Source organism: Streptococcus sp. 'caviae', assembly GCF_001937065.1.
GTDB lineage: Bacteria > Bacillota > Bacilli > Lactobacillales > Streptococcaceae > Streptococcus.
Genome location: NZ_MOWR01000004.1, coordinates 1 through 217,434 on the forward strand (window position 1 = coordinate 1; position 217,434 = coordinate 217,434).

General features: G+C 42.8%; 220 protein-coding genes, 5 tRNA genes, 7 pseudogenes and 2 riboswitches. Of the genes and pseudogenes, 185 read left to right on the forward strand and 47 right to left on the reverse strand.

What is annotated here, in order from left to right; genetic code table 11:
- Positions 1–52: 52 nt before the first annotated feature.
- From BMI76_RS04840 to BMI76_RS04860, 5 genes are all read left to right on the forward strand, one after another.
- A tRNA-Thr gene (locus BMI76_RS04840) sits at positions 53–125 on the forward strand.
- Positions 126–134: 9 nt separating this feature from the next.
- Positions 135–206, forward strand: a tRNA-Gly gene (locus BMI76_RS04845).
- 9 nt (positions 207–215) lie between these two features.
- Positions 216–301: transfer RNA gene (locus BMI76_RS04850), tRNA-Leu, on the forward strand.
- Between the two features lie 19 nt (positions 302–320).
- Positions 321–394: transfer RNA gene (locus BMI76_RS04855), tRNA-Arg, on the forward strand.
- Positions 395–444: 50 nt separating this feature from the next.
- Positions 445–518: transfer RNA gene (locus BMI76_RS04860), tRNA-Pro, on the forward strand.
- Positions 519–812: 294 nt separating this feature from the next.
- Here BMI76_RS04860 and BMI76_RS04865 read toward each other — a convergent pair.
- Positions 813–2,168, reverse strand: a complete 1,356-nt coding sequence (locus BMI76_RS04865) for an aspartate kinase (protein WP_075346476.1) — start codon at positions 2,166–2,168, stop codon at positions 813–815.
- A gap of 98 nt (positions 2,169–2,266) precedes the next feature.
- Here BMI76_RS04865 and BMI76_RS04870 point away from each other — a divergent pair, with 98 nt between their 5' ends.
- The 20 genes and pseudogenes from BMI76_RS04870 (at position 2,267) to greA (ending at position 22,485) form a co-directional block, all read left to right on the forward strand.
- Positions 2,267–2,908, forward strand: coding sequence for an HAD family phosphatase (locus BMI76_RS04870; RefSeq protein ID WP_075346477.1), 642 nt, complete (start codon positions 2,267–2,269; stop codon positions 2,906–2,908).
- Positions 2,909–3,066: 158 nt separating this feature from the next.
- Positions 3,067–3,858: an enoyl-CoA hydratase gene (locus tag BMI76_RS04875; protein ID WP_075346478.1), complete on the forward strand. Its 792-nt coding sequence runs from the start codon at positions 3,067–3,069 to the stop codon at positions 3,856–3,858.
- A gap of 158 nt (positions 3,859–4,016) precedes the next feature.
- A complete protein-coding gene (locus BMI76_RS04880) occupies positions 4,017–4,451 on the forward strand; it encodes a MarR family winged helix-turn-helix transcriptional regulator (protein ID WP_075346479.1) in 435 nt (144 codons plus the stop codon).
- Positions 4,451–5,428 carry a beta-ketoacyl-ACP synthase III gene (locus BMI76_RS04885; protein WP_075346480.1) on the forward strand — a complete coding sequence of 326 codons (978 nt, stop codon included), beginning with the start codon at positions 4,451–4,453 and terminating at the stop codon, positions 5,426–5,428. Before BMI76_RS04880 ends, BMI76_RS04885 begins: the two co-directional genes overlap by 1 nt.
- Positions 5,429–5,488: 60 nt before the next feature.
- Positions 5,489–5,713, forward strand: a complete 225-nt coding sequence (locus tag BMI76_RS04890; protein ID WP_003087018.1) for an acyl carrier protein — start codon at positions 5,489–5,491, stop codon at positions 5,711–5,713.
- A 101-nt stretch (positions 5,714–5,814) separates the two neighbouring features.
- Positions 5,815–6,777 (forward strand): enoyl-[acyl-carrier-protein] reductase FabK, encoded by a 963-nt coding sequence (gene fabK, locus BMI76_RS04895; protein ID WP_075346481.1) that lies wholly within the window; start codon positions 5,815–5,817, stop codon positions 6,775–6,777.
- 176 nt (positions 6,778–6,953) lie between these two features.
- Entirely contained in the window at positions 6,954–7,874 is a 921-nt protein-coding gene (fabD, locus tag BMI76_RS04900) for an ACP S-malonyltransferase (protein WP_075346677.1), read from the forward strand.
- Between the two features lie 16 nt (positions 7,875–7,890).
- A complete protein-coding gene (gene fabG / locus BMI76_RS04905) occupies positions 7,891–8,628 on the forward strand; it encodes a 3-oxoacyl-[acyl-carrier-protein] reductase (RefSeq protein WP_075346482.1) in 738 nt (245 codons plus the stop codon).
- Positions 8,629–8,669: 41 nt separating this feature from the next.
- Positions 8,670–9,902 carry a beta-ketoacyl-ACP synthase II gene (fabF, locus tag BMI76_RS04910; protein WP_075346483.1) on the forward strand — a complete coding sequence of 411 codons (1,233 nt, stop codon included), beginning with the start codon at positions 8,670–8,672 and terminating at the stop codon, positions 9,900–9,902.
- A gap of 3 nt (positions 9,903–9,905) precedes the next feature.
- Positions 9,906–10,388 (forward strand): acetyl-CoA carboxylase biotin carboxyl carrier protein, encoded by a 483-nt coding sequence (accB, locus tag BMI76_RS04915; protein WP_075346484.1) that lies wholly within the window; start codon positions 9,906–9,908, stop codon positions 10,386–10,388.
- On the forward strand, positions 10,385–10,807 hold the full coding sequence (gene fabZ, locus BMI76_RS04920; protein WP_003087030.1) for a 3-hydroxyacyl-ACP dehydratase FabZ: 423 nt from the start codon (positions 10,385–10,387) through the stop codon (positions 10,805–10,807). Before accB ends, fabZ begins: the two co-directional genes overlap by 4 nt.
- A 31-nt stretch (positions 10,808–10,838) precedes the next feature.
- On the forward strand, positions 10,839–12,209 hold the full coding sequence (locus tag BMI76_RS04925; RefSeq protein ID WP_075346485.1) for an acetyl-CoA carboxylase biotin carboxylase subunit: 1,371 nt from the start codon (positions 10,839–10,841) through the stop codon (positions 12,207–12,209).
- Positions 12,210–12,217: 8 nt separating this feature from the next.
- Positions 12,218–13,084, forward strand: coding sequence for an acetyl-CoA carboxylase, carboxyltransferase subunit beta (gene accD / locus BMI76_RS04930; protein ID WP_075346486.1), 867 nt, complete (start codon positions 12,218–12,220; stop codon positions 13,082–13,084).
- Positions 13,081–13,851, forward strand: coding sequence for an acetyl-CoA carboxylase carboxyl transferase subunit alpha (locus tag BMI76_RS04935; RefSeq protein ID WP_075346487.1), 771 nt, complete (start codon positions 13,081–13,083; stop codon positions 13,849–13,851). The genes accD and BMI76_RS04935 overlap by 4 nt, the downstream gene beginning before the upstream one ends.
- Before the next feature lie 115 nt (positions 13,852–13,966).
- Complete coding sequence (locus BMI76_RS04940) at positions 13,967–17,056, forward strand: DEAD/DEAH box helicase (RefSeq protein ID WP_075346488.1); 3,090 nt, start codon at positions 13,967–13,969, stop codon at positions 17,054–17,056.
- A 61-nt stretch (positions 17,057–17,117) separates the two neighbouring features.
- Positions 17,118–17,708 (forward strand): hypothetical protein, encoded by a 591-nt coding sequence (locus tag BMI76_RS04945; RefSeq protein ID WP_075346489.1) that lies wholly within the window; start codon positions 17,118–17,120, stop codon positions 17,706–17,708.
- A 16-nt stretch (positions 17,709–17,724) separates the two neighbouring features.
- On the forward strand, positions 17,725–19,056 hold the full coding sequence (gene murC, locus BMI76_RS04950) for a UDP-N-acetylmuramate--L-alanine ligase (RefSeq protein WP_075346490.1): 1,332 nt from the start codon (positions 17,725–17,727) through the stop codon (positions 19,054–19,056).
- Positions 19,057–19,110: 54 nt separating this feature from the next.
- Positions 19,111–19,530: pseudogene (locus tag BMI76_RS04955) on the forward strand (GNAT family N-acetyltransferase); the annotation flags it as partial.
- A gap of 426 nt (positions 19,531–19,956) precedes the next feature.
- Positions 19,957–21,771: an endolytic transglycosylase MltG gene (gene mltG / locus BMI76_RS04960; protein ID WP_374057270.1), complete on the forward strand. Its 1,815-nt coding sequence runs from the start codon at positions 19,957–19,959 to the stop codon at positions 21,769–21,771.
- A 231-nt stretch (positions 21,772–22,002) separates the two neighbouring features.
- Complete coding sequence (gene greA / locus BMI76_RS04965; protein WP_075346492.1) at positions 22,003–22,485, forward strand: transcription elongation factor GreA; 483 nt, start codon at positions 22,003–22,005, stop codon at positions 22,483–22,485.
- A 283-nt stretch (positions 22,486–22,768) separates the two neighbouring features.
- On the opposite strand, the gene yidC is transcribed toward greA, so the two are convergent.
- Positions 22,769–23,701, reverse strand: coding sequence for a membrane protein insertase YidC (gene yidC / locus BMI76_RS04970; RefSeq protein WP_075346493.1), 933 nt, complete (start codon positions 23,699–23,701; stop codon positions 22,769–22,771).
- 90 nt (positions 23,702–23,791) lie between these two features.
- Complete coding sequence (locus BMI76_RS04975) at positions 23,792–24,070, reverse strand: acylphosphatase (protein WP_075346494.1); 279 nt, start codon at positions 24,068–24,070, stop codon at positions 23,792–23,794.
- 32 nt (positions 24,071–24,102) lie between these two features.
- Between BMI76_RS04975 and BMI76_RS04980 the strand changes: the two genes are divergently transcribed.
- The 14 genes from BMI76_RS04980 to yidD all read left to right on the forward strand — a co-directional run bounded on the left by BMI76_RS04980 (position 24,103) and on the right by yidD (position 33,675).
- Complete coding sequence (locus BMI76_RS04980; protein WP_075346495.1) at positions 24,103–24,843, forward strand: RNA methyltransferase; 741 nt, start codon at positions 24,103–24,105, stop codon at positions 24,841–24,843.
- Positions 24,844–24,878: 35 nt separating this feature from the next.
- The gene (locus tag BMI76_RS04985) at positions 24,879–25,382 is read left to right on the forward strand and encodes an HD domain-containing protein (RefSeq protein WP_075346496.1); all 504 of its coding nucleotides are present in this window, start codon (positions 24,879–24,881) and stop codon (positions 25,380–25,382) included.
- Between the two features lie 20 nt (positions 25,383–25,402).
- The gene (locus tag BMI76_RS04990) at positions 25,403–26,092 is read left to right on the forward strand and encodes a Bax inhibitor-1/YccA family protein (RefSeq protein ID WP_075346497.1); all 690 of its coding nucleotides are present in this window, start codon (positions 25,403–25,405) and stop codon (positions 26,090–26,092) included.
- Between the two features lie 198 nt (positions 26,093–26,290).
- Positions 26,291–27,541, forward strand: a complete 1,251-nt coding sequence (locus tag BMI76_RS04995; RefSeq protein WP_075346678.1) for a diaminopimelate decarboxylase — start codon at positions 26,291–26,293, stop codon at positions 27,539–27,541.
- 119 nt (positions 27,542–27,660) lie between these two features.
- Positions 27,661–27,909 carry a YneF family protein gene (locus tag BMI76_RS05000; protein ID WP_075346498.1) on the forward strand — a complete coding sequence of 83 codons (249 nt, stop codon included), beginning with the start codon at positions 27,661–27,663 and terminating at the stop codon, positions 27,907–27,909.
- Positions 27,910–27,960: 51 nt separating this feature from the next.
- On the forward strand, positions 27,961–28,755 hold the full coding sequence (gene racE, locus BMI76_RS05005) for a glutamate racemase (protein WP_075346499.1): 795 nt from the start codon (positions 27,961–27,963) through the stop codon (positions 28,753–28,755).
- Entirely contained in the window at positions 28,752–29,732 is a 981-nt protein-coding gene (locus tag BMI76_RS05010) for a nucleoside-triphosphate diphosphatase (RefSeq protein WP_075346500.1), read from the forward strand. Before racE ends, BMI76_RS05010 begins: the two co-directional genes overlap by 4 nt.
- Positions 29,714–30,232 carry a metallophosphoesterase gene (locus BMI76_RS05015; RefSeq protein ID WP_075346501.1) on the forward strand — a complete coding sequence of 173 codons (519 nt, stop codon included), beginning with the start codon at positions 29,714–29,716 and terminating at the stop codon, positions 30,230–30,232. Before BMI76_RS05010 ends, BMI76_RS05015 begins: the two co-directional genes overlap by 19 nt.
- Positions 30,229–30,690: a cyclic-di-AMP-binding protein CbpB gene (cbpB, locus tag BMI76_RS05020; RefSeq protein ID WP_075346502.1), complete on the forward strand. Its 462-nt coding sequence runs from the start codon at positions 30,229–30,231 to the stop codon at positions 30,688–30,690. The genes BMI76_RS05015 and cbpB overlap by 4 nt, the downstream gene beginning before the upstream one ends.
- On the forward strand, positions 30,687–31,427 hold the full coding sequence (xerD, locus tag BMI76_RS05025) for a site-specific tyrosine recombinase XerD (RefSeq protein WP_075346503.1): 741 nt from the start codon (positions 30,687–30,689) through the stop codon (positions 31,425–31,427). The genes cbpB and xerD overlap by 4 nt, the downstream gene beginning before the upstream one ends.
- A complete protein-coding gene (locus BMI76_RS05030) occupies positions 31,427–32,134 on the forward strand; it encodes a segregation/condensation protein A (RefSeq protein WP_075346504.1) in 708 nt (235 codons plus the stop codon). The genes xerD and BMI76_RS05030 overlap by 1 nt, the downstream gene beginning before the upstream one ends.
- Complete coding sequence (scpB, locus tag BMI76_RS05035) at positions 32,131–32,718, forward strand: SMC-Scp complex subunit ScpB (RefSeq protein ID WP_075346505.1); 588 nt, start codon at positions 32,131–32,133, stop codon at positions 32,716–32,718. Before BMI76_RS05030 ends, scpB begins: the two co-directional genes overlap by 4 nt.
- The gene (locus tag BMI76_RS05040; protein WP_075346506.1) at positions 32,708–33,436 is read left to right on the forward strand and encodes a pseudouridine synthase; all 729 of its coding nucleotides are present in this window, start codon (positions 32,708–32,710) and stop codon (positions 33,434–33,436) included. Before scpB ends, BMI76_RS05040 begins: the two co-directional genes overlap by 11 nt.
- Entirely contained in the window at positions 33,433–33,675 is a 243-nt protein-coding gene (yidD, locus tag BMI76_RS05045; protein ID WP_075346507.1) for a membrane protein insertion efficiency factor YidD, read from the forward strand. The genes BMI76_RS05040 and yidD overlap by 4 nt, the downstream gene beginning before the upstream one ends.
- Before the next feature lie 339 nt (positions 33,676–34,014).
- Here yidD and BMI76_RS05050 read toward each other — a convergent pair whose 3' ends face one another.
- Positions 34,015–35,454: a TrkH family potassium uptake protein gene (locus BMI76_RS05050; protein ID WP_075346508.1), complete on the reverse strand. Its 1,440-nt coding sequence runs from the start codon at positions 35,452–35,454 to the stop codon at positions 34,015–34,017.
- 3 nt (positions 35,455–35,457) lie between these two features.
- Complete coding sequence (gene trkA / locus BMI76_RS05055; protein ID WP_075346509.1) at positions 35,458–36,813, reverse strand: Trk system potassium transporter TrkA; 1,356 nt, start codon at positions 36,811–36,813, stop codon at positions 35,458–35,460.
- A 351-nt stretch (positions 36,814–37,164) separates the two neighbouring features.
- Between trkA and trmL the strand changes: the two genes are divergently transcribed.
- On the forward strand, positions 37,165–37,713 hold the full coding sequence (trmL, locus tag BMI76_RS05060; RefSeq protein ID WP_075346510.1) for a tRNA (uridine(34)/cytosine(34)/5-carboxymethylaminomethyluridine(34)-2'-O)-methyltransferase TrmL: 549 nt from the start codon (positions 37,165–37,167) through the stop codon (positions 37,711–37,713).
- A 154-nt stretch (positions 37,714–37,867) separates the two neighbouring features.
- Here trmL and BMI76_RS05065 read toward each other — a convergent pair whose 3' ends face one another.
- The 3 genes from BMI76_RS05065 to BMI76_RS05075 are packed head-to-tail and all read right to left on the reverse strand — an operon-like array spanning position 37,868 to position 39,586.
- A complete protein-coding gene (locus BMI76_RS05065) occupies positions 37,868–38,704 on the reverse strand; it encodes a DUF4097 family beta strand repeat-containing protein (protein ID WP_075346511.1) in 837 nt (278 codons plus the stop codon).
- Entirely contained in the window at positions 38,701–39,273 is a 573-nt protein-coding gene (locus tag BMI76_RS05070; RefSeq protein WP_075346512.1) for a DUF1700 domain-containing protein, read from the reverse strand. Before BMI76_RS05070 ends, BMI76_RS05065 begins: the two co-directional genes overlap by 4 nt.
- The gene (locus BMI76_RS05075; RefSeq protein ID WP_075346513.1) at positions 39,260–39,586 is read right to left on the reverse strand and encodes a PadR family transcriptional regulator; all 327 of its coding nucleotides are present in this window, start codon (positions 39,584–39,586) and stop codon (positions 39,260–39,262) included. The genes BMI76_RS05070 and BMI76_RS05075 overlap by 14 nt, the downstream gene beginning before the upstream one ends.
- Before the next feature lie 239 nt (positions 39,587–39,825).
- Positions 39,826–40,035, forward strand: a riboswitch (FMN riboswitch).
- A gap of 16 nt (positions 40,036–40,051) precedes the next feature.
- Here BMI76_RS05075 and BMI76_RS05080 point away from each other — a divergent pair.
- The 5 genes from BMI76_RS05080 to BMI76_RS05100 all read left to right on the forward strand — a co-directional run bounded on the left by BMI76_RS05080 (position 40,052) and on the right by BMI76_RS05100 (position 44,112).
- Positions 40,052–40,678, forward strand: coding sequence for an ECF transporter S component (locus BMI76_RS05080; RefSeq protein ID WP_075346514.1), 627 nt, complete (start codon positions 40,052–40,054; stop codon positions 40,676–40,678).
- A complete protein-coding gene (locus BMI76_RS05085) occupies positions 40,668–41,324 on the forward strand; it encodes a phosphatase PAP2 family protein (protein WP_075346515.1) in 657 nt (218 codons plus the stop codon). Before BMI76_RS05080 ends, BMI76_RS05085 begins: the two co-directional genes overlap by 11 nt.
- Positions 41,325–41,712: 388 nt before the next feature.
- Entirely contained in the window at positions 41,713–42,645 is a 933-nt protein-coding gene (locus tag BMI76_RS05090) for a cation diffusion facilitator family transporter (protein WP_075346516.1), read from the forward strand.
- Positions 42,638–43,570 (forward strand): TIGR01212 family radical SAM protein, encoded by a 933-nt coding sequence (locus BMI76_RS05095; RefSeq protein WP_075346517.1) that lies wholly within the window; start codon positions 42,638–42,640, stop codon positions 43,568–43,570. Before BMI76_RS05090 ends, BMI76_RS05095 begins: the two co-directional genes overlap by 8 nt.
- Positions 43,567–44,112, forward strand: coding sequence for a class I SAM-dependent methyltransferase (locus BMI76_RS05100; protein ID WP_075346518.1), 546 nt, complete (start codon positions 43,567–43,569; stop codon positions 44,110–44,112). The genes BMI76_RS05095 and BMI76_RS05100 overlap by 4 nt, the downstream gene beginning before the upstream one ends.
- A 178-nt stretch (positions 44,113–44,290) precedes the next feature.
- Here BMI76_RS05100 and BMI76_RS05105 read toward each other — a convergent pair whose 3' ends face one another.
- Positions 44,291–45,073, reverse strand: a complete 783-nt coding sequence (locus tag BMI76_RS05105) for an ABC transporter ATP-binding protein (RefSeq protein ID WP_075346519.1) — start codon at positions 45,071–45,073, stop codon at positions 44,291–44,293.
- Between the two features lie 76 nt (positions 45,074–45,149).
- Between BMI76_RS05105 and BMI76_RS05110 the strand changes: the two genes are divergently transcribed.
- The 9 genes from BMI76_RS05110 (at position 45,150) to BMI76_RS05150 (ending at position 53,362) form a co-directional block, all read left to right on the forward strand.
- Positions 45,150–46,244 carry an AI-2E family transporter gene (locus tag BMI76_RS05110; RefSeq protein WP_075346520.1) on the forward strand — a complete coding sequence of 365 codons (1,095 nt, stop codon included), beginning with the start codon at positions 45,150–45,152 and terminating at the stop codon, positions 46,242–46,244.
- 39 nt (positions 46,245–46,283) lie between these two features.
- Positions 46,284–47,621, forward strand: coding sequence for a hemolysin family protein (locus BMI76_RS05115; RefSeq protein ID WP_075346521.1), 1,338 nt, complete (start codon positions 46,284–46,286; stop codon positions 47,619–47,621).
- Positions 47,622–47,694: 73 nt separating this feature from the next.
- A complete protein-coding gene (gene pflA / locus BMI76_RS05120; RefSeq protein WP_075346522.1) occupies positions 47,695–48,486 on the forward strand; it encodes a pyruvate formate-lyase-activating protein in 792 nt (263 codons plus the stop codon).
- A gap of 206 nt (positions 48,487–48,692) precedes the next feature.
- Entirely contained in the window at positions 48,693–49,625 is a 933-nt protein-coding gene (locus BMI76_RS05125) for a manganese-dependent inorganic pyrophosphatase (RefSeq protein WP_075346523.1), read from the forward strand.
- A gap of 279 nt (positions 49,626–49,904) precedes the next feature.
- Complete coding sequence (locus BMI76_RS05130) at positions 49,905–50,555, forward strand: DUF1803 domain-containing protein (RefSeq protein WP_075346524.1); 651 nt, start codon at positions 49,905–49,907, stop codon at positions 50,553–50,555.
- Positions 50,556–50,575: 20 nt separating this feature from the next.
- A complete protein-coding gene (locus tag BMI76_RS05135) occupies positions 50,576–51,502 on the forward strand; it encodes a YafY family protein (RefSeq protein WP_075346525.1) in 927 nt (308 codons plus the stop codon).
- A gap of 63 nt (positions 51,503–51,565) precedes the next feature.
- The gene (locus BMI76_RS05140) at positions 51,566–52,141 is read left to right on the forward strand and encodes a type 1 glutamine amidotransferase family protein (RefSeq protein WP_075346526.1); all 576 of its coding nucleotides are present in this window, start codon (positions 51,566–51,568) and stop codon (positions 52,139–52,141) included.
- Between the two features lie 71 nt (positions 52,142–52,212).
- Positions 52,213–52,848 (forward strand): SAP domain-containing protein, encoded by a 636-nt coding sequence (locus BMI76_RS05145; protein ID WP_075346527.1) that lies wholly within the window; start codon positions 52,213–52,215, stop codon positions 52,846–52,848.
- Between the two features lies 1 nt (position 52,849).
- Positions 52,850–53,362 carry a YbhB/YbcL family Raf kinase inhibitor-like protein gene (locus BMI76_RS05150; protein ID WP_075346528.1) on the forward strand — a complete coding sequence of 171 codons (513 nt, stop codon included), beginning with the start codon at positions 52,850–52,852 and terminating at the stop codon, positions 53,360–53,362.
- Between the two features lie 152 nt (positions 53,363–53,514).
- Here BMI76_RS05150 and BMI76_RS05155 read toward each other — a convergent pair whose 3' ends face one another.
- The 5 genes from BMI76_RS05155 to BMI76_RS05175 all read right to left on the reverse strand — a co-directional run bounded on the left by BMI76_RS05155 (position 53,515) and on the right by BMI76_RS05175 (position 58,896).
- Positions 53,515–54,519, reverse strand: a complete 1,005-nt coding sequence (locus tag BMI76_RS05155) for an iron ABC transporter permease (protein WP_075346529.1) — start codon at positions 54,517–54,519, stop codon at positions 53,515–53,517.
- On the reverse strand, positions 54,516–55,535 hold the full coding sequence (locus BMI76_RS05160; protein ID WP_075346530.1) for an iron ABC transporter permease: 1,020 nt from the start codon (positions 55,533–55,535) through the stop codon (positions 54,516–54,518). Before BMI76_RS05160 ends, BMI76_RS05155 begins: the two co-directional genes overlap by 4 nt.
- A gap of 9 nt (positions 55,536–55,544) precedes the next feature.
- Positions 55,545–56,477, reverse strand: coding sequence for an ABC transporter substrate-binding protein (locus tag BMI76_RS05165; protein ID WP_075346531.1), 933 nt, complete (start codon positions 56,475–56,477; stop codon positions 55,545–55,547).
- A gap of 18 nt (positions 56,478–56,495) precedes the next feature.
- Positions 56,496–57,278, reverse strand: a complete 783-nt coding sequence (locus tag BMI76_RS05170; RefSeq protein ID WP_075346532.1) for an ABC transporter ATP-binding protein — start codon at positions 57,276–57,278, stop codon at positions 56,496–56,498.
- A gap of 172 nt (positions 57,279–57,450) precedes the next feature.
- Positions 57,451–58,896 (reverse strand): UDP-N-acetylmuramoyl-L-alanyl-D-glutamate--L-lysine ligase, encoded by a 1,446-nt coding sequence (locus BMI76_RS05175; protein ID WP_075346533.1) that lies wholly within the window; start codon positions 58,894–58,896, stop codon positions 57,451–57,453.
- 87 nt (positions 58,897–58,983) lie between these two features.
- Between BMI76_RS05175 and BMI76_RS05180 the strand changes: the two genes are divergently transcribed.
- From BMI76_RS05180 to nth, 24 genes are all read left to right on the forward strand, one after another.
- Complete coding sequence (locus BMI76_RS05180; RefSeq protein WP_075346534.1) at positions 58,984–60,618, forward strand: polysaccharide biosynthesis protein; 1,635 nt, start codon at positions 58,984–58,986, stop codon at positions 60,616–60,618.
- A 179-nt stretch (positions 60,619–60,797) separates the two neighbouring features.
- Positions 60,798–61,892, forward strand: a complete 1,095-nt coding sequence (locus tag BMI76_RS05185; RefSeq protein ID WP_075346535.1) for a cystathionine gamma-synthase — start codon at positions 60,798–60,800, stop codon at positions 61,890–61,892.
- A 9-nt stretch (positions 61,893–61,901) separates the two neighbouring features.
- Complete coding sequence (locus tag BMI76_RS05190; RefSeq protein WP_075346536.1) at positions 61,902–63,062, forward strand: MalY/PatB family protein; 1,161 nt, start codon at positions 61,902–61,904, stop codon at positions 63,060–63,062.
- 555 nt (positions 63,063–63,617) lie between these two features.
- Entirely contained in the window at positions 63,618–64,247 is a 630-nt protein-coding gene (upp, locus tag BMI76_RS05195) for a uracil phosphoribosyltransferase (RefSeq protein ID WP_075346537.1), read from the forward strand.
- Between the two features lie 186 nt (positions 64,248–64,433).
- A complete protein-coding gene (gene clpP / locus BMI76_RS05200) occupies positions 64,434–65,024 on the forward strand; it encodes an ATP-dependent Clp protease proteolytic subunit ClpP (RefSeq protein WP_057490442.1) in 591 nt (196 codons plus the stop codon).
- Between the two features lie 141 nt (positions 65,025–65,165).
- Positions 65,166–65,606: a YlbF family regulator gene (locus BMI76_RS05205; RefSeq protein ID WP_075346538.1), complete on the forward strand. Its 441-nt coding sequence runs from the start codon at positions 65,166–65,168 to the stop codon at positions 65,604–65,606.
- A 5-nt stretch (positions 65,607–65,611) separates the two neighbouring features.
- Positions 65,612–65,860 carry a DUF2129 domain-containing protein gene (locus BMI76_RS05210; RefSeq protein ID WP_075346539.1) on the forward strand — a complete coding sequence of 83 codons (249 nt, stop codon included), beginning with the start codon at positions 65,612–65,614 and terminating at the stop codon, positions 65,858–65,860.
- 100 nt (positions 65,861–65,960) lie between these two features.
- Positions 65,961–67,136: an ABC transporter substrate-binding protein gene (locus tag BMI76_RS05215; protein ID WP_075346540.1), complete on the forward strand. Its 1,176-nt coding sequence runs from the start codon at positions 65,961–65,963 to the stop codon at positions 67,134–67,136.
- A gap of 83 nt (positions 67,137–67,219) precedes the next feature.
- Positions 67,220–68,089 carry a branched-chain amino acid ABC transporter permease gene (locus BMI76_RS05220; RefSeq protein ID WP_075346541.1) on the forward strand — a complete coding sequence of 290 codons (870 nt, stop codon included), beginning with the start codon at positions 67,220–67,222 and terminating at the stop codon, positions 68,087–68,089.
- A gap of 41 nt (positions 68,090–68,130) precedes the next feature.
- Entirely contained in the window at positions 68,131–69,048 is a 918-nt protein-coding gene (locus BMI76_RS05225) for a branched-chain amino acid ABC transporter permease (protein ID WP_075346542.1), read from the forward strand.
- Positions 69,048–69,812, forward strand: coding sequence for an ABC transporter ATP-binding protein (locus BMI76_RS05230; RefSeq protein ID WP_075346543.1), 765 nt, complete (start codon positions 69,048–69,050; stop codon positions 69,810–69,812). Before BMI76_RS05225 ends, BMI76_RS05230 begins: the two co-directional genes overlap by 1 nt.
- A complete protein-coding gene (locus tag BMI76_RS05235) occupies positions 69,812–70,522 on the forward strand; it encodes an ABC transporter ATP-binding protein (RefSeq protein WP_075346544.1) in 711 nt (236 codons plus the stop codon). The genes BMI76_RS05230 and BMI76_RS05235 overlap by 1 nt, the downstream gene beginning before the upstream one ends.
- Positions 70,523–70,764: 242 nt before the next feature.
- Positions 70,765–71,424, forward strand: a complete 660-nt coding sequence (locus BMI76_RS05245) for a CBS domain-containing protein (protein WP_075346679.1) — start codon at positions 70,765–70,767, stop codon at positions 71,422–71,424.
- A gap of 82 nt (positions 71,425–71,506) precedes the next feature.
- Positions 71,507–72,145 carry a dTMP kinase gene (tmk, locus tag BMI76_RS05250; RefSeq protein ID WP_075346545.1) on the forward strand — a complete coding sequence of 213 codons (639 nt, stop codon included), beginning with the start codon at positions 71,507–71,509 and terminating at the stop codon, positions 72,143–72,145.
- A gap of 13 nt (positions 72,146–72,158) precedes the next feature.
- Positions 72,159–73,034 carry a DNA polymerase III subunit delta' gene (locus tag BMI76_RS05255; RefSeq protein WP_075346680.1) on the forward strand — a complete coding sequence of 292 codons (876 nt, stop codon included), beginning with the start codon at positions 72,159–72,161 and terminating at the stop codon, positions 73,032–73,034.
- Complete coding sequence (gene ricT, locus BMI76_RS05260; RefSeq protein ID WP_075346546.1) at positions 73,031–73,837, forward strand: regulatory iron-sulfur-containing complex subunit RicT; 807 nt, start codon at positions 73,031–73,033, stop codon at positions 73,835–73,837. Before BMI76_RS05255 ends, ricT begins: the two co-directional genes overlap by 4 nt.
- Entirely contained in the window at positions 73,830–74,162 is a 333-nt protein-coding gene (gene yabA / locus BMI76_RS05265; RefSeq protein ID WP_075346547.1) for a DNA replication initiation control protein YabA, read from the forward strand. The genes ricT and yabA overlap by 8 nt, the downstream gene beginning before the upstream one ends.
- Before the next feature lie 5 nt (positions 74,163–74,167).
- Positions 74,168–75,046 (forward strand): 16S rRNA (cytidine(1402)-2'-O)-methyltransferase, encoded by an 879-nt coding sequence (gene rsmI / locus BMI76_RS05270; protein WP_075346548.1) that lies wholly within the window; start codon positions 74,168–74,170, stop codon positions 75,044–75,046.
- Between the two features lie 257 nt (positions 75,047–75,303).
- A complete protein-coding gene (gene serC, locus BMI76_RS05275) occupies positions 75,304–76,395 on the forward strand; it encodes a 3-phosphoserine/phosphohydroxythreonine transaminase (RefSeq protein ID WP_075346549.1) in 1,092 nt (363 codons plus the stop codon).
- A 104-nt stretch (positions 76,396–76,499) separates the two neighbouring features.
- The gene (locus tag BMI76_RS05280) at positions 76,500–77,030 is read left to right on the forward strand and encodes a GNAT family N-acetyltransferase (RefSeq protein WP_075346550.1); all 531 of its coding nucleotides are present in this window, start codon (positions 76,500–76,502) and stop codon (positions 77,028–77,030) included.
- A gap of 92 nt (positions 77,031–77,122) precedes the next feature.
- Positions 77,123–78,316, forward strand: a complete 1,194-nt coding sequence (locus BMI76_RS05285; RefSeq protein ID WP_075346551.1) for a phosphoglycerate dehydrogenase — start codon at positions 77,123–77,125, stop codon at positions 78,314–78,316.
- 149 nt (positions 78,317–78,465) lie between these two features.
- The gene (locus BMI76_RS05290; protein ID WP_075346552.1) at positions 78,466–78,981 is read left to right on the forward strand and encodes a methylated-DNA--[protein]-cysteine S-methyltransferase; all 516 of its coding nucleotides are present in this window, start codon (positions 78,466–78,468) and stop codon (positions 78,979–78,981) included.
- 17 nt (positions 78,982–78,998) lie between these two features.
- On the forward strand, positions 78,999–79,352 hold the full coding sequence (locus BMI76_RS05295; protein WP_075346553.1) for an arsenate reductase family protein: 354 nt from the start codon (positions 78,999–79,001) through the stop codon (positions 79,350–79,352).
- 67 nt (positions 79,353–79,419) lie between these two features.
- A complete protein-coding gene (gene nth / locus BMI76_RS05300; protein ID WP_075346554.1) occupies positions 79,420–80,049 on the forward strand; it encodes an endonuclease III in 630 nt (209 codons plus the stop codon).
- An 89-nt stretch (positions 80,050–80,138) separates the two neighbouring features.
- On the opposite strand, the gene BMI76_RS05305 is transcribed toward nth, so the two are convergent.
- Entirely contained in the window at positions 80,139–80,966 is an 828-nt protein-coding gene (locus tag BMI76_RS05305; protein ID WP_075346555.1) for an exodeoxyribonuclease III, read from the reverse strand.
- A 356-nt stretch (positions 80,967–81,322) separates the two neighbouring features.
- A complete protein-coding gene (locus BMI76_RS05310; RefSeq protein ID WP_075346556.1) occupies positions 81,323–81,964 on the reverse strand; it encodes a deoxynucleoside kinase in 642 nt (213 codons plus the stop codon).
- 337 nt (positions 81,965–82,301) lie between these two features.
- Here BMI76_RS05310 and BMI76_RS05315 point away from each other — a divergent pair, with 337 nt between their 5' ends.
- The 5 genes from BMI76_RS05315 to BMI76_RS05330 all read left to right on the forward strand — a co-directional run bounded on the left by BMI76_RS05315 (position 82,302) and on the right by BMI76_RS05330 (position 86,664).
- A complete protein-coding gene (locus BMI76_RS05315; RefSeq protein WP_075346557.1) occupies positions 82,302–83,138 on the forward strand; it encodes a hypothetical protein in 837 nt (278 codons plus the stop codon).
- A 121-nt stretch (positions 83,139–83,259) separates the two neighbouring features.
- Complete coding sequence (locus tag BMI76_RS10880) at positions 83,260–83,391, forward strand: hypothetical protein (RefSeq protein WP_257615244.1); 132 nt, start codon at positions 83,260–83,262, stop codon at positions 83,389–83,391.
- The gene (locus BMI76_RS05320) at positions 83,391–83,828 is read left to right on the forward strand and encodes a hypothetical protein (protein ID WP_075346558.1); all 438 of its coding nucleotides are present in this window, start codon (positions 83,391–83,393) and stop codon (positions 83,826–83,828) included. The genes BMI76_RS10880 and BMI76_RS05320 overlap by 1 nt, the downstream gene beginning before the upstream one ends.
- 123 nt (positions 83,829–83,951) lie before the next feature.
- Entirely contained in the window at positions 83,952–85,958 is a 2,007-nt protein-coding gene (metG, locus tag BMI76_RS05325; protein ID WP_075346559.1) for a methionine--tRNA ligase, read from the forward strand.
- Positions 85,959–86,169: 211 nt separating this feature from the next.
- Complete coding sequence (locus BMI76_RS05330; protein WP_075346560.1) at positions 86,170–86,664, forward strand: VIT1/CCC1 transporter family protein; 495 nt, start codon at positions 86,170–86,172, stop codon at positions 86,662–86,664.
- A 71-nt stretch (positions 86,665–86,735) separates the two neighbouring features.
- On the opposite strand, the gene BMI76_RS05335 is transcribed toward BMI76_RS05330, so the two are convergent.
- Positions 86,736–87,692 (reverse strand): glutathione S-transferase family protein, encoded by a 957-nt coding sequence (locus tag BMI76_RS05335; protein ID WP_075346561.1) that lies wholly within the window; start codon positions 87,690–87,692, stop codon positions 86,736–86,738.
- Between the two features lie 424 nt (positions 87,693–88,116).
- Between BMI76_RS05335 and BMI76_RS05340 the strand changes: the two genes are divergently transcribed.
- The 8 genes from BMI76_RS05340 to BMI76_RS05375 all read left to right on the forward strand — a co-directional run bounded on the left by BMI76_RS05340 (position 88,117) and on the right by BMI76_RS05375 (position 94,210).
- Positions 88,117–88,461 (forward strand): PadR family transcriptional regulator, encoded by a 345-nt coding sequence (locus tag BMI76_RS05340; RefSeq protein ID WP_075346562.1) that lies wholly within the window; start codon positions 88,117–88,119, stop codon positions 88,459–88,461.
- Complete coding sequence (locus BMI76_RS05345) at positions 88,439–89,320, forward strand: hypothetical protein (protein WP_075346563.1); 882 nt, start codon at positions 88,439–88,441, stop codon at positions 89,318–89,320. The genes BMI76_RS05340 and BMI76_RS05345 overlap by 23 nt, the downstream gene beginning before the upstream one ends.
- 794 nt (positions 89,321–90,114) lie before the next feature.
- Positions 90,115–90,555 (forward strand): ASCH domain-containing protein, encoded by a 441-nt coding sequence (locus tag BMI76_RS05350; RefSeq protein WP_075346564.1) that lies wholly within the window; start codon positions 90,115–90,117, stop codon positions 90,553–90,555.
- A gap of 73 nt (positions 90,556–90,628) precedes the next feature.
- Positions 90,629–92,008, forward strand: a complete 1,380-nt coding sequence (gene glmU, locus BMI76_RS05355) for a bifunctional UDP-N-acetylglucosamine diphosphorylase/glucosamine-1-phosphate N-acetyltransferase GlmU (RefSeq protein ID WP_075346565.1) — start codon at positions 90,629–90,631, stop codon at positions 92,006–92,008.
- Between the two features lie 9 nt (positions 92,009–92,017).
- Positions 92,018–92,569 (forward strand): NUDIX hydrolase, encoded by a 552-nt coding sequence (locus BMI76_RS05360; RefSeq protein ID WP_075346566.1) that lies wholly within the window; start codon positions 92,018–92,020, stop codon positions 92,567–92,569.
- A gap of 10 nt (positions 92,570–92,579) precedes the next feature.
- Entirely contained in the window at positions 92,580–92,900 is a 321-nt protein-coding gene (gene macP, locus BMI76_RS05365) for a cell wall synthase accessory phosphoprotein MacP (protein ID WP_075346567.1), read from the forward strand.
- Between the two features lie 11 nt (positions 92,901–92,911).
- Positions 92,912–93,601 (forward strand): 5'-methylthioadenosine/adenosylhomocysteine nucleosidase, encoded by a 690-nt coding sequence (locus tag BMI76_RS05370; RefSeq protein WP_075346568.1) that lies wholly within the window; start codon positions 92,912–92,914, stop codon positions 93,599–93,601.
- Positions 93,602–93,892: 291 nt separating this feature from the next.
- A complete protein-coding gene (locus BMI76_RS05375) occupies positions 93,893–94,210 on the forward strand; it encodes a hypothetical protein (protein WP_075346569.1) in 318 nt (105 codons plus the stop codon).
- A gap of 264 nt (positions 94,211–94,474) precedes the next feature.
- Here BMI76_RS05375 and BMI76_RS05385 read toward each other — a convergent pair whose 3' ends face one another.
- Entirely contained in the window at positions 94,475–95,245 is a 771-nt protein-coding gene (locus tag BMI76_RS05385) for a peptidylprolyl isomerase (protein WP_075346571.1), read from the reverse strand.
- A 204-nt stretch (positions 95,246–95,449) separates the two neighbouring features.
- On the opposite strand from BMI76_RS05385, the gene BMI76_RS05390 reads away from it, so the two are divergent.
- Positions 95,450–97,819 carry a DNA translocase FtsK gene (locus tag BMI76_RS05390; RefSeq protein ID WP_075346572.1) on the forward strand — a complete coding sequence of 790 codons (2,370 nt, stop codon included), beginning with the start codon at positions 95,450–95,452 and terminating at the stop codon, positions 97,817–97,819.
- Positions 97,820–97,880: 61 nt separating this feature from the next.
- Here the strand turns inward: BMI76_RS05390 and BMI76_RS05395 are convergent, their stop codons facing one another.
- Positions 97,881–98,234, reverse strand: coding sequence for a DUF3397 family protein (locus tag BMI76_RS05395; protein ID WP_142355046.1), 354 nt, complete (start codon positions 98,232–98,234; stop codon positions 97,881–97,883).
- 223 nt (positions 98,235–98,457) lie between these two features.
- On the opposite strand from BMI76_RS05395, the gene rplK reads away from it, so the two are divergent.
- The 13 genes and pseudogenes from rplK to BMI76_RS10980 all read left to right on the forward strand — a co-directional run bounded on the left by rplK (position 98,458) and on the right by BMI76_RS10980 (position 106,809).
- Positions 98,458–98,883 (forward strand): 50S ribosomal protein L11, encoded by a 426-nt coding sequence (gene rplK / locus BMI76_RS05400; protein ID WP_003087294.1) that lies wholly within the window; start codon positions 98,458–98,460, stop codon positions 98,881–98,883.
- Positions 98,884–99,054: 171 nt separating this feature from the next.
- Positions 99,055–99,744 carry a 50S ribosomal protein L1 gene (rplA, locus tag BMI76_RS05405; protein WP_075346574.1) on the forward strand — a complete coding sequence of 230 codons (690 nt, stop codon included), beginning with the start codon at positions 99,055–99,057 and terminating at the stop codon, positions 99,742–99,744.
- A gap of 237 nt (positions 99,745–99,981) precedes the next feature.
- Positions 99,982–100,719 carry a UMP kinase gene (pyrH, locus tag BMI76_RS05410; RefSeq protein ID WP_075346575.1) on the forward strand — a complete coding sequence of 246 codons (738 nt, stop codon included), beginning with the start codon at positions 99,982–99,984 and terminating at the stop codon, positions 100,717–100,719.
- Between the two features lie 361 nt (positions 100,720–101,080).
- Entirely contained in the window at positions 101,081–101,638 is a 558-nt protein-coding gene (gene frr / locus BMI76_RS05415) for a ribosome recycling factor (RefSeq protein ID WP_075346576.1), read from the forward strand.
- 166 nt (positions 101,639–101,804) lie between these two features.
- The gene (locus BMI76_RS05420) at positions 101,805–102,662 is read left to right on the forward strand and encodes a S1 RNA-binding domain-containing protein (RefSeq protein WP_075346577.1); all 858 of its coding nucleotides are present in this window, start codon (positions 101,805–101,807) and stop codon (positions 102,660–102,662) included.
- A 22-nt stretch (positions 102,663–102,684) separates the two neighbouring features.
- Positions 102,685–103,179 (forward strand): hypothetical protein, encoded by a 495-nt coding sequence (locus BMI76_RS05425; RefSeq protein WP_075346578.1) that lies wholly within the window; start codon positions 102,685–102,687, stop codon positions 103,177–103,179.
- Positions 103,180–103,464: 285 nt separating this feature from the next.
- A complete protein-coding gene (locus BMI76_RS05430) occupies positions 103,465–103,881 on the forward strand; it encodes an OsmC family protein (RefSeq protein ID WP_075346579.1) in 417 nt (138 codons plus the stop codon).
- A 66-nt stretch (positions 103,882–103,947) separates the two neighbouring features.
- Positions 103,948–104,082, forward strand: a pseudogene (locus BMI76_RS05435) (peptide-methionine (S)-S-oxide reductase); the annotation flags it as partial.
- Positions 104,079–104,294, forward strand: coding sequence for a YozE family protein (locus BMI76_RS05440; RefSeq protein ID WP_075346580.1), 216 nt, complete (start codon positions 104,079–104,081; stop codon positions 104,292–104,294). The pseudogene BMI76_RS05435 and the gene BMI76_RS05440, both read left to right, overlap by 4 nt.
- Positions 104,295–104,436: 142 nt before the next feature.
- Positions 104,437–105,516 (forward strand): PhoH family protein, encoded by a 1,080-nt coding sequence (locus BMI76_RS05445; RefSeq protein WP_075346581.1) that lies wholly within the window; start codon positions 104,437–104,439, stop codon positions 105,514–105,516.
- Positions 105,517–105,566: 50 nt separating this feature from the next.
- On the forward strand, positions 105,567–106,064 hold the full coding sequence (locus BMI76_RS05450) for a GNAT family N-acetyltransferase (protein ID WP_075346582.1): 498 nt from the start codon (positions 105,567–105,569) through the stop codon (positions 106,062–106,064).
- Positions 106,065–106,117: 53 nt separating this feature from the next.
- Positions 106,118–106,708, forward strand: coding sequence for an HAD family hydrolase (locus BMI76_RS05455; RefSeq protein WP_142355048.1), 591 nt, complete (start codon positions 106,118–106,120; stop codon positions 106,706–106,708).
- Complete coding sequence (locus tag BMI76_RS10980; RefSeq protein WP_374057271.1) at positions 106,642–106,809, forward strand: hypothetical protein; 168 nt, start codon at positions 106,642–106,644, stop codon at positions 106,807–106,809. The genes BMI76_RS05455 and BMI76_RS10980 overlap by 67 nt, the downstream gene beginning before the upstream one ends.
- A 74-nt stretch (positions 106,810–106,883) precedes the next feature.
- Here the strand turns inward: BMI76_RS10980 and BMI76_RS10885 are convergent.
- Together BMI76_RS10885 and BMI76_RS05460 are read right to left on the reverse strand one after the other, a co-directional pair.
- Positions 106,884–106,999: pseudogene (locus BMI76_RS10885) on the reverse strand (hydrolase TatD); the annotation flags it as partial.
- Between the two features lie 58 nt (positions 107,000–107,057).
- Complete coding sequence (locus tag BMI76_RS05460) at positions 107,058–108,380, reverse strand: DUF4026 domain-containing protein (protein ID WP_075346583.1); 1,323 nt, start codon at positions 108,378–108,380, stop codon at positions 107,058–107,060.
- A gap of 665 nt (positions 108,381–109,045) precedes the next feature.
- Between BMI76_RS05460 and ybeY the strand changes: the two genes are divergently transcribed.
- From ybeY to smpB, 13 genes are all read left to right on the forward strand, one after another.
- On the forward strand, positions 109,046–109,540 hold the full coding sequence (ybeY, locus tag BMI76_RS05465) for an rRNA maturation RNase YbeY (RefSeq protein WP_075346584.1): 495 nt from the start codon (positions 109,046–109,048) through the stop codon (positions 109,538–109,540).
- Positions 109,524–109,931 (forward strand): diacylglycerol kinase, encoded by a 408-nt coding sequence (gene dagK / locus BMI76_RS05470; protein ID WP_075346681.1) that lies wholly within the window; start codon positions 109,524–109,526, stop codon positions 109,929–109,931. The genes ybeY and dagK overlap by 17 nt, the downstream gene beginning before the upstream one ends.
- 241 nt (positions 109,932–110,172) lie before the next feature.
- The gene (gene era, locus BMI76_RS05475) at positions 110,173–111,069 is read left to right on the forward strand and encodes a GTPase Era (RefSeq protein ID WP_075346585.1); all 897 of its coding nucleotides are present in this window, start codon (positions 110,173–110,175) and stop codon (positions 111,067–111,069) included.
- A gap of 384 nt (positions 111,070–111,453) precedes the next feature.
- Positions 111,454–112,239: an alpha/beta fold hydrolase gene (locus BMI76_RS05480; protein WP_075346586.1), complete on the forward strand. Its 786-nt coding sequence runs from the start codon at positions 111,454–111,456 to the stop codon at positions 112,237–112,239.
- 63 nt (positions 112,240–112,302) lie between these two features.
- Positions 112,303–112,827, forward strand: coding sequence for a DUF664 domain-containing protein (locus tag BMI76_RS05485; RefSeq protein ID WP_075346587.1), 525 nt, complete (start codon positions 112,303–112,305; stop codon positions 112,825–112,827).
- Between the two features lie 167 nt (positions 112,828–112,994).
- The gene (mutM, locus tag BMI76_RS05490; protein ID WP_075346682.1) at positions 112,995–113,816 is read left to right on the forward strand and encodes a DNA-formamidopyrimidine glycosylase; all 822 of its coding nucleotides are present in this window, start codon (positions 112,995–112,997) and stop codon (positions 113,814–113,816) included.
- Positions 113,813–114,409 carry a dephospho-CoA kinase gene (gene coaE / locus BMI76_RS05495; RefSeq protein ID WP_307770184.1) on the forward strand — a complete coding sequence of 199 codons (597 nt, stop codon included), beginning with the start codon at positions 113,813–113,815 and terminating at the stop codon, positions 114,407–114,409. Before mutM ends, coaE begins: the two co-directional genes overlap by 4 nt.
- A gap of 16 nt (positions 114,410–114,425) precedes the next feature.
- A complete protein-coding gene (locus tag BMI76_RS05500) occupies positions 114,426–115,259 on the forward strand; it encodes a bifunctional 2-polyprenyl-6-hydroxyphenol methylase/3-demethylubiquinol 3-O-methyltransferase UbiG (RefSeq protein ID WP_075346589.1) in 834 nt (277 codons plus the stop codon).
- Between the two features lie 148 nt (positions 115,260–115,407).
- Positions 115,408–116,580, forward strand: a complete 1,173-nt coding sequence (locus BMI76_RS05505) for a multidrug efflux MFS transporter (RefSeq protein ID WP_075346590.1) — start codon at positions 115,408–115,410, stop codon at positions 116,578–116,580.
- Positions 116,580–116,726, forward strand: a complete 147-nt coding sequence (gene rpmG / locus BMI76_RS05510; RefSeq protein WP_003087331.1) for a 50S ribosomal protein L33 — start codon at positions 116,580–116,582, stop codon at positions 116,724–116,726. The genes BMI76_RS05505 and rpmG overlap by 1 nt, the downstream gene beginning before the upstream one ends.
- Before the next feature lie 48 nt (positions 116,727–116,774).
- On the forward strand, positions 116,775–117,011 hold the full coding sequence (gene secG, locus BMI76_RS05515; RefSeq protein WP_075346591.1) for a preprotein translocase subunit SecG: 237 nt from the start codon (positions 116,775–116,777) through the stop codon (positions 117,009–117,011).
- Between the two features lie 59 nt (positions 117,012–117,070).
- Positions 117,071–119,413, forward strand: coding sequence for a ribonuclease R (gene rnr / locus BMI76_RS05520; RefSeq protein ID WP_075346592.1), 2,343 nt, complete (start codon positions 117,071–117,073; stop codon positions 119,411–119,413).
- Positions 119,376–119,846, forward strand: coding sequence for an SsrA-binding protein SmpB (gene smpB / locus BMI76_RS05525; protein ID WP_075346593.1), 471 nt, complete (start codon positions 119,376–119,378; stop codon positions 119,844–119,846). Before rnr ends, smpB begins: the two co-directional genes overlap by 38 nt.
- 88 nt (positions 119,847–119,934) lie before the next feature.
- Here smpB and BMI76_RS05530 read toward each other — a convergent pair whose 3' ends face one another.
- On the reverse strand, positions 119,935–120,324 hold the full coding sequence (locus BMI76_RS05530; protein ID WP_075346594.1) for a VOC family protein: 390 nt from the start codon (positions 120,322–120,324) through the stop codon (positions 119,935–119,937).
- A gap of 59 nt (positions 120,325–120,383) precedes the next feature.
- On the reverse strand, positions 120,384–121,049 hold the full coding sequence (locus BMI76_RS05535) for an NAD(P)H-dependent oxidoreductase (protein ID WP_075346595.1): 666 nt from the start codon (positions 121,047–121,049) through the stop codon (positions 120,384–120,386).
- A 218-nt stretch (positions 121,050–121,267) separates the two neighbouring features.
- Here BMI76_RS05535 and BMI76_RS05540 point away from each other — a divergent pair, with 218 nt between their 5' ends.
- The 12 genes from BMI76_RS05540 to BMI76_RS05595 all read left to right on the forward strand — a co-directional run bounded on the left by BMI76_RS05540 (position 121,268) and on the right by BMI76_RS05595 (position 133,604).
- Complete coding sequence (locus tag BMI76_RS05540) at positions 121,268–122,701, forward strand: 6-phospho-beta-glucosidase (protein ID WP_075346596.1); 1,434 nt, start codon at positions 121,268–121,270, stop codon at positions 122,699–122,701.
- An 80-nt stretch (positions 122,702–122,781) separates the two neighbouring features.
- Positions 122,782–123,117: a hypothetical protein gene (locus BMI76_RS05545; RefSeq protein WP_083623686.1), complete on the forward strand. Its 336-nt coding sequence runs from the start codon at positions 122,782–122,784 to the stop codon at positions 123,115–123,117.
- Positions 123,118–123,468: 351 nt separating this feature from the next.
- Positions 123,469–123,786 carry a PTS cellobiose transporter subunit IIB gene (locus tag BMI76_RS05550; protein ID WP_075346597.1) on the forward strand — a complete coding sequence of 106 codons (318 nt, stop codon included), beginning with the start codon at positions 123,469–123,471 and terminating at the stop codon, positions 123,784–123,786.
- 47 nt (positions 123,787–123,833) lie between these two features.
- On the forward strand, positions 123,834–125,813 hold the full coding sequence (locus BMI76_RS05555; RefSeq protein WP_075346598.1) for a transcription antiterminator: 1,980 nt from the start codon (positions 123,834–123,836) through the stop codon (positions 125,811–125,813).
- Positions 125,814–125,820: 7 nt separating this feature from the next.
- A complete protein-coding gene (locus BMI76_RS05560) occupies positions 125,821–126,135 on the forward strand; it encodes a PTS cellobiose transporter subunit IIA (protein WP_075346599.1) in 315 nt (104 codons plus the stop codon).
- Positions 126,136–126,147: 12 nt separating this feature from the next.
- A complete protein-coding gene (locus BMI76_RS05565) occupies positions 126,148–126,666 on the forward strand; it encodes a hypothetical protein (RefSeq protein ID WP_075346600.1) in 519 nt (172 codons plus the stop codon).
- Positions 126,667–126,680: 14 nt separating this feature from the next.
- Positions 126,681–128,030: a PTS cellobiose transporter subunit IIC gene (gene celB, locus BMI76_RS05570; RefSeq protein WP_075346601.1), complete on the forward strand. Its 1,350-nt coding sequence runs from the start codon at positions 126,681–126,683 to the stop codon at positions 128,028–128,030.
- 260 nt (positions 128,031–128,290) lie between these two features.
- Positions 128,291–128,878: a CDP-archaeol synthase gene (locus BMI76_RS05575; protein ID WP_075346602.1), complete on the forward strand. Its 588-nt coding sequence runs from the start codon at positions 128,291–128,293 to the stop codon at positions 128,876–128,878.
- A gap of 254 nt (positions 128,879–129,132) precedes the next feature.
- Complete coding sequence (locus BMI76_RS05580; RefSeq protein ID WP_075346603.1) at positions 129,133–131,190, forward strand: BglG family transcription antiterminator; 2,058 nt, start codon at positions 129,133–129,135, stop codon at positions 131,188–131,190.
- A complete protein-coding gene (locus BMI76_RS05585) occupies positions 131,183–131,464 on the forward strand; it encodes a PTS sugar transporter subunit IIB (protein ID WP_075346604.1) in 282 nt (93 codons plus the stop codon). The genes BMI76_RS05580 and BMI76_RS05585 overlap by 8 nt, the downstream gene beginning before the upstream one ends.
- A gap of 21 nt (positions 131,465–131,485) precedes the next feature.
- A complete protein-coding gene (locus BMI76_RS05590; protein WP_075346605.1) occupies positions 131,486–132,865 on the forward strand; it encodes a PTS ascorbate transporter subunit IIC in 1,380 nt (459 codons plus the stop codon).
- 19 nt (positions 132,866–132,884) lie between these two features.
- Positions 132,885–133,604 carry a transaldolase gene (locus BMI76_RS05595; protein ID WP_075346606.1) on the forward strand — a complete coding sequence of 240 codons (720 nt, stop codon included), beginning with the start codon at positions 132,885–132,887 and terminating at the stop codon, positions 133,602–133,604.
- Positions 133,605–133,731: 127 nt separating this feature from the next.
- Here the strand turns inward: BMI76_RS05595 and BMI76_RS10665 are convergent.
- Positions 133,732–133,866: pseudogene (locus tag BMI76_RS10665) on the reverse strand (ISL3 family transposase); the annotation flags it as partial.
- 42 nt (positions 133,867–133,908) lie between these two features.
- Entirely contained in the window at positions 133,909–134,142 is a 234-nt protein-coding gene (locus BMI76_RS05600) for a hypothetical protein (RefSeq protein ID WP_075346607.1), read from the reverse strand.
- Between the two features lie 839 nt (positions 134,143–134,981).
- On the opposite strand from BMI76_RS05600, the pseudogene BMI76_RS05605 reads away from it, so the two are divergent.
- Positions 134,982–135,222: pseudogene (locus BMI76_RS05605) on the forward strand (transposase); the annotation flags it as partial.
- Positions 135,223–135,239: 17 nt separating this feature from the next.
- Here BMI76_RS05605 and BMI76_RS05610 read toward each other — a convergent pair.
- Entirely contained in the window at positions 135,240–136,319 is a 1,080-nt protein-coding gene (locus BMI76_RS05610) for a Xaa-Pro peptidase family protein (protein WP_075346608.1), read from the reverse strand.
- Between the two features lie 164 nt (positions 136,320–136,483).
- Between BMI76_RS05610 and ccpA the strand changes: the two genes are divergently transcribed.
- The 11 genes and pseudogenes from ccpA to ftsY form a co-directional block, all read left to right on the forward strand.
- The gene (gene ccpA, locus BMI76_RS05615; RefSeq protein ID WP_075346609.1) at positions 136,484–137,485 is read left to right on the forward strand and encodes a catabolite control protein A; all 1,002 of its coding nucleotides are present in this window, start codon (positions 136,484–136,486) and stop codon (positions 137,483–137,485) included.
- Between the two features lie 233 nt (positions 137,486–137,718).
- A complete protein-coding gene (locus BMI76_RS05620; RefSeq protein ID WP_075346610.1) occupies positions 137,719–139,182 on the forward strand; it encodes an alpha-amylase in 1,464 nt (487 codons plus the stop codon).
- 241 nt (positions 139,183–139,423) lie between these two features.
- The gene (locus tag BMI76_RS05625) at positions 139,424–140,422 is read left to right on the forward strand and encodes a glycosyltransferase family 4 protein (protein ID WP_075346611.1); all 999 of its coding nucleotides are present in this window, start codon (positions 139,424–139,426) and stop codon (positions 140,420–140,422) included.
- 1 nt (position 140,423) lies between these two features.
- A complete protein-coding gene (locus BMI76_RS05630; RefSeq protein WP_075346612.1) occupies positions 140,424–141,758 on the forward strand; it encodes a glycosyltransferase family 4 protein in 1,335 nt (444 codons plus the stop codon).
- 312 nt (positions 141,759–142,070) lie between these two features.
- Positions 142,071–142,397 carry a 30S ribosomal protein S15 gene (locus tag BMI76_RS05635; RefSeq protein ID WP_075346613.1) on the forward strand — a complete coding sequence of 109 codons (327 nt, stop codon included), beginning with the start codon at positions 142,071–142,073 and terminating at the stop codon, positions 142,395–142,397.
- A gap of 61 nt (positions 142,398–142,458) precedes the next feature.
- Positions 142,459–142,848: a hypothetical protein gene (locus tag BMI76_RS05640; protein WP_004227090.1), complete on the forward strand. Its 390-nt coding sequence runs from the start codon at positions 142,459–142,461 to the stop codon at positions 142,846–142,848.
- Between the two features lie 53 nt (positions 142,849–142,901).
- Positions 142,902–144,851 (forward strand): threonine--tRNA ligase, encoded by a 1,950-nt coding sequence (gene thrS, locus BMI76_RS05645; protein ID WP_075346614.1) that lies wholly within the window; start codon positions 142,902–142,904, stop codon positions 144,849–144,851.
- Positions 144,852–145,134: 283 nt separating this feature from the next.
- Positions 145,135–146,193: a DUF3114 domain-containing protein gene (locus BMI76_RS05650; RefSeq protein WP_075346615.1), complete on the forward strand. Its 1,059-nt coding sequence runs from the start codon at positions 145,135–145,137 to the stop codon at positions 146,191–146,193.
- A gap of 86 nt (positions 146,194–146,279) precedes the next feature.
- Positions 146,280–147,095, forward strand: a complete 816-nt coding sequence (locus BMI76_RS05655) for a Cof-type HAD-IIB family hydrolase (protein ID WP_075346616.1) — start codon at positions 146,280–146,282, stop codon at positions 147,093–147,095.
- Complete coding sequence (locus BMI76_RS05660; RefSeq protein ID WP_075346617.1) at positions 147,082–147,900, forward strand: Cof-type HAD-IIB family hydrolase; 819 nt, start codon at positions 147,082–147,084, stop codon at positions 147,898–147,900. The genes BMI76_RS05655 and BMI76_RS05660 overlap by 14 nt, the downstream gene beginning before the upstream one ends.
- A gap of 550 nt (positions 147,901–148,450) precedes the next feature.
- Positions 148,451–149,404, forward strand: a pseudogene (gene ftsY, locus BMI76_RS10985) (signal recognition particle-docking protein FtsY); the annotation flags it as partial.
- Between the two features lie 63 nt (positions 149,405–149,467).
- On the opposite strand, the gene BMI76_RS05670 reads toward ftsY, so the two are convergent.
- The 4 genes from BMI76_RS05670 to BMI76_RS10765 form a co-directional block, all read right to left on the reverse strand.
- Positions 149,468–150,832: a DHA2 family efflux MFS transporter permease subunit gene (locus BMI76_RS05670; RefSeq protein ID WP_075346619.1), complete on the reverse strand. Its 1,365-nt coding sequence runs from the start codon at positions 150,830–150,832 to the stop codon at positions 149,468–149,470.
- Between the two features lie 154 nt (positions 150,833–150,986).
- On the reverse strand, positions 150,987–151,802 hold the full coding sequence (locus tag BMI76_RS05675; RefSeq protein WP_075346620.1) for a TIGR03943 family protein: 816 nt from the start codon (positions 151,800–151,802) through the stop codon (positions 150,987–150,989).
- Entirely contained in the window at positions 151,802–152,704 is a 903-nt protein-coding gene (locus BMI76_RS05680; protein WP_075346621.1) for a permease, read from the reverse strand. The genes BMI76_RS05675 and BMI76_RS05680 overlap by 1 nt, the downstream gene beginning before the upstream one ends.
- A gap of 5 nt (positions 152,705–152,709) precedes the next feature.
- Positions 152,710–152,847, reverse strand: coding sequence for an SPJ_0845 family protein (locus BMI76_RS10765; protein ID WP_180372830.1), 138 nt, complete (start codon positions 152,845–152,847; stop codon positions 152,710–152,712).
- 156 nt (positions 152,848–153,003) lie between these two features.
- Here BMI76_RS10765 and BMI76_RS05685 point away from each other — a divergent pair, with 156 nt between their 5' ends.
- A complete protein-coding gene (locus BMI76_RS05685; protein WP_075346622.1) occupies positions 153,004–154,050 on the forward strand; it encodes an LLM class flavin-dependent oxidoreductase in 1,047 nt (348 codons plus the stop codon).
- A gap of 37 nt (positions 154,051–154,087) precedes the next feature.
- Here BMI76_RS05685 and BMI76_RS05690 read toward each other — a convergent pair whose 3' ends face one another.
- Positions 154,088–154,864: a glycyl-radical enzyme activating protein gene (locus BMI76_RS05690; protein ID WP_075346623.1), complete on the reverse strand. Its 777-nt coding sequence runs from the start codon at positions 154,862–154,864 to the stop codon at positions 154,088–154,090.
- Positions 154,865–154,991: 127 nt separating this feature from the next.
- Between BMI76_RS05690 and BMI76_RS05695 the strand changes: the two genes are divergently transcribed.
- The 12 genes from BMI76_RS05695 to BMI76_RS05750 all read left to right on the forward strand — a co-directional run bounded on the left by BMI76_RS05695 (position 154,992) and on the right by BMI76_RS05750 (position 167,284).
- A complete protein-coding gene (locus BMI76_RS05695) occupies positions 154,992–155,735 on the forward strand; it encodes a DeoR/GlpR family DNA-binding transcription regulator (RefSeq protein WP_075346624.1) in 744 nt (247 codons plus the stop codon).
- Between the two features lie 92 nt (positions 155,736–155,827).
- Positions 155,828–156,790 (forward strand): sugar-binding transcriptional regulator, encoded by a 963-nt coding sequence (locus tag BMI76_RS05700; RefSeq protein ID WP_075346625.1) that lies wholly within the window; start codon positions 155,828–155,830, stop codon positions 156,788–156,790.
- Between the two features lie 282 nt (positions 156,791–157,072).
- Entirely contained in the window at positions 157,073–159,529 is a 2,457-nt protein-coding gene (locus tag BMI76_RS05705) for a glycyl radical protein (protein WP_075346626.1), read from the forward strand.
- Between the two features lie 14 nt (positions 159,530–159,543).
- Positions 159,544–160,212, forward strand: a complete 669-nt coding sequence (locus BMI76_RS05710; RefSeq protein ID WP_075346627.1) for a fructose-6-phosphate aldolase — start codon at positions 159,544–159,546, stop codon at positions 160,210–160,212.
- 23 nt (positions 160,213–160,235) lie between these two features.
- A complete protein-coding gene (locus BMI76_RS05715) occupies positions 160,236–161,327 on the forward strand; it encodes a glycerol dehydrogenase (RefSeq protein WP_075346684.1) in 1,092 nt (363 codons plus the stop codon).
- A 183-nt stretch (positions 161,328–161,510) separates the two neighbouring features.
- Entirely contained in the window at positions 161,511–163,637 is a 2,127-nt protein-coding gene (locus BMI76_RS05720) for a Tex family protein (RefSeq protein WP_075346628.1), read from the forward strand.
- Complete coding sequence (locus tag BMI76_RS05725) at positions 163,624–164,067, forward strand: SprT family protein (protein WP_075346629.1); 444 nt, start codon at positions 163,624–163,626, stop codon at positions 164,065–164,067. The genes BMI76_RS05720 and BMI76_RS05725 overlap by 14 nt, the downstream gene beginning before the upstream one ends.
- Before the next feature lie 84 nt (positions 164,068–164,151).
- The gene (locus BMI76_RS05730; RefSeq protein WP_075346630.1) at positions 164,152–164,445 is read left to right on the forward strand and encodes a PspC domain-containing protein; all 294 of its coding nucleotides are present in this window, start codon (positions 164,152–164,154) and stop codon (positions 164,443–164,445) included.
- 261 nt (positions 164,446–164,706) lie between these two features.
- Positions 164,707–165,639: an HPr(Ser) kinase/phosphatase gene (gene hprK, locus BMI76_RS05735; protein ID WP_075346631.1), complete on the forward strand. Its 933-nt coding sequence runs from the start codon at positions 164,707–164,709 to the stop codon at positions 165,637–165,639.
- Entirely contained in the window at positions 165,636–166,427 is a 792-nt protein-coding gene (lgt, locus tag BMI76_RS05740) for a prolipoprotein diacylglyceryl transferase (RefSeq protein WP_075346632.1), read from the forward strand. Before hprK ends, lgt begins: the two co-directional genes overlap by 4 nt.
- A gap of 18 nt (positions 166,428–166,445) precedes the next feature.
- A complete protein-coding gene (locus BMI76_RS05745) occupies positions 166,446–166,838 on the forward strand; it encodes a DUF948 domain-containing protein (RefSeq protein ID WP_075346633.1) in 393 nt (130 codons plus the stop codon).
- A 2-nt stretch (positions 166,839–166,840) separates the two neighbouring features.
- Entirely contained in the window at positions 166,841–167,284 is a 444-nt protein-coding gene (locus BMI76_RS05750) for a YtxH domain-containing protein (RefSeq protein WP_075346634.1), read from the forward strand.
- A gap of 352 nt (positions 167,285–167,636) precedes the next feature.
- On the opposite strand, the gene BMI76_RS05755 is transcribed toward BMI76_RS05750, so the two are convergent.
- On the reverse strand, positions 167,637–167,924 hold the full coding sequence (locus BMI76_RS05755; protein ID WP_075346635.1) for a DUF3270 domain-containing protein: 288 nt from the start codon (positions 167,922–167,924) through the stop codon (positions 167,637–167,639).
- Positions 167,925–168,085: 161 nt separating this feature from the next.
- Here BMI76_RS05755 and BMI76_RS05760 point away from each other — a divergent pair, with 161 nt between their 5' ends.
- A complete protein-coding gene (locus BMI76_RS05760; RefSeq protein ID WP_075346636.1) occupies positions 168,086–169,012 on the forward strand; it encodes a peptidase U32 family protein in 927 nt (308 codons plus the stop codon).
- Positions 169,013–169,028: 16 nt separating this feature from the next.
- Positions 169,029–170,318 carry a U32 family peptidase gene (locus BMI76_RS05765; protein WP_075346637.1) on the forward strand — a complete coding sequence of 430 codons (1,290 nt, stop codon included), beginning with the start codon at positions 169,029–169,031 and terminating at the stop codon, positions 170,316–170,318.
- Between the two features lie 157 nt (positions 170,319–170,475).
- Here the strand turns inward: BMI76_RS05765 and BMI76_RS05770 are convergent, their stop codons facing one another.
- Positions 170,476–170,790: a hypothetical protein gene (locus tag BMI76_RS05770; protein ID WP_075346638.1), complete on the reverse strand. Its 315-nt coding sequence runs from the start codon at positions 170,788–170,790 to the stop codon at positions 170,476–170,478.
- A 141-nt stretch (positions 170,791–170,931) separates the two neighbouring features.
- Between BMI76_RS05770 and BMI76_RS05775 the strand changes: the two genes are divergently transcribed.
- Complete coding sequence (locus BMI76_RS05775; protein WP_003087478.1) at positions 170,932–171,144, forward strand: YdbC family protein; 213 nt, start codon at positions 170,932–170,934, stop codon at positions 171,142–171,144.
- A 57-nt stretch (positions 171,145–171,201) separates the two neighbouring features.
- Here the strand turns inward: BMI76_RS05775 and BMI76_RS05780 are convergent, their stop codons facing one another.
- Complete coding sequence (locus BMI76_RS05780) at positions 171,202–172,557, reverse strand: Nramp family divalent metal transporter (protein WP_075346639.1); 1,356 nt, start codon at positions 172,555–172,557, stop codon at positions 171,202–171,204.
- 898 nt (positions 172,558–173,455) lie between these two features.
- Here BMI76_RS05780 and BMI76_RS05785 point away from each other — a divergent pair.
- From BMI76_RS05785 to msrA, 6 genes and pseudogenes are all read left to right on the forward strand, one after another.
- The gene (locus tag BMI76_RS05785) at positions 173,456–173,938 is read left to right on the forward strand and encodes a MarR family winged helix-turn-helix transcriptional regulator (RefSeq protein ID WP_075346640.1); all 483 of its coding nucleotides are present in this window, start codon (positions 173,456–173,458) and stop codon (positions 173,936–173,938) included.
- 6 nt (positions 173,939–173,944) lie between these two features.
- On the forward strand, positions 173,945–174,304 hold the full coding sequence (locus tag BMI76_RS05790; protein WP_075346641.1) for a class Ib ribonucleoside-diphosphate reductase assembly flavoprotein NrdI: 360 nt from the start codon (positions 173,945–173,947) through the stop codon (positions 174,302–174,304).
- 39 nt (positions 174,305–174,343) lie between these two features.
- Positions 174,344–174,652 carry an antibiotic biosynthesis monooxygenase gene (locus BMI76_RS05795; protein ID WP_075346642.1) on the forward strand — a complete coding sequence of 103 codons (309 nt, stop codon included), beginning with the start codon at positions 174,344–174,346 and terminating at the stop codon, positions 174,650–174,652.
- A gap of 22 nt (positions 174,653–174,674) precedes the next feature.
- Positions 174,675–176,024: an NAD(P)/FAD-dependent oxidoreductase gene (locus tag BMI76_RS05800; protein ID WP_075346643.1), complete on the forward strand. Its 1,350-nt coding sequence runs from the start codon at positions 174,675–174,677 to the stop codon at positions 176,022–176,024.
- A 53-nt stretch (positions 176,025–176,077) separates the two neighbouring features.
- Positions 176,078–176,515 carry a peptide-methionine (R)-S-oxide reductase MsrB gene (gene msrB / locus BMI76_RS05805; protein ID WP_075346644.1) on the forward strand — a complete coding sequence of 146 codons (438 nt, stop codon included), beginning with the start codon at positions 176,078–176,080 and terminating at the stop codon, positions 176,513–176,515.
- Positions 176,516–176,543: 28 nt separating this feature from the next.
- Positions 176,544–177,029: pseudogene (gene msrA / locus BMI76_RS05810) on the forward strand (peptide-methionine (S)-S-oxide reductase MsrA); the annotation flags it as partial.
- 277 nt (positions 177,030–177,306) lie between these two features.
- Here the strand turns inward: msrA and lysS are convergent.
- Positions 177,307–178,797, reverse strand: coding sequence for a lysine--tRNA ligase (lysS, locus tag BMI76_RS05815; protein WP_075346646.1), 1,491 nt, complete (start codon positions 178,795–178,797; stop codon positions 177,307–177,309).
- 262 nt (positions 178,798–179,059) lie between these two features.
- On the opposite strand from lysS, the gene BMI76_RS05820 reads away from it, so the two are divergent.
- The 3 genes from BMI76_RS05820 to BMI76_RS05830 all read left to right on the forward strand — a co-directional run bounded on the left by BMI76_RS05820 (position 179,060) and on the right by BMI76_RS05830 (position 181,968).
- Positions 179,060–180,301 (forward strand): LysM domain-containing protein, encoded by a 1,242-nt coding sequence (locus tag BMI76_RS05820; RefSeq protein ID WP_075346647.1) that lies wholly within the window; start codon positions 179,060–179,062, stop codon positions 180,299–180,301.
- 11 nt (positions 180,302–180,312) lie between these two features.
- Complete coding sequence (locus BMI76_RS05825; protein WP_075346648.1) at positions 180,313–180,795, forward strand: hypothetical protein; 483 nt, start codon at positions 180,313–180,315, stop codon at positions 180,793–180,795.
- 270 nt (positions 180,796–181,065) lie between these two features.
- Complete coding sequence (locus tag BMI76_RS05830) at positions 181,066–181,968, forward strand: HAD family hydrolase (RefSeq protein WP_027976437.1); 903 nt, start codon at positions 181,066–181,068, stop codon at positions 181,966–181,968.
- Between the two features lie 232 nt (positions 181,969–182,200).
- Here the strand turns inward: BMI76_RS05830 and BMI76_RS05835 are convergent, their stop codons facing one another.
- From BMI76_RS05835 to BMI76_RS05865, 7 genes are all read right to left on the reverse strand, one after another.
- Positions 182,201–182,842 (reverse strand): histidine phosphatase family protein, encoded by a 642-nt coding sequence (locus BMI76_RS05835; protein ID WP_075346649.1) that lies wholly within the window; start codon positions 182,840–182,842, stop codon positions 182,201–182,203.
- Positions 182,843–182,862: 20 nt separating this feature from the next.
- Entirely contained in the window at positions 182,863–183,225 is a 363-nt protein-coding gene (locus tag BMI76_RS05840) for a YccF domain-containing protein (RefSeq protein WP_075346650.1), read from the reverse strand.
- A 3-nt stretch (positions 183,226–183,228) separates the two neighbouring features.
- Positions 183,229–183,702, reverse strand: a complete 474-nt coding sequence (locus tag BMI76_RS05845; protein WP_075346651.1) for a YbaK/EbsC family protein — start codon at positions 183,700–183,702, stop codon at positions 183,229–183,231.
- A complete protein-coding gene (locus BMI76_RS05850; protein WP_075346652.1) occupies positions 183,699–184,541 on the reverse strand; it encodes a DUF368 domain-containing protein in 843 nt (280 codons plus the stop codon). Before BMI76_RS05850 ends, BMI76_RS05845 begins: the two co-directional genes overlap by 4 nt.
- A 44-nt stretch (positions 184,542–184,585) precedes the next feature.
- Positions 184,586–185,569 (reverse strand): N-acetylmuramoyl-L-alanine amidase family protein, encoded by a 984-nt coding sequence (locus BMI76_RS05855; protein WP_075346685.1) that lies wholly within the window; start codon positions 185,567–185,569, stop codon positions 184,586–184,588.
- A 348-nt stretch (positions 185,570–185,917) separates the two neighbouring features.
- Positions 185,918–186,499 carry an energy-coupled thiamine transporter ThiT gene (gene thiT, locus BMI76_RS05860; RefSeq protein WP_075346653.1) on the reverse strand — a complete coding sequence of 194 codons (582 nt, stop codon included), beginning with the start codon at positions 186,497–186,499 and terminating at the stop codon, positions 185,918–185,920.
- A gap of 40 nt (positions 186,500–186,539) precedes the next feature.
- A riboswitch (TPP riboswitch) is annotated at positions 186,540–186,639 on the reverse strand.
- Between the two features lie 41 nt (positions 186,640–186,680).
- Complete coding sequence (locus BMI76_RS05865; protein WP_075346654.1) at positions 186,681–187,526, reverse strand: glycoside hydrolase family 25 protein; 846 nt, start codon at positions 187,524–187,526, stop codon at positions 186,681–186,683.
- Positions 187,527–187,695: 169 nt separating this feature from the next.
- Here BMI76_RS05865 and BMI76_RS05870 point away from each other — a divergent pair, with 169 nt between their 5' ends.
- From BMI76_RS05870 to tpiA, 7 genes are all read left to right on the forward strand, one after another.
- Positions 187,696–188,826 carry a 5-methyltetrahydropteroyltriglutamate--homocysteine S-methyltransferase gene (locus BMI76_RS05870; protein ID WP_075346655.1) on the forward strand — a complete coding sequence of 377 codons (1,131 nt, stop codon included), beginning with the start codon at positions 187,696–187,698 and terminating at the stop codon, positions 188,824–188,826.
- 1 nt (position 188,827) lies between these two features.
- Complete coding sequence (locus tag BMI76_RS05875) at positions 188,828–189,343, forward strand: ECF transporter S component (protein ID WP_075346656.1); 516 nt, start codon at positions 188,828–188,830, stop codon at positions 189,341–189,343.
- Positions 189,327–189,713, forward strand: coding sequence for a DUF4430 domain-containing protein (locus tag BMI76_RS05880; protein ID WP_075346657.1), 387 nt, complete (start codon positions 189,327–189,329; stop codon positions 189,711–189,713). Before BMI76_RS05875 ends, BMI76_RS05880 begins: the two co-directional genes overlap by 17 nt.
- A gap of 156 nt (positions 189,714–189,869) precedes the next feature.
- The gene (gene ppc / locus BMI76_RS05885; protein WP_075346658.1) at positions 189,870–192,605 is read left to right on the forward strand and encodes a phosphoenolpyruvate carboxylase; all 2,736 of its coding nucleotides are present in this window, start codon (positions 189,870–189,872) and stop codon (positions 192,603–192,605) included.
- Positions 192,606–193,133: 528 nt separating this feature from the next.
- Positions 193,134–194,417 (forward strand): cell division peptidoglycan polymerase FtsW, encoded by a 1,284-nt coding sequence (ftsW, locus tag BMI76_RS05890; RefSeq protein WP_075346659.1) that lies wholly within the window; start codon positions 193,134–193,136, stop codon positions 194,415–194,417.
- A gap of 307 nt (positions 194,418–194,724) precedes the next feature.
- Positions 194,725–195,921: an elongation factor Tu gene (gene tuf / locus BMI76_RS05895; protein WP_075346660.1), complete on the forward strand. Its 1,197-nt coding sequence runs from the start codon at positions 194,725–194,727 to the stop codon at positions 195,919–195,921.
- 218 nt (positions 195,922–196,139) lie between these two features.
- A complete protein-coding gene (tpiA, locus tag BMI76_RS05900) occupies positions 196,140–196,898 on the forward strand; it encodes a triose-phosphate isomerase (RefSeq protein WP_075346661.1) in 759 nt (252 codons plus the stop codon).
- Positions 196,899–197,243: 345 nt separating this feature from the next.
- Here the strand turns inward: tpiA and BMI76_RS05905 are convergent, their stop codons facing one another.
- The 4 genes from BMI76_RS05905 to BMI76_RS05920 all read right to left on the reverse strand — a co-directional run bounded on the left by BMI76_RS05905 (position 197,244) and on the right by BMI76_RS05920 (position 201,977).
- Positions 197,244–198,476, reverse strand: coding sequence for an aminoacyltransferase (locus tag BMI76_RS05905; protein ID WP_075346662.1), 1,233 nt, complete (start codon positions 198,474–198,476; stop codon positions 197,244–197,246).
- Entirely contained in the window at positions 198,476–199,690 is a 1,215-nt protein-coding gene (locus tag BMI76_RS05910) for an aminoacyltransferase (RefSeq protein WP_075346663.1), read from the reverse strand. The genes BMI76_RS05905 and BMI76_RS05910 overlap by 1 nt, the downstream gene beginning before the upstream one ends.
- Positions 199,690–200,499 (reverse strand): sugar-phosphatase, encoded by an 810-nt coding sequence (yidA, locus tag BMI76_RS05915; RefSeq protein ID WP_075346664.1) that lies wholly within the window; start codon positions 200,497–200,499, stop codon positions 199,690–199,692. Before yidA ends, BMI76_RS05910 begins: the two co-directional genes overlap by 1 nt.
- Positions 200,500–200,666: 167 nt before the next feature.
- Positions 200,667–201,977: an HD domain-containing protein gene (locus BMI76_RS05920; protein ID WP_075346665.1), complete on the reverse strand. Its 1,311-nt coding sequence runs from the start codon at positions 201,975–201,977 to the stop codon at positions 200,667–200,669.
- A 108-nt stretch (positions 201,978–202,085) separates the two neighbouring features.
- Between BMI76_RS05920 and BMI76_RS05925 the strand changes: the two genes are divergently transcribed.
- The 5 genes from BMI76_RS05925 to BMI76_RS05945 all read left to right on the forward strand — a co-directional run bounded on the left by BMI76_RS05925 (position 202,086) and on the right by BMI76_RS05945 (position 206,328).
- Positions 202,086–202,964: a TSUP family transporter gene (locus BMI76_RS05925; RefSeq protein ID WP_075346666.1), complete on the forward strand. Its 879-nt coding sequence runs from the start codon at positions 202,086–202,088 to the stop codon at positions 202,962–202,964.
- A 47-nt stretch (positions 202,965–203,011) separates the two neighbouring features.
- The gene (locus BMI76_RS05930) at positions 203,012–203,398 is read left to right on the forward strand and encodes a DUF1934 domain-containing protein (protein WP_075346667.1); all 387 of its coding nucleotides are present in this window, start codon (positions 203,012–203,014) and stop codon (positions 203,396–203,398) included.
- A 350-nt stretch (positions 203,399–203,748) separates the two neighbouring features.
- Positions 203,749–204,657, forward strand: coding sequence for a 4-hydroxy-tetrahydrodipicolinate synthase (gene dapA / locus BMI76_RS05935; protein WP_075346668.1), 909 nt, complete (start codon positions 203,749–203,751; stop codon positions 204,655–204,657).
- Between the two features lie 27 nt (positions 204,658–204,684).
- Positions 204,685–205,962, forward strand: a complete 1,278-nt coding sequence (locus BMI76_RS05940; protein WP_075346669.1) for an SLC13 family permease — start codon at positions 204,685–204,687, stop codon at positions 205,960–205,962.
- 18 nt (positions 205,963–205,980) lie between these two features.
- On the forward strand, positions 205,981–206,328 hold the full coding sequence (locus BMI76_RS05945) for a 2-dehydro-3-deoxyphosphogluconate aldolase (protein ID WP_075346670.1): 348 nt from the start codon (positions 205,981–205,983) through the stop codon (positions 206,326–206,328).
- A gap of 358 nt (positions 206,329–206,686) precedes the next feature.
- On the opposite strand, the gene BMI76_RS05950 is transcribed toward BMI76_RS05945, so the two are convergent.
- A complete protein-coding gene (locus BMI76_RS05950) occupies positions 206,687–208,474 on the reverse strand; it encodes a sigma-54-dependent transcriptional regulator (protein WP_075346671.1) in 1,788 nt (595 codons plus the stop codon).
- 163 nt (positions 208,475–208,637) lie between these two features.
- On the opposite strand from BMI76_RS05950, the gene BMI76_RS05955 reads away from it, so the two are divergent.
- From BMI76_RS05955 to BMI76_RS05980, 6 genes are all read left to right on the forward strand, one after another.
- The gene (locus tag BMI76_RS05955) at positions 208,638–209,897 is read left to right on the forward strand and encodes a four-carbon acid sugar kinase family protein (RefSeq protein ID WP_075346672.1); all 1,260 of its coding nucleotides are present in this window, start codon (positions 208,638–208,640) and stop codon (positions 209,895–209,897) included.
- 90 nt (positions 209,898–209,987) lie between these two features.
- Positions 209,988–211,043, forward strand: coding sequence for an iron-containing alcohol dehydrogenase (locus tag BMI76_RS05960; protein ID WP_257615245.1), 1,056 nt, complete (start codon positions 209,988–209,990; stop codon positions 211,041–211,043).
- A gap of 28 nt (positions 211,044–211,071) precedes the next feature.
- Positions 211,072–212,100 (forward strand): 4-hydroxythreonine-4-phosphate dehydrogenase PdxA, encoded by a 1,029-nt coding sequence (gene pdxA, locus BMI76_RS05965; protein WP_075346673.1) that lies wholly within the window; start codon positions 211,072–211,074, stop codon positions 212,098–212,100.
- 89 nt (positions 212,101–212,189) lie between these two features.
- A complete protein-coding gene (locus tag BMI76_RS05970) occupies positions 212,190–213,362 on the forward strand; it encodes an exo-alpha-sialidase (protein ID WP_075346674.1) in 1,173 nt (390 codons plus the stop codon).
- A 226-nt stretch (positions 213,363–213,588) separates the two neighbouring features.
- Positions 213,589–216,270, forward strand: a complete 2,682-nt coding sequence (locus BMI76_RS05975) for a calcium-translocating P-type ATPase, PMCA-type (protein WP_075346675.1) — start codon at positions 213,589–213,591, stop codon at positions 216,268–216,270.
- Between the two features lie 242 nt (positions 216,271–216,512).
- Positions 216,513–217,265 carry a glycerophosphodiester phosphodiesterase gene (locus tag BMI76_RS05980; protein WP_075346676.1) on the forward strand — a complete coding sequence of 251 codons (753 nt, stop codon included), beginning with the start codon at positions 216,513–216,515 and terminating at the stop codon, positions 217,263–217,265.
- Positions 217,266–217,434: the final 169 nt, after the last annotated feature.

Consider the following 217,434-nt stretch of genomic DNA (forward strand, 5'->3'; position numbering starts at 1 on the left):
CTGGCGCTTGAGGGCGTGGGGGTTCAAGTCCCTTCACCCGCATAGAGGATAAGCCGGCTTAGCTCAGTTGGTAGAGCATCTGATTTGTAATCAGAGGGTCGCGTGTTCAAGTCATGTAGCCGGCATTAAGCTATGCGAACGTAGTTCAGTGGTAGAACATCACCTTGCCAAGGTGGGGGTCGCGGGTTCGAATCCCGTCGTTCGCTTTAAGAGAGGCCGGGGTGGCGGAACTGGCAGACGCACAGGACTTAAAATCCTGCGAAGGGCGACCTTCGTACCGGTTCGATTCCGGTCCTCGGCATAAGAGATATAAGGAAGAGGCACCCTTGGCTCAACTGGATAGAGTACCTGACTACGAATCAGGCGGTTGCAGGTTCGAATCCTGCAGGGTGCATGTGCGAGTGATTGGTTTGAGGCTGATGACTTGTTTTTAGGAGGAAGGTACGGGAAGTAGCTCAGCTTGGTAGAGCACTTGGTTTGGGACCAAGGGGTCGCAGGTTCGAATCCTGTCTTCCCGATAGTATTTCTATTTTAGAAAATAAAAGACCAGAATGATTTATTTTGGTCTTTTTATGATAGTTTTAAACAGTATTAGAATATCGGGATAAGAGATATTAAATAAAGATCAATTTTTACAAGCTTCCGATGCTTAAGTAACGTTATTGGAAGCTCCGGTATAGCCTTACTAAACACCGCACCTTAAAGTGCGTCCTTGGTCAATGTTGTAAGTTAGAGATCAAAAAATGAGAGAAACCTGAGCACTTTTCAGAGCGGTTTTCTCTCATTCTTTTATGTTATTGGCTGTTGCTTTGTTATTCTGTCTCAAAAAAAGTTTGGTAAAGCGCCCGAACGGCTGCTTTTTCCTGCTCTGTCTTAATAACGAACATGACAGATACTTCACTGGAACCCTGAGAAATCATTTCCAAATTAATGTGTTTCTTTGAAAAGGCTTCGGCGGCTTTAGCTGTGACACCGATGTGATTCTTCATGTTTTCTCCGACAATCATAATGATGGAAAGATCGCGCTCAATTTCCACTTCGTCAACTTCGAGTTTACGGGTCAATTGTGAGATGATTTCCTGTTCTTTGATGGGTGTCAGTTCACGGCCTCTAAGAATAATAGACATATCATCGATACCGGTCGGAATATGTTCCCAACGAATATTTAATTCTTCTAAGATTTGCAGAACTTTACGTCCAAATCCGACTTCCCTGTTCATCAGATATTTTGAAATGTTAATGCTGACAAAATCATCGTCACCGGAAATTCCAATAACTGGAATGGTAGCTCCGGTGTGTTTCAGGACAATTTTAGTACCTGGATGGTCAGGATTATTTGTGTTTTTAATGACCAGCGGAATTTTTCCGCGGTAGGCTGGGATTAGCGCTTCATCATGCAGAACTGAAAAACCGGCATAGGCCAATTCACGCATTTCCCGATAGGTTAATTCGGAAATAGACTGAGGCTTGTGCACCACACCCGGGTGTGCTGCAAAGATGCCATCAACATCTGTGAAATTTTCGTAAAGATCAGCTTTAACACCGGCGGCCACAATTGAACCGGTAATGTCGGAACCGCCTCGGGAAAAGGTACAAACTTGATTATCAGCCGTTACACCGAAGAAACCAGGGATAACCAAGACTTCATCGCTGTCGCACAGCTCTTCCAGCTTATCATAGCTGGATGGAAGGATCCGTGCATTTCCGGGTTCACTGGTGACAATAATACCAGCTTTTTTTGGATGGACATAGCGGGCAGGCAGATCATTTTTCCTGAAATATTCAGCAATCAGTTTTGCGTTATTGTCCTCCCCGGCAGCTAAAAAAGTGTCATAGAGAAAATCATTATTGTCAATAGGCAAATTAGCGAGATCAATAATGGCCTTGGTAATTTTTTCCAGAATACCCTGTCCGAGTCCGAGTTCATCAATAATCGAACGATAGCGGTTGATAATCCAGGTTTGATCCGCGGTGACATCTTTTTCTGAAACATAAGATTTGTAGTACTTAATCAGGGCATCCGTTACTTTTGTATCTTGATCGTCACGTTTGCCTGGGGCAGAAACAACAACAAAACGGCGGCTGTCATCAGATTTTACAATGTTTAAAACCTTTTCAAGCTGCGCAGCAGAGGCGAGCGAACTTCCTCCAAATTTTACGACTTTCATATATTCTCCAAATTTCAATAAGATTATATAAATTATAGCAAAATTCAGAAAATTTGTCAGCAGTTTTTATGGTAAAATGGTTGAAGGAAGGGGATGTCATGACAGTAAAGGCAATCATTTTTGATATGGATGGTGTTCTTTTTGATACCGAAAATTTCTATTACAGGCGGCGTGAGCTTTTCTTAAACAGCAAAGGGATTTCAATCAAGCATCTGCCGCCGGCATTTTTCATCGGCGGCAATATGAAACAGGCATGGCGGCCGATTTTAGGAAGTGATTATGATAAGTGGGATATTGAACAGCTGCAAAAAGAATACACTGACTATAAAAGCAGCCATCCTCTGCCTTATAAAAATTTGATTTTTTCCGATGTTAAAGATGTTTTAGAAAGACTTCATCAGCAGGAAGTTAAAATTGCTTTGGCTTCCAGTTCGACTAAGTCTGATATTTTGCTGGCTTTAACCGAAACAGATATTTTATCCTATTTTGAATTCGTTTTATCAGGGGAGGAATTTCCCGAAAGTAAACCTAATCCGGAAATTTATAATGAGGCTGCGCGCCGTTTAAAAATCCCCAAGTCTGATATTTTAATTATTGAAGACAGTGAAAAGGGAATTGCTGCAGGTGTAGCTGCAGGTATAGAAGTTTGGGCTGTCAAAGACAGGACATTTGGTCTTAACCAGACAGCTGCCAGCCGGCTCGTTGCCAGTTTAACACAGGCGGTTGATGATGCTTTTTAATCAAAGATATCAGAAAGTACTTTTTCTTTTTGAGAACTGCTTGTTTTTATGATAGAATGAAATAGTTAAGAAGTTTGAGATTCAAACTATTTTGAAATGATACAGCGGCTCGTGTCAGCCGTTTAAACATTTAAAAATTAGAGATGGAGAATGAGAAAATGGATTTTAAAGAAATTCTGTACAGTGTAACGGACGGCGTAGCAACTTTGACCCTCAACCGTCCGGAGGTTTCAAATGGTTTTAATATTCCGATTTGTGAGGAACTTTTGCAAGCCATTTCTGCTGCTGCAGAAGATGAAAATGTCCAAATTTTATTAATTAATGCGAATGGAAAAGTCTTTTCAGTAGGCGGTGACTTGGTAGAGATGCAAAGAGCTGTTGATGATGACGATGTTCAGTCTCTTGTTCGCATTGCCGAGCTGGTTAATGAGATTTCCTTTTCTCTGAAACGTTTGCCTAAACCTGTTGTGATGAGCACAGATGGTGCAGTTGCCGGGGCTGCGGCTAATATGGCAGTAGCAGCAGATTTTTGTATTGCCAGTGACAAAACTCGCTTTATTCAAGCCTTTGTTAATGTGGGGCTTGCTCCTGATGCCGGAGGTCTTTTCCTCTTGACCAGAGCAATCGGGATAACCCGTGCTACACAATTAGCCATGACCGGTGAAGCGCTGACTGCGGATAAGGCATTAGAGTACGGTGTTGCCTATAAAGTTTGTGAATCAGAAAAACTCGAAAAAATGACAGGACGCCTGATTACTCGTCTGAAACGCGGGTCAGTCAATTCCTATAAAGCTATTAAGGAAATGCTGTGGCAGAGTTCTTTTGCCGGCTGGCAGGACTATGCGAAGCTGGAATTAGATCTGCAAAAATCCCTTGCCTTTACAGATGATTTTAAAGAAGGTGTCCGCGCTTATACGGAAAAACGGCGGCCAAAATTCACAGGGAAATAATAGCAAAAAGCCTGATAATAAACTGAAGGTATCTCAAGACAGTTACTTGAGGTGCCTTTCTTTTTTGCAGAAAATATTTTTGAATTAAGCTTGCAATTTCAGTAATCTTTTGATAAACTTTGATAGTCAAAGTTTATTTTCGTATAGGAGGTGGCAGATTGGATTATAATCAAATTAATTCTTACTTAGTTGATATTTTTAATAAAATCATGATTATTGAAGAGATGAGTTTGAAAACGAGTCAATTCAAAGATGTATCTTTAAAAGAGATGCATACGGTAGATATTATTGGAAAAAATGCCAATGTGACACCGAGTGACATTGCCCATGAGCTGCTGGTAACTTTGGGAACTGTCACGACCAGCTTAAATAAACTTGAAAAAAAGGGTTATATTGAGCGAACACGTTCTCAGTTAGACAGGCGTGTTGTTTATTTGACTCTGACACAAAAAGGCAGACTGCTTTATCGTTTACATAATAGATTTCATAAAAATGTTGTTAACCGCATTACGAAAGACATGGACACGACAGAGCTTGGTGCTTTAGAGAAGGGGCTGAGTAACCTTCATCAATTTCTTGAGGGGTTAGTTTAATGGCTTTTGCAAAGATTAGTCAAGCAGCATATTATGTACCTTCACAGGTTGTGACCAATGATGACCTGTCCAAAATAATGGATACCAGCGATGAATGGATTGCCAGCCGGACAGGTATCAAAGAGCGCCGTATCAGTCAAACTGAAGATACTGGTGATTTGGCCAGTCGCGTTGCTGAGCAGCTCTTGCAAAAGGCGGCATTAAAGGCAGAGGAGATAGATTTTATCATTGTTGCTACAATTACTCCTAATTCGATGATGCCTTCCACTGCCGCCCGTGTTCAGGCAGCTATTGGTGCTGTTAATGCCTTTGCTTTTGATCTGACAGCGGCCTGCAGCGGTTTTGTTTTTGCTCTGTCAACGGCTGAAAAACTAATCAAGTCTGGTCAGTATCAAAAAGGCTTGGTTATTGGTGCGGAAGTACTGTCTAAAACAATTGATTGGACAGATCGAACGACGGCCGTTCTCTTTGGAGATGGTGCCGGCGGTGTGCTTTTGGAAGCAGACGCTTCGGAGCATTTTCTGGCCGAATCAATTCATTCTGACGGCAGCCGAGGGGACGGCCTGACTTCAGGCTATCATAATATTTCCTCGCCATTTTCACAGGAAGCTGAAGAAGACAGTTACTACTTGAAAATGGACGGCCGGGCAATTTTTGATTTTGCTATTCGAGATGTGTCAAAAAGCATTTCAGCCTTGATTGAGCAGTCGGGCTTCTCGGTAGATGATATTGATTGCTTCCTGCTGCATCAGGCTAATATCCGTATTCTGGATAAGATGGCTAAAAAAATTGATGCTGACAGAGAAAAATTTCCTGCTAATATGATGAGCTATGGCAATACCAGTGCCGCCAGCATTCCCATCTTATTAGCTGAATGTATCGAAAATGGAACCATAACTTTGGATGGTTCGCAGACTGTCCTCCTCAGCGGCTTCGGCGGAGGTTTGACATGGGGCAGTTTAATTGTTAAAATCTAATTATACATTTTGTGCCTGGCACAGTATATAAAAAATATTTCTTAAATAAAGGAGAAAAACATGGCAGTATTTGAAAAAGTACAAGAAATTATCGTTGAGGAACTTGGAAAAGACGCAGAAGAAGTTAAATTAGAAACAACTTTTGATGAGCTTGATGCAGATTCTTTGGATGTATTCCAAGTCATTTCAGAAATCGAAGATGAATTTGATATTCAAATTGAATCTGAAGAAGGTCTTCAAACAGTTGGTGATTTAGTTGCTTTTGTTGAAGAAAAAACAAAATAAGTAAGTTTTTGAGAGTATTCTTATAAGAATATTCTTTCTTCTTATTGTGATAGTTTGACTGTCAAATTATTGAGTGAAAAGCTTAGAAAGTTTATATAAAAATGAAAACGCGTATTACAGAATTATTAGATATAAAATATCCTATTTTTCAAGGAGGAATGGCTTGGGTAGCTGATGGTGACCTGGCAGCGGCTGTATCGAAAGCTGGCGGTCTGGGCATTATTGGCGGCGGCAACGCACCTAAGGAAGTTGTCAAGGCTAATATTGACAAGATTAAAGCTGTTACAGATAAGCCTTTCGGAGTCAATATCATGCTTTTGTCTCCTTTTGCAGATGACATTGTTGATCTGGTTATTGAAGAAGGTGTTAAAGTTGTAACAACCGGTGCCGGAAATCCAGGTAAATATATGGAACGTTTCCACGATGCAGGTATTACTGTTATTCCGGTTGTGCCTAGCGTGGCTCTTGCCAGACGTATGGAAAAATTGGGTGCCGATGCTGTGATTGCCGAAGGTATGGAAGCCGGCGGTCATATCGGTAAATTAACAACGATGACTCTGGTGCGCCAAGTTGCAGATGCTGTTGATATTCCTGTTATCGGGGCCGGCGGCGTTGCTGACGGACGCGGGGCAGCAGCTGTATTCATGCTGGGAGCTGAAGCTGTTCAGGTAGGGACACGCTTTGTCGTTGCTAAAGAATCCAATGCCCATCAAAACTTTAAAAATAAGATTTTAAAAGCCAAAGATATTGACACCGTTGTATCCGCTTCAGTGGTTGGCCATCCGGTCCGTGCGATCAAGAATAAACTGTCTTCTGAATACGGTCAGGCCGAAAAAGATTTCTTAGCTGGTAAAAAATCAGCTCAGGAAATTGAAGAGCTGGGAGCCGGCGCTCTGCGCAATGCCGTTGTTGACGGAGATGTGGATAATGGTTCTGTTATGGCGGGACAAATTGCAGGTTTTGTGACCAAAGAAGAAACCTGTGAAGAAATCTTAAAAGATCTATACTACGGAGCAGCAGAAGTAATTAAAGCTGAAGCAGCACGTTGGGCAGATGTGAAATAATCCTTACTAGTGATAATAGTAAAAGACAACATAGAAAGGAATTAAATCCGGCCGGAGAGCTGAAAAAAGCACAGCTGCCTGAACCTTAGCTGTACTGCAATGCAGCGGCTTTGGAAATTGCAGTTCCTAGAAGGGCTTATTTCTCTTGCTTTCCAGCCGACTTTGATATCTTAGTTATGACTAAAACTGCATTTTTATTTGCCGGTCAGGGCGCTCAAAAACTTGGCATGGCAAGGGATTTATATGAAGTTTATCCAGTCGTCAAAGAGACTTTTCAAACGGCTGAATCAGTTTTAGGCTATGATGTGCGTGCTTTGATCGATAATGAGGAAGAAAAGCTGAATCAAACACGTTATACGCAGCCTGCTATTTTAACAACCTCGGTAGCCATCTATCGCCTTCTAAAAGAAAAGGGCTGCCAGCCTGACATCGTAGCTGGACTTTCTCTGGGAGAATATTCAGCGCTGGTTGCGGCCGGAGCCATTTCTTTTGAAGATGCGCTGAGTTTAGTCGCTAAGCGCGGGGAATTCATGGAGACAGCGGCACCGGCAGGTACTGGAAAGATGGTTGCTGTCATGAATACTGACCCCCGAGTGATTGAAGATGTGTGCCGGCAGGCAAGCACTAAAGGCATTGTGACGCCGGCTAATTACAATACACCGGCTCAGATTGTTATCGGCGGTGAGGCTGCTGCGGTTGACTATGCTGTAGAACTGCTGAAGGAAGCCGGCAGCAAGCGGCTGATTCCTCTTAAGGTTTCCGGACCTTTCCATACGGCACTGTTAGAGCCGGCCAGTCAAAAATTGGCAGAAGTTTTAGAAACTGTTGATTTTTCTGATTTTGACCTTCCCTTAGTCGGCAATACTAAAGCTGAAATCATGCAAAAAGATGAGATCAAAAGCTTACTTGCCCGTCAGGTTAAAGAGCCTGTGCGTTTTTATGACTCTATTGCGGTTATGCAGGAGTTTGGCGTGGATCGCTACATTGAAGTCGGTCCCGGTAAGGTCTTAAGCGGCTTTATGAAAAAAATTGATAAGGCTGCTAAAGTCTCAGCTGTTGAAGACTTATCAAGTCTGCAAGCCCTTTTGGAAAATTAGAAAGGTAACTACAGAAATGGAAATTAAGAATAAAAATGTGTTTATTACAGGCTCAACTCGAGGTATCGGGCTGGCGATTGCGCATAAATTTGCCCAAGCCGGAGCCAATGTTGTCTTGAACGGGCGTTCAGAGATTTCGGAAGAATTAATAGCTGAATTCAAGGATTACGGAGTTGCTGTCGCTGCTGTTTCAGGAGATGTATCGCATTTTGACGATGCCAAACGTATGGTTGATGAAGCGGTCGAAGCACTGGGCAGTGTTGATATCTTGGTTAATAATGCAGGTATTACCAATGATAAGCTGATGCTGAAAATGACAGAAGAGGACTTTGAAAAAGTTCTGAAAGTCAATTTAACGGGCAGCTTTAATATGACAAAATCTGTTTTGAAACCGATGACCAAGGCCCGTCAGGGTGCCATCATCAATATGTCCAGTGTTGTCGGACTTGCCGGCAATGTCGGTCAGGCTAATTATGCAGCTTCCAAGGCTGGTTTGATTGGTTTTACAAAATCTGTTGCCCGTGAAGCAGCAGCAAGAAATGTGCGTGTCAATGCAATCGCGCCGGGCTTTATTGAGTCTGACATGACAGACCGCATTCCTGATAAAATGAAAGATGCCATGCTGAATCAAATTCCGATGAAAAGATTTGGAACAACTGACAATGTAGCTGAAGTTGCCCTCTTTTTGGCTCAGCAGGATTATCTGACAGGTCAGGTTATTGCCATTGACGGCGGCATGACCATGCAATCGTAATTGATAAGCTAACTAAATTTCCCTCAATAAAGGAGAACAACATGACATTACAAAGAGTTGTCGTAACTGGTTACGGCGTTACTTCACCAATAGGACATACGCCAGAAGAATTTTGGAACAGTCTTCATGACGGAAAAATTGGGATCAAACCCATTACTAAATTTGATGCTTCAGAAATTCCGGTTTTCAATGCCGGAGAAATCCAAGATTTCCCATTTGACAAGTATTTTGTGAAAAAAGACAGAAATAGAATGGATGACTATTCTCTTTATGCCATCTATGCTGCTATGGAAGCTTTGGAAAATGCTGCGCTTGATATGGCGAAAACAATTCGCGACCGTGTCGGTGTCATCGTATCATCAGGTATTGGCGGTCTGCAGGAATTAGAAGATCAAATCATTCGCATGCATGAACGCGGTATGAAACGCATTAAACCTATGTTTATTCCTAAAGCTCTGTCAAATATGGGTGCCGGCAACATTGCTCTTAAGATCGGTGCTCAAGGGGTATGTAAGTCTATTACAACTGCCTGTGCATCAGCCAATGATGCTATCGGAGAAGCCTTCCGTGAAATTAAATACGGTTTTCAGGATGTTGTCTTAGCTGGCGGTTCAGAAGCTTCTATTACCCAAATCGGTATCGGTGGTTTCAATGCTCTTACAGCTCTGTCTACCACAGAAGATCCAGCTCGTTCCGCTATTCCGTTTGACAAGGATCGCAATGGCTTTGTCATGGGAGAAGGGGCAGGCGTGCTTGTTCTTGAAAGTTTGAAGCATGCCCAAGAACGCGGTGCAGCTATTTTGGCTGAGGTTGTCGGATATGGCAGCAACTGTGATGCCTACCATATGACAACACCAAGACCTGACGGTTCTGGTGCCGCTAAAGCGATGAAGCTAGCTATTCAAGAAGCTGGCATTGAACCTGAGCAGGTCGGTTATGTCAATGCTCACGGAACATCAACCCAAGCCAATGAAAAAGGTGAAAGTCAGGCCATTGTTGCGGTTTTAGGCAAAGATGTTCCAGTATCATCTACGAAGTCTTTCACAGGCCACCTTCTGGGTGCAGCTGGTGCCGTAGAAGCGATTGCAACCATTGAAGCAATACGCCACAACTACCTGCCTATGACAGCCGGCACTAAGGAAGTATCAGAAGATATTGAAGCTGATGTTATTATGGGTGAAGGCCGTGAGACAGCGGTTGACTATGCAATTTCCAACACCTTTGGATTTGGCGGGCACAATGCTGTTCTTGCTTTCAAACGCTGGGAGGCTTAATTCATGAATATTTCAGAAATCAAAGATTTGATGAGTCAGTTTGACAGTTCCAGCCTGCGTGAATTTTCCTATAATAATAACGGTGAAGCTCTTGTTTTCAGCAAAAATGAGTCAGCTGCGGCAGTTCCTGCTGCAGCTGCGGTTGAAGCAGCTGTTCCGGCCGCTGCGGTTTCAGTCCCAGCTCCTCAGCCTCAAACAGCAGCAGAAGTTTCAGCATCCCTTGCTGACCAACCAGCAGTGACTGCTGCTGAAGGCGATATTGTTGAAAGTCCCTTAGTTGGTGTAGCTTATCTTGCACCAGCTCCTGACAAACCAGCCTTTGTTTCTGTTGGCGATCAAGTCAAGAAGGGACAGACGCTGCTTATCATTGAGGCTATGAAAGTGATGAATGAAGTACCGGCGCCAAAAGACGGCACAGTCACAGAAATTTTAGTAGCCAATGAAGAAGTGGTTGAATTTGGAAAAGGACTGGTACGCATCAAATGATTGATATTAATAAAATTCGTGAGGCTCTTCCTCACCGTTACCCTATGTTATTAGTTGATCGCGTTCTTGAAGTCAGTGATGATGAAATTGTTGCGATTAAGAATGTGACCATCAATGAGCCCTTTTTCAACGGTCATTTTCCTCAATATCCTGTGATGCCGGGTGTTCTGATTATGGAAGCCTTGGCACAGACTGCAGGTGTCCTTGAGCTGTCAAAAGAAGAGAACAAGGGAAAACTTGTTTTTTACGCAGGTATGGACAAGGTGAAGTTTAAAAAGCAGGTGGTTCCCGGCGATCAGCTCGTCATGACGGCTAAGTTTGTTAAGCGCCGCGGGACGATTGCTGTAGTTGAAGCAAAAGCAGAAGTAGACGGAAAACTGGCTGCAAGCGGAACGTTGACTTTTGCATTGGGGAATTAACAAATTAAAACCTTAGGAGAAATGCATCATCATGTTTAAGAAAATTTTGATTGCCAATCGTGGTGAAATTGCTGTGCGTATTATCCGCGCAGCCAGAGAATTAGGAATTGCGACTGTTGCAGTCTATTCGGAAGCAGATAAAGATTCGCTTCACACCCTCTTAGCAGATGAGGCTGTGTGTATTGGACCGGCTAAATCAACAGATTCTTATCTTAATATGAATGCTGTTTTGTCGGCAGCCATTGTAACTGGTGCTGAAGCCATTCATCCAGGTTTTGGTTTTTTAAGTGAAAATTCTAAGTTTGCAACCATGTGTGAAGAGATGCGGATTAAATTTATCGGTCCAGCAGCTGCTGTTATGGACAAAATGGGAGATAAAATTAATGCGCGTGCTGAAATGATAAAGGCTGAAGTGCCTGTTATTCCAGGTTCTGACGGTGAGGTTTTTACGGCCGAGGAGGCCTTGAAAATTGCCGATAAAATTGGCTATCCGGTTATGCTGAAGGCCTCTGCCGGCGGCGGCGGCAAGGGCATTCGTAAGGTTGATAAAAAAGAAGACCTGACAGCGGCCTTTGAATCGGCTTCTCAGGAAGCCTTGGCAGCCTTTGGCAATGGTGCCATGTACTTGGAAAAGGTTATCTACCCGGCTCGCCACATTGAAGTGCAGATTTTGGGAGATTCTTTCGGTCATGTTATTCACCTGGGAGAGCGCGATTGTTCTCTTCAGCGTAATAATCAAAAAGTTCTGGAAGAAAGTCCTTCTATTGCAATCGGTAAGACTTTGCGCGGTAAAATGGGAGATGCTGCTGTTCGGGCGGCAAAGGCTGTCGAATATGAGAACGCCGGCACCATTGAATTCCTTTTGGATGAAGCGTCGGGACAGTTTTATTTCATGGAAATGAATACGCGTGTTCAGGTTGAACATCCGGTGACCGAATTCGTTACCGGTGTTGATATTGTGAAGGAGCAGATTCGGATTGCTGCAGGTCAGGAATTGGCTTATGAGCAGGAAGACATTCAGATTTCCGGCCACGCGATTGAATGCCGGATTAATGCTGAAAATCCTAAATTTAATTTTGCTCCCAGTCCGGGCAAGGTTAGCGAGCTCTTCCTGCCGAGCGGAGGGGTCGGCCTGCGCGTGGACAGCGCCATGTATAATAACTACACCATTCCGCCTTACTATGACAGCATGATTGCCAAAATTATCGTTCACGGTGAAAATCGCTTTGATGCTCTGATGAAAATGCAGCGTGCTCTCTATGAGTTTGAAGTGAATGGTGTTGTGACGAATGCTGAATTCCAGCTTGATTTAATTTCTAATGCAAATGTTATTGCTGGTGACTATGATACCTCCTTTTTGATGGAGACTTTTTTGCCAGCCTATACAGAGGATAAAGAATAGGTGTTGATATGGCTTTATTTGAAAGAAAAAATAAGTATATCCGTATAAATCCTCAGCGATCCGTTAAAAGGACAGAACCTCGGGAAACACCGGAAGTCCCGGATGAGCTGTTTGCCAAGTGTCCTGCTTGCAAACACATGATTTATCAAAAAGACCTTGGCCTAGCCAAAATCTGTCCCAAGTGCTCTTATAATTTCCGTATCTCAGCTCAGGAACGCTTAGCGATCACAGTTGATGAGGGCTCGTTTCAAGAAATGTTTACAGGCATTGAAACAAAGGACCCTCTCGATTTTCCTGATTATAAGAAAAAATTGGCGGCAGCCCGAGCTAAAACCGGTCTTGATGAAGCTGTCATGACAGGGACAGCTGCCTTTGCTGGACAAAAAGCAGCCCTTGCCATCATGGACTCTCATTTTATTATGGCTTCAATGGGAACGGTTGTTGGTGAGAAAGTTACCCGTCTTTTTGAATATGCCAGAGCAGAGCATCTGCCGGTTGTTATTTTTACAGCCTCAGGCGGAGCCCGCATGCAGGAAGGCATTATGAGTCTGATGCAAATGGCTAAGGTCTCAGCAGCGGTAAAACGCCATTCCAACGAAGGTCTTTTTTACTTAACGGTGCTGACAGATCCTACAACCGGTGGTGTGACGGCCAGCTTTGCCATGGAAGGCGATATTATTTTGGCAGAACCTCAAGCTTTGATTGGATTTGCCGGACGCCGTGTTATCGAAACAACTGTCCGTGAAACCCTGCCTAAGAAGTTTCAAAAGGCGGAATTTCTGTTAGAGCATGGTTTTGTTGATGCTATCGTCAAAAGAACAGACATGAAAGAAACGATTGCCAAACTGCTGGCATTTCATGGAGGTGGCAAATGAGTAATGTGTCAAGAATACTCAAAGAAGCTCGCAATCAGGCGCGTTTAACAACTCTAGATTATGCTGAGCAGATCTTTGATGACTTTATGGAATTGCATGGCGACCGCCATTTTGCAGATGATGGCGCCATTGTCGGCGGTATTGGACTGTTAGATGGCAAGCCGGTTACTGTAATCGGTGTTCAAAAAGGAAAAAACTTACAGGATAATCTGAACCGTAATTTTGGTCAGCCGAATCCTGAGGGTTACCGCAAGGCTCTGCGTTTGATGAAACAGGCGGAAAAGTTCAAAAGACCTGTGGTTACTCTGATTAACACAGCAGGCGCCTATCCCGGTGTCGGAGCAGAAGAAAGAGGTCAGGGAGAAGCAATCGCCCGCAATTTATTGGAAATGAGCGACCTTAAGGTGCCCATTATTGCCATTATTATCGGTGAAGGCGGATCCGGAGGCGCCTTGGCTCTGGCTGTTGCAGACAGGGTTTGGATGCTTGAACATACCATGTATGCTGTTTTAAGTCCGGAAGGATTTGCTTCTATTCTTTGGAAGGATGGCAGCCGCTCCATTGAAGCTGCTGAATTAATGAAGATTACCGCCGGTGAACTCCTCAAAATGGGAGTTATTGATAAGGTTATTCCCGAACACGGTTACTTTTCCAGTGAAATTGTTCAGATGATGAAGAGCAATTTAATAGAGGAACTAACGGCTCTTGAACAGCTGGATGTAGCGGATTTGTTGGAAGAACGTTACCAGCGTTTTAGAAAATATTAACGATTAATCTCATCTTAAGGTGAGATTTTTCTATTTTTTTAAAAGAGATTTTCACCTAAGAAAAGTCCTTACAGATATGATATAATTAAGAGATAAGGATAAAGGCGGAAAAAAGATGAGTAGATTGATTCCTGGACATGTTCGCCATAAGGGCATTGACTTTTACGAACAAAATTTAGTATCTATTTTAGAAGAAAAAGATAACTTTCTGCTGGCACAGGTTGCTGACCGCAAAGTTCACTACACTCTTGAAGACAGTCTTGTTTTTTGTTCCTGTGATATGTTTCGAAAAAAGGGCTACTGTCCTCATATAGCGGCTGTTGAGCACTATTTAAAAAATCACCCTAAGGGGAAAGATCTGGCTGATAATCTGATTGCAGACGAGCAGGATTTGGAAGAAAGAAGGGAGAAAACCTCTTTTGGCAGCCTTTTTCTTGACGGCCTGACAATGAATGAAGATGACAATGTCAAGTACCGTTTGTCTGCTCAGGGCAGTCAGAGTCCCTTTTCGTCAGATTTTTGGTGGACCTTAAAGATTAACCGTCTGCCTGACAAGCGTTCTTATGTCATCCGTGACATTAAGGCGTTTTTGAACATTGTAAAAAAAGAGTCGCATTACCAGATAGGCAAGAATTATTATGAACCGCTCTCGTTTTTACAATTTGATGCTGCCAGTCAGGAACTTATCGAGTTTTTATGGCGTATTGTACCCGATGTTGCTGCCAATACAGAGTTTTTGCTGCCCAATCATGCCCGCAATTTAACCTTTCCAAGTGGCTTTTTTGAAGAGGGCATCAGTCTGTTAACGGATCTTTATGACTTTTCTTTTGAAGGAGAGTCGCAAGTTTATCATGATCTCAATTTTAGGGAATTAGACAGTTCGGCGCAATTTTATCATTTTAAGGTTGTTGTGCACCGTCAGTCTATCGAGCTGATTATCAATGAAAAGCCCGCAAAATTTTTCTTTGATAACCAGTATCTGCTTTATCATAATACCTTTTATCATCTTGACCCTAAGCAAAGAAAACTGGCTGGGGCGATTAAGAGTCTGCCCTTAGAAGAGGATTTGGCTAAGCATATTTATTTTGATTTTGAAGATCAGGCAAAGCTGGCAGCCAGTCTTTTGGATTTTAAAAAGCTGGGCAAAGTTGATGCACCTGCCAGCTTTGATATCCGCGATTTTGATGTTATTTTTAATTTTGATTTGTCCGGCAATCAGGAGCTTGTACTGCACCTAGTATTTGATTACGGGCATGTGCAGGTTGCCAGCCAGGAAGAAAGAGAAGCCCTGCCTTTTGCCAGCCATTTTAAAAAGGAAAAGAAAATTACCGCTCTTCTTGAACGCTATGGCTTTTCAAAGGGCTTTACAGCCTATCATCCGCCTTTGAAGGCTCAGGAACTTTATCGCTTTTTCACGGAAACGCTGCACCATTTTGAGCGTGTAGGCAAGGTCACGCTTTCGCCGTCGCTTGAAGCCCTGCGTTATCTGGAAAAACCAAGGATTGATATTAAAACGACTCAAGGGCTGTTGGATATTTCATTTGATTTCTCAAGTATTTTTGAGGGCGATATTGATGATGCTCTGACCGCTCTGTTTGAAAATCGCTCTTACTTTGTCAGTAAGTCTGGGAAATTAGTCCTTTTTGATGAAGAGACACAAAAGGTCAGTCGTGCTCTGCAAAACTTGCGTGCGAAAAAACTCCCTAACGGCCATCTGAAGGTCAGCAAGCTTGCTGCTTATCAGGTTTCCGATGCCTTGCAGGATGTGGAAAATGTTCAATTCTCCGAAGATTTTGCTCAGCTGGTCGAGGATTTACGGCATCCGGAAGAATTCGAGCTTCCCGATTTCAAGGTCAATGCCAGCCTGCGCGATTATCAGCTCAAAGGCGTAAAATGGATGTCGGTGCTTGATAAGTACGGCTTTGGCGGTATTTTAGCCGATGATATGGGCTTGGGGAAGACCCTGCAGACCCTGACCTTTTTGACAGGCAGTCTCAGCAAGGATTCCAAGGTTCTGATTTTATCACCGTCAAGCCTCATTTATAACTGGAAGGACGAATGCCAAAAATTTACGCCTGACTTAGACGTGGCTGTCTCTTACGGTCTCAAGGCGGTCAGAGATGACGTGATTGCTGAAAACCATCAGGTGACGATTACCAGCTATGCTTCCTTCCGTCAGGACTTTGACCGTTACCAAAAGATGCATTTTGACTATCTGATTTTAGATGAAGCGCAGGTGATGAAAAATACCCAGACGAAGATTGCCCAGAGTCTGCGCGCTTTTGAAGTCAAAAACTGCTTTGCTCTTTCTGGGACACCTATCGAAAATAAGCTGTTAGAAATTTGGTCTATTTTTCAAATTGTTTTGCCGGGACTTCTGCCGGCCAAGAAAGAATTTTTAAAAATGGAACCGCAAAAAGTTGCCCGCTACATTAAACCTTTTGTGATGCGGCGCCGCAAGGAAGATGTCTTGCCGGAGCTTCCTGATTTAACGGAAATTAACTACCGCAATGAACTGGCAGACAGTCAAAAGGCCATTTATTTAGCGCAGCTCCGCCAAATGCAGGACAATATCCGGCAATCCTCCGACGCCGAAATCAACCGTCAGAAGATTGAAATTCTTTCTGGAATTACACGCCTGCGTCAAATCTGTGATACCCCCAAACTCTTCATGTCCTATGACGGCGAAAGCGGAAAGATGGACAGTCTGCGTGAACTGCTGCAGCAGATCAAAGAAAGCGGCCATAGGGCCTTAATCTTTTCTCAATTTCGCAATATGCTGGATTTAGCTGAAGAGGAGCTGAATAGTCTTGGTCTGACCAGCTATAAGATGACAGGTTCTACCCCTGCTAATGAGCGTCAGGAGATGACACGCGCCTTCAACAATGGCAGCAAGGATATCTTTTTAATCTCTCTTAAAGCGGGCGGTGTCGGTCTCAATCTGACCGGAGCTGATACTGTTGTACTGATTGATTTATGGTGGAACCCTGCTGTGGAAATGCAGGCCATCAGCCGTGCCCATCGTATCGGACAGAAGGAAAATGTTGAGGTTTACCGCATGATTACGCGGGGGACGATTGAAGAGAAAATTTTGGAGCTGCAAGAGAGCAAGAAAAATTTGGTGACAACCGTCTTGGATGGAAATGAAACCCGTGCCAGCATGAGTATCGAAGAAATTAAAGAAATTTTAGGAATTTCTGAATGATGGCTTTCAAAATTGTTATTTTTAGTTTATAATAGGAATGTTTCAGAAAGGATGTGAGTTAATGGGTCGTAAAAGAAAATTTCCCTTGGTTGCGGATGATGAGGCTGTCGTTGAAATTGCTAAAATAATGCATTTATATGAAAATGAAGACCTGATCACTAACATTCACGGTCCTTATGAAGATAAGGTTTATGACGATGTAACTCAAGGTTATCAGTTTATTCCTGATAATCCTAATCCTCAGGACGTGGCTTCAGAGCGCATTAAGACACAAAAAGCGGGGAAAACCTATGCTGAAATTGCCCGTGAAAAAGCCCGTCAGGATCTGAAAAAGAAGCGTCAGTCTTTCATTGCCACTGATTATAGCAGACCGGTCTCTAAAGGAATAATCAAGCAATCTGAAAAGGAGCCACCGGCTCCCAAGACTGAACTAGGTCGTTTTTCAAATCATCTGCATCAGGATTCTTATATTTTGGCTGAACTGCCTAAGCACTATTCAGAGCCAGAAAATCCTTCAAGAAAAGATGTTAAAAAGAATAATTACGACTTTTTAAAAACCAGCCAGATTTATAATCAGAAAGAAAAACAGGAACAGCGTGAGCGCCATGTAGCTCAGGAGTTGAACTTGGAACGTCTGGAAGATGTCAACTAGAGGAGAAATTAACAACATGTCTAAAATCATTCACTTTATTGGAATCAAAGGTTCAGGGATGAGTGCCCTGGCACTGATGCTCCATCAAATGGGGTATAAGGTGCAGGGAAGTGATGTGGATAAGTACTATTTTACCCAGCACGGTCTTGAAAAAGCAGGCGTTGCTATTTTGCCTTTTGCCGAAGCGAATATCACTGATGATATGGAAATTATCGCAGGAAATGCCTTTCGGGAAGACAATAATATTGAAGTTGCCTATGCCGTAAAAAACGGTTATCATTTTAAACGTTATCATGAGTTTTTGGGTCAGTTCATGCGTCAGTTTACCAGCCTTGGTGTGGCGGGCGCTCATGGCAAGACCTCAACAACAGGCCTTTTGGCTCATGTCCTGAAAAATATTACGGATACCAGTTATTTGATTGGTGACGGTACAGGACGCGGCTTGGCTAACAGCCAGTATTTTGTTTTTGAATCCGATGAATACGAGCGTCATTTTATGCCCTATCATCCGGAATATTCTATCATCACGAACATTGACTTTGACCATCCTGATTACTTTACAAGTGTAGATGATGTTTTTGATGCCTTTAACGATTATGCCAAACAGGTTAAAAAAGGTCTTTTTGTTTACGGAGAAGATCCTTACCTGCGCAAGATAACCTCACCGGCACCAATTTACTATTATGGTTTTAAGGACGATAATGATTTTGTTGCCTATGATATTATGAGAAATACCAATGGCTCTGACTTTAAGGTCAGACATGGACAAGAAGAGCTGGGGCGCTTTCATATACCGGCTTTTGGCCGTCACAATGTGCTTAATGCGACAGCTGTTATTGCAAACTTGTATATTGCCGGTGTTGATATGGAATTGGTCGCTCAGCATCTGCGGACTTTCTCCGGTGTTAAACGCCGTTTCTCAGAAAAACGCATTAACGATACGACTATTATTGATGACTTCGCTCATCATCCGACTGAAATCATTGCAACGCTTGATGCTGCCAGGCAAAAATATCCCTCAAAAGAAATTGTGGCTATTTTTCAGCCGCACACCTTTACAAGGACCATTGCGCTGTTAGATGATTTTGCGCAGGCTTTAAATGAGGCAGACAGTGTTTATCTGGCACAGATTTACGGTTCTGCGCGTGAGGAAGATCATGGCGATGTTAAAGTAGAAGACTTGGCAGAAAAAATCATTAAACCTGCTAAGGTGATCACTGTTGAAAATGTTTCTCCTCTTTTAGACCACGATAATGCTGTCTATGTCTTTATGGGAGCAGGAGATATCCAGCTTTACGAACGTTCATTTGAAGAACTCTTATCTAATTTGACAAAAAATACGCAATAATATAAAGGATTTCTTTACTTTTCAGTAAAGACCTTTTTTCTAAAAGGAGAAAACATGCTGATTAGACAGGTTCAGCAGGCTGATTTAGGAGCAGTCAGCCGCATTGAAGCTGAAAATTTCTCAGCTGCTGAAGCAGCTTCTCCCCAAGCTATCAAAGAGCGAATTGAAAAAATAGCCGATACCTTTTTAGTAGCTGAGCAAAATGATCAGCTTGTAGGCTATATCGAAGGCCCTGTGATTACGAGCCGTTACCTGACAGATGATTTGTTTCAAACGGTTCAGACCAATCCAACCCAGTCTGGCTACATTGCAGTAACCAGTCTTTCTGTGTCTAAACCATTTCAAAAACAAGGAATTGGAACGACTTTGCTGGCAGCTCTGAAGGATCTGGCCGTGGCCCAAAAGCGTTTAGGCATCAGCCTGACCTGTCATGAACATTTAATTTCTTATTACGAAATGAATGGTTTTACAGATGAGGGCCTCTCATCGCTGGCAGCTCTGAAGGATCTGGCCGTGGCCCAAAAGCGTTTAGGCATCAGCCTGACCTGTCATGAACATTTAATTTCTTATTACGAAATGAATGGTTTTACAGATGAGGGCCTCTCATCGTCAAATCATGGCGGCAGCACTTGGTACAATATGGTCTGGGATAATCCTGAAGCTTGATTTTTAGTTACATAGCTGTAATAAAAAACTGGTAAGATTGCCTTTAAAGCGTTTTTAGGTTATAATAGCCTGTGATAAACATTAGGAGGTTAAGCTTTGACTGATGATATCTTTAATGACAAAGAAAAGAAAAAAGCTCAACAGACGAAAAGTTTTAAGGAACAAATTTTAGCAGATATGGAGAAGGCCAGCCGCCTGCGCAGAGAAGGCAGGACTGAGCAGCCAGACAGGGGAATATCTGACAATCATTCTGCTGCTAATGCTCAGCTGTCTGAAGAATCATCCGGTCAGACAGCAAAAAAAGAGGAGCCGGCAGCTGTGATGCCGGTTCCCGAGGGAAAGATTACAGATCAGGTGGTTGACGACGTTTTAGCCAACCTAGATGAAGTTTTTTCTCCCGATTCGAGCGGCCCGTCAGATAAAAAAGAGCCTGTTCAGCCAACACCTCAATCGGCTGAGACGCCGGCAAAAGTATCGCAAACTTCAGAAGCTGCCCAGACAGAGACAGATTCAGCTCAATCGAATCCTGAGTCTGCTGAAGCCGATTCAGCAGCACTTATTGCCGATGATCCTTCTAATAATTTAGAAGTAAAAGTTAAAACAACAGGAACTTGGTTTGATGACGGTGAAGCGGAAAACTGGCAGCTGCCTGCTGATTTTATAGAAAAGCATCAAGGCAGCATTGAAGAAGAAACCAAAGAGCTGTCTGTATCCGATTTGGCATCTAAGTCCCAAGCTCAGCCAGAGCCTAAAGAGGAAACCGAGGCAGAAAAAGCAGCGGAAAATCCTAAATTTGAAGAAGAGGAGGCGCCAAAAATTACGAAAAAACCTCACCGTTCTAAAGATAAAAAGGCCCCTCAGGATACAGCCGTCAGTCTGAATCAGAGTAGGCAGCAGCGCCATAAGAAAACCAACAGACTGGCTAGAAAGATTTCGGCTGTCTTAATCACCTTCATCCTCGTCTTACTGATAGGCACAGGTGTTTTTGGTTACTATTATGTTTCCAGTGCTCTCAAGCCTTTGGATGCTAAATCTTCCAAGTACATTCAGGTAGAGATTCCAAATGGTTCCGGCAATCGGATGATAGGCAAGATTCTTGAAAAAGCCGGTGTTATTAAAAACGCAGCTGTTTTCAATTATTACACTAAATTCCGCAATTACGGCAATTTGCAGAGCGGTTATTATAATTTGCAAAAGAGCATGTCGCTGGATGAAATCGCTAAAGCCCTTCAAAAAGGAGGAACAACGACGCCTCAGGCTCCTGTTCTTGGGAAGGTCTTGATTCCTGAGGGCTATACGATCAAGCAGATTGCCAAGGCGGTTACCAGCAATGCCAACACCAAGAAAAAAACCGATAAAACACCTTTTACATCCAAGGAATTTCTAAAAACAGTTCAGGACAAAGCTTTTATCAGCAAAATGGTAAAGAAATATCCTAAACTCTTAGGCAGTCTGCCGGATGCTTCTAAGGCAACTTATCAGTTGGAAGGCTATCTGTTTCCAGCTACCTATACTTATGAGAAAAAGACCAGTGTTGAAGATTTGATTGACAGCATGCTGGCTGCCATGGATGCCAACCTGCACAATTATTATGATAGCATTGAATCACAGGGCAAATCTGTCAATGACATTTTGACGATGGCTTCCCTTGTCGAAAAAGAAGGCTCAACAGATGATGACCGCAAGAAAATTGCCGGTGTCTTCTACAACCGTATAGATCAGGATATGCCTCTTCAGTCTAACATTGCTATTCTTTATGCAATGGGAAAATTAGGCGAGAAAACAACCTTGAAAGAGGATGCCAATATCAATACTAAAATCAAGTCTCCTTATAATGTTTATACGAATAAGGGCTTGATGCCCGGTGCAGTAGACAATCCTGGCCTGTCTGCTATCAAAGCAGCGGTCGAACCGGAGTCTACCGATAATCTGTATTTTGTGGCAGATGTCACAACGGGCGAAGTATACTATGCCAAAACTTACGAGGAGCATTCTGCCAATGTTGAAAAATATATCAACAAGAAGATAGAAGACTCAAGCAGTGAGTAATGAGAGAGCTGAGTGGTTTACATGACAGCCTAAAAATATGAACAGTCTTACCTTAAAGACAGCAGCAGCTGACTTTTAGATCTATTTTTCCAAATCGTCTTAGGACTTTTTGGAGACTGTCAGCTTTGCAGGGGTGGACGGCGAGCTTTGCAGCTTGAGCGTTTGCAAAAGCTTGCCCCACTCCCTTTTCATGTCTAAAATTATTTATCATATAGAAAAGAGAGATTAACTATGTCAGAAAAAACTTATCCAATGACGCTTGCTGAAAAGGAAAAACTTGAGCAGGAACTTGAAGATTTAAAATTGGTCCGCCGTCCGGAAGTTATCGAGCGTATTAAGATTGCCCGTTCTTACGGCGATTTATCAGAAAACAGTGAGTATGAAGCTGCTAAGGATGAACAGGCCTTTGTTGAAGGGCAGATTTCAAGCATTGAAACAAAGATTCGTTATGCTGAGATTGTTGACAGCGACGCTGTTGCTAAAAATGAGGTAGCTATTGGCAAAACAGTTGTTGTCCGCGAAGTCGGCACCACAGATGAAGATACTTATTCTATCGTCGGAGCTGCCGGGGCTGATGTCTTTGCCGGGAAAATCTCTAATGAAAGTCCTATTGCGCAGGCCTTGATTGGCAAGAAAATCGGCGATAAGGTCACCATTGAGTCTCCTGCAGGCAGCTATGAAGTTGAAATCATCAAAGTGAGAAAATCAAAATAAAAAAACCATTCAAAAACAGTCTGAACGTGCTTATTCAGACTGTTTTTTTACTATAGTTTGCCAAGCAGCCACCATAGCTGTAATATCTGGCAGGAAAGGATTAAAGCCCTGTCAGGATTATTCTTTGCTGTAAAGGAGAGCTTTCTTGGTTTTTTATTATGCTGTGCTATTATTTTCTGGATAGTTTCTTTGACATGGTATATTTAATAAATAAGTTAGCAATACAAAAAATGCTTAATGATAAGCATTTTTTGTTAGGTATCTTTGATGTTTTGCCGCAACTTTATTTTCGGCTGCGCTGTTTGCCGGCATTGCGCTTAGGCTTATGCTTTTTAGGCGCCATGATAGCTTGACTGTCAGCGGCCTTTTTAGGTGTAACATCCTTGCGGGTATTAGATTTAAAGGCTTTAGGAGGATTCTTTTCAAATTCCTCATCAATTTGCTGGCGAAGTCGTGGCTTGATAATGTGATTGGTCAGCAGCTGCTGAATGAGTCCGAAGATACCGCTGATCAGCCAGTAGAGAGCACCGCCGGCAGGAGCGCTCATAGAGATGAAAATCATCATCAGAGGCATTACCAGCATCATTCCCTTCATTTGCTGCTGCTGCGCTTCAGAGACGCTGCGCGTTGACAGCCATGACTGGACGAAATAAAGAATTCCGATGATAACCGTAATGAGTAAACTTGGCTTACCGAGATTGATACCAAGGAAGCTGTGGCTGGAGATTCCCGGGGTATAGCGAGTAGCGTAGAAGAGCGCCGAGAAGAAGGGCATTTGAATCAGGATAGGCAGGCAGCCAAACCCGCCAAATACGTTGATGCCATAGTGCCGCTGAGCTTCCATCAGCTCAGTCTGTGCAGCCATCTTTTCTTCTTGGGTCTGAGCTTTCTTCATTCGCTCCTGAATAGGATCAAAAACAGGTTTGAGATAGGCCATTTTTTCCGTTTGATAGGTCATTTTTTTGACTTGGCTCAGACCCAGCGGCAAGATGAGCAGACGGACAACGATGGTCACAATGATAATGGCAAAGCCAAAACCGATGCCTAAATCATTGGCCAGATACTTGATAACATTGCCCATAGGTTCAACTAAGAGGTTATAGACCCAGCCCTCGCCGGTTGGTTTGCCATTTTTAGTCTGTACACAGCCCGATAGGAAAAGGAGCATTGACAGCGCCAGACCTGAAAATAAAAGTCGTCTATAAGTTTTTTTCACAATAATCTTCCTTTGTTTTAATAATACCTATCTATTTTACTGTTTTTTGCTAAAATTCTCAATAGTTCTTAAGCATGATTTTTAGACAAATTAATTAGCCATTCGAAAATCGTGGTAATCAGCAAAATTAGCCATATTGACATCCACATAGGTCACTTTGGAAAAAGGGGAAGGCCCTTTTCTGACTTCCTGAATAAATTTAGACATCTTTTCGGGACTTTCAGACTGTGCTAAGATTTCAACCGTTCCATCATCATTGTTCCAGACACGGCCGTAAATATCACCTATTTCCAGAGCAAGGCTGTAAGTGGAGTAGCGAAAACCGACACCCTGAACACGGCCTGAAACGACTAACCTGACTTTTTGCATACTTCTGCCTCCTTTTTTGCTATAATATCCTTATGACTATTATAACCTCAAAAGCCAATTCCTTGGTTAAAAAAACAAAAAAATTATTACAAAAAAAATACCGCAAAGAGTCTTATCTGATTGAAGGCTGGCATCTTTTTGAAGAGGCCAGGGCACACGGAGCTGAAATTCTCAATGTTTTTGTTTTACCGGATTATGCTTTTAAGGCGGATGGATTAGCCAATGTTTTCATTGTTTCAGAAGACATTTTAAAAGACCTGTCAGCTTCGAAGACCCCTCAGGGAATTGTTGCTGAGATAGCCCTGCCAAGACCGGAGCTGCCGCAAAATCTTCTTGGGAAATACCTGCTTTTAGAAGATGTTCAGGACCCCGGAAATGTAGGAACCATGATTCGAACGGCTGATGCCGCTGGTTTTGATGCTGTTTTTATTTCTGACAAGACGGCTGATATCTATAATTTAAAAACACTTCGTTCCATGCAGGGAAGCCATTTTCACCTTCCTGTCTACAGGGTGAAGCTGTCAGATGTGATAGAGCTTCTGAAAGAAGCCGGAACTTTAACCATCGCTACAACTTTGTCGGAAAACTCGCTTGATTACCGGACTTTGGATAAAGTCGAAAACTTTGCGCTGATTATGGGAAATGAAGGACAGGGAATTTCTCACGAAATGGCTGAGCAGGCGGATATTTTAACGCATATTAACATGCCCGGTCAGGCAGAAAGTCTGAATGTTGCCATCGCCGCTGCTGTAATTATTTTTAGCTTAATTTAAGCTGGTATGATATAATAGATACAGAGGTGACAGTCATGAAGAAATACGAACAGGACGAAGAATTCATGAAGCTGGTCGGACATCTGATTAATCATCCGCGCTTTAAAAAGCTGGATGGGATTGTTCAGCATCAGCATTCGACACGTTCCGAGCATTCCATCAATGTCAGTTATACCAGTTATAAGATTGCCAAAAAATTTGGCTGGGATGCGAGAAGCACGGCCCGCGGGGGGCTTTTGCATGATTTGTTTTATTATGATTGGCGCGATACCAAATTTAATAAGGGACATGCCTGGGTACACCCTAGAATCGCTGTCAAGAACGCCCGCAAAGTAACTAAGCTAAATAAAAGAGAAGAAGATATTATCTTAAAGCACATGTGGGGAGCTACGATCGCTCCGCCTCGCTATAAAGAAGGCTATATCGTGACTATGGTTGATAAATATTGGGCTGTTAAGGAAGCGATGACGCCTCTGCGCAATAAATGGCAGAAGCGCCGTATCCTGCGCCGCAAGTTTCTGGGCAGTCACAATCATTAGAAAATTTTAGGAGAAAGCAAATGGACAACAACACAATTTATACACAGAGCGACAGTAAACTCAGCAGTTTCTTCGCCAAAATTTACAGCCTGGTCGGAATGGGAATTGGCTTATCGGCCTTGGTCTCCTATCTGATGCTCTATGTTTTTCGGGATAATATGATAGCTATCATGACCAACGCTGTCTGGATTTATTATCTGGCTATTTTTGGGGAACTGGCTCTCGTCTTTATTGCAAGCAATGCTGCCCGTAAGAACAGCCCTGCAGCTTTGCCGCTCTTTCTCACTTATTCAGCTTTGAATGGCTTTACACTTAGCTTTATCATTGCTCTTTATGCGCAGACAACAGTCTTGCAGGCCTTTGTTTCATCAGCGGCAGTTTTCTTTGCTATGTCGCTTATCGGCTTTACAGTGAAAAAAGACTTGTCAGGTATGGCTAAGGCCCTGATAGCTGCTCTAATCGGCATCATTATTGCCAGTGTGGTCAATATCTTCATTGGCAGCGGAGCTATGAGCTATATTATCAGTATTCTTTCAGTATTGATTTTCTCAGGGCTCATTGCTTATGACAATCAGCTGATTAAACGTGTTTATGAACATACCGGCGGCAATGTCGGCGATGGCTGGGCCGTATCGATGGCACTTAGCCTTTACTTAGACTTTATCAATTTATTCCTCAGTTTACTGCGTATCTTTGGCAGAAACGATTAAAACCGCAGGAGAGAGCGGGACAAACAGCTGTGATGGCTGCCTGTCCCGCTTTTTTTGATCCTATCCCACTGTATTGATGGCTGAGGTTTGCCATTTAGACAGTTTTTAATTCAGCAAATGCGATGTGAACTGGGAGACAGAGTTTTGCCCGGTTCTTTTTTATGGTATAATGATAAAAATATTAATTTGGGAGATGCTATGAAAACACCCTTTATTTCAAAAGAACAGTTAGATAAGATAACAGCGCAGTTTCCGACCCCTTTCCACCTTTATGATGAAAAAGGCATTCGTGAGACAGCCCGTGCTGTGAATAAAGCCTTTGCCTGGAATCCGGGGTTTAAGGAATTTTTTGCTGTTAAGGCGACCCCTAATCCAACCATCCTTAAAATTTTACAGGAAGAGGGGTGCGGTGTTGACTGTGCAACTGACGTGGAATTGCTCATGAGCCACAAAGTCGGTTTTGACAGCAGCGCTATCAGTTTTACGTCCAACGATACGCGTCCGTCTGAATTTGCCTATGCGCGTGAAATTGGAGCAACCATCAACCTTGATGCCTACGAAGATATTGCCTTTTTGGAAGAAGCAGCCGGGCTTCCGGAAACCGTTTCACTTCGCTATAATCCTGGCGGCGTCTTTACGCTGGGCACGGATATCATGGACAATCCGGAAGAATCTAAGTTTGGGATGACCAAAGCGCAGCTTTTCCAAGGGTATAAGGACTTGAAAGCTAAGGCCGTTAAATCTTTTGGTTTGCATGTTTTCTTGGCCTCCAATACAGTGACTAACGACTACTATCCGACTTTAGCCGCTCAGCTCTTTAATCTTGCTGTTGAAATCAAGCAAGAACTTGGCATTAGCCTCGATTTCATCAACCTTTCAGGCGGTATTGGTGTGGACTATACGCCAGCTGACCGGCAGAATGACATTGCAATTATCGGTGAGGGCGTCCATCGTGTCTTTGATGAGATTTTGGCAGCAAACGGCTTGGGCCACATCAGCATCTACACGGAGCTTGGACGCTTTATGCTGGCTTCTCATGGTCTTTTGGTGACAAAAGTTTTACACCGTAAGAAAACTTACCGCAACTATGTCGGTGTTGATGCCAGTGCTGTCAATCTGCTTCGCCCAGCCATGTATGATGCTTATCACCATATCACCAATATCAGCAACCCTGACGGACAGCCGCAAATTGTAGATGTGGTTGGTTCGCTCTGTGAAAACAATGATAAATTTGCCAAGCAGCGGGAATTGCCTGAGGCACGCATTGGTGATACTCTGGTTATCCATGATACAGGAGCCCATGGCTTTTCGATGGGCTACAATTACAACGGCCGCCTGCGGTCGGCAGAAATTCTTTTCCAGGAAGATGGAAGAGCTCAAATGATTCGCCGTGCAGAGACGCCGGAGGATTATTTTGCAACCCTGTATGGATTTAATTTTGATGAGTAAGGATTTGAGAGCCAGAGCGAAAAAGGCTGCTTTTCGCTCTAGTCCTTTTATGCTATTTTATTTGTGAAAGGCTTTCAATTCTGATATAATATTCATGTAAAAAATTTAGGAGAACAAAAATGAACACTTTTCTTTGGATTGTATTAATTATTATTGCCCTGTTGGCAGGACTTGTCGGAGGTACTTTTATTGCCCGCAGGCAAATGGAAAAATATTTAGAAGAAAATCCGCCGCTCAATGAAGATGTTATTCGCAACATGATGAGCCAGATGGGACAAAAACCAAGCGAAGCGAAAGTGCAGCAAGTGGTCCGTCAAATGAATAAACAGCAAAAAGCTGCTAAAGCAAAGGCTAAAAAGAAGAAATAAATCTTTTATAAGACTGGGTTTTCCTAGTCTTATTTTAGAAAGAAGACAGCTATGGATAACAGACCTATTGGTTTTTTAGATTCTGGCGTGGGGGGCTTGACCGTTGTGCGTGAGCTTATGCGCCAGCTTCCCCATGAAGAAGTCGTCTATATCGGGGACTCGGCGCGTGCTCCTTACGGACCGCGTCCGGCTGAGCAAATTAAGAAATATACTTGGGAATTGGTGGATTTCCTTTTGACTAAAAATGTCAAAATGATTGTTTTTGCCTGCAATACGGCAACAGCTGTCGCTTGGGAAGAGGTCAAAGAAAAACTTGATATTCCTGTTCTGGGCGTAATCTTGCCGGGTTCAAGCGCGGCGATTAAGTCCACCGCATCCGGCAGAATCGGTGTCATTGGAACACCCATGACCATTAAATCTAATATTTACGAAAAGAAAATATTGGATTTGTCGCCGCAGATGACAGTGCTTAGTCTGGCCTGTCCCAAATTTGTTCCTATTGTTGAGTCTAACGAGATTCATTCCAGTGTCGCCAAAAAAATTGTTTATGAAAACCTGGCTCCCTTGGCTGGTAAGATTGATACACTGGTACTGGGCTGTACGCATTATCCCCTTTTAAAGCCTATTATTCAAAATGTTATGGGTCCCAGTGTCAAGCTGATTGACAGCGGGGCAGAATGTGTGCGCGATATCTCTGTGCTGCTGAATTATTTTGAAATTAACCGCAGCCGCGGCTTAGAAAATCAGGAACACCGTTTTTATACAACGGCCAGTACCACCAGCTTTAAGGAAATTGCTGATGATTGGCTGCCTTTGACGATTGAAGTGGAGCATGTTACTTTATGAATCCAAAAATATACGAATATAAAGATGAGCAAAACTGGTTTATCGGACAATATTCTAAGACAAACTCATCGATATATTATCAAGAAGAAGCCAAGAAGACCTACGGTTCTCTTGAAAGAGACCTGAGAAGCTTGTTTGATGAAGGTACTTCCTTGATGCTGACTGTTGTTAAAATAACTTCTGCCATGGCCTTGGTTCAGTTTATTTTAGAAATGATCAATGACCAGCAGCAACATACCTATAAGGCCAGCAGCCATAAAGGAGCTATATTGGTTACAGAGGAAGACCGTTTGGTTTTGGTCTGCCTGCCTGAGGGAGGTCTGACAGTCAGTGAGTTTTTCGGTGATGAAAAGACTAAGCCTACTGAGCTTGGAGACAGCATCCTGATTGCAACCCGCAATGAAGGAAAGACTAAAGAATTCAGTCAGATGTTTGCTAAGCTGGGGCTCAAAGTCGAAAATCTTAATCAGTATCCTGAACTTCCCGAAGTTGAGGAAACAGGTCTGACTTTCGAAGAAAATGCCCGGCTTAAGGCAGAGACGATTTCAAATCTGACGGGCAAGATGGTCTTAGCTGATGATTCAGGACTTCAGGTTGATATTTTAGGCGGTTTGCCGGGTGTCTGGTCGGCTCGCTTTTCTGGGCCTGATGCTACGGATCAAAAGAACAATGCCAAGCTTTTGCATGAATTAGCCATGGTATTTGATCTTAAAGATCGTTCAGCCCACTTTCATACGACCTTAGTTGTTGCCGCTCCCGACAGAGAAAGTTTAGTGGTTGAGGCGGACTGGCCAGGGTATATTGGTATGGAAGCTAAGGGCAGCAACGGTTTTGGTTACGATCCGCTGTTTATCGTAGGAGAGAGCGGAAAGACCGCAGCAGAGCTCTCAGCTCAGGAAAAAAATGACATTTCTCACAGAGGACAAGCTGTTAAAAAGCTTATGGAGGTATTCCCGGAATGGCAGAAGGCACATTGATTATCATGAGTGATTCGCATGGTGATCGGCAAATTGTAAAAGATATAAAAGAACGTTATTTTGGCAAGGCAGACGCTATTTTTCATAACGGTGACTCGGAACTGCCGGCCAGTGACCCCATTTGGGAAGGCGTTCAGGTGGTTCGCGGCAATTGTGATTTTGGCGACTATCCGGATTCTCTTGTGACCGAGCTGCCTAACTTGACAGTTGCTCAGACACACGGCCATTTATTTAGTATTAATTTTGGCTTTGAACGTCTGGATCTTTGGGCTCAAGAAGAGGATGCAGATATTTGTATCTATGGGCACCTTCACAGACCGGCCGTCTGGAAAAACGGCAAAACTGTTTTTATCAATCCGGGCAGTGTTTCCCAGCCTCGCGGCGATATTAACGAACGCCTTTATGCCAGAGTATGTTTTGATGAAAATACCATTAAAGTAGATTATTTCACACGGGATCATGAGATCTATCCAGCACTTTCACAGGAAATAAAACGATGATAGCAAAAGAATTCGAAACTTTCTTAAAACCGCTTTTGGAAAATGACCTGACTCCGGCTGAAGAATTGGCGATCTTTATTGATACCCATAATACAGCTCATGTCATGCTGCTCCTTGCTAATAATGGCTTTTCGCGGGTACCCGTCATTACCAAGGATAAAAAATACGTCGGTACAATCAGCATGTCAGATATTATCAGATATCAGCAGGAAGAAGATATTGATGATGAAAAGCTGGCTGCATTGGATATCTCCTATATGACCAACGGCAGCTATGCGACTGTAGGACCCAATGCTGATCTGACCGAGGTGATGCACAAATTGGTGGATGCCAATTTTCTGCCGGTCGTTGAAGCAGACGGTACCTTTTTAGGCATCATCACACGAAAAGTTATCTTGAAAGCACTGAACAGTCTGCTTCATGAATTTACAAACGAATACACACTGACAAAAAAATGATAACACTTATTCCAGAATTTATTGCTAGTAAATCCTTATCTTCAAATTCACAAAAATCCTATCTCTATGATCTGCAGCAGTTTGCAGAAATCACTGAAGGAAAAGTCAATCCAAACAAGCTTAAGCTGTATGAGCAGTCGCTGGCGGATTTAAAGATTTCAGCTAAAAAACGAAAAATTTCAGCTGTCAATCAATTTCTTTTCTTTTTATATGAGCAGGAGAAGCTGGATCATTTTTACAAAATCAAAAATAAGGAAAAACTGCCGCTTGCAAGGTCTGTTTACCAAGAAATAGATCTGTCTGCCCTCTATGAAAAAGCTGCTGACCGTACCGGGCAGCTTATTGCTCTTTTAATTGCAGAATTAGGACTTTCTCCAAGCGAGATTGCTCGGCTGAAGTGGGAAAATATTGCTCTGGATTTTCAAGTACTGACAGTGATAAGCAGCCAGTCCATGAGGGTTTTGGAACTGTCCGAACAGCTCCTCTCTCACATGCCGGAAAAAGAAGACGGGGCAGTCTATCTCTTTGACAATAAGGGGGAACCTTATTCGCGCCAGTGGCTTTTTAATAAATTAAGCCATTATTTGGCGTCTGTGGGTCTCAAGGAAATGACAGCCCAGAAATTGCGGGAGCAATACATTATCAAGGCTAAAAATAAGGGTGTCAGTATGATGGATTTGGCCAAATATCTGGGCCTGAAAAGTCCTGTAACTCTGGAAAAGTATTTTAAAAACTGATGGATATTAAATTAAAAGATTTTGAAGGACCGCTGGATTTGCTTTTGCATCTGGTCTCCAAATATGAAGTTGATATTTACGATGTTCCGATTGTTGATGTTATTGAGCAATATCTGGCTTATATTGCAACGCTGCAGGCCATGAAGCTTGAAGTGGCCGGTGAATATATGGTTATGGCCAGTCAATTAATGCTGATCAAAAGCCGCAAACTGCTCCCTAAGGTTGTTGAAAGTGTTGAACCTGAGGAAGATCCGGAAATGCAGTTATTACAGCAAATTGAAGAATATCGGACTTATAAGCTTTTAGGTGAACAGCTGGCCCTTAAGCACAGTGAGCGGGCACAGCATTTTTCCAAGCCTAAATTAGAGCTGATTTATGATGATGTTGAACTTAAGCAGGATAAATCAGTTGTGGATATTTTTCTGGCTTTTTCCAAGGTCATGGCTGAAAAACAAGAAGAAATTAAAAACAGCCATACAACAATTGACAGCGATGACTACCGCATTGAAGACATGATGCTGGTCGTTGAAGAGAAAGTTGCCAGCCAAAAAGAGACTAATTTGTCGCTCCTTTTTAAAGAGGTTGTTTCGGTTAACGAGATGGTGACCATCTTTTTAGCCACTTTGGAATTAATTAAAGTGCACCGTGTCTCTGTCTGGCAGGAACATAATTTTAGTGATATCATTTTAAGAAAGGAAAGTGCATGACCCCTCTGTCAAAGATAGAAGCGCTGCTGTTTGTAGCGGGTGAAGACGGACTTGGCCTGCGTCAGCTGGCTGCTCTCTTAGATATGCCTGTCCCGGCGCTGGTTCAACAGCTGGAAAAATTGGCTCAGAAATATGAAGCGGATGACAGCTCTGCTCTTTGTTTGATGGAGTCTTCAAGAACTTATAAGATGGTGACTAAAAAGGACTATGCCGAGCTTTTGCGCCAGTATTCTAAAACCCCGATTAATCAGAGTCTGTCGCGAGCCAGCCTTGAGGTGCTGTCTATTATTGCCTATAAACAGCCCATCACTCGGATCGAGGTTGATGATATTCGGGGTGTCAATTCCAGCGGTGCGATTTCCAAACTTCAGGCCTTTGATTTAATTCGCGAAAATGGCAAAAAGGAAGTATTGGGACGGCCCAATCTTTATGTGACGACGGATTATTTCTTGGATTACATGGGAATCAACAGTCTAGAAGAATTGCCGGATGCTTCTGCTATTGAATTAAAAGACGAAGAATTTACGCTGTTTAGCAGTAAAGACGAATCACTCGAAGAAACAAAGGAAGAAAATGAGAATTAATAAATATATTGCACATGCCGGAGTTGCCAGCCGCCGCAAGGCTGAAGAGCTGATTAAACAAGGGCTGGTGACCCTGAACGGTCAAGTGGTTACCGAACTAGCAACGACTGTCAAATCAGGAGACAAGGTTGAAATTGACGGTCAGCCCATCTATAATGAAGAAAAGGTCTATTACCTACTCAATAAGCCGCGTGGAGTAATTTCCAGCGTCTCTGATGATAAGGGGCGAAAAACGGTTATCGATTTGCTGCCCCAAGTTAAAGAGCGGATCTATCCTGTCGGCCGTTTGGATTGGGACACTTCAGGCCTTCTGATTTTAACCAATGACGGAGATTTCACAGACAAAATGATTCATCCGCGCAATGAAATTGATAAGGTCTATGTGGCGCGTGTGAAAGGGATTGCGGATAAGAACAACCTGCGGCCTTTAACACGCGGTGTGCTCATTGATGGCAGAACAACCCAACCGGCGCGCTATACCATTCTCAAAACAGACCGAGAAAAGAATCGTTCAGTTGTTGAATTGGTCATTCATGAAGGGCGCAACCATCAGGTTAAGAAGATGTTTGAAGCGGTGGGTTTAACCGTTGATAAGCTGTCACGAACACGCTTTGGCACGCTTGATTTGTCAGGACTGCGTCCGGGAGAATCAAGACGCTTGAATAAAAAGGAAATCAGTCAGCTCTACAATGCGGCTGTCAATCGGACAAACAGATGAAAAAATTGCTCATTGCGCCAGTCAGGTTCTATCAGAAATTCATCTCACCCTTTTTTCCTTCTTCCTGCCGCTATCGTCCTACTTGCTCGGCCTACATGATCGAAGCTATTGAAAAGCATGGTTTAAAGGGAGTCTTGATGGGAATGGCCAGAATTTTGCGCTGCCATCCTTTTGTCAAAGGCGGTCAGGATCCGGTGCCGGATCACTTTACCTTGCGGAGAAATGACAAAGACAGTTAAAACAATCTGATGCCCTGCGGCGGTCTTAAGAATATCATTTTATTGAAAATGAAACTGCACCCCAAAGGTTAGCTTTTCGTCTAACTTTTGGGGTGTTTTTTAATGGAATTAACTGATGAAACATTAGTCAAAGCCATTGTGAGAATAGCGCTTTTACAGCTCTGAGCGCTGTCAGAGTAAAGAAAAAGGCCTGATCCCTTTACAATTCAGGAATCAGGCCGCTGCTTCATTTTATGATTTCATCATCCACTTGATTGGCAGGTTTTGCTGCAAACCGCAGTGAAGTGCAGTATAGGGAAACAGTATTGTCTGTTTATATGAAGACTGACGGAATAGACGCTAGGTTTTAGACCAAGTTTTTGGAATAAAGAGCAGCAGCATTGGATAAATTTCCAGCCGTCCTGCAATCATTGCAAACGACAGAACCAATTTTGAAAACGGGCTGAAGATAGCAAAAGTCTTATCTGTTCCTAACATTGGTCCGATATTGTTAAAGGCGCTGGCAGCTGCACTGACAACGACCATAAACTTGTTGCTGTCAAGTGTCAGAATAAAGACCAAACCGATAAAAATAGCAAGATAGACCGTCAGGTACTTAAGAACACTGTGCTGTATCCGCTTATCAAGCGGCTGATGGTTGATATGCAGAGACATTATCCGATTAGGGTAGAGGCTGGAGAGGACTTGATTTTTAGCAATCTTTGATATAATCAAGGTCCGCATGACTTTAAAGCCGCCGGCTGTTGAACCGGCTGATCCTCCGATAAACATTAATAAGAGCAGAATAAACTGAGAGAAAAGCGGCCAGACGGTTAAGTCGGTAAGACCAAAGCCTGTTGTTGTCATGATGGTAGAAACTTCAAAAAACGAGGTTTCCAGACCTTCTTTTGCAGAAGAGAAGAGACCGCTGACATTTAGCCAGATTAAGATGGTCGCAGCCAGCACAATGCCGATATAGGTCCGTAATTCTTCATCGCCAAAGAAGGATTTAAACTTGCGCATCAGCAGCAAATAATAGAGATTAAAGTTGACACCAAAGGCCAGCATGCCTATTGAAACCAAGTTTGTAATCAGTGAGCTGTGGTAGTGGGCAATACTGTCATTAAAGACAGTGAAGCCGCCGGTACCGGCAGTTCCCATCGCAGTAACCAGACTGTCATAGAGCGGCATGCCTGCAAACCACAGAACAACAGCAAAGATGGCAAACATAGCCAGATAGATAATGTAGAGGATCTGGGCTGTGTCTTTTAGCTTAGAGACCACCTTGCCAAAGACAGGTCCCGGAACTTCTGCCCGCATGACCTCTAAATGGCTGTTTTTGCTGTTTTCCATAATGGCAAGTGCAAAAACCAGTACTCCCATCCCGCCAATCAGGTGAGTGAAGCTGCGCCAGAACAACAGTGAATGAGAAAGAACAGACACGTCCGGCAAGATAGTAGCCCCTGTCGTTGTAAAGCCTGAGCTGACTTCAAAAAAAGCATCGATGATATTAGGAATCTGACCGGTGAAAACAAAAGGCAGCGCTCCAAAGAAGGACCAAAGGACCCAGCAAAGAGCAACAATCAGCAGTCCTTCCTTGGTATAAATATGCTGGTTTTTAGGTTTAAAAATAATACCGAGGCTTCCAAGGAGAATCAGGATAGCCATAGTGCCTAAAAGACTGAACATAATTGTTCGATCTTCCTGATAAATAAGAGCAACAATCAAAGGAACAATCAGAAGCGCAGCTTCAATCAGCAGTAATTTTGATAAGAGAAAGCGTACCATACTTTTATTCATAGCTTACCTCTTCAATAAATCATAGATATGCGTGATGTTCTTGCGCAGTGTGATGACAACGATTTTGTCTCCGACTTCAAAAACATCATCACCGGTTGGGAAAATGGTCTTTCCGCGGCGAATAATAGCAGCTATTAAAACATCGCTTTTAAGTTTTAGATTGGACAAGGTTTTGCCGGCCATTTTATTAGCCTGACGAATCTCAAACTGTAAGGTTTCAATTCGGCCGTTAGCCACATGATGCAGAGCGTCCAGATTAGAATCCTGGGCATTAACGCGTCCGCGGATAAAATGCATCATGGAGTCCACTGCGATGTTTTTAGGTGTAATAATACTTGAAAACTGCTCGGGATTGATAATTTCAAGAAGGCTGGTGCGGTTGACCTTGGTAATATTTTTCTGCACGCCCAGTGTTTCTAAAAACATGGAGGCAATGATATTTTCTTCGTCAACGCCAGTAAGAGTAGCGATAGCATCGTAGTTGGCAGCACTTTCTTCCAAAAGGATATCCTTGGCTGTTCCATCTCCCTGAACAACGTGAATGTGCGGAAAGTCCTGACTGAAGAGTTCGGCCTTTTTAGGATCAAGCTCAATGATTTTGACCTGCAGATGACGATTTGTCGTTTTGAGGGTATTGAGCAGATAGTAAGCAATTCTTCCCGCTCCGATAATCATCAAACTTTTGATAACCTTATTTTTAACGAAGTTATGGAACTGAATCATGTCCATCCGATTGCCCGTTACAAAGATCTTGTCGCCGGGCTGAATAATGTCATCTCCGTCAGGAATGATCAGGTCATGTTTTCGTTCGATGGCACAAATAACAATGTTGCTGAACTTTTTGCGGAACTGATTTAGGGACATTTGACAGAGGTTGTTGCTGTCTACGATCTTAAATTCCATCAGCATAACACGGCCATTGACAAAATGTTCCACAGACAGCGCATTAGGGAAATCAACCATGTTGGCAATATAACGGGCTGTCAGCAGCTCTGGATTAACCACCAGGGAAAACCCAAGAAAGTTTTTGTCTTTAAAATAGGTATTAGAATATTCAGGGTTGCGAACCCGTACAATAGTCTCTTTAGCTCCCATTTTTTTGGCCAGAACAGCCGCGACCATGTTCACCTCGTCCATATCTGTGATAGCAATGAAGATATCACAGTTTTGAACATCGGCCTGCTCTAAAATTCTGAAATTAGCGCCGTTACCGACAATTCCCATAATATCAAGGCGTTTTGTCACATGATTAAGCACAGTTTCATTTTCTTCAATGAGAATAACATCGTGCTTTTCATCGACCAGTGAGCGGCAGAGAGCCTTTCCGACCTTACCGCCGCCAACGACAATAATTTTCATGATCTACCTCCAAATTATAATAACTATCATACCTCTTTTCAGGAGAAAATGCACTAGTTTTCTATGAAAATTCAAAAGAAAAACAAGGAGAAAGCGGCTGAAACAGGAGGCCCCTTTTTTGACAGAAAGCAATCAATGTTTTTCTGAAAAAAATCTTAATTTTTTTCTTATATCTTATTGACATCTTTGACAGAAGTGTTATACTATATAACAAGCTACTCATTGTTTTAAATCAAACCTGTTATGATTTAAGATAATGAGGCCCCATATACCACGTTACCTGCTGAGCATGACTCCGGGTTTCGTGGTTCTTTTTTTGTAATAAATCTATTATCAGAAAGTTAGCATCAGATGAATATTGAAACATTGGAAAAAGAAAATCATTTCCCGGTATCAGGAAAAAATCATGTTGTCTTGTTTGAACCGCAAATTCCTGCCAATACCGGCAATATTGCCCGAACCTGTGCAGCAACCAACAGTCCTCTCCATATTATCCGTCCCATGGGCTTTCCTATTGATGATAAGAAAATGAAGCGGGCGGGTCTTGATTACTGGGATAAGCTGGATGTGCATTTGTATGATAGTCTCGAAGACTTTATGGACAGCTGTTCTGGCCGGCTGCACTTGATTACAAAATTTGCAGAAAAAACTTACTCAGATGAACATTATGATGATGCTGAGAATCATTATTTTATGTTCGGCCGTGAGGATAAGGGGCTGCCCGAAACATTTATGCGGCAGCACGCTGAAAAAGCACTGCGCATTCCTATGAATGATCAGCATGTCAGAAGCCTTAATCTGTCAAATGCAGTTTGCATGATTGTCTATGAAGCTCTCCGCCAGCAGCAATTCACTGGTCTGGAGCTCAGTCATACTTACGATGCTGATAAATTAAAATAAAATTGTCTGTCCTTACTTTTTAGTATTTCTAATAAATGTATGAAAAAAGATTGCTCCTTGCATCAAGCAGGAACAATCTTTTTTGGCATTATTGGCAGATTTTTTTGGAGATGAAGTTCAATTCGTCCAGCTTTCCTAAGCAGTTTAATAGTGTTTAATCAACTTTGATGCTGCCAGTATTAACTTTAATGCTTAACTGATTTTTGGAGATGCCGCCTCTTAAGACATTGTCTGAAATGTTAAGATCACCAATATCTGTTTTAGCGTTGACAACTGTATCTTTAAGGCTTTTCGCAGATAAAACAATTTCGGTATCGCCAACATTATTATCCAAACTGACAGCTCCCAGAACGGTAAGATTTTCAGCAACAATATTACCCGTATTAGTTTTTCCTTCAATATTAATCAAAGTACTGTTATTAAGATAAATATTACCGACATTGTTGGCAATACGTCCCTTAGCCAGTTTGCTGTTTTTAATAAACAGATCATTTGTGCTGCCCTGCAGATTAACGTCTGAAATTGTTTGATTTTCAATACTGATATTGCCGACTTTATTGCTGATAGCAACTTTTTTCAAGAGCAGATTTTCAGGCACAGTCAAAGTCACTGTGCGGCTGTCATTTCTATGAAGCCAGTCAGAGAGATCGCTTAATTTGAAAAATTCAATAGTAAAGATATTGGAAGGCCTATTTTGTTTTAGGGATAGCCTGCCCTTAGTAAAACGGTAAGAAATATTTTCTTTAGGTTTTTCACAGTAAGTCAGCTTAAAATGCTTATCTGCAGAGGTCTTGATTTTGATATCCTTAAAATTAAAATCAAAGTTCAGTACTTGAACATTGTCTAACTGAATTTCCTTTTTTTGAGCCGCTTCATTATAGCTTTGCAGCTTTTCGAGACCGCCGGATGACAGGCCAAAGCCTAGTAAAACCAGTCCTAAAATGCTTAAAATCAGTCCGACTATTAAAGTGATTCTGAATGATTTTTTCATGATTTATAACCTCGCTTTGCAATCCACTGGCTGAATTTCAGAAAGATAAATTTAAATAATCGAGCCAGTAAAATAGTAGCAGCTGCAAACAGCAGGCTTACACCGAGTGACAGAAGGCTAGCTCCCAGACCAAGATTCAGGGTTGCTAAAGAACCGGACAGCTTGGTGACTGCTTCCCAAAGAAAAGAAAGACTTAAAACAAAACCAACGAAACTAAAACTGGCAGTAATTAAAACGGCTGACATGGCAGTAACGACAATGGCAAAAATAACACTCAGCGCTGCGATAGTTAGGGGCAGAGCCATCGGTGCTGCTAAGACAGCTAAGACTGTGAGCCAAATGGTTTGTTTGGGATTGTTACCGAGCAAGTGATTTTTTTCGATAAGCTGGCTTAAAATATCATGAGCAGCCTCCTTAGGACTCCCTAATTCCCTGATAATTTCTTCTTCCTGCTCAGGACCTGCTTCTTCAAAATATTCTGTAAAGTAATCCATGGCTTCTTCATAGTCAGCCTGCGGCAGTCTTCTTAAATAATGCTCTAACTGACTGAGATATTCAGTTTTTGTCATGGCGGATTCTCCCTTCTGCAATACCGTCAATAGTTGCCTTATAACTTGCCCATTCACTCATTAAAAAGGTAAGATGATTTTTTCCAGAATTAGTAATACGGTAGTATTTACGCTTTCGTCCTTGATATTCTTGAGTATAAGTGGTGAGGTAGCCGGCTTTTTCTAATTTTTTTAAAATAGGATATAAACTTGACTCTTTGATATTAGCTATGAGTTTAATGGTTTGACTGATGTCATAGCCATAGGAGTCTTGCCGTTTGACGATAGACAAAATAAGAAATTCTATCAAAACGGCTGAGACAGGATAATACATCTGAAGCCCTCCTGAATATATAAAAAATTTATATATAAATATTTTATATATACTATACATTTATTCCTTTAGTTTGTCAATAGCTATCAGTAAATCCATGGCTCTCTTAAACAAATGTCCAAATTCATAATAATTGCACTGTTTTCCCCTTCCTATTTGGCCAAAACAGCCAAGCTCTAAAGAATTTTTTTGAATTAAGAAAGATTACTTGTTATTAGGCTTCTTTTTTGATATGCTAGAAGTGTCTTCAGGGCAGGGTGTAATTCCCGACCGGCGGTGACTGATATTTTGAATGATTTACTTTTTCTGCTTGTTCAGGCTGCTCATTTAAAGCAGCGCTGCAAGGCAGGGGAAAAGTAGGTGCTAAATTTATCAGAAGTCCGCGAGCGTAAAGCTGATGTGGTGTGATTCCGCAACCGACAGTAAAGTCTGGATGGGAGAAGACAAAGGGTTTTTGTGCATGGCATGCTATACTCTTTGCAGCTTCTTTCGATTTGTAAAAATTGGAGGAATTTTTTTATGAAAAAAACACACATTTTAGCTAGCATTGCGATTTTATCGGCACTTTCTTTCGTGCTCATGATTTTCAATTTTCCCATTATTCCGGGTGTTGATTTTTTGAAGCTTGATTTTAGTATCATTCCTATTTTATTGGGATTGGTGCTGTTTGATCTACGGAGTGCCTATGCTATTCTCTTATTGAGAAGTTTGCTTAAGCTTTTACTGGATAATGGCGGCCCCGGCGGCATTATTGGCCTGCCCATGAATATAGCTGCGCTGGGTGTCTTTGTCTTAGCCTTTGGTCTGATTTGGAAGAAGAAGGAAGAAAAGAAAGCATTTGTTATTGCCAGTGCTGTCGGAACAGTTGCAATGACCGTGATTATGCTTGTTCTTAACTATATCTATGCCATTCCGCTCTATGCTAAATTTGCCGGGTTTGATATTGCCAGATTCATTGGTATTGGAAAATACTTGGTCAACATGGTCGTTCCCTTTAATCTTCTGGAGGGCCTGATCTTTGCAGTCAGTTTTGCTGTCATTTATGCAGCGGTCAAACCAATTTTGAAAAATTATAGGACTTATGAAAAATAAACAATTTTATCTTTTAAGTGCCTCTTTTGCGGCTCTGCTCTTTTTTATGCTGGGATATGCGGTTAAATTTTATCCTGATGCTTTAAAGGCTTTTGACAGCAGTGTGCAGGAGGCGGTGCGCGGCGACTTGCCTAAAGGCGCGACGATGTTTTTTAAAGCGGTAACTCAGCTGGGACATGAGGCCTACATTTTTGTTTATGTCTTTCTTATGGCTTTGCTCTGCTATTTTTGGAAAAAATGGAAGGCAGAGGCTTACTTTTTAGCTGGCAATCTCTTTTTAATGGGTATTTTTTCGACAGCTTTTAAATATTTGTATAATCGTGCAAGACCTGACCTTTACTATCTCATTGAAAAACCGATGGGTGCCTCTTTTCCAAGCTGGCATGCGGCATCAACCATGATTGTTGCTCTGAGCTTAGCCGTTATTGTTCAGCAGCGAATGACAAAAGAAGAGTCCAAGCGGATTGTACAGGCAATCCTGATTCTCTTGGCAGTCTTAACAGCACTGTCACGGATTTATTTGGGAGTTCATTACCCTTCTGACATAGTAGGAGGCTGGCTGCTTGCCGTCGCCATTGCCGCCTTTGTCTATCCTTTTTACGATCAAAAGCGTTTTGAATGGCGTTTTCAAGGCCGGCAGAAGTAGCATCAAAACTGGTATTAATAGTCTAACGGAGCTGTTCGTGATACTGTAAAGGTATCTATGGAACAGCTCTTTTTTCTTAAAAAATGCCGGTAATACAGCAGTTCATGTTATAATAAAGTTATTCAACAAAATTTTATTCGAAAAAAATAGATTAAAAAGGAGTGGGAAAGAAAACTAAGAGACTGGGCAAAAACTCGTCCAGTATTCCTGTTTTGGGATAAGTACTTGGCGCAGTGGTTGGCTGGCTTTCCTTTTGCCACAAGGCCAAAGCGGAAAACCTAGCCAACTGTGCGGGGGTGGGAAGACGAACCAAAATTTTCAATTTTTGAGTTCTTTCCCACTCCCTACCGATTTTTGTCCCACTCCCAACAAATTAAAAGGAGAACGTATGGAAACTCACAAACACCACCATCGTGACCACCACCACGATGTCTCTAATCAGTCAACCACTCGAATTTTTATTGCTTTTATGTCCAATTTTGTCTTTGCCATTATTGAGATGATTTTCGGCAGTATTTTTAATTCCAGTGCTATTTTAGCCGATTCTGTCCACGACTTTGGCGATGCCTTGGCTATCGGCCTGTCTTATTATTTTGAACGGCTGTCCAAGCGCAGAAGTGACTACCAATACACGCTGGGCTACTGGCGTTTCAGTCTCTTAGGAGCCTTGATGACGGCGGTTATTCTTATCATTGGTTCTGCCTTGGTGCTATTTGAAAATGTTCAAAAAATAATGCATCCTGAGCCGGTTAATTACAATGGTATGCTGATCCTTGGTTTGATTGCTATTGCTGTCAACATTGTAGCCAGCCGTGTTTTAAATGGTGAAGAATCTGAACATGAGTCTGTTTTAAGCCTGCATTTTCTTGAAGATATTTTAGGCTGGGTAGCTGTTATTATTGTTTCACTGGTTTTGAGAGTGACAGATTGGTACATTCTCGATCCGCTTCTGTCGGTGGCTATTGCACTCTTTATTTTGAGCCAGGCTCTGCCTAAATTCATCAGAAATCTGTCTGTATTTTTGGAACATGCTCCCGGGAATTGTGATATTCAGCAGTTGGAAAGGGAAATCTTGGCTCTGGAATGGGTTCAGGCCATCAATCAGTTTAATCTTTGGTCTTTGGATGGCCGAAAAAATATTGCCATGATTCACCTGCTGGTTGCTCCTGACTGCAACGAGCAGCTGCTGAAAGACCGAGTGCACCATCTTTTTCAAACCTATCATATTGTGGAGTCGGCTGTTGAATGCGACCATTCTACCTTCCAGCACCTGCACCACAGTCCTTATATAAAAAATAATTTAAATAACAGCTATGAATAAACGTTACAACACTCTAAATGCCTATTACCGCCGGCTTTTTGGCGAAAAAATTTTTAAAGTGCCTATTGATGCCGGCTTTGACTGTCCCAATCGTGACGGTACCGTAGCCCACGGTGGCTGTACCTTTTGCACGGTGTCTGGCTCTGGCGACGCTATCGTGGCACCTGAGGCTCCGATCCGCGACCAATTTTACAAGGAAATTGATTTTATGCACCGCAAGTGGCCGGATGTCAAAAAATATCTGGTCTATTTTCAAAATTTCACCAATACCCATGACAAGGTTGAGGTTATTCGTGAGCGCTACGAGCAGGCCATCAATGAACCTGGAGTTATTGGTGTCAACATTGGCACTCGTCCGGACTGCCTGCCTAATGAAACCATTGCCTATTTGGCGGAACTTTCTGAACGAATGCATGTGACAGTTGAGCTGGGGCTGCAGACAACCTATGAGGAAACCTCAAAACTTATCAACCGAGCGCACAGTTATGAACTGTATGTTGAGACGGTGGAGCGTCTGCGTCAATTGGCCCCCAAAGCAGAAATCGTTTCCCATCTGATTAACGGTTTGCCGGGCGAAACACACGAGATGATGCTGGAAAATGTCCGCCGCTGCGTGACCGATAATGATATAGATGGCATTAAACTGCATCTGCTGCACTTGATGACCAATACCCGCATGCAGCGGGACTATCACGAAGGCAGACTGCAGCTGCTTAGTCAGGACGAGTATGTGTCCATCATCTGCGATCAGCTGGAAATTATTCCGAAAGATATCGTTATTCACCGTATTACCGGCGACGCCCCCCGCCACATGCTGATTGGTCCCATGTGGAGCCTCAACAAATGGGAGGTTCTAAATGCTATTGACAAGGAGATGGAGAGACGAAATTCTTATCAAGGCTGTAAGGCGGAGGTAATGGCATGATCAAACGCCCCATTGAGCTTTCTCATGACTTTTTGGCAGAAGTTTTAGATAAGGATAGCATCGCGGTGGACGCGACCATGGGCAATGGCCATGACACCGCTTTTTTGGCTGCTTTAGCTAAGACAGTCTATGCCTTTGATGTGCAGGAACAGGCGGTACAGAAAACTCAAAAACGTTTAGCTCAGCTCGGTTTGGAAAATGCAGGACTCATTTTGGACGGTCATGAGAATCTGGATCACTATGTGACCGAGCCTATCCGCGCAGCTATTTTCAATCTGGGCTACCTGCCGTCTGCTGATAAGTCCGTTATCACAAAGCCTGACACGACTCTAATGGCGGTTGAAAAAATTTTGAATCGTTTGGAAGACGGCGGCCGCCTGTCCATCATGATTTACTACGGGCATGAGGGTGGCGATAGGGAAAAAGACGCTGTGCTGGAGTTTATCAAAAAACTGCCGCAGGAACACTTTGCGACCATGCTTTACCAGCCGCTCAATCAAATCAACACACCGCCATTTCTGGTGATGGTGGAGAAGTTATAATATTTTTGCCGGAAACACAAAAACAGCAGACTGCTTTTACTTGTAAACAGTCTGCTGTTTTATATATGGAATAAGGTTAAGTATCATTTTTTAAAAGCTCAGCCTGTAAAAAACAAAGCAAGCTGAAATCAGCTGAGAATTGTGCTTGAGTCAATCTGTGCTGAACTTGATAACAGCTTTACACCTCCGGCTTGATAAAGAAGCGCTCCTCATCAATAGGAATAATTTTTACGTGATTGTCATAGAAGTCTGACAGAACTTCCTGAGTGATAATGTCTTCTTTTTTACCCTGAGCAACAATTCTTCCTTTTTTCAAAAGAAGAATGTGATCCATGGTGCTGGTGATTTCTTCTGCGTGGTGGGTAACGTAGAGGATCAAAGGAGAATGCGGCAGTTTAGCAATCATATCAACTTGCTGCAGCAGTTTTTCTCTGGCAAAGAGGTCAAGACCGCTCGTTGCCTCGTCCAAAATGATAATTTCCGGCTCTTCCATTAAACTTCTGGCAATCAAGAGGAGCTGCTTTTCGCCCTGGGACAGATTGGCATAGGAGCGGCCGAGCAGGTGCTCTCCGCCGATAGATCTCAGCATATGGCGCGCTTCATCCAGCTCCTTGTCACCGTAAGCCTTATAAAGAATGCTGGATTTGTATTTTCCGGTCAGGACAATTTTTTCGGCCAGCATATTTTTCGGCAGGCGCTCAGCAATAAAAGAGCCGACAACTCCAATTTTAGTCCGCATATCGGGAATGTTCCCCTGTCCGAATTTGGTGCCCAAAACCTCAACCTGACCGTCTGAAGACCAGTATTCAGCCATAATCAGTTTTAACAAGGTTGTCTTGCCGGAGCCGTTGAGTCCTAAAATGGCCCAGTGCTCTCCCTTATTAACCTGCCAGTTAAGATTGCTGAGCAAGGTTTTGCCCTGTCTTTTCAGGGTTACATTTTCCATTGAAATAAGTGCCATCTTTTACCTCTTTGTCGTTTAATTGTTATTTATTATAACACAAAAATATGGTAAAATAAGCGCAAAAGGAGAGATTATGTTTAAGAACAACAGATTATTCTTTTGGACAGTAGAGGCTTTGCTGCTGACCTTGATTCTTTTTACCTGGCGGCAGATGGGGAGCATTTTTAGCCCTTTTTTCAGTGTTGCTAAGACCTTCTTCATGCCCTTTTTGCTGGGCGGTTTTCTTTATTATATCACCGATCCTGCTGTTACTTTCTTAGAAAAACGTTTTAAGATGAAGCGGATTTGGGCGATTGTCATTATCTTTGCGGCTTTAATTTCCTTACTGATCTTCTCGATTACCAGCCTGATTCCTAATTTAATTAATCAGCTGACGGACTTGATATCAGCCAGTCAGAACATTTATGTAGGCCTGCAGGATTTATTCAATGAATGGAAGGACAATCCGGCCTTTAAAAACATTGATATTAACGGCCTCTTGAAACAATTTAACCTGTCTTATGTGGATATTTTGGAAAATGTCCTCAACAGTGTAACAGTCAGTGTTTCCAGTATCGTTTCCATGATTACAAATATTGTGATGGTGTTGATCATCACACCGGTCATCTTATTTTATCTGTTAAAGGATGGCGAAGGGCTGCTGCCTATGCTGGAGCGCTCTATTCTAAAGAACGATACCCATGATATCAGCAAGCTTATGGGACAGATGAACAAGACGATTTCACGCTATATCAGCGGTGTTGCGATTGATGCGGCCTTTATCTTTGTTTTTGCTCTCATTGGCTACCATTTCATGGGTATTCAGTATGCCTTTCTCTTTGCCCTGGTTGCGGGAGTTACCAATGTTGTTCCTTATGTCGGTCCTTATTTGGGACTGACGCCCGTTGTTTTAGCCTATATTGTCAGTGATCCTAAAAAAATGATTATTGCTATTATTTACATCATGACCCTGCAGCAGATTGACGGTAACATCGTTTATCCGCGTGTTGTCGGCAGTGCCATGAAAATCCACCCCTTGACCATTATGGTGCTTTTGGTTTTGGGCGGCAATATTGCAGGGCTTGTCGGCATGTTAGTTGCAGTACCGGCTTATGCTATTATCAAGGAAATCGTAAAATTCATCGCTGGTGTTTATGAGTATCACAAGAAAAACAAAATTGTGTTATAATAGACTGACTATATATCATTTAGGAGAAAAATAACGAATATGGAAGACCCTGGTAGTCAATCCTTAATCTTACAATTCTTACTACTGCTTATTTTGACGCTTTGCAATGCCTTCTTTTCAGCCACTGAAATGGCTCTGGTATCTTTGAACCGTGCGCGCGTTGAACAAAAAGCTGAAGAAGGCGACAAAAAATACATCCGTCTCTTGAAAGTTTTAGAAAAACCAAATCATTTTCTCTCTACCATTCAAGTTGGCATAACCCTCATCACCCTTTTGTCTGGGGCAAGCTTAGCAGATTCTCTGGGACGTGAGATTGCCGCCTGGTTCGGCAACTCGGCAACAGCACGAACTGCAGGCAGTATCATCGCCCTTGCGTTTTTGACTTATATTTCAATTGTCTTAGGAGAGCTCTATCCCAAGCGTATCGCCCTCAATCTAAAGGACAGTCTGGCGGTGTATTCAGCTCCGCTTATTATTCTGCTGGGTAAGCTCGTCAGTCCTTTTGTCTGGCTCCTTTCGGCTTCAACCAATCTGCTGAGCCGTATCACGCCCATGACTTTTGATGATGCCGATGAGAAAATGACGCGTGATGAAATCGAGTATATGCTGACAAACAGCGAAGAGACTCTGGATGCCGATGAAATCGAAATGCTGCAGGGTGTCTTTTCGCTCGATGAGCTGATGGCGCGTGAGGTTATGGTTCCTCGGACCGATGCTTTTATGGTTGATATCAACGATGATACCGGTGATATTATTCAGGCTATTTTAAATGAGAGGTTTTCCCGCATTCCTGTTTATGATGGGGATAAGGATAAAATTATCGGTCTTATTCATACAAAGAGGCTCTTAGATGCCGGTTTCAAAGAAGGCTTTGATCATATCAACCTCCGCAAGATTTTACAGGAACCGCTTTTTGTGCCGGAGACCATTTTTGTCAATGACCTCCTGACGGCTCTTCGAAATACTCAAAATCAAATGGCTATTCTTTTAGATGAATACGGCGGTGTGGCAGGTCTCGTGACGCTGGAAGACCTTCTGGAAGAAATTGTCGGTGAAATTGATGACGAGACAGATAAGGCTGCAGTTTCTGTCCGCGAGATTGCAGACCATACTTACATTGTTCTTGGAACGATGACGCTCAATGATTTTAACGAATATTTTGAAACAGACCTTGAAAGTGATGATGTTGATACCATTGCCGGCTTTTACCTGACCGGTGTCGGAACGATTCCAAGTCAGGACGAAAAAGAGCATTTCACTGTTGAGAGCAATAATAAACACTTGGAGCTGATCAATGACAAGGTTAAAGACGGACGCATAACCAAACTGAAATTGCTGGTAACAGAAATTGAAGAAGCAGAAGATGAAAAAGACTAAACAGAATGTTAGTCTTTTTTTCGCTTAAAGTGTTATAATAAAGATAAGAAAAACGTTTACAGGAAAGAAAATTATGACAGAAGAAATTGACTACAGGAAGGTAACCGGACTTGTTCACTCTACAGAATCTTTTGGTTCTGTTGACGGTCCGGGCGTGCGCTTTGTCGTTTTTATGCAGGGCTGCCAAATGCGGTGCCAGTACTGCCACAACCCAGATACTTGGGCAATGACCAATGACAGAGCAACAGAACGAACAGCAGAAGATGTTTTGGAGGAAGCTCTGCGTTTTAAGGGATTTTGGGGCGATAAAGGAGGCATTACAGTCTCCGGCGGTGAAGCGACCCTTCAAATTGATTTTTTGATTGCCCTTTTTACCTTGGCTAAAGAAAAAGGCATTCATACAACTCTGGATACCTGTGCGCTTACCTTTAGAAATACGCCCGCCTATCTGGAAAAATACAATAAATTGATGGCAGTTACTGATCTGGTGCTTTTGGATATCAAGGAAATCAACCCAGAACAGCATAAAATTGTTACCGGTCACGGCAACAAAACGATTCTGGCCTGTGCCCGCTATCTGTCTGATATCGGTAAGCCTGTTTGGATTCGTCACGTTTTAGTGCCGGGTCTGACAGACCGCGATGAAGATTTGATCAAATTGGGTGAATTTGTCAAGACCTTGAAAAATGTTGAGCGTTTTGAAGTGCTTCCTTATCATACCATGGGAGTCTTCAAATGGCATGAACTGGGGATTCCTTATGCCTTAGAAGGCGTCAAGCCGCCGACGCCGGACCGCGTTCGCAATGCCAAGGAACTCATGCACACAGAAACCTACGAAGAATACAAGCGCAGAATCAATGGCTAAGATACCAATGATGGTAGATTGAAAGGGCAGCTGCTCTACATGTTTCGTTCTTATAACTGATTATAGAAGGCTGAAATGAACGTTTTCGGCCTTTTTTGCTGCTTAAAAACTGATCTTTAAATTCTTTGAAATTCGGCTAAAGCTTCTTTTGCTTAATGACATCAAATTTGGTAAAATGAGATGAAAAATAAAAACGAGGTAATGTTATGTCTAAAATTTTAGTTTTTGGTCACCAAAATCCAGATTCAGATGCTATTGGATCATCAGTAGCTTATGCCTATTTGAAACGCCAGCTTGGTACAGACGCTGAAGCTGTTGCTCTGGGAGAGCCTAATGAAGAAACAGCCTTTGTTCTGGATTATTTTGGTGTTGAGGCACCGCGTGTTGTTACATCTGCTAAAGCAGAAGGTGCCGAACAAGTCATTTTAACTGACCACAATGAGTTTCAGCAGTCTATTGCTGACATTCGTGATGTTGAAGTGATTGAAGTGGTTGACCATCACCGTGTCGCTAATTTTGAAACGGCAAATCCTCTTTATATGCGTTTAGAACCTGTCGGCTCTGCTTCATCAATCGTTTATCGTCTCTATAAGGAAAACGGCGTAGCCATTCCAAAAGAAATTGCAGGATTAATGCTGTCAGGTCTGATTTCAGACACGCTTTTGCTGAAATCGCCAACGACTCATGCTTCTGATCCGGCAGTTGCTGAAGATTTGGCTAAGATTGCCGGTGTTGATTTGCAGGAATATGGTTTGGCTATGCTTAAGGCTGGTACTAATTTGGCCAGCAAATCAGCTGAGGAACTGGTTGATATTGATGCCAAAACATTCGAACTTAACGGCAATCAAGTACGGGTAGCACAGGTTAATACGGTCGATATCAATGACGTTTTGGAACGTCAGTCGGAAATTGAAGCAGCTATTAAAGCTTCACAAGCAGCCAATGGTTATTCAGATTTTGTCTTGATGATTACGGATATTTTAAATTCAAATTCGGAAATCTTAGCTTTGGGTGCTAACATGGATAAGGTTGAAGCAGCTTTCAACTTCAAACTCGAAAACAACCATGCTTTCCTTAAAGGCGCTGTTTCCCGCAAGAAACAAGTTGTGCCTCAGCTGACGGAAAGTTTTAATGCCTAGCATAATAAAATAAGGCTCCTTGTCAACTGTAGTGGGTGATGAAAAGCTGTACTCTGGAGAGAACCTGATTGGTTCTCTCCTTTTTAAGTACGACGGGCATGTCGTACATCTGAGGTGCGGGTCCTCTACTCGATTAAAAAATAATGGTTTCTGTCAGGAGCCTATTTTATGATACAATAGAGCTGTTATGAAAATTCAGCATTTGCAAAGCGGCGATTTGCTTTTTACAGCCGATCAGTCTGATATGGGCCAAGCACTTGGTTTATTGAGGAGGACTGGATGATTAAAATTTACAATGGCAGCAAATTAACGCGCCAGCCATTTTTTACAGCTCTTATCAATTATCTGCAGCTTCATGATGATGTCACACTCCGGCAGATTAAGACGGATTTTGCTGCGGTTAAGAATTTGGAACGTTCGATCGAAGACTATGTGCAGGCGGGTTATATTTTGCGTGAGAATAAGCGTTACAGCAATGCTTTTGAACTGTTAAAAGATCTTGACGGTCTGGCGCTGGACAGTCAGATTTTTGTAGATGACCAGTCGTCCATTTACCAAGATCTGCAAACTTTAACTTTTGAAACCTGCCTGTCCAATCAGACCAACAAGGCGCTTATTGTCGAGAAAACAAGTATTAGCAGGGATTCACTGACCTTATCCAATTACTTTTTTAAACTTAAAGAAAATCTGCCTCTGTCAAGCGAACAAGAGCCGCTCTACCGTTTGCTGGGAGACGTCAATCCCGAATACGCCCTCAAATACATGACCAGCTTTCTTTTGAAATTTGGCCGTAAAGATGAAGTCGCTCAGAAGCGTCCTGATATTTTTGTTCAGGCTCTGGATTTATTGGGTTATATTGAAAAGAATGCTGAGGACAAGTACCGACTGAAAATGGCTTTTAATAAGGAGAGCCTGATCTTCGCGTCTTAAAGATTTGGCGGATAGGAAAAATGAAATTAGAAAGATTACTAGCTATTTTATCCCTGCTTTCAGAAAGAGATAAGGTAACCGCTAAAGAACTGGCGGAAAAATTTGAGGTGTCCAAGCGCACGATTTACCGGGATTTGGACAGCCTTAATCAGGCCGGTCTTCCGATTGTTTCTTATGCCGGCCGCAGCGGCGGCCTTTCGCTGATGAAACATTATAAAATGGATAAGCGTATCTTATCAACGGCAGATCTTAAAAATCTTGACTCTGCTTTAAAGGGTCTGCAAAGTATCAAGCAGCAGCCAGATTTGACTGCTTTGATAGCAAAACTGCTGCCTGAAGAAAAAGATGAGACTTCTCGGGCTGATCACTATATTAATTTTTCTTCTTGGTATGCAAATAGTTTTGCTCAAAAGAAAATTGAGATCTTGCAGAAAGCCATTGAAACAAGAAATTGTATTCTGTTAGACTATGTTTCAAAAACTGGCAGAAGGAAGCGAAAAATTGAGCCTTATCAATTAGTCTTCAAAGATTCGGCCTGGTATTTATATGCTTTTTGCCGAGAGCGAGAAGACTTTCGTCTTTTTAAACTGCAGCGGATGGCCTCACTGACTTTATTAGAGAAAGTGTTTCCAGTTCGTCCTTGTCCGCCGTTAACATTTCAAAAGACGGCTTATTCTGATTTTTCTTTAGACCCGATTGAAGGTTATATCAAGGTTGTTTTAGCTTACAAGCCTGAAGATGCCTTTGCTATAACCAAGGTACTGGATGCGTCAATACTAGCTGCTTGTAAAGAGCAGGGCAAGATTGTATTTTATACTTCAAGTTTGTCTGTCGCTTGTCATTTGGTGTTTCAGCTGCTAACAGCAGTCGAGGTTTTGGCCCCTGCTGAGCTACAGCAGTTGGTCAAAGAAAAGCTGAAGACAATTGAATCATTGTATAAAAGATGACATAAAGCTGTCATCTTTTTTGGGTTATACTATAGGCGATAATAGAAGAAAGTAGGCAGAACAATGAAAAATGACATTCTTGTTTATGTATTTGATGATTATGCGGACTGGGAGCCAGCCTATGTTTGCTCGGAATTAAACCGGCAGGACAGCCCCTTTCAGATTAAAACCATTGGCTCAGACAAGCAGCCTAAAAAATCCATGGGTGGATTTCGCGTGATTCCTGACTATGATCTGACGGATTATCCTAAGGATTTTAAACTGCTGATTATTCCTGGTGGAGACAGCTGGCTGGAGGGCAAAAATACGGAGATTTTGCCTGTGGTGGACTATGCTGTCTGCCATCGGATACCGATTGCTGCTATTTGTGCCGCGACCAATTTTTTAGCTGAAAATGCTTACTTGAATCATGTCAGGCACACTGGCAATACCCTTGAATTTATAAAAAAAGCAGCTCCGCATTATCGTGGAGAAGATTTTTATATAGAAGAACAGGCAGTCAGTGATGGTGGTGTTGTGACAGCAAATGGGACAGCAGCCTTAGAATTTGCCAGAGAAATTTTCCTCTTACTAAATAGTAAAAATCCTCAGGAAATAGAGGATTGGTATCACTTTACCAAAGTGGGGTTTTATCATTAAACAGCTTTTAATATCATCTTATTTTGAAAAAATGTATAATAATAGAAAGTAGGAAATTATGATTGATCACTATGGTAAAGCGTCCAGAATTTTCTCAGATTAAAACCTATGATGAGTTTTGCAAATATTATTGGTATCGGAAAGAGCTGTCGCAGATTTGCCGGCAGCTGGGATTGGTACACTCGGGGACAAAGCAGGAATTAAACGAGGCATTAGCGGCCTATTTTGCAGGGCAGCCGCTCAAAAAAGTTAATAAACAGACTGTTAAACCGAAAAACAAGCAGGAAATCAGCTTGTCCAGCTCTTTGTTACTGTGCGGTTTTGCCTTTAATCAGATTTTCAGGGATTATTTTGCTCAGCAGACTGGAGTTAAGTCTTTTAAATTCACCGCCGATATGGCAGCAGCTTGGCGCAAAGTTAAGGCAGAAAATGATGTCCATTTTACGCTTGAAGACATGCTGACTGTTTATGCCGGAACATCTGATTATGCCAAATATGATAATCGTGCCTGCCAATGGAATCAATTTTACAAGGATTTTTGTGCAGATAAAAGAAATGCTGACCTCAAAAACAAAATGCAGGCAGCTTCCCTTCTTTGGAGGGCTGTCAAGGGATCTGATAAGGCCAAAGTTTACACAACTCAATTGTGGGATAGCTATCCAAATTTATTAAAAAATGGATCAAAGAGCAAGAGAGGAGGTGTTTGATATGATAGAAAGATTGGACTTCATTTGTCCGACTATTCCTGAAGGTGGGGAATTTCCACTGGAACATACAGGAAAAGGGGAGGACAGGTCACCTGAATTTTTTATCAAAAACCTTTCCTCTCATGCTGAAACGCTGGTTATTACTTTGGAAGATTTGACACATCCTCTTAAAAAGGAATTTACTCATTGGCTGATTTGGAATCTTCCCGCTTCTGGCCATATTAAGGCTAATGTTTCTCGTGGGTTTGAAGTGAAAGATCCTGATGGAGCCAGACAGGGCTTGGCTTATGGCTGGTATCGTTATGCCGGTCCCAACCCACCCTTAGGTCAAAATCATAAGTATCGCTTTACCATTTACAGTTTGGATTGTTCCTTGGATTTAAATCGCTGGACAGGCAAGGGCAAATTATTGAAAAATATGGAAGGACATATTCTGCAAAAGGGGCAACTGACAGCTTCTTTTGGTAATAAAAAGATCTGGAATCAAAATTCCAGACCTCTTATGACACCATAAGTAGGGCAGGGCAGTTAACAGGTTCAGCCCAGAGCCGCTTGAATATTATGAAAAAGATAGACTTATTAGCAAACGGTCTATCCTTTTATTTTTATTGAGTATAAAGTTAGAGTACCTACAGTAAAACGATCTACTGCAGGTTATCTCAAAATTTATTTTTCCACCTTTGCCATCAGGTAAAGAAAATAAGGAGCACCTAAAATAGAAACGATAAGGCCTGTCGGAATCCCTGTACCAATCAGGAAAACCCGCCCAATGGTATCAGCCAACAGTAAAATAATCATTCCGACCAGCATAGCAGCCGGCAGGCTGATAAAGTGATTATTCCCTAAAATTTTTCGGCTGATATGGCCTGCGACCAGACCGATAAAGGTGATATTACCGGCTAATATGACACTGAGAGCTGCCAGACTGGTGGCCAGAATCAGCGTGATCAGCCGTTCTTTTTGCAGCTTTAAGCCAAGTGCCAGAGCCGTGTGATCGTTTAAACTCATAATATTAAGTGTCTGACTGCGGCTGTAGGTAAGCCCCCAAAGAACAAGTAAGAAGGGGGACAGAATAGCTAGGCTCGTCCAATTGTCACCGCTGAGACGGCCGCTCAGCCAGCCGATAATATAATCCACCTTGTAGCGATCGATGCTGCCGACAATAGAAACCATGGTTCCTGACAGCATGGTGCTGACACCGACTCCTGTGATGATGAGACGGGCAGGGCTGATATTATTGTTTTTCTTGCGGGCAATTAAATAGACGGCAAAAATTGTCAGACAGCCTCCCAGCATGGCAAAAAAGGGTAAAAAGGTTATAACCCAGCGCTTTTCCAGGCTGGCATAAGAAATAGTCAAGGCAATGACCATACCCGCTCCGGTATTGATACCTAAAATGCCAGAATCAGCTAAGGGATTATGGGTCAGGGTTTGTAAAAGCATGCCGCTTAAAGCCAAAGAGGCACCTGCCAGCAGAGCGACGAGGATTCTGGGCAGCCGCACTTTAAGAATAATCATAGCCAAAGCACTGTCGCTTTGACCCATGAAAACATTGAGAACATCAAAAATAGAAAAGCTGCTCTCTCCGATGGCGAGTGCCAGAACAGTCAGCATTAGCAGCAAAAGGATCAACAGTATGAAAATCTGTCTGGTCTGCAAATGTTTTTTCATAAATGCTGCCCCCTTCTAATCAGCCATAAAAAACAAGGAAGACCGATGATGCTGATAACAGCGCTCAGCGGTGCTTCATAGCCGGGATTGACAGTTCGGCAGGCCAAATCTGCCCAGAGCATGAAAACAGCTCCTAAGAAGGCAGTGAGGGGGAGAAGAAAGCGATAATTTCTGCCGATAAACATTCTGATAAAATGCGGAATAATCAGTCCTACGAAAGCAACGGAGCCAACTAGGGCGACAGCAGAGGCAGACAGGAACAAGACAATTCCCAGCAGAATCAGAGTCATTAAAAAGGTTCTTTGTCCCAGTGATTTAGCGACCGTTTCATTGAGGCTTAAAACAGTCAGCTGATGGGAGAAAAGCTGTGCCAGGATCAAGCCGATAATGATAAAGGGAGCAATGATTCTAATCATCGACCAATTGGCAGCGACCAAACCTCCGGCCTGCCAGCCGACAATGGCTGTTGATAAATTGAAATAGATGGTGATGGCTTGACCAAAAGCGCTGAAAAGCGTTGAAATCATAGCACCTGCTAAGATCAATCGCAGCTGATTGTAGCCCCTTCTGGGCGTATAGGACAGGGAAAACACAAGCACAGCTGCCAGCCCTGCTCCCAGCAAACAAATGAGCAGGATAAAACTATAATGCAGGTGCCTGAAAAAAGCATAACCGATAACCAGGGCCAGTCCCGCTCCGGCATTAATTCCGAGCAGTCCGGGATCTGCAATTGGATTTCTGGTTACTCCCTGCATGATACTGCCAGCTGTTGCCATAGCAGCTCCAACTAGGAGGGCACCGACTATCCGCGGCACTCTGACATCAATGACGACATCTTGAACAGGCGATGAGGTAAGAGGATGTCTCAGCACTTTAGCCAAGTCTGCATTTGTATAGCTGACGGCTCCAAATTTCAAGCTGCAGTACAAGCCGCTGATAAATAACAGTAAAATAATGAAAAAAACAAGCCAAAAGTTTTTTGGCTTATTTTCTTGAGCAACTGATGTCATAAGCATTTGTCAACCTCATTGGGCAGCCTTCAAAATACCCTTTTGAAGAGTTTTCAGTTCATACTCAAGTGTCAGCGGGTCGTTGAAGTAAAAGGCATTGGCGTTAACCTTAATAACATGGCCTTTTTTGACCGCCGGAATATTTTTCCAGACATCACTTTCATACAGCGCTGCCCCTGTCTTTTTATCCTCTGCAGCAACGATGACATAATCATCAATATAGTCGCCTAGAACTTCTTGTGAAGCAGACAGGTAGCCTTCCGGAAAGACTTCTTTAGTGACCTTGTCAGGTGCTTTAAAGCCAAGTGCTTGGTAGATTACTTCGCCGCCGCGGCCCCAATTGTTGCCGAAAAGATAGATTTCTTTTTCAAAGAGACCCATAACAGTAAATTTAGCATCGCTGCCGACAGCCTTAGTCAGTTTTTTCTTAGCTTTGGCGGTTTTGACTTTCCAGTCGCTGCGCCATTGTTTGGCTTCTTTTTCCTTATTGAAAATTCTGCCGAAGTCAGAGAAAATATCAAGGTAATTGCGCTTGCCGTATTCAATTGAGATAACAGGAGCTATGTCCTTTAATTGGTCAATCTTTTCTTCTGTCGAGCCAACCACGATTAAATCAGGCTTGAGGGCAGTAATGGCTTCAAGGTCTGATGAAGTCACTTGTTTAGCTTTTTTAACCTTGTTTTTAAGAACAGGATTTTTCTTATCATAGGAAGAAACCCCTACAAGGTTTTGGTCGAGTTTCAAAAGGTAGCCGGTATAAGTAGAGGTGATGCTGACCACGCGCTTGGGTGATTGAGGCACCTTGCCGTAATAAGTAACACCGGAAATTTTTGGCATGCTGGAAACAGCCGCTTTTTTATCTGATGATTTTGAGGCATTGCCGCAGGAAGCAAGGATCAGTGCAGCAGCAAATGCCATTAAAACTGTGAGAGCTTTTTTAAAGTTCATGTATTATCTCCTAAAAATCTATATTAGCTGATAAGTCAGCAGAACAGGGCGTTGGTGGATAGGGTCTTCCATAATCTGAGCATCTATTTGAAAAATATCCCGTAAAATAGGAGCGGTCATCATTTCTTTGACTTCCCCTTGATATTTGATACTGCCATCTTTCATGGCAATAAGATAGTCAGAAAACCGGGCGGATAAGTTTAAGTCGTGCAAAACCATAATGATTGTTTTTTGCGTTTTACGGTTGAGTCTTTGCAGGAGTTCTAAAATCTCCAGCTGATGATTCATATCAAGATAGGTCGTCGGCTCGTCAAGAAAAATCGTATCTGTATCTTGGGCGAGTGCCATGGCAATCCAGACACGCTGCCTTTGACCGCCGGAAAGACTGTCAACGTCAAGTTTAGCAAATTCGACAACTTTAGTTACTTCCATAGCCCAGTGGATCTTGTCCCTATCGTGCTGAGAAAGATTTCCCAGGTATTTTTGATGAGGGAATCTTCCGTATGAAATTAATTCATAGACTGAAATTCCTTCCGTTGCCTCCAAAACCTGAGGAAGCAGGGCCAGTTTTTTGGCAACTTCTTTGGTGGGCAGCTGAGCGATGGCTTGGCCGTCAAGAAAAATCTGCCCCTTATTAATGGCCTGAATGCGGGTCAGAGCCTTTAATAAGGTTGATTTGCCGCAGCCGTTGGCTCCGATGATGGTTGTAATCTTTTGATGGGGAATCTGAAGCGATAAGTCATCAATGACAATAGCTTGGTCATAGGCAACCTGGATGGATTCAGCACGAATATCAGACATGTCTAGCCTCCTTTCTTCAAAATTATGATTATTATAGCATAGAAAAAAGGCTTAAAAAAGCCTTTTTAAACAGGGAATGCGAAATTTTTGAACCGTCAGGCACTTGTTTAGAATCATTCAAATGAGTACTTAAAATGATTCTCATTAACCCTTGTCAGGAGCTTTTTGAAAATCAAAGATATGTCTTAGCAATTTCGATATCACCGGCATAATCTGCCCGCTGTCCCTTAACGATTTGAAAAGCATCAGCTCCCTTGCCTGCTGCAATGACAGCATCGTTTTCGGTCTGTGTCAGTGACATAGCCTTTTGAATGGCCTGCTCACGGTCAACAACAACAGTCACAGGACGTTTGATATAGCCGGCTATTTCCTGGCAGATATCAAAAGGATCTTCATTGTTGGGATCATCGGCTGTCAGAATAACGGTCAGGTCAGGGTGCTGATTGATGATGCGGCCGAAGTCTTTGCGGCGGCTTTCGCCCTTGTTTCCGGGAGCTCCGAGAATCAGAATGAGGTTGCCCTTTTGGTGTTCCTCTACAACGGACAGCAGTTTTTCAAGGCTGTCCCCATTGTGGGCATAGTCCACAAAGACCTTAGCTCCATTTTTTTGAGTGAGCACTTCCATACGGCCGGGGACTGTAGTTTGGGCGATGCCTTTTTGAATATCGCTTGGACTTGCTCCCAACTGCAGGCAGGCAAGACCTGCGGCCAAGGCATTTTCCTGGTTGAAAGAACCGATTAGCTGAATATCGTAATGGCCTGCCAGTTTTCCTGTGAGATCAAAGGAGAAGGCCTCGCTGTTTGTGATTTGATTGTCAGAATATTTGCCATAAAAATCATGCGGCTGGTCAGCGATCTGATCCCGGACAAGAGCAAAATGATCCATTTGGCTGTTAACAACAGCGTAGCGGCTGTTGTTAAGCAGGAGCCGCTTATGGTAAAAATAATCTTCAAAAGTGGGATGCTCAATTGGCCCGATATGATCAGGGCTGATATTGAGAAAAACACCGACGTCAAAAGTCAGACCGTAGACCCGCTTGACCAGATAGGCCTGACTGGAAACTTCCATAATCAAATGGGTCATGCCATTGTCAACGGCCTGAGCCATCATTTTAAAGAGGTCCAAGCTTTCAGGAGTTGTCAGTTTTGATTTGAAGAATGTTTTTCCATCCAGCGTTGTATTCATGGTCGAAAGCATAGCCGGACGGTGGCTTTGCTGTAAAATATAATAAGCAAAATAAGCTGCAGTTGTTTTGCCTTTCGTTCCGGTAAAGGCTAGGGTTTTCAATTTATCTTGAGGATTGCCGTAAAATTCCTTGGCAACAAGGCTCATAGCATTTTTAATATCATTGACGATGATTGCCGGAATACCCACCTGATAATCCCTTTGAGCAATGTAAAAGGGCAGCCCTTTTTGCACAGCAGCCGTAAGAAATTCTTTTTTAAAATTAAGCCCTTTGGCAAAAAAGAGGGTACTGTCACTTACATCTCTGCTGTCATAAGAAATATGGCTGAAAGTGAAATCAGGATAATCATTTAGGTAGTGCTCCGCGTCAATTATTTCACGAAAATTGCCGTCATCTTTGAGAATACTGAGTGTCTTCTTTAATGTAATCATACCTTTTATTGTAGACTTAAAGTTAGTGTTTTACAAGTACCAAGCAAAAGTTTATAATAAATTTATTACAAACTAGAAAGAAAATCTATGTCTGAAAAGAAAACAAAACTGAGCCAGCAGGAGCAGATGGTTCGAGGAACTGCCTGGCTGACTGCCGGCAACTTTATCAGCCGGCTTCTGGGAGCTGTCTATATTATCCCCTGGTATGCCTGGATGGGACGATACGCTGCCGAAGCCAATGCCCTGTTTGGTATGGGCTATGAGATTTACGCCTTGTTTTTGCTGATTTCAACAGTTGGCATTCCGGTTGCTGTTGCCAAGCAGGTTTCCAAGTACAATACGCTGGGAGATCCGCAAAAGAGTACCTATCTTGTGCGTAAAATTCTGCATTTCATGCTGCTTTTGGGTGCGATCTTTGCTTTAGTGATGTATGTGGGCTCTCCCTTTTTTGCTTCTCTCAGCCGCGGGGGGCGGGATTTGGTGCCGGTTCTTAGAAGCTTGACGCTGGCTGTCCTTGTCTTTCCGTCCATGAGTGTGCTCAGAGGATTCTTTCAGGGATTTAACAATCTAAAACCCTATGCCATGAGTCAGATTGCTGAGCAGGTTATCCGTGTCATCTGGATGCTCCTGACGGCCTTTTTCATCATGAAAATGGGCTCAGGCAATTATGTTGAAGCCGTGACCCAATCCACCTTTGCGGCCTTTGTCGGGATGTTCGCCAGCATTGCTGTGCTCATTTATTTTCTGTGGAAAAATGACTTATTGGCCGTTCTGTTTGGCAAGAAGCCTGCCAGCATGGTGATTGATACCAAGGACCTTCTTATTGAAACAGTCAAAGAAGCCATTCCCTTTATCATTACGGGATCGGCCATTCAGGTTTTCAAGCTGATCGACCAGTTTACCTTTGGTAATACCATGGCTCTTTTTACTGATTATTCCGACAGGGAATTAAAGGTCATGTTTGCTTATTTCTCAACCAATCCGGGCAAGGTAACCATGATTTTGATTGCAGTTGCGACAGCTATTGCGGGTGTTGGTATCCCGCTTTTGACGGAAAATTTTGTTAAAAAAGACAGGAAAGCTTCTGCCCGTCTGGTGGTCAATAATCTGCAAATGCTGATGATCTTTATCGTTCCGGCTATTGCTGGCTCTGTTATTTTGGCCAGACCGCTTTATACGGTCTTTTATGGAATACCTCAGGGACAGGCTTTGGGGCTGTTTGCAGCCTCGCTTTTACAGACAGTCATCTTAGCTATTTATACTGTCTTAGCTCCTATGCTGCAGGCTCTGTTTGAAAATCGCAAGGCCATAAGATATTTTGTTTACGGTGTGATGGTCAAGCTGCTTCTGCAGGTTCCTTTGATTTATCTGTTTCATGCTTACGGCCCGATTATTTCAACAAGCCTGGCCTTAATGGTTCCGATTGTGCTCATGTATCTTCGCATTCACCAGATTACAGGCTTTAGCCGCAGGGCTATCCGAAGAACAAGTCTTTTGGTTCTTATTTTGACCGCTCTGATGAGCCTTGCTGTCGGTGCAGCTGTTTGGCTGCTCAGCCTTTTCTTTGCTGACAGCGGCAGACTGTCAAGTCTGATCTACGTTCTTTTAATAGGTTGTCTGGGTATGGGTGTTTATGGCATCTTAGGTCTTATGACGCATTTGCTGGACAAGATGCTGGGAGAAAAAGCCCAGACTCTCCGACGAAAATTACATCTGGAATAATTGATCCTTTTGATGAGAGTGGTGTCTGCCCCACTCTTTTTTGAGTTCAGCCACAGTGCTTTAAGCGCGGCTATAGTTATTTTTTATAGCTAACTATTGAGAAATAGAATAGACGTAAATGCCGTTGCAATAAGGAATACGTGGTAAAATAAACTCATTAGGTTTGAAAGGCAAAAACTATGACAGATGATTATAAATTAGAAACCATTTTAGCCCATGCGGGTGTTAATACCGATAAAACAACAGGCGCCTTGATTGCGCCCCTTCATTTTTCAACGACTTACCAGCATCCGGAATTTGGTCAGTCTACCGGTTTTGACTATACACGGACTAAAAATCCGACTCGTGCTGTCTTGGAAGAAACGCTGGCTAAGATTGAAAAGGCAGACTATGCTCTTGTGACGGCATCCGGTATGGCGGCTTTGGTGCTGCTGTTTAATGGTTTTCCTGCTGGCAGCAGCATCGTTGCGGCGCGTGATCTGTACGGCGGTTCTTTCCGCTGGTTTAATGAACAGGAAGCCAAAGGACGGTTTTCCTTTACCTATGCTAATAGGGAAGATGAGATGATTGCTGCCATTTCAGACCAGACAGACTATGTCTATCTGGAGACACCGACCAATCCGCTGATGATTGAATTTGACATCCAAAAGATTGCTCAGGCAGCGCATGAACATGGTGCCAAGGTAATTGTTGATAATACATTTTACAGTCCTGTTTATCAAAATCCCATCACTTTGGGAGCTGATGTTGTCCTGCACTCAGCCACCAAGTATCTGTCGGGTCACAATGATGTTTTAGCTGGTGTTTTGATGACCAGTGACAAAGACATTTATGATAAACTGTTTTATGACCAAAATACTACGGGCCCGACGCTGTCGCCTTTTGATGCTTACCTGCTGATGCGCGGTCTTAAAACATTGAAACTGCGCATGGAAAAGGCAACGCAAAATGCTAAGGCGATTGCCGCCTATTTAGAACAGTCACCCGCAGTCACAGACGTTCTCTATACCGGCAAGGGAGGTATGATTTCCTTTAAAGTGGCTAATGAAAATAGGATTCCGCAGATTATTAATGGCCTGCAGGTTTTCACTTTTGCAGAAAGCTTGGGCGGTATTGAAAGCCTGATTACTTATCCGGCAACGCAAACACACTTGGATATACCTGTCCAAGTCCGCCATTCTTATGGTTTGACGGATGACTTGCTGCGGCTGTCAATCGGAATTGAGGACGCAGAAGACTTAATCAATGATTTAAAAACAGTTTTAGAAGCATAGGAGATAAAAATGGGTCAATTTGATTTTACAACATTGCCGGATCGCATAAAAACGCACTCGGTAAAATGGCAGGAAGTCCAAAAGGACAAAGAGCTGCTGCCGTTATGGGTGGCAGATATGGATTTTTTAGTCTTTCCAGAAATGCAGGCTGCTATTCAGCGCTATAGCGATTTTGGCGTTTACGGCTATCCTTATGTTTGGGATGGTGTACTTGAAGCTATTCAAAATTGGGAAAAAACTGAGCATGACTACCAAGTAGATAAAGAAGCCATTGTTCTGATCGAAGGAGTCGTTCCTGCTATATCAGTAGCCATTCAGGCCTTCACCCAGGAGAAAGACGCCGTTCTCATCAATACGCCGGTCTATCCTCCCTTCGCCCGCTCTGTCAAACTCAACAACCGCCGATTGATTGAAAATTCTTTGGTGGAGAGAAATGGCCGTTTTGAAATCGACTTTACCCAATTAGAAAAAGACATGGCAGAAAATCAAGTCAAACTTTATCTCTTTTGCAGTCCCCATAATCCAGGAGGACGGGTCTGGACATCTGAAGAATTGCGAAAAGTAGCTGAACTCTGCCAAAAGTATGGTGTTATCCTTGTTTCTGATGAGATCCATCAGGATTTAGCCCTATTTGGTCATAAACATCACAGTATTAATACTGTCGGTGATTTCAGTCAGTTCAGCCTAGTTCTCTCCAGTGCGACTAAAACTTTTAATGTTGCCGGAACTAAAAATAGCTTTGCCATTATTGAGAATCCATCATTGCGGGCTCAGTTCAAGAAACGGCAATTAGCCAATAATCAGCATGAAGTACCGACTATCGGCCTGATAACAACAGAAGCTGCCTTTCGTTACGGCAAACCTTGGCTGACGGAATTAAAGGGGCTGCTGGAAAAACACAGCGATTTTCTAGCAGATTATCTGGAGCAGCATACTAAGATTAAGGTCATGAAACCGGAAGGGACCTACCTCGTATGGCTGGATTTCTCAGCCTATAACTTATCAGACGAGGAGCTTCACCAAAAAATCAAAGAAGAGGCCAAGCTTATTCTCAATGTCGGGTCGACCTTTGGCAAGGAAGGAGCAGGCCATGCCCGCCTTAACCTCGCTGCTCCAACAGCTGTTCTGCAGGAAGCTTGTGAACGATTAGCTAAGGTTTTTGCAAAATAGGCGCTCTTAAGCAGATAAAAAGTACTGCCTCCTCCTTTCAGCGAGGGCAAGGAGAGCCAGTGTTTTTATTGGCTGGTTTTTAGACTTAGCCCATGAATATTTATGATAGGATATCACTATGGAGTACTTTATCGTTGGAGCAATTACAGCACTGCTTGTATTAACGCTCTTAAATCTAAAGAATCGAAAAAAATAATAAATTGGATTGGCAGTGCACTGATTAAAGCAGGTGCAGAGCTTACTTTAATAACTTGACAGTATTCTGTCTTTTGGAATATGGCTGCTAATCTATCCTAAGTATAAGGTGTATATGGCATGCATTAAAAATATCAGTATAAATTTTAGAAAAGGCGATGTTGGGTCATGCATGTCATTGAGTTCATTTTAGTTTTGTTTGCTCTCTTTGTTTATTATCTCTTGCATTAGTAAAAGCAAAGGTATTTTCAAACTTTAAGGCCGTATCCATGGCAATCCCAAAAAAGCCCGCCGACTTTTTGCGAAAGTCAGCGGGTTTTATGCTATAATAAAAAGAAATAAATAGAAGGCGGTTTTCCTATGGGTAAATTTCAAGTTATTTCGCATCCACTGATTCAGCATAAACTCTCTATTTTACGTCGTGAAGATACATCGACCAAGCATTTTCGTGAACTGGTAAATGAGATTGCCATGCTTATGGGCTACGAAGTTTCCCGCGAATTGCCACTGGAGGAAGTGGAAATTGAAACACCGATTACAAAGACGGTTCAAAAGCAGCTGACAGGCAAAAAGCTGGCCATTGTTCCCATTTTGCGTGCCGGTATTGGCATGGTTGACGGTCTTTTAAGTCTGGTTCCGGCTGCTAAGGTCGGTCATATCGGCATGTACCGTGATGAGAAAACCTTAGAACCGGTAGAGTATCTGGTCAAACTTCCTGAGGATATTGATCAGCGCCAGATTTTTGTTGTAGATCCTATGCTTGCGACCGGAGGTTCGGCAGTTTTGGCAATTGATTCTCTGAAAAAACGCGGAGCAGCCAATATTAAGTTTGTCTCTCTTGTTTCAGCGCCCGAAGGGGTTAAAAAATTGCAGGAAGCCCATCCGGATATTGATATCTATACAGCAGCTTTGGATGAAAATTTAAATGCCAAAGGCTATATTGTGCCAGGTCTTGGCGATGCGGGGGACCGTCTCTTCGGCACCAAATAAGCAGCAGTAGTTTGCTGGAAAAATAAAAAACACGGCCGCAGCTGATCTTATCGGCCGGTTTTGTCTTTATTTGCTGCTGAAATGGCTGAGCAGAGAAAAGTTTCAAAAAGTGAAGTAAATATTTGACCTTTTTTGACCAATGAGATATAATAAGCCCAAGATTGAATTAAAGGAGAAAAAACAATTATGATTCCTGTAGTTATTGAACAAACAAGCCGTGGAGAACGTTCTTATGACATTTATTCACGTCTTTTAAAAGATCGTATTATTATGCTGACTGGCCCGGTAGAAGACAATATGGCCAATTCCATCATTGCTCAGCTTCTTTTCCTGGATGCTCAGGACAATACAAAAGATATCTATCTTTACATTAATACACCGGGCGGCTCTGTTTCAGCAGGTTTGGCAATCGTTGATACCATGAATTTCATCAAATCAGATGTTCAAACGATTGTTATGGGGATAGCAGCGTCAATGGGAACCATCATTGCGTCCAGCGGTACCAAGGGCAAACGGTTCATGCTGCCAAATGCAGAGTATCTGATTCACCAGCCAATGGGTGGAACCGGCGGCGGTACACAGCAGACAGATATGGCTATTGCAGCGGAACAGCTCTTGAAAACACGTAAGAAGCTGGAAAAAATTCTGTCAGATAACTCTGGCAAGACCGTTAAGCAGATTCACAAAGACGCTGAACGCGATTACTGGATGGACGCTAAAGAAACCCTTAAATATGGCTTCATCGATGAAATCATGGAAAATAATGAACTGAAGTAAGGCTGATTTGCAATATGAGCTAATCTGACAACCAATGAGTGAGAGTCGCTAACTCTCACTCATTTTTTTGTGGGCAAGAGTTGGCAGGTAAGTTGGTTCAAGAGAAAAGACGGAAGCAGTATTTTTTGATATAATGGCAGTATGTTAAAAATGGATGATCAGCTTTTGGCTATAGATGATGCTCTTGATGATGTCATAACAGCTTTTTTAGAGCTAGACACAGTTAAGGCTTATCAAGCAGCTGCCCAAGCAGTCTCAGCAGATAAAGAACTGCAAGAGGAAATCAGCGATTTTCAGCGTTTAAAAGAAGATTATGACAGGCTGCAGTCTTTTGGGAAATACCGTCCGGAAGCAGGGCAGCTGAGAAAAGCCGTCCTGAGGCAGAAGCGTCAGCTGGATTTAAATGATAAAATGATTGCTATGAGAAGGGCCGAGGTAGACCTGCAGACGGTTTTGGCTGAAGCATCTCAAAAGATAGCGGCGGCCGTTTCACCGGATATTTTTGTGGATACAGGTCTGCCGATGGCACTCCATAGGCCTCCTCATGAGATGGGGCGGGGGAAAAATATTAAAGAAGGATAAGAAAAATGTTTGAAAAAACCAAGCGCTTAGGAATTAATGTTTATCTTTATTACAATCGCGATGCCAGAAAACTGAACAAATACGGGAAAGTCCTCTACCATTCGCACCGTCTGCGCTATCTAGTGGTTTATGTGGATCAGACAGAGGCTGAGGCAGTTATTGAAGAGCTTCAAAATCTTAAGTTTGTTAAAAAAGTCCTTCCATCCTATTTAGATGATATTGATCAGGATTTTGTCGGCAGTCTGCTGCGCTAGCATCGGTCTGCAAAAAATAAGAAAATATGCTTGACAATTTTCAGATAATTCAGTATTCTTATTGATGACTATAATTTAAGATAATCTTAAGGAGAAAACAATGAAGAAGAAACAAATAGCTCTAGCAGCTCTTTCTTTTGTCAGTGCAGCTGTTCTTGCAGCTTGCGGTTCTGCACCGGGCAGCTCATCAGATGCTGCCGGCAATAAAATCGGAGATACCGTTAAAATTGGTTACAATCTTGAGCTTTCAGGGGATGTAGCGGCTTACGGACAGGCTGAAAAACAAGGTGCTGACCTTGCTGTTGAAGAAATCAACAAAGCAGGCGGCGTTGATGGTAAAAAGCTTGAAGTTGTTTCTAAGGATAATAAATCAGATAATGGTGAAGCTGCAACGATTTCAACTAATCTTGCGACTCAAAGCAAAGTCAATGCTATCTTAGGTCCGGCAACATCCGGTGCGACAGCTGCAGCCAGTCCAAATGCTAATGACGCAGCGGTGCCCCTTGTAACACCTTCAGGAACGCAGGACAGCCTGACTTACTCTAAAGGCAAAGTTCAGGAATTTGTTTTCCGTACAACTTTCCAAGACAGTTTCCAAGGGAAAATCATCTCTAAGTATGCTACAGATACTTTGAAGGCTAAAAAAGTTGCTCTTTACTATGATAAATCAAGCGACTATGCTCAAGGTATTGCCGATTCATTCAAGAAGGCATATAAAGGAAAGATTACCGTTGAAGATACTTTCCAAGCGAAAGACCAAGATTTCCAAGCAGCTCTTACAAAATTCAAAAGCAAGGATTTTGATGCCATCGTTATTCCCGGGTACTACACTGAAACTGGTTTGATTACCAAGCAGGCACGCGACATGGGACTCAATCAGCCAATCTTAGGACCTGACGGATTCAATGACGCTAAGTACGTTGAAGGTGCCGGTGCAGCTAATACAAACAATGTTTACTATGTATCTGGTTACTCAACAAAAGTTGATTTAACAAGCAAGGCAGAAAAATTCTTAAAAGCCTACAAAGCAAAATACGGCGAAGAGCCAAATATGTTTGCCGCGCTGGCTTACGACTCAGTTTACATGATTGCTGATTCTGCCAAAGATGCTAAGACATCAAAAGATATGGCAGAAAAACTTGCTAAGCTGAAAAACTTTGAAGGTGTAACAGGTAAAATGACAATTGATAAGAAGCACAATCCTGTTAAATCTGCTGTTATGGTCGGTCTTAAAGATGGTAAGGAATCTACAGCGGCAGCTGTTGAAGTCAAATAAGGCTGGCTTAAGCCTAAACAATGAAAATCTGGGGAGCCATCTTCCCAGATATTATTTATTTATAGAAAGTTTGGTAAAATTATATGCTCCAACAACTTATAAATGGTCTTATCCTTGGGAGTGTTTATGCGCTGCTAGCCCTTGGTTATACCATGGTTTATGGAATTATCAAGTTGATTAACTTTGCTCACGGAGATATCTACATGATGGGAGCCTTTATCGGCTATTTCCTCATTACACAGTATCATCTCAATTTCTTTGTGGCTCTCGTATTGACTATGGTTTTGACAGCTGTTTTAGGGGTTGTTATTGAGTTTCTCGCTTACAGACCTTTGAGAAATTCAACACGGATTGCTGCCTTGATTACAGCGATAGGTGTTTCTTTCTTTCTTGAATACAGCATGGTCCGCCTGGTCGGTGCCAACAAACACGCCTTCCCGCAGACGCTCGCAACAGTCAAGTATAATTTTGGGCCAATCAGCGTCACCAATGTACAGCTGATTATTCTGGGAGTGTCTATCTTCCTGATGCTGGCTTTGCAGTTTGTTGTCCAAAAGACTAAGATGGGGAAAGCCATGCGGGCAGTGTCTGTTGACAGTGACGCAGCCCAGCTGATGGGGATTAATGTCAACAGCACCATCAGCTTTACATTTGCTCTGGGTTCTGCTCTTGCAGGTGCCGGCGGTGTTTTGATCGGTCTTTATTATAACTCTGTGGATCCTTTGATGGGTATGGTTCCTGGTATTAAGGCCTTCGTCGCTGCTGTTCTGGGCGGTATCGGCATTATTCCGGGTGCTGCTGTCGGTGGCTTTTTGATCGGCCTTTTGGAAACTTTTTCTGTTTCCATCGGACTTGCAAGCTACAGAGATGCTGTCGTTTACGCTGTTCTTATCATTATTCTTTTGGTAAGACCGGCCGGTATTTTAGGAAAAAATGTGAAAGAGAAGGTGTAAGCAATGAAAAAAATCTAAAAGCAAATTTAAGCTGGCTTGCGCTGATTCTTGTCATCTTTCTCCTTTTATTTGGCCTTATCAGTGCCGGTATCATTGATGTTTACTACACCCAGATTCTGATGGGAATCGGAATCAGCATTATTATGGCCTTGGGAACCAACCTGGTTCTCGGTTTCTCGGGTCAGCTTTCTTTGGGACAGGCTGGATTTATGGCTATCGGAGCCTATGCTACAGCTATTTTGACAACTCAAATGCCAACCTATGCCGGCTTTTACCTGTCCATTTTCGTTGGTATGGTAGTGACAGCTATTGTGGCCTTGGTTGTCGGGATTCCGACACTGCGTCTGACAGGGGACTATTTGGCGATTGCCACCCTCGGTGTAGCTGAGATTATCCGCAAGCTGATTGAAAACGGCGGCAGTCTGACCAATGGTTCCAGAGGTATCATGGGAATCCTGAAATACACCACATGGCCGGTTGTCTTTATTTTCGTTGTTTTGATTACTATTTTGGTGCTTAATTATCTGAGAAGTCCGATTGGCCGCGAAGTTCTTGCTGTCCGTGAAGATGAGATTGCAGCAGAATCTATGGGTGTCAATACGACTAAGATCAAAGTTCTGACCTTTATGTTTGCGGCTGTTATTTCAAGTATTGCCGGTTCACTTTATGTTGGCTACATCGGAACAGTTGCTCCAAAAGACTTTACAATCATGAAGTCGATTGATTTTCTGATTGTCGCCGTTCTCGGCGGTCTGGGATCTGTCACAGGTACCATTGTTGCTGCGATTGTGCTCGGTGTCTTAAACATGTTCCTGCAAAACGTATCAGATATCCGTATGATTATCTATTCCCTGGCGCTTATTCTGGTAATGGTCTTTAGACCGGGCGGCCTGTTAGGCACATGGGAATTCAGTTTTTCAAAACTTTTCGCTAAAAAAGCTAAGGAGGGCAGCAAATAATGGCACTTCTTGATGTAAAAAATTTAACCAAGAATTTCGGCGGTCTGACTGCTGTCGGTGATGTTACCATGGAGCTCAATGAAGGTGAACTCGTTGGCCTTATCGGCCCTAACGGTGCGGGCAAAACAACCCTCTTTAACCTTTTAACCGGTGTTTATGAACCCAGTGAAGGAAGTGTGACCCTTGACGGGACACTTCTAAACGGCAAGGCGCCTTATAAGATTGCGTCTTTAGGACTGTCACGGACCTTCCAAAATATTCGTCTCTTTAAGGACATGACTGTAATTGAAAATGTGCTGGTAGGTATGGGAAACAATCACAATCCTCATTTGCTGTCCAGCTTCCTGCGTCTGCCCAAATTTTATTCCAATGAAGAAAAGCTGCAAAAAAGAGCAATTGAATTGCTGAAGATTTTCAATCTGGATAAAGATGCTGATACACTGGCAAAAAATCTTCCTTACGGCCAGCAGAGGCGCTTAGAAATCGTGCGTGCTCTTGCAACCGAACCCAAGATTCTCTTTCTTGATGAGCCTGCTGCCGGCATGAATCCGCAGGAGACTGCTGAGTTAACTGAGCTTATTCGTCAGATTAAAGAAGATTTTAAAATCACAATCATGCTGATTGAGCATGATATGAGCCTGGTTATGGATGTTACCGAACGTATCTACGTTTTAGAATACGGCCGTTTGATTGCGCACGGAACACCGCAGGAAATTAAAAACAATAAGCGCGTTATTGAAGCTTATCTGGGAGGTGAAGCCTAATGACTATGTTAAAAGTTGAAAATCTGTCTGTTCATTACGGCGTCATCCAAGCGGTAAAAGACGTTACTTTTGAAGTTAACGAAGGAGAAGTTGTCTCACTGATTGGCGCAAACGGTGCGGGGAAAACATCCATTCTGCGGACGATTTCCGGTTTGGTGCGTCCAAGCTCAGGGAAAATCGAATTTCTGGGAAATGAAATTCAAAAAACAGCTACCCGCAAGATTGTCGCCTCCGGCCTTTCTCAGGTTCCGGAAGGACGCCATGTTTTCCCGGGACTGACCGTTTTGGAAAATCTGGAAATGGGAGCCTTTCTCAGCAGCAACCGCGATGAGAATCAAGCGCGTCTTAAAAGAGTATTTGAACGCTTCCCGCGCTTGGAAGAACGTAAAAATCAGGACGCAGCTACTTTATCCGGCGGCGAACAGCAGATGCTGGCTATGGGGCGGGCTCTGATGAGCCAGCCTAAGCTGCTCCTGCTTGATGAGCCTTCTATGGGCTTGGCGCCGATTTTTATTCAGGAAATTTTTGATATTATCCAAGACATTCAAAAGCAAGGAACAACTGTTCTCCTGATTGAACAGAATGCCAATAAGGCACTGTCAATTGCGGATCGCGGCTATGTTCTTGAAACAGGAAAAATTGTTCTTTCCGGTACCGGAGAAGAACTGTTGGCTTCTGATGAAGTCCGCAAGGCTTATCTGGGCGGCTAAAGAAGTAACAGGGGCTGAGCAGACTGCTTTTTCAGCCCCTGTTTCTATTACTGTCGGCTCAGGTGCAGGCTCTGACAGCTGTGGCTGCGCTGGTCTTGTGTCCGGCCCTTAGAGCCTTCGACAAAGTCCGGACTTCTGACTATGCAGAAAGAGTCACCATATATTTTTGCTTCCTGTTTAGTGAGGGAACTTATTAACGTGAATTATGATATAATGAAAACAAAAGAGAGTGAGGTTTTATGATGCCCGTAAAAGATTTCATGACCAAGAGAGTCGTTTATGTCTCTCCCGATACAACAGTAGCCAAGGCAACAGATATTATGCGTGACAAAAATCTGCGCCGTCTTCCGGTTATTGAAAATGATGTCTTGGTAGGCCTTTTGACCGAAGGAACCATTGCTGAAACCAGCCCTTCAAAGGCAACCAGTCTATCCATCTATGAAATGAACTATCTCCTGAACAAGACCAAGGTTCGTGATGTCATGATCAAAGATGTGATTACCGTTTCAAAAGACGCTCGGCTGGAAGATGCTATCTATCTTATGATGGTTCATAAAATCGGTGTTCTGCCGGTTGTTGATGGCAGCCAGATGTCAGGTATCATTACAGATAAGGACATTTTCCGCGCCTTTTTGGAAGTTTCGGGTTATGGCAAAGAAGGTGTCCGGATAAGACTTTTAGCCGATGATAAAGCTGGCGTTTTGGAGCAGGCAGTCAAGATTATTTCTGATGAGCAGCTCAATATTCGCCGCATCGTTGTTGCTGACCGTCAGGTTGGCAAAGTCACTGTTGAAATTCAAATTGACGGTAAATTTGATACAGATCTTCTTAGTCAAAAGCTGCATGGACAGGGCTTTGAGATCGAGTCAATTGAGCAAACGGAAGGCAAAACAGACTTTTAAGAAGGCACTGCCGGTAATCTGGCAGTGTTCTTTTTATGAGATTTTTGGTAAAATAGAAGTAATCATAATAAAAGGAAATCTAATGACAAAAGGAATCTTTATTTCGTTTGAAGGCCCAGACGGAGCTGGGAAAACGACGGTTTTGAAGGAAATTTTACCCAGCTTGAAAAAAATGACTGAAAATGAGGTTCTCTTAACGCGCGAGCCGGGCGGGGTCAGTATTGCTGAGAGTATTCGGGATGTCATTCTTGATGTTAACCATACGAACATGGATGATAAAACGGAACTCCTGCTTTATATGGCTGCCCGCCGCCAGCATCTGGTTGAGAAAATCCTGCCGGCACTCGAAAAGGGAGACCTTGTTCTGGCGGATCGTTTTATTGACAGTTCAGTAGCCTATCAAGGTTATGGCCGTGGTCTGGATACAGCAGCTGTGGCTTGGCTGAATGACTTTGCGACAGACGGCCTTAAGCCTGATTTAACGCTCTATTTCGATGTTGATTCAAAAGTTGGGCTGGCCCGTATTGAGCAAAATAAAGAGCGGGAAGTCAATCGGCTTGACTTGGAAAAGATCGATATGCACCAGCGCGTTCGTTCGGGTTATTTAAAATTGGCTGCTGAACATCCTGAACGCATTGTAACGATTGATGCCGGCCGGCCGCTGAACGAGGTGGCTGAGGAAGCTTTGCTTGTGATTCGGCAAAGGTGTTTAAAAAAGTAAAATGACTATTGATATGGAATTAGAAAAGCTGCAGCCTAAAATTTTTCAAGAATTCAAGCACATTTTAAAATCCGATAGGTTGAGCCATGCCTATCTTTTTTCGGGAGATTTTGCCAGTTTTGAGATGGCGCTTCTGCTGGCAAAGAGCCGCTTCTGTGAACAGCCGACAGACGGTCTTCCCTGCGGCGAGTGCCGTTCCTGCCGGCTGATTGCAGCAAATGATTTTTCGGATGTCAGGGTGGTTGAGCCCAGCGGACAGCTCATCAAGACAGAAACCATCCGGAGCCTCCTGCGGGAGTTTTCCAGCTCAGGCTTTGAAGGGCAGTCGCAAGTTTTTATTATCCGCGATGCCGACAAGATGCATGTCAATGCTGCCAACAGTCTGCTGAAATTTATAGAAGAGCCGCAGAGCGATTCCTATATTATTTTGCTGACCAGAGATGACAGTAAAATCCTGCCGACCATCAAAAGCCGCACGCAGATTTTTCATTTTCCTAAGAATACCGTTTATTTAACAAAGCAGCTGGAACAAGCGGGGCTGCTTAAAAATCAGGCTGAAATCTTAGCTGATTTGGCTAAAGACTGGAAGCAGGCAGAAGAATTTTCTCAAAACAGTAAGATGTTAGACCTGCTCAAAGCGTGTGAGCGTTTTGTGAGCCTTTTGTTTAAAAGTAAGGACCTTGCTTTCTTGGAGGGAGCGCGGCTGGCTCAGACAGCTGCTGATAAATCTGAGCAGGACTGGGTCTTTCAGATCTTAACTCTTCTCCTAGCGAAGCAATATGAAAAAAGAGCCGCTTTGGACTATTTAGAAGCTGTTTATCAGGCCAAGCAAATGTGGCTCAGCAATGTCAATTTTCAAAATGCACTGGAATATATGGTGATCAAATGATAGAAGTAATTGGTATCAAATATGAAAAAGCAGGCCGTATCGATTATGTACTGCCTGATCAAACCTATCAAAAAGAAGACCTTCTCATTGTCAAAAAACACAAGGGCAGCCACTTAGCGCAAGTTGTTCAGGCTAACTTTGCCATGCCTGCCGATAAGCTGCCTGACACTGAGCAGATGGACAGGGCTGTAAGAAGGGCAGAAACTGCTGATATTGAAACGTATCATAATAATTTGAGATTAGCAGAAGACAGTTTTCCTAAGGTCAGGGAGCTCATTCAAAAAAATCAGCTTGAGATGAAGCTGATTGACATTGTCTTTCCTTTGGAGCGTGAACAGGTTCTCATTACCTTTGTTGCGGAGCACCGTGTTGATTTTAGGCAGCTTTTGAAAGATTTGGCCAATCTTTTTAAGGCTCGGATTGAGCTGCGCCAGATTAACAGCCGTGAAGAAAGTAAGGTTTACGGCGGTTTGGGCCCTTGCGGCCGGGCTCTTTGCTGTTCGAGCTTCTTGGGTGAATTTCCGCCGGTATCGATTAAAATGGCTAAAAATCAAAACCTGTCTTTGAACTCCGGCAAAACAACTGGAATTTGCGGCCGTTTAATGTGCTGTCTGAGTTTTGAGGACGATTTTTACAGAGAATCTAAGGAAAAATTCCCGGATTTGGGTGCCAGTGTAGAGACCCAAAACGGTCAGGGTGTTGTTGCAGGAATTGACGTGATTTCAGAAACGGTCAAGGTGCGTTTTGATGAAAATCCCGGCCTTCTGACCTATGCTTTAGAGGAGGTTAGGGTCAATGGATAAAAAAGATTTATTTGCAGCCTTTGACGGTTTTTCACAAAATTTGATGGAAACATTGGCTGAAGCCGAAGCCTTGAAAAAACAGGTTAAAGATCTGGTAGAACAAAATGCAGCCCTGCGTTTAGAAAACAGCAAGCTCCGTGACCGCTTAAGCCAGTTCAGTCAGATGGAAGAAAGTGAGTCCAGCAGCAAGGGCATTAGTGCCAGAAAAGAAAATCTCGAAAACATCTATGAGGATGGCTTTCATATCTGTACCTTCTTTTATGGGCAGCGCCGCGAAAACAATGAAGACTGCGCCTTTTGCATGGAATTACTGTACCGAGAGTAGAAGTGATGCAAGTACAAAAAAGTTTTAAAGATAAAACAGCTTACGGAACCCTGTATCTGGTTCCGACCCCTATCGGCAATCTCGGTGATATGACTTTGAGGAGCATTGAGGTGCTGAAGACTGTTGATATGATTGCGGCGGAAGACACGCGGAACACCGGTCTTTTGCTGAAGTATTTTGATATTGCTGCCCGTCAGATTAGTTTTCATGAACACAATGCCTTTGAAAAAATTCCTGATTTGATCCGCTGGTTAAAAGAAGGAAAGTCTGTGGCTCAGGTTTCTGATGCAGGGCTGCCCTCTATTTCCGATCCGGGACACGATTTGGTAAAGGCTGCTGTAGCTGAAAGCATTCCTGTGGTTGCCCTGCCCGGGGCTTCTGCCGGGATTACGGCCCTTATTGCCAGCGGCTTAGCGCCCCAGCCTCATATTTTTTATGGCTTTTTACCGCGCAGGTCCAGCCAGCAAAGGTCTTTTTTGGAAGAGAAAAAGCATTACCCGGAAACCCAGATTTTCTATGAATCGCCTTACCGTGTCAAAGATACGCTGGCTAATATGCTGGCTGTCTACGGTGACAGGCAGATAGTCTTGGTTCGGGAATTGACCAAACTTTATGAAGAATATCAAAGAGGACGGCTGACAGAAATTTTGGCCTATATTGCTGAAAATCCTCCCAAAGGCGAATGTCTTCTCATTGTCTCTGGCTATGAAAAGCAGGAGCAAGCGGAAGAACTGTCCGAACAGGAGCTTCTCAGACAGGTGCAGGACTTAATCGATCAGGGTTCCAAACCCAATCAGGCTATTAAAGCAATCGCTAAAACCCATGGCCTGGCGAGACAGGAAGTTTATCAGACTTACCACCATCTGGCAAAAAACGAAAAATAGGCCGCCAGTCAAAAGTTTAGAAATTCGCTTAAATTTACAAGATAAGCGAACAGGCTGTCACTTATTTTTTGTTTTACTTTTAATACTATCAGACCGACTAAGTTTTAATAACTTTTCTGCAGTCGGTTTTTTGTCTGCCCTTTGGTTTGTGTACAGATTCTTCTTGTTTCTGCTTTTAAAAATTGCTGCCAATTGAAATTAGTTTACAAAATTCTGAAAATTTGTGATATAATTTACTTACTTTAAGGAGGTATCAGATGACAATTTACAATTTCTCTGCAGGTCCTGCAGTATTGCCAAAGCCTGTTCTTGAAAAAGCACAGGCTGAGTTCTTGAATTATAATCACTCAGGTATGAGCGTTATGGAATTATCTCATCGCTCCAAAGAATTTGATGACATCATCAAGGACGCTGAGCGTTTGCTCCGTGATTTGATGGTTATTCCTGATAATTATAAAGTGCTCTTTTTGCAAGGCGGAGCCTCGACTCAATTTTCAATGCTGCCCTTAAACCTTGCCAAAGGCCGTAAAGCCTATTATGTGGTAGCCGGTTCATGGGGGAAGAAAGCTTATACAGAAGCTGTGAAATTGTCCAAAACGATTCCTTTTGAGCCAGTTCTTTTGGCCTCATCAGAAGATACAGTCTATGACCATATCCCAGAAATGGACAGCCAGCAAATTGACAAAGATGCAGCTTATGTGCACATCACTACCAATAATACCATTGAAGGAACAGCCATTTATGACCTTCCTGAGACTCATGGTGTTCCAATCGTGGCTGACATGTCTTCCAATATTTTAGCGGTTCGTTACAATGTCGCTGACTTCGGTCTGATTTATGCCGGAGCCCAAAAAAATATTGGTCCTGCCGGTGTTACCATCGTGATTGTCCGTGACGATTTACTAAATGACGAGCCGGTGCTTTCAAGTATGCTGGACTACCGCATTCAGGCCGATGCCGGTTCACTTTACAATACACCGCCAACTTACGGCATTTATATTGCCAAATTAGTCTTTGAATGGGTCAAAGAGCTGGGCGGCGTTGATGCTATGGAAAAGATAAACCGCGAAAAATCCGGGCTGCTCTACGACTTTATTGAACAATCTGACTTCTACAGCAGTCCCGTCAAAAATCCTAAAGACCGTTCTGTAGCTAACATTCCTTTTGTGACTCCAAGCAAGGACTTGGATGCTGAATTTGTTGCTCAGGCCGATGCCCTTGGCTTCAAAAATATCAAGGGCCACCGCAGCGTCGGAGGCATGCGTGCCAGCCTTTACAATGCCTTTCCGCGTCAAGGAGTGCTGGATTTGCTGGAATTTATGAAAAAATTTGAAGAGGAAAATAAGTAATACTTAAGCCGGTTTTTGGGATTAAAAAAGCAATAGGCTGGTATTATTGAAGCTCAAAAACTGAAAGACAGAGAAGGCGCAGCCTTAAAAAGCAGGTAGAAAAAATGGACATTAGATTAGCTTTTCCAAATGAAATAGACCGTATTATGTCTATTATTGATGAAGCTAGAGAGGGAATGGCCTCTTACGGAAGCGACCAGTGGCAGGGTGATTACCCTAATCAAGAAATTATTTTTGAAGATATTTTAGAAGGGCGCGGCTATGTTGCCCTTGCTGAAGGGGAGATTGCGGCTTATGCGGCAGTTATTGATGGACATGAGGCTGCTTATGATCAAATTTATGAAGGCGAATGGAAGCATAAAAACCATCGCTATGTGACTTTCCACCGAGTTGCTGTAGCCAGTGCTTACCAGGGGCAGCAAGTTGCCCAGACCTTTCTTCAAGGCTTGATTGAAGGCTATGCGGGACATGATTTTCGCTGTGATACCCATGAAAAGAACAAGGCTATGCAGCATATTTTGGAAAAATTGGGCTTTGTCTACTGCGGAAAAGTTCCCCTAAACGGTGTTAGACTGGCCTATCAAAAAATAAAAACCAAAGGTGAAAACAGCCTCTATCAAGAAATTGAGGAATAAGTCAGAAGGACTTTGAACTGCTTGGTCAATCAGGCAGTGTCAGATTATAGCAGAAAAGGAGACGCCAAGGATTTTCCAAGGCATGAACAAGTATGGTATTTAGTGTAAGAACATTTAATAATATTAATCAAATCGGATTAAAAGAATTAGGCAATGGTTTCCAAATTGACGGCGATTTGAAAGACAATCCGGATGCCTATATTATTCGGAGTGAAAATCTTCATAAGGCTGATTTTCCTGAAAATTTAAAGGCCATTGCCCGTGCGGGTGCAGGAACCAATAACATTCCCATCGATGCAGCCACTGCCAAAGGAATTGTCGTTTTTAATACACCCGGTGCCAATGCCAATGCGGTTAAAGAAGCTGTCATTGCATCTATTTTGCTGGCAGCGCGTGATTATATCTCAGCTAACCGTTGGGTGAATACCTTGTCAGGAGATGATGTTCCTAAGCAGGTTGAAGCAGGTAAGAAACAGTTTGCCGGAACAGAAATTGCCGGAAAAACCTTGGGAGTTATCGGCCTTGGTGCTATCGGTGCCCGTATTGCTAACGATGCCCGCCGTCTGGGCATGAATGTACTGGGTTACGACCCTTATGTATCTATTGAGGCTGCTTGGAATATTTCCAGCCATGTCAAACGTGTCAATGATCTGAAAGAAATCTTTGAAAACTCAGATTACATTACCGTCCATGTTCCTTTGACAGAAGATACCAAGGATACCTTCGATGCAGACAGTTTTGGTCTGATGAAAAAAGGAACGGTCGTTATTAACTTTGCCCGCGGTGAGCTGGTAGATAATGAAGCCCTGTTTGATGCGATTGAAACGGGTGTTGTCAGACGCTACTTTACCGATTTTGGAAGCGAAGAACTGCTCAATAAGGAAGGCATAACGGTCTTTCCGCATGTTGGCGGCTCTACCGCAGAAGCTGAGCTGAACTGTGCTATTATGGCCGGACAAACCATCCGCCGTTTCATGGAAACCGGTGAGATTACCAATTCGGTCAACTTCCCTAACATGCACCAAGCCTTGACAGCACCTTATCGGATTACTTTAATCAATAAAAATGTTCCTAACATTGTAGCGCGCCTGTCAACTGCCGTTTCTGATTTGGATATTAATATTGATAATATTCTGAACCGCTCAAGAGGAGAATATGCTTATACAATTCTTGACCTTGATGAAACGGATAAAGGAAAAATTGATGAGCTGGTAGCTAATTTTGAAGCCAGCGACAATATTGTCCGCGTCCGCTTGATTAAGGGAAAGAGCAAGTCAGCCAAATAACCGGCTGAAAATGAGGGTGATAGTTAGCTCGATCATGGGCTGACATCACCTTTTTCTATAATTATTTGATCCCAGACAGGAGCAGCAAAAGGTTAACAGTGTTTGCTGTTTCACTCAACGTTTTCGCTAATAGCAAAAGGAGGCTGCCCATGACCCTATACAAGCAAATCTATCATTCTCCTTTGGGAGATTTATCGTTGGCTGCCGATGAGCAGGGGCTTATTGGTATCTGGTTTGTCGGTCAAAAATATTTTGAACAGGGTATAAGCCACCAAGCGTTTTTAGAAGCTGCCAACCCTGTTTTAAGTCAAGCAAAGCAGTGGCTGGATGCCTATTTTGCCGGAGAAAAACCTGAGCAAGATAAGCTTGTGCTGTCTCCTCGGGGGACCCCTTTTCAAAAGCAGGTCTGGCAGGCATTGCGGGAAATTCCTTTGGGTCAAACGCAGACTTATGGCGAAATTGCTAAGAAGATAAACTGCCACTCTGCCCAAGCAGTCGGTGGAGCTGTCAGCCGCAATCCTTTAAGTATTATTGTTCCCTGCCACCGGGTTCTAGGTTCTAACGGCCAACTGACAGGTTATGCCGGCGGTATAGATAAAAAAATCTGGCTCTTGCAGCATGAAGGTGTTAAGCTTGACAAGCAGCCTGTCTTCTCGTTAAGATAGAACAGAAAGGAGAAATAATGCTTGTATTTTATGAATACCCTAAATGCAGTACCTGCCGCAGAGCCAAGGCAGAGCTGGATCAGCTGGGTCTTGAATATCAGTCGGTTGACATTAAAAAAAATCCGCCGCAGGCAGATTTTATCAAAAAGTTGATAACAGCCAGCGGACTGGAACTGAAAAAAATTTTCAACACTTCCGGTCAGTCCTACCGGGCGCTGGGCTTGAAGGATAAAATAGATCAGCTCAGCCTTGAGGAAGCTGCTGATTTATTGGCTGGTGACGGTATGCTGATAAAGCGTCCGCTTCTGATCAAAGACGGCAAACTCTTACAAGTTGGCTATCGGACCAATTATGCAAATCTCAGCTTTTAAAAGCCGAGATTTTTTCTTTCCTTTACCTTTCATGCTATAATGGAAACAAGGAGAAATTGGAATTATTATGGTTTTATCAAAAAAACGAGCTCGCAAGGTTTTAGAAGAAATTATTGCTCTTTATCCTGATGCCAAACCTAGCCTAAATTTTAAAAATCATTTTGAACTGCTGATTGCTGTTGTCTTATCGGCCCAAACAACGGATGCCGCAGTCAATAAGGTGACACCGGCTTTATTTGCAGCCTATCCGAAGCCCAAGGATCTGGCCGAAGCGAATTTAAAAGATATTGAGTCCTACATTTCAAAAATCGGCCTCTACCGCAATAAGGCAAAGTTTTTAAAAGAGTGCTCACAGCAGTTAATGGACAGGTATGGAGGAGAAGTGCCCCATACGAGAAAAGAGCTGGAAAGTCTATCAGGTGTGGGCAGAAAAACGGCGAATGTTGTGATGAGTGTGGGCTTTGGCTATCCTGCCTTTGCCGTTGATACCCATGTCAGCCGTATTTGCAAGCATCACGATATCGTTAAAAAATCGGCGACGCCTCTGGAAGTGGAAAAACGTGTTACCGATGTTTTGCCGCCGGAACTCTGGCTGTCTGCCCATCAGGCCATGATTTATTTCGGTCGGGAAATCTGTCATCCTAAAAATCCAGAGTGTCATCAGTATCCTCAGCTTTACGATTTTTCAGATTGTTAGTATATCAAAAAAAAATTGAGGCAGACCGTATAATTTACGGTCTGCCTCAATCTTTTTGCACTTAAATCAGCAGATATGCTAAGGGGTTATCACAAGTCAACCTTTAGCATAATCGGCGTGTGATCCTGCCGTGTTCCGGAGTCGATCATTTCCGATTTAAGAACTTTGTCGGCAATACGATTGCTGGTCAGCCAATAATCAATTCTCCAGCCTGAATTGTTGATTTTGCTGGTTTTGCTGCGTTGAGCCCACCATGAGTAAACATCAGGAATGTCACCGTGGATATAGCGGAAGGTATCTGTAAAACCTTTGGCCAATAAGTTGGTGAATCCGGCACGTTCTTCATCTGTGAAACCTGGAGAGCGGCGGTTGCTGGACGGATGAGCAAGGTCAATTTCCTGATGGGCGACGTTGTAGTCCCCTGCTGCCAAAACAGGCTTTTGCTTATCTAATTCTGCCAGATAAGCAGCATATTTTTCATCCCAAATTTGCCTGTCTTCCAGACGTTTAAGACCATCGCCGGCATTGGGCGTGTACACTTGCGTAACAAAAAATTGATCAAATTCAAGTGTGATGATCCGTCCCTCAGCATCCATCGTTGCCGGAGCACCAATGTTAGGGTAAGTGACAGTTGGTTTAAGCTCCGATTTATAGATAAACATGGTACCGGCATAGCTCTTGCGCGCAGGTTCCACAGAAGAACGCCAGGCAATATCGTAATCAGCAAAATAGTTTTTTAGAATCTCCAAGTGCTTTTTGGTCGGCCCTTTAGCAGGCAGTTTTGTTTCCTGAATCGCAATGATATCAGGTTTTTTCTCAGCTAAAGTATCAATAACCGCACGTGAAAGCAGGGCTCGGGCTGAATCGCTGGTAAGAGCGGCATTAAGAGAGTCAATATTCCAGGAAATAAGTTTCATAAATAAGATACCAAGAACATACCCCAGTCCGGCAAACTGAGGAAATCAGCGAAAATAAAAGCCTTTCCTGTCTATTTTGCAGACGCTGGCAAGACGTTTTTTTCGCTGGTGTTCTGTCTTTCTAATCCATTTTTTATTATTGTATCAAAAAATAAGTCTCAGAGCGACTGAAACAGTCTGAAGTGACTTGTTAGCATTTCGTCAAATCCTAATATCAGCTGAACCTTTGAACTATCTTTCCAGACAGCTCAAAGGTTCAGCAGGGCGCAAACACTGTTCTGCCTTGTAAAACTGAGCGAAGCCATAGAAATCAAAAAAAGACAAAAGGCATTCTTCCGGAAGAAGCTCTGTGAGAATTAGTTTTCGCCTATTCCAAGGGCGTTCATTTCTTGCTGGATCATACGGTAGACAGCTTCCCAATCCTTGGTTTTATTGATGTCAAAGTCATCTGTCTGAATCCTCATTTTAGGACTGTAATGATAGTTTTCATACCAGTCCTTGTAGTTGCGATGCAGCAGCTGGTAGTAATCCATGAGGCCGTTATCTTTTGTCGGCTGTTCAAAGGAGCGGCCGCGTTTTTTAATATTGTTTAAGATGTGGTCAAAACTGCCGTCTAAATAGATTAAAAGATCCGGTGCCTTCTTAGGCAGCCCATTGATTTCTTCCATCATATTGTCCAGAAGTTCCAGATAAATCTGATATTCCTGCTGGCTGATACTTCCTTGTAAGGTATTGATGTAGGTAAACAGTGCATCTTCATAGATGGAGCGGTCCAGAACATTGTTATCCTGATGGTAGGCACTCTTGATGGATCTAAACCGTTTGTTGAGAAAGTAAATCTGCAAAGCAAAACCGTATTTTTCAGGATCTTCATAATACTTATCCAAAATAGGGTTGTTATCAACAGGCTCAAAAAAGGCCTGAGTTCCTAGGCTTTCTGCAATACGGGATGTATAAGTTGTTTTTCCGACGCCAATCATCCCAGCTAATATAATCACGATTGTCAAGCACCTCCGACTAGAAAGACTGTACTTTGCTGTTTAGACAGACAGTAAAGCAAGTCTTTGCACAATGTTTTAAGATTAGGTATTTGCACAATATATTGTGCAGCAATTAATATAATAACACTAGATATTGTATTTAATCAAGTCTTAAGCCATAATAATTTTATGAGCCGCTCAAATAGTTCTTAGGGGTAGCTTCATGAGGCCGCAGGCTTTCATGATTGTTTTAGAATAAGATCGTTTAAAAGCCAAAAAACATTTAAAAAATTCTGCAAAATGGGCCTGTAAGTATGGTAAAATAAAAGAGTAATAAATTATTAAGGAGTTCAAGATGAATCAAAACGAATGGCAACAGCAATTCCGGGCAGCAAATGGACGCGAGCCCAGCCAAGAAGAGTTTCAGGCAGCTTTTCAGAGAGGAGAATTTACAGAGACCCGTCAAAAAGCTAAGAAAAAGATGAAAACATCAACAATTGTTATTATCAGTGTGGTGTCTGCTCTTGCAGTTTTACTGCTGATTGCTGCCGGTGCTACGGGTTATTATTACTACACGGGCAATATAGACGGTGTTTGGGAAAGAGATTCTTCATCTTTTTACAGTTCAAAAAAAGATAAGTGGATCGATTTGGATAAACAAAATGAAACATACGGCATGGATTACCACAGCTTTTTGAACATTAAAAAAGGTTCCGTGAAAACCTATGCTTATTATCGGTTAAAAAATTACGACGGACTGGGCAGTGATGAAAGCTATAATTATGTCGGAAGTGTCAGCACTGCCTATACCGGTCATATCAGACCTATGCATAAGGTCAATGTCTGGAAGAGAGAGTTTGAGCTTTCTATTTCTCAAGAAGACTTTTTAAAGGATATGAACCGCTATATAAAGGATCATATTGAAAGTAGATATTCCACCACCAACTATATTCAACAGCTGAAAGACTCTTACAAAAAGGATTTTAAAAACCAGAAAAAGGAAAGAGTTTCCTATCAGAAGAAGGGCAGTCGTTTGATTGTTAAGGGATATAACAAAAAAGGCAAATTAACAAATAAAGCCATCTACATCAAACGCACCGGCAAAGCTGCTGATAAGCTGTCTAAAGCGTACAAAAAGGCTGTAAATGATGAACGTAAAGCCTTAGAAAAGCTGAATTCTGTAGATTATTAAGGCAGCCATGCCAATCGCTAAGAATAGAACCCACAGTCATTTTTGCTGCGGGTTCTATTTCACTTGTCTTGATTAAGTCCTTATTGATATACTAAGATAGTATGGGAAGAAAGAGGAGAACATGTCCTTTCTCACAGCCATCATTGATGATTATTTAGCAGAGTCTGATGTCTCCCTGGCTTATTTTGATAAGGAAGGATGTTCAGGCGGGAAAATATGCGGACACTTGTCAGAAAAGTTGGGAGGACTTTAATGTTAGGTTTACAAAAGCTATTTGCGCCATTGTTTTCAAAAAAAGCAGGATCAGTACAAAAACAAAAAGAGCAAATCGAACTCTCTCCAGAGCTTCTTAAGCAGGTTAAGAAGCGTTTTAAGGTCATCTATCAGGATTTTCAGATAGGAAAATATGCGGCCGCTTTTGAGCGTTTTGACACTTGTCAGAAAAGTTGGGAAGACTTTAATCAAGAAGTTCAGGATTTCCTCAGCAGCCAAAATCTTACTGCCTTTCATCTCATTCCTTTTGACGAGGCAGAAATTGCTATCCTGGAAGTCGCTGATGGTCATTTTGAAGCTGATTTGTTTCTTTATGATACTGAGGCACAAGAGTTTCCTGAATTTTATCTCATTTGCAAAGTTAGCTACCAAGATGAGATCTTAAAAACGATAGAATTAGTTGAATTGGGATACTAAATAACAGTTCATCGTCCAAAATACTTTGACAGACCGAGAATCTCGGTCCTTTTTTCTTGCTCCAAATCGTGGTATAATAAATTGTTACTATAAACGCGTCTCATTTGCGCGAAAGGAGTCATAATGACAGAAAATAAATCTTTTTATATTACAACACCGATTTACTACCCATCAGGGAAATTGCATATCGGCTCAGCCTATACGACCATTGCCTGCGATGTTTTGGCACGCTACAAGCGTATGATGAACTACGATGTTTTTTATCTGACGGGACTGGATGAGCACGGTCAAAAAATTCAGCAAAAAGCTGAAGAAGCTGGCATCACGCCTCAGGCTTATGTAGACGGTATGGCAGTAGGGGTCAAGGAACTCTGGAAACTCCTTGATATCTCTTACGACAAGTTTATCCGCACGACTGACGACTATCATGAAAAGGTTGTGGCTGCTGTTTTTGAAAAATTGCTGGCGCAGGATGATATTTACTTGGGTGAGTATTCAGGCTGGTATTCTGTCTCTGACGAGGAATTTTTCACGGAAAGCCAACTGGAAGAAGTCTTCCGTGATGAAAACGGTGAAGTTATTGGTGGGATTGCACCGTCAGGGCACGAAGTAGAGTGGGTGTCAGAAGAGTCTTATTTCTTACGTCTGAGCAAATATGCTGACCGCTTGGTAGACTTTTTCCATGCGCATCCTGATTTTATCCAGCCGGATGGCCGTATGAATGAAATCATCAAAAACTTTATCGAACCCGGTCTGGAAGACTTGGCCGTATCGCGTACCTCTTTTACATGGGGGGTTAAGGTGCCATCGAATCCTAAACACATCGTTTATGTCTGGATTGATGCTTTGCTTAATTATGCGACAGCTCTTGGTTACGGTCAGGAAGACCACGCTAATTTTGATAAATTCTGGAACGGCACGGTCTTTCACATGGTTGGTAAAGACATCCTGCGTTTCCACTCTATCTACTGGCCAATCATGCTCATGATGCTGGATATGAAATTGCCTGAGCGTCTCATTGCTCACGGCTGGTTTGTCATGAAAGACGGTAAAATGTCTAAATCAAAGGGCAATGTCGTCTATCCAGAAATGCTGGTAGAGCGTTATGGACTTGATTCCCTGCGCTACTACCTCATGCGTTCATTGCCGGTCGGATCAGATGGAACCTTCACACCGGAAGATTATGTTGGCCGTATCAACTATGAGCTCGCCAATGACCTTGGTAACCTGCTTAACCGTACGGTTGCCATGATTAATAAATATTTCGGCGGCGAAATTCCTGCTTACGTGGAAAATGTGACAGCCTTTGATGCTGATTTGGCAGCAGTTGTTGCTGACAATTTGGCAGAATACCACAAGCAAATGAACGCCGTGGATTATCCGCGTGCGCTTGAAGCGGTTTGGAATATTATTTCTCGTACCAATAAGTATATCGACGAAACAGCTCCTTGGGTATTGGCTAAAGATGACGCTAAACGTGATGAATTGGCAGCTGTTATGGTCCATTTGGCAGCCAGCCTGCGCGTGGTAGCTCATCTCATTCAGCCGTTTATGATGACCACTTCAAACGCCATTATGGAGCAGCTTGGTTTGGCTGGCCAATTTGACCTTGAACACCTGACTTTGGCCAATTTCCCAGAGGGTGTCAAAGTAACGGCTAAAGGCACACCGATTTTCCCGCGTCTGGATATGGATGAGGAAATCGCCTATATCAAAGAGCAAATGGGTGCTGGCTCTGCTATTTCTCAAGAAGAAAGCGAGTGGGATCCAAGCAAAGTTGAACTGAAAAACGAAAAGAAAGCAGTTAAATTTGAAGATTTTGACAAAGTTGAAATCCGCGTAGCTGAGGTCAAGGAAGTATCTAAGGTTGAGGGCTCTGACAAGCTTCTCAAGTTCCGCTTGGATGCCGGCGATGGTGAGGACCGTCAAATTCTCTCTGGTATCGCCAAATACTATCCAAATGAGCAGGAACTGGTCGGTCAGAAAGTCCAGATTGTTGCCAACCTCAAACCGCGCAAGATGATGGGCTTGATTAGCCAAGGCATGATTCTTTCGGCTGAGCATGCTGATGGTACACTGAGCGTTTTGACGGTGGATCCGGCTGTGCCTAAGGGCAGTCAGATTGGCTAGAGATGTCTGGTTTAATAAAAAATCAGCAGAAATTTTCTGCTGATTTTTTGCCGTAAATGGCAGTGCTGTTCCCTAACTTCTCGTCTTAGTCGTATGTGCAGCTGCCTCAAGAGTTTTTAATTGTAATTATTCTAAATAAGAGTATAATGATATATATATTTAGAATGATTCTAAATGAAATGGTGTTTAAAATAGTCGGAGGACAGCTTTAATGACGAATTTGAAAGATTATGCCAAATCAATTGTTTATGGAGGTTTGGATGGTATTATCACGACTTTTGCCGTGGTTGCCGGTGCGGTAGGAGGAAAGCTTGGAACGATGACCATTATTATTCTGGGCTTTTCAAATTTACTGGCAGATGGTTTTTCCATGGCTATCGGTGATTACTTGAGTTCAACAACGGAAAAGCACACGGATAACAAACAGGCTGTTAAAAATGCTTTGGCAACCTTTCTTGCTTTTAATGGTTTTGGCCTGCTCCCTCTATTGTCTTACCTGCTCATCAATCAAGTGGAGCTGTTTCGGAATTACACCTTCCTTATTGCCTGCCTGCTTGTTGCTTTGGCTCTGGTTTTGCTGGGAATAGTGAAGGCTGCCATTACCCACCAATCCAAACGAAAAGAGGTTGTACGTACAGTAACAGTCGGTCTTATTGCCACCTTTGTTGCTTACTATGTCGGCTATTTATTGGGGCTGTTGGCCTAACAAGGTTGAAAAAAAGAGTGAGAAAAAATCAATTTCTTCGAAATGACGATGGCTTCTCACTCTTTTTGTTTTTATAAAGACCAGTCTAATTCTGGTCCGACTGGCACGATACCCGTTGGATTGATGGTCTTGTGGCTGCCGTAGTAGTGCTTTTTGATATGGCCAAAATTAACCGTAGCAGCAATACCGGGCATTTTATAAATGCCTTTGGTGTAGTTCCACAGATTGGGATAGTCAACAAGGCGGCGGATATTGGTTTTGAAATGTCCGTAGTAGACGCTGTCAAAGCGTACCAGCGTTGTGAAGAGGCGGATATCCGCTTCGGTGAAACGGCTGCCAACGAGAAAGTCATTGGCAGATAGCAGAGCTTCTAATTTATCCAGTGCAGCAAAGAGATTTTTGACCTCTTCCTCGTAGACGGCCTGAGAAGTAGCAAAACCTGCCTTGTAGACACCATTGTTGATATTTGGGTAGACAAAATCATTCATGGCATCAATGTCAGCCCGAAGTTCTTCTGGGTAATAATCATCGGTGTTGCCTGTGATGTCATTGAAAGCAGTGTTAAGCATGCGCATGATTTCAGCAGATTCATTGTTGACAATGGTCTTGGTTTTCTTGTCCCACAGAACAGGTACAGTCACACGGCCGGAATAATCAGGCTGCGCAGCCAAATAAACTTGGTAGAGATAGTCGCTATGCAGCTCAGGGTCAGCAATGACACCGTCAGCCTGCTCGAAGGTCCAGCCGTGCTCCAGCATGAAAGGATTGACCACCGAAATGGAGATGTGCTCTTCTAAGCCTTTGAGGGTGCGCATGATAAGGGTGCGGCTGGCCCAAGGACAGGCCAGTGAGATGTAGAGGTGGTAGCGGCCGGACTCAGCCTTGAAGCCGCTTTTGCCAGTTGGACCGGCGGAGCCGTCCTTAGTAATCCAGCTGCGAAATTGTGTGGTCGTGCGAATAAATTTTCCGCCGGTTGACTTGGTGTCATACCACTTGTCAACCCATTTGCCGTTTTGTAAAAGTCCCATAATAAATAGTCAAGTCAGCAGGGCTTGATTTTTTATTTGCCCGACTAATCTTGTTTCCTTTCTTTTTAAGTTGTTACTATATAGTGATAGTTTAACCTTTTAACCGAAAAGATACAAATTTTCAGCTTGAAATGACAAGCATCAAAGACAGTTGTCTCTTTAGCGATTGTTTTTACATGTCACTGTTTACTGGCTTGTCAAAAGGCTGATTGATATAGAATTAGGAATTTATTTTTAGAATCTCAGCTACTATGCTTTACATACTAGTGAAAACATGCTATACTAAAAGAGAAAAGGTAGTAGGTATTACATACTAGTAAAAAAGGAAACGATGAGTCCAATGACTGTGCTGATGAAAGTGCTTTTTGACTGGCAGGGGTATTATACTAATTAAGCATGTTCGAAAATAAATAGGGTGAAGCTAATGAATGAAACGCAAATGCTCAAAGGCGTGTTAGATGGCTGTGTGCTTCAAATCATTGCCAAAGAAGAAATTTACGGCTATGAGCTTGTGCAGCGGCTAAAGAAAGCAGGTTTTGTCAATATGGTGGCGGGAACGGTCTACCCGCTTCTGCAAAAATTGGAGAAAAAAGAGCTCATACAATCTCAGCTGAAACCCTCTCCTGAGGGTCCAGACCGTAAATACTTTATCATAACGGATGCAGGAAAAACTTGTCTATCAAATTTTTGGCAGCAGTGGCAGGATTTGGTAGGCAAAGTTAATGGCTTAAAAGGAAGTGATGACTATGAGAGAAGTACAGATTCATGATTTTTATTTAAAAACACAGGAAGCCGTCAAAGATCTATCGCCAAATAATCGAACATATTTTAAAAAGCTAGAGGATTATATGCTGCTGTCAAGTTTTTTCTACGATGAAATTGAAATTCGTGAACTGCTTTATGGCATGGCTTGTGATTTGGCAGATGCAGACCGGGATGGCATGACAGCGGAGGATTATTTTGGCAGGAAAGCGCAAAAATTGGCAGATCAGGTATTAAAATATGCGACCCTGGAAAAAAAGCGCAGTCTCTTGACTTCGGCGGCTTATATTTTGGGATTTCTCTGGTTTTATCGCTTTCTATCAGATTTTAGCAGTCTGGGTCTGATAGAAGTGAACCTTCTGTCTTATCTGTCTGATGCGCTGATGAGTCTTCTTGTACTTATCTTAACCTTTCAAGTGATAAAATTTGGTATCTGTCATTTCAATCATTGGGGTCGATTTAAATTTAAGATATTTGGAGAAGCAGTGACAATTGGAGAGTGTCTCACCTACTGGTTGGCAGCTCTGCCTTTTATAGGCTGCGTTTTGCTCCGTATTTATGGTGATTATTATTATCCAGACTGGCTGACTTTCCGAATACCTCAGTCTGCAGGCTTTCTTTTGGTAAGTATTCTGGCTCTGGCTGCTATGGTTTTAGTTTGGAAAAATATTATTATCAGACCAGCTATCTGCCCAATTTTAGGTTATCTTATTACGGGATTTTTGAGAGCTGGCGTCAATGCCAAAGTGCTGACAGGTATTTGGCCAGAATTGATTTTACCCTTGATTATTATCATTCTGTCCTATTTGATTTTTATCTTCTGGACACGGAAGAATCTCAAGGACAATAGAGCGCCTTCTCATTAAAGAAATAGTAAATGCTGAGCTATTATCACATTAAGATTAAATAGAAACCAGCTTTGAGCTGGTTCAGACTGAAGAAAAAGTCAATTTTTATCAAAAGAACTATTGTGTTATGATACTTTCCTTAGATAGCGCGGACGGCAAAACCAAACGCCAACGCTATAGCTTTTGACTAGGTTTTGCATGAGATTGCCGTTAGAAATAGTATGGATTTCTAACGGCAATCGTCGCAGCAACTTCCTTTGGAATTTCATACCTAAGTTCAAGATACAATCCGCAGCCTGTGTTCAATTAAGATTTTGAGCCCAAGTCTCAAAATCTCCGAACGAGGCTGGGACAAAAGTCCTTCCTCCTTTAACTATTTAAGATATAGCAGTTTGACGCAGTGGTTGATTGGAGGTCCTTATCCCTTGCTAGGCAAGTGATAGCTCCAACAGTTTGGGGAACTGTTGGAGGATATCCAATTCTATGAACGTTAGTTCATGTCAATCCCTAATCAACTGTGCGGAGGTGGGACAACAAAATCAAAATCGTGATTTTGCCACGATTTACTGATTTTTGTCCCACTCTCGTTTTTTGCTGCAGCGGAAAGTATCTGAGCCAGGCTCGTTCAATTCGCCTATTTTTCTGATAGATTGTGAATTGATACTATCCTAAGATGTGTATGCTTGTGAAATGTTAACTATAGAGTTTGTCTACAACCTGACCAGCTTTAAGCTGGTTTTTTGTGATACAATGAAAAGCAGCAGAAAAATCGTAAGTTTAGATATTTATTTTAGTAGGGCATCGGAGGAATAATGAACGCGCAAGAACTGTGGAATGAGTACAAGCAAATCAATCCGGCTATTGGTGATGAAATGGACGCCTGGGCATTTGGGGCAGAACCCGATCTGCTGGCGCAGCTGGTGCTGGGAGGTGTTAAAACAGCCACGGCCTCGGCTTATGATTTGTATGAAGCAGACAATGAACCCCTGCCTCAGGCAGGCAGCTATGATGTTATTTTGGACAGTCATGATGAGGCTGTCTGCATCATTGAAATTACCAAGGTGACCATTGTTCCTTTTAGGGAAGTGTCCGCTGATCATGCTTTTAAAGAGGGCGAAGGGGACCGTACGCTGACTTGGTGGCGCTCTGTTCACCAGCAGCTTTTTAGGCAGTGGTTTGCAGACTGCGGCTTAGTCTTTACAGAAGACAGTCCCATTGTTCTTGAGGAGTTCCGTCTGGCCTACGTTCCCTAATTTAACAAATGATTAGAAAAGTGCTATAATAAAATGAACATTTTTGTTGTATTATTTTTGCAAAGGACATTTTATGAATAACTATGCTATTATTCTTGCTGCAGGCAAGGGTACCCGAATGAAATCAGATCTTCCCAAAGTTTTGCATAAGGTTGCGGGACTGACCATGTTAGAACATGTTTTTCGCAGTGTTTCGGCTTTGAATCCTGCCAAAAATGTAACAGTTATCGGACACAAGGCCGATCTTGTTAAGGATGTTTTAGCAGATCAGTCTGATTTTGTCCTGCAAACCGAACAGCTTGGAACAGGTCATGCTGTCATGATGGCTGAAGAAGAATTAGCCGGTTTGGACGGACAAACCCTTGTCATTGCCGGAGACACGCCCTTGATTACCGGAGAGAGTCTGCAAAATCTGGTGGATTACCACAGAAATCATAAAAATGTAGCCACGATTTTAACAGCAGAAGCTGATGATCCTTTTGGCTACGGCCGCATTATCCGCAATCAAAATGCCGAAGTGACAAAGATTGTTGAACAAAAGGATGCTTCGGAGTTCGAGCAGCAGGTCAAGGAAATCAACACGGGAACCTATGTCTTTGACAATAAACGCCTCTTTGAAGCTCTGAAAGACATCAATACGGACAATGCTCAGGGCGAGTACTACCTAACAGACGTTATCAGCATCTTTAAAGCAGCTGATGAAAAAGTTGGAGCCTATAAACTTCGTGATTTCAATGAAAGTTTGGGAGTTAATGACCGTGTTGCCCTTGCTAAAGCTGAAAAAGTAATGCGTCAGCGTATCAGCTATGCTCATATGGTCAACGGCGTTAGCTTTACCGACCCAGACAGCACCTATATTGATGCCGATGTTGAGATTGCACCGGATGTCCTTATTGAGGCAAATGTCACACTTAAAGGACAGACAAAGATTGCTTCGGGAGCTGTCCTAACCAATGGCAGCTATATTGTAGATTCGCTGATTGGTGAAAATGCTGTGATTACCAATTCCATGATTGAGTCTTCGCAGGTTGAGCGCAATGTTACGGTTGGTCCTTATGCGCATCTGCGGCCAGATTCTGTTCTGGAAGAAGATGTTCATGTCGGAAACTTTGTTGAGGTCAAAGCTTCAACCCTGGGCAAGGCAACAAAAGCAGGCCATCTGACCTATATTGGCAATGCTGAGGTCGGCCACGATGTCAACTTTGGTGCAGGAACGATTACTGTCAACTACGACGGTCAAAATAAATACAAGACAACCATTGGCAACCATGTCTTTATTGGCAGCAATTCAACGATTATTGCTCCGCTTCAGGTAGGAGATAACGCCCTGACGGCAGCTGGATCAGCAATTCATAAGGATGTTCCGGCGAACAGTGTTGCTATCGGCCGCAGCCGGCAGGTCAATAAAGAAGGCTATGCCAAGAAAAAGCCTCACCATCCGGATAATCATTAGGAGAGATTCATGGAATTCGAAGAAAAAACCATCAAGCGTCAGGAGATTTTTGATGGACAGATTTTTAAGGTTGCTGTTGATGATGTTGAATTGCCCAATCAATTGGGAACAGCTAAGCGCGAACTGATTTTTCATCGGGGTGCGGTCTCTGTTTTGGCTGTTACGCCGGATAATAAACTGGTCATTGTCAAGCAGTACCGCAAGGCAATTGAAAAAATCTCTTATGAAATTCCGGCAGGAAAACTTGAAATCGGTGAAAATGGCGGCGAAAAAGCAGCTGCTCTGCGTGAATTGGAAGAAGAGACGGCTTATACAGGGGATTTGCAGCTGATTTATGAGTTTTATACGGCTATTGGATTTTGCAATGAAAAAATAAAGCTTTATCTGGCTACAAACCTTAAGAAGGTTGCCAATCCGCGTCCGCAGGATGATGATGAGGTTATTGAACTTCTGGAATTAACTTATGATGAATGCATGGAACTGGTGGCATCAGGAGACATTGAAGATGCTAAAACCTTGATTGCTCTGCAGTATTTTGCCTTGCATTTTAAAACTAAATAGAGGAAATGTTATGGGAAAACCGCTTTTAACAGATGAAATGATTGCGCGTGCCAACCGCGGCGAAGAATTTGATGATAAAGAGGATTTTGATCCGGAAAAAACGATTGTCATTCGAACAGACAAAACAGCTGCCTCTGATTACACCGGCAGTGACAGTACTGGTGATTATGATGACGATTTTGATTTTGCTGATTACGATGAAGATCCCATCATCAAAAGCCGCCGTATTGAGAATGCTAAGCGCGGTGAATTTCAGTCTAAACTCAACTGGATTTTAATCGGTATTGCTCTGCTTTTGGCAATCTTAATTTACGCTGTTTTTAAACTTTAAAGGAAAAGAAAATGAAAATCGGAATTATCGCAGCCATGGACCAAGAACTAAAGCTTCTTCTGGAGAAGCTGAATCACAGGACAGAAGATGTTTGTCTGGGACGGACTTATTACAGCGGCCGTCTGGGCAAATATGACGTTGTTCTTGTGAGAAGCGGTGTCGGCAAAGTGATGAGCGCTATGAGCGTCGCTATTTTAGCTGATCATTTTGCGGTTGACGCTCTGATTAATACGGGTTCTGCCGGAGCCTTGGCGCCGGATTTGGGAATTGGCGATGTTGTGGTGGCAGACAGGCTTGCCTACCATGATGTTGACCTGACTGCTTTTGGCTATGCCTTCGGACAGATGTCAGAGCAGCCTCTTTATTTTGAATCGGATAAAACTTTCGTAGCTGCTTTTAAAAAAGTGCTGGCACAGCATCAGATAAATAGTAAGATTGGCTTAATTACCAGCAGTGACTCTTTTATGGCCGGTAAGGAGAAAACCGATTTTGTTAAGGAACACTTTCCGGAGGTTGCAGCCGTAGAAATGGAAGGAGCCGCAGTTGCTCAGGCAGCCTCCGCAGCTCAGCTGCCTTTTGTGGTTATTCGTGCCATGAGCGATACCGCAGCGCACGATGCTAATCTCACCTTTGATGAATTTATCTTGGAAGCTGGTAAGCGTTCTGCCCAAGTTCTTCTGGACTTTTTAGATGTTTTATAGATTCAGGAATCTGATAAAAAGGCCTTAGAACAGTTGTTCTAAGGCTCTTTGGTTTGTACAGATTAAATGATGCCAGAAAATAGTCAGAAAGTTTGCTCTCTTTTTATGCTTAAATATCGATTTCATTAAATAGGCAGAATTGGTCTTGTGTAAAGAAGAGTTAGGGGTTAGAATATAAAATAAATTTTTCAAGGAAATTTTTAGAATCATTACAGGTTTTATTAGTAACCATATGAAAAATTTAAATTGTGTAAAGCTGGTAAGCTCACTATAAAATTTTAGGAGGATTTTATGAGCACAGTAACATTAGATTCAATGGCCTTTGAAGAGTTTAAGATGGCTACCTCAGAAGAACTGACTGAGGTAAATGGTGGAGGTTATATTCTCGCTGCAGCTGGTGCAGCAGGAGGGAGTTATGTAGGTACATCAGCAGGAACCCTAGCTGGACAATATATTGGGAGTACAATTGGTACGATGATTTGCCCAGGTTTAGGATCTGTAGCGGGTTATCTTATGGGAGGAGCTATCGGTGGAGTAACAGGAAAAATTGTTGGCACTGGTGTAGGTGGCTATGTTGGAGCTAGTGTCAATAAAGGCGGTCTTCTTTAAATATTAGATGTATGAAATTGGCTATATAGTGTATCAAAAAGCAAGGATTAAAATGGAAGTGACAATAGATATTATTAATGCAGTCGTTATTATTGCTATGTTTTTTTTAGCTGATCAGGGACTTAAACGTTGTAAATCCAAAAAAATTAGGTTTTATGTTTCAGGTTCTTTGATGCTCTATTTGATTGCAATGGCGATATATTATTATTTACGTAACAAGTAGTGAGAACTTCTCATGGGAAGTTTTTTCACTGCTTTTCTTTTTTACTTGGAAAACTGATAATCTTTTATAACTGTAATCGTCTTGATAAGCACTTTTTCCTGAGGTTTGCCATTTTGATCGGTCTTGACTGCAGCGATGGCATCAATGGCTTTCATGCCTTTAATGACTTGTCCAAAGACGGTATAATTGCCATCAAGCTTGGGTGCTCCGCCCTTCTTATAAGCATTGATTATTTTTTGCGGATAGAGGTCGGATGAGAGCTGCTTAGCCTGATTGGCCTTGTTTTGGACAATGTAAAATTGGCTGGCATTGGTGTGGGAACCGGCATTGGCCATAGCCAGAGCACCCCTTAGATGATAGAGATATTTTGAGTTTTCGTTGGCAAAACCTTGGCCGGAATCTTTTGATTTGTCCTTGCCCTTCCAGATGGATTCGCCGCCGGTGCCGTCACCCTTAGGGTCGCCGCCTTGAACAACAAAATCAGCGATAATACGGTGGAAGGTCAGATTGTTGTAATAACCGTTTTTAGCATGGGTCAGGAAATTTTCAACAGCCAAGGGAGCGTATTTGGGAAACAGCTTAAGGGTAATGTCGCCTTTAGATGTCTTAATTTGAACCTCAGCCTCATTTTTGGCAACCTTTTGAGACAATTGCGGGAAACTGGCCTTGTTTAATTTTTTCAGCTTATTTTCAGCCTTTTGCTTGGCAATGCTGTTATCAACATACTTATCTCCTTTAATAGCACGATCCATGCTTTCACAGCCCGCCAAAAAAACGGCAGCTATTAAAATGAGACTTAAAAATTTTTTCATGATTGCTCCTTGTCTTTGAAAGATAGCTCTATTTTACCATAAAAACGACTGTCCGTTGTCTGTCCTGCTAAATTTTTACCAAGGATTTGAAGGATAGGATTAGTCGTCATGCTTTTCTGCAGTATCTTTAAAGCCTGTCACAAATTTGGAAAAAGAGGCAGGCACTTCTTTCCCCAAATACCATAAAAATGGTATAATAACATCATGGCTAAAGCAAAGAATAAACGAAAAGGACGGAAAACGCGCCGTCCGACAAAAGCAGAATTAGAAAAGCAAAAAGCGATAAAACGAATGGCAGCTGCCTTTATGATAGCATTTGTCCTCTTTTTTGCTGTTTTTAAACTGGGACGGGTAGGGATTACTGTCTACAATATTGTTCGCCTCTTGGTGGGAAGCCTGGCTTACCCTCTTATTTTTGCTGTTTTAATATATCTTTTTGGAGCAAAGTGGCTGCGTAAGTATGAAGGTCTGGTTGGAGGCTTTGTTGTTACCATGCTGGGCTTGCTTTTGGAGTGGCAGGCTTACCTTTTTTCCATGGCCGGTATGGAAGGGCAAAACGTCATTAAGGCAACCCTTCTCATCGTTTTCAGCGATTTGACTAATTTTCGTGTTGCTAATTTTGCCGGCGGCGGTCTTTTAGGGGCACTCTTTTATATGCCGGCAGCCTTTCTGTTTTCTAATATTGGTTCTTTTTTGATAGGCGGTCTGTTTATCCTTTTAGGACTTTTTCTCATGAGTCCTTGGGATGTTTATGATATTATGGACTTTTTCAAAGGAGCCTATGTTAAATTTCAGACCAAGCGTGCAGAACATCGTGAAAGACGCTTTGCTGAGAAAGAAGAAGAGCGCCTTCAGGCTGAATTAGAAGCTGCTCAAAAAGCGCAGGAATTGGCAGAAGTTGAGCATGGGATTAATGCTGCTATTGATTTGGAAACGGGTGAGGTTTTGGATCAGGCTCAGACCATTGATCTGGATGATTTTGACGGTCAGGTACACAGGGAGCCTGAAATTATCGGCTATCAGCCAAATGATGAGGAGGAGACGCTTGAAGAAACGCCTTCTGTCCAGCCGGCTGAAAATACTGAATTAAAACCTGAAGATGACTATTCTGATGAGCCTTTAGAAGTTGACTTTACGCCGAAAGAAAATCTTCACTATAAACTGCCTGGGATTGATTTATTTGCTAAGGACAAGCCTAAAAATCAAAGCAAGGAGAAGAAGCTTGTTCGTGATAATATCAAGATACTGGAAGAAACTTTTGCCAGCTTTGGGATCAAGGCCAGTGTTGAACGTGCTGAAATCGGTCCTTCGGTAACCAAGTATGAAGTCAAGCCTGCTGTTGGTGTCCGCGTCAACCGAATTTCCAATCTTGCAGATGATTTGGCTCTGGCCTTGGCGGCTCAGGATGTCCGGATTGAGGCACCGATTCCCGGCAAATCCTTGGTCGGGATTGAAGTGCCCAACTCTGAAGTGGCAACAGTAACCTTCCGTGAACTCTGGGAGCAGGCTAAGACATCACCGGATAAATTGCTTGAAGTGCCGTTGGGTAAGGCAGTCAACGGCTCGGTCCGCTCCTTTGATTTGGCCAGGATGCCCCATATTTTGGTAGCAGGTTCAACTGGTTCTGGGAAATCAGTAGCGGTCAATGGTATTATTGCCAGCATTCTGATGAAGGCCCGGCCTGATCAAGTCAAGTTTATGATGATTGACCCTAAGATGGTCGAGCTGTCCGTCTACAATGATATTCCGCATTTGCTCATTCCTGTTGTGACCAATCCGCGCAAGGCCAGCAAGGCTCTGCAAAAGGTTGTCGATGAAATGGAAAATCGCTACGAGCTGTTCAGCCATTTTGGAGTGCGCAATATCGCAGGCTACAATGCCAAGGTAGAAGAATTCAACCGCCGCTCAGAAACCAAGCACATTCCTCTGCCGCTCTTGGTGGTTATCGTAGATGAGCTGGCCGACCTTATGATGGTAGCCAGCAAAGAAGTTGAGGATGCCATCATCCGCTTAGGGCAAAAGGCGCGTGCAGCCGGTATTCATATGATTCTGGCGACGCAAAGACCTTCTGTCGATGTTATTTCAGGCCTTATTAAGGCCAATGTTCCCAGCCGGATTGCCTTTGCGGTTTCAAGCGGGACAGACAGCCGAACCATTCTGGATGAGAACGGTGCTGAGAAGCTCCTTGGCCGCGGGGATATGCTCTTTAAGCCGATTGATGAAAATCACCCGGTCCGCCTGCAGGGCTCCTTTATTTCAGATGATGATGTGGAACGTATTGTCTCCTTTATTAAAGAACAAGCTGGTGCTGACTATGATGACAGTTTTGATCCGGGGGAAGTTTCTGAAAATGAGGGCTCTGACGGTAACGGTGCTGCTTCAGAGGGAGACCCGCTCTTTGAAGAAGCCAAGGCACTGGTTTTAGAAACGCAAAAAGCCAGCGCATCAATGCTGCAGCGCCGGCTTTCTGTCGGATTTAATCGGGCTACCCGCCTGATGGAAGAACTGGAAGAAGCCGGTGTTATCGGCCCGGCCGAGGGAACCAAGCCGCGCAAGGTCTTGCAAAGCAATTAAATAAAAATGAAACGAGTCTGGGACATTGTTGCTCCAGACTCGTTTAAGATATAATGTGCTGTCAGTTGGCCAGAAAAGCCGCAATAACAGTTGCTAAATAAAAGAAGAAGGTCAAAATAAAGCCGGCCCGCCAAAAAAATTTGAAAAAGCGTCTGAAAGAAAAAGCCTTTCTTTTCCTGAGCTGCCGAATGGCCAGCGTCAAAGCCAGAATGGACATGGCCAGCAAATAATGCGGCAGAAAACTGTGGGTATAAAACTTAGCTGAGACCAGAACAATTTCTGCTGCAAAAAGCGGCAGTGCCAGGTCAGCAAGATTTAGACCAAAGCGCCTCAAACGAAAGGTGGAAACAATGATATAAGAAAATACAAGGGTGAGAAAAATAAAGGCCACAGCCATAAATTTGTACATAGTCATAATCCTATTTTATAACGATTTTACAAGAAAGTAAACGCCTGAATGAAAATAAAAATGCGCAGGCCTCACATCATTGACAAAGGCAGAACAGAAAAATTCCCTGTTTAAATATCTTGATTTTTGTCTAAAATAGTGTATAATAGGTGAGTATGCTGTAATGGCATATTTGTGGGAGGTAAAAATCTTTTAATTACCGAGAGAACCACAACAGGAGGATTTTATAATGGCTAAAAAAGTCGAAAACATCGTAAAACTTCAAATTCCTGCCGGTAAAGCAACACCAGCTCCGCCAGTCGGACCAGCACTTGGTCAAGCAGGAATCAACATCATGGGATTCACGAAAGAATTTAACGCTCGTACAGCTGACCAAGCTGGTATGATCATCCCAGTTGTTATCTCAGTTTATGAAGACAAATCATTTGATTTCGTTACTAAAACACCGCCGGCTGCTGTTCTTTTGAAAAAAGCTGCAGGTGTTGACAAAGGTTCTGGTGAACCTAATAAAACTAAAGTTGCTTCAGTAACGCGTGCGCAAGTACAAGAAATCGCTGAAACAAAAATGCCAGATTTGAACGCTGCAAACATTGAGTCTGCAATGCGTATGATCGAAGGTACTGCTCGTTCTATGGGATTCACTGTTACTGACTAATAGAAATCCTGATAAGGTGTTATCCGCGTTTACAAAATTTCGCTGCTGTGATAAGGCAGAGGGAAATTAGCTGAACAGCGGGAAGCACCAGACCCGCAATGCTTGATCATATGTTGACGAGTGACGTGGGAGATGAAAATCGATATGACCACATTACAAGGAGAAGATAAAATGGCTAAAAAAAGCAAACAATTACGTGCTGCTCTTGAAAAAATCGACAGCACCAAAGCTTACAGCGTAGAAGAAGCTGTAGCACTCGCAAAAGAAACTAATTTCGCAAAATTTGATGCAACTGTAGAAGTTGCTTACAACCTTAACATTGATGTTAAAAAGGCTGACCAGCAAATCCGCGGTGCCATGGTATTGCCAAACGGTACGGGTAAAACTCAGCGTGTGCTTGTTTTTGCACGCGGTGCCAAAGCTGAAGAAGCTAAAGAAGCTGGTGCAGACTTTGTTGGTGAAGATGACCTTGTTCAAAAAATCAACGGCGGTTGGTTAGATTTTGACGTTGTCATTGCAACACCTGATATGATGGCAGTTGTCGGCCGTCTTGGCCGTGTCCTCGGACCTCGTAACCTTATGCCAAACCCTAAGACTGGTACAGTGACTATGGATGTTGCTAAGGCAGTTGAAGAGTCTAAAGGCGGTAAAATCACTTACCGTGCTGACAAGTCTGGTAACGTACAGGCTATCATTGGTAAAGTATCGTTTGATACAGATAAGTTGGTTGAAAATTTCAAAGCTTTCAATGATGTTATCGTAAAGGCAAAACCTTCTACTGCAAAAGGTACTTATATCACTAACCTTGCTTTGACAACAACTCAAGGTCCTGGTATCAAGGTCGATGCCAGCTCATTCTAAGCAGATAAAAAGATTGGAAATATAGTTTTTCCAGTCTTTTTTATTGGGCAGTCTGATCTCAGGATGATATAAAAGAGAAAACCAGCCTGCAGCTGTTGACGGACAGGTTCTGATTGTATAGGGAATCCGTGAAGCCTGCCTGCCTTTTTGCATTTTCCCTATTTCAAACAGAAAAGATACTATAAATTTTAAAGGAAGTATGGTAAAATATTAGGGATTAAATAAGGAGTACAGATAATGGTAAAACCTAAATATAATCGTGTATTGATTAAACTTTCCGGAGAAGCTCTGGCTGGAGAAAAAGGAGTCGGCATCCATATTCCGACTGTTCAGGCCATCGCTCAGGAAATCAAAGAAGTTCATGATTCAGGTGTTGAAATTGCTCTGGTTATCGGCGGCGGTAACCTCTGGAGAGGAGAACCTGCTTCTGAAGCCGGTATGGATCGTGTTCAGGCTGATTATACGGGTATGCTGGGGACGGTTATGAATGCCCTTGTCATGGCAGACGCGCTTCAGCATGTCGGCGTTGATACGCGTGTTCAGACAGCCATTGCCATGCAGCAGGTCGCAGAGCCTTATATCAGAGGCCGGGCTCTCCGTCATTTGGAAAAAGGCCGTATTGTTATTTTTGCAGCAGGTGTCGGTTCCCCTTACTTCTCAACAGATACCACATCTGCCCTGAGAGCTGCTGAAATTGATGCAGATGCCATTTTGATGGCTAAAAACGGTGTTGACGGAGTTTATAATGATGATCCTCGTAAGAATGCCGATGCTATCAAATTCAATGAGTTAACGCATATGGAAGTCCTTAAGCGCGGTCTGAAGATCATGGACTCGACAGCCAGCTCACTGTCAATGGACAATGATATTGATTTGGTTGTTTTCAATCTTAATGAAGCAGGCAATATTAAGCGTGTCATCTTCGGCGAGCAAATTGGAACAACGGTCACCAGTAAAATTTCTGACTCAGAATAATTGAACACGGCTACGACACTGTGCAAGAAGACAAAGGCTTCCTAGATGCTGGGCATCTTCGTCAGCTTTCCTATTTTGCTGTGTGCCGCTTACGCCTTTGCGACACTTCGTTTGGTTAGTCGATTTTACTGACCAAACGAAGTTAGTGGGAGAGGCAGCCAATTCACTGTGGTGATTGGCGTTTGTTATCAAGTGCAAAGCACTTAGATAACAATCCTCTACCGTATCTTAAATAATTGAACACGGCTACGACACTGTGCAAAAAGACAAAGGCTTCCTAGATGCTGAGCATCTTCGTCAGCTTTCCTATTTTGCTGTGTGTCGCTTACGCCTTTGTATCTTAAATATAAGGAGAATATAAATGGCAAACGCTATTGTAGAAAAAGCAAAAGAAAGATTTGAACAATCTCATCAGTCCCTGGCACGTGAATTCGGCAGTATCCGGGCCGGCCGTGCCAATGCCAGTCTTTTAGACCGCATTGAAGTAGAATATTATGGTGCTCCGACCCCTCTAAACCAGTTGGCTTCAATCACTGTTCCGGAAGCACGTGTCCTTTTGGTGTCGCCATTTGATAAAACATCACTAAAAGACATTGAACATGCCATCAATGCTTCAGATATTGGTATCAACCCGGCAAATGACGGCTCTGTTATCCGTTTGGTTATTCCTGCTTTGACAGAAGAAACCCGCCGCGATCTGGCCAAAGAAGTGAAAAAAGTCGGTGAAAATGCTAAAATTGCTATCCGCAATATTCGCCGCGATGCCATGGATGAAGCTAAGAAGGCAGAAAAAAGCAAAGAAATTACTGAAGATGAGCTGAAATCTTTGGAAAAAGATATTCAAAAGGTAACAGACGATGCTGTCAAACACATTGATGACATGACAGCTAACAAGGAAAAAGAACTGCTTGAAGTCTAAAATTTAAGTTTAACTTCTAAAATCTGCCAGTCTTACTGGCTGCATTCTCCTTGTTTTAAGTCTCTTAAACAGCATCAGAGATATGGGGCAGGCGACACATCAAAACAGTTTTAGCTTTTGATTATGTTCCTGCTCCTATCTTTTCTTAAACAGAAATAGGAATGATATGAATGAATTATTGGCAACTGTTATCACAGGCATGATAACAGATGAAAATGCTGCATTTTACTTTATCCAAAAAGACGGTCTGACATTTGCACTTGATAAAGAAGAAGGCTCCCATCAGCTTGGTGACATGGTCACAGGTTTTGTCTACACAGATCTGCATCAAAAGCCCCGCCTGACAACAGTTATTCCAGCGGTAAGCCGGACGTCTTATGGATGGGGTGTGGTGACGGATGTGCGCCGCGATCTCGGTGTGTTTGTAGATACAGGGATTCCTGACAAGGAAATCGTGGTTTCTTTGGATATTTTGCCGGAATTAAAAGAATTGTGGCCTAAAAAAGGGGATAAATTGTATGTTAAGCTAGATGTGGACAAAAAGGGCCGCATCTGGGGCATCCCTGCTGAACAAATGGTTTTTCAAAAATTAGCCGGTCCGGCTTATGATAATATGCAAAATCAAAATTTGCTGGCCATCGTTTATCGTCTTAAGCTGTCAGGTACCTTTGTTTACTTACCGGACAATAATATGCTGGGCTTTATCCATCCCAGTGAGCGCTATGCGGAACCTCGCTTAGGAGAAGAGGTGACAGCGCGTGTGATTGGCTATCGTCAGGTTGACCGCACGCTCAACCTCTCTTTGAAGCCGCGTTCTTTTGAGATGCTGGAAAATGATGCTCAGATGATTTTGGCTTATCTGGAGAGCAATGGAGGCTTTATGACCTTGAATGATAAGTCTTCGCCAGAAGACATCAAGGCGACCTTCGGTATTTCAAAAGGGCAATTCAAAAAAGTCCTCGGCGGGCTGATGAAGGCAAAGAAAATCAAGCAGGATAGGAACGGAACTGAGTTAATCGGATAAGGTTTCAGATGGGAGACTGGCAATGGTTTTGTGCTTTCAAGTGACCGTAGTCGGTCTCGTGATGAGTTTGGTGTTTAACGGTGCTCTTGCTAAGCTCTGGCTAGCTTATCCGACGGCAGTAGTTTCCATGCTGCCCAAGCAAATCCAAGAGCTGGCTCCCAAGGCTGACTGGGGCCAAAGACAGAAAATCAGATGGCGACTGCTTTGGATTTACTTGCTGACTTTAGGTCTGGGCTTGGTGACGACAGCTTTTCTGCCCATCAGAGGTTTTCTTGCACTATTTGTGACAGGTTATTGGCAGATGTTTTTGGTTAATTTGGGCGACCTCATCGGTCTGGATTGGGTTTTTCGTCAGAAAAAACTGTCTCAGCTGATGATTTCTGGAACTGAAAGATGTTCAGCCTGGCAGACTAAAAACTGGATGATCAGTCTGGGCCTGCCAGAACACCTGATATTGTGGCCCTTAGTAGTTTGTCCGCTTGTGGGTCTGCTCTACCAAGTTTTGCAATTCTTGTAAGATGATGGGAAAGTTTTTATATTCATCCAAGCAGAAACTATTCAAGACTACAGTCCGGCCCCTCCTGACAATTGCAGGGAGGCGTCCGGCAGCTGCATCAGACCATCTGCTAACTGCTTTTGCAGCCAGTATTCAGCCAGTATGAGCAATGATGATGTTCCCACTGTTAACTGATCCAGCTGGCTGTTTCACTTTCTTTGTTTAATCGATTTAAGTCATCTTTATTGACAAAGTCCCTTTGATAATGCCATAATGAGCCTATCTTAAGTCAGTAGGAGGACTTTTATGATTTATCAAACCATTGCGACTAACAGTCAGGGGCTTAGGGGAAAATTGGACTTTTCTGACCATGCTTCCATTGAAACGCAGCATCCTCTTGATAAGGGGGACGGCTTCAATCCTGAACAATTGATTTCCAGCGCTTGGGCAACCTGCCTGAATGCAACTGTTGAATCACTTTTAGAAGCTCAAGGAAAGTCTCATTATCCATCAAAAACAGAAGTAACTGCGACGTTAAATAAAGAAACCAATAAGCCGGGATATTATTTTTCTTTAGATGCAAGAGTGACCATCGAGGGAATGCCGCTGGCACAGGCAGAAAAACTTGTTGAGGAAGCACACCAGCGCTGTCCTGTTTCAAAACTGATCCGGCAATCGCCAACAATAACGCTTCAGGTGGAAGACGCAAAGGCTCTGGATTAAAAAATATCAGCCGTGCGGCAGTTTAAAAAGCTTGTTTTGCTTGGCAGGTGAATGGTCAGTGCTGCTGTAACGACGATTGAAGCAGCGCAGCCCTTTTATGAAGCAGAAAGTTACCATCAGGCTTTCTATCGGAAAAATCCCGAACGCTATGCGCAAAGCAGCGCTGTTCGCCATCAATTTTTAAAGGAGAACTGGCAATGAGAAAATCATTTTATACTTGGCTGATGACGCAGCGCAATTCAAAAAGCAATGACCCTGCTGCTGTTTTGGCAGATCTGGTTTTTGAGGATACTACCTTTCCCAAGCATACGGACAGTTTTGAAACTGTCAGCCGGTATTTGGAAGATGAGGCGAATTTTTCCTTTAATCTGAGTGAATTTGACAAGATTTGGGAAGATTATCTGTCACATTAAAAGTCACGCGGTCAGCGTGATTTTTTGATATAATAATAACAAGAGTAAGAAGATGAAACAGGGCTGCATATCACTATGTATCGGCTTCGGCTGAAAAGAGCAATGTGATATGCTCCCTTAAAAATATACAAAGGAGCTGCTTTTGCAAGATTATTCTGTTGATATTACCTTAAACCATCCTGACGATATGATGAGTCTTTTTGGATCCAATGAGCGTCATTTAAAGCTTATTGAGGAGCATCTCGGTGTCATCATTCATGCCAGAACTGAACGGGTGCAGATTCTGGGAGACAGTGAGGAGGCAGTTAATCTGGCTCGTCTGACGATTGAAGCCCTGCTTGTTTTGGTCGGCCGAGGCATGATCATCAATACTTCGGATGTGGTAACAGCCCTCTCTATGGCTCAAAATGGTTCTATTGATAAATTTGTGGCCCTCTATGAAGAGGAAATTATCAGGGATTCTTATGGCAAGCCCATTCGTGTTAAAACACTGGGGCAGAAAGTTTATGTAGACAGCGTCAAGAATCATGATATTGTTTTTGGTATCGGCCCTGCCGGAACAGGGAAAACCTTTCTGGCTGTCACGCTGGCTATAACAGCTTTAAAAAGAGGTCAGGTCAAACGCATTATTTTAACGCGTCCGGCTGTTGAAGCAGGTGAAAGTCTTGGCTTTTTGCCGGGCGATTTGAGAGAAAAGGTTGATCCTTACCTGCGTCCTGTCTATGATGCCCTTTATCAAATTCTGGGGAAAGAGCAGACCGCACGGCTCATGGAACGTGAAATCATTGAAATTGCGCCCTTGGCTTACATGCGCGGACGGACCTTGGATGATGCCTTTGTCATCTTGGACGAAGCGCAAAATACGACCATCATGCAGATGAAAATGTTTCTGACCCGCCTTGGCTTTAATTCCAAAATGATTGTCAATGGGGATATCAGTCAGATTGATTTGCCTAAAAATGTCAAATCAGGTTTGGTGGACGCTTCAGAAAAACTAAAGGACATTAAACAAATTGATTTTGTTTACCTGTCAGCTAAGGATGTGGTCAGACACCCTGTAGTTGCTGAAATCATCAATGCTTATGAAAGTTCATCCGACAGGGAGCGCAGCTATTTTCCAAAAGAAGAGAAGTCAGGTCTGACCAGCTATGAAACCATTGGTGAGCCAGCCAAGGAGTCAGCAGATGAGCAAGACAGCTCTCTTAGCACTGCACACGACTGAATTTGGGTGGCTTCGCTTGCAGAAGAACCTAAGGAAGCAGAATATAAAAAATGATTGAACCATTATCGACGTCTTACAGCTGCCGCCAACTGACGGAAGCGGATATTCCAAATGTCTTAGCCTTATATGAAAGCAATCCTTTGTATTTTCAGCACTGTCCGCCAGAGCCGAGCTTAGACAGTGTGAGAGAAGATATGCTTCGCCTGCCTGATGGTAAAATCAGGGCTGATAAATTTTTTGTCGGTTTTTGGCATGAACAAGACTTGGTAGCTGTTCTGGATTTTGTCCTGGCCTATCCTGATGAGAAGACTGTTTTTATTGGTCTGTTTATGGTCAATCAAGCTTATCAGGGGAAGGGTGCGGGCAGTCAGATCATCACAGAAGCGCTGGCTCATTTTTCAAAAAAATTTCAAAAAGCGCGTTTAGCCTATGTTAAGGGGAATCCTCAGTCACAAGGCTTTTGGGAAAAACAAGGGTTTAAGGCTGTCGGAGATGAGATTAAGCAGGCACACTATACGGTTGTTGCTATGGAAAAGGTCTTAAACTAACCATTGGTACTGCAAAAAGATTATGACATAGAGATATGAGGTTGATATAAACAATGAAAGCGCTGATTTTTGATGTTGATGATACGCTTTATGACCAAATTCAGCCCTTTCAAAAGGCGCTGGAGAAACATTTAGAAGTAGCAGAAACTTTGCTGGAACCTATTTATATTGCCAGCAGGAAGTATTCAGATGAGGCCTTTGAAGCTGTTAATTCAGGGGAAATGACACTGCAAGCCAGCCATATCTATCGTTTGCAAAGGGCACTGGCTGATTTTGAAATAGAAATATCAAGTGAGGAAGCGCTGACTGTTCAAGCAGACTACAGCCGCTACCAAGGCCAGCTGACCCTTGCTCCGGAGTTCAGGGACGTATTTGCCTACTGTCAGCAAGCAAACATTACTATGGGTGTTATTACCAACGGTCCCCATCAGCATCAGCTAAAGAAGATTAAGAGTCTGGATCTTTTTCGCTGGATTCCTCAGGAGAATGTTCTTATCTCAGGAGCAGTAGGACTTGCCAAACCATCGCGGGAAATCTTTGATTTATTAGCTAAGAAGCTGCAGCTGATATTTATTATATCGGAGATTCTTTTGATAATGATGTTGTCGGCTGTTTTAATGCCGGTTGGAAATCTATCTGGCTGAACCACAGAAACCACCTGCCATCGCAAAAAGAGATTCAGGCAGATCATACTTTGCAGCATCGTTCTGAACTGTTGCCGCTGCTAAAGACAATTCAACAGTAACCTTTCTGACTGCAATTTTATCAACGATGTAACAGCTATAGGCTGTACGTTTTCACGCCTGCGTTTGTGGCTGCTTGATCAAAACCAACGATATTGTAATACCTCAAACCAAGTTCTTTGGCAAGCGCCAGCTCTTCATCTTTGCGGCCAGTGAAATTAGATGCGTATGGATATCAAATATCTGTAGCATTTTTTTATATCTTCTCTTACTTTCTTAAATAAAATCTGAGATCTCTGTGCTTCTTTTTTTAGTCTGCTTCTAATAAATAGACAGTATCTGGTGTTATCGTGTTTTTTTCTGTATAAAGTATCCAATCTGTTAGGTCGGATAAGCTATAATCTCCTTCATCACCTTCATGTAAATGAGAAATATTATAGGGTTCTTGTGTCAATACTGCTCTAAATTTACTGCCATTTATTTCCAAAAGCTGGAACCAAATATGTTCTAATTCATCGGCCGTTTCTCCCTTATCAACCTTAAGCCCTAATTTCAAAAGAACATCATAATGTTCTGATTGACTTTTTAACTTGCGGATACCTTTTTCTAAATAGGTGAACCTTTCTTGTGCCAAGTCTCTCGTTCTACTAGACTCTTCTTTACTGCGATAAAAAATAGGATTCTCAGCCAGCAAATCATTTATTTCAGCCACTTTGCTTATTTTCTTATGCCTATAATTTTTTTCATTTGTGTAAAAGAAAATAAGGGATGTCTCTGCATTATGATCATTTTTGCGATCCTCCAGTGTGCCCAGTCCTGTGTTTTTATAATATCTGATTCCTTCAGTCCAAGGTAAATAGGTAGCAAGGATAGGAGCACCATTGTTGAGCTGACCGAGCACAAGCCCGTATTCATCTTCACTGAGCGTTTCTCCCTCAAGCAGTCTGTCTGAGAAAGTCGCGATGACTTCATGGTGATTAGCATAATTTTCTTGATCTGAATCCAAAATCTCCAATTCTGTAAGACCAAATCGAGCTAATCCATGAGTGTGCAGCCATACTTTATCCTCATTATTATCAATCACTGCTTGTACGCTATACAAATCTCTTAAGGAAGGCAGAGTCTTTGCTTCTATGGTTAATCTAACCCACTTAGCATTTAATATTTTCTCAGCACTTTCATCCAAAAAGGCGAGACTGTTTGGCAGCATAGCTGACAGAATTTCCAGCTGCATTTTATAGGTTTCCTGAGGTTTATCATCAATTTTTAAAAATAAAGTCAGACCTTTCCCCCTATCTTTCAGAGCGAGAATTTCCCTCTCTGAAAAAAACTGCATTTGAAAGGGAAGATAATTGCTAATTTGGAAATCAGAATAGTAAAAGCCCGCTTTAAACGGTCTGCCTTTGTATTCAAATTCAAGACTGCCGGCTCTCTCGTGTTCTTCGTCAGGCCATTCATAATGTTTTAAAGATAAGTGACTGATTTGAGCTACTCGCTCCAGCATGGCCTTATCAAACATCACCTTGTTTTCATCTTCAGGTATGCCGATAAGATACGAAAATTTTTCCCAGTAAGCTAGAGGCTGCTTTTCTATTTTTGGAGGGTAGCACCCTTTTTGCTTAAAAAACCACATAACAAGCCCCCTTTCTTTTATTAGACAAATTTAGTTTATTAACGGAGTAATAAGATGTTCTTACTGCCATTATAACATAGGACAAACTAAAATGTAGCTTGATGAGTGAGAGATAAGAGGATAGCATTTTGGCTCTCATTCACTTCATAAAAACTTGAAAAGATTATCAAGAAAAAACTGCTGACTAGCTGCCTACAATATTAATAGCTGTCATTGGACTCATTGAAGCCGTCGCTAATGGATTGTTTCTGTTTCTTCTCTTTAGGCATAATAATTTGGGAATGGCTCAAAAATTTCACGGAGATTTTATACCTAATCTTCCTAGATGACACTGTTTTGCGGGTGGTTGTGCAGCAATCATGGCTGTCTTCCCCACCCCCTTTCTTTAGAAAGTAGGGGCTTTATGGTATAATAAAGTGATAAGATTAGATCAGGAAGGATAAGGCTGGTTTGTGCTTGAAAGCAGGCACAAACCAAGGTTTGGAATTTAGATTGGTCAAGAAGAAGCTTTACTTGCGGTTTTAAAGAAATCTGCAGCTTTGCTCTTTTAGTTTAAGATTTGAAAGGGCTTAGCCTGCTTCAAATGATTGAGCTGCAGCTGGGTGGCTTGGTTCTTTTGTTTTAACTGTCTAAATTTCTGCCGCATCTGGCCTTTTAGATTAGATATGTATGTTGAAATGATTGATGAGACCGGTAAGGTTCCTGAAAGTATCAAAAAACAAACCTTGGATATTTTAGCGTTTGCCGCTAAAAAGACGGGCAAAGAGGATAAGGAAATGGCGGTCACCTTTGTCAGCAATGAGCGCAGCCATGAACTTAATCTCCTCTATCGTGAGACAGACCGCCCTACAGATGTGATCAGTCTTGAGTACAAACCCGAAACTGAACTGGCTATTGATGAGGAGGATCTGGCAGAAAATCCTGATCTGGCGCAGATGATGGCGGAGTTTGACAGCTATATCGGCGAATTATTTATTTCGGTCGATAAGGCTGAGGAACAAGCCAATGAATACGGCCACAGCTTTGAGCGTGAAATGGGTTTTTTAGCGGTGCATGGTTTTTTACATATCAATGGTTATGACCACTATACTCCCCAAGAAGAAGAAGAAATGTTCAGCCTACAGGAAGAGATATTGAATGCCTATGGACTTAAGAGATAATAAACAAAGCCAAAAAAAATGGAAAAACAGAACCTTAACTTCCAGTCTTGAATTCGCTCTGACGGGTGTTTTTTCGGCTTTTAAGGAAGAGCGCAATATGAAAAAGCATGCGGTATCAGCTGTTTTAGCTGTTATTGCAGGCTTTGTTTTTAAGGTATCAGTTACAGAATGGCTTTTTCTTTTGCTAAGTATTTTTTTGGTTATTACCTTTGAAATTGTTAACTCGGCAATTGAAAATGTAGTTGATTTGGCCAGCGATTATCACTTTTCCATGCTGGCTAAAAATGCTAAAGATATGGCAGCCGGCGCTGTTTTGATGATCTCAGGCTTTGCTGCTTTGACCGGCCTGATTATTTTTGTGCCAAAGATTATTGATTTGATTTTTGGCTAAGGGCAGAGCTGGGGAAAACAGCCCTGTGAGCTTGTCTTGTCAGAGCGTTTGCCCCACAGCTTTAAGCTGGGTTGGCAGTGCAGCCCGAAAGTAATAGAAAAAGTAAAAAAGAAAGGAATGGACGCGTTCATGTTTTGAAATGAACACAGACTAAAAACTGCGAAAAAGACTAGCTGCCTAGAGAATCAAGAGGTTCTACTGGCTGCTTAGCTTTACCTTGTTTTAGCGTCCTCTGTATTTTATGTTTAAATCAGGATTTGTGGCTATTTTAGGCCGTCCTAATGTTGGTAAATCAACATTTCTCAACCATGTCATGGGGCAGAAAATCGCTATCATGAGCGATAAAGCCCAGACAACGCGCAATAAGATTATGGGCATCTATACGACCGATACGGAGCAGATTGTCTTTATTGACACTCCGGGAATTCATAAGCCTAAAACAGCTCTGGGCGATTTCATGGTGGAGTCGGCTTATTCGACCCTGCGTGAAGTGGAAACCGTCCTTTTTATGGTGCCGGCTGATGAGGAGCGCGGCAAGGGCGATAATATGATTATGGAGCGCCTCAAGGCTGCTAAGGTTCCTGTTATTCTGGTTATCAATAAGATTGACAAGGTCCATCCCGATCAGCTTTTGGAGAAAATTGAGGATTTCCGTTCGCAGATGGACTTCAAGGAAATAGTTCCCATTTCAGCGCTTCAGGGCAATAATGTGGAAACTCTGATGACCATTCTCAAGGACAATCTGGAGGAAGGTTTCCAGTATTTCCCTGAAGACCAAATTACTGACCATCCGGAACGTTTCTTGGTCTCTGAAATGATTCGCGAGAAAATCCTGAAGCTGACCGAGCAGGAAGTTCCGCACTCAGTTGCCGTCGTTATCGAATCCATGAAGCGAGACGAAGAGACCGATAAGGTCCATATCCGCGCAACCATCATGGTGGAACGTGACAGCCAAAAAGGAATCATCATCGGCAAACAAGGAGCCATGCTCAAGAAAATCGGCAAGATGGCTCGCCGCGACATCGAACTCATGCTGGGCGATAAGGTCTACCTGGAAACCTGGGTCAAGGTCAAGAAAAACTGGCGGGATAAGAAACTGGACTTGGCAGACTTCGGCTATAATAAGAAGGAGTATTGAGAGTGGGACAGAAATCATTATTTCGGAGAAATTGATTTCGTCGTCCCACCTCCGCACAGTTGATTAGGATGACCGCTATCACTTGCGAAGCAAGGGATGAGGATTTCCAATCAACCACTGCGTCAATTGTTTAGTACTGTATAAATTGAAAGCGTTTGGAACGTTTATCCTAGGTTCATGACTGCCATCTTGCAATAGAAAAGTGGCAGGAGCATGAGCCGGAAAACTGGTGAGCGAGGTACGGCCAAGTGGACTGTTTTAGGCCATCGCCTGAAAATAAGAAAGCGGAGGTCCGGGGGACCTTTTTAACCCGAGTCCAGAAATGGGGAAGTGAGGCACGGATAGATTCGCAGTCCAAGTTGAGCTTAGTGAAGGAACAGACCAATGACAGCTAACTTATTTATCGAAGAGACAGGACAAGAACAGAAACAAACGATAATCTTTTTGCACGCCTCTGGTTCCAGCAGCAGGATGTGGCGGAATCATTTGGCTGCACTTCAAAATGATTTTCATTGTATTGTCATTGATCTTCCCGGACATGGCAATAGCCGTGATATTGAATGGACAAGGTTTGATGAAGTCGCTGATCTCATTGCTGAAATAATTAAAAGCAGGTCGCATGGCAAGCCGCACCTTGTTGGACTGTCGCTAGGTGCCTGCCTCATTTTTAGTCTGCTGGAAAAGCATGCTGACTTGATTGACCGAGTGATTGTTGATGGTGCCGGTCATCAACCCATAAAAGGACATGGCAAAGTCATTGCGGGTGTCTATTTTATGTCATATTTAAAAAATACTAAGCTAATCGCAAAACTCATGACTAATATGATGACCAAGAGCGGGGTTCCTCAAGAAGACTGCCAGCTGTTTATTGAAGATTTACAAAGATCAACGAAGCGTTCCTTTCGCCGTGCTATGTCACAGGCTAATCTGTTAAAGGTCAATGCAAACTTTGATAACCCTGCTTTCTTTGTTTCAGGCGGTAAGGAATCTGAGACAATTCATCAATCGCATCAGCTACTAGCAGGACAACATACCAACAGTGAATGTGCCTATTATCCCAATAAGGGTCATGCTTGGCTGCTTAGTGATGTTGCTACGCATATTCAGCTGGTAAGGTATTTTTTACAGGGAGCTGCATTTCCAGAGAATTTGAGACGATTTGCTGATTAAGTGTATGTAAGCTAACATTTATAGCTGGGCGGTCCCCAGCTTTTGCCATAAGGAGGTAACAGTATGACTTATTTAGATATGTTGGTAGAAAGTGTTGACCGTGCACAGGAACGATTTGATCGTTTGTTTAAAGGTGTAACAGTTGAAGAGGCTAGTCGTTTCCCGGCTGCAGAGGTTTCAGGTCAAATTAAATCCATGACCTGGCTGGCTTGGCACACGGCGCGGGAAATGGATTTACAGATTTCTGATTTAGCCAATGCAGAGCCAATCTGGTTTAGTCAGGGCTGGAGAGAAAAGTTTCATTTGGACTTGCCCGATGATACGCCAGACTGGCAGCATTCCTTGGAGGAAGCCCAAAAGGTTCAGGTGGATGACCTAAGTCTTGTGCTGGGCTATTTGGATGCAGCTGCCAAGCTTACTAAAGACTACCTCAAGTCGCTGGATGAAGACAGTCTTGCTGATATTGTGGACGACTCTTGGACGCCTGCGGTCACTCGCGGTGCCCGTCTGGTGTCCATCATTGATGATGCTGCCATGCATTCGGGTCAGGTCATCTATGCCAGACGTTTGCTGGGTTTGACAGATTAAGCTGTTAAAAAAGCCAAAACGTATAAAAAATTAATGAAAGAAAGGAAGGGGCAGCCTAGATTCCCAGAGGAAAAGCTGACGAAAAAGATAAGAGGCCTAGGAAATCAAATTTTTCTGTCTTGTCCTTATTTCTATCAGTTTTTCCGGCTGTTCCTGATGTCTTAGATATGCCCGAATTACCAGAGGTTGAGACGGTCAGACGCGGTTTGGAGTGTTTGATTGTTGGCAAAAAGATTGTATCGGCAGATGTGCGTGTGCCCAAGATGGTCAAGACGGATTTTGACAGCTTCAAACTGGACTTGCCGGGTCAGACGGTTCACTCTATGCGCCGCCGCGGCAAATATCTCATTTTTGATTTAGGCGCTCAGGTGCTGATTTCGCATCTGCGCATGGAAGGCAAGTATCTGCTCTTTCCCGAGCAAGTGCCCGATAATAAGCACTTTCATGTCTTCTTTCATTTAGGTGACGGCTCAACCTTGGTGTATCAGGATGTCCGCAAGTTTGGAACATTTGAACTGCTGGCAAAATCGGCTGAAACTGCTTATTTCAAACAAAAGAAATTAGGGCCTGAGCCAAGCAAAAAAGACTTTAAACTGGCGCCCTTTGAGCGAGCTGTCTTGTCTTCTCATAAGCCTATTAAGCCGCTGCTTTTGGAGCAAAAATTGGTTGCTGGTCTAGGCAATATCTATGCCGATGAGGTTCTCTGGGCAGCTAAGGTCTATCCGGAACGTTCGGCCGACAGCCTGAAAAAAACAGAAATCAAGCGCATCCATGACGAAACCATTCGTATTTTGCAGCTGGGAATTGCGCAGGGCGGATCAACTATTCGTACCTACCGCAACGCACTTGGTGAAGACGGAACCATGCAGCAGTACTTGCAGGTCTACGGCAAATCTGGTGAGCCTTGTTCGCGCTGTGGAGCAGAGATTCAGAAAATCAAAGTAGGAGGACGCGGGACGCATTTTTGCCCGTCCTGTCAAAAACGATGAGCAAGATTATTGGAATTACAGGCGGCATTGCCTCCGGCAAGTCAACGGTTGTGGAGCACATTCGCCGAGCCGGCTATCAGATTATTGATGCGGATCAGGTCGTGCATGAGCTGCAAAAAAAGGGAGGCAGACTTTATCAGGCGCTCATTCTTGCCTTTGGGACAGAGATTTTAGCAGCTGATGGGGAGCTGGACAGACCTAAATTGGCTCAGCTGATTTTTTCCAATAAAGAAAATCAGGAAAAATCTGCCAAGCTGCAAAATCGGATTATCCGTGAGGAATTGGCCCGCAGGCGTGATGCTTTGGCTGCTAAAGAGCCTCTCTTTTTTATGGATATTCCGCTCCTTTATGAGCTGGACTATCAGGACTGGTTTGATGAAATCTGGCTAATCTATGTTGATGAGGACAAGCAGCTGGAGCGGCTGATGAAGCGCGATCACTACAGTCTTGATGAGGCGGCTAAACGTCTGGCTGCCCAGATGCCCTTACAAAATAAAAAGAAATGTGCTCAGGTTATCATTGACAATAATGGCAGCCCGAAAGAGACTCTGCAGCAGCTTCAGGTGCAGTTAAAGCGTTTAGCAGATGGCTGATTGAAAGGAAAAAGCAATGGCTGAAAATTATTTTGAAGACAATCGTGTCAACTGGAATGACCGTGCCCGTCTGCATCAAGAATCAGGCTACGGAATTAATGAACTCCTAGAAGACGAAACTTATATCACACCCGAAGTCGCCCAGGATAAGGAGTTAATAGGAGATCTGACGGGCAAAGCTGTTGTCCATCTCCAGTGCCATCTAGGCACAGATACTGTTAGTCTGGCACGTTTAGGGGTTGAGCGTCTCGTCGGTTTAGACCTTTCTGATGAATCTTTGAAGCGTGCTAAAGAGCTGGCTGAAAAGGCTAAAGCCGATATTGAATTTATAGAAGCCAATGTCTACGATGCTAGAGAAGCCATCGAGGGAGACTTTGATTTGGTGTATACGTCCTTGGGTGTCCTGTGCTGGCTGCCAGACATCGCTGCTTGGGGCAGAGTCGTTGCCAGTCTCTTGAAGCCTGGCGGCAGGTTTATCATTCGCGATGACCATCCCATGTTTATGACTCTTGGTGAGGACATTAGTCAAGGTTTTAAAATTGAACAGCCTTATTTTGAACAGGCAGAGCCTATGACTTGGGAAGACGAAGGGTCTTACATCGAAGCAGCTGCGTCTTCAGAAAAAATCCAGCATCCGCGCAATCACCAGTGGAACCATGCACTCAGTGAAATTATTATGGCCTTGATTGAAGCAGGTTTGCAGATTGATGTGGTTGATGAAAGCAAGCAATCTTCTTGGAATATCTGGCCGGACTTGATGGAAAAACGTTCGGGCGCTTATGTTCTCAAAGAGGATTCCCAAAACCTGCCCTTGCAGTTTCTCATTGCAGCTCATAAGCCTAAAGGCTAGCTGTGAAGGGAAATAAAAACAGTTTCAAATAAGACAGATTGCTAATCAAAAAAATCCGTTTTGTGCTATAATAATGAAGCAGTTTAGAGAAAGAAGATGATGAATTATAGAAGCGCAGAGTGTTGTGACTGTAAATTGGCGGCAGAATATGAGAGTCGCTTGGTTTGGCAATTTTCTGACCGGAGCAAGTTTTTCACTGGTTATGCCTTTCATGGCACTTTTTGTGGAAGAGCTGGGCGCTGATCCGAGCAGAGTGGAATTCTATGCGGGTCTGTCAGTATCACTGTCAGCTCTGGCTTCAGCTCTGGTTGCTCCTATTTGGGGAAAACTGGCTGACCGCTATGGGCGTAAGCCCATGATGATTCGGGCCAGTCTGGTTATGGCCTTTACCATGGGAGGCTTGGCCTTTGTTCCCAATGTCTTTTGGTTACTAACGCTAAGGCTCATCAATGGCGCCTTTGCAGGCTATGTGCCTAATTCTACCGCCTTGATTGCGGGTCAGGCCCCGCAGGAAAAACTAGGCTATGCACTGGGGACGCTGGCAACGGGAGTTACGGCCGGTACTTTGATTGGCCCTCTTTTGGGCGGTTATTTTGCTGATTTACTAGGCATTCGCAATCTCTTTCTTTTTGTCGGCAGTCTGCTTTTGCTGCTGAATTTTATGACCATCTTTTTAATTAAGGAAGACTTTACACCGGTTAAAAGAAGCGATGAACTGCCAACCAGAGAACTGCTGAAGCAGATTAAAAACCGTCAGATCATGGTGGGGCTTTTTGTGACCAGCATGATTATCCAAATTTCAGCTCAGTCCATTGCACCGATTTTAACACTTTACATCCGTCATCTGGGTCAGACCGACAACCTCATGTTTGTATCAGGCCTGATTGTATCCAGCATGGGATTTTCCAGCATGCTATCCAGCTCTTTTCTGGGGAAAGTCGGGGATCGTATCGGCAACCACCGTCTCTTGCTGGCCGCCCTTTTTTACAGTTTTTGCATGTATATTTCTTTTGCTCATGCCAAAACGCCTCTGCAGCTGGGGCTGCTTCGCTTCATGTACGGCTTTGGAACAGGAGCCTTGATGCCCAGTGTCAACTCTCTCTTGACCAAGATTACTCCTAAGGAAGGAATTTCACGTATTTTTAGCTACAATCAGATGTTTACCAATATGGGGCAGGTCATCGGGCCTTTTATTGGATCGAGCGTGGCTGCAGGACTGGGATATGACTGGGTCTTTTATGTGACCAGTCTGATTGTCTTCGTTAATTTCTCTTGGAGCCTCATCAATTTTAGACATTATTTGAAAGTTAAGGAAATTTAGTGCGTATTAAGATTCATTTACAGTGTTCGAGCTGCGGCAGCAAGAATTATCTGACCAGCAAAAATAAGCAAAATCACCCTGAAAAAATTCAAGTGCTCAAGTACTGTCCCAAGGAAAGAAAAGTAACCCTGCATGTTGAATCTTAGCAGGAAATATGTTAGAATGGCTAAGATGACAGTGGAGGAAGTAAGTACATGTACAAGTTTTTATTAACAGCACTTCTGGTTTTATCTTTTATTTTGATAATTGCGATTTTTATGCAGCCGCAAAAAAATCCCAGCAGCAATGTTTTTGATAACAGCGGATCGGAAGCTTTGTTTGAACGTACGAAAGCTCGGGGCTTTGAAGCCTTTATGCAGCGCTTTACAGCGGTTCTAGTCTTCTTTTGGCTGGCAATTGCCTTGGCGCTTGCGATTTTATCAAGTAAATAAAAAGTGAGCTTGACCTGGTCTGGCTTATTTTTTTTGAAACAAACAATCAAGGAAAGAAAATGAAAGAAAAAATTATTAATTATTTGCAGGAGAAGGGCAAATCAAGCGTTGATGACCTGGCCAGCAGCCTAAATATGGCCGGTGCGAAAAAATTCCCTTCGCTGATTAAGGCCATTTCCAGTCTTGAAAGCAAGGGAAAACTGCGCTTTGAGCGAGACGGGAGCATCTCACTGAGGAAACAAACAGAAAAGAAAGACCAGATTACCGTTAAGGGGATTTTTCGGGCTAACAAGGCAGGCTTTGGCTTTGTGACTGTTGATGAGGCAGAAGAGGATCTTTTTGTCGGCCGCAACGATACCGGTTATGCCATTGACGGTGATACGGTTGAAGTGGTCATTAAAAAGGTAGCTGACCGTCTGAAAGGAACGGCAGCAGAAGCGCGTGTGGTTAGGATTGCTGAGCACAGCTTGAAGACTGTTGTCGGCCGCTTCGTTTTAGATGATGAAAAACCGCGTTATGCCGGTTATATTAAGAGCAAAAATCAAAAAATCAGCCAAAAAATTTACATCAAAAAAGAACCCATTGCTTTAGACGGTACTGAAATTATCAAGGTTGCTATTGATAAGTACCCTACACGGGGCCATGATTATTTTGTTGCCAGTGTCCGTGATATTGTGGGCCATCAAGATGATGTGGGCATAGATGTCTTGGAAATTTTAGAGTCCATGGATATTGTGTCAGCATTTCCCGATGCCGTTTTAGCAGAAGCTGAGGCTATTGCAGAAAAGCCGAGCAGCAAAGATTTTATTGGTCGCCTTGATCTGCGCGATGAGATCACCTTTACCATTGACGGGGCTGATGCTAAGGATTTGGATGATGCGGTTCATATCAAACTGCTGGATAACGGCAACTTTGAGCTTGGCGTGCATATTGCGGATGTTTCTTATTATGTTAAGGAAGGCTCCGCCTTGGATCGCGAAGCCCTGGCCAGAGGAACCAGTGTCTATGTGACAGACCGAGTGGTTCCCATGCTGCCTGAGCGGCTGTCAAACGGCATCTGCTCTCTCAATCCCAATCTTGACCGCCTGACCCAGTCGGCCATTATGGAAATTGATAAACAAGGGCATGTTGTTCGCTACCAAATCACCCAGACAGTCATCAAGACAGCCTTTCGCATGACTTACAGCGATGTCAATCAGATTATCAGCGGTGATAGGGAGCTGACAGAGAAATACAGCAAGATTGTGCCCTCTATCCATTATATGGTGACCCTGCACAAGATTTTAGAGAAAATGCGTGAGAAACGCGGAGCTCTCAACTTTGACACCTCAGAGGCTAAAATTTTGGTCAATGATAAAGGTGTTCCTCTGGATGTTGTGCTGCGCCGGCGCGGGATTGCCGAACGCATGATTGAATCTTTCATGCTGGCTGCCAATGAATGCGTGGCTGAGCATTTTGCTAAGAAAGAGCTGCCTTTTATCTATCGGATTCACGAGGAACCCAAGGCTGAAAAGATACAGCAGTTTATGGATCATGCCAGCATTTTTGGTGTCAGCATCCGAGGCACCGCTAATAACATCAGTCAGGCAGCTCTGCAGGACTTTATGAAAAAAATGGAAGGTCAGCCCGGCAGTGAAGTGCTCTCAATGATGCTGCTGCGCTCCATGCAGCAGGCGCGGTATTCAGAGCACAATCACGGCCATTACGGTTTGGCTGCTGAGTTTTATACGCATTTTACCAGCCCGATTCGCCGCTATCCCGACCTTTTGGTGCAGCGCCTGGTGCGCGAATATGACAGACCAAATGCTGAAAAAATAGAGCATTTTGCTGAGCGGATTCCTGAAATTGCGGCACAAAGCAGCAGTCTGGAACGCCGGGCGGTTGATGCTGAACGCGCTGTTGAGGCTATGAAAAAAGCTGAATACATGGAAAATTATCTGGGACAAGAGTTTGAAGGTGTCGTATCCAGTGTTGTTAAATTTGGCCTCTTTGTAGAGCTGCCAAATACTATTGAGGGGCTCATTCATGTAACAACTCTGCCGGAATTCTATCATTTTAATGAACGCAGCCTCAGCCTTCAAGGGGAAAAATCCGGTACCGTTTTCCGTGTCGGCCAGAAAATAAAAGTGAAAGTGATCAAGGCTGACAAAGCAACCGGCGATATAGATTTTGACTATATCCCCAGTGATAATGATGTTGTTGAGAAGGTTTCACAGGCGAAAAAGGGTAAGCCGCGTCGTTCACGCCCAAGTGGCGACAGCAGCTCAACAACCGCTAAGCGCAGCAGGAAATCGGCTCTTTCACAAAAGAAGTCAAAAAAGAAAAAGCCTTTTTACAAAGAGGCAGTGAAGAAAGGAGGCAAGCATGGCAAAGGGGCAGGGAAACGTCGTCGCACAAAATAAGAAAGCGCGGCACGATTATGAGATTTTAGAAACCTACGAGGCCGGACTTGTGCTGACGGGAACTGAGATCAAAAGTGTGCGGGCAGCCAGAATAACGCTTAAAGACGGTTTTGCCCAGATCAAAAACGGTGAGGCTTGGCTGAACAATGTTCACATTACACCCTATGAGCAGGGCAATATTTGGAATCAGGATCCCGACCGCACGCGCAAGCTCCTGCTGAAAAAGAAAGAGCTTGCCAAGCTGGAAAATGAGCTGAAAGGCTCAGGAATGACCTTGGTTCCTCTTAAGGTCTATCTCAAAAATGGCTTTGCCAAGGTTTTGCTGGGTCTGGCAAAAGGGAAGCACGACTATGATAAGCGCGAAACCATCAAGCGCCGCGAGCAGGAAAGAAATATTAAGCGTATCATGAAGAATGTCAACATGCGGGCTTAATAGATCTTATCATTAACATCGTTTCTATTTAAAAAAGCGAGAGATGTCTTCCTTTCAGGAATTGACTCTCCCGCTTTTTTCTTTGGTCTTAAGCATTAAATTTTTTTAAATCGATAATTTCAATTTTGTAACCATCTGGGTCTGTGATAAAATAGTACATCTTTGGTCTTCCGGGCAGACCTGACAGATCGGTCACGGTATAGCCCGCTTCTTTATGAGCCTTGTGGCTGCCTTCCAGATCATCGACCCCAACAGCAATATGGCCGTAGCCGTTGCCCAAATCGTAGGCTTCATGGTCGTAGTTGTAGGTCAGCTCTAATTCATAATCAGGGTCATCATCTAAAGCCAGATAAACAATCGTAAATTTATGCTCTGGAAAATCTCTGCGGCGGGCTTCTTTAAAGCCGAGTGCGTCTTGATAGAATTTAAGTGAAGCGTCTAAGTCCTTAACGCGGACACAGGTATGTAAAAATTTCATAAGTATTTCCTTTCTTTAATTAAGGGTTAAGCTGTTTTAGTCAAACAGAAAAACTGCTGTTACTTAGGCCAAGTAATGACTTCTTCGCGCGGCTTGCGTGATCTAGGATGTTTAGGGTCCCGCAGGCGGTAGCCAAAGGAAATCATATTGGCAATGCCTTCGGTTTGAGGATTGATAAGACCGGCTTGGCTTAAGATATGATTGGCCTTGTCATAATCAAATCCTTCGATTGGACAGGAGTCAATGCCAATCATGCTGGCCGCGGTCATCATATTGCCCATGGCAATGTAAGTCTGCTTAGCAGCCCAGTCAAACAAAGCACGCTCGCTGTCCAGCTTCAAATCACTTTCCTGGAAAGACTGATAGAGCTTGAGACGGGCATCCAAGCCTTCCCCCTCTTTTATCCCGCGGCGGATCAGGCTTTGACGGATATTTTCCGAATCATAGCGGACGTCTTTGCTGGCTATGGACAGGACAAAATGGCTGGCTGTTTCCAGCTGGTACTTAGCTCCCCAAGCAATTTCTTTGAGCTGCTTTTTGACCTGCTCATCTTCCAAAACGATAAAGCGCCAAGGTTCAAGGCCGATAGAAGACGGGCTGAGCCAGGCCGTATCAAGGATAAATTCCATGTCTTCTTTGGGAATCTTCTGGTCATTATAAACCCGTACGGCAACACGGTGATCAAAAGCTTGACGGACTTGTTTTTTAATGTCTTCTTTAGTCATAGTCAATGTCTCCTTAGTTTGATAAATTTATCATACCATAATTTATGAAAATAGGGGGAAAGAGTCCCTAACAATTTTTGCAGATGCCAATTTCAATTAACCTTGGATGCAGCTGCAAATGACAATTTCCTTAGCCTTTAAGGAAATTTTCTCTATGGTTAATATTGAAACCGTTTGCTAAAATAGAAATAAACTAAACGATTATAGGAGGCAAAATTATGTCTAAATTACCTGAAAATTTTCTCTGGGGCGGTGCAGTTGCTGCCCATCAGCTGGAAGGCGGCTGGCAGGAAGGCGGCAAGGGAATTTCTGTTGCTGATGTGATGACAGCAGGCCGACACGGCGTTCCGCGGGAAATCACAGACGGTGTTCTGCCGGGGAAATATTATCCTAACCATGAGGCTATTGACTTTTATCATCATTACAAGGAAGATATCAAGCTCTTTGCGGATATGGGCTTTAAATGTTTTCGGACGTCCATTGCCTGGACGCGCATCTTTCCTAAGGGAGATGAGACTGAGCCCAATGAAGCAGGACTGCAGTTCTACGATGACCTTTTTGACGAATGTCTCAAATATAAGATTGAACCGGTTGTGACCTTGTCGCATTTTGAGTTGCCTTATCATCTGGTGACCGAATACGGCGGCTTTACCAACCGCAAAGTCATTGATTTCTTTGTTCGCTTTGCAGAGGTTTGCTTCCGTCGTTACAAAGACAAGGTCAAATACTGGATGACCTTCAATGAAATCAATAACCAAGCCAACTATCAAGAGGATTTTGCCCCTTTTACCAATTCAGGCATTGTCTACAAAGAAGGCGATGACCGTGAAGCCATCATGTACAAGGCTGCGCACTATGAATTGGTAGCGTCTGCGCGTGCTGTAAAAATTGGCCATGCGATTAATCCTGATTTGCAGATTGGCTGTATGATTGCCATGTGCCCGATCTATCCGGCAACCTGCAAGCCATCTGATGTGCTGATGGCGCAAAAAGCCATGCAGAAACGCTATTATTTCACAGATGTCCATGTGCATGGCTATTATCCAGAACACATCCTAAAATACTGGGAACGTAAAGGCATTACCGTTGATGTGACAGAAGAAGACAAGGCTGACTTGCTGGCTGGTACGGTAGACTATATCGGCTTTAGCTACTACATGTCCTTTGCCATTGACAGCCATCGTCCAAACAATCCGCACTATGACTATCTGGAAACAGAAGACCTAGTCAAAAATAACTATGTCAAAGCGTCTGAATGGGACTGGCAAATCGACCCCGAAGGTCTGCGCTATGCGCTCAACTGGTTTACCGACATGTACCACCTGCCGCTCTTTATCGTAGAAAATGGCTTTGGGGCGATCGACCAAGTGGCAGAAGATGGTATGGTGCATGATGACTACCGCATTGACTATCTGGCAGCCCATATCAAGGAGATGATCAAAGCTGTTGATGAAGACGGTGTTGACCTCATGGGCTACACGCCTTGGGGCTGTATTGACCTTGTTTCTGCCGGAACTGGTGAAATGCGTAAACGCTATGGCTTCATCTATGTGGATAAGCACGATGACGGTTCAGGAACTTACGCTCGTTCACCAAAACTGTCCTTTGACTGGTACAAGAAAGTCATCGCTTTAAACGGTGAGAACTTGTAATATATTAGTTGGCAGGAATAATAAGCGGGAGGCATGGGGAAAAGGGTTCATAGCTGTTAGAAGAAAGTCAGGTGAATTTTATGTGGAATACTGTTCTAGAAATTTTATCTGCAATTGCTATTATGGCTTTGTTATTCTATCTTATTTTGAAGGTGAGAAAGAAAACCATAACTCCTACCTATCAAGGTAAAAATGGCAAGCCGGCCAGCACTTACTTTATTAGTTTTAAGGGAGTTGAGAAACCGAATATTCGTCAAAATCAGAATATTATGGCTGTTTTAGCGATTAAATTTGAAACTCCCGACGGCTTTGCAGTAGCCTCAACAATCAATGATGTCAAATTACGGGAATTACTCGTGCAGGAATATCAACTGAAGCTTAAAAATGTTATCGTAACTTTCCGTCAGTTGGTATAGATTGTTTAGCAGGCCTGATGCTGAGCTATTTGACCGCTGTCCATGTAAAGGGCAGCTTGATGAGCTTATTTTATTTCAAGATTATAGAGCCGGGCAGTTAAGCCCGGCTTTATAGTTATGCAGCTGAAACATTTTGCTTCAGGCAGGTAGGAAGAAAGCAGCAGCTCCTTGAAGAAAAGATTACAGCAGCCAAGCTTTCCGCCTATTCTTAGTTCATTTGCCGATCATTACGGAAAAGATAATTATTAAGGTAGAGTTATTTCCGTAATGATACGGAAATATTATCCATGGATAATGTAAACGAATACAAATATAATAGAGTTACAGAAAAAATATTTGGAGGAAACAATTATGGCAAAACAAGCTTTAATTATCTGTGCAGGAGGCATGTCATCTTCGATGATTGCTAAAAAAACGATGGCTCTTCTTCAGGAACAAGGTGAAGATATTGAAATGGATGCAGTCGGCGTTCCGGAAGGACAAAAACGCATTGAGGCAGATAAATACAATCTTTATCTTGTAAGTCCTCAAACAAAAATGAACTTCAAACAGCTGGCAGATGCGGCTGAAAAGAAAAACAAACCAATCGTGCAAATTCCGCCGCAAGCCTATATTCCAATCCCTATGGGAATCGAAAAAATGGCACAGCTGGTTAAAGATAATATCTGAAATGGCGGCAGTATAGTTATTCCTAGAGCAGAATAAGGAGGGTAATTATGCTAGGTCAAAAGGAAAAGGTGATTGTCAATTATTTATCTCAGCACCGAGACCGATTTGTGACGAGTAAAGAATTGGCTGAGCATTTGTCCTGTTCAGATCGAACAGCCCGAACCTATATTAAGTCTCTCATGGCTTATTCGCCACAGGATACCGGTATCAAAATCATTGCTAAACAGGGCTATGGCTATCAAATGCAGGTCACTGATGAGCAAAAGTATCTGTCCTTTCTTTCGGACAATCATTTGGATCAAATCAGAGAAATGATTGATATCACTGACAGGCATAATTACATTTTAAATAAACTTATTTTTGAACAAGATAAAATCTTCTTTGATGACCTGATGGATCAGCTCTATGTCAGCCGTTCTACGCTGTCTTCGGATTTCAAAAAAATCAGAAAAGAACTGATGAAATACGATTTAAATATCGAAAGCAGAGCTAATAAGGGAGTTTTTGTCAAAGGAAGTGAGCACGACAAAAGACGGTTCATCATGGATTATTTTTTCAGCGGTCACTTCCTTAAAAATCTGCATCAGTATGTGGGTGATGAATTCTTCAATCTTCCCATCAGTTTTGAAGAGCTGACGATTATTGTTCTTGATGAATGCCGCAGTGAAAACTTAAAACTGTCGGATTTTATGATTCAAAATCTGGTTGTTCACATTGCCCTTGCTATCAAACGGGTTAAGGACGGCTTCGACCTCTCTCCCCTTGCTATTGATGACGAGAAATTCCATAAAGAAATTACAGTAGCCGGACGCATCTTAAAGAGAATTCAAAACCGCATGGAGCTGAATTTCCCAAGAGAAGAAGTGAACTATATCGCTTTGCACCTGCTGGCTCAGAAAAATGACGATCAGCATGCAGAATCTAAGGACAGCAATAAGCTCTTGCGCCATGATCTGACGGAGGCTCTTGAAAACATTGACAGCCGTTACGGTTATCATTTTGCAGCTGATTTCACCCTGATTGAGGGGCTTTTGGTTCATTTGGAAGTGTTAGCAGAGCGTTTGGCGATTGATGTTCATCTGGACAATCCGCTGCTGGGGGAAATCAAGGAGCAGTACAGCCAGGCCTTTCATTTGACCCAAAAACTGCTGGAAGATTTGGCGGCTTTTGCAGCTTACCGTTTATCTGACGATGAAATCGCCTACATTACACTTCATTTGATGGCGTCTTTAGAACGGCAGTGCGAAGAAAACAAATTAAATGTCTTGGTCATCTGTGCAACCGGCTATGGCAGCGCTCAAATGCTGAACAACCGGCTTAATAATGAACTGAGCCCCTATATCAACGTTGCAGATGTTATCGGATATTATGATATCAGCGATGATAAGCTGCAGGGAATTGATCTCATCGTTTCTTCAATTGATTTGTCGCATTTAGTTTTTAGTGTTCCTGTCCTGACAGTCAGCGTCTTTTTAAAAGAGGAAGAAGTGGCTAAGATTAAGGAAAAAATAATAGCCCTTCAGCCATCTTCTAAAAAAATAGACAAACCTAAGGATAACCTTATCTTAGAGCAGGTCTTCGATGACTATTTTTCAGAGCGCTATTTTCAGATCTTTGACAGTGCTGACAAGGAAGAACTCTTGGCATCCATGGTGAATTCCCTCAATGATAAGCAAGACGCCTGCTACGCCAAATCAATGCTTGATTTAGTTCATCGCCGTGAGGAGATGAGTACCGTGGCATTCAGCGATGTGATTGCCGTGCCTCATCCAATCAAGGCGATTGATAAGCACCATAAAATTGCAGTAGCTATTATTAAACATGGGATTGACTGGGATGTTCATTTTAGCAATGTTCAGCTAGTCTTTCTGGTGTCACCGTCTGTCTATGAAAATGAGGGACTGGCTGCTATTACAAATAAGATTGTTGACTTGACGGATCAGCCCAAGCTGCAGGAGCAGCTGCTTGCAAGCGAGTCATTCACAGCGTTTAGGAAGGTTTTTTTATCTGAACATAAGGAAGGATAGGAATTTTATGGATACAGAAGAATTACAGGTTGCAGCTTTTGAAATTATTTTAAATTCTGGCAATGCGCGTTCAATTGTTCACGAAGCATTTGAAGCCATGCGTGCCGGCAATTACGCCCTAGCTGAGCAAAAGCTTGAAAATGCAAATGATGAGATGCTTAAGGCCCATCAGGCGCAGACCGATCTTTTGCAGAAATATGCCGGCGGAGTTGAGATTAAAATCGAAATCATCATGGTTCACGCTCAGGATCACCTCATGACAACGATGACCCTGAGAGAAGTGGCACTTGAAATGCTGGAATTGTATAAGAAGGTAAATTAGAAAGGAACTGGGATGTCTAAACAATTGGACAAAGAGTCAAAAAGGACAGATAATCAGCAGCTAAAACAAAAGATGAGACTAAAAAATAATCTGTTTTCACGCTACTTGCTGTTTCGATACAGTCTGGCTTTATTTTTCTTTGTGAATCTTTATTGGCTACTTTCTCAGGTTTACAGACCGAGCGTCTACCTCATTTTACCAGTGATTCTGCTGTTTTTGATTATTGCAGCCTGTGCTGAGCAGTTTAAACTTTACGGAGCTAAGGAGGTTTATCTTGAACAGACTAAGCGGGCTTTCAAAATTCAAATCAGTGTAGAGTTGTTGCTGCTGGCTGTTACGATGATACCTCGGCAGCTACCAGCGGCTGTTCCTTTCTTTTCAAATACTGTGTCAGCCCACATATTTTTTGCCCTAGCACAGCTTCTTGGTTTGCTTATCTGCTGGTATAATCTCAGGCGTATCAGACAAATCAATAATAACGAAGACAAATTTTACAGTCGTTTTCATAATCATATTGAAAAGTATATTTAATGGAGGAAAAATTTATGGATGAACAAAAAGGATTGTTTGGTTTTCTGGACAAGTATCTCATGGGTCCAATGAGCATTATTGCGCAGTATAAAATTGTCCGAGCCATTACAGCAGCAGGGATGGCTGTTGTACCATTTACTATTGTTGGCTCTATGGTCTTAGTTTTTAGTGTTTTGCCGGTTTCGTTTTCTTTCTTGCCTGTGATCAAAGATATTTTCGCAGCTTCATTTGATAAATTTACAGCCCTATATATGATTATTAATTACGCAACTATGGGCTCTTTATCACTCTATTTTGTCTTAACTATGGGTTATGAATTGACAAAAATTTATGCGGAAGAGGAAGAGTTAAATATGAATCCTCTAAACGGTGCCCTGCTTTCTCTTTTTGCCTTTTTGATGACTGTTCCTCAAGTTGTATTTAATAAAGGATCAATGTCAGCTGTTAGCCAACTTAAAAAAGGAGCAGTTATTGCAGATGGCTGGGCTGTCAGCAATGGAGTTACTCGTTTTGGTACAACAGGAATCTTCACCGCTATTATTATGGGGGTTCTGACTGTTTATCTCTATCGTTTATGTATTAAGCGCAATTGGGTCATTAAAATGCCAGAGGCTGTTCCGGAAGGAGTGTCCCGTGGTTTCACCGCCTTGGTACCGGGATTTGTGATTGGTTTTGCCGTCATTATTCTTAATGGTATCTTTATTATGCTTGGAACAGATATTTTTGAAGTTATCTCTATTCCGTTTAGCTTTGTACGGAATTTAACCGGTACCTGGATTGGTATTATGATTATTTATCTCTTAACACAGGCTCTTTGGATTGTAGGGATTCATGGTGCTAATATTATCTTTGCCTTTGTTAATCCGATTGCACTTGCTAATATGGCTAGTAATGCTCAGGAAGGAACGCGTTATATTGTTGCAGGTGAGTGGTCTAATATGTTTGTTATCGCCGGCGGATCCGGTGCTACTCTGGGGCTTTGTATTTGGTTAGCTAGCCGTGCTAAATCGGAACAATTAAGTGCTATTGGTAAAGCTTCAGTTGTTCCAGCTATCTTCAATATTAATGAACCGCTTATTTTTGGGATTCCAATTATCTATAATCCAGCATTGGCAATTCCATTTATCTTGGCGCCTATGACTTCCGCAACGCTTTATTATCTCGCTATGAAGTTGGATTTGATTAAGGCAGTGTTTGCTAATGTTCCGTGGCCAACTCCAGTTGGTATTGGAGCATTCATCGGTACAGGAGACTGGAGAGCCATCATTTTGGCCTTGATCTGTGCTTTAGCTGCTTTCCTTGTTTACTATCCATTTATTAGAAATTACGATAGGAAATTGGTTAAAGAAGAGCAAGGTGCTTAATAATCAATAACCTAACCCAAGTAGGGTTAGGTTATTTCAGTACAGTTAAACGTTTTAATTCATCAGAGTTAGAACGTTTTTCTATCGGAATATAAAAACAGATATTTTGTTTGTATGTCCAGAATCATTTTGGTTTTTTGACTAATATAAAAATGTGACTTCCTGAGTACTTATTATTTTCCTCATTTTCCCAGCACGTCTCTGTTCCACTTTGCTAAGAATGTGCTATAATAAGCTTATACGAAAAGAGGAGAGACCTTTTGAAGACAATAGCGATGATGTATGTGACCCTTTTGCCTGTGATTTTTGCTTGGGTTGCCAATAAATTTTTTTGTAAATCTGACTTCCTGGCTTGGATCGATGAGCCCATTGACGGCGGTCTCAAAAAGTCTGACGGCAGACGTTTTTTAGGCCCCAATAAAACGTGGAAGGGCTTCTGGGGGATGATTGCTCTGACTGCCTTTTTTCAGATTATTTGGGGGCTGTTTTTGGGGATCATTCCGCATTTTCTTTCCCTGTCTTTGGTCGCTGATTACCACAATGACATTTTCTTCAATCTTTTTTTTGGTTTTCTTCTGGGCAGTGCTTACGCTCTTTGTGATCTGCCCAACAGTTTCTTCAAGCGCCGCTTCAATATCTCTGCCGGACAGGAAGGTCAGGGCAATGCCAGATGGGTTTTCCTTGTCTTAGATTATGCGGTTCCTTTTGTTGGCTCTATTGCTGTAATTGCTCTTTTTAGTCCCATGACTTTTTCTTATTATGTTGGCTATGTGCTTTTAGCTGCTGTAACTGTTTTTGCGGTTAATGGCCTTCTTCAATTTATTGATATGAAAAGAAAACGGCACTAATCATCGCAAACGGAATAATTCTAAATAAAGAAATTATATCAAACGAACCTGGGGTATCATTGCCCTAGGTTCGTTTTTTTCACTTCTTGATGAGAGCAGGACAGGCGCCATGATTGCGGAGCTGTTCTGTTTTTTATTTGCGCCTGATATAGGTCAGCCCAATTCAAAGGAAAAAGCGGAGACCGAAATTGTGCTCAAAACAAATTGAAAATGACAGCGCTTCCTTATATACTGGAACCATAGGAGGAATTGAAATGTTATCCAATGAGCTCATTAAAAAATTTCAAGTCTTTTCTAAATACCCTAATGGTTCTTTTAATGAATTTGAATATATATTAAAAACCAACAGAAAGTCTTTGCTTGCAGATATTGCCAGAATAAATGATGTCCTGCAAAAATACGCTTATGACCTCATTGAGGTGAAAGAGGACCGTCTCTTGGTTCCCAATGTTTCCATGACAGAATTATTGGAGCGCATGTTTCCTGATTTTGAGGATTACTTCTTTCAAGAAGAGCGGCAGGATATGATTATTTTGTACCTTTTGCTCCGGCAGAACTTTATTTCCAATTATCATTTACAGTATTTGCTTAGGGTTAGCAAGAATTCTGTTTTGACGGATTTAAAGGGTGTCAGAAGTAAGCTGGCTTCCTTTCAGATTGACTTGCATTATACCAGGAAAAAAGGTTATTTTCTTGAAGGGGGTGGTTTACAGCTAAGAAAGCTCCTGGAGAATACCATTGCTCAGCTGCTTTCTTTTAACAGCGGCAAGTGGCTGATTCAGTATATTGCTGTTAATTGCCAGATAAAGCTGGATATTACAGCAATTGCTTCAGTTCTTATCGCCCTTGGGAAACAGTATAATGTTTATTTCATTTCAGAAAAGACCAATGAAGTCTGCTATTTGATCGCTTTTTTAAATCACTTATCCTTGAAGTCTGATATGCCGCATGATTGGGATAAATTGGAGCAGATTTCTCAGACAGCTGTGGGGCATTTAATCCAGGATTTGTTCAAGGCCTTTCCCAATTTGTCAGAAGAAAAATGGTTTGTGACTTCTCGTATTGTCGGCTGTGTACAAGGGGATTATTTTGATTTTCCGGATGAGACGGTTACTGCCATTATGTCGGATATCATTGATTTGGTAAAGGTTAATACCGGTCTGACTTTTCAGGATTCTGTGCAGTTTCGCAAGAACTTGTACACGCATCTTCTGCCAGCCTACTACCGTCTCTTGTTTGATATTGTTTTAGTCAACCCTTTGAAATCGCAGATTATGTCAGACTACCGTTCCTTATTTTACTTGGTTAAGAAGAGTCTGACACCCTTGGCAAAGAGTGTTGGCAAGGCTGTCAGTGATGATGAAGTAGCCTATTTTACCATTCATTTTGGCGGCTATTTGACAGCCAAGCAGACCCAAACCAAAAGGCAGCTGACAGCACTATCTGTCTGTCCAAATGGCATCAGCTCATCTTTGATCATGCAGTCAGAACTCAAGCAGCTCTTTCCCAAAATGACTTTTCAGGAAATTCATCAGCTGGATAAGATTAAAAACATTGACTTGACCAGCTACGACCTTATTTTTTCATCGGTCTACTTTGATAATCTCAAACCAGTGTATGTAATCCAGCCCTTGATGAATCCTATTGAAAAAATGATTTTGAAAAAAAGAGTCTGTGAAGATTTTCAGTTATCCATTGATGATGGTATTTCTATAGAAGAATTGCTGGCTGTTATTGAAAAACATACCACAATCCATGATAGATTATCACTGATTAATGATTTATCAAATTATATTATCGGAGCAAAGCAAATAGAAGAGATAGGAGGATTAGGATTATTGGATTTATTAACGATTGATTTGATCCAGCAGGCGGATACTGCTGGAGACTGGAAAGATGCTATCAGAATGGCGGCTCAGCCCTTGCTTGAACAGCAGTATATTAAACCAGCCTATATTGACGGCATGATTGAATCTGTTAATAAGCTGGGAGCTTATATTGTTTTGGCTCCTAAGGTTGCAGTGCCGCATGCTTCTCCTGATTATGGTGTCAATAAAGTGGGCATTAGCCTCTTGCAGTTAAAGGAGCCGGTTGATTTTGATTTGGAAGCAGAAGGAGATGAGGATAGGCAGGTTCAGCTAATATTTGTCCTTGCAGCGGCTGATTCCACAGCGCATTTAAAAGCCTTGCAGCAGCTTGCCATGGTTTTGGAAGATGAAGAGGCCATTGAAAAACTGATTGCTGCTAAGGATAAGGCGGCGATTTTGACAATTATCAGTCAAACAATTGAGGAAGGAGAAGAGGATGATTAAAGTTGTAACAGTTTGCGGAAATGGTATTGGCAGCAGTTTGCTTTTACGGATGAAGGTTGAAGCTATCGCTAAATCCTTAGGCATTGAAGTGGAAGCAGAGTCTTGTGATTCAAATGCGGCAGTTGGCAAGGGTGCAGATTTGTACGTCACCGTAAAAGAATTTAAAGATATTTTTCCTCCAGAGGCAAACGTCTGCATTGTTAAAAGTTACACCAATCGCAAGAAAATTGAAGAAGATTTAGTTCCTGTTTTACAAGAAATGAATCAGTCATGATAAAGTTGAGGTAGAAATAAAATGGAAGCAGTGTTAACCTTTTTACAAAATATTTTAAGTGAACCAGCATTCCTGATGGGCTTAATTGCCTTTGTTGGTTTAGTCGCCATGAAGACACCCAGTCACAAAGTGCTGACTGGAACATTGGGTCCTATTTTAGGTTATTTGATGCTGTCAGCTGGTGCCACTGTCATTACGGACAACCTGTCGCCTTTGGCTGCTTTAATTGAACACGGGTTTCATATCACCGGGGTTGTGCCCAATAATGAAGCCGTCACTTCCGTAGCTCAAAAGGTACTGGGTGTGGAAACCATGTCCATTTTGATTGTTGGTCTGTTGCTAAATTTAGCCTTTGCCCGTTTTACGCGCTTCAAGTATATCTTTCTGACAGGACATCACAGTTTTTTCATGGCCTGTCTCCTGTCAGCGGTTTTAGGAGCCATGAAGTTTAGCGGTTTAACTTTAGTCATCATCGGCGGTTTTCTTCTGGGTGCCTGGTCAGCCATTTCACCGGCTATCGGACAAAAGTACACGCTGAAGGTTACCGACGGTGATGAAATTGCCATGGGACATTTCGGCAGTCTGGGCTATTATCTGTCCGCCTGGATTGGCAGTAAGGTTGGTAAAGGCAGCAAGGGGACAGAAGACCTGCAAATTTCTGAAAAGTGGAGTTTCCTGCGCAATACGACCATTTCCACAGGTTTGATTATGGTCATCTTTTATGTGATTGCCACAATTGCTTCCTTGCTAAGAGGCGGCTCCGTTGTCGCAAAATTGGCTGATGGCAAAAATCCTTTTATCTTTGCTGTTCTCAGCGGTTTAACCTTTGCAGTAGGTGTTGCGATTGTCTACGCAGGTGTTCGTATGATTTTGGCTGATTTAATTCCAGCCTTTCAGGGTATCGCTTCAAAACTGATTCCCAATGCGGTTCCGGCGGTTGACTGTGCGGTATTCTTCCCTTATGCGCCAACAGCAGTTATTATTGGTTTTGCTTTTAGTTTCCTGGGCGGCCTGGTCGGGATGTTTATTTTAGGTGCCATTGGCGGTGTTCTTATTATTCCTGGTATGGTTCCTCATTTCTTCTGCGGAGCAACGGCAGGTATTTTCGGCAATTCAACAGGAGGCCGCCGCGGTGCGGTAGTCGGTTCATTTGTCAATGGTTTGCTGCTGGCCTTTCTGCCGGCCATGGTCTTGCCGGTTCTGGGGAAATTAGGCTTTGCTAATACGACCTTTGGCGACGTTGACTTTGGTGTCTTTGGCATTGTTCTGGGGCGTGTCGGCGAATGGATTGGCCAAGTCGGTATTTACATCATTGTCATCTTGTTTGCGATTGCCTTGCTTTTGCCATCGCTTGTAAGCAAATCAAAAGAAGCTCTAAACAATCAGTACGAAGAAGAATAAATTATCCTAGGAGGGTACCATGTCACAAGAATTATCAGTTAAAGTTTTCTCAGATGGTGCTGTTTTAGAAACCATGCTAAAGGATCTTAAATCAGGTCTGGTAACTGGTTTTACCACAAATCCCAGCTTGATGAAAAAGGCAGGCATAACAAGCTATATTGGCTTTGCTAAAGCAGCTTTAAAGGAGATTAGGGATTATCCAGTGTCTTTCGAAGTATTTGCAGATGATTTAGACACAATGGAAAAAGAAGCAGAAAAAATTGCTTCTTTGGGTGAAAACATTTATGTCAAAATCCCTGTTACTAATTCCAAAGGCCAAACAACTCTTCCGCTCATCAGAAAACTGTCGCAAAAAGGAATAAAATTAAATGTAACAGCTATTTTCACCCTCAAACAAACGCAGGCTGTGGTTGATGCTTTGCAAGCAGGTGTGCCGGCGATAGTTTCTATCTTTGCCGGACGGATCGCTGACACAGGCGTAGATCCTTTACCAATCATGGCAGCAGCGCTGGCGATTTGTCGGACCAAGGAGGCTGTTGAACTGCTGTGGGCAAGCCCTCGCGAAACTTTCAACATTTATCAGGCTGATCGCTTGGGTGTTGATATTATTACCTGTACGTCAGATTTAATCGCAAAATTAGCCTTAAAAGATAAAGATTTAACGGAATATTCACTGGAAACAGTGCAGATGTTCCTGCGGGACAGCACCAGCCTAGGCTTTAAAATTTTAGAAGATTGATGAAGTCAAGGCAGTAAGAGTGACAATGGCTGCCAGAGCTGCTACAGTTTCTGTTGCCATAAACATAAAAGCCTATCATCTTAGTGGAGCATGTTGCCCCAAGATGATAGGCTTTTTTGGCTCATTGTCAACTGTAGTGAGTGACTGATAAGGAACAACGAGAGAGGACCAGATTGGTCTTCTCTTTTGTTAGGTTCCAAGCGAGGAAAATGCGTTTTTTAAAGTTGTCAAAGTTCCGATAGCCAAAGCCATCGAATTTAATGTCACTGTGTTCATAGTATTTTTCCTTCCTGTTACAAGGATATCAGACAAAATCTTTATGGGATAATAGTCCTATTACTATTTTTATAAAAACAATCCAAGCATAGATGGTTGCTAAAATTTCCATAATCCCAAAAATGAGGAATAAATTTCCATCAATTACTTCATACTTGCGAAGACGGCTTAGTATAACCAGGCTGAGGACATAGATTACTATAAAAACGAAAGTATTTTTAGACATGGTTGTATGTTCAGTCAGTTTTAAATTCAGTTTCATACTTCCTCCATAAAAATATTTTTAGCCAAACAGTCTTAGACTGAGGATATTCTCCTAGTAAAACTATTCTTCAAATCATTATCGTTTATTTAGAGTATACACATATTCCCCCTTCTTTGTCCCTCTGCTAAATATCCATCTTGGTCTGTGATCGTTTCTTAATAAACCTTCATACTATTTTCACAGTGTGGTCATGTCTTGAAAAATTTTATAAAAATTTACGCTTTTATTTTAACGCTTAGGATTTTCTTAAGCAAGGGGTCTTGGTCTAAATTAATATTATTTAACAAGTCTGATGCGAAAATTCAAAGAAAAAAAGATTCTGACAATTTATGTGGAATATGAGAAAAATATCCCTCTAACTATTCCGATTTTTAATTAAGTGAGCTAATAAATCTGGTCATGCAAAAAGACTGAGAAACTGAATAGCTCCCTGTCAAGTGGACAGTGAAATAATAAACGATCAAGCAATGGCCTTGTTCCTCATTTCAAGAGGGGCAAGGCCGTTGTGCTTCTCTTTTTGATAAGTGGATCAGACAGACTAAAACAACTGGTTCTTTTAAAACTGCAGATAATCTAACGGATGAACAGCGTGAGCTCATCGCGCTTAGAAAAACACTTTATAATTTTTGTTCAGAAAACTGTTGTCTTTTCAATGGAACACCTGAAGAGTACACAGATTTAAGCAGATGGAAAAATAAAAACATCAAAATTTTGTTTATCTTACACCATCAAACCCATATCGAAATACAAGCTAGATTATTAAGCGCCTGTCTGCCCACACTGTTAGGAAAACATGTTCAAATATGATTTTTAGAAAGCCTAACCCCCTATCTTTATTTTCAACTGTCTTTAGAACCTTCTTAAACACAAGGCTTATATCACTAAGGCCCTTGAATATCCTTATTTCAATGCCAAGCTGGAGGCAACCAACAAGCTCATCAAAGATATCAAACGTCAAGCTTTGGCTTTCGAAACTTCAACAATTTCAAAACGAAAATTCTCATTGCTTTAAACATCACAAAAGAGAGAATCCATTTGATTCTCTCGTGCTTAATTATAAGTCCCCACTACAGTTGACAAGGAGCCTCAAAATATTAGAAATACAGCAATTCTTTAGGTGTTTTAGTAAAGACTTCAAAGCCGTTTTTGGTGACATGACCGCAGTCTTCAATACGCACACCGACTTTTTCAGGAATATAGATACCGGGTTCAACAGAAAAACACATGCCCTCTTCCAGGATCAGATCATTGCCGGCCATGATAGAAGGAAATTCGTGGACGCTCATACCGATACCGTGGCCCAGTCTGTGATTGAAGTATTCTCCGTATCCGGCTTTTTCGATGACTGAACGGGCAGCAGCATCGACCTGAGCAGCAGTGACACCGGGTTTGATAAAATCAAGAGCTGTCAGCTGAGCTTCCAAGCAGATATTATAGATGTCCTTTTTGAACTGATCAGGCTGGCCGACAGCGACTGTACGGGTCATGTCGCTGACATAGCCGCTGCTTTCCACACCAAGGTCAAAGAGCAGCAGATGATTGTTTTCGATCTTATTAGTACCAGGGATGCCGTGAGGATTAGCGGCGTTCTTGCCTGTCAGCACCATGGTTTCAAAGCTCATCTTATCGACGCCCAGCTTTTTCATTTGAAATTCAATTTGGGCGATGATGTCTGTTTCGGCAGCATTAAGGGAAATACTGTCAAAACCAATTTGAACAGCCTTGTCTGCCAGCTCTCCGGCTTTTAATAATTTTTGGATTTCATCGGCCGATTTAATCAGGCGCATGCGGTTCATAAAGGGGGTCAAATCAGTAAACTGTCCGGAAAAGATGCTTTCGAGTCCCTTAAACTTGGTGACATTAAGATGATCAAATTCCAGTGCAACCTTTGAGTAGTCAGTTTTGGTTAGTGATGTCTTAATCTTTTCCCAAGGATTTTCCGAATCAATATAGCCAAGAACCGGGAAATCAATGAGATTTTTGGCTCTGGCGGCATCAAGCTCAGGTAAAAAGAGCAGAGGGTCTTTATCTGCAAATAAAAAGAGCAGCATGAGCCGTTCGTGCGGGTCGCTGTAAAAACCTGTGAGATAGCTGATGGAAACAGGATCAGACAGGACAGCTGCAGCAGTTCCTTCCTGCCTGAGCGCTTGAATTAATTGTGCTTGTTTGGACATATAAAAACCTTCTTTCGCCTTCTATTCTTTCAAAAAAGCACAAAAAAATCAAGTTTATGCTAAGTTTTTCATAAAACTTGCACTCTTATACTTGAAAGTGTTTTCAAATAGTGCTAGAATAGCATTGGAAGCGTAATTTTCAAAGTAGAAAGGATGATGCAAGGATGAACACAGACGACACTATCACTATTTACGATGTTGCCCGGGAGGCCGGAGTATCTATGGCGACGGTCAGCCGCGTTGTAAATGGCAATAAAAATGTAAAAGAAAATACTCGGAAAAAAGTTCTGGAAGTCATTGACCGTCTGGATTACAGGCCCAATGCTGTGGCGCGTGGTTTAGCGAGCAAAAAGACGACAACCGTCGGTGTTGTCATTCCTAATATTGCCAATGCTTATTTTTCAATCTTGGCTAAGGGAATTGACGATATTGCGACGATGTATAAATATAATATTGTTCTTGCTTCAAGCGATGAGGATGATGACAAGGAAGTCAATGTCATTAATACCTTATTTGCAAAGCAGGTAGATGGTATTATCTTTATGGGACACCATCTGACCGAAAAGATCCGTGCGGAATTTTCACGTTCGCGTACACCGATTGTGCTGGCAGGAACGGTTGACCTTGAGCACCAATTGCCAAGTGTTAATATTGATTATAAGTTGGCTGCTCAAAATGCTGTTGACTTACTGGCTAAAAATCACGAAAAGATTGCCTTTGTATCGGGACCTCTTATTGATGATATTAATGGCAAGGTGCGCCTTTCCGGCTATAAGGAAGGGCTTAAGAATAATAAGCTCAGTTTCAAAGAAGGGCTTGTTTTTGAAGCACAGTATAAATATCAAGAAGGCTACAATCTTGCTCAGCGGGTTATTAATTCGGGTGCGACGGCTGCTTATGTTGCTGAAGATGAGCTGGCTGCCGGTCTTTTAAACGGTCTCTTTGCTGCCGGTAAAAAAGTACCGGATGACTTTGAAATTGTTACCAGCGATGATTCGGCCATTACTTCCTATACCCGTCCGAATCTGACTTCTATCAGCCAGCCTGTCTATGACTTGGGTGCTGTTGCCATGCGCATGCTGACCAAGATTATGAACAAGGAAGAATTGGAAGAAAAAGAAATTGTTCTTAACCACGGTATCAACCAGCGGGGAACAACCAAATAAGGAACGGCTAAAGGGCAAGAAACGCTGTTAACCGCGATAGAAGCAGCTTTTCTGCTTTACCGAAAATTATAACTTTTATAGGACCTTAATAAAATCTACAGAAAATGATGGGCTGCACATCTGAGAGTGTCCAAAAGCACTTGAGCAGTTACCTATCTCAATTAAGGACTACATTATCTCTGCAAGCAGTCTGGGAGTTATCTTCTGGACTCTTTTTATAAAAAGGAGCACTTATGACAAATGAAACAATGATACAGTATTTTGAATGGTACCTGCCGGATGACGGACAGCACTGGCAGCATTTAGCTCAGGATGCCCAACATTTAAGCGAAATCGGCATCAGCAAGGTGTGGATGCCGCCGGCTTTTAAGGGAACAGGCTCAAATGATGTTGGTTACGGCGTTTACGATATTTACGATTTGGGAGAATTTGACCAAAACGGAACCGTTCGGACCAAATACGGCACCAGGGAAGATTATTTAGAAGCTGTCAAAGCTCTCAAAGAACAAGGTATCATGCCGATTTCGGACATTGTTCTTAACCATAAGGCCAATGGCGATGCCAAGGAAAAATTTGAGGTAATCAAGGCCAATCCCAGCAACCGTCAGGAAAAAATTTCAGAGCCCTATGAGATTGAAGCCTGGACGCAGTTTAATTTTCCGGGACGGCAAAATGCCTACAGTGATTTCAAGTGGCACTGGTACCATTTTACCGGTGTAGACTACGATGCCCTGCATAATGAAACAGGTATCTACATGATTCTGGGGGACAATAAAGGCTGGGCCAATCAGGAAAATATTGATCAGGAAAACGGCAATTACGACTACCTCATGTATGATGACATTGACTTCAAACATCCCGAGGTAGCAGAGCATCTCAAATCCTGGGCCGGCTGGTTTTTGGAAACAAGCGGTGTCGGCGGTTTTCGCTTAGATGCTGTCAAGCATATCGATAAGCATTTTATGGCGGAGTTTATTGGTTATATTCGCGATCATTTTAAAGAAGACCTCTATGTCTTTGGGGAATATTGGAAGGACAGCAATTTTGATATTACCGACTATCTTAATGATACCGGACTTCAAATGGATCTCATTGATGTCATGCTGCACATGAATTTTTTTGAAGCCGGACAAAAGGGGGCAGATTTTAATTTAGCAACCATTTTAGATGACAGTCTCATGCAAAGCAATCCTGATTTTGCTGTCACCTTTGTGGACAATCATGATTCGCAAAGGGGACAGGCTTTGGAATCAACGGTTGCTGAATGGTTCAAGCCTTTGGCTTACAGTTTAATTCTGCTGCGCCAAGAAGGAACGCCCTGTGTTTTCTATGGCGATTATTACGGTATTTCAGGTGATTTCGCCCAGGAATCCTTCCAAACCGTTTTAGATAAGCTCCTTTATATTAGGAAATACCATGTCTACGGTCCGACTGAGAATTATTTTGATCATCCGAACTGTATCGGCTGGACCTGTCTGGGAGATGAGGAACACCCTGATGGTTTGGCTGTTGTCATGACCAACAGCGAGGCAGGCTGGAAGCATATGACCATGGGAGAAAATAATAAGAATAAAGTTTTTGTGGATTATCTGGGCAACTGTTCGGAAGAGGTTGTTTTAGATGATCAAGGCTGGGGCGATTTTCCTGTGCAGGCGGGTTCTGTATCTGCTTGGGTAAGTAAGGATGCTCACTCCTAATGCTATAAGGAAAAAGCGAGGACTAAGAGTCTGCGGCGATGATGCTCAAGTCTTTATCCTCGCTTTTTGCGGTCTTGTTTTTCAAGCTGTTTTCTTGTAGTAAAGTGCTTGAAAAGGCGGAGGATAGGCAGTTTTAGCCGCTTTATTTACAGATTTTTGGCAGGAACTGCAGCATAGCTGGTCAATTTGGTGCAGCAGCCGTCAGTGGCATCTCAAAAGATTTAGTGTTATAATTAGAAGCATGAAAGTTTTACTGTATTTGGAGGCAGAGCACTACCTGAGAAAATCAGGTATCGGCCGCGCCATCAAACATCAAGAGCGTGCCCTGACCTTAGCGGGAATTGAGTACACGACAAATCCAGAAGATGATTACGATCTTGTTCATATAAATACTTACGGTTTTAAAAGCTGGCGTCTAATGAGCCGTGCCAGAAAATCAGGCAAAAAGATTATTATGCACGGGCACTCGACCGAGGAAGACTTTAGAAATTCCTTTATCGGTTCCAATTTAGTGGCGCCGCTTTTTAGAAGATATCTTTGTCATTTTTATAAAAAAGCTGATGCCATCATTACTCCGACTCCTTATTCAAAGCGTTTGATTGCAGGATACGGCATTACAAAGCCCATCTATGCTGTTTCTAACGGTATTGATTTGGAGCGCTATGTGCCTAGCGAGGCCAAGGAAGAAGCCTTTCGCCGTTATTTTCAGCTGACAGGAGATGAGCAGGTGGTTATCTGCGCCGGCCTGTATTTTAAGCGTAAGGGGATTGAGGATTTTATCAGGGTTGCTGAGAGAATGCCGCATGTTCGCTTCATCTGGTTTGGGGAAACCAATAAATGGGTTATTCCCCATGATGTCAGAGCCATTGTTGCTAAAAACCACCCCCAAAATGTGACCTTTGCCGGCTATATTAAAGGGGATGTTTTTGAAGGAGCCATGAGCGGTGCGGATGCCTTCTTTTTCCCTAGTTTGGAAGAGACAGAAGGTATCGCTGTTTTAGAAGCTTTAGCTAGTCATCAGCATGTTATTCTCAGAGACATTCCAGTTTATGAAGGCTGGATAACGGACGAAGACGTTGAATTTGCGACTACAGCTGAAGGATTTGAAGAAGCTATTCAAAAAGTTCTTGATGGCCGCAGTCATAAAAAAGAAACTGGCTACAGAGTAGCTAGAAGCCGCAATATTGATAGAATAGCTCAGGAATTGGTCAGCGTTTATCAAAAAGTAATGGAGGAGTAGGATGCGTGTAGGTCTTTTTACCGATACTTATCTGCCGCAGATTTCAGGTGTTGCAACAAGTATCAAAATCCTGAAGGAAGAACTGGAAAAGCAAGGGCATGAAGTGTATATCTTTACGACGACTGATAAGCATGTGGGGCGTTATGAAGATCCAACAATCATTCGCCTACCTAGTGTTCCCTTTATTTCCTTTACGGATCGCCGAGTTGTGTATCGGGGACTTTTTGCGTCTTATAAAATTGCCAAGACCTACAAATTAGATATCATTCATACTCAGACAGAATTCAGCTTGGGGATTTTAGGAAAAATGGTCGGAAAAGCCCTGCGCATCCCGGTTATTCATACCTACCACACCCAGTATGAAGACTATGTCCGCTACATCGCCAACGGCAAGTTGATTCGCCCCAGCATGGTTAAATATATCATTCGCGGCTATCTAAGCGACCTTGACGGGGTTATTTGTCCCAGCCGCATTGCTCTGAATTTGCTGGATGGCTATTCTGTAAAAATTCCTAAGCGGATTATTCCCACAGGCATTGAGTTGAAAAATTATGAACGGCCGGATATCAGCCAAGATGATATTGATGCCCTGCGCCAAAAGTTAGGTCTTGCACCTGACGAAACGGTTCTTTTAAGTTTGTCCAGAGTATCCTATGAAAAAAATATTCAGGCTCTAATTCAAAATCTGCCAGACATTTTGACGGGAAATGCCAAGGTCAAGCTGCTTATTGTTGGAGACGGTCCTTATCTTGACGATTTAAAAAAGCAAGCTGAAGACTTGGCGGTTACAGATCATATTATTTTCACAGGAATGGTAGAGCCTGATGAAACAGCTCTTTATTACAAAGTTTCTGATTTCTTTGTCAGTGCCTCAACCAGTGAAACGCAAGGTCTGACCTATACTGAAAGTCTGGCCAGCGGTAAACCTATTATCGCTCAGGCTAATCCTTACCTTAATGATTTGATTACTGATAAGATGTTTGGCACCCTCTATCAAACCGAATCTGATTTGGTAGATGCTGTTTTAGATGCTATCATATCTACGCCAGCCAAAGATGACAAACTCTGGCAGAAAAAGTTGTACGAAATCTCTTCTGAGCATTTTGGAAAATCTGTTTTTGCTTTTTATCTGGACATGATTATTTCGAAAAAGGCTAAACAAAAGGAAAAACTGTCCTTGGCTGTTGAAGGCAACAGGACAGATACTTCTATCAAACTTGTAAAATCAACCATCAAACTTCCGGCTACTGCCCTTAAAAAGACTGCCAAGACATCCGTCAAGGTGGTTAAGGCTCCGGTTCGTCTGGTCAATGCTATTCGCGATTTTCTAGATTAGAGGCTTGAAAAACTAAGAAAACCTGCTATAATAAAGAGCGAAGACAAGTTTCTTGTGTCTGGTCTTCTAGCGAGCGCTTGGTCGGTGAAAAAGCGCAGGCCTATCAAGAAATACTCCTTCCTCGATTTTATGCAAACATAAAACGGTGGCTACGATATAGCCAATCTGAGGTGTCAACAAGCTTGTTTTGTTGTACACGAATGAAGGTGGAACCACGTTGCGACGTCCTTTTTAGGGCGGCGCTTTTTTTTGTAAGTGCCAGACAGCCAGACAGTCGAGCTTTTTATAACGATGTTTAAAAGGAGTCAGCAAATGTATTCAGACGATTGGATTAGTAGAAGTGTCGCCATTCGCAAGGCCTACCACCAGCTGGAAGAAAAGCACCACGGCCAGGCTTGGTCTATCGAAGAGGATTTGCTAGCGCTTGGAAATGATATTGGTAATTTAAATCGTTTAGTGATGACCAAACAAGGTCGTTACTATGATGAAACTCCCTATCAACTCGAGCAAAAGCTAGCAGAGGCGATTTGGTGGCTCCTAGAGCTGTCTCAGCGTCTCGATATTGATATCCGAGCAGAGATGGAAACCTTCCTATCTGATAAGGAGAAACACTTAAATCTGCAAAATAAAATGGAGTGAAGTAGGTGAGCCTAATAAGAGCAGTAAGCTTTTTATAAATATCTCGGAAAGGGAGAAGAGTATGTTTTTAAAATATGAAGAAGTGATTGAGTTTTTAAAAGAAAAGGAAATTTATTCGGAAGATAGCAAAGTTATCTGGGCTACAAAAAGAATAGGCAGAAGTAGTACAAATGCTTATTTCTTACTTATTTTTTCAAGCGATAGACTTATAGTGATAGGTGTTTCTGCAATGGGGAAACCTGAAGAAGTTTTGGACGTTATTGAAGTAGCAGATATGGAGCGATGTGAGTTTAAGAAAAAACTACTAATGGGCTATCAATTGACGATTGAGACCAAGGAAAGTAAATCTACTACTCTTCATGTTAACAAGGCGATGGTAGGTACCAAATGGCACAAGGAAAACTTTGAATCTATTCAAGGTAACAACTTTGATTATGTGACATTTACTTAAAGTAATTTGGTAAAGTCAAAAGACATTAACAAGAGAAAATAAAGGAGAAAATTATGATTAAAATTACTTTTCCAGACGGTGCTGTACGCGAATTTGAATCTGGTGTGACAACCTTTGAAATTGCGCAATCAATTTCAAATTCTCTGGCTAAAAAAGCTTTAGCTGGGAAACTCAACGATAAACTGATTGATACGACACGCGCGATTACCCAAGATGGTAGTCTAGAAATCGTGACACCTGATCACGAAGATGCATTGCCAATTCTTCGTCATTCAGCTGCTCACCTCTTTGCCCAAGCGGCACGCCGCCTTTTTCCAGATATTCATTTGGGTGTTGGCCCTGCTATTGAAGATGGTTTCTACTATGATACCGATAACGAAGCTGGCCAAATCTCAAATGAAGACCTGCCGCGTATTGAAGAAGAAATGAAGAAGATCGTCAAAGAAAACTTCCCATCTATTCGTGAGGAAGTGACAAAGGATGAGGCGCGTGAAATCTTTAAAAACGATCCTTACAAGCTGGAGTTGATTGAAGAACACTCAGAAGATGAAGGTGGCCTTACCATCTATCGTCAAGGAGAATATGTGGATCTCTGCCGCGGCCCACATGTGCCATCAACTGGTCGCATCCAAGTTTTCCACTTGCTTAATGTGGCTGGTGCCTATTGGCGCGGAAACAGCGATAATGCTATGATGCAGCGGATTTACGGTACGGCTTGGTTCGATAAAAAAGACCTCAAAGCTTATCTCAAGCGCTTAGAGGAAGCTAAAGAGCGTGACCACCGTAAACTTGGTAAAGAACTCGATCTCTTTATGATTTCCCAAGAAGTCGGACAAGGTTTGCCATTCTGGTTGCCAAATGGGGCAACTATCCGCCGTATCTTGGAACGCTACATTACCGATAAGGAATTAGCTGCAGGCTATCAACACGTGTACACACCACCAATTGCCTCTGTAGATCTTTACAAGACATCTGGTCACTGGGATCACTACCGTGAGGACATGTTCCCAACCATGGATATGGGAGATGGTGAAGAATTTGTCCTGCGTCCAATGAACTGCCCACACCATATTGAAGTCTACAAACACCATGTTCATTCTTACCGTGAGTTGCCAATCCGTATCGCTGAAATCGGTATGATGCACCGTTATGAAAAATCGGGTGCCCTGACTGGTTTGCAGCGTGTGCGTGAAATGTCATTGAACGATGGTCACACATTCGTGACACCAGAGCAAATTCAAGACGAATTTAAGCAGACACTGCAATTGATTATTGACGTTTACGAAGATTTTAATCTGACAGATTACCGTTTCCGCCTGTCCTACCGTGATCCTAAAGACACTCACAAATACTATGACAACGATGAAATGTGGGAAAATGCGCAAGCTATGCTCAAAGCAGCCATGGACGATATGGAATTGGATTACTTTGAAGCAGAAGGTGAGGCAGCCTTCTACGGTCCAAAATTGGATATTCAGGTGAAAACAGCACTTGGCAATGAAGAAACCCTGTCAACTATTCAGCTGGACTTCCTCTTGCCAGAACGTTTTGACCTCAAATATGTCGGCGCAGATGGCGAAGAACACCGTCCAGTCATGATTCACCGCGGTGTTATTTCAACTATGGAACGCTTCACCGCTATTCTGATTGAAAACTACAAGGGTGCCTTTCCAACCTGGTTGGCACCGCAGCAAGTAACCGTCATCCCAATCTCCAACGAAGCGCACATTGATTACGCTTGGGAAGTCGCTAAAACGCTTCGTAACCGCGGTATTCGTGTGGAGGTGGACGAGCGCAACGAAAAAATGCAGTACAAAATTCGTGCCAGCCAAACCCAGAAAGTGCCTTATCAACTCATCGTTGGAGACAAGGAGCAGGCTGATAAGACTGTCAATGTCCGCCGTTACGGCAGCAAACAAACACACACTGAAAGCATTGCTGAATTTACGGAAAATATCTTAGCCGATATCGCAAGAAAATCACGTCCAGCAGAGGCAGAATAAGCGGGACTGAAGCTGCGGCGCATCTGGAAGACAAGCTGCCTTTGTCATAGCAGAAAAACATCTGGGATTTTTAACAGTCCTGGGTGTTTTTCTTATGATGTGTATGGTCTGGCTGATGAGTCACGGTAAGAGAGGCTGAGCAAAAATGTCCAATATTCCTGTCTTGGAATAAACTCTTGACGCAGGGGTAGGAATACGACCCCAAATTTTCAATTTTTGGGTTGCTCCCATTCCCGTCTCACTGTCTTTTTTGTTATAATATGATTTTGAAAGGAGGGAGCCTATGTGGTCAATTTTAGGGAATTATCCCTTTTCCCAAGCAGGGCTGAATAAGCGCTATCAGCAGGCTAAGCAGCTGCTCTTATGGGAAAGTGCAGGGTGGACTAGACAGGATATCAAGCAGCTGGCTAAAAGGGATTTGCGGCCATCTGATTTTTGCATAGGCTCTCAGGTTTTTCAGTTATTGTGGCAAACTGCTTATGGCAGGAAAAGGGCTAAGCAGCTGCTCAGGATTGTCTTGGATATGGCTGCTATGCCGGAAGAATTATCCGGTGATTTGCAGGAAAATCAGCAATTAGTCCGCCGTTTTGCAAATGATTTGGCGCCAGATCACGCTTTTTGGCAGGAGCTGTCGCTGCTGGTGCAAGAGACTTTCCCCAAGGACAAACTCAGTGCTGAAACAACTTTTGCTAGGCGCATTCACCAGTTTCGCTATGTCATCTCCAGTCAGCAGGCCCAATATATTCGCCGGAATTTCAAAAAGGCAGGAATGGCCGATCAAGAAGCTTTGGCTGCTTTTTTAAAAGGCAAAAAGCAGCAGCGGTTTTGGCGGAAAACAGCTGATTATAGCCTGCAAGAATCTGCCCGGCTCCACAATAAGCGGGCCTTTAAAGACGGCACCGTTATTTATCCGGATAATCGCATGCGGGTCAATTTCAAGGTGCTGCTGAATTATCATACCGAGTTTATTCTTGATGATGAGGGCCGATTTTTAAATGAAATGGATGCTGAATATATCAGCCAAAATGCTATTATCAACGGTGCCAGCTTTAACTATGCCAATAAGACAGACAAGCGCCATTGGGAGTTGGATGTCAATCCTGCCAAAAGGCATGATCCTGCTTTCAGAAAACAGCTGATTGCTAATGAAGGTCTTTACTTTCGGGCTCCTAAGGCTGTTTCTAAAAAGAATAAGGCCGATTCTATCGAGGATTGGCGAAGGAGTTATTTTAATAAAACGGGTCTTTATGCCGACAGGCGCAAGAGTAACTTTAAGGCTGTTAAAAAGCAGGTGCGGCAATTTAAATGGAAAATTTTTAAACTGAAATGGAAACGAAGGTGAGGGTCGTAACTTTTAGGAAATAATTCCCAAAAGTTGCTTAAATTTTGATAAAATAAGAGTAGTGTGACGCGCGAAAGGAGTTTTTGATGGAAGACATACGCTTGATTGCTACAGATATGGATGGCACTTTTTTAAATCCTGCCGGCAGTTTTGATGCTGAACGTTTGGATAAACTGCTGCAGGAGTTTGACAAGCAGGGCCTTATCTTTACTGTTGCCAGCGGCCGTGGACTTCTCGCGCTGGACAAGCTCTTTGCTGACTTTATGGACCGGATTGCTGTCATTGCTGAAAACGGCAGTGCCATTCAGTACAAAAATAAAGTTTTGTTTGAGCGGTTTATGTCTGAGGAGCAGTATCTCTCTTTAATTGCTAAAATTTTAGAAAATCCCTATAATCAAGGGACAGAGCTGCTTTTGTCCGGGAAGAAAGCAGCTTATATTCTGGCCGACAGTCCTCAAAGCTATGTGGAAAAAATGCGTTACTATTATGAAAATGTCTGCTTGGTTGAAGATTTTAACCATCTGAATGATGATATTTTTAAAATCACGACCAATTTTCCTGTTGAGGATGTTAATAAGGGTATGCACTGGCTCAATCAAGAGCTGCCACATATGCAGGCCGTGACAACTGGTTTTGAATCTATCGATGTTATCTTGCGGGGTGCCAACAAAGGTTTTGGCCTCAATCGTCTCTGCCAGGCTTTAGACATCCGCTCGGATCAGGTTGTGGCTTTTGGTGATAATTTAAATGATTTTGAAATGCTGACCTTTGCAGGAAGGGCAGTTGCTCCTGAAAATGCACGGACTGAAATTCGTGAAATCGCAGATGATGTTATTGGCCACCATCAAGAAGAATCAGTGATCGCTTATATGGAAGGTATGGTAAAGAATGGCAGAATTTAAATTACTGGCTTTGGATTTGGACGGAACACTTTTTAATACTCAAAAGGAAGTCAGTCCTGCAAATAAGGCTGCTCTCAAAGCAGCACAGGAAAAGGGAGTTAAGGTTGTTATTACGACAGGCCGTCCCTTGAAAGCTATTGAACATTTACTGGAAGAGCTTGATTTGATATCAGAGGACAATTACCTCATTACCTTTAATGGCGGTTTGGTTCAGCGGACAACCGGAGAAATTCTGGATAAGACTGCCATGACACGCAAGCATATTGAAACTATTCAGACAGAGATGGAAAAATTAGCCCTGCCTGTTGATGTGCTGAGCGACGGAACGGTCTACAGTATCAGCAACCAAGACAACCATTCGCTTTATCAGGTGGCAAATCCCATGCTGACTTTTCGTGAAATTGACGGTCTTAAGCACCTTCCTGACGTGATCTATAATAAGGTAGTTGTTGTTTACAATGCGGATTTTTTGGATCAGCAAATCACCAAAATTCCTCAGTATATGTATGAGGAATTCGAAGTCTTTAAATCGCGGGACATCATTTTAGAATTTATGCCCAAAGGTGTTCACAAGGCGGTTGGACTGAATCTGTTGATTAAGCACCTAGGGATTGACCAAAGTGAAGTGATGGCTATGGGAGATGAAGAAAATGATCTGAGCATGCTGGAGTGGGCCGGCTTTGGCGTAGCCATGGCAAACGGTGTTGCTGTTGCTAAGCAAACGGCCGATGCTGTTACCAAGCGGACCAATGACGAATCCGGCGTTGCTGAGGCTATTGAACAATATATTTTGAGCGAGGATTGAAATGGGATTATTTGACCGCTTATTTGGAAAGAAAAAAGAAGAAGATAAGTTAGAAACGACAGACATTTCTCAGGCGGCGGAGCAAGCAGAAGCTGATGAAAAACCGGCACAGGCAGATTTGTCAGCTGCAGCAGAAAGTCTTTCGGGTGCAGATCAAGCATCTGCTGCTGAAGATTTGCCTGAGACTGACCAATCTGTATCTGATTCGGTCTCTGAAACTGCTTCAGAGACCGATGAGGTTCAGGAGTCCGCGGCTTTAGATTCTGTCCGGCCGGCAGATCAGCCCGCAGAGACATCAGAAGATTCTCTTGAAATTGCTAAAGATACAGCTGCCGGTGAAGAAGTCACGGCTGGTCAGGCTGAGTCAGAGAAAGCAGCAGCTGAACCGAAAAGCAGTTCAGCAGATTTTATGGCAGATTACTATGCCCGCAAGGCCGCGCTGGCCCAGCAAGTCAAGCAAGAACCAGCCGTCCAGCCGGAAACAAAAACAGAAGAGGTTGCGACTGAGACTGAAGCAGATGTTTCAGAGCAGGAAAAAGATGCCGGTCTTTCTCAGGCGGACGAGAGCAGTCAAAAAGAATCTGAGGAAGAAAAATATAACCGCAGTCTGAAAAAAACGCGTACGGGTTTTGGCGCCCGTCTGAATGCTTTTTTGGCTAATTTTCGCAGTGTTGACGAGGAATTTTTCGAAGAACTGGAAGAAATGCTGATTCTGTCGGACGTCGGTGTTCAAGTTGCATCAACTCTGGCTGAGGATTTGCGCTATGAGGCCAAGCTGGAAAAGGCGCGAAAACCAGAAGCGCTTCGCCGTGTCATCATTGAAAAATTGGTTGATATTTATGAAAAAGACGGTCAGTTCAATGAAAAAATCAATCTGCAAAACGGCGTTACGGTCATGCTCTTTGTCGGTGTTAATGGCGTCGGCAAAACAACATCTATCGGGAAATTAGCTTACAAGTACAAAAACCAAGGGAAGAAAGTCATGCTGGTTGCAGCTGATACCTTCCGGGCCGGAGCTGTCGCTCAGCTGGTCGAATGGGGCCGCCGTGTAGATGTGCCCGTGGTTACAGGTCCTGAAAAGGCTGATCCGGCCAGTGTTGTCTACGATGGAGTTGAAAAGGCCGTGGCAGAAGGCGTTGACATCCTCATGATCGATACGGCCGGCCGTCTGCAAAACAAGGACAATCTGATGGCAGAGCTGGAAAAAATCGGCCGTATTGTCAAGCGTGTCATACCAGATGCTCCCCATGAGACGCTTCTGGCTCTGGACGCCTCGACGGGACAAAACGCTCTCGTTCAAGCCAAGGAATTTTCTAAAATAACGCCTTTGACAGGCCTAGTTCTGACAAAAATTGATGGAACGGCCAAGGGCGGTGTCGTCCTAGCCATTCGTCAGGAACTTGACATCCCTGTGAAATTTATCGGTTTCGGTGAAAAAATTGATGATATCGGTGAATTCAATTCAGAAGACTTCATGAAGGGACTTTTGGAAGGGCTACTGTAAAATACAAAAAAACTCTCTGGCATTTGCTGCTTTCAAGCAGATGTCAGAGAGTTTTTCGATTTATTAATTCTTTTTCAAGGAAGCAAAAAGCATTTTGAAGCAGACAAAGATGAACAGGACTAAGATAAAGAGAGCCCAAAAAATAGTTTTAACGCCGGCAGTCATATTTGGTGCCAGCTGCAGAACCACAGAAGACAGTGCTGTTCCCAGAGCCCCTGCGAACTGCTGCATCATCTGAAAAATAGCAGTAGCATCAGCTGTCTTATTTCTCGGCAGCTGTGAAATGGCGACTGCCATTGTATTGTTGAAAGACATATTACGGCCGAATGTGAACATGATATAAATCAGTGACATCAGCATGACAGTCAGCGAGTCAGCCCATGAGGCAAAGATGAACAGACTGACAGCAAAGAGACTATTGCCAGTGTAGAGGGAAAGTTTTGGTCCTTTAACATCATAGAGTTTCCCGAAAAAAGGTGCCAGCAGTCCGCCCAGAAGGGTTCCCGGAAGCAGCACGAATCCGGCGGCAGTGGTCGAAACATGCTCGACCTGAACTAAAAAATTGGGAATCAGAAAGTTGGAAGCCAGGTTTGAAAATTGGTAAATGAAAAAAGGGATCAGTCCTAAAATGACGGGAAGCTGCTTCAGAATGCGAATGTCCAGAAAAGGTGTTTCTGATTTTAGAGTTCTTACAACAAACAAAACACCGGCCAGTATGAAAATCAGCAGAGCAATCCAATTGACAGAGCCTGACTCTAAGCCGGAAATCAGGATCAAAAAGAAACTCAGCGTAACTGCCAGCAGGAGAAAGCTGATGAGATCAAAGGGACGTTTTTGCTTTTTAACAGAATTGTCAAGGGCAAAATGACTAATGAAAAAAGCGATAACAGGAACTGGAAGTGTTAAGAGGAAAATCCACTGCCAAGAAAAATGGGCAATCATAAAACCGCCGTAAGTGGGTCCAAAAGCAGGTGCCAGTCCCATGATGAGACCGCCAATGCCCATATAGGTTCCGATTTTACTGATGGGGACACGCTCGATGATCAGATTAAACATCAAAGGCATGGCAATTCCGGTGCCGGCTCCCTGAAGGGCACGGCCGGCAATCATGACAGCAAAGTTTTTGCTGGCGATACAGGTCAGCGTTCCTAAAAGAAAAAGCAGAACAGCTATATTAAACTGATGCCGCTCTTTAACATTTTGCTGCAAAGTAGCACTGAGAGTCATCGAAATGGCAACCGCCAGCAGATAGACAGTCGTAATCCACTGAAGGCTGCTTAAGGGCAGATGAAAAACAGACATTAACTTGGTGAAAGTCACGTTCATGCTGGTTTCAGACAAGATACCAGAAAAGCCCAGCAGGGCCGTTGCAACAATGGACAGCTGAGTTCTAGGTGAAACAGTTTCTGTGTGGTGTTTGAGGGTCATTGGGTCTCCTATTCTTCTTTTTTATCATTGTAGCACAAACAAAGAGAGCAGAACAGATGCAAATCATAAAGAACGATTTAGACTGTTTTACTCTCTGAAAAGCTCGGTGAAGCAGCTGATTTTTCCAAATATTTTGGCGAAGCGCCGTTAGAGTTTAAAAAACACGGTAAACATAAGGGTTTTTAGGCTGCATTGCTCTTGAACTCTGCGAAATGTGCAGCACTGGTAGGGTCTGTTTCAGATTTTGATTGTATTCAACAGAAATTTTTCCGGAAACCTTCACCCAGGTATTATTGTCATAGTGAGTGTGTCCGCCAGTTGTCAGCAGACCGTAAACGCCCGAATCAGCAATACAGTGGATGATTCCAAAACGAAAGAGGAACTGGCTGTTTTTATCCATGGGATCATTGTAGATAAAGCCGACATACTCAATTTGACGGTTTTTAAATTCATCTGGGAAGAGGTAGATAATCTCCATCACTTCCATGTAATTCTGCGTGGTAATCTGCAGTTTTCCGCTGCCCTTATATTTGTTTAAGGTGGTCCGCATTTCTTTTTGATAAGCTGATTTGGTAAAATACAGACTGGTATCTGGCTTAAGGTACTGAACACGAGTGCCGTCTGGACTGACACCTGAACCAGCTGATCCAGCCGCCACCGGGAAATGATAGCCTTTAGCCGAAACGGTTGTCGAATCTAAAGACACTGTTGGCACTAAGAGTCCGACAAAAATCGGTACAGCCAGGATAAGGGGGCTGAAGAACTTAGCCCATTTTCCCGACAGATGGGAGGGGACTTTTAAATTTTTCATCCAAATGGTCAGCTGTACAACTGCTAAAATAAAGGACAGGACCATAGAAATGTATGCTAGGTAGGAGTAGTGAGTGTTGATGTAACGGTCCAGCTTTCCGGAGAGCTGCAAATACATGCCCAATTCAAAGTAGCCTGCAAGAATCAAAAAACGAATCATTAAATCACCCCCACAATCAGGCAGTAAATGATGATGACCAGGCTTGATGTACCGACAAACTGCACAATAAATTTGCCTTTAAAGACATTTTTCATCATCATCAGATTTTTAATATCTACCATCGGACCAATAAGCAGGAAGGCCACCACAGGAGCAACACCAAAGGTTGCCAGAAGCGATGTTCCGATAAAAGCGTCGGCTTCGCTGCACAGTGACAGAATAAAGGCTAGGAGCATCATAATAAGGATAGCCGTTAAGGGATTGTGGCCGATGGTGGTCAAAATCCGAGTTGGAACATAAATTTGCATGGCGGCAGCGACCAGGCTGCCAAAGATCAGATAGCGTCCCGTATCAAAGAGTTCATCAACCGCATGAGCCAGGGCATAAAAGATTTTTTGGTAGATTTTTTTATCAGAGTAATCGTGGTAATGGCAGGGCTTGGCACTTTCTTTGGTGATATTTTCATCAGTCAAAAAGCCCAGCAGAATACCCAAAGATATGGCAACGATAATGGCACCGAACAGTCTGAGAAAGACAAAGCGCCAAGAATTGCCGAAGGCCGAAAAAGTCGCAAAGAGGACAATTGGGTTAATAATAGGCGCCGTTGCCAAAAAAGGGATAGCGGTATAGCTGGGAACTTTTTTCTCCAAAAAACGATTGACAATGGGAACAATTCCGCATTCGCAGGAAGGAAAGACAAAGCCTATAAAAGTTCCAAAAAGAATCCGCGGAATCTTGTGCTTAGGAAGGTATTTTTGAACCAGGCCAGGTGTCAGATAGACCTCAATGAAGCCTGACAGAATAGCTCCCAGCAAAATAAAAGGCAGGGCCTCAATAATAATGGAGAGAAAGATAGCCAGACACTGCAGAACACTGGCAGGCAGATGGTTAAAAACAGCCATAAAACTTATTTCTTATCTTTCTGCTTGTTTTTTTGCTCGCCGTCTTTGGCATCCGGAAATGTCACATCTTCCAGATCAGGAAGTTTGGCAAAGTTTTCCATCATCTTTTCCAGTTCATCTTTTTTCTTAAATGTAATAGCCATAAAAATACCTCATTTCTAAATCAATAGTATTATTATACTACCAAATAAAAAAATATGACAGTTTAAACTGTGCCTGTCAGGAAAACAAATAGATTGTAATTACTACTAATTAGTGATATCATGTTGCTATTAGCATGATAGACAGGAGTGATTGATATGACAATTGAATTAGGAATTTCAACCTTTGGTGAGACAACACCTCTTGAAAAGACGGGACAGGTGCTTTCTCATGATCAGCGTATCCGTGAATTGATTGAGGAAATTGAGCTGGCGGATCAGGTTGGCTTGGACATCTATGCTGTTGGTGAGCACCACCGAGAAGATTTTGCTGTCTCTGCCCCTGAAATTGTACTGGCTGCTGGCAGTGTTAACACCAAGCATATTCGCTTATCAAGTGCTGTAACCATTCTTTCTTCGATTGATCCCGTGCGTGTTTACCAGCAGTATGCGACCATCGATGCGCTGTCAAACGGCCGGGCAGAAATCATGGCAGGCCGCGGTTCCTTTATTGAATCGTTCCCGCTTTTTGGCTACGATTTAAAAGATTACGATGAACTTTTCAACGAAAAGCTGGACATGCTTTTGATGATTAAAAATCAAACCAATCTGAAGTGGAAGGGCGAATTGACTCAGTCTGTTGATAACCGTCCGGTCTATCCGCGTGCGGTGCAAAAAGATTTTCCCATTTGGGTAGCTACAGGCGGCAACCTTGATTCTACTGTAAGAATTGCCGAGCAAGGCCTTCCTATCGCCTATGCAGCTATCGGCGGCAATCCCAAAGCCTTTAGACAGCTGGTTCGTATTTATAAGGAAATTGGCAGCAGGCACGGTCACCGTCCGGAGCAGTTAAAAGTCGCTGCTCATTCATGGGGCTGGATTGAAGAAGATAGGCAGTCTGCTGTTGAGCATTATTTCTATCCAACCAAACAGACGGTTGACAATATTGCCAAAGGACGTCCGCACTGGCGGGAAATGACCAAGGAGCAATACCTAGAAGCTGTTGGCCCTGATGGTGCCATGTTTGTCGGAGATCCGGAACATGTGGCACAAAAGATCATCAGCATTATTGAAGACTTGGAATTAGACCGCTTCATGCTGCACTTGCCAGTTGGTTCAATGCCGCACGAAGAGACGCTCAAAGCTATCCAATTATACGGGGAACAAACCGCTCCAATAGTCAGAAAACATTTCGATAACAAGTAAAGGCTTTTGCTGCTAACAACAAAAGCCTTTACCATAGCTAGAAAGAACAGTCTATACCGTGTTTTAGAAACACGGCTTGATAGTCATAGAGATCTTCAGGATGCAGCGCGGCATAATCAGCCATGGCATAGCTGCGGTATAAAAGCTGGTATTTGTTTTGACCAAACTGGTGGAAGGGAAGGAGCTGCACCTTATTAACTCTCATATCCTTAAATAAGGCGGCAAACTGCTCGGCATCTTCCAGACTATTGTTAAAATCAGGAATCACAGGAATTCTGAGTACAATTATTTTATTATGAGTAAAAGCATAGGTGATATTTTTGATGATGAGGCTGTTATTGACGCCGGTCACCTTGCGGTGCCGGAGCGTACTGTAATGTTTCAAATCGGTGTAAATAAAATCAGCATATTGAATCAGCTCAGCAAATGTCTCATGGGGAGCAAAGGCTGTTGTTTCGATGGCTGTGTGAAGCCCTTCTGATTTGGCGCGCTGCAAAATAGCTTTGGCAAAATCTGACTGAGCAAAAATCTCACCGCCTGACAGGGTCAGCCCGCCGCCGGATTCTTCATAAAAATCAATATCCTTTAATACTTCAGCCATAATTTCATCAACTGTTTTTTCTTCTCCCATGATGATAGACTGTTTTGTCGAGGCATCCATCATTTCTTCCGGCTCATGCTTTTGTGATTCAGGATTAGAGCACCAAGGGCAGCGCAGCGGACAGCCCTTTAAAAAAACGGTTGTCCGAATACCCGGACCGTCGTGGATAGAAAAGTGCTGAATGTTAAAAATAATTCCCTTTTCACCTGCCATCGTTTTTCTCCTTATCTCTTTCTTACATTTTAGTATAACATTCGAAAGAAAACAATTCAATTACGAACGTAAAAATAATCCTTTTATTTTCCCTCTTTTTTTGTTAAAATGGACATGAGGTAAAATTATGACGCGTTCGGAATATATTTTAAAATTATTATCACAGGCTGAAAAGATAGATGTCAATACTCTGTCTGAAAAACTGGGTGTTTCAAAAGTCACTGTCCGCAAGGATCTGGATAAGCTGGAAGAAAAAGGTCTTTTGCGGCGTGAGCATGGCTATGCTGTTTTAAACAGCGGCGACAATATCAATGTGCGGCTTTCTTTTAATTACGATATTAAAAAGAAAATTGCAGCAGCAGCAGCCCGACTGGTGTCGGATAATGACACGATCATTATTGAATCGGGTTCGACCTGTGCCTTGCTGGCTGAGATTATTTGTCAAAACAGACGCGGTGTAACCATCATCACGAACTCTTATTTCATTGCGGATTATGTTCGCAGCTATGATTCCTGCAAGATTATCTTGCTGGGAGGAGAATATCAAAAGCATTCTCAGGTAACTGTGGGGCCTCTGCTCAAGGAAATGCTGGCTTATTTTCGTGTCAGTTACGCTTTTGTCGGCGCTGACGGTTTTGACGAAGGGCTGGGCTTTACAGGCAAGGATTTAATGCGTTCAGAAGCAGTTGCCAGAATGTCAGAGGCGGCAGATAAAACCATCATTTTGACGGATTCTTCCAAGTTTCACCACCGCGGAACGGTCAGCCAATTTGGTCTCAGTCAGATTCAAAAAGTTATCACTGATGACCATATTCCGGCAGACAAAGAAGCCATTCTTAAAAAGCAAGGCATTATTGTTGAGAAAGTATAGTTTTTGAGGCATCACAACAAACAGGCTTTCAAAGGGCCTGCTGCAAATGAAAGCCGAGTTTTAAATGCGCTTAGTTTCCATGAGGGTCTGCTATGAATGATTATCGTAAGAAACAGCTGGCAAAGGTCGCTTATCTTTACTACATCGAAGGCAAAAATCAAGCTGAAATTTCCCAAGAGCTGGGAATCTATCGGACGACTGTCAGCCGTATGCTGGCGCGTGCCAAGCAGGAGGGCATCGTTCAAATCAGTATTGAAGGTCTCGACAGCAGCCTCTTTCAGCTGGAAAATTACATTAAAGATAAATACGGTCTGAAAAGTATTGAAATTGTCCCGAGCACGAGCAAGAAGAAAGCCCTGGATAATCAGGTCGCACAGGCAGCGGCAGCTCTGATTCATCAGCTGCTCTCCAATCAAAGCCGGGTTGGTATTTCTTGGGGAAGTACGCTGAGCCGTGTGGTTGCAGCCCTGCCCTTTAAACAGCTGAAAAATACTCATTTTTATCCTTTGGCCGGCGGTCCCAGCTATATCAATGTCCGCTACCATGTCAATACTCTGGTCTATGAACTGGCTAGAAAATGCCAGGGGAAGGCTTCCTTTGTCAATGCTGCAATTATTCAGCAAAATCAGGAACTGGCGGCCGGTGTTTTTGCTTCCCAAGAGTTTGCAGATATTAAAAAGAATTGGGAGCAGTTAGATTTGGCTATTGTTGGTATCGGCGGCAAAATGAAAGAGAACAGACAGTGGCTGGATATGCTGACCGAAGAAGACTTTCAGCAGATAGCAGAAAGTCAGGCTGTGGGTGAGGTCTGCTGCCGTTTCTTAAACAGTCAGGGTCAGGAAATATTTAAAGACTTGGATCAACGCACTGTTGCTATTTCTTTGGCAGCTCTAAAAGAAGTCAAGGATTCAGTTGCTGTTGCCTATGGGGCTGCTAAAGCAGCAGCTATTTTGGCTGTCCTAAAGCAGCACTATGTGAATCATTTAGTGACAGACGAAGCAACGGCTCTGGCATTGTTGGAAGAAGATCAGGACTTTGCTTTTTCAGTAAATTAAGTTTTAAAAATATGAGCTGGCCTGCCTGTCTATCAGCTGCTTTAACAGACTAAAGAGCGGTCAAACCAGCTGTAATCAGTTTTGCAGAGGTGAAAGCACAAATTATTTCCCTAAGGAATGATTTGTTTTTTCCCTCTTTTTTTTATGGGAAATTGCACATTTGTGCAATTATAGCAGACTTCAGAAAAGTTGTGGTTTTAACTTGTTTTCATTCGGCGAGCATGTTATTATATTTTCGAAAGAAGCGAAAATAATTTCAAATGAAAGAAAACGGAGGCCGATATGAGTTCTCAACGTTTAACGCAACATTATACCAACGATGTCCAAACGAATTCTCAAAAACATTTTGGCTACCTGACTGAACGGATGTACGCTTACCGGAACAAGGTGCTTGATAAAAAGCCTTATATTGATGCGGAACGTGCTATTTTAGCGACCGAAAGCTATCAGGAACATCAGGAAAAGCCAACTGTTTTAAAGCGGGCCTACATGCTCAAAACTATTTTGGAGAAGATGAGCATCTATATTGATGACGAGACCATGATTGTCGGCAATCAGGCGTCAGGAGATAAGGATGCACCGATTTTTCCTGAATATACCCTGAAGTTTGTGATGGATGAGCTTGATTTGTTTGAAAAACGAGACGGCGATGTTTTCTATATTACCGATGAGACAAAAGAGCAGCTGCGCTCCATTGCTCCATTTTGGCAAAACAACAATTTGCGCGCCCGTGCAGAAGTTATGCTTCCAGAGGAAGTTCAGGTTTACATGGAAACAGGCTTTTTTGGAATGGAAGGCAAGATGAACTCAGGCGATGCTCACCTGGCAGTTAATTATCAAAAGCTGCTGGAGCAGGGCCTTGTCGGTTTTGAAAAAAGAACGCGTCAGGCTAAGGCCGGTCTTGATTTGACAGAACCTTCCAGCATTGATAAGTATCATTTTTACGATGCCATTTTAATAACGATTGAAGCTGTTAAACATTATGCCGAGCGCTTTGTTCGTTTGGCCAAAGAGATGGCCCAAACGGCTTCTGGCAAACGCCGTCAGGAGCTTCTGGAAATCGCGGCTATTTGTTCTCGCGTGCCTTATCAGCCAGCACGGACTTTTGCCGAAGCTATTCAGTCGGTTTGGTTTATTCAGTGCATTCTGCAAATTGAATCCAACGGCCACTCTTTGTCTTACGGCCGTTTTGACCAATACATGTATCCTTATGCTGAAGCGGACTTAAGAGCGGGACGTGAGACCGAAAACTCCATTGTAGAGCGTCTGACAAACCTCTGGATTAAAACGCTGACGATTAATAAGGTCCGCAGTCAGGCCCATACCTTTTCATCAGCCGGCAGCCCGCTTTATCAAAATGTGACAATCGGAGGTCAGACGCGCACGAAAAAGGATGCTGTCAATCGCCTGTCCTTCTTGGTTCTGAAATCAGTTGCGCAGACACACCTGCCCCAGCCCAATCTGACGGTTCGTTACCATGCAGGGCTTAATCCTGACTTCATGAATGAGGCGATTGAGGTGATGAAGCTTGGCTTTGGTATGCCGGCCTTTAACAATGATGAGATAATTATCCCGTCCTTTATAGCTAAAGGAGTTGCCGAAGCAGATGCCTATGACTACAGTGCTATCGGCTGTGTGGAAACAGCTGTTCCTGGTAAATGGGGCTACCGCTGCACAGGTATGAGCTATATGAATTTTCCTAAGGTACTTCTTATTGCAATGAATGACGGTATCGACCCGGCTTCTGGCAAGCGTTTCACACCGGGATACGGTCACTTTACGCAGATGAAATCTTTTGCTGATTTAAGAGCTGCTTGGGAGAAGACCCTTCGTTACTTGACCCGGATGAGTGTTATTGTTGAAAATGCGATTGATCTCAGTCTGGAACGCGAAGTCCCGGATATTCTCTGTTCGGCTTTAACAGATGACTGTATCGGCCGCGGCAAACATCTCAAAGAAGGCGGGGCTGTCTATGATTATATTTCCGGTCTTCAAGTCGGTATTGCCAATCTGGCCGACTCACTGGCTGCTATTAAAAAGTTAGTCTTTGAGGAAGGGCGTTTGACAACAGCTGAACTTTGGGAAGCCCTGCAATCAGATTATGCAGGTGAACGGGGCGAAGAAATCCGCCAAATGCTTATCAATGATGCTCCTAAATATGGCAATGACAACGATTATGCTGATAAGCTGGTGACAGAAGCCTATGATGTTTATATTGATGAAATCGCTAAATATCCCAATACCCGTTACGGCCGCGGACCAATTGGCGGTATCCGCTATTCCGGAACATCCTCTATTTCGGCTAATGTCGGTCAGGGCCGCGGAACCTTGGCGACGCCTGACGGACGTCATGCAGGAACGCCTTTGGCTGAAGGGTGCTCGCCTTCCCACAATATGGATCAAAATGGACCAACCTCAGTTCTTAAGTCCGTTTCAAGATTGCCGACAGCTGAAATTGTCGGCGGCGTCTTGCTGAATCAGAAGGTCAATCCGCAGACACTGGCCAGGGAAGAAGACAAGCAAAAGCTGATCGCTTTGCTCAGAACCTTCTTCAATCGTCTGCACGGCTATCACATTCAGTACAATGTGGTTTCCCGCGAGATTTTAATAGATGCGCAGAAGCACCCTGAAAAGCACCGCGATTTAATTGTCCGCGTTGCAGGCTATTCAGCCTTCTTCAATGTTTTGTCCAAAGCAACCCAGGACGATATTATTGCTCGTACCGAACACACCGTTTAAAAGGAGAAAGAACAATGGAATTGATGATAGATAGTTTAAATTTACAGGAAATTGAAAAATGGGCAGCGATTTTACCGCTTGCCGGCGTGACCTCAAATCCTTCAATCGCTAAAAAAGAAGGCGCGATTGACTTTTTTGAGCAGGCTAAAAAAGTTCGTGACATTATTGGTCAAGAACCAAGTTTTCATGCTCAGGTTGTTGCGACCGATACTAAGGGGATTATTAAGGACGCTCACAAATTAAGGGATGAATTGGGCGGCAACCTTTATGTAAAAGTCCCCGTTTCTAAGGCTGGCCTGACGGCTATCAAAGAGCTCAAAAAACAGGGCTTTCAGATCACTGCAACAGCTATTTACACTGTTTTTCAAGGACTGTTAGCCATCGAAGCCGGTGCCGATTATTTGGCACCTTACTATAACCGAATGGAAAATCTGAACACGGATTCCAAGGAGGTGATTGCTCAGCTTGCGCAAGCTATTCAAAATAAGGGAAGGTCAGCTAAGATTTTGGCAGCGAGCTTCAAAAATGTCCATCAGATGACTGAGGCACTGGCTGCAGGCGCCGAGGCTGTAACAGTAGGCGCAGATGTTCTTGAAGCCGGCTTTGCCAATCCATCCATCCAAAAAGCTGTTGATGATTTTGCAGCTGATTGGAAAGAAACACAAGGGCGTGATTATATCTGATATAAGAAAAGAGGTTATTGATGATGAAGATTTTTGCGAGTCCATCCCGTTATATTCAGGGACAGAATGCCTTGTTTGAAAATGCAAAAGCAATTCTCAAGCTCGGCTCCAGTCCTATTTTACTGGCAGATGATGTCGTTTATGACATTGTCGGACGAGATTTTCAAACCCATCTTGAACAAGAAGGGTTTCTGGTGACCCACGTTTCCTTCAATGGAGAAGCCTCAGTAAATGAAATAGACCGTGTTGCTGCCATTGCTGAAGCCAATCAAAGTGATTTGATTATAGGCCTTGGCGGCGGAAAAACCATTGACAGTGCTAAGGCCGCAGCCGACCTGCTGGAAGTGCCGGTAGTTATTGCTCCGACTGTTGCATCAACAGACGCGCCAGTATCAGCCTTATCGGTTATTTATACAGACGAAGGAGCTTTTGAAAAATACATTTTTTACTCAAAAAATCCTGACCTTGTCTTGGTGGATACCAGAGTTATCAGTCAGTCGCCCGTCCGACTGCTGGCCTCAGGAATTGCAGACGGTCTTGCAACCTGGGTAGAAGCACGGGCAGTGATGCAAAAGAACGGACAGACCATGGCCGGTGCCCGTCAAACTTTGGCTGGAATTGCGATTGCAAAAGCCTGTGAAGAGACCCTGTTTGCTGATGGTCTTAAGGCATTGGCAAGCTGTGAAATTAAAGCTGTGACTAGGGCTTTGGAAAATGTCGTTGAGGCTAATACGCTGCTTAGCGGTCTGGGCTTTGAAAGCGGCGGTCTGGCTGCAGCGCACGCTATTCACAACGGCTTTACAGCACTGGAAGGGGATATTCATCACCTGACCCATGGGGAAAAAGTTGCTTATGGAACGCTGACGCAGCTTTTCCTTGAAGATCGGCCGCTTGAGGAAATTGATCGCTATATTCGCTTTTACCGCCAAATTAATATGCCAACCAGCCTAGAAGAACTTCATTTGGGCAATGCCGGCTACGAAGACCTATTAAAAGTCGGCAGGCAGGCAACGATTGCCGGTGAAACCATTCATCAAATGCCGTTTGACATCAAGGCCGAAGATGTGGCAGATGCTCTGCTGGCAGTCGATCAATACGCTAAAACTCTGATTTAGTCTCGGTGAGATAAAATCATTTCTAAAAAAGAAGGGATCATTCCATGATTGAAATTCAGGGAATTCATCCCTTTTTTCTTTTTATCAAAAACTGTTAAAAGTCTTTTTAGCCAGCGGTGAAAAATAATGTCCGGCCGTTTTTTCTTTATCTCTAATAGGAGTAATTATGCTATAATATTTTTTATGGAAATTATTGATAAAATTACTCAGGATTTAAATCTGAAAGAAAGTCAGATTAAGAAAGTTTTAGAATTAACAGCAGAAGGAAATACTATTCCCTTTATAGCCCGTTACCGTAAGGAAATGACTGGGAACCTTGATGAAGTTGACATCAAGGCTATCATTGATCTGAATAAAAGCCTGACAGCCTTAGCAGAGCGTAAGACAAGTGTTCTAGCTAAGATTGAGAGTCAGGGCAAACTGACGCCGGAGCTGCAAAAGGCTATCGAAACAGCAGATAAGCTGGCAGATGTAGAAGAACTTTACCTGCCTTATAAAGAAAAACGGCGAACCAAAGCAACCATTGCGCGTGAAAATGGTCTTTTTGCCTTGGCGCGCCTCATTTTGCAAAATGTACCAGATTTGAGAAAACAGGCTGAAAGCTTTGTTACTGAAGCATTCCCGACAGCTGAAGAAGCCCTTGGCGGTGCCATGGATATCTTGATTGAGGCGTTGGCTGATGATACGAAGCTGCGTTCGTGGACCTATAATGAAATTTGGGCCAACAGCCTCATTTTATCAGAAGTCAAAGACGCAGAATCAGATGAGAAGAAGGTCTTCCAAATCTATTATGACTTTTCTGAACGTGTTTCCAAAATTCAGGGCTACCGTGTTTTAGCACTCAATCGGGGCGAAAAGCTCGGTGTTTTAAAGGTGCATTTTGAGCACAATCTTGATAAGATGGTTCGTTTTTTTGAAACTCGTTTCAGAGACAAAAATGATTATATCAAGCAGGTTGTACAGGCAGCGCTCAAAAAGAAAATCCTGCCGGCCATGGAGCGTCGGATTCGGGCAGAACTGACTGACAAGGCAGAAGACGGGGCTATTCAGCTCTTTTCTGATAATCTTAGAAATCTGCTGTTGATTCCGCCTTTAAAAGGGAAGATGGTTCTGGGCTTTGATCCCGCTTTTCGGACGGGAGCCAAGCTGGCCGTTGTTGATCAGACAGGAAAACTGATAACGACACAAGTTATCTATCCTGTTCCTCCGGCCAGCCGGGCTAAGATTGAACAGGCAAAAGCTGATCTGGCTAACCTGATTGCAGACTATGCTATTGAGGTTATTGCTATCGGCAACGGAACTGCCAGCCGGGAAAGTGAAGCCTTTGTGGCAGAAGTGCTCAAGGATTTCCCCGGAGTTTCTTATGTTATTGTCAATGAAAGCGGAGCGTCGGTCTATTCTGCTTCTGAATTAGCCCGGCACGAATTTCCGGAGCTGACTGTTGAAAAACGTTCGGCTATTTCAATTGCCAGACGCCTGCAGGATCCTTTGGCAGAATTGGTAAAAATTGATCCTAAATCTATCGGAGTCGGTCAGTACCAGCACGATGTCAGCCAGAAGAAATTAGCAGAAAATCTTGATTTTGTGGTGGAAACAGTGGTCAATCAGGTCGGCGTCAATGTCAATACGGCCAGTCCGGCTCTGCTATCACATGTTTCCGGCCTCAATAAGACCATTTCCGAAAATATTGTCAAATACCGGGAAGAAAACGGGCGCCTGACCTCCCGCAAAGACATTCAAAAAGTGCCCCGCTTAGGAGCCAAAGCTTTTGAGCAGGCGGCAGGATTTTTGCGGATTCCTAATGCTGACAATATTTTGGATAACACGGGTGTTCATCCGGAATCCTACGGCGCTGTGGAAAAACTTTTTTCCTTACTCGAGATTACAGAATTGGATGACTCCGCTCAGGCGAAACTTCAGTCTGTAGATATTGAACAAAGAGCTGCAGAGATTGGTCTGGGACAAGAAACCTTAAAGGATATTATTACCGATTTGCTCAAACCCGGCCGTGATTTGCGCGATGATTTTGCTGCCCCTCAGCTGCGGCAGGATGTGCTGGAATTAGCTGATTTGGAAATCGGGCAGCAGCTGGAAGGGACCGTTCGTAATGTTGTTGATTTCGGAGCCTTTGTTGACATCGGTCTTCACGAAGACGGTCTGATTCATATTTCGCAGATGAGCAGTCAGTTCGTTAAACATCCCAGTCAGGTCGTAGCAGTTGGTGATGTGGTCAGAGTTTGGGTTTCAAAAATTGATCAGGAACGTGAGAAAGTTAACCTTTCTCTGGTGGCTTTAAATGAACTTAACTGAATACGTTAAAGATGTTTCCCGTCAGGATTTCGGGATGGAATTTAAGCATAAGGCGCTTTGGAATTCTCGTCTGCAAACGACCGGCGGACGTTTTTTCCCACAGGATGGGCACCTGGATTTCAATCCGAAATTTTATAAAAGGGATGACTTAGAGACTTTTAGAAAAATTGTCCGCCATGAGCTCTGCCATTATCATCTTTATTATGCGGGCAAGGGCTATAGGCATCGAGACAAAGATTTCAAGGAATTATTGCTCAAGGTTAACGGCAGCCGCTATGCGCCGAGCCTGAGAAGCAAAACGTTTTACTATTCTTACCAATGCCAGAACTGCGGTCAAGTGTATCAGAGAAAAAGGCGCATTAATACGGAAAAATTTGCCTGCGGCAGCTGCCGTGGCAGATTAAGTCCGCAAAATCAGTCGCAAGGCTGATGCCAAACTTTTCTAAAATGTTATACTGGTACTGTCAATGAAGTTTATGACAGATTTTTAAAAGGAACGAGAAGGAAAGTTTTAATGACGAAGGCTATCTTTTATAAGCAAAGAAAAAATCGGATGATTTGCGGCGTAGTGGCAGGCTTAGCCGATAAGTACGGCTGGGACTTGCCAATTGCCAGAGTTTTGACAGCTCTTTTTGTTTATTTTTCAGGCGGCTTTGGTATTATTCTCTATATTATTTTGGCAATCTGTCTGCCCTATAAGGAAGATTTGGGGAAGAACGGACAATCAGGCAGCTATCATCAAGGACCGCGCAAACGCAAGGATGCTGAAGTCATTGATGACAAAGATAAAGAGAAATGGTTTTGGTGACAGCACAGACGCTCTAAAAAAACAGCATCTGTTTTAGAGATTCTTAGAACAGGAAAGAATCATGAATTATCTGCCGGTAAAAATACAGCCGGCAGATTTTATTTTTAAAGGCTGTCCAATCTCAGGAAAACGAGCTGTTTTATAAGCAAGAGAGCCTTGTCAGTCTCTGGTAATACAGGAGGCTGGCAGAGCTTTTTTCTTTTACAGCGAAAATCCCATTTTATACGTATTTGTGGTATAATAGGGTGCTAAGGAGGTAGTATGTCAGTTACAGTACAGATGTTGGTTGACAAGGTGAAATTAGATGTTGTGTATGGCACCGATGAGCTCTTGCAAAAGACCATTACAACAGCTGATATTTCCCGTCCGGGTCTTGAGATGACCGGTTACTTTGATTATTATGCACCCGAACGTATCCAGTTACTGGGAATGAAAGAGTGGTCTTACTTAACACAGATGACCTCGCATAACCGCTATTCTGTTTTAAAAGAAATGTTTAAGACAGAGACACCGGCTGTTATTGTAGCCAGATCTCTGACCATTCCGGAGGAAATGCTGAAGGCAGCCAAAGAAGAGGGCATTGCTGTTTTGCAAAGTCACATTCCTACCAGCCGGCTTTCAGGTGAAATGTCCTGGTATTTGGATTCCTGTCTGGCTGAGAGAACCAGTGTCCACGGTGTTCTGATGGATATTTATGGCATGGGTGTTCTCATTCAGGGAGACTCAGGGATTGGTAAGAGCGAGACAGGTCTGGAACTTGTGAAACGCGGTCACCGTCTGGTTGCCGATGACCGAGTTGATGTCTATGCTAAAGATGAGGAGACCCTTTGGGGTGAACCGGCTGAAATTTTGCGGCACCTGCTGGAAATCAGAGGTGTTGGTATCATTGATATCATGAGCCTTTACGGAGCCAGCGCTGTCAAGGATTCCTCACAGGTTCAGCTGTCTATTTACCTTGAAAATTTTGAAAATGGTAAGATTTTTGACCGTCTGGGAAATGGTAATGAGGAAATTGAAATGTCCGGTGTCAAGATTCCCCGTGTGCGCATACCCGTTAAGACAGGGCGCAATGTTTCAGTTGTGATTGAAGCTGCTGCCATGAATTACCGTGCCAAACAGATGGGCTATGATGCGACGAAGACCTTTGAAGATCGTCTGACACAGCTAATTGATCAAAATGAGGAGTCCAAATGATTAATCCCATTGCCGTTCAGATTGGTCCTATAGCCATTCGCTGGTATGCCATTTGTATTGTAACAGGGCTTATTTTGGCTGTTTATCTTACAGGGCTTGAAGCACCTCAAAAAAACATCAAAAAAGAGGATGTTTTAGACTTTATTTTAGTCGCTTTTCCTTTAGCCATTATTGGCGCACGGCTTTACTATGTGATCTTCGATTGGGATTATTATGCTAAAAATCCCGGTGAAATTCTAGCCGTTTGGCACGGCGGTATTGCCATCTATGGGGGGTTGCTTACAGGAGCTGCTGTACTCTTTGTCTTTTGCTACTACCGGATGATTAAGCCGATTGACTTTCTGGATATTGCAGTACCGGGAGTAATGCTGGCACAGGCCATTGGCCGCTGGGGAAATTTTATGAATCAGGAAGCTTATGGCAAGGCTGTTGCCCATCTCAATTATCTGCCCGACTGGATCAAAAATCAGATGTATATTGATGGTCACTACCGCACGCCAACCTTTCTTTATGAATCCCTGTGGAATTTGCTGGGTTTTGCCATTATCATGAGCTTGCGCCACAGACCCAAACTGTTAAAAGAAGGAGAAATAACTTTCTTTTACCTGATTTGGTATGGCTGCGGCCGCTTTGTTATTGAGGGAATGCGAACAGACAGCCTCATGTTTATGAATTTACGGGTATCGCAGTGGCTTTCTGCTCTGCTGGTTGCTGTTGGAATTATCCTTGCTGTCTATCGGCGCCGCCGTCAAACAGTGCCTTACTATCAGACGGCTCGAAAAAGTTAGTTAGATTAGGAGAAAATTATGTGGGAAATTGCTTTATTGATTATTGCCGTTGCCTTTGCTGTTTTAACTGTTTTTATCATTCTTTTGCTCAGAAAAATTTCAGATACTGTTGATGAATCTCGGCAAAGTTTGAAGGTTCTGACGAGCGATGTCAACGTCACACTTTATCAGACCAATGAACTGTTAGCTAAAACCAATGTACTGGTAGAAGACGTGAACGGCAAGGTTCAAACTATCGATCCGCTCTTTACAGCCATAGCTGATTTATCAGAAAGTGTTTCTGATCTTAATCAGCAAGCCCGCTATTTTGGCCAAAAGGCAAGCAATGCTACCTCTAATGTCGGCAAGGCAGGAGCAGCTTATACAGTTGGCAAAGTAGCTTCTAAATTATTTAGAAAGAAAGGAAAATAGTTATGGGTAAATTTTTAAATACGGTTATCATCGGTGCTGCATCAGGCGCTGCAGCAGCTTACTTTCTCTCTACAGATAAGGGAAAACAATTTAAGCAAAAAGTCAGCGAAACATTGTCAGCCTATAAAGAAAATCCTGAAGAATACCATCATTATGCCGCTCAAAAAGCCAATGAATATAAGTCAGCAGCAGTCAACACCGTCAAGGACTATAAAGAAAAAATGGCAGCCGGTGAGCTGACCAAAGAGGATGTGGTATCTGCAGTTAAAGAAAAAGCTTCTCAGGTGGGAGACTTTGCTAATCAAACTTTGTCTGAAGTCAAGGATCGCCTGTCTCAAGCTGCTGAAAAATCAGAAGAAACAGCTGAAGCTGTGAAAGCCGAAGTTGATGATATTGTGATTGACTACCAAGAGGAAGCAGAAGCTTCAGACGGTATAAAAGATTAAAAAAGCAGTTTTCTCCAGCTTTTGAGACTGTCAGTCATAGTGGAGTGTGTGCAGTTCCCAAAAAACTGCTTGTTATCGCTTGACTATAGCCAAAAGCACAAGAAAGAAAGTGACTAGCTCCCTGTCCAATGACAGTTGAATAATACCATTAAGCAGCGGCCTGATTTCCAAATGTTAAAGGAGTCAGGTCTTTTTGATTGCTTTGACTGCGTTTAGAGTGATACTTTAGGCAAATGAGGAGGAAGTCAGCTCAGTTTATCTTCAGCCTTAATTGCATAAAAAAGCACTCCAACGCTTAAGCTTAAGCGTTGGAGTGCTTTGATTTTACGGGTGAAATCCCGCTTTTTTATTATTAAGATTTAAGGCGTTTCAGCCCGGCTTGCGCTGCTGATGTAATTCCCCAGCTGACCAGCAAGGACAGCGGGAAAGCAAAGACAGGAGAGAACTTAGCAACCAGAAGAATAAAACAGGTCAGGATTGTCACGACACAGAAAAAAGCCAGTTTAGCGAAAAAAATAAGTTCGTCTAGCTTTGTCCTGCTATCATCAAAATCTTGAAATTCTTGATACTTAGGCGTCAGATCTTCTTGATAATCAAGTTCTTCATAATTTTCTGTCTGCCTGTTCAGATTTGCTGACATGAGTTCCTCCTCTGGATATTCCTTAACATCTTATCACAAATTGTGAAGTTTGTCATCTGTTTTCTGAAAATTTTTTTGGAATAAGCCAGCTTTCGCTTTGATAGGGCTTTAAATTTTTCAAAAAAGTGGCTTTTTATCTTAAATTTGATACAATAATAGGTATGGAAAAAATTGTTATTACTGCAACTGCAGAATCTGTTGAACAAGTCAAAGAATTGTTGGACGCTGGTGTAGACCGCATCTATGTTGGCGAGGAGGATTATGCTTTGCGTCTGCCCCATACTTTTAACTATGATGAGCTGAGAGAGATTGCTGCGCTGGTTCATGGAGCTGGAAAAGAGCTGACGGTTGCTGCCAATGCTCTCATGCACCAGGAGATGATGGATAATATCAAGCCTTTTTTGGAATTGATGATGGAAATTCAGGTGGATTATCTGGCGGTCGGTGATGCCGGTGTTTTTTATGTCAATAAGCGTGACGGTTATCATTTTAAGCTGATTTATGATACATCTGTTTTTGTCACTTCCAGCCGTCAGGTTAATTTTTGGGGGCAGCATGGAGCTGTGGAAGCTGTTTTAGCGCGTGAAATCCCTTCAGAAGAGCTCTTTGCCATGTCTGAGAATTTAGAAATTCCAGCTGAAATCTTGGTTTACGGGGCTTCTGTTATCCACCATTCCAAACGGCCTCTGATTCAAAATTATTACAATTTTACGCATATAGACGATGAAAAATCAAGAGAACGCGGTCTTTTTCTGGCTGAGCCCAGCGATCCGGAATCGCATTATTCGATTTACGAAGATAAGCATGGAACGCATATTTTTATCAATAATGATATTGATCTGATGACGAAGCTTTCGGAATTAACCGATCACCATTATAATCATTGGAAACTGGATGGTATTTACTGTCCGGGTCACAATTTTGTAGAGATTGCTAAATTATTTGTTAAGGCGCGTACCTTGATAGAAGCAGGAACTTTTACGCAGGATCAGGCTTTCCTCTTTGATGAAGAACTCCGAAAACTTCACCCCAAAGGCCGAGGGTTAGACACTGGCTTTTATGACTTTGACCCTAATTTAGTTAAATAAAGGAAAAGGATGTAAAATGACACAAATAAGAAAAAAACGTCCGGAGGTTTTGTCACCGGCCGGAACCTTAGAAAAACTTAAAGTGGCTGTAGATTACGGAGCAGATGCTGTTTTTGTCGGCGGGCAGGCCTATGGTCTTCGCAGCCGTGCCGGTAATTTCTCCATGGAAGAAATGGCCGAAGGCATTAATTATGCTCATGAACACGGTGTGAAGGTCTATGTAGCTGCCAATATGGTTACTCATGAAGGCAATGAAATCGGAGCAGGGAAATGGTTTAGAGAGCTGCGTGATTTAGGTCTTGATGCTGTTATCGTATCAGACCCTGCCCTGATTGCCATCTGTGCAACGGAGGCACCAGGTCTTGAAATCCACCTGTCAACCCAAGCCTCTTCAACAAATTATGAAACTTTTGAATTCTGGAAGGAGCTGGGGCTGACACGTGTCGTTTTGGCGCGTGAAGTCACTATGGAAGAGCTGGCTGAAATTCGTAAGCGCACCAGCGTTGAAATCGAAGCTTTTGTACATGGTGCCATGTGCATTTCTTACTCAGGGCGCTGTGTCTTATCCAATCATATGAGCCATCGTGACGCTAACCGCGGCGGCTGCTCACAGTCCTGCCGCTGGAAATATGATCTCTTTGACATGCCTTTTGGGCAGGAGCGCCGATCGCTCAAGGGTGAAATTCCTGAGGAATATTCAATGTCAGCCGTTGATATGTGCATGATCGAACATATTCCCGACATGATTGAAAACGGCGTTGACAGCCTTAAGATTGAAGGCCGCATGAAATCCATTCACTATGTTTCCACAGTGACCAACTGTTACAAGGCGGCTGTTGACGCCTATCTTGAAAGTCCGGAAAAATTTGAAGCCATCAAAGAAGACCTGATTGACGAATTATGGAAGGTAGCTCAGCGGGAATTGGCGACTGGCTTTTACTACAGTACCCCAACTGAAAATGAGCAGCTTTTCGGAGCGCGCCGCAAGATTCCGCAATACAAGTTTATCGGCGAAGTTGTTGACTTTGATGAATCAAGCATGACAGCTACCATTCGTCAGCGCAACGTCATCAACGAAGGAGACCGAGTTGAATTTTACGGACCGGGCTTCCGGCATTTTGAAACCTTTATCCAAGATTTGCATGATGCCGACGGTGTCAAGATTGAACGTGCCCCTAAACCGATGGAGCTTTTAACGATTACGGTGCCTCAGGCAGTAAAAGCAGGTGATATGATTCGTGCCTGCAAGGAAGGCCTGGTAAATTTATACAAGGAAGACGGCAGCAGTGTGACGCTCAGAGCCTGATATGTCCTATATCTTTGGGAGTCAAACGTCGCTGACTTGGCCGCCCAGTCTAATCTTAATTTTTTCGAGTTTTAATTAATATAAAAAAGCCCCTAAGGTTAGACAGAAAAATCTAATCTTAGGGGTGAGCTTATTTGGGTCTGTTTTTACCTGCAGTTCAGTTTAGTTTTTGGGAATCTCTGACAGTTTTTGGCACCAGAGTCAGGCGTTTGATGTCTGAGATACTGATGATAGCTGATATATTCTTTTGGAAATTTTTTAAAATGAGCTTATTGTTTTCTTTGTCGTATTTGACAATATCTCCCGTGAAACTCTTATCAAGATAGATCACATGGACAGCTTCATGCTTTTTTTGTGCCTGCAAAATCGTATGTAATAATTGATTGGTTTTTAAAATAATATCGGGAGATTTTTTGGTAGGTTCAATGAATTCTCTCACATGCTCTAAAATCGTTTGTAAAAATCTTTTCATGGCATTTTCTCTAAAAAATTGTTAGAATGATTATACCTTATTTTAGGTTAAAATAAAATACTTAATTAAAAATTGTAAGAAAAACGATAAATTTATCTTTTTTAGCAAACTTTCTTACGAATATAATGATAGGAGGAATATATGGCAGAATTTACCTTTGAAATTGAAGAAAAACTGTTGGTCCTGTCTGAAAATGACAAGGGCTGGACCAAGGAACTCAACCGTGTCAGCTTTAACGGTGCACCGGCCAAGTTTGACATCAGATCTTGGAGCCCGGATCATACAAAGATGGGCAAGGGCATCACGCTTACCAATGAAGAGTTTGATGTTTTAGTCAATGAATTTAGAAAATGAAGCCGAAGCACAGCACTGCTTCGACTTTTTTTTACCCTAAAGGTGAAGCTCCTCTGCCTAAAAGAGTGTGTTTAAGATTAGCTGCAAGTTGAGGATTGTCAGTAAAACAGCCACTCCATACGCGAGATAGGTATTCCATTTGGCGTTGACAAAGTCCCCCATGATTTTTTTCTGGGAGGTAAAGTAGACCAAAGGAAAGATAGAAAAGGGCAGGGCGACAGACAGGAAAACCTGCGAGTAAACGATGAGCTGGTCTAAAACCTTTTCCTGACTGCCATAAATGATGGCAGCAATTAAGACAGGAAGCAGGGCTAATAGACGCGTCACCAGACGAATGAGCCATTGGGGCATTTTTAAATGCAGGAATCCTTCCATTACAATCTGACCTGTAAGTGTTCCGGTAATGGTTGAATTTTGACCGCTGGCTAAAAGAGCAATGGCAAACAATGTTGACAGAAAGGAACTGGCAACCGCTCCGGCAATGCTGTGATCAGCAAGAGCGTTGTACATTTGTGCAAAGGCACTGATTTCACTGGCATGCCCATAGAACAGCGATGCTCCGAGAATCAGCAGGAGAGAATTAACAATAAAGGCCAGGCTTAGCTGAATGTTGGAGTCCCAAGTCATGAATTTTACAGCCTGCTGAATGGAAGATTTTTCTTTGTAGTCCACCCGGCGCGTCTGTGAGATGGATGAGTGGAGGTAGAGGTTGTGCGGCATAACAGTAGCACCAATAATGCCTAGAGCCAGAGTCAGTCTGCTGTTGTCAGCAGTTCTGGACAGATCAAAGATGGAAGTGCTGGGCAGATAGCCTTTGAAAATACCAGCTGCACTGGGATGAGAAATAAAAACGAGATAGGCAAAAATAAGCAGAATCGTCAAAATTAAGGTTGAGACAATCGCTTCAATCTTTCTAAAGCCTAATTTCATAATGGACAGAAGCAAAAAAACATCTAAGATAGTAATGAAAATTGAAAACAGCAGCGGCCAGCCAAATAAGAGGTGCAGGGCAATACCTGAACCGATGACTTCTGCTAAGTCAGTAGCCATCAGAGCCAATTCGATAATGACAAATAAAAGGTAGCGCAGTCCTGTGGGAAGGTGGGCTGCTGTTGCCTGTGCTAAGTCTTGACGTGTCACAATGCCTAATTTTCCAGCCATTTGCTGCAGCTGCATGGCGATAAGGGAGGAGATCAGAACAACCGATAAAAGCAGGTATTTATAACTGGCTCCGCCGACAACGCTGGTAATCCAGTTGCCGGGATCCATATAGCCGACCGCAACAAGGGCTCCCGGTCCTAAAAAAGCCCTTAGAGTTGCCCAAAAAGAAGCATTTTTAGGCACTTTAACACTTTGATTGACTTCGCTGAGGGACTTTTTCTTAGGAACTGTAGAAGACGAATGAGTTTCCATTTGAAAATCTCTTTTCTAATTACTTTTATCTCAAGTATAGCACAAAAATTCTAAAAGGTTAAGGATAACAAAGTAAAAAATTAGGTATGCTTTATTTAATAAAAATAAAAAATTTGGATAACTCTGAACGGATTGCCCAAGCCGAACATAAAAGCTCAAGGCTGTACCCGCTGTTCACAGTTTCCAAACTCATTTAAATGAGTGTCATGGCTAGTCTTTGTTCTGATCTAAAACATCCCTGATGCCAATGAGGATAAAGACGATACCGAGTAGCAAAAAGATGTGATGCTGTTGCAAGAGACCATAAGCTATAAAAATAGCAGCCGATAAAAAAGAAATGTAATATTTTTTCATGTTAATAATTCATTGGCCAAGAAGCGGGAAACCAAAAGTCCTTTCTTTAAGAGTCAGTATTAAAAAATTCCGATTTCATTCTACCATGAAAAGCCATCAGAAGCCAGCAATTAGAAATAAGACGTGTCTTGCAATATTAGCAAAAAATCAGACTAAGAAGTCCAGCCTGTTAACCAAGCTGGATTTTTAATGTGCCCAGCAACAGAAAAGAATGCCTGTATGGGTTTGATACAGCAGTTGATTATTAAAGAGAAACTATTTCAGCGTGAAGAGATAAAAACAATAAAAGGAGAGCAAATTATTTCTAGGATTATTCAAATCTCAGACAACTATTAAATATATTTATTTTAGTTTGTATAACTTTGGTGTACTGATGATTTGTATTAGCGATAAGCATTTACAATTTGGTTTTTATCAAGAAATTTGTACCATGTTGATATAGTAAGAATCAGGGGCGTGAGCAAAATATTTGAAAGGCAGATTCGATTTTGTTAAACTGATTGCAATCAATCGATTGAACGAAATTGTTCATAAGGAGGTTACATTGAGACAAACACAGGAAATAATAAGTGAAAAGCCCCAAGAGCAGCCACCATCTCTGCTTTTAGAACACAACCTCTGCTTTTCTTTGTACGCAGCTTCGAGAGAATTTATCAACCGTTACACGCCTTTGTTGGCCGACATCGGACTGACCTACACACAGTATGTGGTTATGATGGTTCTCTGGGAAGAGCACAGCATTGTCACCCGTGAGCTGCGTGATAGGGTCTTCCTAGACAGTGGCACTCTGACACCCGTACTAAAAAAATTAGAGGAAAAAGGGTTCGTTACTAAGGAGCGCTCACAAGCGGATGCCCGTGACTTGATTGTCACCCTCACCCAAGAAGGCGTAAATCTAAAGCAAGCCGCTCTGGCTGTTCAAGCTGAGATTGCCAAAAACTTCAAAGGCAGTTCAGACAATGAGATGCTTTTACAGTTGCTCCAAGAACTGATGGCGACATTCCGACAAGAACGAAAGAGGAGATAAGTTACTATGACAAAAATCGTTTATGCAAGCCGTACAGGCCATGTCGAGAAAATCGTGAACCAACTGGGTGTGACAGATGCCTTGAAAATCGAAACAGGCAAAGAAACACTTGACGGGGACTATGTGATTTTCACGTATTCTACAGGACAGGGTAAAACGCCCAAGGTTGTTGAGCAGTTTTTAGCGCATAATCCGGGTGTCAAAGCTGTTGTTGGGAGTGGTTCCATGGCAAAGCATGCTGAGACTTTCAATTTTGGCGCAGAAAACATTGCCAAGGCCTACAAGGTACCAATCTTAGCCAAGTTAGACGGCGTGGGAACATCTCAAGAGATTGCAGACTTAGCTAAGCGCTTAGAAAATTTGTAACCAAAACAGAATTTTACCAGATAAAAAGGAGAACTCATTATGACCATCGTACAAACAGCCGTATTTACCGTAGACAAAGACTACCAAGAAGCTTTTCTTGAAAAAATCAAACGCGATGTTGCTTCCCTCAAAGCGTGGCCAGGCAATTTGGCAGCTGAAGGCTGGCAAGGTGAAGACAAGGGAGATAGCATCGAATTTATCCTGCTCTCAAAATGGAATTATAAAACTGATTTTGAGGCGTGGTTGAATCGCCCGGGTCACAAAGAAGGGCACTCAGACCCAAAAACACAGGAGGTTCGCAAACATGTCTCACGCAAGGTGAGCACCTATAAAGTCTTGGCTGACTAAACAAAGAAATAGGAGAAAAAATATGAACTATGATGTGATTTTTATTGGAAGCGGTCATGCCAACAACCACGGTGCCCGTCTGCTGGCTGCGACAGGAAAAAAAGTGGCCATGATTGAAGTAGACAAATTTGGCGGTGTCTGTACCAACTATGGCTGCGATGCCAAAATTCTCTTAGATGGTCCCTTTGAGTATGTAGATGGGCTGAACAACTACCAAGATTTGGGCTTGAAAGCGGATGTGCAGATTGATTGGGCAGCCATGATGGCTCATAAGCGCAAAACTCTGGCTGGCTTTCAAGAGGTATTTCCTCCCATGTTCCAAAGCTTGGGAATTGACATTATCAACGGACGTGGAACTATCGTTGATAGCCACACGGTCGCTGTCGGAGACCAACACTACACGGCTGACTACATCGTCATCGGGACCGGTGCCCGCAATGCTAAGCTTAATATTCCGGGCAAAGAGTTCACACAAGGCAGTACTGAATTTTTAGATTTGGATGCTTTGCCTGAACACATGATTGTCATTGGTGCAGGTATTATCGGAATGGAATTTGCCTCGATGGTTTTGCTGGCAGGCAAGAAAGTGACCTTCTTTGAATATGCTGAGCGTCCTTTGCTGGCTTATCCAGAACAATATGTCCAAAAAATCGTGGCTAAATTTGAGGCTCAAGGCGCAGTTTTCCACTTTGGTCAAGGTGTTTTCCAAGTTGAAAAAGTGGACGATGGTTTGCGTGTAGCGACAGCTGAAGGTCTTTCAGCGACAGGCGATTTCGTGCTGGATGCGACAGGACGTATCGCTAATATTGAAAACCTAGGCTTGGAAAATCTTGGTATCGAAGCCAGCCCACGTGGTATCAAGGTGGATGACCACATGCGTACCGCTGTGCCAAATATCTACGCCTCAGGTGACGTTGTTGACAAGACTATTCCCAAATTAACACCGACAGCCGAGTTTGAATCCAACTATATCGGCCGTGATATTTTAAATCCTGACGGACCAGCCATCACCTATCCTGTCATCCCTAACCTTGTCTTTACTCTGTCACGCATTGGGCAAGTCGGTGTCACTATTGACCAAGCAAAAGCCCATCCTGACCAATACAAATTGGTCGAAATCCCATGGGGAGAACAGCACGACTGGGTCAACAACCATGAGCTGGACGCTGAGTTAGCGCTGATTTTTGACAGGGAAGATTATCTGGTGGGTGCAGCTGCGATTTCCAGCCAAGCTGGCACTTGGTTGGATTGGCTGACTCCGATCATTGAGAAAAAGATGACCGCGCAGGACCTTAATAGCATGGTGATGTCCTTTCCTACCCAGACCTATGTGCTCTGGTCAACCTTAACACCGCTTTTAAGAGCGCAATAACTGATAAAACATTCACTCTCATTATCTGTAAACAATCACAAGGAGGTTGTCACATGACAGAAGAATCAAAAGAAGCATTACGCAAGCGTATCGGCGATTTGGCCTATGAGGTTACACAGAAGGCCGCAACTGAGCGTGCTTTTACAGGGGAATACGACGAGTTCTTTGAGAAGGGCATTTACGTTGATATCGTGAGTGGCGAGCCTTTGTTCTCATCCACCGACAAATATAACTCGGGCTGCGGTTGGCCGGCCTTCACCAAACCCATTGACAGCCATCGGGTGACCGACCACGAAGACCGTTCTTTCGGTATGCGTCGTATCGAAGTTCGCAGCAAGGAAGCTGATTCGCACTTGGGACATGTCTTTAACGACGGTCCACTTGACCGCGGCGGTCTGCGCTATTGCATTAATTCTGCTGCGCTCAAGTTTATTCCTTATGAAGAGATGGAAAAAGAAGGTTACGCAGATTATATGGCTGTCGTTGAGTAAGCACTTAGTATGGAAATGGAGGAAGTATATGAAAACAATTTATCTAGCAGGAGGCTGCTTTTGGGGTGTTGAAGGTTACTTTGACTTGATTGACGGTGTTGTGGAGACTCGTGTGGGCTATGCTAATGGTCAATCTGAAGTGACGTCTTATGCTTTGATTGATGCCACAGATCATGCGGAAACTGTCGCTGTCACATACGACCCGGAACGTATCACACTGCGTGAGCTGCTCCAGCATTATTTCCGCATTATTAACCCTTTCTCCATCAATCGTCAAGGCAATGATAGCGGCCGTCAATATCGCACAGGTATTTATTACACGGATGAGAGTGACAAGGTGATTGCGCAAGAAATGATGCAAGCCGTCAGTCAAAAAAACGATGGCCGTCCTCTGGCTGTTGAGTTAGAACCCTTACGTCACTTTATAGATGCTGAGGACTATCACCAAGATTACCTCAAGAAAAATCCCAACGGCTACTGCCATATTGATTTATCCTTAGCCAAAGTCCCTATTGCAAAGGGTGAATAAAGACTGGTTTGCTAGTTACTAACTAAAAACTAATTAAAACCCAGCATCTACGAGAATCTAATTAGTTTAAGGATTTTTAAAAATATCAAAGTCATTAGATTTGAATCATTCAAAAAACCGAACATCTTCCTCAGATACCAAATCTGAATAGAAGGTGTTCGGTTTGTTTTTATTTACCATTTTTTCAAGGTATAAAAATTTGGTGCTAAGTTTAGGCAAGTTGTGGTTACAAATCCCGCAAAAACAACGTTTTGAGATCCGATTATTTCATCGTAGGGAATAACAAGACATCGCGGATAGTGGTGGTATCAGTGAGAAGCATGACTAAGCGGTCAATGCCGATGCCCAGTCCGCCGGTTGGCGGCATGCCGTATTCGAGGGCTTCAATGTAGTCATAGTCGATGCCTGTTGCTTCATCGTCTCCCAGTTCTTTGGCAGCAGCCTGAGCCTTGAAGCGTTCCAATTGATCGATAGGATCATTAAGCTCGGTAAAGGCGTTGCCGTATTCATGGCACATGATAAAGAGCTCGAAGCGATCGGTGAAACGAGCATCATCAGCGTTTTTCTTAGCCAAGGGCGATACTTCAACAGGATGGCCGTAAACAAAGGTAGGCTGAATGAGCGTTTCTTCGACCAATTCTTCAAAGAAGGCATTGATAATGTGACCGACAGAAGTGTAATGTTTTTCAAGCGGTACATTTTTTTCCTCAGCCAAGGCCTCTGCCTCTTTTAAGGTCATAGGCTGCCAGAAATCAACACCCGTTACTTCCTTGATTAAGTCAACAATATGAGCGCGTTTAAAGGGTTCGTTGATTTTGATTTCGGTGCCTTGGTATTCGATCGGACCATCTCCTTTGACGGCCTTAGCAACATGCTGAACAATACCTTCAGTCAAATCCATAATATCTTCAAAGTCAGCATAGGCCTGATAGACCTCAATAGATGTGAATTCAGGATTGTGAGTGGCATCCATACCTTCGTTACGGAAGATACGGCCGATTTCATAGACCCGCTCCATGCCGCCGACAATCAGCCGCTTAAGGTGCAGTTCGGTAGCAATCCGAAGCACCATGTCCATATCCTGAGCATTGTGGTGAGTGGTAAATGGTTTTGCAGCAGCACCGCCGGCTTCATTATGGAGAACAGGCGTTTCCACTTCTAAGAAACCAAGATCATCAAGGTAGCGGCGGATTTCTGAGATGATTTTTGACCGAGTGACAAAGCGCTCAAAACTGTCGCGATTGGAAATCAAATCAAGGTAGCGTTTGCGGTAGATGGTTTCAACGTCTGTCAATCCGTGGAATTTTTCAGGAAGGGGACGAAGAGCCTTAGACAGGTGAGTGATATGCGTCGCCTTGATAGAGAGCTCACCCATATCGGTGCGCATGATTTCTCCTTCAACACCTAAGAAATCCCCAATATCAGCTTTTTTGAAAATCTGATAATTGTCATCACCGACAGTATCTTTACGCACATAAATCTGAATTTGGCCTTGGCGGTCCTGAAGGTGGGCAAAACCAACCTTGCCTTTGCCGCGTTTGGTCATGAGACGGCCGGCGATAGTGGCTCTTTCATTAATGTCGTGCAGTTCTTCTTTTGATTTGTCAGCATATTTTTCTTTTAATTGACCAGAAGTAGCAGTACGCTCGAAACGTTTGCCAAAGGGATCAATTCCCTGTTCAGAAAGGGCAGCCATTTTTTCACGGCGGACAATCTGTTGGTCATTTAATTCTTCTGTGTGTTGATTTGACATGTTTTCCTCCAAAAAGTTTTCCTATTTATTTTACCATAAAATAAGGACATGTGATATAGGAAAATCTGCGAAAATGCTTTGCTGGAGAGAAAGAGGGTTAAAGAATCGATTTGCTTGTGAAAAATTTTAAAATCAGTTGACAGCAAGGCAACAGAAAGAATATAATAGGCGTAAAGAAACAGTAACATTTTTGCAAACTAATGTTAATTTTTTAATTTAACCATCATCAATGGTTAATGGCGGATTTCTGGGAGGATGACCAATGAAAAAGAAACAGCTTTTTAGCAGTGCTATGATGCTGGGTGCTCTTGTCTTGCCGATGCTTGTGCAAGCAAAAGCAGCAGCAAATGATTTTTATGCTGATCAAACCAATGCTCAGCGTGCTGATATTACCAATTGGGTTGCCAGCACTCCGGATCAGATCAGCAGCAATATATCATCTCAAAATATTAATTTGAATCACTTAAACGGTGAACGTTACATTATTCAGTGGGGTGATACTCTTTGGGGAATTTCGCAGGCAACTGGTATTTCTATCCAAAAGCTCGCCTATGACAATAACATTGCCAATGTAGATTTGATTTATGCAGGGGACGTACTTATTCTGAACCGCGATGGCAAGGTGCCTGCATCTTATACCTATAAAGGAAGCGGACGCTATTGTGCCCATACCTCAATCAATATTAATTTCTACAGCGATAATGATACTGTGATTATTGTTAACAACACCTCTTATTATGAAGATAATCATATTGAGCACAATTATCCTGCTATTGATGATCAAGACGACAGTTCATCATCTTCTGATAAAATGACTAAAGAGAGTACAGATCGTTCTTCAAATGAAGATGACACCGATCAATCAAGTACTGATACTAAAAAGAAGACTAAGCCAAAAGCTAAAGAAAAAACATTAGAGACTGAAGTTTATCAGGATACTGTCCAAGACGAAATGAATAAACTTATGATGGAAGAATCGTCCAAAAAAATCAGCTTTATCTCCCATGATGAGGAAGAAAAATCAGATGACGTTCAAGTCGAAGATTTGGAAAAAGAAAGCTTATACCAACAGGCTCAAACCATTGAGGTAAACAGCACTGCTCAAACACAAAAAGCGGCTAAAGAAGCTGCCAAAGCTATTTACGAACAATTAAAGAATGACGGCCATCTGCAAGACTTGATGGATGCTCAGGCGGTCCAGCTGGATGTTTCGGCTGAAAGTAAAACGGAACTCAGCTTCAATCTAAGCCTTTATAATAAGCCTGAGGAAACAGAGCCAAGCGACACTTCCAGCGATGATGAAAGTGATGTTCCAAATGCAGATACTGATAGAAGCAGCAGTGATACAGCGGATAGTAATAGCAACGATAACAGCGATGCTGCGGATACTCCGTATAATAATGATACGGATGACTATACAACAGCAGCAGAGCCTTATGAGGAAGAAGACACGACAGAGGCTGTAACAGAAGCGGCTGACGAGTCCTATGATAATCTAGAATAGTGAGGGAAATAATGACTAAACGCAAGCTCATAACTATTATTGCTGCAGCTCTTCTTGCTCTTATCGTTATCGGCGGCGGATTTTATTACTATGCCAGCCATCATGTAGCGAAAATGATTCCGGGGCATGCCTATAAATATTCAAGTGTCCTTAAAGGAGAGAAAAATGACCGTGTAATGTATGTTGCTTTTTCCGGCACTAGTGATAAAGCCATTGTTACGCGAAATAAAGCAGCTGCTTTAAAAGCTGCCCAGAGCGACAGGCAGTTTGAAAAAGTTTATAAGGATCAAAGTACAAGTGCATCTTGGAAATATAAGGCAAACGGCAATAGAGTGACTTTAGGAAAAGTCGAAGATAACAAGCTGTCTCAGTGGCAGTATAACAGCGTATTAGCTTTTGGCAAGCACTTCACTTCAGGCAGTTTTACTTATCAGATTTCCGAAGCCGGTCAAGGGCAAGTAAAGCAAAAGATGCGCTTTGAACAAATTGATTAGCAATCATGAAAAGAGAGATTTATTTTGCATTATTCTGACTGTGAAATAAATCATTAAAGGGGCTTAGTTCTGCAAACAGCTGAACTAGGCCTTTTTAAGTGTCCGGAATTTTTAGACAGAAGAAAGCCTGCCGGTTTTTCTCCTTATTTCAGCTGAAGCTCTGCCAGAGGATGGCTGAGTGCAAAATGAAGGAATAGCTGACAAAGATTTTGAAAAAAGGCTGGAAAAATAGTATAATTTTTTAGAATTAAGATTTAGAAAGAATGACTTATGATTAGTGCTATTGTTTTTGATGTTGATGACACTATTTATGATCAGCAGGCGCCTTACCGAATTGCTGTGGAAAAATGTTTTCCTGATTTTGATATGACTCAGATCAATCAGGCTTACATCCGTTTTCGCCATTATTCGGACACAGGTTTTCCGCGGGTAATGGCTGGGGAATGGACCACGGAATACTTCCGTTTTTGGCGCTGTGAGCAGACCCTCTTAGAGTTTGGCTACCGGCAAATCAGCGAAGATGAGGGAAATCATTTTCAGGAAGTTTATGAACAGGAACTGGATCAGATTACTATGCTGGATGAAATGCGTCTGACACTGGATTTTCTGAAAGAAAAAAATATTCCCATGGGTGTTATCACCAACGGTCCGACGGAACATCAGCTGAAAAAAGTGAAAAAGTTAGGGCTCTATGATTATGTTGCCCCTAAACGGGTGTTGGTCAGTCAGGCCACAGGCTTTCAAAAACCGCAGAAAGAAATCTTTAATTTGGCTGCTGAGCAGTTTGATATGAATCCTGATACGACTCTGTATGTGGGCGACTCTTATGATAATGATATCATTGGTGCTCATAACAGCGGCTGGCATTCTATGTGGTTTAATCACCGGGGCCGCCGCTTAAAGGCCGGGACAAAGCCTGTTTTTGATTTGCAGATCGATTCCTTTGAGCAGCTCTATGGGGCTGTGAAAGTTTTATTTGACCTGCCCAGCCACAAATTTATTTTTGACACAAATGACCGCAGCAATCCTGTCTTACAGCTGGGAATTAATAACGGTCTTATGATGGCTGCTGAACGACTATTAGAAAGCAATATCAGTATTGACAAGGTTGTTATTCTGCTTAGACTGGATAAGAACCAAGAAAAGGTGCTGCGTCTGAAATATGCTAAGTAGAGGCTGTTTAAGCATACAGTTTGCTTAGTATGAAATACAGTTTGATAAAACTAAAAAGAGAGTGGGTAGAAATCAATCATTCAAAAATTGATTTCTACCCACTCTCTTATTTTTAGCTGTTCGGTCTGAAACAGACCACTGGACTTTCAGGTCACCACCTTAATACCAGGACCTGGTGAGAACTAAAATTTTCAATTTTTGGGTTGCTCCACTCCCTCTTTTTGAAAAGGTATCAAATGCTTTGTTTTAAAACTGCTTTTTCATAAGACGTGTCGTTCCAAGTGATCAGCTTAAAATGTTTGAAGTCTGCTGTTTCTAAAATGGTGACACTGGCATTATCAAGCCCGCCGTCCCGGCGAAGCTGAGCAGGTTCGCAGCCTAAGAGTGACTGAATAGCGGCTGTCAGTGTGGCCCCGTGGCCCACCAGTAAAATATTTTGGGCCTGTAAGTCCTTAAGTGATTTCACAAAGTTTGAGACGCGGTGCGTTACACGGTAAACAGACTCAGCATCAAAGATGGAATGATCAAACTGTGCCAAATTATGGCGGAAAGCCTTCATTTGTTTAGGATAGATGGAGCTGACCAGACTGATTTTTTGACCTTCCAATCTGCCCAGATTCCATTCTCGCAGATTTTTAGTATAGGTGATATCTGTTGGATAAAGGTTTTCCTGAGTGATAATCTGGCTGGTGAGCCTGGCGCGTTTGAGGTCGCTGGAATACACTCTGTCAAATTTGATATCTTTCAAATAGTGTCCCAGAAGTTCAAGTTCCTTAACAGAGCTTTCCAGAAGCGGCGAGTCTCCGCTGGCACCCTGAAAGCGGCCTTCCAAATTCCATTGCGTTTTTCCGTGTCTGACAAAATACAGTTTCACAATTCTTACATCTCCCAAATCTAATCAATAATTTCAACACCAAAAGGAAAAAGACTGATACCGGCCATCTTTACCGATTGTACAGCGAAAGGAATTCCGATAATGGTTATGCAAAGGACAGCAGCACTGGACAGATGCATCAGAGCCAGTTCCCATCCGGCCAGTAAAATCCAGATGATATTCCCTAAGAGGCTGGAGAAGCGGTTGGAAAAGACGATTGTTTTGCCAAAGGGAAAAAGGCCGAAAGAGCCGATTTTAAAGCACTGCAGTCCAAAAGGAATTCCTAAAACGGTGATACAGAGCACTAGCCCCACTGCATACCAAGCAATGGCAGCCCAAAGTCCAGCACAAAAGAACCAAATAATGTTTCCAAGTACTCTCATTTTCTACTCCTTAATATCAGCAAATTCAGCATGGACAAAGTCTGCCAAAACTTGGCTGTCAATGCCAATAGACCGGCCGATTTCACCAGCTGATACAATCATTTTTCCCTTTTCAAGCGCCGTGCTGTCAATATAGATAGGAAAAGGATGTTTTTGCCTGATGCCGACAGGATTATTCGCACCGTGAACGTAGCCGGTTGTTTTTTGCAGTTCCTTTTGCGGAATCATGCTGACTTTTTTATTGCCCGATATTTTAGCCAGCTTTTTTTCAGACAGGTGCTCTGTGATGGGAATAATTCCGATAATTGGGCCTGTCTTATCGCCTTTTAGAGCCAGCGTTTTAAAAATATCTTCCTCTCGGATATCTTCCGGCAAGTCTCCTTCTAAGGCATTGATGGCTAAACTGTCGTGTTCTATTTTTGCTTTATCCAAAATCTGATCAACCAGTGTTTTTTTCAGTTTATGCTTTTTACTCATTTGTATTTTTCCTCAAGTTTGCTCATCCAAGCTCCCAAAGCAATACCGGCTATACAGCACAAAGCAGCCAGTAAGAAGGTTACCCAGCTGCTGCCAGCATAAGAGATACTCTCAGCATTTCTTGGATTTGGAATAATAATCAAAAGCGTACTGGAAATGACAAGTCCTAAAATAAAGTGATAAACACGGGAATGATAATGGTTCAAAGCGTAGTCCATAGCCTTTGAAAAGAGCAGCACAGCTGCCATACCGCCGATAGCAATCGGCAGAAAAACACCCATTAGATCAAGGTTTTTAAAACCGGTCAGCATGGGTGAATAAAGGCCCATGATTAAAAGGAGATTGGACGGACTGAGTCCCGGCACCAAGACACCAAGAGCAATCAGGACACCGGCCAGAACAAAGCTGGCAAAGTTGGCTGGAATGGTACCGACCAAGTCATTTAAGAAGTAGAGCAAAAGGCCGGAGACCAAAAAGGTTCCTAAAAGCCAGATCCAGTCTGCTTTATCGCGTTTAGATTTTTGAGTGGATTCAGCAAACAAGGTTGGCAGAGTTCCGACAATCGTTCCTGTAAAGGCCCAGAGAACAGGAACTTGATAATGTTCCAGCAGGTATTCTAAAGGTGCAGAAAAAAGAGCGATTCCCAGAATGCCGCCGATTCCTACAGGGATAAAGAAAAGAACATTTTTGACAAAATCTTTTGACAGGTGTGCCAAAAATGAAATGATACGCTCATACAGCCCTAAAATAGATGCCAATACTCCGCCAGATACGCCAGGCAGAATAAAGCCCAAGGCAATGATAACTCCTTTGATTAATCTTGCTATCCAAGAAATCATGATTTCCTCCAAAATAAAATAATATACCTTCCCATTATATCATTTTAAAGCTGATTATAATAGACTTGAATTAAATCCAGAAAGTCCTGTACGGAATAATCGCTGGCAAAAAATTCTGCAGCAGCCCCATTCCAATAGTCATCTGGGTCTTGATGGTCTGTCCCGCCTAAATAGCTGGACACCATCTGGTGCGTCCAGACAGTTCCTGAAGCATCTTTTTGGCCCAGCGTAACTGGCAGCTGGTATTTTTTAAGCATGACAGCCGTATAATAAGCGGCATTGGCTAACTGTCTGGCGAAATTTTCCTGGCTGTGCTCGCGTATCAGTTCAAACTGCAGGTAATAAGGATTGCCTTTAGGACCGGCACCCTGAGCCATGTAGCGATCATCGGCAATCTGAAAAATACTGTCTTTGTCAATAAAGCTGTGGACAAAGACGCCGGCTGATTTGTAATTCTGCTTCATATAAGAGACCTCGCTCTGAAGAGATGAACTGTCGTTGCCGGTATCGTGAATGATAATACCCTTAGGCTGTGCAGATGCCCCAAAATAAGCTTGCTGTTTAAACTGCTGGTAAATAGCCTGGGTAATTTCAGCATGAGGGTAATTTAAAGAAGCAATGTACTGATTGATGGTATTGGTCTGCTGAATTTGAAGGTTTTTAGCATCAAGGTAATAGCTGCGCCCCCTTAATGTTATTTTAGCCAGAGTCACCTGTTTGCCTTTTAATTTTGTCAGAAAATAGCCTTCCACTTGTACAGTTGCATTTTGTTCTAAGCTGTCGGCAGCCAAATCAAATAAATAAGGATAGAGCATCGGTGAAGAATCAGCTGTAATAATCGCCTTTTGATTGACTTTATAAGAAGCAGAAACATGAAAGCGGTGCTGGTAGATAAAAAAAGTAAGTGCCAAAAGAGCAAGCAGGAGACCTGCAAGGACTGGATACTTCATTTGTTTTTTCTTTTTGCGCTGCCGGCTGCGCCGGCCTCTAGCAGGAGATTGTTTCTTCGTTTTTCGTTTTTTAGCCATATCATTATCATAGCACGATTGCTTTAAAAAAACTGAAATCAAGAAAAAAGGCAGCTGATTTTTTAAGAAGAACATGATGCCAAATGAAAAAGAACGGGAGCTTTAATCCCGTTCTCAAATTGAAGATAAATCTCGTTTTGCTTGTGAATTGGGGAACTAATTCTGGCATTTACAGGGCTTAAAAAAATTTTGCCTTGAAGATAGTTCTGTCTATATTCCAAGAAAGCGGAATAGATAGCCCTGATGGCGGCGTCATTACTCACAAAAGAGTATCATCCGGAAGATGACGTATAAGCAATCAGTCATCAAAAGCAGTTGCTTTCGCCGTTCCGCTCTCTTTATGAATTGTCAGCTCCCTTTACCTGTTTTTGTTTTGGTCTTAGGCAAAAAGAACTGCGGCTGACTTGGCACCAGGACAAGCAGAACCAGAATAACCACTAGAAAGGTAAACAGTCCTGCACTGCCATTGACCGTAAAGGAATACCAGAAAGGAGACATTCCTTTTGGTGCGTAACTTCCCCAAAAGATAAAGCCGGCGATGTAATGGCAGACATATCTGGTGAAGGTGGCAGCAAAAGCTCCAATAATGGCATAGGACAGAGCCTTGGACTTGTGCCCCTTTTTAAGAGCCTGCTGAAGGGGCTTTTGCATAAAACCGGCAAAACCCATGCAAAGAAAAGCAAGGATATATTCCAGAATGACCTGTGAAAAGCTGAGATAGTAGACTTTGGCCAAAAGAAAATGCAGCAGCCCCCAGAGAAGACCGGATAAAATCCCATATTTAGCGCCTCTTCTCAGAGAAAAGATAATGAGCGGAATGGCTCCGAAGGACGGGGTAAACCAGCTGGCAAAATCAGGCAGGAGTGACAGGACCATGGCTAAAGCAGCAGCCAGTGCCGCTTCGACAAGAATGACAGAATTTTTGGACATAAAAAGACCTCCTTCATTCAAGGAGTCTGCATGTGTTAATTTCATCAATTAGTCACATCCCCACGCCAGTATTAACTAGATCAGGTCCATAGGATTTTGCAAAAAGCAATCTCAGCTAAGAAGCACTCCTTGTGATATTCTATTAACTACATTATATGACGGAAACCAAAGACTGTCAAGCTTATTCATTTACCGGTCCGAATAATTTTTCATAGGTTGCTTTGGTGTCTTTGTTAACAGCAATTTGATTGAGGTCCAGTGTGTGTTTAAACCCTTGCAGCCGTCCCTGAGAAGTGTATTGGTGCAGGTCGTAGTTTAACTTGGTCTTGGGAACAGCTTCAAAATAGCCTGAGTCGGTGCCGTAAGTAGGTATCCAGATGGCATCAAAGCCCTTGGTAGAAATGCTGTGTTCCTCCATGAAATAGGTACCAATATAGATGCCGACATTCTCGGCACCGAGGCGTTTCAATTCATCACGGAAAGCCTTGACGCCCTTATTCATGTCAGACATGGTTTTCTCTTCAACATCAAGCCAATAGAAAGTCGGATTGTAAGGCGAAGCATTTTTATAGAAAGTTTTGGCTTCAGCTTTCATCTTCTTGACACTAGACCCGCGGACATAGGCGTAGACGGCTACAGGAATACCTCGTTTTTGAAATTCTTCAATATGTGTCTTAAACGATTTATCAACTCCGGAACTGTGAGCGGCATTGTTTTTCTTGGCGATACCTGAGCCGCCCTGCACACGAATAATAGCACCCGATATGTTGCTAGACAGGGTATCATAATCAATTTCGCTGGGCAGCTGCCAGCCGGAGATATCAATAATCGGATTAAGAGTAAAAGTGTCTCCATCTGAATTTGTTTTTTGTTTCTTTGCAGTTTGTTCAATTTCAGGAATTGATTTTCGAGCTGCAGCTAATTCTTTTTGCCGCGCATTTTCAGAACGGCTGTTGCTCAAAATTAACAATAAAGCGAACAAACTGAAGAAAGCCAGAACAAAAACAGGCTTAATTCTTCTTCTCATCTCCCCTATTTTAACGTAAAGTTTGGAAAAAAGCAAAATATGTCTGCTGGGCAGCATCAGATATAGCTATTAACTATAATAAATCATAATATATTTATATTTTACAGCTATAGGAACAGATGATAAAATGAAAGACAATCATTTCCATCTATCTAATAAGGAGAAAAAAATGACAAAAAAATATTTTGAACATGTCGGCAGTTTTTTGCGTCCGGAAGCTCTGAAAAAAGCTCGGGAAGCATTTGAAGCTGGAAACATTTCTAAAGAGCAGCTGCGGGCCACTGAAGATCAGCTGATTAAAGAATTGGTTGACAAGGAGATAGCGGCAGGGCTCGAAAAGGTGACCGACGGGGAATTTCGCCGTGCCTACTGGCATTTGGACTTTTTCTGGGGATTTCAGGGGATTGACCATGTTCAAGCAGCCGAAGGCTATCACTTTCACGATGAGACAACCAAGGCTGACTCGGCTCTGATTGCCGGAAAGATAAGCGGAGAAAACCATCCCTTTGTTGCAGATTACAAGTTCTTATATGATTTAGTTGCCGATAAGGAAGATGTCGAAGCCAAATATACTATTCCAGCGCCGGCACAGTTCTATTTTGAATTAATCCGCGATGCTGACCATGTTGCCAAGTTAAGTGCAGTTTATCCCGATTTTGCTGAATTGCGGGAGGACATAAAAAAGGCCTACCTGACAGTGATAGAAGACCTGTTCAATGCTGGCCTTAGAACACTGCAGGTGGATGACTGTACTTGGGGGACTTTGGTTGATGAGGCCTTTTTGACAGCCTGGGGTGCTCCGCAGAACAAGACTTCTAAACAGGTCAGGGATGAACTGGCAGATATTTTTCTGACGTTAAATAATGATGTGTATCAAAATGTTCCGGCGGGTCTGCAGGTCAACACCCATGTCTGCCGAGGCAACTATCATTCGACATGGGCTTCATCAGGCGGATATGGACCTGTTGCCCACGAGCTGTTTGGCGAGGAAGCGGCCAAAACTTACTTTTTGGAATTTGACAGTGAGCGGGCAGGCGGTTTTGAACCTTTAGCAGATTTTAAGGATCCAGATAAGGTGGCAGTCCTTGGCTTGATTACTTCAAAGGATGCTAAGCTTGAAGATAAAGATGCTGTCATTGCCCGTCTGAAAGAGGCCAGTCAGTATGTGCCGCTGGATCAGCTCTGGCTGTCTACCCAGTGCGGCTTTGCATCAACGGAAGAAGGAAACATCTTGACAGAGGAAGATCAATGGGCTAAATTAGAACTGGTAAAAGAAATTATTGATCAAGTCTGGAGATAATATGCCGCTTAAAAAAATCAGCCGCATTGCGATTCTGTCAGCACTAGCGATCGTTTTGCGGATCGCCTTTGCCGGCTTGCCCAATATTCAGCCTATAACTGCCATCTTTTTAGTATGCGCAGTTTTTTACGGCTTGTGGGAAAGCGTATTGATAATGTCCGTAACAATGCTGGTTACCAGTTTTCTGCTGGGATTCGGACCCTGGGTTTTGGGTCAGATAATAAGTTTTGCCAGCATCCTGTTCCTATGGAAATTCATTTGTTACCCTCTGACCAAATCTTTGCCTTTGGGCAGGATAAAGGAGATGATTCTGCAGGCTGTTTTGGCCGGTTTGATGAGTATTCTCTACGGTATAATCGTTGATGCTTACTCAGCTTTGCTGTTTGCAGCTCCATTGTTTGCTTATATTCTGGCCGGCATGACCTTTAATCTGATGCATGCTGTTTCAACAATGCTCTTTTACCCCCTTATCGTATCAATTTTTAGGAGATTTGTATTTAATGAAAAAACTATGTAAATTTTTAGTGTTAACCGGAATTGTCTTCCTTTTGGCAGCCTGCAGCAACAGGGGAAGCAACAGCAGGACTGAGACATCCAAAGACCTTCAGGTCAGGCTGATTGTTAAGACCGGTTCTGATAAAACGGATGAAAAGGTTTCCTTTAAAAAAGGAGATACCGTGATGGATGTGCTGAAGGCTAACTATAAGGTCAAAGAAAAAGGCGGCTTCATCACTGCCATTGACGGCCTGTCTCAGGACGAGAAGGCCGGACGTTACTGGATGTTTGATGTTAATAATAAGTTAGCTCCTAAGTCAGCTGATAAGATCAAGGTCAAAGACGGCGATAAGATTGAATTTTACCAGAAAGTCTATAAGGATAAGAATTAAAGCAGGTACCTGTGCTGATTATTATGATGTCAGCAGAGAAAAACTCAAGCGGCTGTGCTTTTAGCTATGAAAACGCACCAATACCAGAGAATTCATTTACTTTTTTTCTAAAAGTGATATGATAGAAAATATCAATAAAGAAGGGAATTGCATTTCGTGACAGTCAGTAAATTAGAGAGCAGAAACGATAAAGAGGCTATCGCCGAAGAGATCAGTATTCTTACTGAATCATTGGATGATGTGACAAAGAAAATGATTGGAAATGATAGTTTTGATAAGATTAATCTCTTAAAAAAATTATCCGTTGAAGAAAAGCATCAGGATTTAGAGCAGGCGATCAAGCAGCTGAATAATAACGAGATGGTTGTTGTTTCACGCTATTTTGCGATTTTGCCGCTTTTGATTAACATCTCTGAAGACGTTAATTTGGCTTATGAGGTTAATTATCAAAACAATAATGACATTGACTATCTCGGCAAGATATCAGCCACTATTGATCTGGTTTCTGAGCAGGACAACGCTCAGGAAATTTTAGAAAATGTTAATGTTGTACCGGTCTTAACAGCCCATCCGACTCAGGTTCAGCGTAAAACCATGCTGGATTTGACCAATCGAATTCATGAATTGTTGCGTAAATACCGCGATATTAAGTCTGGCTCTATCAACAGACAAAAATGGTATGATGAGCTGCGCCGCTATGTTGAGCTGATCATGCAGACAGATATTATCCGCGAGAAAAAACTCAAAGTTACCAATGAAATCACCAATGTCATGGAATACTACAATTCCTCTTTGATCAAGGCTGTTACGAAATTCAGCACCCAGTACAAGCATTTGGCTGAGCAAAAGGGGATTGATTTGGCTGCAGCAAAACCGATTACCATGGGAATGTGGATCGGCGGTGACCGTGACGGCAATCCTTATGTAACGGCTGAAACTTTAAAAATTTCTGCTCTGGTTCAAAGTGAAGTCATTTTGAATTATTATATCAGCAAACTCTCAGACCTGTATCGGACCTTCTCTTTATCTGACAGCCTTTCGACTATCAGTGAGGCTGTCAAAGAGATGGCAGAACGTTCGACGGATGTTTCCATTTACCGTGAAAAAGAGCCCTACCGCAAAGCTTTTCACTATATTCAGTCAAGGCTGCAAGCAACTCTGGCTTACTTAAAGAAGGGGGACTTTGCTAAAGAACCGGCCGATTCAGAAGCTGCTGACAGCCAGCAAATTCGTCCCTATCAAACGGCTCAGGAATTTCGGAATGACTTAGAGCTCATCAAGAATTCTTTGCTGGAAAATAATGATTCTGCTCTGGTCAGCGGTGATCTGACCGAAGTGATTCAGGCAGTTGATGTGTTTGGATTCTTTTTGGCCTCTATCGATATGCGTCAGGATTCCAGTGTCCACGAGGCCTGTGTAGCAGAGCTCTTGGCTTCGGCTAATATTGTGCAGGACTACAGCAGCCTGACTGAAGAAGAAAAGTGCCGGATTTTGCTCCATCAGCTGTTAGAAGATCCTCGGATTCTTTCGGCGACCCATGTCCAAAAGTCGGAGCTTCTTCAAAAAGAACTGGCTATTTTTAAAACAGCCAGACAGTTAAAAGATGCTCTCGGCGAAGATGTTATTAAGCAGCATATTATTTCGCATACAGAAAGTATTTCTGATATGTTTGAACTGGCGGTCATGCTTAAAGAAGTCGGTCTGGTTGATACGGAAAAAGCGCGTGTGCAAATTGTTCCTCTCTTTGAAACGATTGAGGACTTGGATAATTCTCGGGAAATCATGAAGCAGTATCTTGATTATGATATTGTCAAAAAATGGATTGCTGCTAATAATGGTTACCAGGAAATTATGCTCGGCTATTCCGATTCTAACAAGGACGGCGGCTACCTGTCTTCCGGCTGGACACTGTATAAGGCACAGAATGAATTGACAGAGATCGGTCTGGACAAAGGTGTGAAAATCACCTTCTTCCATGGCCGCGGCGGAACAGTCGGCCGCGGCGGCGGACCGTCTTATGAAGCCATTACCTCACAGCCTTTCGGCTCTATTAAAGACCGTATTCGTTTGACAGAGCAGGGCGAGGTGATTGGTAATAAATACGGCAATAAGGATGTCGCCTATTATAATTTGGAGATGCTCGTATCCGCAACTCTGGATCGCATGGTGACAAGAAGAATTGTTGATGCCGAAAATCTGCCTGACTACCGTCTGATTATGGACGAAGTTGTAGCAGACAGCAATGCTATTTACCGTGACCTTGTTTTTGGCAATGATCATTTCTACGATTATTTCTTTGCAGCCAGTCCGATTCGGGAAGTTTCCAGCTTAAATATCGGCTCACGTCCTGCAGCCCGTAAAACTATTACGGAAATCAGCGGCTTGCGTGCCATTCCTTGGGTCTTCTCATGGTCGCAAAACCGGATTATGTTTCCTGGCTGGTATGGCGTGGGTTCAGCCTTTAAACATTTCATCGATAAGGATGACAAAAACTTAGCTAAGCTGCAGGAAATGTATCGGTCTTGGCCGTTCTTCCATTCCCTCTTATCCAATGTGGACATGGTTCTGTCAAAATCAAATATGAACATCGCGTTTGAGTATGCCAAACTGTGTCAGGATGAGGCAACAAAAGAAGTCTTTAACACGATTCTGGACGAATGGCAGCTGACAAAAAACATTATTTTAGCGATTGAAAATCACGAGCGCCTCTTGGAGGACAATAGCTATCTGCAAGCCAGCCTCGATTCCCGCCTGCCTTATTTCAATGTCTTAAATTATATTCAGATTGAATTGATTAAGCGTCAGCGCCGCGGTGAGCTGGGTGAAAGTTTAGAAAATCTGATTCACATTACCATTAACGGTGTGGCTACCGGCCTGCGTAATTCTGGTTAAGGTCGAAGCCTTGTTTTGCACAGATAAATGGCTGAGATGATTACTTCCAATGGGTATATCAGTAATGTTTAGCTGAACTGTGATCTAAGCAGATGTCTGACAGCTTTCCTGCGCTTGAGTATGAGTCGGTTGTCAAGACGCGGTCAGATGGCAAAACAGTATAAAACATATAGAGGCTGGAACATGATGTTCCAGCCTTGAACTTTGTCTTGAACTGCCAGTTTAAGACAGTACTTGGGGGCTGCTCTGCTGACTTTAGTCAGTCTAAAATTTTCTTCTGGAAAAGTTGCTGAGATTTTTTAGTGTTCGTCAGCTATGGCTGATTGAACAGCTGCTTTCTTGTTTTTAGGCTTCTGCCTTAAGAGCAGCTGTTTCGTCTCATTTCGGAACTAATCAATCTTTGTGCCAAGGCCAAGGCAAAATTGATTTAACTGCCTGCCGATTTTTATCCACTCTCTTCTTTGTTTTAAATCTAAAAGATGGTATAATGCTAATGTTAGAATTGTAAGGATATTTTGAGGAAAACATATGAAAATTGACAAGCGGCACCTGCTGAATTATTCGATACTGCTGCCCTATTTGATTTTGTCGGTTTTTGGATTGATTATCGTCTATTCAACAACCAGTGCCAACTTAATTCAGAATGGCTTAAATCCTTTTCGCTCGGTTATCAACCAAGGTATCTTTTGGATTATTAGTTTGCTGGCTATTCTTTTTATTTACCGGCTGAAATTAAATTTCTTAAAAAACAGCGGTGTCTTGACTATTGTGATGCTGATAGAAGCTATACTGCTGGTCATCGCCCGCTTCTGGACTCAGGAGGTCAACGGAGCGCACGGCTGGATTGTTCTTGGACCTATTAGCTTTCAGCCGGCAGAGTATTTAAAAATCATCATGGTTTGGTTTTTGGCTTTCACCTTTGCCAGACGGCAGCAGACCATTGAAGTCTACGATTACCAGGCATTAACTAAGCGTAAGTGGCTGCCCAAACAGTTAAGCGATTTAAAAGATTGGCGCTTTTATTCTTTGGTCTTAATCCTTTTAGTGGCAGCGCAGCCGGACTTGGGTAATGCAACCATTATCGTTTTGACAGCCATCGTGATGTATTCAGTCAGCGGTGTCGGCTACCGCTGGTTCTCAGCTCTGCTGACCGGCATTATTGCCTTATCGGCAGTTTTTTTGGGACTCATTAATATGGTTGGTGTTAAAACCATGAGCAAGGTCCCCGTTTTTGGTTATGTAGCCAAACGTTTCAGCGCTTTTTTTAATCCATTTCAGGATGTCACGGACTCCGGACATCAGCTGGCTAATTCCTATTATGCTATGAGCAATGGCGGCTGGCTGGGCCGCGGCCTGGGCAATTCTATTGAAAAGCGCGGTTATCTGCCGGAAGCCCAGACAGACTTTGTCTTTTCTATTGTTATTGAAGAATTGGGGCTGATTGGTGCCAGTTTGATTCTGGCTTTGATTTTCTTTTTGATTTTGAGAATTCTTTTGGTCGGCATCAAGGCTAAAAGTCCTTTCAATTCAATGATTGCTCTGGGCGTTGGCGGTATGATGCTCATGCAGGTGTTTGTTAATATCGGCGGTATATCCGGCCTCATTCCTTCAACGGGAGTTACTTTCCCATTCCTGTCGCAGGGCGGGAACAGTCTGCTGGTCCTGTCGGTAGCGATTGGCTTTGTTTTAAATATTGATGCCAATGAAAAACGAGAGGAAATTTATCGGGAAGTAGCAGAGGCAGAGCGCAATACCGATGATGTCTTTGTAGCATCTCAGGAAGAAATCTACGAAGAGCTCTACAATGAGTAACAGAATTAGAATAATAGTTTTAAAAAGGATTGGATTTGCAGGCTGCAGCTCCGGTCCTTTTCCTTTTAAATGCTTGCTGTATCATTGACAGCAGAGACAGTACTAAATTTTAAGTCGGAAAACGAAGGCGTCTGTCTCTTTTTAACTCTCTGAGAGCTGATTTTAGCATTTCTCAGAAAAAAAGATAGAGACATACATATAAAATGCTTGCATTTTCAGTGTAATTTGTTAAAATAATAAGGTAAAGTTAGACTGTATTGCCTACCGTCTATCTATAAAATATATTTTATTGGAGGCTTTTCCTAAAATGGCAAAAGAAAAATACGATCGTAGTAAACCACACGTTAACATTGGTACTATCGGACACGTTGACCATGGTAAAACTACTTTGACAGCAGCTATCACTACTGTATTGGCACGTCGTTTGCCTTCAGCAGTAAACCAACCAAAAGATTACTCATCTATCGATGCTGCTCCAGAAGAACGCGAACGCGGTATCACAATCAATACTGCACACGTTGAGTATGAAACAGCTAAACGTCACTATGCTCACATTGACGCCCCAGGACACGCGGACTATGTTAAAAACATGATCACTGGTGCCGCTCAAATGGACGGAGCTATCCTTGTAGTAGCTTCAACTGACGGACCAATGCCGCAAACTCGTGAACACATCTTGCTTTCACGTCAAGTTGGTGTTAAATACCTTATCGTCTTCATGAACAAAGTTGACTTGGTTGATGATGAAGAATTGCTTGAATTGGTTGAAATGGAAATCCGTGACCTTCTTTCAGAATACGATTTCCCAGGTAATGACATTCCAGTTATCCAAGGTTCAGCTCTTAAAGCTCTTGAAGGTGACACTGAACAAGAAGATGTTATCATGAAGCTTATGGATACTGTTGATGAATACATTCCAGATCCAGAACGTGATACTGACAAACCATTGCTTCTTCCAGTCGAAGACGTGTTCTCAATCACTGGACGCGGTACTGTTGCATCAGGACGTATCGACCGTGGTACTGTTAAAGTTAATGACGAAGTTGAAATCGTTGGTATTCGTGACGATATTCAAAAAGCTGTTGTTACTGGTGTTGAAATGTTCCGTAAACAGCTTGATGAAGGTCTTGCTGGTGATAACGTTGGTGTGCTTCTTCGTGGTATCCAACGTGATGAAATCGAACGCGGTCAAGTTCTTGCTAAACCAGGTTCAATTCATCCGCATACTAAATTCAAAGGTGAAGTTTACATCCTTACTAAAGAAGAAGGCGGACGTCATACTCCATTCTTCAACAACTACCGTCCACAGTTCTACTTCCGTACAACTGACGTAACTGGTTCAATTGAATTGCCAGCAGGTACTGAAATGGTTATGCCTGGTGATAACGTTACTATCGACGTTGAATTGATCCACCCAATCGCTGTTGAACAAGGTACTACTTTCTCTATCCGTGAAGGTGGACGTACTGTTGGTTCAGGTATCGTTTCAGAAATCGAAGCTTAATCAGAACAATTAAGTTTTCCCAATTAACAATTTAAGTCAGACAACTTATCTTGTAAAAGAGTCTCTTTCGAGACTCTTTTTTTGCTGTTCTTGTCAGGCAGCAATATTTTAGCGGTTTTATTGTGAAGACTTTCATAAAATAATTTCTTAATCTTTCAATCACCCTGAATTTGTGGTAAAATAGACAATGTAAATAAAAAATGGAAGAGGTATGTGAAATGTCACGTAAACCAATTATTGCCGGAAACTGGAAAATGAACAAAACAGCTGCTGAAGCTCGTGAGTTCATCGATGCCGTTAAAAACAGCATTCCTTCAAATGAGCTTGTTGACACTGTTGTAGGCTCACCTGCTTTGTTCCTTGAAGGCATGAAAAAAGGTGTCAGAGATACTGAATTGCAAGTAGCCGCTCAAAACTGCTACTGGGAAGATTTCGGTGCTTTCACTGGAGAAACAAGTCCGGCTGCTCTTGAAGCTTTAGGTGTTGACTATGTTATCATCGGTCACTCAGAACGCCGTGATTACTTCCATGAAACAGACGAAGAAATCAATAAAAAAGCTCATGCTATTTTCAAACATAACATGACGCCAATCCTTTGCTGCGGTGAGTCTCTTGAAACTTATGAAGCAGGAAAAACTGCTGAGTGGATTGAAGGACAAATCACTGCTGACCTTAAAGGTTTGAGTGCTGAACAAGTATCTAACTTGGTTATTGCTTATGAGCCAATCTGGGCTATCGGTACAGGTAAATCAGCTGATGCCAACATTGCTGATGAAATCTGCGGTGTTGTTCGTGCAACGGTTGAAAAACTTTACGGGAAAGAAGTGGCAGAAGCTGTTCGTATCCAATACGGCGGTTCTGTAAAACCTGAAAACGTTGCTGAATACATGGCTAAAGAAAACGTTGACGGAGCCCTTGTCGGCGGTGCTTCCCTGCAAGCTGACAGCTTCCTTGCTCTTCTTGACTTTGTCAAATAAGCTAAGTAAGCTAATCAAAGAGGATAACTTTCTTTCTGCATGCTAGTTTTTAAAACGGCAGGAAGTTCCTTTCATATTAAAAACACTGCTGATACAATCAGCAGTGTTTTTTGCAGGAAAAAGAAAGAGGCTGGGACAAAAGTCCTTCCTCCTTTAACTATTTAAGATATAGCAGTTTGACGCAGTGGTTGATTGGAGGTCCTTATCCCTTGCTAGGCAAGTGATAGCGGCCATCCTAATCAACTGTGCGGAGGTGGGACAACAAAATCAAAATCGTGATTTTACCACGATTTACTGATTTTTGTCCCACTCTCGAAGACATACTCAGACTGTAGTGCAAGCAGGCTAACGTCTTAGAATTTTTTTAAGAGTGCTTAAAAGCTTGTATTTCAGCGGTTTTGGATAGTAGCGGAAGGTTCCCATTTTGCGGACAATGTAACCATTGAAGTTTTGCTTGAAACGAAGCACACCATCTGAGCCATCAAAGTGTCCTGTGATGCCAAGCAGATTGTAAAAAGAAATTCCGCGTTTGAGAGCCTCAAGCATGACATGTTCCTGCAGGAGAGCAGGCGCATAGAATTTATTGAATTCCGGATAAGATCCCGAAAAGAGATAGACGGCTTCTTGAGGTGTATAAATGAAGAGGCTGCCAGCTAAGATAACATCTTGACTGCCATACTTTTCAAGGAGTTCCTGAGCTTCTTGCTTGCGGGTTGTAAAGGTATCAAATTGGCTGGATAGTTCGCGCAGCTGATTTTGTTTTTTCTCAGAATGAGGATTTTTTTCCAAATCGGCCTGCAATTTAGCGATTCTATCACCCAGTTTTTTCTGATCTTTTTGCAGATGGTCAAGATAGTCTTCAAAATTAAGACTGGCTACCATAAATTCGGCATTGTCTCCAAAACTGTCGTAAAAGTCTTGGTAATAGTCTAAACTTTTGTCGCTGTATTCGCGGCGATCGGAAGTCGCAGAGGTAATGTCCTTGAAGAGATGCAGTTCATCACGCTTGAGCTGACGGAGCTTGGTACCAAAGGTCTTAGCTTTTTTAACTAGAGGACGTCCCTTTTTGCTGAAGGATTTGAGGAGCGTCCGCTCGTCTATACCTGATAATTCCTTGACGTAGTGCCAATCTCCTTCCCCATTAGGATAGTCCGTCTGTAAGCCGTCAAAGCGGTAGTCTAGGTCGGTCAGTTGAGTGATGAGCTGCTTTTGCTCCGCACCGGTTGCCTGCCCATCGCTGTCAAAGGTTTGATAGGTATCATAAGGTTTGATAACCAATTCCAAAGCCCCTTTTTCTTTGACATAATCCTTTAAATCCCGATAAAAATCACTGAGATGATCAGCAGCAGTGATGACAGGGCCGCAGTTAATTTCAAAATAGCGGCCGCCGGTCATCGGCATGCTGTATAAGATAGCTGAAATTTCAATGGTTTCTTGCTCTTTCCAAGCAACATAGTCAATATCATAGCCTCTTTTAGCAAGAAGCTCAGCCATTTCCAAAGTCTGCATGAAAGACTTCTTACGGGCTTGCTGGATATGGTCTGCAAAATCATTTTTTGAAATGCTCTGTAAGGACATCAGTGCTTGCTCCTTCGTTTTTTGCGCAGTGTATAGGCAAGGTTGGCCAATTTGTAGAGCGGGCTGACAGGCAGATTAAATTCGCCGATAAACTCTTCGATTTCCGGTTTAAATTTTGACTTGAAGCTGTACAGGCCGCCTGATAAATCATTTTCAATACCACCCATATTCTGCCACTTATTGCCTCTTTCAAAGGCGTGGTTGGCTGTTGCAAACCAAGTATAGATGGCAGCTTGATAGCGGCGGAATTCTTCGTCCATGCCGGCATAGACATTTTCGGATGTTCCGCCGAATTCCAGAGACAGTGTCCCTGAAAGAGGGACAGTATCCCTACCCTGGGATAAATGCTCTTGAAGAAAGGCGATCTCATCACTGAGGCGTTCGATTTCTTTTTTAGTGTTGTCAATTTTACTTGCTTTGACATTATCACCAAATTTGGCCAGACTGTCTTGAGCTTTTTCTCGCTGACTTTCCAGTTGGGCAAGTCTTTCTTTTAAATTGAGACTGGCTACCGTAATGAAAGATTGTTTGGGATAATTGTCTAAGAGCTTGCGATAGTAGTCAATGCCTCTGAGATGGATATTTTTACGATCTTCTGTTTTTTTCATTAAATTGGAGAAGTCTTCCAGAAGTTCATAACCGCCAAAGCGGAGGGTAACCCCCTTGTTTTTGGCCGTGCGGATAGATTGCCGTATTTTCTTAGATAGGTTAGCTTCAGAGAAGTCTTCTGCGTAAATATTGGCTTGAAAACGCGGCTGAATGGTTTCTCCCATATCAGTTGTCTGTCCCAGCCACTCACAGCCAGACTTTTTCAAATTGGCAATAATATCCTGAGCTTGCGGATTGGTGATGTCTTCTTCATCAATTTGATGATGATTGAGCAAAATAAAAGGATCAAACTTAATGAACAAGGCACGTTTTCTTTTGGCAAATTTTTTCAAAGAGGCCAATACAAAGGCTACTAGATCTTGGTTTTGATAATCCATGACGGGACCTCTTGGAATGTAAAACATTGTCATGCCAAGAGGCAAAGGTCTGATTAAGATAGAGGCAGAGGCCACAAGTTTATCATTTTGATAAAAGCCAATGCGTTCATTTCCCCATTCATCTTTGACTTTTGCCCAAGCACTGCTTTGCAGCAGATTGGTCTGCTTGCTTTCCTCAACAAAGCGGTCATGTTCTTCAGCCGGGATACCGATTTTATAAGTGTACATTAGTTTAGAACCCACTCTCTAAGGGCGTAGGCAACGCCGCTGTCGTCGTTTGATTTAGTGATATATTTAGCTATTTTTTTGAGTTCGGGAATACCATTTTCCATAACAACAGGGTTACCAACAGCTTCAAGCATAGGGCGGTCATTTTCTTCATCGCCGATTGCCATGGTTTCATCTTTGCTGAGCCCCAGTTTTTGTGCTAATTGATTGACAGCAGTTCCCTTGCTGACCTTTTTATTCATAAATTCTAAGTAAAAAGGACGTGATTTAACGATGGTAAAATCCTGGTAAAAGCTGGCCGGAATCTTGGCAATGGCTGCGGCCAGGACATCCGGTTCATCAATCATCATGATTTTGACGATTTCTTTGTCAGCCATTTCTTCGGGTGTGCGGTAATAGAGCGGCATATGGAGAAGACTGGCTTCGTGCACAGTATATTTGCCGATGTTGCGGTTGGCTGTATAAATGCCTTCCTTGGTAATAGCATGCATGTGTACGCCCAACTTACGGCTGAGCAGTTCAATATCAAGATAGTCCTCATAAGCCAGAGGTTCTTTGACCAAAACCTCACCTGTAGCTGTATCCTGCACCAGACCGCCATTAAAGGTAATAACGTAATCGCCTTGGTTTCTGAGATTGAGTTCTTCTAAGAGGCCAGTGACACCAGCGATAGGACGACCGGTAGCGATAACAATTTTGACCTCTTTTTTCTTAGCGTCCTGAATGGCTGAAAAGACCTCCGGTGTCACTTCTTGTTTGTTATTAAGCAGGGTGCCGTCAATATCAACAGCAACTAATTTAATTGACATAAGTTTTCCTAATTTCTAAATACAATTTCTACAGACTATCTTACTAAAAATCACGCTATTTGTCATGCTGAGAAAAAGAATTTATCCTCAGCATAGACAGCAGACAGGCAATATCTGGGGTTGGTCCGTTTAAAGGAACAGACAAAGTTAAAGGAAGAATCCCTCATTTAGTTGGACCGATCAGGCACAGTCAGATGTTTGTTTTTGATATAGCTGGCAAAAGTTTCTTTGGCCTCAGCAAACAAATCATCTTGAATCAGCATTTCTTTTGGAAAATAGAAGCGCCGATCGCCGTGTATGGTGCCGGACAGGGTATGAACAAGAGGTGAGAGGGTAGACAGCTCGGCGATAGAGCCGTCTTCCTGCAGCATTTCAATTTGGGTCCGTGGATTTTTGACGTCCGGCTTGTAAACATCATAAGGCAGATCAAAATTCAGATGGACAGCAGTGTAGTAATCAGGATCAAAACCAAGCGATTGGACAATATCCCTTAGCTTATCCAGTTCAGAAAGTTTATCCTCATCAAAAGTAATTGATTTGAAAACCTTTCGGTTAACAAAGCGGCCGGCCAGATCGGCCAGTATCTTATCGCCGCTGTTCATCCATGTCTGAAAATAGGTATTCATCACACCGTCATCTAAGCTCAGATAGTCTTCCAGAGTAACTGCATTTTCAAAAAAAGGAAGGAGATGAGGCGATGTAATGGTAAAGAATTCTTTTTCTCGCGGATAGAGATATTTGGCTCGCTTGAGGAGGTTTTGCAGCAGCACTTCCATGGCCCGGCTGGCAGGATGAAAATAAACCTGCATGTACATTTGGTAGCGGCTGATGATGTAATCTTCAACAGCATGCATGCCGTCTCGTGAAAAGGCAATGCCGTTATCAATCGGACGGATAACCCGCAGGATGCGAGTCAGATCAAAGGCTCCGTAACTGGCACCGGTAAAGTAGGAATCCCGTAAGAGGTAGTCCATACGGTCAACATCAATTTGGCTGGAAATCAGCTGTTCAACCTGTTTATTAGGATAGGTATGGTTGATGACACTGGCTACCTTATCAGGAAAATCAAAGGATACCTGCCGCAAAATCCGGTTGATTTCTGTTTCCGGACTTAAAATAATCTGCTGGGTGATGGCTTCGTGATCGGTATTAAAAAGTCTTTCAAAAGTATGCGAATAGGCTCCATGGCCGATATCATGAAGAAGTGCCGCAGCCATCGTCAGCAGCGATTCATCCTTATTCCAGATGTCTGGGTACTTTTTGTCAAAAATATTGGTGACACATCTGGCCAGATAGTAAACACCGAGACAATGCGAAAAGCGGCTGTGTTCAGCACCATGGAAGGTAAAGCTGGATGACCCCAGCTGTTTGATGCGGCGCAGCCGTTGAAATTCTTTGCTGTTGATGAGGTCGTAAATGACCTCACTTTCTACAGGAATGTAATTGTGAACAGGATCGCGAAATACTTTTTCAATCATAGTTCCATTATAACAAAATTTGTTAGAGATGCCTGTTTTCTAAGTGGCAGCAGGATAAAAATTTCTTTTTGTATTTACGGATTTCCCAATTTGCATTATAATGAATGAATGACAAACAATTTAATACTCCATGCCATCCAGCTGCTCTTATTTACCCTGATTGTCGGGATTATGGGAACTATTTTATGGCATGCTAAAAAACATCGAATTAATTTAAAAGAAAAATTTTTAACAGGCTTTTGGATTGGCTACCTGACTGACCTGCTTGATACTCTGGGAATCGGGACTTTCGCCACGACAACGACCCTGTTTAAGGCGACCAAATTAGTCGAAGATGACCGCAAAATCCCGGCTACCATGTCAACAGCGCATGTGATTCCTGTTTTGGTAGAGGCCCTTTGCTTTGTAACCATCGTTAAGGTGGACATTACAACCTTGGTCTGCATGGCAGCAGCCTCCTTTACCGGAGCCTTTGTCGGCAGCCGTATCACTAAAAATTGGAACACCCGTCAGGTGCAGCGCGTCTTGGGGATTTTACTGATTATCGCAGCCTTGGTAATGGTCTACCGAATGCTGACCAATCCGGGAGCCGGGATTTCGTCTGATGTCCGCGGTTTGAAGGGGATATGGCTGTTAATTGGTGTTGTTTTTGATTTTATCATCGGTATGCTGATGACTATGGGGCTTGGCAATTATGCACCGGAGCTGATTTTCTTTTCCCTGATGGGCATAAATCCTTCCATCGCTCTGCCGGTTATGATGCTGGATGCCGCTATGATTTTAACCGCCAGTTCCATGGAATTTATCAAGTCTGACCGCGTGCATTGGCCGGGGACAATGGGAATTATCATCGGAGGTATTCTTGGCGTTTTGACCGCAGCCTTTTTCCTCAGCAATTTAGACATTAACAATCTTAAAATTTTGGTTGTTTTCATCGCGCTTTTCACCGGCGGAACTCTGCTGCGCTCTTCCATTATCAAAAGATAAATTGGAACAAAAAACGGTGAAACAAGACTTATATTACAGGAGACAGTATGCAGCTTTATTTACGAAATCACATTAATGTAGATGGTCAAGCAGAAGTTATTGAGCAGTCCTTTCCTGTTGAGATAACGGAAAAAAATGGCTTTTCTTATCTGGTCTTTACCAATGAGGAAGATGAGAAAGTTATCATGAAATGCAGTGACGAAGAGCTTGCTGTAACACGCTTTTCCACTCCTAAATCTACTGTGCGTTTTCATAAGGATAAAAAAGCCTTGGCCAGTTTTCCTACGCCTGCAGGGATCCAGCATTTTGTAACAGAGACCAGCCTGTTTAAAGTGGAGCAGCAATCTGTCCAAGTTGATTATGTTTTAAAAAATCCAGATCCGGAGTCAGACGAAATTTTTGCCGAGTATCAATTAGAGATGAAATGGCAGTAGAGAGAACGAATGAATTCTGCAATAGCTTATTTGCTTATTTGCAGAATTCATTCGTTTTTTAATGCCATTTTAGATAAAATCTTTTGTTCCAGTCTTAAATCTGCTTTCCTATTACAGAGAGAAATTTTCAGTCATATTGTGTGTGATAAGGTTTTAGAGCACGAAGGATATAAAGATGTTTCAAAAAGAAACTAAAAAGAAAGAATAGGATAAATGACTAAACTTTATTTTTTTATGTTTCATTTTGTTTCGTATTTGCTTGCAAAAATCTTCTAAACAACTATCAAAATAGTTATAATTAGGATTATTAAAAACAAGAAATCCCCTTTTAGGGTAAAGGAGAATCACACATGAAAACGATTGAGCTAAAAGGAATCATTACTCCCATTTTAACGCCAATGCGAGATGACGAGTCGGTCAATTTAGATGAGCTGCGAAATCAAATTGAACGTCTAATCGAAGGCGGCGTACATGGAATTTTTCCATTTGGAACAAATGGGGAAGGTTACATTTTAAGCTATGAAGAAAAGCTTGAAGTGTTGAAAACGACCATTGAACAAGTTAAGGGAAGAGTTCCTGTTTATGCTGGTACAGGATGTATCTCTACTAAAGAGACCATCCAATTAAGCAAGGCTGCACAGGAATTAGGAGCAGATGTTTTATCTATTATCACACCAAGTTTTGCCCTTGCTTCACAAAAAGAACTCTATGATCACTATGCAGCGGTTGCCAAAGAAGTTGACTTACCAATTGTTTTATATAACATTCCAGCACGGACAGGGAATAAACTTCTGCCTGAAACAGTTGAAAAATTGGCTCGTGATATTGATAATATCATCGGCGCAAAGGATTCCAGCGGTGATTGGGAGAATCTCAAAGAATACATCCACAGAACGAAAAATCTAGAGAAGCAATTCTTTGTTCTGTCCGGAAATGATGCTTTAATTCTGCCAGCTTTAAAAGAAGGCGGAACGGGAGGAATTGCAGGCTGTTCAAATGTCTATCCGCATGTTCTTTCATCAATTTACGATCTTTTCCAAGAAGGAAAACTGGAAGAAGCCCAGAAAGCTCAGGATTCTATTGCTGATTTTAGAGCTGTTTTCCAATATGGCAATCCAAATACTGTCGTCAAAACGGCTGTAAAATTATTAGGTTATCCAGTTGGCGACTGCCGCCGTCCATTCAATTATTTACCGGAAGAAGGGATAACTGCTTTAAAAACTGTTTTAGCAGCTAATAAAGAAAAAGGGATGAATTAAACTAGGAGCAAATAGAGGAGGATAATTATGACAACTCAAATGATTATTGCGTTGGCAATTACCGTCTTTATGATTATTTTAATTATGAGAGACAGACTGCCATTTGGAGCTCCGCCGCTTATCGCCTTGCTTTTATTGGTTGTGACAGGGGTATCTGATATTAAAGGTGCTTTTGCAGGTTTTGCCAATTCAACCATTATGATGCTTGCTGCTTTTATGGCTATCATTGCTGCCTTGCAGAAGACAAGTTTTATTTCTAAATTTAAAATAGCCATGTTTAATATGGCTAAAAAGGGCGGTTATAAAGCCTATGTTCTATTAATCGTCATTGTCATGCTGGGAACCAGTTTGTTTGGTACAGGCTCCACAGCCTATTATGTTTTAGTCATTGGGTTCCTGTCTGCTCTGCCTGAAAATAAAGCGCTTGCTCCATCTAAGGTCTTGATGCCTGCAGGCTTTGCTGCTAATCACCCTTTGGTACCATTTAATACAGCCTTGCAATATGGGATTACCGTCGCTGTGCTGGACGCTGCTGGAGCAGCTACTAATGTTAACCTAGTAAAGTTTTCAATTGTAAACCTTATTCTTTCTTTAGGTTTCCTTGCATGGTCGATTCTAGCTTATAAGTTTTTACCAGAACATCCAATATCTAAGGACTCTTCAGATAATGAAGCAGATGAAAAAGAGGAGACGCATCTGACTAAAAAGCAAGAGCTCGTAACTTATTTGGCTTTTGCACTTGCTGTAGTTGGCATGGTTTCACAAAGTTATATAGGTGATGCTGGCTATGCTTTGACAGGTATTGCGGTTATCCCAATCTTTTTAGTAGGTGTCTTAGATTTTAAAGAAATCAGAGATGCCATCAGCGCACCGATAATTATTATGTCAGCTGGTGTTATTGGTGTGGCAGATGCTTTGGGAGGCACTGGCCTTACAGAAATGGTCGGTAAATCTGTAGCAGGTATGCTGGGTTCTAACATTAATCCTTTCTTATTGATATTTGCCTTCTGTATTTTAACCAGCTTATTAGCCACTTTGACTGGCTCCACGATTGGCACCGTCTACGTATTTGCTCCATTAGCTATTGCAACTTGTTTAAAACTTGGATTTGATCCGACCGCTGCGGCAACAGCTATTGTCATTTCTGGCTGGTGCGGCCATTTCTTACCTGTAGATGGGATGCCGGCTTTGATTATGGGGACAGGGAATTACACAATGGTTGAATTTTGGAAATTTACTATCCCTCAATACTTTATTCGTTTATTTGCACTTACAGCAGGAGCTTTGCTCCTATTCCCAGTTTAATATTGACGAGGTTTCACTATGAAAAATACATTTGAATTAGCTCACGTTGGGATTAACACAGAATCTGAAGAACAAGCATTAGAACTGGCCAAATTATTGAGTTTAATGTTTAACTTAGAACCTAGACATGGAATGAAGTCAGAATTTGCAGGCAGTTATTTTGAATGCCTCAAGAGTCCATACCTAGGCAAAAACGGTCACGTTGCGATGATTACTGCAGATGTAGAATCTGCTGTTGAAGAATTAAAAGAGAAAGGATTCAGTTTTTTAGATGACACGATTCAGCTGACTGAAGATGGGAAACTAAAAAATATTTACCTTGATGGTGAATTTGGCGGCTTTGCTATTCATATTTTAAGAAAATAAGGCGAAGGACAAAAAGAGAGAGTATTGGAAAGAGACAAGGAAAAAAGTCCTGTCTCTTTTGTCCTGCTCTAGATTTACCAGATTGAACTCTAAAAAGTCCTTTTTCTTTGATACTTTCTTAGGTGATGTCGGACGGCAGCGACTTCCCAGGGAATTCCATGCCTAAACTTTGAGCCACGGTCTCAAAGTTTCCGAGTGTCAGAATTGGCTTAAATTCACCATTTCTGACACTTTCATCACGGCGGAAGTATCCTTTAAACGCGTTTGCCTTCGTGGAATTTATATGGTAGTCTGCAGACTTCTTTGCTGATCAAGGTAGACAAATGGAGATTTGAGTGAGGTTGGACTTTGTCCAACCTCACTTTATTTTGAGATAGCGCCAAAGTGTTGTTCGGCTGATCCCTAATTGCTTTGCGGTTTTTGTTTGATTCCCTTTATTGTATTCGAGAACAGTGCGTACAATATCCTGGCTGTAATCAAAGAGGGTCTTTTCTTCGATAATTACCGGTTCAGATTTTTTCGAATCATTTGAACTTAGCTGCAGGTGATTTTGATGTTTGCGTTCTTCGGATAGAACCTCTATTACTGCATTTTCTAAAATATAGTAAGAATTGGCAGATAGTATTAGCTTTTTAATGACTCTTTCCAACTGATAAAAATTACCAGTCCATTGAAATTCCTGAAGAGTATGCATGGCCTGAGGTTCAAAGCCGATAACCTGCGTGTGGCATTCAATATTGGCTTTATTAAGCAGAAGGGTAATAATGCTCGCTAATTCTGTATGGCGTTCGGATAATGAAGAGGAGTAGAGGCTGGCACAGTTCAGTTCTTGCATAATTTCCTTAAAAATCAGCTTATCGGGATCAGCTTTTTTGGTTGTATAGGTGAATATAATATTTTGTCTTTGTAATAAGCTGCTGCTTTTTATAAGTTCTAAAAGTTTGCGCAGATCCTCCAGAGACAGCTGTTCACAATGCTGAAAGAGAAGGGTGTTGCCAGAGTAAAGCAAAGGAGAATTGCTGGTGTGGCTGAGATATTTCCACAGACGTTCACCAAACAATTTACAATTTATACTGATGAGATTTGCTGTATGGTACTGAAATTTCAAGAAACAGGAATAGGCAAGGCTTGTTTTTGCCGTTCCTTCTTCTCCAAAAATGATCATAGCATTATAATGCTTTAGAAGTTGGGACATGAGAACGAGATTTTTCTCTTGAATAAAAGAAGCAAAAAGCAATTTCTGGGATATTTTGTCTTCAATTTCTGAACGACTGTTAAATGTGACACCAAATTGCTGGTGAATTAGAGGAGGGGTTACCATTTTTAATTCACAATGGTAATAAGTCTGGTCATTGAGGGATAAAATACTGCATCTAACCTGATACGTTTGTCCTTTATGCGTATGGTAGAGCTGCTGGTTATCCAGATGCTTTTGCTTTTTTAGAAAACGGATTAAAGTCTGGGTGAGTTTTGCTGAGAGATTGGAGGAGACAGGGGTGAAGTCTTGGTCTAAGACCAGTGTTGCCAGTGCTTGCTTTGAGAGTACCTCTTGAAGCAAATTTCGCTGAGTTTCTATTTTTTGTATGTATTTGGTAAAGGTTATGGCCTGCTGATAAGCAGTTTTGATACTTTCTAATCCGGAAGTAATTAAAATTGTATTTAATGACAGTCTAAGAGCGGTATGATTGGTAATAGCATCACAAAGAACTAACTCACACCCTTCTTCTTTGAGTTTGACCAAGGTATCGGCAGTCTGCTCAGGCTGATCAATCGTGATAATCTTGATGTTATATTGGAGAACATCACAGATAAGATGAGCATTTTTAGTAATGCTTTCATAGCCAACAATTGCTATGTTTTGGCTGTAATTGTAAGCTAATTTGATACTGCTCAAGATATCATAAATAGAAATTGAAACATCAATTACAGGTATATCAACAGCATCTTGAATAAGATGGGCTGTACCTCCGCGAGAAATAATGGCATCATAATCATTATGAGCCATTTGTACAGCTAAGTCTCTTCCTTCTTGCAAATTCGCATTAAACACATCTATGGATAAGGAATCAAATTGCTGAGCAACCAGATTCATAGAATGGTTTAATTCTTCATAGGGAGCAATACCAAGTAAGCGAATAGGTCTCATAACAGCCTCCTGTTTCATTTGTAAACTATTATATAAATATTATGAAAAAAATTCAATATTCTTTATGATGGTTCAAAAAAAGACAATTATTTTTTTTGAAACCTAGTATTTTTTTCTTACAAAGTATAAACTAGGACTATAATTAATCAAAGGAGGTGTTGCAGTGTTACAGCTGTTAGTTTTGGCTGATGATTTTACGGGTGCCCTTGATACAGGAGTTCAGTTTTCAAGTCAAGGAATCCATACATTAGTAACGACTAATCAATCGGTAGACTATACCAGTTTAGAGGATGACATAGAAGTACTGGTTATTAATACAGAAAGCCGTTATCTGCCCTTTGAAGATGCTTATCAGCTAGTCAGCAAAATTTTATCTGATGCTAAAAATTACGGCATCCCTTATTTCTATAAAAAAGTGGACTCGGCCCTTAGAGGAAATATCAGTAGTGAGATAAAAGCGCTTTTAGACCAATTTCCAGAGAAAAAAGCAGCCATGGTTCCTGCCTACCCAGCTATTAAGCGAGTGGTTCGGGGAGGAAAACTGTATATTGATGGGGTACCGGTTTCAGATAGTGTTTTTGCTAAAGACCCTTATGAACCTGTAACCGAAAGCGACATTGCCAAACGCCTCAATCAAGAGGCTGGTATTGAAACATCACTGGTAAGCAGCCAATCATTCTTGAAAGCTAAACAGCAATTGCTTTTATTTGACAGTGAAACCGAAAGCGACATAGAGGAAATTGCAGCTAACCTCCATCAGCAAGACCAACTGTCAGTCACTATCGGCTGTGCAGGCTTTGCCAAGTATTTGGTTAAGCAGCTTTTTCCTAAAAAGGAAGTTTTAAGACCTCAGCTTACTAAACCGCTTCTTGTTATCTGTGGCTCAGTTAATCCGATTACTAGACAGCAGATTGAATATGCTCAAGAAAAACAGCATTTGCGTATTTCCTTAAATTCTCAGGAGTTATTGGAAGAGCATTATTGGCAGAGCGACAGCGGTCAAGATAAATTAGAGACTTATTTGGAGGATATCTCACAAAGTGATCTAGCCATCATTGAAACGCTGGATGAAAAAACCAGCCGTGACATTGTGGCCTATGCTCAAGCACAGGGCTTAGATAAAAATGCTATTCGTTTTAAAATCGGCCAGTCTCTGGGCGAGCTCACGGAGCAGCTTTTAGAGAAAGAATTGGTTCGAACCTTTCTTTTTACAGGCGGCGATACACTTTATCAGTCGATGCAAGTATTGCAGATTGACCAACTAAAACCGCTATGTGAACTCAGTGCGGGTGTTGTTTTAGCCGAATTAACCTGGAAAGACAAGGTCATTCAAGTCATCACAAAATCCGGTGGTTTTGGACATCGAGAATTATTTGAAGATATTAACAAGATGGTACAAAAGGAGGAAAACCATGTTAACTGATTACAGTTTGAAAATGCCTAAAAATGTATTGGCTGGAGAACATGCCTTGGAAGAAATAAAGACTGTTATTCCAGCTGCTACAAAAAAATTGTGATTTTCACCGATAAGGGGATTCTTAAGGCAGGTTTGGTTAAACTGCTTGAGGAAGTTTTGATCGATTTGGGCTTTCCCTACACAATCGTATCAGACATTCCTGCAGAACCGACTTATGAACAAGTGCAAAAAGTAGTCGATCAGTTTAAGGCTGAAAAGGCTGATTTTATCATTGCCATTGGCGGTGGCTCAGCTATGGATTCGGCTAAGCTGGCCTCTATTCTTTCAACAGATGACTACGGTGTTAAGGATTTGCTGGACAATCCGCTTTTAGCTAAAAAACAAGTGGCCAGTTTATTGATTCCGACAACAGCAGGGACTGGCTCTGAAGCAACTCCCAATGCTATTGTATCCGTTCCGGAGAAAAACCTTAAGATTGGCATTGTCAATGCCGAAATGATTCCAGATTTTGTTGTTTTGGATGCTCGCTTTATTAAAAATCTGCCAGCACGCATTGCAGCGGCTCCTAGTGTAGATGCTATGTGCCATGCTATTGAATGTTTCACGTCGAAAAAACGCAATCCTTTTTCCAATTCATTCGCCTTAGAGGCCTTTGACTTGATTTTTAATAATATTGTGGAAGCAACTCTAAATCCAGATGCTATGGAGGCTAAGAAGAAGATGCTGATTGCAGCTTTCTACGCTGGTGTTGCCATCACAGCCTCCGGCACAACAGCTATCCATGCTTTGTCTTATCCATTGGGCGGTAAATACCATATTGCACACGGTGTCTCTAATGCCATTCTCCTCATGCCGGTTATGAAATTTAATGAGCCAGCTATTAAGGAATACTTGGCAGAAGCCTATGACCGTGTGGTTCATGATGGCGATAAATCGCTGTCTGTTGATGAAAAATCTCAGTACATCATTCAGGAAATGGATCGAATTGTTGAAGTGCTCCAAATTCCAAAAAGTTTAACAGAGTTTGGTGTTCCAAAGAGTGATTTGGAAGAATTGGTTGCTTCTGGTATGGAAGTTCAGCGGCTGTTAGTGAACAATATGCGTCCAGTGACAGCAGACGATGCACGAGCTATTTATCAGCAAGTTTTGTAAATAAAAAGAAAGCAATAAGGAGGGAAAGATGTCTAAAAAAATTATTGGTATTACCATGGGTGATCCTGCCGGAATTGGCCCCGAGATTTCAATAAAGGCCTTTAACAAGCCTGACCTGTATGAACGCTGTCAGCCGCTTTTGGTTGGTGATGCTTCTGTTTTGACTTATTATTTAAAGAAACACCCTGAACTGAACTTAGCAGTTAATCTTATTCAAAATCCTAAAGACGGTAAATATGAATATGGCACGATTGATTTAATTGATTTAGGTGTTGTTGATATGGCTGATTTTGAGATTGGTCAAGTGTCAACAACTGGCGGCGATGCTGCTTTTCAATATGTTAAAAAGGTTATTGAGCTGGCTCTGGCCAAGGAAATTGATGCGACCGTAACCAACCCGCTCAACAAAGAAGCCATGAATGCAGCCGGTCACCACTATGCTGGCCATACCGAGATTTATGCAGATCTGACTGGAACAGATAAATACACGATGATGCTGGCTGACGGTAATCTTCGTGTTGTCCATGTTTCGACCCATGTGTCACTGCGTGAAGCCTGTGACCGTGCGACCAAGGAACGTGTTTTGGACGTTATTCGCATTGCCGATAAGGCTTGTAAGAATCTGGGCATTAAAAATCCAAGAGTTGCTGTTGCGGGTCTCAATCCTCATTGCGGTGAAAACGGACTTTTTGGCCGCGAAGAAATTGAACAGATTAATCCGGCTGTTGAAGCGGCTAAGGCTGAGGGTATTAATGCAGAAGGCAGTCTCCCGGCAGATACGCTTTTCTCTAAGGCTAACGGCGGCATGTATGATATTGTCGTGGCTATGTATCATGATCAAGGACACATTCCTTTGAAATTGCTTGGTTTTGTCTATGATCAGGAAAAAGGAGCTTGGCAGGCTGTTCAAGGTGTCAATATCACACTGGGCTTGCCGATTATCCGCGCTTCTGTGGATCACGGAACGGCCTTTGATCAGGCTGGCAACTGGACGGCTAGTGAGCTGAGCTTGGAAAATGCCATTGATTATGCCATTCGCTTAGCAGAAAATTCATAAGATTGATCATAAAACTGTTTTCATGTAAATGAGCCTATAAGCTTTACAAAAGCTGTTATTAAATTAGAAATAGAATAAAGAGGTGAACTATGGTTACAGAACTACCGAAAGTAAGAATTTCAGATCCTAATGGAATTGTTTATCGAGATGACTTTTTAGGTGTTGATTTTGCCTTGATTCCGACTGGAGGTAAGGCAACGGCCCATGCGCCAGCTCTGATTGAAACCCAAGACGGCGGTCTCTTGTGTGCCTGGTTTGCAGGTTCCTTTGAAGGCAGCGGTGACATTTCCATTGCTGTTTCCAAACTCGATCCAGAAAAGCAGGTCTGGTCTGTTCCCCAAATTGTTTCCAAGGGTAAAGACCGAAGCGAGCAAAACCCTGCCTTTTTCCGTGCACCTGATGGGCAGATTTGGCTGATCTACACATCTCAGCTCAGCCGTCAGGAAGGTAAAGATAACATGCAGTTTACCTCTGTGATCATGGTTCAAAAATCGAGCGACGAAGGTCAGACATGGGGAGAGCCGGAGGTTCTTTTCCCAGAAGAAGGAACCTTCTCGCGTCAAGCCATTCAGATTTTGAGTAACGGCCGCTGGATTTTTGCAACTTGGCTGTGTGAAGATTCGGCTGAAGGTTTGACCAATGATCCTACAGAATTTCGAGTGTCTGATGATGCTGGCCAAACATGGAAGCGTGTCCGTATGCCGGAAAGCAATGGCCGGGTGCACGCTAATCTGATTGAGGTTGAGGCAGGGCATTTAGTGGCCTTCATGCGCAGCCGTTTTGCAGATAATATTTATATTAGTGAGTCTTACGATTTCGGTGATACATGGAGTGTACCGCAAAGAACTGTCCTGCCTAACAATAACGCCAGTATCAGTGCTATTAAGCTGCAATCAGGCGAAATTGCTCTAGCTTACAATGTTAATGCCACCCGCCATCCGGAATTCGGTAAGGTTGCTTGGCCGGGTCTTCGCAATCCAGTAGCTGTCTCTGTGTCAGAAGATCTTGGTAAAACTTGGCCTATCGGCCGTGTCTTTGAAGCAGCCGAAGGGTTTATTGGAGAAGAAAACAAGACCAACAATGCCCAGTATGAATATCCGACGCTTTACCAGACCAAAGACGGCCTGCTGCATCTTGTTTATGCTTATAAGAACAGACTTTGTGTCAAATATGTCCGTTTTTCGCCGGCGGATGTTTTCGGTGAAAAAAGAGAAGCAGATGGTATTTATAATCCGACTTCAGGTGAAGGAGTTAAAAATTAAAGATTTTTAGCTTTCCAAATCTGCTAAAAAGAAAACACTTTTATGGTTTTCGTTATTGAAAAGGCTTTTATTTATGGTATAATGAAAGTTATCAAGGGAGTAGCTAGCGGTTTTGCCGTGATGTTGTCGTCAATCCGAAACTGTTTTCCGGCAACATATTAAATAGCGAGACTTGTTTATCAAATAAACAGGTCTTTTTCTTTTAAAGACCAAGAAGGAGAATATTTTGTCGAAGAAACAAAGAAAAGAAGCTTTCTATGTCCAAGACGAAGAGACTGTCTTATCCGGTTTGGAGACTTCTAAAAAAGGTCTGACGACTGCTGAGGCTAAGCAGCGCTTGGCTGATTACGGACACAATGAATTGGACGAGGACGAAAAGCGTTCGATATTCGCTAAGTTCATGGACCAGTTCAAAGACTTAATGATTATCATTTTGCTTGTGGCTGCCGTGCTTTCAGTGATTACTGAAGGAATGGAAGGTCTGACAGATGCTATCATTATTCTTGTGGTTGTTGTCCTCAATGCAGCTTTTGGGGTCTACCAAGAAGGGCAGGCAGAAGCAGCTATCGAAGCTCTCAAATCCATGTCCAGTCCTCTGGCGCGTGTCCGCCGCGATGGACATGTAACCGAGGTTGATTCTAAAGACTTGGTCCCTGGTGATGTTGTCCTGCTGGAAGCAGGTGATGTTGTACCGGCTGATATGCGTCTGTTGGAAGCCGCTTCGCTGAAAATTGAAGAAGCAGCCCTAACCGGTGAATCTGTCCCTGTTGAAAAAGATCTGGCGGTTGAAATTGCTGAAGATGCTGGAATTGGCGACCGTTTAAACATGGCCTATCAAAATTCTAACGTTACTTACGGCCGCGGTATGGGTGTGGTTACTAACACTGGGATGTTCACCGAAGTCGGTCACATTGCCGGTATGCTTGCCAATGCCGATGAAACTGATACACCGCTGAAGCAAAACCTCAATCAGCTGTCCAAAGTCCTCACTTATTTGGTTGTAGCGATTGCGATTATTACCTTTATTGTCGGTGTCTTTGTCCGTCAGGAACCGCCTCTTAAAGGTTTGATGACTGCGGTTGCTCTGGCCGTGGCTGCTATTCCTGAGGGACTTCCGGCGATTGTTACGGTTGTGCTTTCTCTGGGAACCCAAACGCTGGCTAAACGCAAGTCTATTGTGCGTAAGCTCCCGGCTGTTGAGACTCTTGGCTCAACTGAAATCATTGCTTCCGATAAGACCGGTACTCTGACCATGAACCAGATGACGGTTGAAAAACTTTACTACAGCGGTCAGCTGGCAGATGCCAATGATGATATTGATGTTAATAATATGGCGCTGCGGGTCATGAATTTTGCCAACGACAGCAAACTTGATGTCAATGGAAAATTGCTGGGTGATCCTACAGAAACAGCTCTTGTGCAGTACGGTTTGGATCATAATTTTGATATTCGCGACGTTCTCAAAGCAGAGCCGCGTGTGGCCGAGCTGCCCTTTGATTCTGACCGCAAACTGATGTCAACTATTCATAAGCTGGATCAAAATAAATATCTCGTTGCGGTAAAAGGAGCGCCCGATCAGCTGCTCAAACGTATCACACAGATTGAGGAAAACGGAAGTATCCGTCCGATTACCGAAGACGATAAAAAGACCATTCTTGAGACCAATAAATCGCTGGCTAAACAGGCTCTTCGCGTTCTTATGATGGCTTATAAGTACGAGGATCAGATTCCAACATTAGAAACTGAAATCGTTGAAAACAATCTGATTTTTGCCGGTCTGGTAGGAATGATTGACCCAGAACGTCCGGAAGCTGCCGACGCTGTTCGTGTAGCTAAGGAAGCTGGTATCCGTCCGATTATGATTACAGGGGACCACCAAGATACAGCCGAAGCCATTGCTAAGCGTCTGGGCATCATTGATGATGATGGTATTGATCATGTATTCACAGGTGCTGAACTCAATGAACTTTCCGATGAGGAATTCCAAAAAGTCTTCAAGCAATATTCTGTTTATGCGCGTGTATCTCCGGAACACAAGGTGCGCATTGTTAAGGCTTGGCAAAATGAAGGCAAGGTTGTTGCCATGACCGGTGACGGGGTTAATGACGCGCCGTCCCTGAAAACAGCCGATATCGGTATCGGTATGGGAATTACTGGTACTGAAGTGTCTAAGGGTGCTTCTGACATGGTTCTTGCTGATGATAACTTTGCAACCATCATCGTTGCCGTAGAAGAAGGACGCAAGGTCTTCTCCAATATTCAGAAGTCCATTCAGTACTTGCTTTCCGCTAATATGGCCGAAGTCTTTACTATCTTCTTTGCTACCTTGTTTGGCTGGGATGTGCTTGAGCCGGTTCACCTGCTTTGGATCAATCTGGTAACAGATACCCTGCCAGCGATTGCGCTTGGTGTTGAACCTGCTGAGCCGGGTGTCATGAAACATAAGCCGCGCGGACGTAAATCAAGCTTCTTCTCAGGCGGAGTCATGGGAGCAATTCTTTATCAAGGTCTCTTGCAGACACTTCTGGTGCTTGGTGTTTATGGATGGGCTCTGCTTTATCCGGAACACTCAGCTATGCGTGATGTCCATGAAGACGCTTTGACCATGGCCTTTGCTACTCTGGGATTAATCCAGCTGGTTCACGCTTACAATGTTAAGTCCGTTTACCAATCTGTCTTTAAGGTCGGACTCTTCCGCAACAAGCTCTTCAACTGGTCCATTCCTTTGGCCTTCATTATCCTGATGGTTACAATTGTTGTTCCAGGCTTCAATAAATTCTTCCACGTAGCGCATTTAAGTGTCACTCAGTGGCTGGCTGTTATTACCGGAAGCCTGCTCATGCTGGTGATTGTTGAAGTGGTGAAAGCTGTTCAGCGGGCACTAGGACAAGATCAAAAAGCTATTTAAAAACCTATTTAGAGTTTGGGACAAACAGTCTCAAACTCTTTTTCTATGCAGCATCAACTGTTTGACGCAGCGGTTGGGAGTAAGACTTGTTGGCTGCGCCAACCTAGTCTTAGCTACTCCCTTTTTAGCTGACCGCAGCTTAAAGGATTCTCATCAGACTGTCATTTCTAGGCTGAATAAATGTTCTCGTCAAAAATTTATGGTAAAATAAGGGTACTTTTATGTAATTTAGAAAGAAACTGATGACCCAAATTTTTGCTCATAGAGGAAGTAAATCCAATCGCCCGGAAAACACTCTGGCTGCCTTTGCTGAGGCAGCACGTGTTGGCAGTGACGGTATTGAACTTGATGTTCACCGAACCAAAGATAATCATTTGGTTGTTATTCATGATGAGTCTGTTAACCGCACGACAAACGGCCGTGGGCTTGTGCGGCATCTGACCTTGCAGCAGCTAAAAAGCCTTGATGCCGGATCTTGGTTCCATCCAAGTTACTTCCGCGAAAAGGTGCCGACCTTAGAGGAAGTGTTACAGTTTTTAGAGGAGCAGCATTTTACGGGTATTTTAAATATTGAACTGAAAACCAACAGATACCCTTATCCTAAGATTGAAAAACAGATTGCTCAGCTAATGCATGCTAAAAAACGTCCCTTTTCTCACATGTATTCCAGTTTCAACTTTCTTAGTCTGCTTTTGATGAAAAAGCACGACCCTAAGGCTGAGCGGGCTTATTTGGTGAAGCTGAAACCTCTTTATTACTGGCTTGGAAGGCATTTAAATTTTATCGAAACCGTGCACTGCCACCGCTCTTTCTTTTTGAACAAGCCCCAAAAGGGAAAGCAAAAGCCGCTCAGGATTTGGACCATTAATAAAAGCAGTGACATGAAAAAAGCTTATTTGGCTAATATTAAGGGTATTATTACGGATAAGCCGGAAGAAGCGGGCAGAATCAGAAAATCGTTATCGAAGGCGAAAATGAAGCAGAATAAGAATTAAGGGAGTTTTTCTTCGTTTCAGCAACATTCTGCAAGGTTTTTCGGCTCCTTGTCAACTGTAGTGGGTGACTTATAAGGAACAACGAGAGAGGACCAGATTGGTCTTCTCTTTTGTTAGGTTCAAAGCGAGATAAATCCGTTTTTTGAAGTTGTCAAAGTTTCGATAACCA

Excerpts from the sequence above, each read along its gene's own strand:
- BMI76_RS05505 (WP_075346590.1), top strand. The coding sequence starts at position 115,408 with ATGAGAGTCGCTTGGTTTGGCAATTTTCTGACCGGAGCAAGTTTTTCA.
- rplA (WP_075346574.1), top strand. The coding sequence starts at position 99,055 with ATGGCTAAAAAAAGCAAACAATTACGTGCTGCTCTTGAAAAAATCGAC.
- BMI76_RS05255 (WP_075346680.1), top strand. The coding sequence starts at position 72,159 with ATGGAATTAGAAAAGCTGCAGCCTAAAATTTTTCAAGAATTCAAGCAC.
- trkA (WP_075346509.1), bottom strand. The coding sequence starts at position 36,813 with ATGAAAATTATTGTCGTTGGCGGCGGTAAGGTCGGAAAGGCTCTCTGC.
- BMI76_RS05500 (WP_075346589.1), top strand. The coding sequence starts at position 114,426 with ATGGCTGAAAATTATTTTGAAGACAATCGTGTCAACTGGAATGACCGT.
- BMI76_RS05185 (WP_075346535.1), top strand. The coding sequence starts at position 60,798 with ATGACAGATGATTATAAATTAGAAACCATTTTAGCCCATGCGGGTGTT.
- murC (WP_075346490.1), top strand. The coding sequence starts at position 17,725 with ATGTCTAAAATCATTCACTTTATTGGAATCAAAGGTTCAGGGATGAGT.
- serC (WP_075346549.1), top strand. The coding sequence starts at position 75,304 with ATGACAATTTACAATTTCTCTGCAGGTCCTGCAGTATTGCCAAAGCCT.
- BMI76_RS05680 (WP_075346621.1), bottom strand. The coding sequence starts at position 152,704 with ATGGCTGTTTTTAACCATCTGCCTGCCAGTGTTCTGCAGTGTCTGGCT.
- BMI76_RS05315 (WP_075346557.1), top strand. The coding sequence starts at position 82,302 with ATGAATCAAAACGAATGGCAACAGCAATTCCGGGCAGCAAATGGACGC.
- BMI76_RS05790 (WP_075346641.1), top strand. The coding sequence starts at position 173,945 with ATGACAAAAATCGTTTATGCAAGCCGTACAGGCCATGTCGAGAAAATC.
- BMI76_RS05565 (WP_075346600.1), top strand. The coding sequence starts at position 126,148 with ATGTCTAAACAATTGGACAAAGAGTCAAAAAGGACAGATAATCAGCAG.
- BMI76_RS05930 (WP_075346667.1), top strand. The coding sequence starts at position 203,012 with ATGCAGCTTTATTTACGAAATCACATTAATGTAGATGGTCAAGCAGAA.
- ricT (WP_075346546.1), top strand. The coding sequence starts at position 73,031 with ATGATAGAAGTAATTGGTATCAAATATGAAAAAGCAGGCCGTATCGAT.
- BMI76_RS05920 (WP_075346665.1), bottom strand. The coding sequence starts at position 201,977 with ATGATTGAAAAAGTATTTCGCGATCCTGTTCACAATTACATTCCTGTA.
- BMI76_RS05085 (WP_075346515.1), top strand. The coding sequence starts at position 40,668 with ATGAAAAATAAACAATTTTATCTTTTAAGTGCCTCTTTTGCGGCTCTG.
- BMI76_RS05760 (WP_075346636.1), top strand. The coding sequence starts at position 168,086 with ATGGAAAAAATTGTTATTACTGCAACTGCAGAATCTGTTGAACAAGTC.
- BMI76_RS04925 (WP_075346485.1), top strand. The coding sequence starts at position 10,839 with ATGTTTAAGAAAATTTTGATTGCCAATCGTGGTGAAATTGCTGTGCGT.
- coaE (WP_307770184.1), top strand. The coding sequence starts at position 113,813 with ATGAGCAAGATTATTGGAATTACAGGCGGCATTGCCTCCGGCAAGTCA.
- BMI76_RS05245 (WP_075346679.1), top strand. The coding sequence starts at position 70,765 with ATGCCCGTAAAAGATTTCATGACCAAGAGAGTCGTTTATGTCTCTCCC.
- mutM (WP_075346682.1), top strand. The coding sequence starts at position 112,995 with ATGCCCGAATTACCAGAGGTTGAGACGGTCAGACGCGGTTTGGAGTGT.
- BMI76_RS05140 (WP_075346526.1), top strand. The coding sequence starts at position 51,566 with ATGAAAAATGACATTCTTGTTTATGTATTTGATGATTATGCGGACTGG.
- rsmI (WP_075346548.1), top strand. The coding sequence starts at position 74,168 with ATGCAAGTACAAAAAAGTTTTAAAGATAAAACAGCTTACGGAACCCTG.
- BMI76_RS04980 (WP_075346495.1), top strand. The coding sequence starts at position 24,103 with ATGACTATTATAACCTCAAAAGCCAATTCCTTGGTTAAAAAAACAAAA.
- hprK (WP_075346631.1), top strand. The coding sequence starts at position 164,707 with ATGTCAGTTACAGTACAGATGTTGGTTGACAAGGTGAAATTAGATGTT.
- smpB (WP_075346593.1), top strand. The coding sequence starts at position 119,376 with ATGGCAAAGGGGCAGGGAAACGTCGTCGCACAAAATAAGAAAGCGCGG.
- lgt (WP_075346632.1), top strand. The coding sequence starts at position 165,636 with ATGATTAATCCCATTGCCGTTCAGATTGGTCCTATAGCCATTCGCTGG.
- BMI76_RS05730 (WP_075346630.1), top strand. The coding sequence starts at position 164,152 with ATGACGAAGGCTATCTTTTATAAGCAAAGAAAAAATCGGATGATTTGC.
- BMI76_RS05755 (WP_075346635.1), bottom strand. The coding sequence starts at position 167,924 with ATGTCAGCAAATCTGAACAGGCAGACAGAAAATTATGAAGAACTTGAT.
- rnr (WP_075346592.1), top strand. The coding sequence starts at position 117,071 with ATGAAAGAAAAAATTATTAATTATTTGCAGGAGAAGGGCAAATCAAGC.
- BMI76_RS05050 (WP_075346508.1), bottom strand. The coding sequence starts at position 35,454 with ATGAATAAAAGTATGGTACGCTTTCTCTTATCAAAATTACTGCTGATT.
- BMI76_RS05150 (WP_075346528.1), top strand. The coding sequence starts at position 52,850 with ATGATAGAAAGATTGGACTTCATTTGTCCGACTATTCCTGAAGGTGGG.
- BMI76_RS05950 (WP_075346671.1), bottom strand. The coding sequence starts at position 208,474 with ATGAGACCTATTCGCTTACTTGGTATTGCTCCCTATGAAGAATTAAAC.
- BMI76_RS05670 (WP_075346619.1), bottom strand. The coding sequence starts at position 150,832 with ATGACCCTCAAACACCACACAGAAACTGTTTCACCTAGAACTCAGCTG.
- BMI76_RS04875 (WP_075346478.1), top strand. The coding sequence starts at position 3,067 with ATGGATTTTAAAGAAATTCTGTACAGTGTAACGGACGGCGTAGCAACT.
- BMI76_RS05880 (WP_075346657.1), top strand. The coding sequence starts at position 189,327 with ATGAAAAAACTATGTAAATTTTTAGTGTTAACCGGAATTGTCTTCCTT.
- BMI76_RS05320 (WP_075346558.1), top strand. The coding sequence starts at position 83,391 with ATGTTAGGTTTACAAAAGCTATTTGCGCCATTGTTTTCAAAAAAAGCA.
- yidD (WP_075346507.1), top strand. The coding sequence starts at position 33,433 with ATGAAAAAATTGCTCATTGCGCCAGTCAGGTTCTATCAGAAATTCATC.
- BMI76_RS05940 (WP_075346669.1), top strand. The coding sequence starts at position 204,685 with ATGACAACTCAAATGATTATTGCGTTGGCAATTACCGTCTTTATGATT.
- BMI76_RS05205 (WP_075346538.1), top strand. The coding sequence starts at position 65,166 with ATGTTAAAAATGGATGATCAGCTTTTGGCTATAGATGATGCTCTTGAT.
- thrS (WP_075346614.1), top strand. The coding sequence starts at position 142,902 with ATGATTAAAATTACTTTTCCAGACGGTGCTGTACGCGAATTTGAATCT.
- BMI76_RS05800 (WP_075346643.1), top strand. The coding sequence starts at position 174,675 with ATGAACTATGATGTGATTTTTATTGGAAGCGGTCATGCCAACAACCAC.
- BMI76_RS05230 (WP_075346543.1), top strand. The coding sequence starts at position 69,048 with ATGGCACTTCTTGATGTAAAAAATTTAACCAAGAATTTCGGCGGTCTG.
- BMI76_RS05590 (WP_075346605.1), top strand. The coding sequence starts at position 131,486 with ATGGAAGCAGTGTTAACCTTTTTACAAAATATTTTAAGTGAACCAGCA.
- frr (WP_075346576.1), top strand. The coding sequence starts at position 101,081 with ATGGCAAACGCTATTGTAGAAAAAGCAAAAGAAAGATTTGAACAATCT.
- BMI76_RS05290 (WP_075346552.1), top strand. The coding sequence starts at position 78,466 with ATGACCCTATACAAGCAAATCTATCATTCTCCTTTGGGAGATTTATCG.
- BMI76_RS05700 (WP_075346625.1), top strand. The coding sequence starts at position 155,828 with ATGAATGATTATCGTAAGAAACAGCTGGCAAAGGTCGCTTATCTTTAC.
- BMI76_RS04935 (WP_075346487.1), top strand. The coding sequence starts at position 13,081 with ATGAGTAATGTGTCAAGAATACTCAAAGAAGCTCGCAATCAGGCGCGT.
- BMI76_RS05070 (WP_075346512.1), bottom strand. The coding sequence starts at position 39,273 with ATGACAAAAACTGAATATCTCAGTCAGTTAGAGCATTATTTAAGAAGA.
- BMI76_RS05765 (WP_075346637.1), top strand. The coding sequence starts at position 169,029 with ATGACACAAATAAGAAAAAAACGTCCGGAGGTTTTGTCACCGGCCGGA.
- BMI76_RS05820 (WP_075346647.1), top strand. The coding sequence starts at position 179,060 with ATGAAAAAGAAACAGCTTTTTAGCAGTGCTATGATGCTGGGTGCTCTT.
- BMI76_RS05560 (WP_075346599.1), top strand. The coding sequence starts at position 125,821 with ATGGATACAGAAGAATTACAGGTTGCAGCTTTTGAAATTATTTTAAAT.
- BMI76_RS04885 (WP_075346480.1), top strand. The coding sequence starts at position 4,451 with ATGGCTTTTGCAAAGATTAGTCAAGCAGCATATTATGTACCTTCACAG.
- BMI76_RS05715 (WP_075346684.1), top strand. The coding sequence starts at position 160,236 with ATGAAGATTTTTGCGAGTCCATCCCGTTATATTCAGGGACAGAATGCC.
- racE (WP_075346499.1), top strand. The coding sequence starts at position 27,961 with ATGGATAACAGACCTATTGGTTTTTTAGATTCTGGCGTGGGGGGCTTG.
- BMI76_RS05080 (WP_075346514.1), top strand. The coding sequence starts at position 40,052 with ATGCTATACTCTTTGCAGCTTCTTTCGATTTGTAAAAATTGGAGGAAT.
- BMI76_RS05175 (WP_075346533.1), bottom strand. The coding sequence starts at position 58,896 with ATGATTACATTAAAGAAGACACTCAGTATTCTCAAAGATGACGGCAAT.
- yabA (WP_075346547.1), top strand. The coding sequence starts at position 73,830 with ATGGATAAAAAAGATTTATTTGCAGCCTTTGACGGTTTTTCACAAAAT.
- BMI76_RS05040 (WP_075346506.1), top strand. The coding sequence starts at position 32,708 with ATGAGAATTAATAAATATATTGCACATGCCGGAGTTGCCAGCCGCCGC.
- tpiA (WP_075346661.1), top strand. The coding sequence starts at position 196,140 with ATGTCACGTAAACCAATTATTGCCGGAAACTGGAAAATGAACAAAACA.
- era (WP_075346585.1), top strand. The coding sequence starts at position 110,173 with ATGTTTAAATCAGGATTTGTGGCTATTTTAGGCCGTCCTAATGTTGGT.
- tuf (WP_075346660.1), top strand. The coding sequence starts at position 194,725 with ATGGCAAAAGAAAAATACGATCGTAGTAAACCACACGTTAACATTGGT.
- lysS (WP_075346646.1), bottom strand. The coding sequence starts at position 178,797 with ATGTCAAATCAACACACAGAAGAATTAAATGACCAACAGATTGTCCGC.
- BMI76_RS05425 (WP_075346578.1), top strand. The coding sequence starts at position 102,685 with ATGGTTTTGTGCTTTCAAGTGACCGTAGTCGGTCTCGTGATGAGTTTG.
- nth (WP_075346554.1), top strand. The coding sequence starts at position 79,420 with ATGGTTTTATCAAAAAAACGAGCTCGCAAGGTTTTAGAAGAAATTATT.
- xerD (WP_075346503.1), top strand. The coding sequence starts at position 30,687 with ATGATAACACTTATTCCAGAATTTATTGCTAGTAAATCCTTATCTTCA.
- BMI76_RS05360 (WP_075346566.1), top strand. The coding sequence starts at position 92,018 with ATGGAATTCGAAGAAAAAACCATCAAGCGTCAGGAGATTTTTGATGGA.
- BMI76_RS04945 (WP_075346489.1), top strand. The coding sequence starts at position 17,118 with ATGGGTCGTAAAAGAAAATTTCCCTTGGTTGCGGATGATGAGGCTGTC.
- BMI76_RS05855 (WP_075346685.1), bottom strand. The coding sequence starts at position 185,569 with ATGGCTAAAAAACGAAAAACGAAGAAACAATCTCCTGCTAGAGGCCGG.
- BMI76_RS05530 (WP_075346594.1), bottom strand. The coding sequence starts at position 120,324 with ATGAAATTTTTACATACCTGTGTCCGCGTTAAGGACTTAGACGCTTCA.
- BMI76_RS05625 (WP_075346611.1), top strand. The coding sequence starts at position 139,424 with ATGAAAGTTTTACTGTATTTGGAGGCAGAGCACTACCTGAGAAAATCA.
- ybeY (WP_075346584.1), top strand. The coding sequence starts at position 109,046 with ATGTATGTTGAAATGATTGATGAGACCGGTAAGGTTCCTGAAAGTATC.
- BMI76_RS05430 (WP_075346579.1), top strand. The coding sequence starts at position 103,465 with ATGATTTATCAAACCATTGCGACTAACAGTCAGGGGCTTAGGGGAAAA.
- BMI76_RS05660 (WP_075346617.1), top strand. The coding sequence starts at position 147,082 with ATGGCAGAATTTAAATTACTGGCTTTGGATTTGGACGGAACACTTTTT.
- clpP (WP_057490442.1), top strand. The coding sequence starts at position 64,434 with ATGATTCCTGTAGTTATTGAACAAACAAGCCGTGGAGAACGTTCTTAT.
- BMI76_RS05345 (WP_075346563.1), top strand. The coding sequence starts at position 88,439 with ATGAGAGAAGTACAGATTCATGATTTTTATTTAAAAACACAGGAAGCC.
- BMI76_RS05980 (WP_075346676.1), top strand. The coding sequence starts at position 216,513 with ATGACCCAAATTTTTGCTCATAGAGGAAGTAAATCCAATCGCCCGGAA.
- BMI76_RS05180 (WP_075346534.1), top strand. The coding sequence starts at position 58,984 with ATGTCTGAAAAGAAAACAAAACTGAGCCAGCAGGAGCAGATGGTTCGA.
- BMI76_RS05610 (WP_075346608.1), bottom strand. The coding sequence starts at position 136,319 with ATGTCCAAACAAGCACAATTAATTCAAGCGCTCAGGCAGGAAGGAACT.
- BMI76_RS05485 (WP_075346587.1), top strand. The coding sequence starts at position 112,303 with ATGACTTATTTAGATATGTTGGTAGAAAGTGTTGACCGTGCACAGGAA.
- BMI76_RS05215 (WP_075346540.1), top strand. The coding sequence starts at position 65,961 with ATGAAGAAGAAACAAATAGCTCTAGCAGCTCTTTCTTTTGTCAGTGCA.
- BMI76_RS05170 (WP_075346532.1), bottom strand. The coding sequence starts at position 57,278 with ATGTCTGATATTCGTGCTGAATCCATCCAGGTTGCCTATGACCAAGCT.
- BMI76_RS05440 (WP_075346580.1), top strand. The coding sequence starts at position 104,079 with ATGAGAAAATCATTTTATACTTGGCTGATGACGCAGCGCAATTCAAAA.
- BMI76_RS05210 (WP_075346539.1), top strand. The coding sequence starts at position 65,612 with ATGTTTGAAAAAACCAAGCGCTTAGGAATTAATGTTTATCTTTATTAC.
- BMI76_RS04940 (WP_075346488.1), top strand. The coding sequence starts at position 13,967 with ATGAGTAGATTGATTCCTGGACATGTTCGCCATAAGGGCATTGACTTT.
- secG (WP_075346591.1), top strand. The coding sequence starts at position 116,775 with ATGTACAAGTTTTTATTAACAGCACTTCTGGTTTTATCTTTTATTTTG.
- fabF (WP_075346483.1), top strand. The coding sequence starts at position 8,670 with ATGACATTACAAAGAGTTGTCGTAACTGGTTACGGCGTTACTTCACCA.
- rplK (WP_003087294.1), top strand. The coding sequence starts at position 98,458 with ATGGCTAAAAAAGTCGAAAACATCGTAAAACTTCAAATTCCTGCCGGT.
- pyrH (WP_075346575.1), top strand. The coding sequence starts at position 99,982 with ATGGTAAAACCTAAATATAATCGTGTATTGATTAAACTTTCCGGAGAA.
- BMI76_RS05655 (WP_075346616.1), top strand. The coding sequence starts at position 146,280 with ATGGAAGACATACGCTTGATTGCTACAGATATGGATGGCACTTTTTTA.
- yidA (WP_075346664.1), bottom strand. The coding sequence starts at position 200,499 with ATGTCAATTAAATTAGTTGCTGTTGATATTGACGGCACCCTGCTTAAT.
- BMI76_RS05370 (WP_075346568.1), top strand. The coding sequence starts at position 92,912 with ATGAAAATCGGAATTATCGCAGCCATGGACCAAGAACTAAAGCTTCTT.
- BMI76_RS05455 (WP_142355048.1), top strand. The coding sequence starts at position 106,118 with ATGAAAGCGCTGATTTTTGATGTTGATGATACGCTTTATGACCAAATT.
- BMI76_RS05450 (WP_075346582.1), top strand. The coding sequence starts at position 105,567 with ATGATTGAACCATTATCGACGTCTTACAGCTGCCGCCAACTGACGGAA.
- pdxA (WP_075346673.1), top strand. The coding sequence starts at position 211,072 with ATGTCTAAAAAAATTATTGGTATTACCATGGGTGATCCTGCCGGAATT.
- BMI76_RS05375 (WP_075346569.1), top strand. The coding sequence starts at position 93,893 with ATGAGCACAGTAACATTAGATTCAATGGCCTTTGAAGAGTTTAAGATG.
- BMI76_RS05420 (WP_075346577.1), top strand. The coding sequence starts at position 101,805 with ATGAATGAATTATTGGCAACTGTTATCACAGGCATGATAACAGATGAA.
- ccpA (WP_075346609.1), top strand. The coding sequence starts at position 136,484 with ATGAACACAGACGACACTATCACTATTTACGATGTTGCCCGGGAGGCC.
- trmL (WP_075346510.1), top strand. The coding sequence starts at position 37,165 with ATGAATATTGAAACATTGGAAAAAGAAAATCATTTCCCGGTATCAGGA.
- ftsW (WP_075346659.1), top strand. The coding sequence starts at position 193,134 with ATGAAAATTGACAAGCGGCACCTGCTGAATTATTCGATACTGCTGCCC.
- BMI76_RS05555 (WP_075346598.1), top strand. The coding sequence starts at position 123,834 with ATGCTAGGTCAAAAGGAAAAGGTGATTGTCAATTATTTATCTCAGCAC.
- BMI76_RS04995 (WP_075346678.1), top strand. The coding sequence starts at position 26,291 with ATGAAAACACCCTTTATTTCAAAAGAACAGTTAGATAAGATAACAGCG.
- BMI76_RS05850 (WP_075346652.1), bottom strand. The coding sequence starts at position 184,541 with ATGATTTCTTGGATAGCAAGATTAATCAAAGGAGTTATCATTGCCTTG.
- BMI76_RS04890 (WP_003087018.1), top strand. The coding sequence starts at position 5,489 with ATGGCAGTATTTGAAAAAGTACAAGAAATTATCGTTGAGGAACTTGGA.
- BMI76_RS05285 (WP_075346551.1), top strand. The coding sequence starts at position 77,123 with ATGGTATTTAGTGTAAGAACATTTAATAATATTAATCAAATCGGATTA.
- accB (WP_075346484.1), top strand. The coding sequence starts at position 9,906 with ATGAATATTTCAGAAATCAAAGATTTGATGAGTCAGTTTGACAGTTCC.
- BMI76_RS04985 (WP_075346496.1), top strand. The coding sequence starts at position 24,879 with ATGAAGAAATACGAACAGGACGAAGAATTCATGAAGCTGGTCGGACAT.
- BMI76_RS05840 (WP_075346650.1), bottom strand. The coding sequence starts at position 183,225 with ATGAGAGTACTTGGAAACATTATTTGGTTCTTTTGTGCTGGACTTTGG.
- BMI76_RS05710 (WP_075346627.1), top strand. The coding sequence starts at position 159,544 with ATGGAATTGATGATAGATAGTTTAAATTTACAGGAAATTGAAAAATGG.
- msrB (WP_075346644.1), top strand. The coding sequence starts at position 176,078 with ATGACAGAAGAATCAAAAGAAGCATTACGCAAGCGTATCGGCGATTTG.
- BMI76_RS04975 (WP_075346494.1), bottom strand. The coding sequence starts at position 24,070 with ATGCAAAAAGTCAGGTTAGTCGTTTCAGGCCGTGTTCAGGGTGTCGGT.
- BMI76_RS05090 (WP_075346516.1), top strand. The coding sequence starts at position 41,713 with ATGGAAACTCACAAACACCACCATCGTGACCACCACCACGATGTCTCT.
- BMI76_RS05075 (WP_075346513.1), bottom strand. The coding sequence starts at position 39,586 with ATGTATTATCCTGTCTCAGCCGTTTTGATAGAATTTCTTATTTTGTCT.
- BMI76_RS05865 (WP_075346654.1), bottom strand. The coding sequence starts at position 187,526 with ATGAGAAGAAGAATTAAGCCTGTTTTTGTTCTGGCTTTCTTCAGTTTG.
- BMI76_RS05535 (WP_075346595.1), bottom strand. The coding sequence starts at position 121,049 with ATGACTAAAGAAGACATTAAAAAACAAGTCCGTCAAGCTTTTGATCAC.
- dagK (WP_075346681.1), top strand. The coding sequence starts at position 109,524 with ATGGACTTAAGAGATAATAAACAAAGCCAAAAAAAATGGAAAAACAGA.
- BMI76_RS05160 (WP_075346530.1), bottom strand. The coding sequence starts at position 55,535 with ATGCTTATGACATCAGTTGCTCAAGAAAATAAGCCAAAAAACTTTTGG.
- BMI76_RS05675 (WP_075346620.1), bottom strand. The coding sequence starts at position 151,802 with ATGATTCGTTTTTTGATTCTTGCAGGCTACTTTGAATTGGGCATGTAT.
- BMI76_RS05135 (WP_075346525.1), top strand. The coding sequence starts at position 50,576 with ATGAAATTAGAAAGATTACTAGCTATTTTATCCCTGCTTTCAGAAAGA.
- BMI76_RS04865 (WP_075346476.1), bottom strand. The coding sequence starts at position 2,168 with ATGAAAGTCGTAAAATTTGGAGGAAGTTCGCTCGCCTCTGCTGCGCAG.
- BMI76_RS05830 (WP_027976437.1), top strand. The coding sequence starts at position 181,066 with ATGATTAGTGCTATTGTTTTTGATGTTGATGACACTATTTATGATCAG.
- BMI76_RS05745 (WP_075346633.1), top strand. The coding sequence starts at position 166,446 with ATGTGGGAAATTGCTTTATTGATTATTGCCGTTGCCTTTGCTGTTTTA.
- pflA (WP_075346522.1), top strand. The coding sequence starts at position 47,695 with ATGACAGAAGAAATTGACTACAGGAAGGTAACCGGACTTGTTCACTCT.
- BMI76_RS05695 (WP_075346624.1), top strand. The coding sequence starts at position 154,992 with ATGACGCGTTCGGAATATATTTTAAAATTATTATCACAGGCTGAAAAG.
- BMI76_RS05030 (WP_075346504.1), top strand. The coding sequence starts at position 31,427 with ATGGATATTAAATTAAAAGATTTTGAAGGACCGCTGGATTTGCTTTTG.
- BMI76_RS04990 (WP_075346497.1), top strand. The coding sequence starts at position 25,403 with ATGGACAACAACACAATTTATACACAGAGCGACAGTAAACTCAGCAGT.
- BMI76_RS10880 (WP_257615244.1), top strand. The coding sequence starts at position 83,260 with ATGTCCTTTCTCACAGCCATCATTGATGATTATTTAGCAGAGTCTGAT.
- BMI76_RS05460 (WP_075346583.1), bottom strand. The coding sequence starts at position 108,380 with ATGTGGTTTTTTAAGCAAAAAGGGTGCTACCCTCCAAAAATAGAAAAG.
- macP (WP_075346567.1), top strand. The coding sequence starts at position 92,580 with ATGGGAAAACCGCTTTTAACAGATGAAATGATTGCGCGTGCCAACCGC.
- BMI76_RS05725 (WP_075346629.1), top strand. The coding sequence starts at position 163,624 with ATGAACTTAACTGAATACGTTAAAGATGTTTCCCGTCAGGATTTCGGG.
- BMI76_RS05385 (WP_075346571.1), bottom strand. The coding sequence starts at position 95,245 with ATGAAAAAATTTTTAAGTCTCATTTTAATAGCTGCCGTTTTTTTGGCG.
- BMI76_RS05545 (WP_083623686.1), top strand. The coding sequence starts at position 122,782 with ATGTGGAATACTGTTCTAGAAATTTTATCTGCAATTGCTATTATGGCT.
- glmU (WP_075346565.1), top strand. The coding sequence starts at position 90,629 with ATGAATAACTATGCTATTATTCTTGCTGCAGGCAAGGGTACCCGAATG.
- BMI76_RS05600 (WP_075346607.1), bottom strand. The coding sequence starts at position 134,142 with ATGAAACTGAATTTAAAACTGACTGAACATACAACCATGTCTAAAAAT.
- upp (WP_075346537.1), top strand. The coding sequence starts at position 63,618 with ATGGGTAAATTTCAAGTTATTTCGCATCCACTGATTCAGCATAAACTC.
- BMI76_RS10765 (WP_180372830.1), bottom strand. The coding sequence starts at position 152,847 with ATGGCTATTACATTTAAGAAAAAAGATGAACTGGAAAAGATGATGGAA.
- BMI76_RS05480 (WP_075346586.1), top strand. The coding sequence starts at position 111,454 with ATGACAGCTAACTTATTTATCGAAGAGACAGGACAAGAACAGAAACAA.
- BMI76_RS05335 (WP_075346561.1), bottom strand. The coding sequence starts at position 87,692 with ATGGGACTTTTACAAAACGGCAAATGGGTTGACAAGTGGTATGACACC.
- BMI76_RS05235 (WP_075346544.1), top strand. The coding sequence starts at position 69,812 with ATGACTATGTTAAAAGTTGAAAATCTGTCTGTTCATTACGGCGTCATC.
- BMI76_RS05970 (WP_075346674.1), top strand. The coding sequence starts at position 212,190 with ATGGTTACAGAACTACCGAAAGTAAGAATTTCAGATCCTAATGGAATT.
- BMI76_RS05115 (WP_075346521.1), top strand. The coding sequence starts at position 46,284 with ATGGAAGACCCTGGTAGTCAATCCTTAATCTTACAATTCTTACTACTG.
- BMI76_RS05580 (WP_075346603.1), top strand. The coding sequence starts at position 129,133 with ATGTTATCCAATGAGCTCATTAAAAAATTTCAAGTCTTTTCTAAATAC.
- BMI76_RS05000 (WP_075346498.1), top strand. The coding sequence starts at position 27,661 with ATGAACACTTTTCTTTGGATTGTATTAATTATTATTGCCCTGTTGGCA.
- BMI76_RS05550 (WP_075346597.1), top strand. The coding sequence starts at position 123,469 with ATGGCAAAACAAGCTTTAATTATCTGTGCAGGAGGCATGTCATCTTCG.
- BMI76_RS05845 (WP_075346651.1), bottom strand. The coding sequence starts at position 183,702 with ATGAGTAAAAAGCATAAACTGAAAAAAACACTGGTTGATCAGATTTTG.
- BMI76_RS05945 (WP_075346670.1), top strand. The coding sequence starts at position 205,981 with ATGAAAAATACATTTGAATTAGCTCACGTTGGGATTAACACAGAATCT.
- BMI76_RS05065 (WP_075346511.1), bottom strand. The coding sequence starts at position 38,704 with ATGAAAAAATCATTCAGAATCACTTTAATAGTCGGACTGATTTTAAGC.
- BMI76_RS05015 (WP_075346501.1), top strand. The coding sequence starts at position 29,714 with ATGGCAGAAGGCACATTGATTATCATGAGTGATTCGCATGGTGATCGG.
- fabG (WP_075346482.1), top strand. The coding sequence starts at position 7,891 with ATGGAAATTAAGAATAAAAATGTGTTTATTACAGGCTCAACTCGAGGT.
- tmk (WP_075346545.1), top strand. The coding sequence starts at position 71,507 with ATGACAAAAGGAATCTTTATTTCGTTTGAAGGCCCAGACGGAGCTGGG.
- BMI76_RS05720 (WP_075346628.1), top strand. The coding sequence starts at position 161,511 with ATGGAAATTATTGATAAAATTACTCAGGATTTAAATCTGAAAGAAAGT.
- BMI76_RS05780 (WP_075346639.1), bottom strand. The coding sequence starts at position 172,557 with ATGGAAACTCATTCGTCTTCTACAGTTCCTAAGAAAAAGTCCCTCAGC.
- BMI76_RS05390 (WP_075346572.1), top strand. The coding sequence starts at position 95,450 with ATGGCTAAAGCAAAGAATAAACGAAAAGGACGGAAAACGCGCCGTCCG.
- BMI76_RS05110 (WP_075346520.1), top strand. The coding sequence starts at position 45,150 with ATGTTTAAGAACAACAGATTATTCTTTTGGACAGTAGAGGCTTTGCTG.
- BMI76_RS05910 (WP_075346663.1), bottom strand. The coding sequence starts at position 199,690 with ATGTACACTTATAAAATCGGTATCCCGGCTGAAGAACATGACCGCTTT.
- BMI76_RS05640 (WP_004227090.1), top strand. The coding sequence starts at position 142,459 with ATGTTTTTAAAATATGAAGAAGTGATTGAGTTTTTAAAAGAAAAGGAA.
- BMI76_RS05190 (WP_075346536.1), top strand. The coding sequence starts at position 61,902 with ATGGGTCAATTTGATTTTACAACATTGCCGGATCGCATAAAAACGCAC.
- BMI76_RS05125 (WP_075346523.1), top strand. The coding sequence starts at position 48,693 with ATGTCTAAAATTTTAGTTTTTGGTCACCAAAATCCAGATTCAGATGCT.
- greA (WP_075346492.1), top strand. The coding sequence starts at position 22,003 with ATGTCAGAAAAAACTTATCCAATGACGCTTGCTGAAAAGGAAAAACTT.
- BMI76_RS05095 (WP_075346517.1), top strand. The coding sequence starts at position 42,638 with ATGAATAAACGTTACAACACTCTAAATGCCTATTACCGCCGGCTTTTT.
- BMI76_RS05130 (WP_075346524.1), top strand. The coding sequence starts at position 49,905 with ATGATTAAAATTTACAATGGCAGCAAATTAACGCGCCAGCCATTTTTT.
- BMI76_RS05585 (WP_075346604.1), top strand. The coding sequence starts at position 131,183 with ATGATTAAAGTTGTAACAGTTTGCGGAAATGGTATTGGCAGCAGTTTG.
- BMI76_RS05690 (WP_075346623.1), bottom strand. The coding sequence starts at position 154,864 with ATGGCAGGTGAAAAGGGAATTATTTTTAACATTCAGCACTTTTCTATC.
- BMI76_RS05280 (WP_075346550.1), top strand. The coding sequence starts at position 76,500 with ATGGACATTAGATTAGCTTTTCCAAATGAAATAGACCGTATTATGTCT.
- BMI76_RS05540 (WP_075346596.1), top strand. The coding sequence starts at position 121,268 with ATGTCTAAATTACCTGAAAATTTTCTCTGGGGCGGTGCAGTTGCTGCC.
- BMI76_RS05105 (WP_075346519.1), bottom strand. The coding sequence starts at position 45,073 with ATGGCACTTATTTCAATGGAAAATGTAACCCTGAAAAGACAGGGCAAA.
- BMI76_RS05635 (WP_075346613.1), top strand. The coding sequence starts at position 142,071 with ATGTATTCAGACGATTGGATTAGTAGAAGTGTCGCCATTCGCAAGGCC.
- celB (WP_075346601.1), top strand. The coding sequence starts at position 126,681 with ATGGATGAACAAAAAGGATTGTTTGGTTTTCTGGACAAGTATCTCATG.
- BMI76_RS05305 (WP_075346555.1), bottom strand. The coding sequence starts at position 80,966 with ATGAAACTTATTTCCTGGAATATTGACTCTCTTAATGCCGCTCTTACC.
- BMI76_RS05650 (WP_075346615.1), top strand. The coding sequence starts at position 145,135 with ATGTGGTCAATTTTAGGGAATTATCCCTTTTCCCAAGCAGGGCTGAAT.
- BMI76_RS05165 (WP_075346531.1), bottom strand. The coding sequence starts at position 56,477 with ATGAACTTTAAAAAAGCTCTCACAGTTTTAATGGCATTTGCTGCTGCA.
- thiT (WP_075346653.1), bottom strand. The coding sequence starts at position 186,499 with ATGTCCAAAAATTCTGTCATTCTTGTCGAAGCGGCACTGGCTGCTGCT.
- dapA (WP_075346668.1), top strand. The coding sequence starts at position 203,749 with ATGAAAACGATTGAGCTAAAAGGAATCATTACTCCCATTTTAACGCCA.
- BMI76_RS05775 (WP_003087478.1), top strand. The coding sequence starts at position 170,932 with ATGGCAGAATTTACCTTTGAAATTGAAGAAAAACTGTTGGTCCTGTCT.
- fabK (WP_075346481.1), top strand. The coding sequence starts at position 5,815 with ATGAAAACGCGTATTACAGAATTATTAGATATAAAATATCCTATTTTT.
- cbpB (WP_075346502.1), top strand. The coding sequence starts at position 30,229 with ATGATAGCAAAAGAATTCGAAACTTTCTTAAAACCGCTTTTGGAAAAT.
- BMI76_RS05155 (WP_075346529.1), bottom strand. The coding sequence starts at position 54,519 with ATGAAAAAACATTTGCAGACCAGACAGATTTTCATACTGTTGATCCTT.
- BMI76_RS05705 (WP_075346626.1), top strand. The coding sequence starts at position 157,073 with ATGAGTTCTCAACGTTTAACGCAACATTATACCAACGATGTCCAAACG.
- BMI76_RS05295 (WP_075346553.1), top strand. The coding sequence starts at position 78,999 with ATGCTTGTATTTTATGAATACCCTAAATGCAGTACCTGCCGCAGAGCC.
- BMI76_RS05770 (WP_075346638.1), bottom strand. The coding sequence starts at position 170,790 with ATGAAAAGATTTTTACAAACGATTTTAGAGCATGTGAGAGAATTCATT.
- BMI76_RS05685 (WP_075346622.1), top strand. The coding sequence starts at position 153,004 with ATGACAATTGAATTAGGAATTTCAACCTTTGGTGAGACAACACCTCTT.
- BMI76_RS05620 (WP_075346610.1), top strand. The coding sequence starts at position 137,719 with ATGACAAATGAAACAATGATACAGTATTTTGAATGGTACCTGCCGGAT.
- fabD (WP_075346677.1), top strand. The coding sequence starts at position 6,954 with ATGACTAAAACTGCATTTTTATTTGCCGGTCAGGGCGCTCAAAAACTT.
- BMI76_RS05750 (WP_075346634.1), top strand. The coding sequence starts at position 166,841 with ATGGGTAAATTTTTAAATACGGTTATCATCGGTGCTGCATCAGGCGCT.
- metG (WP_075346559.1), top strand. The coding sequence starts at position 83,952 with ATGACAGAAAATAAATCTTTTTATATTACAACACCGATTTACTACCCA.
- BMI76_RS05145 (WP_075346527.1), top strand. The coding sequence starts at position 52,213 with ATGGTAAAGCGTCCAGAATTTTCTCAGATTAAAACCTATGATGAGTTT.
- BMI76_RS05795 (WP_075346642.1), top strand. The coding sequence starts at position 174,344 with ATGACCATCGTACAAACAGCCGTATTTACCGTAGACAAAGACTACCAA.
- BMI76_RS05925 (WP_075346666.1), top strand. The coding sequence starts at position 202,086 with ATGACAAACAATTTAATACTCCATGCCATCCAGCTGCTCTTATTTACC.
- BMI76_RS05010 (WP_075346500.1), top strand. The coding sequence starts at position 28,752 with ATGAATCCAAAAATATACGAATATAAAGATGAGCAAAACTGGTTTATC.
- fabZ (WP_003087030.1), top strand. The coding sequence starts at position 10,385 with ATGATTGATATTAATAAAATTCGTGAGGCTCTTCCTCACCGTTACCCT.
- BMI76_RS05340 (WP_075346562.1), top strand. The coding sequence starts at position 88,117 with ATGAATGAAACGCAAATGCTCAAAGGCGTGTTAGATGGCTGTGTGCTT.
- BMI76_RS04870 (WP_075346477.1), top strand. The coding sequence starts at position 2,267 with ATGACAGTAAAGGCAATCATTTTTGATATGGATGGTGTTCTTTTTGAT.
- BMI76_RS05330 (WP_075346560.1), top strand. The coding sequence starts at position 86,170 with ATGACGAATTTGAAAGATTATGCCAAATCAATTGTTTATGGAGGTTTG.
- BMI76_RS05595 (WP_075346606.1), top strand. The coding sequence starts at position 132,885 with ATGTCACAAGAATTATCAGTTAAAGTTTTCTCAGATGGTGCTGTTTTA.
- BMI76_RS05395 (WP_142355046.1), bottom strand. The coding sequence starts at position 98,234 with ATGACTATGTACAAATTTATGGCTGTGGCCTTTATTTTTCTCACCCTT.
- BMI76_RS05870 (WP_075346655.1), top strand. The coding sequence starts at position 187,696 with ATGACAAAAAAATATTTTGAACATGTCGGCAGTTTTTTGCGTCCGGAA.
- BMI76_RS05350 (WP_075346564.1), top strand. The coding sequence starts at position 90,115 with ATGAACGCGCAAGAACTGTGGAATGAGTACAAGCAAATCAATCCGGCT.
- BMI76_RS05905 (WP_075346662.1), bottom strand. The coding sequence starts at position 198,476 with ATGTCCTTACAGAGCATTTCAAAAAATGATTTTGCAGACCATATCCAG.
- BMI76_RS05220 (WP_075346541.1), top strand. The coding sequence starts at position 67,220 with ATGCTCCAACAACTTATAAATGGTCTTATCCTTGGGAGTGTTTATGCG.
- scpB (WP_075346505.1), top strand. The coding sequence starts at position 32,131 with ATGACCCCTCTGTCAAAGATAGAAGCGCTGCTGTTTGTAGCGGGTGAA.
- BMI76_RS05100 (WP_075346518.1), top strand. The coding sequence starts at position 43,567 with ATGATCAAACGCCCCATTGAGCTTTCTCATGACTTTTTGGCAGAAGTT.
- accD (WP_075346486.1), top strand. The coding sequence starts at position 12,218 with ATGGCTTTATTTGAAAGAAAAAATAAGTATATCCGTATAAATCCTCAG.
- BMI76_RS05875 (WP_075346656.1), top strand. The coding sequence starts at position 188,828 with ATGCCGCTTAAAAAAATCAGCCGCATTGCGATTCTGTCAGCACTAGCG.
- BMI76_RS05825 (WP_075346648.1), top strand. The coding sequence starts at position 180,313 with ATGACTAAACGCAAGCTCATAACTATTATTGCTGCAGCTCTTCTTGCT.
- BMI76_RS05630 (WP_075346612.1), top strand. The coding sequence starts at position 140,424 with ATGCGTGTAGGTCTTTTTACCGATACTTATCTGCCGCAGATTTCAGGT.